The organism is Kribbella sp. NPDC051770 (assembly GCF_040681455.1).
Classification (GTDB): domain Bacteria; phylum Actinomycetota; class Actinomycetes; order Propionibacteriales; family Kribbellaceae; genus Kribbella.
Window position 1 is genome coordinate 283,057 of sequence record NZ_JBFAYT010000005.1, and the last position, 230,686, is coordinate 513,742.

At 70.4% G+C, this 230,686-nt stretch carries 203 protein-coding genes, 1 pseudogene and 2 riboswitches (2 of these 206 running past the window's edge); of the genes and pseudogenes, 98 read left to right on the plus strand and 106 right to left on the minus strand.

Translation table 11 applies throughout. From position 1 onward, the window contains the following. From AB0M01_RS19115 to AB0M01_RS19130, 4 genes are all read left to right on the plus strand, one after another. On the plus strand, positions 1-1,455 hold the 3' portion of the coding sequence (locus AB0M01_RS19115; protein WP_363671117.1) for a DEDD exonuclease domain-containing protein. It extends 357 nt beyond the left edge of the window; the window shows 1,455 of its 1,812 coding nt (coding positions 358-1,812); its start codon lies off the left edge, out of view; the stop codon is at positions 1,453-1,455. 766 nt (positions 1,456-2,221) lie between these two features. After that, complete coding sequence (locus tag AB0M01_RS19120; protein ID WP_363671119.1) at positions 2,222-2,509, plus strand: Lrp/AsnC ligand binding domain-containing protein; 288 nt, start codon at positions 2,222-2,224, stop codon at positions 2,507-2,509. 49 nt (positions 2,510-2,558) lie between these two features. Next, positions 2,559-4,565, plus strand: coding sequence for a DUF2510 domain-containing protein (locus tag AB0M01_RS19125; protein ID WP_363671121.1), 2,007 nt, complete (start codon positions 2,559-2,561; stop codon positions 4,563-4,565). Positions 4,566-6,834: 2,269 nt separating this feature from the next. Further along, the gene (locus AB0M01_RS19130; RefSeq protein WP_363671123.1) at positions 6,835-7,572 is read left to right on the plus strand and encodes a hypothetical protein; all 738 of its coding nucleotides are present in this window, start codon (positions 6,835-6,837) and stop codon (positions 7,570-7,572) included. A gap of 37 nt (positions 7,573-7,609) precedes the next feature. Here AB0M01_RS19130 and trpD read toward each other — a convergent pair whose 3' ends face one another. Genes trpD through AB0M01_RS19145 form a run of 3 tightly spaced genes read right to left on the minus strand, consistent with a single transcriptional unit; the run spans position 7,610 to position 10,045 of the window. Continuing rightward, positions 7,610-8,656, minus strand: coding sequence for an anthranilate phosphoribosyltransferase (gene trpD, locus AB0M01_RS19135; RefSeq protein ID WP_363671125.1), 1,047 nt, complete (start codon positions 8,654-8,656; stop codon positions 7,610-7,612). Positions 8,657-8,663: 7 nt separating this feature from the next. Further along, a complete protein-coding gene (locus tag AB0M01_RS19140; protein ID WP_184793991.1) occupies positions 8,664-9,080 on the minus strand; it encodes a response regulator transcription factor in 417 nt (138 codons plus the stop codon). Positions 9,081-9,127: 47 nt separating this feature from the next. Further along, positions 9,128-10,045: a cytochrome c oxidase assembly protein gene (locus AB0M01_RS19145; RefSeq protein ID WP_363671127.1), complete on the minus strand. Its 918-nt coding sequence runs from the start codon at positions 10,043-10,045 to the stop codon at positions 9,128-9,130. An 82-nt stretch (positions 10,046-10,127) separates the two neighbouring features. On the opposite strand from AB0M01_RS19145, the gene AB0M01_RS19150 reads away from it, so the two are divergent. The 4 genes from AB0M01_RS19150 to AB0M01_RS19165 are packed head-to-tail and all read left to right on the plus strand — an operon-like array spanning position 10,128 to position 14,411. Further along, complete coding sequence (locus AB0M01_RS19150; protein ID WP_363671129.1) at positions 10,128-10,790, plus strand: heme-copper oxidase subunit III; 663 nt, start codon at positions 10,128-10,130, stop codon at positions 10,788-10,790. Beyond that, on the plus strand, positions 10,787-11,653 hold the full coding sequence (locus tag AB0M01_RS19155; protein ID WP_363671131.1) for a c-type cytochrome: 867 nt from the start codon (positions 10,787-10,789) through the stop codon (positions 11,651-11,653). Before AB0M01_RS19150 ends, AB0M01_RS19155 begins: the two co-directional genes overlap by 4 nt. After that, positions 11,650-12,708 carry a Rieske 2Fe-2S domain-containing protein gene (locus AB0M01_RS19160; protein ID WP_363671133.1) on the plus strand — a complete coding sequence of 353 codons (1,059 nt, stop codon included), beginning with the start codon at positions 11,650-11,652 and terminating at the stop codon, positions 12,706-12,708. Before AB0M01_RS19155 ends, AB0M01_RS19160 begins: the two co-directional genes overlap by 4 nt. A gap of 5 nt (positions 12,709-12,713) precedes the next feature. Beyond that, a complete protein-coding gene (locus tag AB0M01_RS19165; RefSeq protein WP_363671135.1) occupies positions 12,714-14,411 on the plus strand; it encodes a ubiquinol-cytochrome c reductase cytochrome b subunit in 1,698 nt (565 codons plus the stop codon). A 137-nt stretch (positions 14,412-14,548) separates the two neighbouring features. Here AB0M01_RS19165 and AB0M01_RS19170 read toward each other — a convergent pair whose 3' ends face one another. After that, complete coding sequence (locus AB0M01_RS19170; protein WP_363671137.1) at positions 14,549-15,508, minus strand: NADP-dependent oxidoreductase; 960 nt, start codon at positions 15,506-15,508, stop codon at positions 14,549-14,551. Between the two features lie 49 nt (positions 15,509-15,557). Here AB0M01_RS19170 and AB0M01_RS19175 point away from each other — a divergent pair, with 49 nt between their 5' ends. Next, a complete protein-coding gene (locus tag AB0M01_RS19175; RefSeq protein ID WP_363671139.1) occupies positions 15,558-16,181 on the plus strand; it encodes a helix-turn-helix domain-containing protein in 624 nt (207 codons plus the stop codon). Positions 16,182-16,268: 87 nt separating this feature from the next. On the opposite strand, the gene AB0M01_RS19180 is transcribed toward AB0M01_RS19175, so the two are convergent. The 4 genes from AB0M01_RS19180 to coxB all read right to left on the minus strand — a co-directional run bounded on the left by AB0M01_RS19180 (position 16,269) and on the right by coxB (position 20,747). Continuing rightward, entirely contained in the window at positions 16,269-17,516 is a 1,248-nt protein-coding gene (locus tag AB0M01_RS19180; RefSeq protein WP_363671141.1) for an Ig-like domain-containing protein, read from the minus strand. Between the two features lie 164 nt (positions 17,517-17,680). Continuing rightward, on the minus strand, positions 17,681-18,076 hold the full coding sequence (locus tag AB0M01_RS19185; protein ID WP_363671144.1) for a cytochrome c oxidase subunit 4: 396 nt from the start codon (positions 18,074-18,076) through the stop codon (positions 17,681-17,683). Beyond that, positions 18,073-19,821, minus strand: a complete 1,749-nt coding sequence (gene ctaD / locus AB0M01_RS19190) for a cytochrome c oxidase subunit I (protein WP_363671592.1) — start codon at positions 19,819-19,821, stop codon at positions 18,073-18,075. Before ctaD ends, AB0M01_RS19185 begins: the two co-directional genes overlap by 4 nt. A gap of 26 nt (positions 19,822-19,847) precedes the next feature. After that, the gene (coxB, locus tag AB0M01_RS19195; RefSeq protein ID WP_363671146.1) at positions 19,848-20,747 is read right to left on the minus strand and encodes a cytochrome c oxidase subunit II; all 900 of its coding nucleotides are present in this window, start codon (positions 20,745-20,747) and stop codon (positions 19,848-19,850) included. A 94-nt stretch (positions 20,748-20,841) separates the two neighbouring features. Here coxB and AB0M01_RS19200 point away from each other — a divergent pair, with 94 nt between their 5' ends. From AB0M01_RS19200 to pulA, 5 genes are all read left to right on the plus strand, one after another. Then, positions 20,842-21,969, plus strand: a complete 1,128-nt coding sequence (locus AB0M01_RS19200) for an aminotransferase class V-fold PLP-dependent enzyme (RefSeq protein WP_363671148.1) — start codon at positions 20,842-20,844, stop codon at positions 21,967-21,969. Then, the gene (locus tag AB0M01_RS19205) at positions 21,966-22,175 is read left to right on the plus strand and encodes a sulfurtransferase TusA family protein (protein ID WP_363671150.1); all 210 of its coding nucleotides are present in this window, start codon (positions 21,966-21,968) and stop codon (positions 22,173-22,175) included. The genes AB0M01_RS19200 and AB0M01_RS19205 overlap by 4 nt, the downstream gene beginning before the upstream one ends. 31 nt (positions 22,176-22,206) lie before the next feature. Further along, a complete protein-coding gene (locus AB0M01_RS19210) occupies positions 22,207-22,764 on the plus strand; it encodes a GNAT family protein (RefSeq protein ID WP_363671152.1) in 558 nt (185 codons plus the stop codon). Then, positions 22,761-23,471: a Sir2 family NAD-dependent protein deacetylase gene (locus tag AB0M01_RS19215; protein ID WP_363671154.1), complete on the plus strand. Its 711-nt coding sequence runs from the start codon at positions 22,761-22,763 to the stop codon at positions 23,469-23,471. Before AB0M01_RS19210 ends, AB0M01_RS19215 begins: the two co-directional genes overlap by 4 nt. 99 nt (positions 23,472-23,570) lie before the next feature. Further along, positions 23,571-29,276, plus strand: a complete 5,706-nt coding sequence (gene pulA / locus AB0M01_RS19220) for a pullulanase-type alpha-1,6-glucosidase (RefSeq protein ID WP_363671156.1) — start codon at positions 23,571-23,573, stop codon at positions 29,274-29,276. Here the strand turns inward: pulA and AB0M01_RS19225 are convergent. After that, a complete protein-coding gene (locus AB0M01_RS19225; protein ID WP_363671158.1) occupies positions 29,273-30,181 on the minus strand; it encodes a diacylglycerol kinase family protein in 909 nt (302 codons plus the stop codon). The genes pulA and AB0M01_RS19225 overlap by 4 nt on opposite strands. Positions 30,182-30,249: 68 nt before the next feature. Beyond that, positions 30,250-30,792: a dihydrofolate reductase family protein gene (locus AB0M01_RS19230; RefSeq protein WP_363671160.1), complete on the minus strand. Its 543-nt coding sequence runs from the start codon at positions 30,790-30,792 to the stop codon at positions 30,250-30,252. 155 nt (positions 30,793-30,947) lie between these two features. Here AB0M01_RS19230 and AB0M01_RS19235 point away from each other — a divergent pair, with 155 nt between their 5' ends. Further along, the gene (locus AB0M01_RS19235) at positions 30,948-32,333 is read left to right on the plus strand and encodes a serine hydrolase (RefSeq protein ID WP_363671162.1); all 1,386 of its coding nucleotides are present in this window, start codon (positions 30,948-30,950) and stop codon (positions 32,331-32,333) included. Then, positions 32,333-33,586 carry a M20/M25/M40 family metallo-hydrolase gene (locus AB0M01_RS19240; protein WP_363671164.1) on the plus strand — a complete coding sequence of 418 codons (1,254 nt, stop codon included), beginning with the start codon at positions 32,333-32,335 and terminating at the stop codon, positions 33,584-33,586. Before AB0M01_RS19235 ends, AB0M01_RS19240 begins: the two co-directional genes overlap by 1 nt. A gap of 152 nt (positions 33,587-33,738) precedes the next feature. Here the strand turns inward: AB0M01_RS19240 and AB0M01_RS19245 are convergent, their stop codons facing one another. The 4 genes from AB0M01_RS19245 to AB0M01_RS19260 all read right to left on the minus strand — a co-directional run bounded on the left by AB0M01_RS19245 (position 33,739) and on the right by AB0M01_RS19260 (position 37,865). Next, positions 33,739-34,221, minus strand: a complete 483-nt coding sequence (locus tag AB0M01_RS19245; protein ID WP_363671166.1) for a VOC family protein — start codon at positions 34,219-34,221, stop codon at positions 33,739-33,741. 108 nt (positions 34,222-34,329) lie between these two features. Then, the gene (locus AB0M01_RS19250; RefSeq protein WP_363671168.1) at positions 34,330-35,298 is read right to left on the minus strand and encodes a methyltransferase domain-containing protein; all 969 of its coding nucleotides are present in this window, start codon (positions 35,296-35,298) and stop codon (positions 34,330-34,332) included. A gap of 430 nt (positions 35,299-35,728) precedes the next feature. Next, positions 35,729-37,102 carry an MFS transporter gene (locus tag AB0M01_RS19255; RefSeq protein WP_363671170.1) on the minus strand — a complete coding sequence of 458 codons (1,374 nt, stop codon included), beginning with the start codon at positions 37,100-37,102 and terminating at the stop codon, positions 35,729-35,731. Positions 37,103-37,157: 55 nt separating this feature from the next. Further along, a complete protein-coding gene (locus AB0M01_RS19260) occupies positions 37,158-37,865 on the minus strand; it encodes a TetR/AcrR family transcriptional regulator (RefSeq protein ID WP_363671172.1) in 708 nt (235 codons plus the stop codon). A gap of 81 nt (positions 37,866-37,946) precedes the next feature. Between AB0M01_RS19260 and AB0M01_RS19265 the strand changes: the two genes are divergently transcribed. Further along, a complete protein-coding gene (locus tag AB0M01_RS19265; protein ID WP_363671174.1) occupies positions 37,947-39,377 on the plus strand; it encodes a DHA2 family efflux MFS transporter permease subunit in 1,431 nt (476 codons plus the stop codon). Here the strand turns inward: AB0M01_RS19265 and AB0M01_RS19270 are convergent. The 7 genes from AB0M01_RS19270 to AB0M01_RS19300 all read right to left on the minus strand — a co-directional run bounded on the left by AB0M01_RS19270 (position 39,336) and on the right by AB0M01_RS19300 (position 45,489). After that, on the minus strand, positions 39,336-39,605 hold the full coding sequence (locus AB0M01_RS19270) for a CGNR zinc finger domain-containing protein (RefSeq protein ID WP_363671176.1): 270 nt from the start codon (positions 39,603-39,605) through the stop codon (positions 39,336-39,338). The two genes, AB0M01_RS19265 and AB0M01_RS19270, sit on opposite strands and share 42 nt — an antisense overlap. A 490-nt stretch (positions 39,606-40,095) precedes the next feature. Continuing rightward, positions 40,096-41,073 carry a glycine betaine ABC transporter substrate-binding protein gene (locus tag AB0M01_RS19275; protein ID WP_363671178.1) on the minus strand — a complete coding sequence of 326 codons (978 nt, stop codon included), beginning with the start codon at positions 41,071-41,073 and terminating at the stop codon, positions 40,096-40,098. Then, entirely contained in the window at positions 41,070-41,945 is an 876-nt protein-coding gene (locus AB0M01_RS19280; protein ID WP_363671180.1) for an ABC transporter permease, read from the minus strand. Before AB0M01_RS19280 ends, AB0M01_RS19275 begins: the two co-directional genes overlap by 4 nt. Next, a complete protein-coding gene (locus AB0M01_RS19285) occupies positions 41,945-43,123 on the minus strand; it encodes an ABC transporter ATP-binding protein (RefSeq protein ID WP_363671182.1) in 1,179 nt (392 codons plus the stop codon). Before AB0M01_RS19285 ends, AB0M01_RS19280 begins: the two co-directional genes overlap by 1 nt. Next, complete coding sequence (locus AB0M01_RS19290) at positions 43,116-43,757, minus strand: ABC transporter permease (RefSeq protein ID WP_363671184.1); 642 nt, start codon at positions 43,755-43,757, stop codon at positions 43,116-43,118. The genes AB0M01_RS19285 and AB0M01_RS19290 overlap by 8 nt, the downstream gene beginning before the upstream one ends. A gap of 128 nt (positions 43,758-43,885) precedes the next feature. Beyond that, positions 43,886-44,248 (minus strand): iron-sulfur cluster insertion protein ErpA, encoded by a 363-nt coding sequence (gene erpA / locus AB0M01_RS19295; protein ID WP_077016924.1) that lies wholly within the window; start codon positions 44,246-44,248, stop codon positions 43,886-43,888. Between the two features lie 146 nt (positions 44,249-44,394). After that, positions 44,395-45,489 carry a glycerate kinase gene (locus AB0M01_RS19300; RefSeq protein ID WP_363671187.1) on the minus strand — a complete coding sequence of 365 codons (1,095 nt, stop codon included), beginning with the start codon at positions 45,487-45,489 and terminating at the stop codon, positions 44,395-44,397. A gap of 195 nt (positions 45,490-45,684) precedes the next feature. On the opposite strand from AB0M01_RS19300, the gene nfi reads away from it, so the two are divergent. Further along, the gene (nfi, locus tag AB0M01_RS19305) at positions 45,685-46,350 is read left to right on the plus strand and encodes a deoxyribonuclease V (protein ID WP_363671189.1); all 666 of its coding nucleotides are present in this window, start codon (positions 45,685-45,687) and stop codon (positions 46,348-46,350) included. Positions 46,351-46,359: 9 nt separating this feature from the next. After that, a complete protein-coding gene (locus tag AB0M01_RS19310) occupies positions 46,360-46,818 on the plus strand; it encodes an NUDIX domain-containing protein (RefSeq protein ID WP_363671191.1) in 459 nt (152 codons plus the stop codon). On the opposite strand, the gene AB0M01_RS19315 is transcribed toward AB0M01_RS19310, so the two are convergent. Then, positions 46,799-48,022, minus strand: a complete 1,224-nt coding sequence (locus AB0M01_RS19315) for an NAD(P)/FAD-dependent oxidoreductase (RefSeq protein WP_363671193.1) — start codon at positions 48,020-48,022, stop codon at positions 46,799-46,801. The two genes, AB0M01_RS19310 and AB0M01_RS19315, sit on opposite strands and share 20 nt — an antisense overlap. 103 nt (positions 48,023-48,125) lie before the next feature. On the opposite strand from AB0M01_RS19315, the gene nadA reads away from it, so the two are divergent. Together nadA and AB0M01_RS19325 are read left to right on the plus strand one after the other, a co-directional pair. Continuing rightward, on the plus strand, positions 48,126-49,307 hold the full coding sequence (nadA, locus tag AB0M01_RS19320; RefSeq protein WP_363671195.1) for a quinolinate synthase NadA: 1,182 nt from the start codon (positions 48,126-48,128) through the stop codon (positions 49,305-49,307). Positions 49,308-49,341: 34 nt separating this feature from the next. Continuing rightward, positions 49,342-49,992: a hypothetical protein gene (locus tag AB0M01_RS19325; protein ID WP_363671197.1), complete on the plus strand. Its 651-nt coding sequence runs from the start codon at positions 49,342-49,344 to the stop codon at positions 49,990-49,992. 237 nt (positions 49,993-50,229) lie between these two features. Here the strand turns inward: AB0M01_RS19325 and AB0M01_RS19330 are convergent, their stop codons facing one another. From AB0M01_RS19330 to AB0M01_RS19350, 5 genes are all read right to left on the minus strand, one after another. Then, complete coding sequence (locus tag AB0M01_RS19330) at positions 50,230-51,423, minus strand: glycosyltransferase (RefSeq protein ID WP_363671199.1); 1,194 nt, start codon at positions 51,421-51,423, stop codon at positions 50,230-50,232. Next, on the minus strand, positions 51,420-51,836 hold the full coding sequence (locus AB0M01_RS19335; protein ID WP_363671201.1) for an adenylyltransferase/cytidyltransferase family protein: 417 nt from the start codon (positions 51,834-51,836) through the stop codon (positions 51,420-51,422). Before AB0M01_RS19335 ends, AB0M01_RS19330 begins: the two co-directional genes overlap by 4 nt. Continuing rightward, the gene (locus tag AB0M01_RS19340) at positions 51,836-52,573 is read right to left on the minus strand and encodes a CDP-alcohol phosphatidyltransferase family protein (protein ID WP_363671203.1); all 738 of its coding nucleotides are present in this window, start codon (positions 52,571-52,573) and stop codon (positions 51,836-51,838) included. Before AB0M01_RS19340 ends, AB0M01_RS19335 begins: the two co-directional genes overlap by 1 nt. Further along, a complete protein-coding gene (locus AB0M01_RS19345) occupies positions 52,570-52,983 on the minus strand; it encodes an adenylyltransferase/cytidyltransferase family protein (RefSeq protein WP_363671205.1) in 414 nt (137 codons plus the stop codon). Before AB0M01_RS19345 ends, AB0M01_RS19340 begins: the two co-directional genes overlap by 4 nt. A 201-nt stretch (positions 52,984-53,184) precedes the next feature. Then, on the minus strand, positions 53,185-54,366 hold the full coding sequence (locus AB0M01_RS19350; protein WP_363671207.1) for a glycosyltransferase family 4 protein: 1,182 nt from the start codon (positions 54,364-54,366) through the stop codon (positions 53,185-53,187). A gap of 130 nt (positions 54,367-54,496) precedes the next feature. Here AB0M01_RS19350 and AB0M01_RS19355 point away from each other — a divergent pair, with 130 nt between their 5' ends. Then, the gene (locus tag AB0M01_RS19355) at positions 54,497-56,191 is read left to right on the plus strand and encodes a right-handed parallel beta-helix repeat-containing protein (protein WP_363671209.1); all 1,695 of its coding nucleotides are present in this window, start codon (positions 54,497-54,499) and stop codon (positions 56,189-56,191) included. A gap of 186 nt (positions 56,192-56,377) precedes the next feature. Then, positions 56,378-58,060, plus strand: coding sequence for a right-handed parallel beta-helix repeat-containing protein (locus AB0M01_RS19360; protein WP_363671211.1), 1,683 nt, complete (start codon positions 56,378-56,380; stop codon positions 58,058-58,060). On the opposite strand, the gene AB0M01_RS19365 is transcribed toward AB0M01_RS19360, so the two are convergent. The 3 genes from AB0M01_RS19365 to AB0M01_RS19375 form a co-directional block, all read right to left on the minus strand. Next, positions 58,050-59,462 carry a mannitol dehydrogenase family protein gene (locus tag AB0M01_RS19365; RefSeq protein WP_363671213.1) on the minus strand — a complete coding sequence of 471 codons (1,413 nt, stop codon included), beginning with the start codon at positions 59,460-59,462 and terminating at the stop codon, positions 58,050-58,052. The genes AB0M01_RS19360 and AB0M01_RS19365 overlap by 11 nt on opposite strands. After that, positions 59,459-60,388, minus strand: coding sequence for a sugar kinase (locus AB0M01_RS19370; RefSeq protein WP_363671215.1), 930 nt, complete (start codon positions 60,386-60,388; stop codon positions 59,459-59,461). Before AB0M01_RS19370 ends, AB0M01_RS19365 begins: the two co-directional genes overlap by 4 nt. A gap of 381 nt (positions 60,389-60,769) precedes the next feature. Beyond that, a complete protein-coding gene (locus AB0M01_RS19375; RefSeq protein WP_363671217.1) occupies positions 60,770-61,753 on the minus strand; it encodes a LacI family DNA-binding transcriptional regulator in 984 nt (327 codons plus the stop codon). 317 nt (positions 61,754-62,070) lie between these two features. On the opposite strand from AB0M01_RS19375, the gene uxaC reads away from it, so the two are divergent. Both uxaC and AB0M01_RS19385 read left to right on the plus strand, forming a co-directional pair. Further along, a complete protein-coding gene (uxaC, locus tag AB0M01_RS19380) occupies positions 62,071-63,489 on the plus strand; it encodes a glucuronate isomerase (protein ID WP_363671219.1) in 1,419 nt (472 codons plus the stop codon). 1,461 nt (positions 63,490-64,950) lie between these two features. Next, positions 64,951-66,438, plus strand: coding sequence for a right-handed parallel beta-helix repeat-containing protein (locus tag AB0M01_RS19385; protein WP_363671221.1), 1,488 nt, complete (start codon positions 64,951-64,953; stop codon positions 66,436-66,438). Here AB0M01_RS19385 and AB0M01_RS19390 read toward each other — a convergent pair. Then, a complete protein-coding gene (locus AB0M01_RS19390) occupies positions 66,435-67,226 on the minus strand; it encodes a TipAS antibiotic-recognition domain-containing protein (RefSeq protein WP_363671223.1) in 792 nt (263 codons plus the stop codon). The two genes, AB0M01_RS19385 and AB0M01_RS19390, sit on opposite strands and share 4 nt — an antisense overlap. A 56-nt stretch (positions 67,227-67,282) precedes the next feature. On the opposite strand from AB0M01_RS19390, the gene AB0M01_RS19395 reads away from it, so the two are divergent. After that, the gene (locus tag AB0M01_RS19395; RefSeq protein ID WP_363671225.1) at positions 67,283-68,890 is read left to right on the plus strand and encodes an amidohydrolase family protein; all 1,608 of its coding nucleotides are present in this window, start codon (positions 67,283-67,285) and stop codon (positions 68,888-68,890) included. On the opposite strand, the gene AB0M01_RS19400 is transcribed toward AB0M01_RS19395, so the two are convergent. Both AB0M01_RS19400 and AB0M01_RS19405 read right to left on the minus strand, forming a co-directional pair. Next, positions 68,891-70,213, minus strand: a complete 1,323-nt coding sequence (locus AB0M01_RS19400; RefSeq protein WP_363671227.1) for a hypothetical protein — start codon at positions 70,211-70,213, stop codon at positions 68,891-68,893. A 25-nt stretch (positions 70,214-70,238) separates the two neighbouring features. Beyond that, positions 70,239-71,867 carry a Wzz/FepE/Etk N-terminal domain-containing protein gene (locus AB0M01_RS19405; RefSeq protein WP_363671229.1) on the minus strand — a complete coding sequence of 543 codons (1,629 nt, stop codon included), beginning with the start codon at positions 71,865-71,867 and terminating at the stop codon, positions 70,239-70,241. A 158-nt stretch (positions 71,868-72,025) separates the two neighbouring features. Between AB0M01_RS19405 and AB0M01_RS19410 the strand changes: the two genes are divergently transcribed. Beyond that, complete coding sequence (locus tag AB0M01_RS19410) at positions 72,026-74,224, plus strand: LamG-like jellyroll fold domain-containing protein (protein ID WP_363671232.1); 2,199 nt, start codon at positions 72,026-72,028, stop codon at positions 74,222-74,224. Between the two features lie 129 nt (positions 74,225-74,353). Further along, positions 74,354-75,883: a fibronectin type III domain-containing protein gene (locus tag AB0M01_RS19415; protein WP_363671234.1), complete on the plus strand. Its 1,530-nt coding sequence runs from the start codon at positions 74,354-74,356 to the stop codon at positions 75,881-75,883. An 84-nt stretch (positions 75,884-75,967) separates the two neighbouring features. On the opposite strand, the gene AB0M01_RS19420 is transcribed toward AB0M01_RS19415, so the two are convergent. The 5 genes from AB0M01_RS19420 to AB0M01_RS19440 form a co-directional block, all read right to left on the minus strand. Then, a complete protein-coding gene (locus tag AB0M01_RS19420) occupies positions 75,968-77,230 on the minus strand; it encodes a hypothetical protein (RefSeq protein WP_363671236.1) in 1,263 nt (420 codons plus the stop codon). Continuing rightward, the gene (locus tag AB0M01_RS19425; protein WP_363671238.1) at positions 77,227-78,030 is read right to left on the minus strand and encodes a WecB/TagA/CpsF family glycosyltransferase; all 804 of its coding nucleotides are present in this window, start codon (positions 78,028-78,030) and stop codon (positions 77,227-77,229) included. The genes AB0M01_RS19420 and AB0M01_RS19425 overlap by 4 nt, the downstream gene beginning before the upstream one ends. Positions 78,031-78,175: 145 nt before the next feature. Then, on the minus strand, positions 78,176-79,165 hold the full coding sequence (gene gmd, locus AB0M01_RS19430) for a GDP-mannose 4,6-dehydratase (protein ID WP_363671240.1): 990 nt from the start codon (positions 79,163-79,165) through the stop codon (positions 78,176-78,178). Further along, positions 79,162-80,106, minus strand: coding sequence for a GDP-L-fucose synthase (locus AB0M01_RS19435; RefSeq protein WP_363671242.1), 945 nt, complete (start codon positions 80,104-80,106; stop codon positions 79,162-79,164). The genes gmd and AB0M01_RS19435 overlap by 4 nt, the downstream gene beginning before the upstream one ends. Continuing rightward, a complete protein-coding gene (locus tag AB0M01_RS19440) occupies positions 80,106-81,737 on the minus strand; it encodes an exopolysaccharide biosynthesis polyprenyl glycosylphosphotransferase (protein ID WP_363671245.1) in 1,632 nt (543 codons plus the stop codon). Before AB0M01_RS19440 ends, AB0M01_RS19435 begins: the two co-directional genes overlap by 1 nt. 307 nt (positions 81,738-82,044) lie before the next feature. Between AB0M01_RS19440 and cysC the strand changes: the two genes are divergently transcribed. The 3 genes from cysC to AB0M01_RS19455 are packed head-to-tail and all read left to right on the plus strand — an operon-like array spanning position 82,045 to position 85,404. Then, entirely contained in the window at positions 82,045-83,367 is a 1,323-nt protein-coding gene (gene cysC / locus AB0M01_RS19445) for an adenylyl-sulfate kinase (protein WP_363671247.1), read from the plus strand. Position 83,368: 1 nt separating this feature from the next. After that, a complete protein-coding gene (locus AB0M01_RS19450; protein ID WP_363671249.1) occupies positions 83,369-84,331 on the plus strand; it encodes a sulfite exporter TauE/SafE family protein in 963 nt (320 codons plus the stop codon). Next, positions 84,328-85,404 carry a CDP-glycerol glycerophosphotransferase family protein gene (locus tag AB0M01_RS19455; RefSeq protein WP_363671251.1) on the plus strand — a complete coding sequence of 359 codons (1,077 nt, stop codon included), beginning with the start codon at positions 84,328-84,330 and terminating at the stop codon, positions 85,402-85,404. Before AB0M01_RS19450 ends, AB0M01_RS19455 begins: the two co-directional genes overlap by 4 nt. Positions 85,405-85,422: 18 nt before the next feature. On the opposite strand, the gene AB0M01_RS19460 is transcribed toward AB0M01_RS19455, so the two are convergent. From AB0M01_RS19460 to AB0M01_RS19475, 4 genes are read right to left on the minus strand one after another with little or no spacing between them, the layout of a single operon-like run. Next, on the minus strand, positions 85,423-86,232 hold the full coding sequence (locus AB0M01_RS19460; protein ID WP_363671253.1) for a hypothetical protein: 810 nt from the start codon (positions 86,230-86,232) through the stop codon (positions 85,423-85,425). Positions 86,233-86,270: 38 nt separating this feature from the next. Next, positions 86,271-89,084 (minus strand): PKD domain-containing protein, encoded by a 2,814-nt coding sequence (locus tag AB0M01_RS19465; protein ID WP_363671255.1) that lies wholly within the window; start codon positions 89,082-89,084, stop codon positions 86,271-86,273. 28 nt (positions 89,085-89,112) lie between these two features. Next, positions 89,113-91,944 (minus strand): PKD domain-containing protein, encoded by a 2,832-nt coding sequence (locus tag AB0M01_RS19470; RefSeq protein ID WP_363671257.1) that lies wholly within the window; start codon positions 91,942-91,944, stop codon positions 89,113-89,115. Positions 91,945-91,987: 43 nt separating this feature from the next. Beyond that, positions 91,988-95,347, minus strand: a complete 3,360-nt coding sequence (locus AB0M01_RS19475; RefSeq protein WP_363671259.1) for a PKD domain-containing protein — start codon at positions 95,345-95,347, stop codon at positions 91,988-91,990. Between the two features lie 386 nt (positions 95,348-95,733). Between AB0M01_RS19475 and AB0M01_RS19480 the strand changes: the two genes are divergently transcribed. Genes AB0M01_RS19480 through AB0M01_RS19515 form a run of 8 tightly spaced genes read left to right on the plus strand, consistent with a single transcriptional unit; the run spans position 95,734 to position 106,115 of the window. Next, on the plus strand, positions 95,734-97,098 hold the full coding sequence (locus AB0M01_RS19480) for a hypothetical protein (protein WP_363671261.1): 1,365 nt from the start codon (positions 95,734-95,736) through the stop codon (positions 97,096-97,098). After that, positions 97,095-98,321 carry a hypothetical protein gene (locus tag AB0M01_RS19485; protein ID WP_363671263.1) on the plus strand — a complete coding sequence of 409 codons (1,227 nt, stop codon included), beginning with the start codon at positions 97,095-97,097 and terminating at the stop codon, positions 98,319-98,321. The genes AB0M01_RS19480 and AB0M01_RS19485 overlap by 4 nt, the downstream gene beginning before the upstream one ends. After that, the gene (locus AB0M01_RS19490) at positions 98,318-99,223 is read left to right on the plus strand and encodes a sulfotransferase (RefSeq protein WP_363671265.1); all 906 of its coding nucleotides are present in this window, start codon (positions 98,318-98,320) and stop codon (positions 99,221-99,223) included. The genes AB0M01_RS19485 and AB0M01_RS19490 overlap by 4 nt, the downstream gene beginning before the upstream one ends. Beyond that, complete coding sequence (locus tag AB0M01_RS19495; RefSeq protein ID WP_363671267.1) at positions 99,220-100,518, plus strand: hypothetical protein; 1,299 nt, start codon at positions 99,220-99,222, stop codon at positions 100,516-100,518. The genes AB0M01_RS19490 and AB0M01_RS19495 overlap by 4 nt, the downstream gene beginning before the upstream one ends. Beyond that, a complete protein-coding gene (locus AB0M01_RS19500) occupies positions 100,515-101,453 on the plus strand; it encodes a glycosyltransferase family A protein (RefSeq protein WP_363671269.1) in 939 nt (312 codons plus the stop codon). The genes AB0M01_RS19495 and AB0M01_RS19500 overlap by 4 nt, the downstream gene beginning before the upstream one ends. 29 nt (positions 101,454-101,482) lie before the next feature. After that, complete coding sequence (locus AB0M01_RS19505; protein ID WP_363671271.1) at positions 101,483-103,222, plus strand: hypothetical protein; 1,740 nt, start codon at positions 101,483-101,485, stop codon at positions 103,220-103,222. Next, positions 103,222-104,814, plus strand: coding sequence for an oligosaccharide flippase family protein (locus tag AB0M01_RS19510; protein ID WP_363671273.1), 1,593 nt, complete (start codon positions 103,222-103,224; stop codon positions 104,812-104,814). The genes AB0M01_RS19505 and AB0M01_RS19510 overlap by 1 nt, the downstream gene beginning before the upstream one ends. After that, on the plus strand, positions 104,811-106,115 hold the full coding sequence (locus AB0M01_RS19515) for a hypothetical protein (protein ID WP_363671275.1): 1,305 nt from the start codon (positions 104,811-104,813) through the stop codon (positions 106,113-106,115). Before AB0M01_RS19510 ends, AB0M01_RS19515 begins: the two co-directional genes overlap by 4 nt. Positions 106,116-106,145: 30 nt before the next feature. Here the strand turns inward: AB0M01_RS19515 and AB0M01_RS19520 are convergent, their stop codons facing one another. Next, complete coding sequence (locus AB0M01_RS19520) at positions 106,146-107,252, minus strand: hypothetical protein (protein WP_363671277.1); 1,107 nt, start codon at positions 107,250-107,252, stop codon at positions 106,146-106,148. 140 nt (positions 107,253-107,392) lie between these two features. Between AB0M01_RS19520 and AB0M01_RS19525 the strand changes: the two genes are divergently transcribed. After that, complete coding sequence (locus AB0M01_RS19525) at positions 107,393-108,118, plus strand: class I SAM-dependent methyltransferase (RefSeq protein ID WP_363671279.1); 726 nt, start codon at positions 107,393-107,395, stop codon at positions 108,116-108,118. Between the two features lie 61 nt (positions 108,119-108,179). On the opposite strand, the gene AB0M01_RS19530 is transcribed toward AB0M01_RS19525, so the two are convergent. The 9 genes from AB0M01_RS19530 to AB0M01_RS19570 form a co-directional block, all read right to left on the minus strand. After that, entirely contained in the window at positions 108,180-109,862 is a 1,683-nt protein-coding gene (locus AB0M01_RS19530) for a hypothetical protein (protein WP_363671281.1), read from the minus strand. A 114-nt stretch (positions 109,863-109,976) separates the two neighbouring features. Then, positions 109,977-110,136: riboswitch (cyclic di-AMP (ydaO/yuaA leader) on the minus strand. 222 nt (positions 110,137-110,358) lie between these two features. Further along, positions 110,359-110,976 carry a glycosyltransferase gene (locus tag AB0M01_RS19535; RefSeq protein WP_363671283.1) on the minus strand — a complete coding sequence of 206 codons (618 nt, stop codon included), beginning with the start codon at positions 110,974-110,976 and terminating at the stop codon, positions 110,359-110,361. Continuing rightward, positions 110,973-111,470 carry a PssD/Cps14F family polysaccharide biosynthesis glycosyltransferase gene (gene pssD, locus AB0M01_RS19540; RefSeq protein WP_363671285.1) on the minus strand — a complete coding sequence of 166 codons (498 nt, stop codon included), beginning with the start codon at positions 111,468-111,470 and terminating at the stop codon, positions 110,973-110,975. The genes AB0M01_RS19535 and pssD overlap by 4 nt, the downstream gene beginning before the upstream one ends. After that, positions 111,467-112,711 carry a sulfate adenylyltransferase subunit CysN gene (cysN, locus tag AB0M01_RS19545; RefSeq protein ID WP_363671594.1) on the minus strand — a complete coding sequence of 415 codons (1,245 nt, stop codon included), beginning with the start codon at positions 112,709-112,711 and terminating at the stop codon, positions 111,467-111,469. Before cysN ends, pssD begins: the two co-directional genes overlap by 4 nt. 7 nt (positions 112,712-112,718) lie before the next feature. After that, on the minus strand, positions 112,719-113,624 hold the full coding sequence (gene cysD, locus AB0M01_RS19550) for a sulfate adenylyltransferase subunit CysD (protein ID WP_363671287.1): 906 nt from the start codon (positions 113,622-113,624) through the stop codon (positions 112,719-112,721). Continuing rightward, positions 113,621-114,373 carry a 3'(2'),5'-bisphosphate nucleotidase CysQ gene (locus tag AB0M01_RS19555; RefSeq protein WP_363671290.1) on the minus strand — a complete coding sequence of 251 codons (753 nt, stop codon included), beginning with the start codon at positions 114,371-114,373 and terminating at the stop codon, positions 113,621-113,623. The genes cysD and AB0M01_RS19555 overlap by 4 nt, the downstream gene beginning before the upstream one ends. A 77-nt stretch (positions 114,374-114,450) precedes the next feature. Further along, on the minus strand, positions 114,451-115,956 hold the full coding sequence (locus tag AB0M01_RS19560; protein ID WP_363671292.1) for a sugar transferase: 1,506 nt from the start codon (positions 115,954-115,956) through the stop codon (positions 114,451-114,453). 275 nt (positions 115,957-116,231) lie between these two features. After that, positions 116,232-116,507 (minus strand): hypothetical protein, encoded by a 276-nt coding sequence (locus tag AB0M01_RS19565; protein WP_363671294.1) that lies wholly within the window; start codon positions 116,505-116,507, stop codon positions 116,232-116,234. Further along, positions 116,504-117,313 carry a PspA/IM30 family protein gene (locus AB0M01_RS19570; RefSeq protein WP_363671296.1) on the minus strand — a complete coding sequence of 270 codons (810 nt, stop codon included), beginning with the start codon at positions 117,311-117,313 and terminating at the stop codon, positions 116,504-116,506. Before AB0M01_RS19570 ends, AB0M01_RS19565 begins: the two co-directional genes overlap by 4 nt. Before the next feature lie 167 nt (positions 117,314-117,480). On the opposite strand from AB0M01_RS19570, the gene AB0M01_RS19575 reads away from it, so the two are divergent. The 8 genes from AB0M01_RS19575 to AB0M01_RS19610 all read left to right on the plus strand — a co-directional run bounded on the left by AB0M01_RS19575 (position 117,481) and on the right by AB0M01_RS19610 (position 125,282). After that, a complete protein-coding gene (locus AB0M01_RS19575; RefSeq protein WP_363671298.1) occupies positions 117,481-118,071 on the plus strand; it encodes a DUF3043 domain-containing protein in 591 nt (196 codons plus the stop codon). A 4-nt stretch (positions 118,072-118,075) separates the two neighbouring features. Then, positions 118,076-119,443 carry a hypothetical protein gene (locus AB0M01_RS19580; protein ID WP_363671300.1) on the plus strand — a complete coding sequence of 456 codons (1,368 nt, stop codon included), beginning with the start codon at positions 118,076-118,078 and terminating at the stop codon, positions 119,441-119,443. A gap of 46 nt (positions 119,444-119,489) precedes the next feature. Then, positions 119,490-120,503, plus strand: coding sequence for an aldo/keto reductase family protein (locus AB0M01_RS19585; RefSeq protein WP_363671302.1), 1,014 nt, complete (start codon positions 119,490-119,492; stop codon positions 120,501-120,503). Then, entirely contained in the window at positions 120,500-120,709 is a 210-nt protein-coding gene (locus AB0M01_RS19590; protein ID WP_363671304.1) for a hypothetical protein, read from the plus strand. Before AB0M01_RS19585 ends, AB0M01_RS19590 begins: the two co-directional genes overlap by 4 nt. 104 nt (positions 120,710-120,813) lie before the next feature. Further along, positions 120,814-120,892: riboswitch (cobalamin riboswitch) on the plus strand. 116 nt (positions 120,893-121,008) lie between these two features. Beyond that, positions 121,009-121,749, plus strand: a complete 741-nt coding sequence (locus AB0M01_RS19595; RefSeq protein WP_363671306.1) for an SCO2322 family protein — start codon at positions 121,009-121,011, stop codon at positions 121,747-121,749. Between the two features lie 4 nt (positions 121,750-121,753). Further along, entirely contained in the window at positions 121,754-122,851 is a 1,098-nt protein-coding gene (locus tag AB0M01_RS19600) for an energy-coupling factor transporter transmembrane component T (protein WP_363671308.1), read from the plus strand. Further along, the gene (locus AB0M01_RS19605; RefSeq protein WP_363671310.1) at positions 122,848-124,488 is read left to right on the plus strand and encodes an ATP-binding cassette domain-containing protein; all 1,641 of its coding nucleotides are present in this window, start codon (positions 122,848-122,850) and stop codon (positions 124,486-124,488) included. Before AB0M01_RS19600 ends, AB0M01_RS19605 begins: the two co-directional genes overlap by 4 nt. Then, positions 124,485-125,282: an ECF transporter S component gene (locus AB0M01_RS19610; RefSeq protein WP_363671312.1), complete on the plus strand. Its 798-nt coding sequence runs from the start codon at positions 124,485-124,487 to the stop codon at positions 125,280-125,282. The genes AB0M01_RS19605 and AB0M01_RS19610 overlap by 4 nt, the downstream gene beginning before the upstream one ends. Positions 125,283-125,286: 4 nt before the next feature. Here the strand turns inward: AB0M01_RS19610 and AB0M01_RS19615 are convergent, their stop codons facing one another. Then, complete coding sequence (locus AB0M01_RS19615) at positions 125,287-125,820, minus strand: hypothetical protein (RefSeq protein WP_363671314.1); 534 nt, start codon at positions 125,818-125,820, stop codon at positions 125,287-125,289. A gap of 109 nt (positions 125,821-125,929) precedes the next feature. Between AB0M01_RS19615 and AB0M01_RS19620 the strand changes: the two genes are divergently transcribed. The 7 genes from AB0M01_RS19620 (at position 125,930) to AB0M01_RS19650 (ending at position 132,881) form a co-directional block, all read left to right on the plus strand. Next, complete coding sequence (locus tag AB0M01_RS19620; RefSeq protein ID WP_363671316.1) at positions 125,930-126,478, plus strand: helix-turn-helix domain-containing protein; 549 nt, start codon at positions 125,930-125,932, stop codon at positions 126,476-126,478. After that, complete coding sequence (locus tag AB0M01_RS19625; protein ID WP_363671318.1) at positions 126,471-127,172, plus strand: bifunctional adenosylcobinamide kinase/adenosylcobinamide-phosphate guanylyltransferase; 702 nt, start codon at positions 126,471-126,473, stop codon at positions 127,170-127,172. Before AB0M01_RS19620 ends, AB0M01_RS19625 begins: the two co-directional genes overlap by 8 nt. Positions 127,173-127,188: 16 nt before the next feature. Then, positions 127,189-128,067 (plus strand): adenosylcobinamide-GDP ribazoletransferase, encoded by an 879-nt coding sequence (locus AB0M01_RS19630; protein WP_363671320.1) that lies wholly within the window; start codon positions 127,189-127,191, stop codon positions 128,065-128,067. 199 nt (positions 128,068-128,266) lie between these two features. Beyond that, positions 128,267-129,442, plus strand: a complete 1,176-nt coding sequence (locus AB0M01_RS19635; protein ID WP_363671322.1) for an ROK family transcriptional regulator — start codon at positions 128,267-128,269, stop codon at positions 129,440-129,442. Between the two features lie 164 nt (positions 129,443-129,606). Then, the gene (locus tag AB0M01_RS19640; RefSeq protein WP_363671324.1) at positions 129,607-130,683 is read left to right on the plus strand and encodes a sugar ABC transporter substrate-binding protein; all 1,077 of its coding nucleotides are present in this window, start codon (positions 129,607-129,609) and stop codon (positions 130,681-130,683) included. A 93-nt stretch (positions 130,684-130,776) separates the two neighbouring features. Then, on the plus strand, positions 130,777-131,586 hold the full coding sequence (locus AB0M01_RS19645; RefSeq protein ID WP_363671326.1) for an ATP-binding cassette domain-containing protein: 810 nt from the start codon (positions 130,777-130,779) through the stop codon (positions 131,584-131,586). Next, the gene (locus tag AB0M01_RS19650) at positions 131,583-132,881 is read left to right on the plus strand and encodes a sugar ABC transporter permease (RefSeq protein ID WP_363671328.1); all 1,299 of its coding nucleotides are present in this window, start codon (positions 131,583-131,585) and stop codon (positions 132,879-132,881) included. Before AB0M01_RS19645 ends, AB0M01_RS19650 begins: the two co-directional genes overlap by 4 nt. A 116-nt stretch (positions 132,882-132,997) precedes the next feature. Here AB0M01_RS19650 and AB0M01_RS19655 read toward each other — a convergent pair whose 3' ends face one another. From AB0M01_RS19655 to AB0M01_RS19670, 4 genes are read right to left on the minus strand one after another with little or no spacing between them, the layout of a single operon-like run. Then, positions 132,998-133,801 (minus strand): IclR family transcriptional regulator C-terminal domain-containing protein, encoded by an 804-nt coding sequence (locus tag AB0M01_RS19655; protein ID WP_363671330.1) that lies wholly within the window; start codon positions 133,799-133,801, stop codon positions 132,998-133,000. A gap of 59 nt (positions 133,802-133,860) precedes the next feature. Next, complete coding sequence (locus tag AB0M01_RS19660) at positions 133,861-134,562, minus strand: iron-sulfur cluster assembly protein (RefSeq protein ID WP_363671332.1); 702 nt, start codon at positions 134,560-134,562, stop codon at positions 133,861-133,863. Next, on the minus strand, positions 134,559-135,587 hold the full coding sequence (locus AB0M01_RS19665; RefSeq protein ID WP_363671334.1) for an amidohydrolase family protein: 1,029 nt from the start codon (positions 135,585-135,587) through the stop codon (positions 134,559-134,561). Before AB0M01_RS19665 ends, AB0M01_RS19660 begins: the two co-directional genes overlap by 4 nt. 9 nt (positions 135,588-135,596) lie before the next feature. Beyond that, complete coding sequence (locus AB0M01_RS19670; protein WP_363671336.1) at positions 135,597-136,625, minus strand: NAD(P)-dependent alcohol dehydrogenase; 1,029 nt, start codon at positions 136,623-136,625, stop codon at positions 135,597-135,599. A 149-nt stretch (positions 136,626-136,774) separates the two neighbouring features. On the opposite strand from AB0M01_RS19670, the gene dnaN reads away from it, so the two are divergent. Continuing rightward, on the plus strand, positions 136,775-137,866 hold the full coding sequence (dnaN, locus tag AB0M01_RS19675) for a DNA polymerase III subunit beta (RefSeq protein ID WP_363671338.1): 1,092 nt from the start codon (positions 136,775-136,777) through the stop codon (positions 137,864-137,866). Positions 137,867-137,935: 69 nt separating this feature from the next. Here dnaN and AB0M01_RS19680 read toward each other — a convergent pair whose 3' ends face one another. The 7 genes from AB0M01_RS19680 to gcvT form a co-directional block, all read right to left on the minus strand. Continuing rightward, entirely contained in the window at positions 137,936-138,997 is a 1,062-nt protein-coding gene (locus AB0M01_RS19680; protein WP_363671340.1) for a dipeptide ABC transporter ATP-binding protein, read from the minus strand. Positions 138,998-139,005: 8 nt separating this feature from the next. Beyond that, complete coding sequence (locus tag AB0M01_RS19685) at positions 139,006-140,112, minus strand: ABC transporter ATP-binding protein (protein WP_363671342.1); 1,107 nt, start codon at positions 140,110-140,112, stop codon at positions 139,006-139,008. 38 nt (positions 140,113-140,150) lie between these two features. After that, on the minus strand, positions 140,151-141,143 hold the full coding sequence (locus AB0M01_RS19690) for an ABC transporter permease (RefSeq protein WP_363671344.1): 993 nt from the start codon (positions 141,141-141,143) through the stop codon (positions 140,151-140,153). 89 nt (positions 141,144-141,232) lie between these two features. After that, a complete protein-coding gene (locus AB0M01_RS19695; protein ID WP_363671346.1) occupies positions 141,233-142,990 on the minus strand; it encodes an ABC transporter substrate-binding protein in 1,758 nt (585 codons plus the stop codon). A 40-nt stretch (positions 142,991-143,030) separates the two neighbouring features. Next, positions 143,031-144,038: an ABC transporter permease gene (locus AB0M01_RS19700; RefSeq protein ID WP_363671348.1), complete on the minus strand. Its 1,008-nt coding sequence runs from the start codon at positions 144,036-144,038 to the stop codon at positions 143,031-143,033. 366 nt (positions 144,039-144,404) lie between these two features. Beyond that, positions 144,405-147,257: a BTAD domain-containing putative transcriptional regulator gene (locus AB0M01_RS19705; protein WP_363671350.1), complete on the minus strand. Its 2,853-nt coding sequence runs from the start codon at positions 147,255-147,257 to the stop codon at positions 144,405-144,407. Positions 147,258-147,517: 260 nt separating this feature from the next. After that, positions 147,518-148,612 carry a glycine cleavage system aminomethyltransferase GcvT gene (gene gcvT, locus AB0M01_RS19710; protein WP_363671352.1) on the minus strand — a complete coding sequence of 365 codons (1,095 nt, stop codon included), beginning with the start codon at positions 148,610-148,612 and terminating at the stop codon, positions 147,518-147,520. Between the two features lie 166 nt (positions 148,613-148,778). Here gcvT and AB0M01_RS19715 point away from each other — a divergent pair, with 166 nt between their 5' ends. After that, positions 148,779-150,272 carry a leucyl aminopeptidase gene (locus AB0M01_RS19715; protein WP_363671354.1) on the plus strand — a complete coding sequence of 498 codons (1,494 nt, stop codon included), beginning with the start codon at positions 148,779-148,781 and terminating at the stop codon, positions 150,270-150,272. 21 nt (positions 150,273-150,293) lie between these two features. Here AB0M01_RS19715 and AB0M01_RS19720 read toward each other — a convergent pair whose 3' ends face one another. Both AB0M01_RS19720 and AB0M01_RS19725 read right to left on the minus strand, forming a co-directional pair. Next, complete coding sequence (locus AB0M01_RS19720) at positions 150,294-150,620, minus strand: cupin domain-containing protein (protein ID WP_363671356.1); 327 nt, start codon at positions 150,618-150,620, stop codon at positions 150,294-150,296. A gap of 1 nt (position 150,621) precedes the next feature. Continuing rightward, the gene (locus tag AB0M01_RS19725) at positions 150,622-151,305 is read right to left on the minus strand and encodes a DUF2848 family protein (RefSeq protein ID WP_363671358.1); all 684 of its coding nucleotides are present in this window, start codon (positions 151,303-151,305) and stop codon (positions 150,622-150,624) included. Between the two features lie 77 nt (positions 151,306-151,382). Here AB0M01_RS19725 and AB0M01_RS19730 point away from each other — a divergent pair, with 77 nt between their 5' ends. Continuing rightward, positions 151,383-152,720, plus strand: a complete 1,338-nt coding sequence (locus AB0M01_RS19730) for an MFS transporter (protein ID WP_363671360.1) — start codon at positions 151,383-151,385, stop codon at positions 152,718-152,720. On the opposite strand, the gene AB0M01_RS19735 is transcribed toward AB0M01_RS19730, so the two are convergent. Continuing rightward, on the minus strand, positions 152,707-153,345 hold the full coding sequence (locus tag AB0M01_RS19735) for a GntR family transcriptional regulator (protein ID WP_363671362.1): 639 nt from the start codon (positions 153,343-153,345) through the stop codon (positions 152,707-152,709). The two genes, AB0M01_RS19730 and AB0M01_RS19735, sit on opposite strands and share 14 nt — an antisense overlap. A 28-nt stretch (positions 153,346-153,373) precedes the next feature. Between AB0M01_RS19735 and AB0M01_RS19740 the strand changes: the two genes are divergently transcribed. Next, positions 153,374-154,180: a carbon-nitrogen hydrolase family protein gene (locus AB0M01_RS19740; protein WP_363671364.1), complete on the plus strand. Its 807-nt coding sequence runs from the start codon at positions 153,374-153,376 to the stop codon at positions 154,178-154,180. Here AB0M01_RS19740 and AB0M01_RS19745 read toward each other — a convergent pair whose 3' ends face one another. Beyond that, positions 154,181-154,498 (minus strand): hypothetical protein, encoded by a 318-nt coding sequence (locus AB0M01_RS19745; protein ID WP_363671366.1) that lies wholly within the window; start codon positions 154,496-154,498, stop codon positions 154,181-154,183. A gap of 364 nt (positions 154,499-154,862) precedes the next feature. Between AB0M01_RS19745 and lpdA the strand changes: the two genes are divergently transcribed. The 3 genes from lpdA to AB0M01_RS19760 all read left to right on the plus strand — a co-directional run bounded on the left by lpdA (position 154,863) and on the right by AB0M01_RS19760 (position 159,268). Continuing rightward, positions 154,863-156,245, plus strand: coding sequence for a dihydrolipoyl dehydrogenase (gene lpdA / locus AB0M01_RS19750; RefSeq protein WP_363671368.1), 1,383 nt, complete (start codon positions 154,863-154,865; stop codon positions 156,243-156,245). A 108-nt stretch (positions 156,246-156,353) separates the two neighbouring features. After that, entirely contained in the window at positions 156,354-158,279 is a 1,926-nt protein-coding gene (gene sucB / locus AB0M01_RS19755; RefSeq protein WP_363671370.1) for a 2-oxoglutarate dehydrogenase, E2 component, dihydrolipoamide succinyltransferase, read from the plus strand. A 98-nt stretch (positions 158,280-158,377) separates the two neighbouring features. Then, complete coding sequence (locus AB0M01_RS19760; RefSeq protein WP_363671372.1) at positions 158,378-159,268, plus strand: TIGR01777 family oxidoreductase; 891 nt, start codon at positions 158,378-158,380, stop codon at positions 159,266-159,268. 1,411 nt (positions 159,269-160,679) lie between these two features. On the opposite strand, the gene AB0M01_RS19765 is transcribed toward AB0M01_RS19760, so the two are convergent. Next, a complete protein-coding gene (locus AB0M01_RS19765; RefSeq protein ID WP_363671374.1) occupies positions 160,680-160,904 on the minus strand; it encodes a hypothetical protein in 225 nt (74 codons plus the stop codon). Positions 160,905-160,988: 84 nt separating this feature from the next. Then, a complete protein-coding gene (locus AB0M01_RS19770; RefSeq protein ID WP_363671376.1) occupies positions 160,989-162,368 on the minus strand; it encodes a protein kinase in 1,380 nt (459 codons plus the stop codon). A gap of 144 nt (positions 162,369-162,512) precedes the next feature. Between AB0M01_RS19770 and lipB the strand changes: the two genes are divergently transcribed. The 3 genes from lipB to AB0M01_RS19785 all read left to right on the plus strand — a co-directional run bounded on the left by lipB (position 162,513) and on the right by AB0M01_RS19785 (position 164,990). Continuing rightward, a complete protein-coding gene (gene lipB / locus AB0M01_RS19775; protein WP_363671378.1) occupies positions 162,513-163,235 on the plus strand; it encodes a lipoyl(octanoyl) transferase LipB in 723 nt (240 codons plus the stop codon). 101 nt (positions 163,236-163,336) lie between these two features. Further along, positions 163,337-164,605 (plus strand): hypothetical protein, encoded by a 1,269-nt coding sequence (locus AB0M01_RS19780; RefSeq protein WP_363671380.1) that lies wholly within the window; start codon positions 163,337-163,339, stop codon positions 164,603-164,605. Positions 164,606-164,630: 25 nt separating this feature from the next. After that, entirely contained in the window at positions 164,631-164,990 is a 360-nt protein-coding gene (locus AB0M01_RS19785) for a VOC family protein (protein WP_363671382.1), read from the plus strand. A 6-nt stretch (positions 164,991-164,996) separates the two neighbouring features. Here the strand turns inward: AB0M01_RS19785 and AB0M01_RS19790 are convergent, their stop codons facing one another. The 7 genes from AB0M01_RS19790 to AB0M01_RS19820 form a co-directional block, all read right to left on the minus strand. Then, complete coding sequence (locus AB0M01_RS19790) at positions 164,997-165,962, minus strand: LysR family transcriptional regulator (RefSeq protein WP_363671384.1); 966 nt, start codon at positions 165,960-165,962, stop codon at positions 164,997-164,999. A gap of 149 nt (positions 165,963-166,111) precedes the next feature. Further along, a complete protein-coding gene (locus AB0M01_RS19795; RefSeq protein ID WP_363671386.1) occupies positions 166,112-167,290 on the minus strand; it encodes an ABC transporter permease in 1,179 nt (392 codons plus the stop codon). Further along, a complete protein-coding gene (locus tag AB0M01_RS19800; RefSeq protein WP_363671389.1) occupies positions 167,287-168,168 on the minus strand; it encodes an ATP-binding cassette domain-containing protein in 882 nt (293 codons plus the stop codon). The genes AB0M01_RS19795 and AB0M01_RS19800 overlap by 4 nt, the downstream gene beginning before the upstream one ends. Before the next feature lie 137 nt (positions 168,169-168,305). Further along, the gene (locus AB0M01_RS19805; RefSeq protein WP_363671391.1) at positions 168,306-168,650 is read right to left on the minus strand and encodes a hypothetical protein; all 345 of its coding nucleotides are present in this window, start codon (positions 168,648-168,650) and stop codon (positions 168,306-168,308) included. After that, entirely contained in the window at positions 168,647-169,531 is an 885-nt protein-coding gene (locus AB0M01_RS19810; protein ID WP_363671393.1) for an RNA polymerase sigma-70 factor, read from the minus strand. The genes AB0M01_RS19805 and AB0M01_RS19810 overlap by 4 nt, the downstream gene beginning before the upstream one ends. 10 nt (positions 169,532-169,541) lie before the next feature. Beyond that, positions 169,542-169,787, minus strand: coding sequence for a hypothetical protein (locus AB0M01_RS19815; protein ID WP_363671395.1), 246 nt, complete (start codon positions 169,785-169,787; stop codon positions 169,542-169,544). Beyond that, entirely contained in the window at positions 169,784-170,536 is a 753-nt protein-coding gene (locus AB0M01_RS19820; RefSeq protein WP_363671397.1) for an SDR family oxidoreductase, read from the minus strand. The genes AB0M01_RS19815 and AB0M01_RS19820 overlap by 4 nt, the downstream gene beginning before the upstream one ends. Before the next feature lie 171 nt (positions 170,537-170,707). Between AB0M01_RS19820 and AB0M01_RS19825 the strand changes: the two genes are divergently transcribed. After that, positions 170,708-171,883 carry a low temperature requirement protein A gene (locus AB0M01_RS19825; RefSeq protein WP_363671399.1) on the plus strand — a complete coding sequence of 392 codons (1,176 nt, stop codon included), beginning with the start codon at positions 170,708-170,710 and terminating at the stop codon, positions 171,881-171,883. On the opposite strand, the gene AB0M01_RS19830 is transcribed toward AB0M01_RS19825, so the two are convergent. Continuing rightward, positions 171,838-172,497, minus strand: coding sequence for a response regulator transcription factor (locus AB0M01_RS19830; RefSeq protein WP_363671596.1), 660 nt, complete (start codon positions 172,495-172,497; stop codon positions 171,838-171,840). The genes AB0M01_RS19825 and AB0M01_RS19830 overlap by 46 nt on opposite strands. Before the next feature lie 11 nt (positions 172,498-172,508). Then, positions 172,509-173,960, minus strand: a complete 1,452-nt coding sequence (locus AB0M01_RS19835; protein ID WP_363671401.1) for a sensor histidine kinase — start codon at positions 173,958-173,960, stop codon at positions 172,509-172,511. Between the two features lie 56 nt (positions 173,961-174,016). Here AB0M01_RS19835 and lipA point away from each other — a divergent pair, with 56 nt between their 5' ends. From lipA to AB0M01_RS19855, 4 genes are all read left to right on the plus strand, one after another. Then, a complete protein-coding gene (gene lipA / locus AB0M01_RS19840; RefSeq protein ID WP_363671403.1) occupies positions 174,017-174,955 on the plus strand; it encodes a lipoyl synthase in 939 nt (312 codons plus the stop codon). 16 nt (positions 174,956-174,971) lie between these two features. Continuing rightward, positions 174,972-175,667 carry a DUF4191 domain-containing protein gene (locus tag AB0M01_RS19845; RefSeq protein ID WP_363671405.1) on the plus strand — a complete coding sequence of 232 codons (696 nt, stop codon included), beginning with the start codon at positions 174,972-174,974 and terminating at the stop codon, positions 175,665-175,667. A gap of 131 nt (positions 175,668-175,798) precedes the next feature. Next, entirely contained in the window at positions 175,799-176,170 is a 372-nt protein-coding gene (locus AB0M01_RS19850; protein ID WP_363671407.1) for a VOC family protein, read from the plus strand. A 131-nt stretch (positions 176,171-176,301) separates the two neighbouring features. Beyond that, complete coding sequence (locus tag AB0M01_RS19855) at positions 176,302-177,582, plus strand: cyclopropane-fatty-acyl-phospholipid synthase family protein (protein WP_363671409.1); 1,281 nt, start codon at positions 176,302-176,304, stop codon at positions 177,580-177,582. Here the strand turns inward: AB0M01_RS19855 and AB0M01_RS19860 are convergent. The 3 genes from AB0M01_RS19860 to AB0M01_RS19870 are packed head-to-tail and all read right to left on the minus strand — an operon-like array spanning position 177,579 to position 179,153. Beyond that, positions 177,579-178,064, minus strand: a complete 486-nt coding sequence (locus AB0M01_RS19860) for a hypothetical protein (RefSeq protein ID WP_363671411.1) — start codon at positions 178,062-178,064, stop codon at positions 177,579-177,581. The two genes, AB0M01_RS19855 and AB0M01_RS19860, sit on opposite strands and share 4 nt — an antisense overlap. A 53-nt stretch (positions 178,065-178,117) precedes the next feature. After that, positions 178,118-178,636, minus strand: coding sequence for a hypothetical protein (locus tag AB0M01_RS19865; RefSeq protein WP_363671413.1), 519 nt, complete (start codon positions 178,634-178,636; stop codon positions 178,118-178,120). Between the two features lie 52 nt (positions 178,637-178,688). After that, positions 178,689-179,153, minus strand: a complete 465-nt coding sequence (locus tag AB0M01_RS19870) for an RDD family protein (RefSeq protein ID WP_363671415.1) — start codon at positions 179,151-179,153, stop codon at positions 178,689-178,691. A 169-nt stretch (positions 179,154-179,322) separates the two neighbouring features. On the opposite strand from AB0M01_RS19870, the gene glnA reads away from it, so the two are divergent. The 3 genes from glnA (at position 179,323) to AB0M01_RS19885 (ending at position 182,262) form a co-directional block, all read left to right on the plus strand. Beyond that, entirely contained in the window at positions 179,323-180,747 is a 1,425-nt protein-coding gene (gene glnA, locus AB0M01_RS19875) for a type I glutamate--ammonia ligase (protein ID WP_363671417.1), read from the plus strand. A gap of 99 nt (positions 180,748-180,846) precedes the next feature. Next, complete coding sequence (locus AB0M01_RS19880; RefSeq protein WP_363671419.1) at positions 180,847-181,461, plus strand: TetR/AcrR family transcriptional regulator; 615 nt, start codon at positions 180,847-180,849, stop codon at positions 181,459-181,461. Between the two features lie 27 nt (positions 181,462-181,488). Further along, complete coding sequence (locus AB0M01_RS19885; RefSeq protein ID WP_363671421.1) at positions 181,489-182,262, plus strand: SDR family oxidoreductase; 774 nt, start codon at positions 181,489-181,491, stop codon at positions 182,260-182,262. A gap of 35 nt (positions 182,263-182,297) precedes the next feature. Here AB0M01_RS19885 and AB0M01_RS19890 read toward each other — a convergent pair whose 3' ends face one another. Beyond that, complete coding sequence (locus tag AB0M01_RS19890) at positions 182,298-184,157, minus strand: glycoside hydrolase family 76 protein (protein WP_363671423.1); 1,860 nt, start codon at positions 184,155-184,157, stop codon at positions 182,298-182,300. A 437-nt stretch (positions 184,158-184,594) separates the two neighbouring features. Between AB0M01_RS19890 and AB0M01_RS19895 the strand changes: the two genes are divergently transcribed. The 4 genes from AB0M01_RS19895 (at position 184,595) to AB0M01_RS19910 (ending at position 189,574) form a co-directional block, all read left to right on the plus strand. Beyond that, on the plus strand, positions 184,595-185,113 hold the full coding sequence (locus AB0M01_RS19895) for a phytanoyl-CoA dioxygenase family protein (RefSeq protein ID WP_363671425.1): 519 nt from the start codon (positions 184,595-184,597) through the stop codon (positions 185,111-185,113). Between the two features lie 34 nt (positions 185,114-185,147). Next, on the plus strand, positions 185,148-186,233 hold the full coding sequence (locus tag AB0M01_RS19900) for an LLM class flavin-dependent oxidoreductase (RefSeq protein ID WP_363671427.1): 1,086 nt from the start codon (positions 185,148-185,150) through the stop codon (positions 186,231-186,233). A 115-nt stretch (positions 186,234-186,348) separates the two neighbouring features. Next, the gene (locus AB0M01_RS19905; RefSeq protein ID WP_363671429.1) at positions 186,349-187,248 is read left to right on the plus strand and encodes an N-acetylmuramoyl-L-alanine amidase; all 900 of its coding nucleotides are present in this window, start codon (positions 186,349-186,351) and stop codon (positions 187,246-187,248) included. A 97-nt stretch (positions 187,249-187,345) separates the two neighbouring features. Beyond that, positions 187,346-189,574 (plus strand): RICIN domain-containing protein, encoded by a 2,229-nt coding sequence (locus tag AB0M01_RS19910; RefSeq protein WP_363671431.1) that lies wholly within the window; start codon positions 187,346-187,348, stop codon positions 189,572-189,574. Between the two features lie 24 nt (positions 189,575-189,598). Here AB0M01_RS19910 and AB0M01_RS19915 read toward each other — a convergent pair whose 3' ends face one another. Beyond that, positions 189,599-191,029: an agmatine deiminase family protein gene (locus AB0M01_RS19915; protein WP_363671433.1), complete on the minus strand. Its 1,431-nt coding sequence runs from the start codon at positions 191,027-191,029 to the stop codon at positions 189,599-189,601. Between the two features lie 131 nt (positions 191,030-191,160). Here AB0M01_RS19915 and AB0M01_RS19920 point away from each other — a divergent pair, with 131 nt between their 5' ends. The 4 genes from AB0M01_RS19920 (at position 191,161) to AB0M01_RS19935 (ending at position 196,014) form a co-directional block, all read left to right on the plus strand. After that, the gene (locus tag AB0M01_RS19920) at positions 191,161-192,702 is read left to right on the plus strand and encodes an alkaline phosphatase D family protein (RefSeq protein WP_363671435.1); all 1,542 of its coding nucleotides are present in this window, start codon (positions 191,161-191,163) and stop codon (positions 192,700-192,702) included. 12 nt (positions 192,703-192,714) lie between these two features. Further along, positions 192,715-193,959: a hypothetical protein gene (locus AB0M01_RS19925; protein WP_363671437.1), complete on the plus strand. Its 1,245-nt coding sequence runs from the start codon at positions 192,715-192,717 to the stop codon at positions 193,957-193,959. A gap of 141 nt (positions 193,960-194,100) precedes the next feature. Further along, the gene (locus tag AB0M01_RS19930) at positions 194,101-195,309 is read left to right on the plus strand and encodes a DUF222 domain-containing protein (RefSeq protein WP_363671439.1); all 1,209 of its coding nucleotides are present in this window, start codon (positions 194,101-194,103) and stop codon (positions 195,307-195,309) included. Positions 195,310-195,681: 372 nt separating this feature from the next. Then, on the plus strand, positions 195,682-196,014 hold the full coding sequence (locus tag AB0M01_RS19935) for a pyrophosphatase (RefSeq protein ID WP_363671441.1): 333 nt from the start codon (positions 195,682-195,684) through the stop codon (positions 196,012-196,014). Here the strand turns inward: AB0M01_RS19935 and AB0M01_RS19940 are convergent. From AB0M01_RS19940 to AB0M01_RS19955, 4 genes are read right to left on the minus strand one after another with little or no spacing between them, the layout of a single operon-like run. Further along, positions 195,971-196,330, minus strand: a complete 360-nt coding sequence (locus tag AB0M01_RS19940; protein ID WP_363671443.1) for a hypothetical protein — start codon at positions 196,328-196,330, stop codon at positions 195,971-195,973. The two genes, AB0M01_RS19935 and AB0M01_RS19940, sit on opposite strands and share 44 nt — an antisense overlap. 49 nt (positions 196,331-196,379) lie before the next feature. Next, positions 196,380-197,939 carry a DUF6297 family protein gene (locus tag AB0M01_RS19945; protein WP_363671445.1) on the minus strand — a complete coding sequence of 520 codons (1,560 nt, stop codon included), beginning with the start codon at positions 197,937-197,939 and terminating at the stop codon, positions 196,380-196,382. Continuing rightward, on the minus strand, positions 197,936-198,577 hold the full coding sequence (locus AB0M01_RS19950; RefSeq protein WP_363671447.1) for an ABC transporter ATP-binding protein: 642 nt from the start codon (positions 198,575-198,577) through the stop codon (positions 197,936-197,938). The genes AB0M01_RS19945 and AB0M01_RS19950 overlap by 4 nt, the downstream gene beginning before the upstream one ends. Beyond that, positions 198,574-199,215 carry a class I SAM-dependent methyltransferase gene (locus AB0M01_RS19955; RefSeq protein WP_363671449.1) on the minus strand — a complete coding sequence of 214 codons (642 nt, stop codon included), beginning with the start codon at positions 199,213-199,215 and terminating at the stop codon, positions 198,574-198,576. Before AB0M01_RS19955 ends, AB0M01_RS19950 begins: the two co-directional genes overlap by 4 nt. Before the next feature lie 94 nt (positions 199,216-199,309). Here AB0M01_RS19955 and AB0M01_RS19960 point away from each other — a divergent pair, with 94 nt between their 5' ends. The 5 genes from AB0M01_RS19960 to AB0M01_RS19980 all read left to right on the plus strand — a co-directional run bounded on the left by AB0M01_RS19960 (position 199,310) and on the right by AB0M01_RS19980 (position 205,231). After that, on the plus strand, positions 199,310-200,290 hold the full coding sequence (locus tag AB0M01_RS19960; RefSeq protein WP_363671451.1) for a carbohydrate kinase family protein: 981 nt from the start codon (positions 199,310-199,312) through the stop codon (positions 200,288-200,290). Between the two features lie 98 nt (positions 200,291-200,388). Beyond that, complete coding sequence (locus AB0M01_RS19965; protein WP_363671453.1) at positions 200,389-201,405, plus strand: crosslink repair DNA glycosylase YcaQ family protein; 1,017 nt, start codon at positions 200,389-200,391, stop codon at positions 201,403-201,405. Positions 201,406-201,462: 57 nt separating this feature from the next. Next, positions 201,463-202,326: an aldo/keto reductase gene (locus tag AB0M01_RS19970; RefSeq protein ID WP_363671455.1), complete on the plus strand. Its 864-nt coding sequence runs from the start codon at positions 201,463-201,465 to the stop codon at positions 202,324-202,326. Between the two features lie 30 nt (positions 202,327-202,356). After that, entirely contained in the window at positions 202,357-202,932 is a 576-nt protein-coding gene (locus tag AB0M01_RS19975; protein ID WP_363671457.1) for a TetR/AcrR family transcriptional regulator, read from the plus strand. A gap of 85 nt (positions 202,933-203,017) precedes the next feature. Beyond that, the gene (locus tag AB0M01_RS19980; RefSeq protein WP_363671459.1) at positions 203,018-205,231 is read left to right on the plus strand and encodes a PQQ-binding-like beta-propeller repeat protein; all 2,214 of its coding nucleotides are present in this window, start codon (positions 203,018-203,020) and stop codon (positions 205,229-205,231) included. Here AB0M01_RS19980 and AB0M01_RS19985 read toward each other — a convergent pair. Further along, on the minus strand, positions 205,228-207,756 hold the full coding sequence (locus AB0M01_RS19985) for a polynucleotide kinase-phosphatase (RefSeq protein ID WP_363671461.1): 2,529 nt from the start codon (positions 207,754-207,756) through the stop codon (positions 205,228-205,230). The genes AB0M01_RS19980 and AB0M01_RS19985 overlap by 4 nt on opposite strands. Next, entirely contained in the window at positions 207,756-209,171 is a 1,416-nt protein-coding gene (locus AB0M01_RS19990) for a 3' terminal RNA ribose 2'-O-methyltransferase Hen1 (protein ID WP_363671463.1), read from the minus strand. Before AB0M01_RS19990 ends, AB0M01_RS19985 begins: the two co-directional genes overlap by 1 nt. Positions 209,172-209,446: 275 nt before the next feature. Between AB0M01_RS19990 and AB0M01_RS19995 the strand changes: the two genes are divergently transcribed. After that, complete coding sequence (locus AB0M01_RS19995) at positions 209,447-209,770, plus strand: hypothetical protein (RefSeq protein WP_363671465.1); 324 nt, start codon at positions 209,447-209,449, stop codon at positions 209,768-209,770. A 91-nt stretch (positions 209,771-209,861) separates the two neighbouring features. On the opposite strand, the gene folE is transcribed toward AB0M01_RS19995, so the two are convergent. Then, positions 209,862-210,494 (minus strand): GTP cyclohydrolase I FolE, encoded by a 633-nt coding sequence (gene folE / locus AB0M01_RS20000; RefSeq protein ID WP_363671467.1) that lies wholly within the window; start codon positions 210,492-210,494, stop codon positions 209,862-209,864. Positions 210,495-210,566: 72 nt separating this feature from the next. On the opposite strand from folE, the gene AB0M01_RS20005 reads away from it, so the two are divergent. From AB0M01_RS20005 to AB0M01_RS20015, 3 genes are all read left to right on the plus strand, one after another. Beyond that, positions 210,567-211,217: a helix-turn-helix domain-containing protein gene (locus AB0M01_RS20005; protein ID WP_363671469.1), complete on the plus strand. Its 651-nt coding sequence runs from the start codon at positions 210,567-210,569 to the stop codon at positions 211,215-211,217. 106 nt (positions 211,218-211,323) lie between these two features. Next, on the plus strand, positions 211,324-211,812 hold the full coding sequence (gene ybaK / locus AB0M01_RS20010) for a Cys-tRNA(Pro) deacylase (RefSeq protein WP_363671471.1): 489 nt from the start codon (positions 211,324-211,326) through the stop codon (positions 211,810-211,812). A gap of 13 nt (positions 211,813-211,825) precedes the next feature. Beyond that, positions 211,826-212,077, plus strand: coding sequence for a hypothetical protein (locus tag AB0M01_RS20015; RefSeq protein ID WP_363671473.1), 252 nt, complete (start codon positions 211,826-211,828; stop codon positions 212,075-212,077). A gap of 105 nt (positions 212,078-212,182) precedes the next feature. Here the strand turns inward: AB0M01_RS20015 and AB0M01_RS20020 are convergent, their stop codons facing one another. From AB0M01_RS20020 to AB0M01_RS20030, 3 genes are read right to left on the minus strand one after another with little or no spacing between them, the layout of a single operon-like run. Then, the gene (locus tag AB0M01_RS20020; RefSeq protein ID WP_363671475.1) at positions 212,183-213,001 is read right to left on the minus strand and encodes an ATP-binding cassette domain-containing protein; all 819 of its coding nucleotides are present in this window, start codon (positions 212,999-213,001) and stop codon (positions 212,183-212,185) included. Further along, positions 212,998-213,981 (minus strand): ABC transporter permease, encoded by a 984-nt coding sequence (locus tag AB0M01_RS20025; RefSeq protein WP_363671477.1) that lies wholly within the window; start codon positions 213,979-213,981, stop codon positions 212,998-213,000. The genes AB0M01_RS20020 and AB0M01_RS20025 overlap by 4 nt, the downstream gene beginning before the upstream one ends. Before the next feature lies 1 nt (position 213,982). Beyond that, a complete protein-coding gene (locus AB0M01_RS20030) occupies positions 213,983-214,990 on the minus strand; it encodes a substrate-binding domain-containing protein (RefSeq protein ID WP_363671479.1) in 1,008 nt (335 codons plus the stop codon). A 121-nt stretch (positions 214,991-215,111) separates the two neighbouring features. Here AB0M01_RS20030 and AB0M01_RS20035 point away from each other — a divergent pair, with 121 nt between their 5' ends. Further along, the gene (locus AB0M01_RS20035) at positions 215,112-216,122 is read left to right on the plus strand and encodes a LacI family DNA-binding transcriptional regulator (RefSeq protein WP_363671481.1); all 1,011 of its coding nucleotides are present in this window, start codon (positions 215,112-215,114) and stop codon (positions 216,120-216,122) included. Here AB0M01_RS20035 and AB0M01_RS20040 read toward each other — a convergent pair. From AB0M01_RS20040 to AB0M01_RS20050, 3 genes are all read right to left on the minus strand, one after another. Beyond that, positions 216,119-218,194 (minus strand): phosphocholine-specific phospholipase C, encoded by a 2,076-nt coding sequence (locus AB0M01_RS20040; protein ID WP_363671483.1) that lies wholly within the window; start codon positions 218,192-218,194, stop codon positions 216,119-216,121. The two genes, AB0M01_RS20035 and AB0M01_RS20040, sit on opposite strands and share 4 nt — an antisense overlap. Before the next feature lie 74 nt (positions 218,195-218,268). Continuing rightward, positions 218,269-218,754, minus strand: coding sequence for a cupin domain-containing protein (locus AB0M01_RS20045; protein WP_363671485.1), 486 nt, complete (start codon positions 218,752-218,754; stop codon positions 218,269-218,271). 276 nt (positions 218,755-219,030) lie between these two features. Next, positions 219,031-219,726: a hypothetical protein gene (locus tag AB0M01_RS20050; protein ID WP_363671487.1), complete on the minus strand. Its 696-nt coding sequence runs from the start codon at positions 219,724-219,726 to the stop codon at positions 219,031-219,033. On the opposite strand from AB0M01_RS20050, the pseudogene AB0M01_RS20055 reads away from it, so the two are divergent. Next, positions 219,631-219,840: pseudogene (locus tag AB0M01_RS20055) on the plus strand (helix-turn-helix transcriptional regulator); the annotation flags it as partial. The gene AB0M01_RS20050 and the pseudogene AB0M01_RS20055 overlap by 96 nt on opposite strands. A 27-nt stretch (positions 219,841-219,867) precedes the next feature. Here AB0M01_RS20055 and AB0M01_RS20060 read toward each other — a convergent pair. Together AB0M01_RS20060 and AB0M01_RS20065 are read right to left on the minus strand one after the other, a co-directional pair. After that, positions 219,868-220,587: a hypothetical protein gene (locus AB0M01_RS20060; protein WP_363671489.1), complete on the minus strand. Its 720-nt coding sequence runs from the start codon at positions 220,585-220,587 to the stop codon at positions 219,868-219,870. 129 nt (positions 220,588-220,716) lie between these two features. Then, positions 220,717-221,826 (minus strand): 3-deoxy-7-phosphoheptulonate synthase, encoded by a 1,110-nt coding sequence (locus AB0M01_RS20065; RefSeq protein WP_363671491.1) that lies wholly within the window; start codon positions 221,824-221,826, stop codon positions 220,717-220,719. 310 nt (positions 221,827-222,136) lie between these two features. Between AB0M01_RS20065 and AB0M01_RS20070 the strand changes: the two genes are divergently transcribed. The 5 genes from AB0M01_RS20070 to crcB all read left to right on the plus strand — a co-directional run bounded on the left by AB0M01_RS20070 (position 222,137) and on the right by crcB (position 224,692). Then, positions 222,137-222,658, plus strand: a complete 522-nt coding sequence (locus tag AB0M01_RS20070; RefSeq protein ID WP_363671493.1) for a GNAT family N-acetyltransferase — start codon at positions 222,137-222,139, stop codon at positions 222,656-222,658. Between the two features lie 151 nt (positions 222,659-222,809). Continuing rightward, on the plus strand, positions 222,810-223,379 hold the full coding sequence (locus AB0M01_RS20075) for a hypothetical protein (protein ID WP_363671598.1): 570 nt from the start codon (positions 222,810-222,812) through the stop codon (positions 223,377-223,379). A 49-nt stretch (positions 223,380-223,428) separates the two neighbouring features. Then, on the plus strand, positions 223,429-223,968 hold the full coding sequence (locus AB0M01_RS20080) for a histidine phosphatase family protein (RefSeq protein ID WP_363671495.1): 540 nt from the start codon (positions 223,429-223,431) through the stop codon (positions 223,966-223,968). Further along, positions 223,965-224,342 carry a CrcB family protein gene (locus tag AB0M01_RS20085; protein WP_363671497.1) on the plus strand — a complete coding sequence of 126 codons (378 nt, stop codon included), beginning with the start codon at positions 223,965-223,967 and terminating at the stop codon, positions 224,340-224,342. The genes AB0M01_RS20080 and AB0M01_RS20085 overlap by 4 nt, the downstream gene beginning before the upstream one ends. Beyond that, positions 224,339-224,692, plus strand: a complete 354-nt coding sequence (gene crcB / locus AB0M01_RS20090; RefSeq protein WP_363671499.1) for a fluoride efflux transporter CrcB — start codon at positions 224,339-224,341, stop codon at positions 224,690-224,692. Before AB0M01_RS20085 ends, crcB begins: the two co-directional genes overlap by 4 nt. Here the strand turns inward: crcB and AB0M01_RS20095 are convergent. After that, the gene (locus AB0M01_RS20095) at positions 224,689-225,648 is read right to left on the minus strand and encodes a MerR family transcriptional regulator (RefSeq protein WP_363671501.1); all 960 of its coding nucleotides are present in this window, start codon (positions 225,646-225,648) and stop codon (positions 224,689-224,691) included. The genes crcB and AB0M01_RS20095 overlap by 4 nt on opposite strands. Before the next feature lie 198 nt (positions 225,649-225,846). Between AB0M01_RS20095 and AB0M01_RS20100 the strand changes: the two genes are divergently transcribed. Continuing rightward, positions 225,847-226,107: a WhiB family transcriptional regulator gene (locus AB0M01_RS20100; RefSeq protein WP_344168677.1), complete on the plus strand. Its 261-nt coding sequence runs from the start codon at positions 225,847-225,849 to the stop codon at positions 226,105-226,107. A gap of 664 nt (positions 226,108-226,771) precedes the next feature. Here the strand turns inward: AB0M01_RS20100 and AB0M01_RS20105 are convergent. The 6 genes from AB0M01_RS20105 to AB0M01_RS20130 form a co-directional block, all read right to left on the minus strand. Continuing rightward, a complete protein-coding gene (locus AB0M01_RS20105; protein ID WP_363671503.1) occupies positions 226,772-227,188 on the minus strand; it encodes a PLD nuclease N-terminal domain-containing protein in 417 nt (138 codons plus the stop codon). Positions 227,189-227,236: 48 nt separating this feature from the next. Then, entirely contained in the window at positions 227,237-228,127 is an 891-nt protein-coding gene (locus tag AB0M01_RS20110; protein ID WP_363671504.1) for a sulfite exporter TauE/SafE family protein, read from the minus strand. A 55-nt stretch (positions 228,128-228,182) separates the two neighbouring features. Further along, positions 228,183-228,269 carry a putative leader peptide gene (locus AB0M01_RS20115; RefSeq protein ID WP_363671599.1) on the minus strand — a complete coding sequence of 29 codons (87 nt, stop codon included), beginning with the start codon at positions 228,267-228,269 and terminating at the stop codon, positions 228,183-228,185. Between the two features lie 80 nt (positions 228,270-228,349). Further along, complete coding sequence (locus tag AB0M01_RS20120) at positions 228,350-229,231, minus strand: ABC transporter permease (RefSeq protein ID WP_363671506.1); 882 nt, start codon at positions 229,229-229,231, stop codon at positions 228,350-228,352. Beyond that, on the minus strand, positions 229,221-230,006 hold the full coding sequence (locus AB0M01_RS20125) for an ABC transporter ATP-binding protein (protein WP_363671508.1): 786 nt from the start codon (positions 230,004-230,006) through the stop codon (positions 229,221-229,223). Before AB0M01_RS20125 ends, AB0M01_RS20120 begins: the two co-directional genes overlap by 11 nt. 23 nt (positions 230,007-230,029) lie before the next feature. Then, positions 230,030-230,686, minus strand: partial view of an ABC transporter substrate-binding protein gene (locus AB0M01_RS20130; protein WP_363671510.1) — the 3' portion only. The gene runs 408 nt beyond the window's last position; the window shows 657 of its 1,065 coding nt (coding positions 409-1,065); the start codon falls outside the window, past its right edge; its stop codon occupies positions 230,030-230,032.

Here is a 230,686-nt window from a genome sequence, read left to right on the forward strand (position 1 = left end):
CTGGTCGCGCACAACGCGCCGTTCGACGTCGGCTTCCTCAAGCACGACAGCCAGGTGCACGGGTACGACTGGCCTGACTTCCCGGTCGTCGACACGGCGCTGCTGGCCCGGCGGGTGCTCACGCCCGACGAGGTGCCCAACTGCAAACTCGGCACGCTGGCCAAGCTGTTCCGGTCCACCACGTCGCCGAACCACCGCGCGCTGTCGGACGCGCGCGCGACGGTCGACGTGCTGCACGGGCTGTTCGAGCGGGTCGGGTCGCTCGGCGTCCAGACGCTGGAGGACCTGCAGACGTTCTCGGCGCGGGTGGCGCCCGCCGTACGGAAGAAGCGGCACCTGGCGGAGTCGTTGCCTCATGCCCCTGGGGTGTACCTGTTCACCGACGACCGCGGCGAGGTCCTGTACGTCGGGAAGTCGAAGGATCTGCGGACCCGGGTGCGCTCGTACTTCACCGCGTCCGAGACCCGGACCAGGATCGGCGAGATGATCGGGATCGCGTCCGGGGTGCGCGGGATCGAGTGCGGGACGTCGCTGGAGGCGGAGGTCCGCGAGCTGCGGCTGATCGCGGAGCACAAACCGCGCTACAACCGGCGCTCGAAGTTCCCCGAGCGGCAGCACTGGCTGAAGGTCACCGTCGAGCCGTTCCCGCGGCTGTCGCTGGTCAAGAAGCTCCGCGACGACGACGCCGGGTACCTCGGCCCGTTCAGCTCCCGCAAGACCGCCGAACGCGCGATGGCGGCGCTGCACGAGGCGTTCCCGATCCGCCAGTGCACGCCGAGGATGTCGCGCGCGCCGCGGATGTCGCCGTGCGTGCTCGCCGAGATGGGCCGCTGCGTGGCGCCGTGCGACGGCCGCATCGACATGGACGCGTACGGCGAGTTCGTCGACGGCCTGCGCGCGGCGCTGGTCTCCGACCCGTCGCCGGTGATCGAGGCGCTGACCCGGCGGATCGACGTCCTGTCCGCCGACGAACGCTTCGAGGACGCCGCCGTCCACCGCGACCGCCTCGGCGCGTTCGTCCGCAGCAGCGCCAAGATGCAGCGGATGGGCGCCGTCACCAGCTGCCCCGAGATCTGCGCCGCCCGGCGTACCGACGACGGCGGCTGGGAGCTCCACGTCATCCGCCACGGCCGCCTGGCCGCCGCCGGCATCGCCGCCCGCGGCACCGACCCCCGCAAGTACCTCGAAATGCTCCGAGCCTCCGCCGAAACAGTCCTCCCCGGCATCGGCCCGGTAGCCACCGCTTCCCCCGAAGAGATCGAACTGGTCCTCCGCTGGCTCGACCAACCCGGCATCCGCCTCGTCGAGCTGACCGGCACCTGGACCTGCCCCATCTCCGGCGCCGCCCGCCACCTCCGCCGCCTCGATCCCCCACGCTCCGAGGACCACCACCATCCCTCGGAACGCCGCCGCCGGCAGTTGCGCCCCCTGGGCCCGGCGCGCACGGGTAGCTGACGCACCCCACCCACGGTGCTCACCCCAGGCAGCTGATCCACCCCGATGAGCCACGCCACGCGCTCTCCCCCAGGCAGCTGACCCACCCCGGTGAGCCGATCCACCCGGTCGCCCCAGCACACCTCCCCCCGAGCGCTCCCCTGAGCCTCCCGGCCGACGCGATGTCAACCACAGGCAACGTCGTCGGCCGCATCAACGCCGACATCCAGCAACGCAGCAACTCGCGCGCACCGCGGACGCTCGCCACCAGGTGCCATCCGCCCCGGGCGCACTCCTCCGCGGGTGTCCACCACCCACCTGCACGAGTTCCACGAGGACTGCTGAGCAACTACCCGGCCGGTGCGACCTCAGCCACAGGCAACCTCGTCGGCCGCATTGCCGCCGACCTGTAGCGGCAGACCGACTCGGGCTGGCCAGCCGGCGGGCCGGGCACGGCGACGACGGGGCGGCAGGCGCACACCCCCGCGGGCCGGAACGGCGAGAGCAACGTGTGCCCGCCAGCCTGGCACCTAGCCAACTCCACCGGCCCGCCCTCCCCCGGCCGGTGCTGCCTCAGCCACAGACCACCTCGTCGGCCGCATCACCGCCGGCCTGTACCGGCAGGCCGACTCGAGCCAGCCCACCGACGGCCCGGGCGCGACGGCGACGGCGGGCTGGCAGGCGCACCCCAAGCGCACCCCCGGCGTACGGCAACCCACCCCCCAAACAACCCGACAACTATGCTTCACCGCGGCAGGAACTTGCGGGGGACGACGGAGAGGACGACATGGTCACGGCGATCGTGTTCATCAAGGCGGACGTGGCGCGGATTCCTGAGGTGGCCGAGCAGGTGGCGGCGATCGACGGGGTCAGTGAGGTGTACTCGGTGACCGGTGGTCTGGACCTGATCGCGATGGTCCGGGTCGCTCACCACGACGATCTCGCCAGCGTCATCCCCGACCACGTGAACCGGGTGCCCGGCGTCCAGAGCACCGAGACGCACATCGCGTTCCGGACGTACTCGACGCACGACCTCGAGGCCGCCTTCAGCCTCGGCCAGGAGGACGGTCTCTGAGGCTGGTCGCGTGGCCTGTCTGACACCCCGCTGAAGTTACGGTGAACCCATGAGCAACCCTCCCGCCGGCTGGTATCCGGACCCCACCGGACAACCGGACACCATCCGCTGGTGGAACGGGACGCAGTGGACCAACAAGACCGAGCGGGAGACGCCGGAAGAGGCCGCGCCTGAGGTCACGGCGGAGCCGGAAGCGGCGGCCGAGCCGGAGACTGTGGTTCAGCCTGCGGTCGTGGATGAGCCTGCGGTTGTCGCTCAGCCTGAGGTGGTGGATCACCCGAAGGCCGTCACGCCGCCTGAGGTTGAGCAGCCGGCTCAGAACGCGTGGACCGATGGGTCAGCGGCGCAGGGCGGCGTACCGGATGAGTCGGTTGACACCTCGTCGTTGAGCGCCGCCGAGAAGGCGCGCGCGACGTGGACGCAGAAGTTCGTGGGCTCGACCAACGCCGGGCACTGGACGCAGCAGGAAGCTCCCGCGGCGAGCGACCAGACCACCGGACCAGACCCCGCGACCGTCACCGGCGACCCCGAACCGGCGCAGAACCAGTGGACGTTGTCCTTGGCAACAGAATCTGCGAGTACGACGCCGTCGGGTGACGAGAAGCCTCAGCTGTGGAAGGTCCCTGACGAGACTCCGGGCGAGGACTACCCGGACCACTGGCGATCGGCCGAGGAGCAGCAGGCGCAGACGCCGCAGTGGGGTCCGACCGGTGGGGAGTGGGCTGAGCAGCAGACCACCCCGCAGTGGGGGCAGAGCGCTGTGGGCTCGCAGTCGAGCGCGACGGAATCCCAGGCCGGCCAGCAGGGCGCTGCAGGCTCCCAGGTCGGCCAGGAGACGTCCGCTGATCAGCAGGGTGCTGGAAGCTGGCAGTCGGGCAGTACGGGTAGCTGGGGAACCGGCGACCAACAGAACGCTGGTGCTGGCGACAGCAACGGCCAGAGCGCCAGCGGAGCCCAGCAAGGCGCTGCTGGGTGGCAGACCGGTGGCCAGCAGCAGAGCGCCGGCGGCTGGGACAGCAGCGGTCAGCAAGGCGCTGCCAGCACCGACACCGGTCAGCAGCAGAGCGCTGGTCCTTGGGACAGCAGCGGACAGCAGGGGGCTGCCGGCTGGGAGACCGGTGGGCAGCAGGGCGCTGCTGGGTGGCAGAACAGCGGGCAGGGCGATCCGTGGCAGTCCGCCGTACAGACTTCTCAGACCGGGACTGACCAGAGTGGCTGGGGTCCCCAGCAAGGCGGACAGGCCCAGTGGCAAGCAGGCCCGAGCGGGCCGACCGGTGGCGGCACCCGGCAGAAGACCGGCGGCGACAAGCCCGGCCCACCCAAGGCGATGCTGATCATCGCTGGTGCAGTAGGGCTCGTGCTGATCGTCGTAGCCGGCGTCTTCTTCGTTGCCAACCACGACGACAAGAAGGCCGAGCCCGAGCCGACCAGCAGCGTGCCGACGACTACACCGACCGACACCCCCACCACCGCGCCGACTAGCCAGCCGACCACTCCTCCGGGCCCCCAGAGCACTGTCCGCCCCGGCCAGTCCAAGAACCCGAAGCTGCACGAGGGCGGGCGGATCGCCTCCGACGCGATCTCGTTCCCGCGCCAGCGCCCGCCGTGGTCGGACCGCAAGCGGCTCGTCCCGCAGCTGGTCAACTCCAGCGGGCAGTACGTGCTGCTGCAGGAGAAGTTCGACGGCAAGAACAGCTGGTACGCCGACGCGTTCGTCGGCGCGCTCGGTACGTCGGTGCTGTTCAGCGGCGACGTGAAAGCCACCGCCGCCGACCTGTCGGCGCAACTGCGGAGCACCATGTACGGCGACATCCCCGTGAAGTTCGCCGACCTGCGCAACGGCGCCGCGAAGCGCACCGGGAAGAACGGCTGGTACTTCCAGCAGTCCGTCACCGCGACGAACCCGAAGATCACCATGCGCACACTGACCCTGACGGTCGCGGTGTTCGATCTGGGCGACGGCACCGCCGTCGCCTACATCAGCGACATCCCGACCACCCGGCCGGATCTGAGGACGGCCGAAGCCGCGCTCTACAAGGGAATCAACGTTGGCTGAAAACGAAAACCCGCCCCGCCACAGCGCCCCGCCCCCGCCCCCGCCGCCACGGTCTGAGCTGTCGGAGGAGGCGCGGAGTGAGGAGCGCGCTCGGCCGGAGGAGACTCGGTCTCCCGGTCAGGCGCCTGGGAGCGCCGCTCGGCCGCCCGGTGATGCTGGCGGGCCGACCGATGACCTCGCTGGGCCGTCGGCGAACGTCGGTGGGTCGCCTGCGCACGTCCCGGGGTCGCCTACGCACGCCGGTGGGCCGGCCGCGGATGCCGGTGCCCCGTCTGCGGACGTCGGTAGGCCGCCCCTCCAGCGTCCGGCGCCAGGTGACCACCGAGATGCACTAGGTGGCGCGGAACCGCCGAGAGCTGCGGGCTCCGGGGCTTCGGACGCACTGGGCGCAACAGGCCGACCGGCTGTAGAGAACGCCCCGAGGCCCACGGATGCCCTGGGAGAGGCAGCTCGCCCGGTCGCAGGTAACCCGCTGGGATCTTCGGACGCGCTGGGGTCTTCGGACGCGCTGGGGTCTTCGGAAGCGCTGGGTGGGGATCCGCTGTTCGGGCAGTCGCGGGCGCCGGCTCCTCCGCCACCGCCTCCGTCGCGTCCGCGGACTTCGCAGGGTCCGGCGGGACAGCAGAGTCCGGTACGACAGACGCCGCCGCAGGCGCCCGTTGGCGGGCAGCCCGCGGGGCCGGGTGGTCCGGGCCAGCAGGCGGCTAGTCCAGTGCAGCACGCAGGTGGCCAGGCGCAGCACGCAAGTGGCCAGGCGCAGCACGCAAGTGGCCAGGCGCAGCAGGCAGGTGGCCAGGCGCAGCAGTCGGTGTGGCCGGGGGCACCGGTGCAGCAAGCGGGTGGTCCGGTGCGGCAGTCGGGCGGCCCCACAGGACCCGGCGGGCCGGGGCAGCAGGCGGCTGGAGTCGGAGGGCCAGACGGGCCGGAGCAGCAGCCGGGGCCGCAGACGCGGGCCGGCGGACCGGTGCAGGCAGGCGGACCGCAGCCCGCAAGCGGGTCGGCACAGCACGGAGGCGAATCGACACACACACGTGAGCGGCTGCACACCGGTGCACCGCAGCACGTTGGCCCGCCGGCGCATGCTGCTGGCCCGCGTGGTTCGGGGCAGCAGCCGGGTGCTCCGGTTCGGCCGGGTACCGCGGAGGCGCCGGGTGGGCCGAGCGCCGCCGCAGCGCCGGGTGGTGCCGCAACGCCAGGTGGTGCTGTGGCTCCGGGTGGTGCTGTGGCGCCGGGTGGGCCGGTGCAGGCGGGTGGGTACTCGCAGGCAGGTGGAGCAGCGGTGTCGGGCGGGCCGACGTACGTCGGTGGGCGGGGGCAGCCAGTTGGTCCCGGGCAGCCTGGACAGACCCCGTTAGGTGGGCAGGCTCGAGCAGCTGGATCTGCACAGCCGGGTGGGCCGGGGCAGACTCGTGGGATTGGTGGGCAGCAGCCTGGTGGGCCGGCAGTTGGGCAGCCGCCGGGTGGGCCTGGCCGGTCGCCGCAGGGGCAGCCGGGGCAGTACGGGCCGCCGCAGGGTGCGCCGCAGGGACCTGGGCAGTACAGGCCGCCGCAGCAAGGGCCGGGAGCGTGCGGGCCTGGGGCGCAGAGCGGTGCTGGGCCTGCGGCACAGGCTGGTGGGCTGCGGCATGAGCAGGCTGGTGGGTCGCAGGGCGGACCTGGGCTGAGTGAGCCTGGGCCTGCTGCGCCGTACGGGCAGGCTCAGCAGCAGGGGCAGTGGGCGCCACGAGGGGCTGGGCAGGGCGGGCAGCAGGAGCCCGGAGCTCATGGGCCGGGGTCGCAGCAGGCGAACGCTCAGGGGCAGGCGCAGCCCTGGGCTGCGCCTCAGGGGCAAGCACCGCAACCGGTGAGCGGCCAGGGGCAGCCGCGACCCTGGGATGGCGCTCGGGCGCAGGGGTCACAACAGGTGAGTGGCCAGGGGCAAGCTCAGCCGTGGGGTGGCACTCAGGCGCAGGGGCCGCAGCAGGCTGAGGCTCACGGGCAACAGCAGGCGGGGGCCCGCACGCAACAGCAGGTGGGCGCCCACGCGCAACAGCAGGCCGGTGCCCACACGCACCAACAGGCCGGCGCCCAAGGGCAACCCCCGCAGCGGTTGGGGTCTTTGGAGCAGGCCTTGGGGACTCAGGGACAGGTGCCGCTAGGCGCCAGCTCCAGGGCGGACAAGCACGGCTCGCAAGCCCGTCGAGCCGCTCGCAGGGGTGGCGGCTGGCAGGAGCAGGAGATCGGAGGGCCGCCGCCTGATGACGACGGGGATGACGAGTCGTACGGTGTGGTGACCAAACCCTCCGGCGGCAGCGTTCAGCGGGCTCGGCTCATCGGCGCGGTGGCGCTGGTGCTGGTGGCGGTGTTGATCACCGGGTTCAGCGTTTCCTGGTTGTGGACCAACGCCTCGGCGGTTTCGCCGGTGGATGTGCCGGCGGGGACCGCGGGCGGGGTGAAGACGATCAGTCCTTCGCTCCGGCCCTCACCGACGCCTACCCCCGAAGGGCGCGTGATCGGCGGGCTGTTCTACAACGGCCTCGACGACACCATGCCGGTGATGTCCGCGGCCTGGGAGGCGCAGGGCGACCGGACGGGCCTCGCGGCCGGCGCGGGGAGCACGATCGCCGTGCACAAGGAGTACGACGGCGACGACGACTGGGTGAACTACGTCTCCTTCGGCCAGCTGCCCAAGTCCGTCGCGTTCACGAACACTCCCGCGGGCCTCAAGGACGCGACGATCAAGGCGGCCAGTACGGCGCTGGTGCAGCTGTACGACCCGAACGTGAAGCTGATCGGCAAGGCCACGCACCGGCCGTTGACCGTGGACGGGCACGTGGGGCACGAGCTGACGATCAAGGTCGACGTACGGAAGCCGAAGCTGCCGGAGACCTACTCGACGGTGATGGTCGCGGTGGTCGACCGCGGGGACGGTACGGCGGTCGTGTCGGTGGCCGATATCGCCGGGTCCACGCCGCAGTGGTTGCCGGTCTGGCGGACGAAGGTCTCGCAGATCCAGTTCAAGCAGTAGGAAAGGGCCCGCTCCCCGAAGGGAGCGGGCCCCACCATCAGCCCTTGACCTCGAGGCAGATCGTCGTCCAGCGGTCCAGCACGTCCTTCGCGGCCCCGGAGTCGATCGCCTCCGCCGCGCGGTCCATCCCGGCGCGAATCCGCGACGCGACCGTCCCCGGCTGAGCGTCGTACGCCGCCAGAGCAGCGCCCGCATTCAGCAGTACGACGTCCCGCACCGGCCCGCTCTCCCCGTCGAGCAGCGCCCGGACCACCTTCGCGTTGTACGCCGCGTCACCACCGCGCAGCGCCCCCGCGGGAACCGGCTCGATCCCCAGCTCACGCGGATCGAGCGTCACCGGCCCCTCGACCGACCCGCCGCCGACCGACCACACCTGCGACGTCGTCATCGTGGTCAGCTCGTCGAGCCCGTCGTCGCCGTGGAAGACCAGCGCGTCGATCCCCCGCCGCGCCAGGACGCCGGCCATCAGCCCGGCGATCCGGCTGTCGCCGACGCCGACCGCCTGGGCGGACGGGTTGCCGGGGTTGGCCAGCGGGCCGAGGAAGTTGAACGTGGTCGGTACGCCGAGCTCGCGGCGCGGGACGGCCGCGTGCCGCAGCGCCGGGTGGAACGCGGGCGCGAAGCAGAACGTGATCCCGGCCCGCTCCCCCACGGCCGCGACCTGGGCCGCGGTCAGGTCGAGCGGGATCCCGAGCTCTTCCAGTACGTCGGCAGCGCCGCACGCCGACGAGGCGGCCCGGTTGCCGTGCTTGAGGATCTTCGCCCCGGCGCCGGCCGCGACGATCGCCGACATCGTGGAGATGTTCACCGTGTGCGCTTGGTCACCTCCGGTGCCGACGACGTCCAGCGTGCGGCCGGACACCTCCAGCCGGGTGGCGAAGTCGCGCATGGTGGTGACCAGGCCCTCGACCTCGGTGACCGTCTCGCCCTTGGACCGCAGGGCGATCACGAACCCGGCCAGCTGCGCCGGCGAGGCCGCGCCGGACAGGATCTGCTCCATCGCCCAGCCGGTGGCGGCGCTGTCCAGGTCCTCGTGCCGCAGCAGCGGGTTGAGCACCTGGGGCCAGGTGAAAGCGGCGGTCATCGCCGGGTCAGGTCGTCGCGGGCAGCGACTCGACCCGCTGCCGGAGCAGCCCGGCGGTCACCTCGGCGAGCCGGACCGGGTCGATCGGGTGCGAGACCGCGGCCTCGGCGCGCGACCAGGTGGCCAGCCAGGCGTCCTGCGGACGGCCGGTGATCACCAGCACCGGCGGGCAGCGGAAGATCTCGTCCTTGAGCTGCCGGGCGATCCCCATCCCGCCGGCCGGGACGGCCTCGCCGTCCAGGATGGCCAGGTCGATGCCGCCCTTGTCCATGGTCTTGATCACGGCCGGCTCGGTCGCGCACTCGAAGTACTCGAGCTCGGGCAGATCGGCGGCGGGCCGCTTGCCCAGGGCCAGCCGGACCGACTCCCGCGTCGTACGGTCGTCGCTGTAGACCAGCACCTTCAGCGGACGCTCTGAACTCATCGCTTCATCCCAAGCTGTGTGTGGACGTCGAGGTAACACCGCGCATGTTACCGGGGTGCCTGCCCGGCTCTGCGCGCCTGCTCCTCCAACCGGTCCAGCCGCCGGTCCTCGCGGCGCGCCTCCCGCTGGGACTGGCGCACCCACTGCACGAACAGGACGCCGAAGAAGACGATCCCGACGATGTCGCCGGAGCCCCAGAGCAGACCGCCGGCGATGTACTGGTCACGCAGCGGCGAGGGCGGCCAGGAACGGCCGAACGCGGTGTACCAATCCTCGGCGATCAGCGTGTTGGCGGACATGATCGTGATCCCGAGGAAGGCGTGGAACGGCAGCGTCAGGAAGGTCAGGATCAGCCGGAACGGGTAGATCACCCGGCCGGGCACCGGGTCCAGGCCGAGCAGCGGCCAGAAGAACAGCGAGCCGACGGCGATGAAGTGCAGGTGCAGCAGGTCGTGCAGGAGTGTGGAGCGCAGCGTCGCGTCGTACCAGCCGCTGAAGTAGAGCGCCCAGGGGCTGAGCACGAACAGCGTGAACCCGATCAGCGGGAAGCAGATCACCTTCGCGAACCGCGAGTGCAGCACGGAGAGCAACCATCCGCGCGGTTTCTGCGGAAGGGTGCGCAGAGCAAGCGTCACCGGCGCACCGAGCGCCATCGCGAGCGGCGTCAGCATCGACAGCACCATGTGCTGGGCCATGTGCACGCTGATCAGCACCGTGTCGTACGCCCCGAGCACCGACTGGGTGGCGATCACCGCGCTGCCCAGGCCGACGCCGACGAACGCGAACGTGCGGCCGCGCGACCACTTGTCGCCCCGCGCACGCAGCCGGTGTACGCCGTACAGGTAGAGGGCGCCGACGGCCACGATCACCGCCAGCAGCACCGGTTCGAAGGTCCAGGCGGTCAGCAGCCGCAGCGGTGTGATCGGCTCGATCTGATCGCCTGGTCCGGCGTGAAGGGGAAGCACGCCTCCACAGTAGAAACCAGAAAGCGCCGACATGCATGGGGGTGGGCGTGCTGTCAGGAACCCGGACCGACATAATGACCGCGTGGCCACTGCAACCGCACTCCCAGCGTCCCGTGAACACGGACATCACGACCGTCCCAGCATGGTCAGTGTCGGCACGATCGTCTGGCTCGCGAGCGAACTGATGTTCTTCGCCGCCCTCTTCGCGGCGTACTTCACGATCCGGTCGGTGACGACCGCCGCCGCGGCACCGGGGACGGAGACTCTGTGGGACGCCTCCACAGCGCTCCTGAACATCCCGTTCGCGGCGATCAACACCACGATCCTGGTGCTGTCGTCGTTCACCTGCCAGTTCGGCGTCTTCGCCGCCGAGCACGGCCGAGTCGGCCGCACCGGTTCGGCGCTGAACGTCCGCTCCTGGGGCATGCGTGAGTGGTTCATCCTCACCTACCTGATGGGCGCGGTCTTCATCGCCGGCCAGGTGACGGAGTACGCCACGCTGATCCACGAGGGTGTGACGATCGCCTCGTCGCCGTACGGATCGGTCTTCTACCTGACCACCGGGTTCCACGGTCTGCACGTGACCGGCGGTCTCATCGCTTTCGTGTACGTGCTCGCACGCACGTACATGGCCCGTAAGTTCACCCACGAACAGGCCGTCTCGGCGATCGTCGTGTCGTACTACTGGCACTTCGTCGACGTGGTCTGGATCGCCCTGTTCGCGACCATCTACCTGCTCAAATGAGTGAGAAGAGACTTTCCTTGTCACCGGCGCGCTTTCTGTCTGCGCGACGACGGCACCGGTCAGCCGGCCTCGTCGTGCTCCTGTTCGGCCTGTTGGCAGTGGGTTCGGCGTACGCCGCCTTCGCCCCTGACAACGCGGTCGCCGACAACTCGGCCCAGTCCCAGCAGATCGAGGAGGGCAAGAAGCTCTTCGCGGTCGGCTGCGCCAGCTGCCACGGCCTGAACGCCGAGGGCGGCGGCAACGGCGAGGGCAAGTTCGCCGGTCCGTCGCTGATCGGCGTCGGCGCGGCCGCGGTCGACTTCCAGGTCGGCACCGGCCGGATGCCGGCCATGCAGCCCGGCGCCCAGATCCCGCGCAAGACCCCGGCGTACACGCCGGAGGAGATCGAGGCCCTGGCCGCGTACGTCGCGTCGCTGGCGCCCGGCCCGGCGGTGCCGGCGTCGGACTCCTACGACATCAGCAAGGCCACCGACGAGCAGGTCACCCGCGGCGGCGAGCTGTTCCGGACCAACTGCACCGCCTGCCACAACTTCGCCGGCAAGGGTGGCGCGCTGCCGAACGGCCGCTACGCCCCGTCGCTGATGGGCGTGGACCCCAAGCACATCTACGAGGCGATGCTCACCGGTCCGCAGCAGATGCCGGTCTTCTCCGACCAGGTGCTGCAGCCGCAGGACAAGCGCGACATCATCGCGTACCTGAACGCCCTGCAGGAGCAGAAGGACCCCGGTGGCTTCGGGCTCGGCCGTCTCGGCCCCGTCTCCGAGGGTCTGTGGGGCTGGCTGGTCGGTATCGGCCTGCTGGTCTGCGTAGCGGTCTGGATCGGCGCCAAGGGCGTCAAGGCCAAGGGAGCGAAGGCCGAATGAGCGACGACAAGGACAACCTCCCCGTGAAGAGCGGGGACGACCACGGCCACGGCGCCGTGGAGGTCTCGGAGCCGATTCCCGACCCGGGCATCGAGCCGCACGAGCACCGGATCACCGACATCGACCCGAAGGCCGCCGACCGCGTCGAGCGGCAGGTCGCGACGATGTTCTCGCTGGCCGGCCTGCTCGCGCTCGGCGCCTGCGTCGCGTACTTCGCGATCCCGCGCGACGCAACGCTGGTCTTCGGACCGCTGTCCGGCAACGCGAACAACATGACGATCGGCCTGTGCCTGGGCCTGGCGCTGTTCCTGATCGGGGCCGGCGCCATCCAGTGGGCCAAGAAGCTGATGGTCGACACCGAGATCGTCGAGTACCGGCACCCCGGCCACGGGACGCCGGAGCAGAAGGCCGACATCATCGAGGGCTTCCAGACCGGTGTCGCGGAGTCCGGGTTCACCCGCCGCAAGCTGATCCGGCGCTCGCTGATCGGCGCGATGGCGCTGCTCGGCCTGCCGGCCATCGTGCTGCTGCGAGACCTCGGCCCGGCGCCGGGCCGCAAGCTGTACGACACCATCTGGGCCAAGGGCATCCGGGTCGTCAACGACGTCACGCTGCGCCCGATCAAGCCGTCCGACCTGATCGTCGGCCAGCTGGTCAACGCGGCCCCCGCGAACCTCGCTCCGATCCAGGAGGAGAGCGGCGTCGAGTACCAGAACGCCAAGGCCAAGGCCGCCGTGATCGTGGTGCGGATCGCACCGAACGAGATCCGGACCCCGGCCGGCCGCGAGAACTGGGGCGTCGACGGCATCCTGTGCTACTCCAAGATCTGCACCCACGTCGGGTGCCCGATCTCGCTGTACGAGCAGACCACCCACCACGTGCTCTGCCCGTGCCACCAGTCGACGTTCGACCTGGCCGACGGAGCGAAGGTCATCTTCGGCCCCGCGGCCCGTCCGCTGCCTCAGCTACCCTTGGCCGTGGACGCTGAGGGCTACCTGGTCGCGCAGAGCGGCTTCACCGAACCGGTCGGCCCGAGCTTCTGGGAACGAGGGTGACAACAGTGGCCACGAAAGAACTTCCCCCGCCGGTAGCCTGGCTCGACGACCGGACCGGGCTGTCCAAGCTCGGCAAGAAGAACCTGCGCAAGGTCTTCCCCGACCACTGGTCGTTCATGCTCGGTGAGATCGCCCTCTACAGCTTCATCATCCTGCTGCTGACCGGCGTCTTCCTCACCCTGTGGTTCAAGCCGTCGATGGCCGAGGTCGAGTACCAGGGCTCGTACAGCCTGCTCAAGGGCCTGCACATGTCCGAGGCCTACGCCTCGACCCTCGACATCTCGTTCGACATCCGCGGCGGTCTGCTGATGCGGCAGATCCACCACTGGGCGGCCGTGCTGTTCGTCGCCTCGATGATGGTCCACCTGCTGCGCACCTTCTTCACCGGCGCGTTCCGCAAGCCACGCGAGCTGAACTGGGTGATCGGCTTCGGGATGCTGTTCCTCGGCATCATCGAGGGCTTCATCGGCTACGGCCTCCCCGACGACCTGCTCTCCGGAACGGGTCTGCGGATCACCCAGGGCATGATCCAGGCCTCCCCGGTGATCGGGACCTGGCTGAGCTTCTTCATCTTCGGCGGCGAGTTCCCGGGCGACGACTTCGTGTCCCGGTTCTTCACCGTGCACGTGCTGCTGATCCCCGGCCTGATCCTGGCGCTGGTCACCGCGCACCTGATCCTGGTCGTGTACCACAAGCACACCCAGTACCCCGGTCCCGGCCGGACCGAGAAGAACGTCGTCGGCTACCCGCTGATGCCGGTCTACATGGCCAAGGCCGGCGGCTTCTTCTTCGTCGTCTTCGGCATCACCGCCCTGATGGGCGCACTGCTGCAGATCAACCCGGTCTGGCTGTACGGCCCGTACAACCCGGCCGAGGTGACCGCAGGCTCGCAGCCCGACTGGTACATGGGCTGGCTGGAAGGCTCGGTCCGCATCATGCCCGGCTTCGAGTCCCACTTCTGGGGCGTGACGCTGAGCTGGAACCTGCTGATCCCGGCGCTGATCATCCCGCCCGCGTTCGTCACCCTGGTGGCCCTCTACCCGTTCATCGAGCAGTGGATCACCGGCGACAAGCGGGAGCACCACCTGCTCGACCGGCCGCGCAACGTCCCGACCCGGACCGGGATCGGCGCCGCGTTCATCACCTTCTACGGCCTGCTGTGGATCGGTGGCGGTAACGACCTGATCGCGACCCACTTCGGTGTCTCGCTCAACTCGGTCACCTGGTTCTTGCGGTTCGCGGTGTTCCTCGGCCCGGTGTTCGCCTTCTGGGTGACCCGGCGGATCGCGATCTCGCTCCAGCGCGCCGACAACGACCGGCTGCTGCACGGCCTGGAGACCGGCGTCATCATGCGGTCGCCCGACGGCGAGTACACCGAGCGGCACGCCCCGATCTCGAACTACGAGGCGTACGCCCTGACCGCCCGCGAGCGGCAGCTGCCCCTCGAGGTCGGCCCGGAGACGGACGAGAACGGCGTCGCGGCCCCGCACCGCGGCCTGACCAAGATCCGGGCGGCGCTGTCGCGCTTCTACTTCGCCGACGCGGTGCAGAAGCCGACCGCGGCGGAGATCGAGGAAGCACACGCCCACGGCCACGGCCACGACGACCACGAGGAGCTCGGCCACAGCACCGAGGTCCCCGGCGTCACCGGCACGGTCGAGACCGACGACGAGACGGCCCGAGAGCAGATCTCGAAGCACTGACGTTCGGTACGACGAAGGCCCCGGCTCCTTGTGAGCCGGGGCCTTTCGCTTTGCGCCGACGGTTGTCGGATCGCCGGTGGTTGCCGGTTGCCGGTTGCCGGTTGCCGGTTGCCGGTTGCCCCGAGACGATCTCCTGGTCAGTGCCGGAAGACGATCCTCCCGGGCGCGTGCTTGCGCTCACTCAACTCGTGCGCCGCCGGCGCCTCCTCGAGCGCGAAGGTCGCCGCCACGGGGATCCGCAGCTTGCCCTGGCCGGCGAGGCGTACCGCCTCCGCGAGCCCGTGCACCGCGAGCTGGTCAGCCGCGCCGACCGCCTCCCCCGTCTCATCAGCGGGCGCGCTGTGCGACATGTGTACGCCGTACTGCGCAGCGGAGAAGTCAGCGATCGTCACCACCCGCCCCGGATCCCCCGCGATCGCCACCAACTGAGGCAACGAGCCACCAGCACAGTCGAACACCGCGTCGACGTCCTCAGCACCCAACTTCCGAACGCGCTCCTCCAGCCCCGGCCCGTACGTCGTCGGCTCAGCTCCCAGCCCCCGCAGAAACCCATGGTTCCCCTCGCTCGCCGTACCGATCACCCGAGCCCCACGAGCCACCGCCAGCTGCACGGCGACGCTCCCCACTCCCCCAGCGGCCCCCTGGACCAGCACCGTATGCCCTGAGCGGACCTGTAGCCGGTCCAGGACGCGCGTAGCCGTCTCCACGCTCCCAGCGGCCCCTCCAGCCTCCTCCCAGCCCCACACAGCCGGTTTAGGCGCCCAAGCAGCCAGTACGACGAAGTCCGCGTTCGCCGCCCGCCCCTCCATCGTCGCCATCCCGAACACCTCGTCCCCGATCCGCACCCCGGCCGCCAGGTCGACGGCCCCCGGGCCGATCTCGTCCACCACCCCGGCGGCATCGAAGCCCGTCCGCCACGGGAAGCTCGCCGGGAGGATCTCCCGATACCGCCCGGCCCGGATCGCCGTCTCCCCCACCGACAGCCCCGACGCCCGCGTCGCGATCCGGATCTGCCCCGGACCCGCGTGCGGCTCCTCGACCTCGGCCACCCGCAGCACCCCGGGCGGCCCGTACTCGCTGAACTCGATCACTCTCATGCCCGCGAACGTAACGGAACACCCCGTCCGTTTAGCTAAAGTGAGAAGCGTGACGACACAAGTGGGAGCACCGCTGCGCTCCGACGCCCGCGACAACCGCAAGCGCATCCTCGCCGTGGCCCGCCTGGCCTTCGCCGCGGAGGGTCTCGACGTCCCCATCCGCGAGATCGCCCGCCGCGCGGAGGTCGGTGTGGCGACCCTCTACCGCCACTTCCCCACCAAGGAGGCCCTGCACGCCGCGGCGTTCGCCGAGCAGATGACGCTCTGCTCCACGATCGTCCAGGACGCCCTCGACGCCCCCGACCCGTGGCACGGCTTCAGCCAGATGGTCGAACGCATGATGGAGCAGCACGCCCTCGACCGAGGCTTCGCCCGCGCCTTCACCTCCAGCCTCCCACCCGCCGCCGGCCTGGCCGCCGAACGCGACCGCACCCTGCGCGCCCTCCTGGACCTGATCACCCGCACCAAGTCCGCCGGCGCCCTCCGCGACGACTTCGTTGTCGAGGACCTGTCCCTCGCCCTGATGGCCAACGAAGGCATCCGCGCCGCCACCCCCGCCCTCCGACTAGCCGCCTCCCGCCGCTTCGCGGCTTTCATCCTCCAGTCCTTCCAGGCCAACCCCGTACGTCGAGACCTCCCGCCCGCAGTCCACCTGCCGCTCACCCGCGCCTGACCCTGCCCGTTCCCGCGCGTGCTCTGCCAGAGCCCGAACGCAAGAAACCGCCTCACCCGAAGGTGAGGCGGTCCCAGGAAACGCAGATCAGGCGAGCGCCGAGCCCGCCTTGTACTTGGTCCAGCTGTCGTTCCAGTCGGTCCAGCCGTTGCCGGGGGTCATCGGGCGGTTGGTGCCGGTGACGACGACGGGGTCGCCGCGCAGGGTCTGGGCGAAGTACCAGGCGCCGTCCTTGAGGCTCATGCCGACGCAGCCGTGGCTGACGTTCTCGCTGCCCTGGCTGCCGGCCGACCACGGCGCGCCGTGGATGAACTCGCCGGAGCTGGTCACCCGCTGGGCGTACTGGACGTCGTGGATGTCGTAGTACTCCGGGTCGCCGGGCTGGATGCCGACGGTGCGGGCGTCCATCCGCTTGGTGCGGTACTTCTCCATGATCACCTTCACGCCGCTGCGGGTGGTGAACCCGTCCTTGCCGGCGGTGATCGGGATCGTACGGGCCAGCTTGCCGTTGATGGTGACGGCCATCGTGTGCTTCTTGACGTCGACCTTGGTGACGACCGACTTGCCGATCGTGAAGTCGATCTGGCGGCTCGCCGAGCCCCAGACGCCGCCGCCGGCGTTGACGCCCTGGGTGGCGATGTTCACGGTCACCTTCGTGCCGGCGGGCCAGTAGTTCTTCGGCCGGTAGTTGACCTGCTTGCTGTTCATCCAGTGCCAGCTGCCCTCGACCGGGACCGAGGTCTTCACCGAGAGCCGCTTCTCGACCGCGGCGCGGTCCTTGACGGTGTTGTTCCAGAAGATCTGGATCGGCATCGCGACGCCGACGGTCTCGCCGTCGAGCGGCGCCACCGAGGCCTTCAGCCGGGTGCTCGCGGCCAGCGTCTTGAACGTGGAGCTGATCTGCACGGTCTTGCCGTCGCCGCCCTGCGCGGACCCAGCCACCGTGTACGTCGAACCCGGCTTCAGCTGCGGCAGCGACGTCCACTCCGACTTGGCGTCGTTGAACGAGCCGCTGACCTTGCCGCCGTCCTTGTCGCTGACGGTGACGCTCTGCAGCGTGCCGGAGCTGGTGACGACCTTGACCGGCTGGTCCGGGCGCACCGCCGCGGCGTTCTTGGCCGGCGTGACGGTCACGTTCGCCGCGGCCGGGTCGGTCGTCGGGGTCTGACTGTTGTCGTCACCGGGCGTGTTCGACGCGCCCGCCGACGGGCTGCCGCTCTGCTGGGACGCGGGTGGACCTCCGGCGTCGGTGTCACTACACGCTGCGGCGACGACCAGCATCGCGCAGATCCCCGCCACGGCCAGGCCGCGCTTGCGCACCGAACTACCCAACACCCTGTGCTCCCCTGAGATTCGTTCCACCGCCCGAACAAGCCTAGCTCGCCCCGGCGACAGTCCAGACGCACCAGATCGCCACCGGTACGACGGGCCCGTCGAGGCCCGCAGTACTGATGACGATCGGAACGGTCTTTTAGTTGACTTTTCCGTCGGTGCGCCCGTCAGTGAGCGTGGTCACCGCGGTAGTACTCGAAGATGAAACCGGACAGCGCGACGATGCCCAGCCCGACGCCGATGATGAACAGCCACCAGCCGAAGACGAGTCCGAGCACGACCACCGACAGCGTCGCGGCGCACCACAGCGGCCACCACGAGTACGGCGGGAAGAAGCCGAGCTCACCGGCCCCCTCGACGATCTCGGCTTCCTTGCGGTCCTCCGGACGGGGGTCCATCCGGCGGGCGGTGATGCTCAGGTAGAACGTCACCAGCAGTGCCAGGAAGAACGTCATCACCAGCGCGGTGGTCCCGGTCGGGTCCTCCGACATCAGCCAGTAGATCGGGGCGACGATCAGGACGAACAGCGTGACGATGCCGAAGACCCAGGCCTCGACCTTCATGCCTTACCCTCTCCGTCCGTGCTGGTACCGGCGTTCATGTTGCGCTCGAGGTTCTCGACCCGGCCCTGGTCCTCGCCGGCGTCGAGCAGGTTGTCCCGGGGTGCGCCGCTGTCGGCGTACTCGGCCAGGGCGATCTCCGGGTGGTGGAGGTCGAAGGCCGGGGACTCCGAGCGGATCCGGGGCAGGCTGACGAAGTTGTGCCGCGGCGGCGGCGAGCTGGTCGCCCACTCCAGCGACCGGCCCCAGCCCCACGGGTCGTCGACGCCGACCAGCGGCGCCTTGCGGGACTTGTAGACGTTGTAGAAGAACGGCAGCATCGACAGGCCGAGCACGAAGGCACCGATGCTGGAGACCTCGTTCAGCGTGGTGAAGCCCTCGTTCGCGCCGTACGACGCGTAGCGCCGCGGCATGCCCTCGACACCCAGCCAGTGCTGCACCAGGAACGTCGTGTGGAAGCCGATGAACAGCAGCCAGAAGTGCAGCTTGCCGAGCTTCTCGTCGAGCATCCGGCCGGTCATCTTGGGCCACCAGAAGTAGAAGCCCGCGAACATCGCGAACACCACGGTGCCGAACACCACGTAGTGGAAGTGCGCCACCACGAAGTAGGAGTCGGACAGCTGGTAGTCCAGGGCCGGGGAGGCCAGGATGACGCCGGTCAGACCACCGAACAGGAAGGTGGTGAGGAAGCCGATCGACCACAGCATCGGGGTGTCGAACGACAGCGAGCCGCCCCACATCGTCCCGATCCAGTTGAAGAACTTCACCCCGGTGGGCACCGCGATCAGGAACGTCATGAAGGAGAAGAACGGCAGGTTCACCGCTCCGGTGACGTACATGTGGTGCGCCCAGACCGCCACCGACAGGACGGCGATCCACAGCGTCGCGCCGACCAGGCCGATGTAGCCGAAGACCGGCTTGCGGCTGAACACCGGCAGGATCTCGGTGATGATGCCGAAGAACGGCAGCGCGATGATGTAGACCTCGGGATGCCCGAAGAACCAGAACAGGTGCTGCCACAGCAGTGGACCACCGTTGGCCGCGTCGAAGACGTGAGCCCCCAAGGCTCGATCCGCCTCCAGCATCAGCAGCGCGCCGGCCAGGATCGGGAACGCGATCAGCACCAGGATCGAGGTCACCAGGATGTTCCAGGTGAAGATCGGCATCCGGAACATCGTCATACCGGGCGCGCGCATGGTGATGATCGTGGTGACGAAGTTGACCGCACCGAGGATCGTGCCCAGACCGGCCAGGTACAGACCCATGATCCACAGGTCACCGCCGACGCCCGGCGAACGGACCGCGTTCGACAGCGGGGCGTAGGCGAACCAGCCGAAGTCGGCCGCGCCGCCCGGGGTGAAGAACCCGGAGATCGTGATCGTGCCGCCGAACAGGAACAGCCAGTAGCTGAACATGTTGAGCCGCGGGAACGCGACGTCGGGGGCACCGATCTGGACCGGCATGATCACGTTCGCGAAGCCGACGAACAGCGGCGTCGCGAACAGCAGCAGCATGATCGTGCCGTGCATCGTGAAGAGCTGGTTGTAGACCTCCTCGTTCACGATCTGCAGACCCGGCTTGGCCAGCTCGGCGCGGATCAGCAGCGCCATCACGCCGCCGATCAGGAAGAAGATGAACGAGGTGATCAGGTACAGGTGACCGATCAGCTTGTGGTCGGTGGTGGTGAGCCACTTGACCGCGATCTGGCCTTTGCTGCGCCGCCTCGGCAGCGCAGTCGCGGCGCCCACGGCGCCGCTACGCTCGGCGAAGTCGGTCACTTCTCGCCCTCCTGCTCCCCGTGGCCGGGAATGGTGGTTGCGTCCTGGCCACCGACGGCGGCACCGGTCTGGCCCTTGGCCGCCAGCTCGCGCAGGTGGGCCTGGTACTCGTCGGCGGTGACCACGCGGACGGTGAAGATCATCCGGCTGTGGTAGAGGCCGCAGAGCTCGGCGCACTTGCCCGCGAAGGTGCCGGTCTTGGTCGGCGTCAGCTCGAACTTCCCGGTCCGGCCGGGGATGACGTCGAGCTTGAAGTAGAAGGCCGGCACCCAGAAGGAGTGGATGACGTCCGGCGAGGTCAGCTCGAACTCGACCGACTCGTTCACCGGCAGCACCAGCTCGGCGGGCTGGTCGAGCGTTCCGGTCTCCCAGACGCCCTGCTGCCCGTCGACGGTGTCCTTGTAGTTGAAGGTCCACTGCCACTGCTGGCCGACCACGTTGATCTGGTGCGTCGAGGCACCGGAGTTCCGGGTGATCTCGTTGCCGTGCTCGACGGTGTAGAAGAACAGCACACCGATGATCGCGAACGGCGCGAGCGTGTAGAGCACCTCGAGCGGCAGGTTGTAGCGCGTCTGCCGCGGGGCGTCCTCGCTGCGCCGGCGGTACCGCACCACGGCGAACAGGATCAGGCCCCAGACCGCCACACCGATGACCAGCGCGGCGATCCACGTCCCGACCCACAGGCTACGGACAGCCTCGGTCCGGTCCGAAGCACCCTCCGGCAGTCCAATTCGTTTCCACTGCGCGTTGGTCTCCGACGAGCAGCCGGTCAGCAGCAATGTGCCGACCACTACCGCTGCCGGGACCAGCAGGCGTCGCTTCGCCGGACGTGCGGCGGCGCGGGTCTGCTGACCCGCCGCTCGCGCGACCACTCCGGACGTGCCGTTCGAACCCACGGGGCGCCTTTCCCTTCCCAGGTGAGACTGACGACAGAACACTACTGGACAGCCTCCCGACTTCTGCGCACAGGTAGGGCTTAGCGTTTCCTCCGTGAGCAACCGTGCATACCTGGACGCCGCAAGTGCCGAGGAACTGCACCCTGCCGCACGTGAGGTGTTGCTCCAGGCACTCGATTCCGGGTGGGCCGATCCGGCCCGTCTGCACCACGAGGGACGGACCGCGCGGCTGCTGCTCGACAACGCTCGCGCGGTGCTCGCCGACGGGGTCGGCGTCCGCCCGGACGAGCTGTTTCTGACCACATCCGGGACCGCTGCGATCCATGCCGGTCTGCCCGCGGTCGCGGCCGCCCGGCGACGGATCGGCACCACGGTGGTGCACTCCGCGGTCGAGCACTCGGCCGTGCTGCACGCCGCAGCAACAGCCGGTACGCCGTACGAGGTGCCCGTCGACCAGCTCGGCCGCGTCGACGCCGACGACTTCGCCACCCAGCTCCAGCAGCCCGGCATAGCGCTGGCCGCGTTGCAGACGGCCAATCACGAGGTCGGCACCCGCCAGCCCGTGGAAGCACTCGGCGAGGTCGCACGAGCTGCCGGCGTCCCCCTGTTCGTGGACGCGGCAGCAACAGTCGGTCACGAGCAGATCCCCGCCGGGTGGTCGGTGCTGAGCGCAAGTGCTCACAAGTGGGGCGGCCCGGCCGGTGTCGGACTGCTCGCCGTACGGAAGGGCACGCGGCTCGCACCGGCCTGGCCGGTCGACGAGCGCGAGGACGGTCTCTCCCCTGGCCACCCGAACGTCCCAGCAACACTGGCTGCGGCCGCTGCTCTCCAGGCCCGGCTGCAGGAAGCCGATGCCTTGGACAAGCAGCACCGCGCCTGGATCGCCGAGCTGCGGACCCGCATCGCCGCCGACCTCACCGACGTCGAGGTGGTGGGCGACCCCGACGACCGCCTCCCCCATGTCCTGACCTTCTCGTGCCTGTATGTCGACGGCGAGGCCCTGGTCACCGCACTGGACGCCGAAGGCTTCTCCGTCTCCAGCGGCTCAGCCTGTACGGCGAGCACGCTGCGCCCGTCGCATGTCCTCGCAGCCATGGGCGTACTCACCCACGGCAACGTCCGCGTCTCGCTGGGCCGCACCACCACGTACGACGACGTCGACCGCTTCGCCCAGGTCCTCCCCGGCCTGGTCCAGCGGATCCGCGCGGAGGTGGGCATGTGACGACCCTCGACTGCCGCGGCATGCTCTGCCCGCTCCCGGTGATCAAGCTCGCCCAGGCCTTCCCGGCGCTGACTGTCGGCGACAGCATCGCCGTACTGGCCGACGACCCGGCCGCCGCGACGGACATCCCCGCCTGGTGCAGGATGCGCGGCCAGGAGCTGGTCGCCGCCGAGGACGGCCGGTACGTCGTACGCAAACTCAGCTGACACGACGCCGCGCGGTCGGCAGACTCTCGGGATGACCGACTTTGCGTACAAACCGACGCTGACCGGCGAGCTGGTCGTGCTGCGGGTGCTGGACGAGCAGGACTTCCCGGCGATGAAGGCCGCGATGGACGACCCGGAGGTGGCCCGGCTGACCGGGAGCCACGGTGCGATCAGCGACGAGAAGGCGCTGGAGTGGATGCGCACCCGCAAGGACCAGCCGGACCGGCTCGACCTGGCGATCGTCGACAAGGCGACCGGGCAGACCGTCGGCGAGGCGGTGCTGAACGAGTACGACGAGGACAACCAGGCCTGCAACTTCCGGATCCTGATCGGGCCGAGCGGCCGCAACCGCGGCCTCGGCACCGAGGCGACCAAGCTGATCGTCGGCTACGGGATCGAGAAGCTGGGCCTGCACCGGATCAGCCTCGGCGTCTACGCGTTCAACCCGCGCGCGCAGCGGGCCTACGAGAAGGCCGGGTTCGTGGTCGAGGGGCGGTTGCGTGACGACCTGCTGTGGGAGGGCGAGTGGGTCGACTCGATCGTGATGTCGGTGCTGGCTACCGAGTGGCCGGTAGGTTCGGCCGTGTGACCGAACGTTTCGCCGTACTGACCGGGGCCGGGATCTCGACCGCGTCGGGGATCCCGGACTTCCGCGGGCCGCAGGGCCTGTGGACGAAGGACCCGGCCGCGCAGGCCATGTTCGACATCGACGAGTACGTCGCGTCGCCGCGGGTCCGGGCGGCGGCCTGGAAGCACCGGCTCGCCGCGCCCGCCTGGACGGCCGAGCCGAACGCCGGGCACCGCGCGCTGGCCGAGCTCGAGCGCCAGGGCCGGCTGACCGCGCTGATCACGCAGAACATCGACGGGCTGCACCAGAAGGCGGGCTCGGTGAACGTGCTGGAGCTGCACGGGACGGTCTGGTTCGTCGACTGCCTGCAGTGCGCGCGGCGGATCCCGATGGCCGAGCTGCTCCCGCGGCTCGACGCCGGTGAGGAGGACCCGGCGTGCGAGGTGTGCGGCGGGATCCTCAAGTCGGCGACGGTTTCTTTTGGCCAGTCGCTGGATCAGCAGGTCCTTGAGGCAGCGGTCGCGGCGACGGAGGCGTGCGACACGTTCCTGGCGGTCGGTACGTCGTTGCAGGTGTACCCGGCGGCTGGTCTGTGCGATGTCGCGCTGAAGGCCGGCAAGCGTTTGATCATCATGAACGCCCAGCCGACGCCGTACGACGATGAGGCCGACCAACTCCTGCACACTCCGATCGAGACCACCCTGCCCGATCTGCTCGCCGTGACCTGAGCGCGACCTCCGACCCCTTCCCCCGCCCGGGGTCCCGGGCTAGCGTCCCGGGCAGATTGTCCTGTCCTGGGAGGGGAACCCGTGATGCTCAGGTTCGTCATGCGCCGTGCCCGTTGGCTGGCCGGAGCGACCGCGGTCGCCGTGGTCGCGGTCAGTCTCGGTACGCCGTCCGCAGCACCTGCCGGCCCCTCCGCGGAGCGGGTGATCACGCTCGCCGGGTCGCTGCAGAGCGAGCTGGGTTGCGCCGGGGACTGGGACCCCGGCTGCGCGCAGACCTCGCTGGGCGCCGCAGCGCCGTACGGCAAGGTCTTCGACGTGCCCGCGGGCAGCTACGAGTACAAGGTGACCGTCAACGGCGGCTGGGACGAGAACTACGGCGCCGGCGGCGTCCTGAACGGGCCGAACATCCCGCTCACGCTCGCGGGCCCGGCCAAGGTGCGGTTCAGCTACGACGACACGACGCACGTCGTCAGCGTCACGCCGGTCGACCTGGCCGGTACGACGCCGACCGCGGCCGACAAGGCGCTCGCCTCCCCGAGCCTGCGCCAGGACCTGACCAAGGAACGCTTCTACTTCCTGATGGCCGACCGGTTCGCCAACGGCGACAAGTCCAACGACGCGGGCGGCCTGACCGGCGACCGGCTGACCACCGGGCTCGACCCGACCGACAAGGGCTTCTACCACGGCGGCGACCTGGCCGGCGTGATGCAGAAGCTCGACTACATCAAGTCGCTCGGGACGACGAGCATCTGGCTGACGCCGTCGTTCAAGAACCGGCCGGTGCAGGGCTCGGGCGCGGACGTCAGCGCCGGGTACCACGGCTACTGGATCACCGACTTCACCCAGATCGACCCGCACCTGGGCACCAACGCGGACATGCAGAAGCTGATCAAGCTCGCCCACGGCAAGGGCATGAAGGTCTTCTTCGACATCATCACCAACCACACCGCGGACGTGATCGCCTACCAGTCCGGCCAGTACGGCTACATCCCGAAGTCGACGTCGCCGTACAAGGACGCCGCGGGCAACGTCTTCGACGACAAGCAGTACGCCGGCGGCGACACCTTCCCGCCGCTGGACCGCAACACCAGCTTCCCGAACGTGCCGGTCTTCAGGACACCGGCCGACGAGACCGTGAAGCAGCCGGCCTGGCTGAACGACCCGACGCTCTACCACAACCGCGGCGACTCGACCTTCGCCGGCGAGAGCGCGGAGTACGGCGACTTCGTCGGCCTGGACGATCTGTTCACCGAGCAGCCGAAGGTCCGGGACGGGATGATCGACGTCTACAAGACCTGGGCCGAGCTCGGCATCGACGGGTTCCGGATCGACACCGTGAAGCACGTGAACCTGGAGTTCTGGCAGAAGTTCTCGCCGGAGATCCTGAAGGCCGCGAAGGCCAAGGGGTCGAAGGACTTCTTCATGTTCGGCGAGGTCTTCGACGCCGATCCCAAGTTCATGTCGACGTACACGACCTCCGGCGCGCTGCAGGCGACGCTCGACTTCGGCTTCCAGCAGAGCGCGGTCGCGTTCGCCAAGGGCGACCCGTCGACGAAGCTGCGCGACTTCTACGCCAACGACGACTACTACACCGACGCGGACTCGAACGCGTACCAGCTGCCGACGTTCCTCGGGAACCACGACATGGGCCGGGTCGGCACGTTCCTCAAGCAGTCCGGGGCAGCGGGTCAGGAACTCCTGCAGCGTGACAAGCTCGCGCACTCGCTGATGTTCCTCACCCGCGGCCAGCCGGTGATCTACTACGGCGACGAGCAGGGCTTCACCGGGCCGGGCGGCGACAAGGACGCGCGGCAGGACATGTTCGCGACCCAGACCAGCGACTACGCCGACGACGAGGTGGTCGACGGGACCGGGACGTCGACGATCGGCAGCAAGGACTCGTTCAACATCCAGGCACCGATGTACAAGCACATCGCGGCGCTGCAGAAGCTGCGGGCGAAGTACCCGGCGCTGAGCGACGGGACGCAGATCCACCGGTACTCGTCGAACGCCGGCGGGCTCTACGCGTTCAGCCGGCTCGGCGCGGACAAGGTCGAGTACCTGGTCGTGTCGAACAACGCGACGACCGCGAAGACGGCGACGGTGCCGACGTACGGCTCTCGCGTGTTCCGGCCGGTGTACGGCGGCACCAAGTCGTTCGTCACCGACCGGGAAGGGCGGGCCACGCTGACCCAGCCGCCGCTGTCCGTCACGGTCTACCAGGCCGTGTCCAAGGTGCCGCACCGCTCGAAGGCCCCTTCGGTCTACATGAGCTCGCCGGAGCCCGGCGCAACGGTCGGCGGGCGCGCCGAGATCGCCGCCGCGGTGCCGGAGAACACACCGGTCACCGTCACCTTCGGCGTCCGCCCGGTCGGTACGACGGCCTGGCAGCGCCTCGGCGCCGACGACAACGCGCCGTACCGGGTCTTCCACGACGTCTCGAAGCTCGCCAAGGGCACCCTGCTGGAGTACCGCGCCGTCCTCAAGGATGCCTCAGGCAACTACTCCGTCTCCGGCTCGTACGGCGTGGCCGGCGACCCGCCGCCGCCCGGTGGCGGCGGGGGTGGCGGTGGCGGCCCGGTCACCCAGCCCGCGAACGTGAGCGTGCCCGGCGACCACAACAGCGAGATGGGCTGCGCCGCGGACTGGTCGCCGGACTGCGACCAGGCGCAGCTGACGCTGGACCCGGACGACAAGGTCTGGAAGGGCACCTACACGCTGCCCGCGGGTGAGCACGCGTACAAGGCCGCGATCAACAAGACCTGGGACGAGAACTACGGGGCCGGGGGCAACCTCAACGGCGCGAACATCTCCTACACCGCGCCGGCCACCCCGACCACGTTCTACTACGAGCACGGCCGGCACTTCGTCACCTCGGACGCGCAGGGCCCGATCGTCACCGTGCCCGGGTCGTTCCAGTCCGAGCTGGGCTGCCCGGCCGACTGGTCGCCCGACTGCATGCGGCCCTGGTTGACCGACCAGGACGGCGACGGCACCTTCACCTGGTCGACGAGCGAGTTGGGAGCGGGCAGCTATGAGGCGAAGGTCGCGCACGGCCTGTCGTGGGACGAGAGCTACGGCGCCGGCGGCAGCCCGGCCGGCGCGAACATCCCGATCACCGTTCCCGGAGACGGGCTCGTCGTCACGTTCTCGTACGTGCTCGCGACCCACCTGCTCACGGTGACGACGTCGAAGCCGGGCGCGCAGCCCGACCTGAAACAGGCCAAGGCGCACTGGGTCGCGAAGGACCTGCTCGCCGTGCCGCCGGTCGCGCACCCGGAGCGGTCGCGCTGGCGGCTGCACTGGTCGCCGACCGGTGGGCTCGCGGTCGACGCGGACGACATCGGCGGTTCGTCGTCGGGGCTGCGTGTCGATCCTCGCGGCCTGCCGTCGGAGATCCTGACTCGCTTCCCCGCGCTGAAGGGGTACACCGCGCTCCGGCTCGACCACGCCGACGCGCGCAAGATCCTCAAGGGCCAGCTCGGGCTCGCCCAGTACGACGACGCCGGGCGGCTGCTCGACGCGACCGGGGTGCAGCTCCCCGGCGTACTGGACGACGTGTACGGCGCCGCGGTCGGGCGCTCGTACGGCGTGACGTGGCACGGCGGCGTCCCGCGGTTCACGCTGTGGGCGCCGACCGCGCAGAAGGTGTCGCTGCTGATCGGCGGGCAGCGGGTGGCGATGCGGGAGTCGTCGGACGGGTCGTGGACCGCGGACGGGCGGCGGCAGTGGGCCGGCGCGCAGTACCGGTACGAGGTGACCGTCTACGCGCCGAGCACCGGCAAGGTCGAGACGAACGTGGTCACCGACCCGTACTCGGTCGCGCTGACCACCGACTCGGCGTACTCGGTCGCGGTGGATCTCGACGACCCGGCCGGGAAGCCCGCGCTCTGGTCGCGGACGCCGGTGCCGCCGCTGGCGCGGTCGGTCGACTCGACGATCTACGAGCTGCACGTGCGCGACTTCTCGATCAACGACAGCACCGTCCCGGCGGCGCACCGCGGGACCTACCTCGCGTTCGCCGACGAGGGCGCCGGGACCAAGCACCTGCGCAAGCTCGCGCAGGCCGGGCTGAACACCGTGCACCTGCTGCCGACGTTCGACATCGCGTCGATCCCCGAGGGCGCGCAGGAGCAGCCTGCGTGCGATCTCAAGGCGCTGCCTGCGGACTCCGAGCAGCAGCAGGCGTGCGTCACCGCGGTCGCCGCGAAGGACGGCTTCAACTGGGGCTACGACCCGTACCACTGGCTCGCGCCGGAGGGCTCGTACGCCGTACAGAAGGACGGGCTGAGCCGGGTCGCCGAGTTCCGCACGATGGTCGGCGGGCTGCACAAGTCGGGGCTGCGGGTGGTGCTCGACCAGGTGTACAACCACACGCCGGCGGCTGGTCAGGCGCCGACATCGGTGCTCGACAAGGTTGTCCCCGGCTACTACCAGCGGCTGAACGCCTCGGGTGCGGTCGAGACGTCGACGTGCTGCAGCAACATCGCGACCGAGCATGCGATGGCCGAGAAGATCATGGTCGACAGTACGGTGTCGTGGGCGCGGAACTACCGCGTCGACGGCTTCCGCTTCGACCTGATGGGGCATCACAGCAAGGCGAACATGCTGAAGGTGCGCGCGGCGCTGGACAAGCTGACCGTCGCGCGGGACGGCGTGGACGGCAAGAAGGTGACCCTGTACGGCGAGGGCTGGAACTTCGGCGAGGTCGCCGACAACGCGCTGTTCGAGCAGGCGACGCAGGGGAACCTCGGCGGGACCGGGATCGCGACGTTCTCGGACCGGCTGCGGGACGCCGTACGGGGTGGCGGGCCGTTCGACGAGGACCCGCGGGTGCAGGGCTTCGGGTCAGGTGCGGCTTCGGATCCGAACGGGGCGCCGGTCAACGGGTCGGCTGCTGACCAAGCTCGTAGGCTCGCCCATGACACGGACTTGGTTCAGCTCGGCCTGGCCGGGAACCTGCGGGCGTTCACCTTCAAGTCGGCCGACGGCGGGGCCGTCGTACGGGGTGACGGGGTCGACTACAACGGCTCACCGGCCGGCTACGCCGACCAGCCCAACGAGGTGATCACGTACGTCGATGCCCACGACAACGAGACGCTGTGGGACTCGCTGACCTTCAAGCTGCCGGCGTCGATGCCGATGGCCGATCGGGTCCGGATGAACACCTTGTCGCTGGCAACCACTGCGTTGTCCCAGACCCCGTCGTTCTGGCACGCCGGTGCTGATCTGCTCCGCAGCAAGTCGCTGGACCGCAACTCCTACGACTCCGGCGACTGGTTCAACCAGCTCGACTGGACGGGCGCCGACAACGGCTTCGGCCACGGCCTCCCGCCGAAGCCGGACAACGAGGCGAAGTGGTCGTTCATGAAGCCGCTGCTCGCTGATGCTTCTCTGAAGCCGACGGCCGCTGACGTGGCTACCGCGTCGTCCTCGGCCGCCGACCTGTTGAAGCTCCGCTTCTCGAGCCCGCTGTTCCGGCTGGGATCCGCGGGGTTGATCAACCAGAAGCTCACCTTCCCGCTCAGCGGCACTCCTGCCGCTGTCCCGGGAGTCGTGACGATGCGCATCGACGACACGGTCGGGCCTGATGTCGACCCGGCGCTGAAGGGCGTGGTGGTGGTCTTCAACTCGACCGCTTCCACGGTGAGCCAGCAGCTCCCGGGGCTGGCCGGCGCCAATCTGTCGTTGTCGCCTGTCCAGGCCGCCGGGTCCGACCCGGTGGTCAAGCAGACGACTTGGACGGCTGGGACCGGCACGGTGTCGGTGCCGGCCCGAACGGTCGCCGTACTGGTCCAGCGTTAGGGCACTCTGACGACGAGCGCCGAGGGGTCGACCTCGGCGCTCAGGATGCGGCCGGTCTCGATCGTGTCGCCGTCGAGCTCCCGGCGTACGGGGCTGGCGGCCTTCACCTGGATGCGCTGCCCCGTGAAGCGCTGGATGTGGCGGCCCTCGTTCAGGGACTTGACGACCAAGCTGAGAGCCAGCCGCGGCCAGTGGCTGATCCGGCGCGGCGCGAGCACCACCAGGTCGATCTGGCCGTCGTCGGGCTCGGCGTCGGGCAGCAGCGGGATGTTGGCCTGCAGCGTGCCGACGTTGCCGATCACCACCGTGCGGGCCCGGCGCTTGATCGGCGCCGCGTCGTCCACGGAGATCTCGACCTCGACGAACGGATGGTTGAGGTTGCGCACCGTCGACACGACGTACGCCGCCCAGCCGACCCGCTTCTTGAGGTCATCAGGAGCGTCGGCGATGATCGCCGCGTCCAGCCCAAGCCCAGCCATCACCACGAACCGGTCGTCGCCGAGCTGATCGCCCTTGACCAGCACGCTGTCGATCCGCTGCTCGGACCCGTCCAGCACCTGGCCGAGCGCGACGTCGAGGTCGAGCGAGATCCCCAGGTTGCGGGCGAGCAGGTTCCCGGTTCCCGCGGGAAGGACAGCGACCGGGATGTCGGTCCGCGCCAGCTCGGCGCAGACCACCCGGACCGTCCCGTCCCCGCCGGCCACGACCACGAGGTCGGCGGTCTCGTCGATCGCCCGGTGCGCCATCGCGTACCCGGCGTCGTCCTCGGTCGTCTCCAGCCACAGCGTGTCGTCGAACCCGCGTTCGGTCAGCGCGGCGTCGACCTTCGCGCGGAACGCGTCGACGTCACCGACCTTGATCGGGTTCAGGATCACCGCGGCCCGCGGCTGGGCTTGTGTCGTCACCGGCAGAGCCTGTCTGTTCAGGGGAATGGAGGTGCAGCATTCCACGGAGTGCCCAGGAAACCCAGGGACTACTCGGCCGGTCGGTAAACCGTGTGCAGTACACCGGTCCCGAACGGCGTCACCGAGATCAGCTCCAGCGGCACCGTCTCCCCGTCGTCGAACAGTCGCGCGCCGTGACAGACCGCGATCGGGTGCACCAGCAGGTGCAGCTCGTCGAGCACCTTCGCGCGCAGCAGCGACCGGACCAGCGTCGACGAACCGACCACGCTGATGTCCTTGCCCGGGCCCTCCTTCAGCTTGCGCAGCGTCTCGATCGGGTCGTCGCCCTCGACGAGGGTCGAGTTCTGCCAGGCGTCGACGGTGTCCAGCGTGCGGGAGACGACGAGCTTCGGCGCACCGTTCATGTGCTCGGCCATCTCCATCTCCGCGGTCGGCCAGAACGCCGCGAACTCCTGGTAGGTCTTGCGGCCGACCAGCATCGTGTCGGAGCGGGCGGTGAGCGCGTCGACCCGCGCGCCCATGGCGTCGTCGAAGTACGGGAAGTGCCACTGGTCGGGCGCCTCGGTGACGCCGTCGAGGGAGATGAACAGGCCGGCCACGATCTTGCGCATTTCGGTGCTCCTTGGGGTGTCGGACGGTTGCTTCTGCCCGTACGTCGACCGGCCGCCGGCGGAATCGACACCCCGACCTGAAGATTTCCTGACCCCTGTCTCACGGCACGCCAAATCCGGTGAATTTGTCGGGGCCGCGAGCTAGCGTTCTTCGGGTGACCCTTCCTCGCAGCACGCCCGCAGACCAAGGACTCTCCAGCGCAGGCCTCGACGCCTTCGTCGCGGCGCTGGACGCGTCCGAGCAGGAGATCCAGACCGTGATGGTGCTGCGGCGCGGTCACGTCGTGCTGGAGCGCGAGTGGTCGCCGTACCGGCTGACCGACCGGCACCTGCTGTTCTCGGTCTCGAAGAGCTTCACGTCGACCGCGGTCGGGCTCGCGGTCGAGGCCGGGCTGCTGTCGGTCGAGGACAAGGTGGTCTCGTTCTTCTCCGGCGACGACCTGCCGGAGACGATCAGCGACAACCTGGCCGCGATGGAGGTCCGGCACCTGCTGACGATGTCGACCGGTCATGCCGTGGACACGGTCGACCGGCTGGGGCGGACCGGGCGGATGGTGCAGGGATTCCTCCGGCTTCCGGTCGAGCACGCGCCGGGCGCGCCGTTCGTCTACAACAGCGGTGCGACGTACATGCTGTCGGCGATCGTGCAGAAGGTGACCGGCGAGAAGCTGATCGACTACCTGCGCCCCCGGCTGTTCGAGCCGCTCGGGATCACCGAGGCGATCTGGGAGACGTCCGACGAGGGCGTCAACATGGGCGGCTGGGGATTGAGCCTCAGTACGCCGTCGCTCGCTGCCTTCGGGCAGCTGCTGGTGCAGCGCGGTGTGTGGAACGGTGAGCAGCTCGTCCCTGCCGAGTGGATCGAGGCTGCGACCTCGGCCCAGGTCGACAACAGCAGCGAGAGCAACCCGGACTGGCAGCAGGGGTACGGCTACCAGTTCTGGCGCGGGCGGCACAACTCGTACCGGGCGGACGGCGCGTTCGGGCAGTACGTGCTGGTGCTGCCGGACCACGACGCCGCAGTGGTGATGACCAGCGCGTCGCCGGACATGCAGGAGACGATGAACGTGATCTGGGAGCACCTGCTGCCGGTGCTCGAAGGCAAGGGCGCGGAGGGAGACACCAGCTCTCAGCCGCTCGAGCTCCTCCCGCCCGCCGGTCCCACTCCCCCAGCAGGCAACGGCCGCACCTACCGCTTCGCGCCCAACGACGCAGGTATCTCCGCCGTCCGCCTCGACGCCGACGGCTCCGGCAGCTTCACCTTCGTCGCGTCCCGCCCCTGGGAGTCCGGCGAGCAGGAGATCACCATCGCCCCCGGCGCCTGGTCCGAGCAGACCTACACGCTGCCCGACCCGGCCCAGCGCATCGTCACCTCGGCGTACGGCGACGGCGACAGCTTCGTCGGCACCATCCGCGTGCTGGAGACGCCGTTCGTCATCACGCTGCGCTGCCACCCGGCCGACGACGGGCTGACCGTGGATGTCGCCTTCAACGTCGGCTTCGGCATCACCGACCAGACCATCACCTCCGAGCCGGTGTGATGGATGGTCTGACCGCCGCGGAGCGGGAGATCCTGGACCGCCTCGACGAGCAGTGGGTGGTCGAGCTCACCCAGTCGTTGCTCCGAGCAACAGGCCAGAACCCACCCGGCGGCGAGGCCGCGACCGTAGCGGTCCTCAGCGCGGCCGCAGCCGCCCTCGGCCTGGAGGTCGCCGAGACCCAAGTCGAACCGGGGCGGAGCAACCTCACCATCACGCTGCCCGGCGGAGACGGCCCCGGCCTGCTCCTCCTCGGCCACACCGACGTCGTCCCGGTCGGCGAGGGCTGGACAAAGGACCCGCACGGCGGGGAGCTCGTCGACGGCCGCCTCTACGGCCGCGGCGCATCGGACATGAAGGGCGGCCTCGCGGCGTCCCTGGCCGCGCTGGCGATCCTGCGCGATGTCGGCCTGTCAGGCCCGGTCGAGCTGGCCGCCCTGGTCGACGAGGAGGAAACCGGCAAGGGGATCCGCGCGTACGTGGAGTCGCGCCGGGCCGGCGCTGAACAACTCTCGGGCGCGGACCTCGCCGGGCAGCCAGCCGACGCGGACCTCCCCCGTCAACCTCTCTTCCTCGGCTGCATCACAACCGAGCCAACTGATCTGCAAACGATCATCGGCGCCCGCGGAGACTCCTACCTACGCGTCGAGGTCCACGGCCGCGCCGTCCACGCAGGCAACGCCGCCGACGGCGCGAACGCGATCTACGGCGCCGCCGCGGTGATCGCCGAGATCGAACGCATCCACGCAGAACTGGCCGAAACCCCGCACCCCCTGCTCGGCCCAGCGACCTGGAGCGTAGGCCAGATCAACGGCGGCACCGGCGGCTCGATCGTCCCCGCCGAGTGCTCCCTCGTCGCCGACCGCCGCCTACTCCCCGGCGAGTCCCCAGCCGAAGTCCTCAACGACCTCCGCCACCGAGTAGCCGCCCTCCACCTGGAAGACCGCGGCCTCACAGTCGACCTCACAATGCCCATGGAAATGCCCGCCTTCGAGACCCCCGCGTCCGCCGACTTGGTCCACATCACCAACACCGCCCTCACCGCAGCCGGCGGCCCCAACCTCCCCCTAGCCGGCTGGACCGCAGCCTGCGACGGCGGCTACATCGCCCGCGACCTCGCCGTACCGGTGATCGTCCTAGGCCCAGGCTCAGTCAAAACCGAAGCCCACCGCGCCGACGAGTCAGTAGCAGTACAAGAACTGATCATCGCCGCCCGCACCTACGCCCTCACCGCCCTACGCCTCCTCACCCACTGACCCACCGCCACGCACCAACCGGCCGCCGCCGTCGGTGACGTAGACGGCGTCCGGGTCGAGCACGCGGCAGCTCGCGTCGGGCCCGGCGGCGGCGCTGACGCCGGGCCCGACGCAGCCGCGGTCTCTGACGACCGCGGCCTGCACTCGCCGGCTCAGGCGCCCGGGAAGAAGTCTGCGCCCTGGACGTACTCCATCGCGGCGATGAACTTCGGGTCGTTCATGCGCTCCACGACCTCGGCCTCGGTGAGTTCGACGACTCGGGTCTGGAGCCAGTACAGGTTGCCGAACGGGTCGCGCACTCGGCCGACGCGGTCGCCCCAGAACAGTTCGGTGGGTTCGGTGATCGAGGTGCCGCCGGCGGCGAGGGCCTGGCGGTGGGTGGCGTCGGCGTCGTCGACGTACAAACGCAGGAACGCGGGCGTTAGCGGCCAGTCGGGTTTGGAGTCGAACATCATCACCATCGCGTTGCCGATCCGCATCTCGGCGTGGCCGACGACGCCCTGGTCGTCGACGACGCGGCCGCAGTCCTCGGCGTCGAAGGCGGCGGTCAGCCAGTCCATCAGGGCGTTGGTGTCCGCGGAGATCATCCACGGGGTGACGCTGGTGTAGCCGCGCGGGATCGGGGTGACGGTCATCTCGGTGCCTTCCTGGTCGCGGTGCCGACACGGAGAACGCTACGGACAGAAGCGGCCAAGTTCTGTCCTCTTCCTGGGCCGCCGTAGACCTGAGCCGCGAGCTGGCCGCTACGACCGCCGGTTCTGCCGTTTCCGGGTGCCGGAGAGGACGAAGACGGTCGGCGTCGCGCCGGAGTACTTGAGCAGACGCTCGCGGACGATCTTCAGTTCGGGAGTCCGGGCGACGGAGTCCTTCAGCAGCCGCTTGTCCTCGGTGAGCAGGACGGCGCGGCCGTCGGGGCGCAGGACGCGGGCGATCTCCTTGAGGACCGCCGGGTAAAGCTTGGCGTTGTCGCCGTGGGTGCCGACGAGCTTGCCGAAGGGGAGGTTCGAGACGACCCGGTCGAGGCTGCCGGTCGCGACGGTCAGCTTCTCGGCCGGTCCGACGGCGAGCTCAGCTCGTACGCCGGCACGCTGCAGGTTCGTGCGGGCCAGCTCGATCGCCTGCTCGTCGCGGTCGGAGCCGATCAGACGGCCGCGCGCGAACGGGTGGGCGGCGAGCAGGATCGTGCCGGTGCCGCAGAACGGGTCGAGGAGGTGGTGCTCGGTGCCGACCTTCGCGAGCCGGATCATCACCTCGGCGACCACCGGCTTGGTCGACCACGGGAGGCGCTCGAGCTGCGGGTAGTTGCGCGACCAGTGCAGCGGACCGATCTCGGCGAGCCAGCTGGTCGACGTGCCGGGGATGAAGTTCACCGACCAGTCCGACTTGTTCTCGGACCAGCCGAGTTTGTCGACCAGTACGGCGCGCAGCGCGTCGGCGTCCGGCGTACGGGGTGCGATCCGGAAGCGGATCGGCTCCTCGAGCGCGGACAGTACGCCGGACTCCGCCGACCGCAGTACGGCGGCCTCGTCCGCGAGCGGGACGGCGGCGGTGAGGTAGAGCCGCATGTCGTGGAGCGCTCGCAGCGGCCCGTCGATCCGGCAGGTCACCGCGCCGTCGGTGCGGGCGACGATGCCCGGCCCTTCGAGCAGATCCTCCGCCCCGCCGACGGTAGTGAGAACGATCTGGTCCTGGACGGGCCGGTCCAACAACAAGGTGAGCTCCTGAGAAGAGTGCAGTCCTCGACCGTACCAGCTCACCCAGCCGCGGCCCGCCGGCCGTACAAGACCCGCGTCCGCCGCCCAGGCGGCGCATTCGCCGCTCGGCACTCGCGATCCGACAGCACAGGCGCCGGGTGGCCATTCGGTACCGAGCGACAGGGCGTGTCCACGAACCCCCGACGCTCCCCCGCCTGGGGATGCGCCGAACTGGCGCGGAAGAGCAGACACATCCTGTCGTTCGGTTCGCAAGTAGCACGCGCACTTCCTGCCGACAGGACGCGGCCCTTCATGTCCCGTCCGGGCGCCTGCCATTCACGTCGCGCCCGCGGGAGCCTTGCGCCGAAGTCCCACCCGCGAGCGGGCAGGCGCTGGGCGCTCAGCCCTTGGCGGCCTGCAGCTCGACGGGCGATGGGGCGCCGGGCGGTCAGCTCTTGGCAGGCTCCAGCTCCACCGGCGGCGGCGCGCCTTCCGTACCTGGCGTCTCCGTGCCGTTCAGCGGGCAGCGCGTCGTCTCCGGGACCTTCGCGATGGCGATCGCGCCGACCACGCAGGCCGCCATCATGTAGTACGCCGGAGTCAGGTTGTCGCCCGTGCGCTCGGTGAGCCAGTCGTTGACCGCGGGCGCGGTGCCGCCGAAGAGCGAGGTCGACACGTTGTACGCGATCGCGAATCCGGCGTACCGGACCTGGGTCGGGAACATCGCCGGGAAGGTCGCGGAGATCGTCGCCAGCTGCGGGACGTACAGCAGACCGAGGATCGCGAAGCCCAGGACCGCACCGGTCATGTTCGTCCCCATCAGCAGGAACGCCGGGACCGCGGCGACGAACAGGCCGGCCAGCGACACCCACCACAGCGGTTTACGCCCGACGTGGTCGGAGACCCGGCCGGCGAACGGCAGGAAGCACATCATCGCCAGCTGCCCGACGATCGGCACGATCAGCGACTCGTCGGCCGAGAGGTGGATCTCCTTCTCCAGGTACGTCGGCATGTAGGTCAGCAGCGTGTAGTTGACGACGTTCAGCGCGACAACCATCCCACCCAGCTGCAGGATCGGCTTCCAGAACCCGGCGAGCAGGTCCTTGAACTGCGTCGAGGTGTTCTCCTCCTTCTCCCCCGACTCCTCCAGCTCCTTGAACACCGGCGTGTCCTGCAGCCGCGACCGCAGGTACAGCCCGACGATCCCGAGCGGCGCCGCGACGAAGAACGGCAAGCGCCAGCCCCACGACCCCATCGCGTCGTCCCCGAGTACCAGCGAGAACCCGAGCATCAGCAGCGCCCCGAGCGAGAACCCGGCCAGCGTCCCGAACTCCAGGAAGCTCCCGAGGAACCCGCGCTTGCGGCTCGGCGCGTACTCCGCCATGAAGGTCGCGGCGCCGCCGTACTCACCGCCGGTCGAGAACCCCTGGATCATCCGCAGCAGCACGAGCAGGATCGGTGCCCAGAGCCCGATCGAGTCGTACGACGGAACGAGCCCGACGCACAGCGTCGCGCCGGACATCAGCAGGATCGTGATCGCCAGCACGTGTTTGCGGCCGAGCCGGTCGCCGAGCGGGCCCCAGACCAGGCCACCGAGCGGGCGGACCAGGAACGAGACCGCGAACGTCATCAGCGCGAGCAGCGTCGCGCTCTCAGTGTCGCCGGGGAAGATCGCGGCCGAGATGTACGTCACGCCGTACGCGTAGATGCCGTAGTCGAACCACTCGGTGGCGTTGCCGATCGCGGACGCCGCGATCGCGCGCTTCAGCACTCCGGGCGGCGGATCGGTCTCGACGGTCGGCTGGGACTGGTCGGCGCCCACGAAAGGTCCTCTCGGTTGTCAGTGGCAACAACCTTGGTTCCCATTCGCCGCAAATCTAATCAGCCGGCACCATCGAGGCCAGCCCGGCCACGATGACCTGGGCCCCGAACTCGAAGCGTTCGTCGCCACCGGCCCCGGTCGTCATCGCGCCCGCGAGCGCGATCGTGATCGGGAACCGCGCGGGATCGAGCGAGCCGAAGTACGACCGCAGCTGCTCCACGAAACCTTCCAGATCCTCCGGCGTATACTCCGCCGCGCCCTGCACGCTCTCCTCGAACGCGGTCGCGACGATGAACAGCGGGATCAGGTCGACCGCCCACGCGGCCGCCTGATCGGGGACCCGGCCCGCCTTGAGGATCGCGAGAAAGCGCTCGGTCGTGAGCATCGCACTCTCCCCCAGCGGCACCTGCCCGATCGCGGCGCGCGCCAGGCCGGGGTACGAGCGCATCACGCGGAGCACCTCGCTCATCGCCGCCTTGAGCTGCTCCTGCCAACGCTCCGGGTCGGCCTCGGGCAGCCGCATGTCGGCCGCGGCCCGATCGAGCATGAGCTGGTCGAGCTCCTTCTTGTTGGCGACGTGCGCGTAGAGGGAGGCGGGCCCGGTGCCGAGCACCTGGGCGACCTTCCGCATCGACACCGCCTCGTAGCCCTCTTCGACCAGTACGCCGAGCGCGGCGTCGACGATCCGCTCCCGGGTCAACGGCTCGCGGGACGCCCGGGCGGGCTTGGCGGGCGTGATCGGCTGCCACGGCGACTGACTCATGCGAACACTGTACTTGACACAAACGGTGTTCGTAAGTAGAACAGTGTTCGTTAACGAACACCGTTCGAACCGGGAGCAACGATGACTACCTCAACCTCAACGCCACCAGCAGTCGGTACGCCGTACCGATGGCGGTGGATCGTGCTCGGGACCGTGCTGGTCGCCGAGATCATGGACCTGGTCGACGCGACGATCGTGAACATCGCGGCGCCGTCGATCCAGCGCGAGCTCGGCGGGTCCAACGCCGCCGTGCAGTGGATGCTCGCCGGGTACACGCTCGCGTTCGCGATCGGGCTGGTGAGCTTCGGGCGGCTCGGCGACCTGGTCGGGCGGCGGAAGCTGTTCGTGATCGGCGCGGTCGGGTTCACCGTCGCGTCGGCGGTGTGCGGGCTGGCGACCTCGCCCGGGCTGCTGATCGGGAGCCGGGTCGCGCAGGGGCTGCTCGGCGCGGTGATGATCCCGCAGGGGTTCGCGGTGCTGAAGGCGGTGTTCCCGCCGGACGAGATCGGCAAGGCGTTCGGGCTGTTCGGGCCGGTGATGGGGCTGTCAGCAGTCGCCGGGCCGGTGCTGGCCGGCGTACTGATCGACGCGAACTGGTTCGACGCGGGGTGGCGGATGATCTTCTGGATCAACGTGCCGATCGGACTGGCCGCGGTGGTCGGCGCGCTGCGCTGGATGCCGGAGGTCAAGACGCCGGGCGCCCGCGGGCTCGACCCAGCCGGCGTCTTCCTCGTCAGCCTCGGCGCCGGTCTGCTGATCTACCCGCTCGTCCAGGGCCGCGAGCACGGCTGGCCGCTGTGGACGATCGCGATGATGGTCGCCTCGATCCCCGTCTTCGCGCTGTTCGGGTGGCGCGAGCGCCGGTCAGGTAACCCGGTGATCGACCCGTCGCTCTTCCGCAGCCGCGGGTACGTCGCCGGGCTGGCGGTGATCAGCACGTTCTTCCTCGGGATGTCGGGCTTCACGCTCGTACTGAACCTGTTCACCCAGCTCGGCCTGCACTACAGCCCCCTGAAGGCCGGCCTCGCGATGGTCCCGTTCTCCCTCGGCATCGCCATCGGCGCGCCGCTCTCCGCGGGCCTGCTCGCCCCGAAACTCGGCCGCGGCGCGCTGCAGCTCGGCGTCGGCGTGATGACGCTCGCGATGCTCTGGGTCTGGCTCACCCTCACCCACAACGGCGACGCGACAACGATCTGGGACCTGGTCCCCCCGCTGCTGCTCGTCGGCATCGGCTCCGGCATGGTCTTCGCGCCGCTGTTCGACATCATCCTGGCTGCGATCGACGACACCGCGGCCGGCTCGGCCTCGGGCGTCCTCACCGCCATGCAACAGTTCGGCGGCGCCATCGGCGTCGCGGTCATCGGCACGATCTTCTTCCAGCTGCTCCCGACCGACGGCTTCCTCGCCGCCACGAAAACCAGCACGCTGGTCGCGACGGGGTTGTTCGTGGTCGCGCTCGCCATCACCTGGCTACTCCCCCGCCGAGCCCGCGCGGAGGTCTCCGCGCACTGAGCCGGTACGCCGCCTGCTGGCGTTGAAGCGGGCCTTCTTCTGGCGATTCCCGCAGGTGTTCATGTCGCACCACCTGCGGGCATGGCTCTGACCGCTGTCGAAGAAGGCCGCCCGGCAGGTCGGCGACGCACAGAGCGAGTTTCCCGCCGCGCTCGCCTGCGATGAGCCGATCACGTCGGCGGCGATGCCGACTACGTCAGCGGCGAGCACCCCGAGCGCGTCGTCCACGCCGAACACCCGCCGGCGTCGCTCGCCGTCGGGCGTCCAGCTCCGCCGCAGCCCGCCGGTCCGCGCCGCGATCGTCGCGGGCGCCGGCCGCCGGGCACCGCGCGGGGCGTCCGGCGATGGTGGGTCTGATCAATAGCACGGCGACCGCCGGAAGAGCGTCCCGCGTCGCGGTCGCGACGAGTTGAAGCCTCCGGCGGCTCCGAGCGAGCTCGCGCTGGGCAGCAGTGCACGCGTCCACCGCAAAACCGCTCAGTGCCAGCCAATCGATCAGTCGCTGCGGCGGGGATGCGCTCCACAGCCTCGCCGTGCCGCTCCGACAGCGTCCCCGTGAACCTCGTCGCCTGCGCGTTCTTGGGTCGGGTGCCGTAGTCGCTGGTCCCGAGCGCCGCGGCGACGTCCCGGCGGCCCGCCACGGTCGACCCGGCTGACATCTAGATGTACCCGCAGAAGAGCGGCACAGCTTGATTGCCAGCGGCCGCGCTTGCGGGGGTCAGTCCTGGGTGATGAAGCCCTCCTTCTTCAGCCAGTCCAAGGCGACGTCGGCTGGCTCCCGCCCGTCGACGTCGACCTGGGCGTTGAGGTCGATCAGCACCTCGTCGGTGAGTTTGGCGGAGACGGGGGCCAACAGGTCGCGGAGTTGGGGGTACTGGTCGAGGGTTTTCTTCTCGATCACCGGGGCGACGTTGTAGGCCGGGAAGTACTTCTTGTCGTCCTCGAGGACCACCAGGTCGAGGGACTTGATGCGGCCGTCGGTGGTGTAGATCTCGCCGAAGAGGCAGTCGCCGTTGCTGGTGGCGGCGTAGACGGCGCCGGTGTCTAGGGTGCGGACGTTGTTGCGGGAGACGCCGGAGCCGAGGGGGACGCCGTAGTGCTTGAGCATGGGTTCGAAACCGTCGTTGCGGTTGGCGAACTCGGACTCGACGCAGAACGTGCGCTCCTTCAGCGGGATCTGGCTGAGTTGGGAGAGCTTGGTGAGGCCGAGCTTCTCCGAGTTGGCGCGGGTGACGCCGAAGCCGTAGCTGTTGTTCATCGGGGCCGGGTCGAGCCAGACCAGGCCGTACTTGTTGAGGTCCTCGGCGGCGACCGCGTCGTACTGTTTCTGCTTGTCGGGGATGCCGGAGTCGTGGCCGAGGTACGAGATCCAGGCGGTGCCGGTGTACTCCCAGGCCATCTGGATCTGGCCCTGCAGCATCGCCTGGCGCGACGTGTCGCTGCCGGGCATGTTGGTCAGGTCTTTGACCTTGGCGCCGGCCGACTGCATCAGGATCGCGGCGATCTTGCCGAGGATCAGCTGTTCCTGGAAGTTCTTCGAGCCGATCCCGATCTCCAGGCCGTCCAGGTTCTCGACCGGGGCGAGCGGGCCGGCCAGGGACGCGGTCGGGACGTAGCCGCCGCTGGTGCCGAGGCCGCAGCTGCTCACCGAGACTGCCATGACGGTTGCCATCAGCAACCCGAGAACACGTTTCATCGCAGCCCCCTCGGCCGGGTCAGCTCTTCCAGGATCCGGCCCGCCCAGTCGATCAGCAGCGCCAGTACGCCGACCAGCAGCGCGCCGCTGATCAGCACCGGGAACCGCAGCAACCGGATTCCGGTCGTGATCAGGCTGCCCAGCCCGCCCGCGTCGATGAACGTCGCGAGCGTCGCCGTGCCGACGACCAGCACCAGCGCGGTCCGGATCCCGGCCATGATCACCGGTACGGCGAGCGGCAGCTCGATCCGGCCGAGCACCGCGCGGGTCGACATGCCCATGCCGCGGCCGGCCTCGACCAGGTTCCGGTCGACGCCCTGCAGGCCGACGATCGTGTTCCGGAGCACCGGGAGTACGGCGTACAGGCACAGCGCCAGGATCGCGGTCCAGAAGCCGAAGCCGAGCCAGATCGCGAGCAGCACGATCAGGCCGATCACCGGCGCCGCCTGACCGGCGTTGGCGACCGCGACGACGACCGGGGCGGCGCGGCGCATCCGCGGGCGGGTGAGCGCGATGCCCAGCGGGACGGCGATCAGCAGGACGATGACCGTGGCAACGATCGTGAGCTTCAAGTGCTCCAGAGTCAGCGTGCCGACGACGCCCCAGTCGAGCTGGCGCTGCTCGATCGAGTCCAGGGAGGCCTGCGACCGCCAGATCACCCAAGCAGCCAGTACGACGGCAACGAAGACGGGTTGACCGAGCAACAGTCCCCAGCTCGGTCGGCGCCGGCGCTCGGACGCCAGCCCGGCAACCGCAGCCTTGGCATCGGCGAGGTTGCCCTTGGCATCCGCACCCTTGCCTTCGGCATCTGCGACGTTGCCCTCGGCATCCGGTCCCTTGCCCGGCGAGGAGCCGCGATCGAGCATGCTCATCAGACCGCCTCCGGTGCGTCCTGGATCCGGTCCAGCACCGCCTGGAAGTCGACCACCCCGAGGTACTCATCCCGCCGGCCGGTGACCACCGCGCTCCCGTGACTCGACACCAGCATCGTGTCCAGCGCGTCGTTCAGCGTCGCCCGCCGGTCGATCGTGACCAGGTCCGTCCCCTCGGCCGGCGCCGGCACCCGGTCCAGGTCCGCCAGGTCGCGCGTCCACATCCAGTCGATCGGCCGCCGCTTCGCGTCCAGCACGACCACCGAGTCGTCCCCCGCCGCCTGCGCGGACCGCAGCACGTCAGCAGCCGTGTCACCGACCGACGCGACCGTCGGCTGCCCGAGGTCGATCTCGCTGACCCGGCTCAGCGTCAGCTGCTTCAAAGCAGCCCCCGCGCCGACGAAGTCCGCGACGAACCGGTCGGCCGGGTTCGACAGGATCGCCTCCGGTACGTCGTACTGCGCGATCTTGGCGCCCTCGGTGAGGATCAGGATCCGGTCGCCGAGCTTGACCGCCTCGTCGAAGTCGTGGGTGACGCAGACGATCGTCTTGCGCAGCTCCTCCTGGATGCTGAGCAGCTCGTCCTGCAGCCGCTGCCGCGTGATCGGGTCGACCGCGCCGAACGGCTCGTCCATCAGGATCACCGGCGGGTCCGCGGCCAGGCCGCGCGCGACGCCGACGCGTTGCTGCTGGCCGCCGGACAGCTCCCGCGGGTACCGGGAGCGGTAGCGCTCGGGGTCGAGACCGACCAGCTCGAGCAACTCGTCGACGCGCTCGGAGGTGCGCGAACGGTCCCAGCCGAGCAGCCCCGGCACCAGCGCGATGTTCTGCGCGACCGTCATGTGCGGGAACAGGCTGCCGCCCTGGATCACGTACCCGATGTGCCGGCGCAGGTCGTCGTCGTCACGCCCGCTGATGTCCTCGCCGCCGATCCGGATGCTGCCCGAGGTCGGTTCGATCAGCCGGTTGATCATCTTCAGCGACGTGGTCTTGCCGCAGCCGGACGGGCCGACGAACATCACGATCTCGCCCGCGGGGATGTGCAGCGACAGGCCCTCGACCGCCGGCTTCTGCTGCCCGGGGTACCGCTTGACGACGTCGACCAGGTCGAGGTCGACCCCGCTGACCTCGTGCTCGTCCGTCGTACTGGTCTCGGTCGTCGTACGCAGGTCAGACACGGATCCCCCTGGAGGTGGTCAGCCGGCCGACACCGAGCAGCAGCGCGTCCAGCACGAGAGCCAGCAGCACCACCCCCAGCGTTCCGACCAGTGCGGAGTTGAGTGCGTTGGCGCCACCGATCTGGGTGAGCCCGGTGAAGATGAAGCTGCCCAGACCAGGTCCGAGCACGTACGCCGCGATCGCCGCGATGCCCATCGACATCTGCGCCGAGACCCGGACGCCGGCCAGGATCACCGGCCAGGCCAGCGGCAGCTCGATCCGCAGCAGCGTGCGGACCCGGCCCATGCCCATGCCGCGGGCGGACTCGACCAGCGTCGCGTCGACCCCGGCCAGGCCGACGACGGCGTTGCGCAGGATCGGGAGGGTCGCGTAGAAGGTGACCGCGACCACCGAGGTCGCGGTGCCGATCCCGGCCAGCGGGATCAGCAGGCCGAGCAGCGCGAACGACGGGATGGTCAGGCCGACCGCGCTGACGCCCTCGGCGGCGGCCGCGATCCGCGGGTTGCGGTGCACGAGCACGGCCAGCGCGACCGCGATCACGGTCGCGAGCAGCACGCACTGCACGACCAGACTCAGGTGCTGGTAGCCCTGGTACAGCAGTTGCGACTGCCGTTCAGTGATGAAATCCCACACGATCGCCCTTCCTGCCGCTAGGTAACCTCCAGAGGTTCCCCTCGACAGAAAGCTCAAACGTTTGACCCGTGGTCAGGGCAGAACGAAGCCCCCGGCACCACGGGGGTGCCGGGGGCTTCGGGTGAGGCTCAGTTGAACGAGTCGCCGCAGGCGCAGGACCCGGTCGCGTTCGGGTTGTCGATCGTGAAGCCCTGCTTCTCGATCGTGTCCACGAAGTCGATCGAGGCACCCTTGAGGTACGGCGCGCTCATCCGGTCCGTGACGACGCTCACACCGTCGAAGTCGGCGACCACGTCGCCGTCGAGCTGACGCTCGTCGAAGAACAGCTGGTACCGAAGACCCGAGCACCCGCCCGGCTGCACGGCGACGCGCAGCGCGAGGTCGTCGCGACCTTCCTGGTCCAGCAGCGCCTTCACCTTGGCGGCGGCCCCGTCCGTCAACAGGATCCCCGTCGCGGCGGCGGTGGCCTGCTCGGTCTGCGCTTCAGTCATTCCTGACTCCAGTCATCTCTTGAGCGCCCGGCCGCCGATGGGCAGGCAGCCGCACGCGGAAAATCCGCTGTCAACACGGGTCAACACCCACTGACCCGCCTTCATTCCCATGGTCGCACACCAATTTGGAGGATCAACAACGTGCCTCAGCGGGCCCAGGTCCGGGCCACCCGCTCGGCGACCGCGGCCAGCGAGCCGTAGGCGTCGGCGAAGGCCTGCTCCTCCCCCACGGCGTCCACCAGCGAGTACGCCGACTCGACCCCCATCGTCCGCATCTCGCGGGCCCCGATCAGCACCTTCCCGGCCAGTACGACGCACGGCCGCATCGCGTCGTTGGCCACCTTGGCGACGCCCGCGATCACCTTCCCGTCCCGGGACTGGAAGTCGAACGCGCCCTCACCGGACAGCACCAGGTCGACCCGGCCGGCCTTGTCCTTGAGCCCGGTCAGCTCGGCGACCAGGTCGATCCCGGAGACCCGCTCGGCGCCGAGCAGGAGCAGCGCGTACCCGAGCCCGCCCGCGGCGCCGGCACCCTTCTGATCGGCCGTCTTCCGGTCGGCCAGCTCCGCGAAGCGGGTCAGCCAGCCGTCGACGACCGGCTTGCGCTCGTCGGTGACGCCCTTCTGCTTGCCGAAGATGTTGGTGGCGCCGCGCAGCCCGAGCATCGGGTTCTCGACGTCGCTCGCGGCGACGAACTCGACACCGGCCATCCGCGCCCGAGCCGGTTCCAGGTCGACCTCGGTCAGCTCCGCCAGGCCGGTCGCGCCCGCGTCGAGGCTGCCGCCGGCCGCGGTCGCGCCGAGCGCCGCCAGCAGGCCGGCACCCGCGTCGTTCGTCCCGGACCCGCCGAGCCCGAGGATGATCCGCTTCGCGCCCGCGTCCACCGCTGCGGCGATCAGCTGGCCGACGCCGTACGTCGTACCGTCCTCCGGGCGCCGGTCCTCCGGCTCCACGAGGTGCAGCCCGCAGGCCTGCGCGGTCTCGACGTACGCCGTCTCGCCCGCGACCAGCACGGTCGCGGGGACCTCGCCGCCGAGCGGGCCGCGCACCGTCACCGCCAGGAGCTTGCCGTCGACAACCGCCGAGAGCACGTCGATGAACCCGGGTCCGCCGTCGGCCATCGGCGCGACCAGCACCTCGGCCTCCGGGTCGCGGCGCCGCCACCCCTCCTCGATCGCGGCCGCAGCCTCGACCGCCGTCAACGTCCCAGCGAACTTGTCCGGAGCAATCAGCACGCGCATGCGGCCATCATCCCAAACCCGCGCCTCGTCGCGCCGCACCTTGGCCACCCACCGGACGGGGCTCCCGGTCGCGCGGACACCCACCACTCACCAACCAGCCCGCCGGCGCTCGGCCCACGCTCAGCCGAGCGCTGGAACGGCCTCCGCAGCAGGGTTAGACAGTGGTGGGTGTCCGGCGCGGGTAGCGTGCGGGCGGTGGATCTCACCGTGGCCGAGGCCGTCGCCCTCCAGGAGGAACTCCGGCGAAGCGTCGACGTCACCGACCACGACCCGACGCCACCGCGGTACGTGGCCGGGCTGGACGTCGCGTACGACGGGGACGAGTACGCCGCGGCGGTGGTGGTGCTGGAGGTCCAGCGGCAGGAGGGGAGCAAGGGGCTGCACGAGGTCGACCGGGCTGTGGCGCTCGGCCGCACCAGCTTCCCGTACGTGCCCGGTCTGTTCGGCTTCCGCGAGGTGCCCGGCCTGGTGGCTGCGCTGGAGCGGCTGCAGGTGACACCCGACCTGCTCGTGTGCGACGGCCAGGGCCTCGCGCACCCCCGCCGCTTCGGCATGGCCTGCCACCTCGGCGTGGTCACCGGCCTGCCCAGCATCGGCGTGGCCAAGACCTCGTTCGTCGGCGACTGGCAGGAGCCAGCCGCCGCCCGAGGAAGTGTCAGTCAGCTGCTGTTGGATGGCGACGTGGTGGGACAAGTTGTACGAACCCAGCACGGCGTCAAACCGGTCTTCGTCTCGGTAGGACACCGGGTCTCGCTGGAGACGGCGGTGGCGCGCGTACTCGAGCTCTCGCCGCGCTACCGACTACCGGAGACGACACGCGCAGCCGACCGGGCCTGCCGGGACGCGCTGGCTGACAGATAGAGGAGCTGGATGAACGACGTACGACCCCCGCTGCGGCCAGGAGCCTCGGCCGCGGTGCTGGACGGGAACAGGTTGCTGCTGACCCGCCGCAGCGACAACGGCGAGTGGTGCATGCCCGGTGGCGGGATCGACCCAGGTGAGCGGCCTGCTGAGGCGGCTGAGCGGGAGGTGCTGGAGGAGACCGGGCTGACCGTGCGGGTGACCGGGCTGCTCGGCGTCTATTCGGACCCGGATCTCGTCGTGGTCTACCCGGACGGCAACAGCGTGCAGATCCTCGGTGTGCTGTTTCGCGCGGAGGTGGTCGAGGGGACGGCGGGTCTGTCCGACGAGGTGACCGAGGTCGGGTGGTTCACCGCCGAGGAGGCCGCGGAGCTGACCGTGATCGCCAACCACCGGCCGCTGTTGCCGACGGCGTACGGCGTGGCGGGGATCTACTTCAACGAGCCCGTCAGACCAGCTGCTGGGTGACCGCGTTTGCGGCGCGGCGGCCGGAGACCAGGGCGCCTTGGATGGACGGGGTGTCGCGGTGGTCGCCGGCGACGAAGCGGCCTTCGCCGAGATCGACCTCGCGGCGGTGGGTCAGCGGGGGCGGGTGGTGCGGCAGCGCCTCGGCGATGTCGTGGCGGACGATCAGCTCCCAGGCGCCGGCTGAGGTGCCGTACAGGCGGGTGAGCTGGATGCGGACGTCCGCTTCGACGGCGTCGCTGGGGTGCAGGGTTGTGGCCTGGATCAGGTGCTTGCCGGGCGGCGCGTACGTCGGGGCGACGTTGGACATGACGGCGGTGTTGAGCACTGGGCCGTCGCGGCGCCCGTCGACCACCAGCAGCTTGTCGGAGCGCGGCGGCTCGTCCGTGCTGAACCAGTACGTCGTCAGCCCCTTCATCCGCGCAGCCTGGACCTGCAGCAGCTCGGCGGCCGTCGCCGGGTCAGTCGCCAGTACGACGGCGCGCGCGTGCAGCTCGCCGTCGAGCGTGTGCACGACCACCTCGTCGCCGCCCTGCACGGAGGTCACCGGCCGCTCCAGCTGCACCGGCTCGCGGAGCTGGCTCGCCAGCTGCTCAGGCAGCGCCTGCATGCCGCCAGCGGGCAGGCTCGGCGTACCCAGCAGGAAGCTGCGCAGCAGCAGCCGGACGAACGCCGCCGACGTGGACCCCTCGTCCTCAGCCAGTACGCCGGCCAGGAACGGCTCCAGGATCTCCCGGCGCAGCCTGCCCTCGACCCCGGCCGCATCGAGCGACTCCCGCAGCGACAGGTCATCGGAGTCGGCCAGCACCCGGTGCACCGGGCCCAGCGCAGGCGCCGCCCAGGCGGCGAGGCGGGACAGCTCCCTGGGCTGCACATATCCGCTGACGAGCGACTTGGCGAGCAGGGACGGGCTCCGCCGCGGGTCGGCGACCAGCGTCGTACCGGCTGCTCCGGCGACGGCGACGCCCGCGGTGAAGGGCTGCAGATCAAGCGCCTCCAGGTCGACGTACCGGCGGACAGCCGGGTACGCCGGGTTGAGCAGCTGGAAGCCGCGGTCGCACAGGTACCCGTCGATGCGATCAGTGCGGACACGCCCGCCGACGGCGTCGGCGGCCTCCAGGACAGTCACCGCGTAGCCGCGGCTCTGCAGCGTGAGGGCACAGTTCAGCCCGGCCAGTCCTGCTCCGACGACGATCACGTCTGTCATCTGTCGATGCTTGCACACCCGGCGATCCGGGCTGGTGATTTCGCATGATGAGCAGTGAGGTGTACCACGCGGCCCGGCCGCACCGGCGTGCGACGATGTTGACGTGACGACGATCGCAGACGGCCCGAAAGCGCTTCCGCTGCTGTTCCTGGGCCGCGACACCGACCCGCACTCCGAGCGTGGCGTCGAGTGCCCCGGCGCGCTGCCGCCGGCCTCCGACCCCGACCTGGTCGAGCGCGCGCTGAAGGCCAAGGCCGCGCTCGGCGACCAGGTGTTCGTGCTCGGGCACCACTACCAGCGCGACGAGGTGATCCAGTTCGCGGACGTCACCGGGGACAGCTTCAAGCTCGCCCGGGACGCGGCGAACCGGCCGGACGCGCCGTACATCGTGTTCTGCGGTGTGCACTTCATGGCCGAGTCCGCCGACATCCTCACCAACGAGAACCAGACGGTGATCCTGCCCGACCTCGCGGCCGGTTGCTCGATGGCCGACATGGCCCGGATCCAGCAGGTCGAGGCCGCCTGGGACGCACTCGCCGACGCCGGCGTCGCGGACGTCACCGTGCCGGTCACCTACATGAACTCCAGCGCCGACATCAAGGCGTTCTGCGGCCGCAACGGCGGAGCGGTCTGTACGTCGAGCAACGCCGACGTCGCGCTCGACTGGGCCTTCCAGCAGGGCGAGAAGGTGCTCTTCCTCCCCGACCAGCACCTCGGCCGCAACACCGCGGTGCTGAAGATGGGGATCTCGCTGGACGAGTGCGTCGTGTACGACCCGCACAAGCCGGGCGGCGGGCTGACCCGCGAACAGCTGGCGGCCGCGAAGATGATCCTGTGGCGCGGGCACTGCTCGGTGCACGGGCGGTTCACGGCCGAGTCCGTCGACGACGTCCGCGCGCGGGTGCCCGGCGTGAAGGTGCTGGTGCACCCGGAGTGCCGGCACGAGGTCGTCACCAAGGCCGACCTGGTCGGGTCGACGGAGTACATCATCAAGGTCCTGGACGAGGCCGAACCCGGTACGTCGTGGGCCGTCGGCACCGAGCTGAACCTGGTGTCACGGCTGGCCAAGCAGCACGCGGACAAGAACATCGTGTTCCTGGACAAGACCGTCTGCTACTGCGCGACGATGAACCGGATCGACCTGCCGCACTTCGTCTGGACCCTGGAGAACCTGGTCGCCGGGCACGTGGTGAACCCGATCAAGGTCGACGCCGACACCGAGAAGTACGCGAAGGTCGCGCTCGACCGGATGCTGGCGCTGCCGGGCAAGACCGCGCGGGACTGAAGTTCGGCCGCTGGGCGTCGGTAGAGTTCGGGGCGTGAGCGACTCTGCTTATCACCTGGTGTCGTACGGCGTGGACCGCGCCGGGGCTGTTGAGGCCGTCGAGCGGTTGCTGCGGTTGAACGCGACGCCGGAGCGGGTGCTGGTCGAGCTCGAGTGCGAGACGACCAGCCACGCGCTCGACTGGTGGTTGTCGGCGGCAACCGTCGGGTGGACGACGATGGAGTTCCTGCTGCCGGCGGCGCTTGCTGTCGAGGTCGAGTGGTTGTTGGTCGCCGATGGGCGGCCGCGGAGCGGGGTGGTCGGGCCGGAGGGTGTGCATCTCTGGGTCGAGCCGACTGATACGGCGGCGTTGGACAAGCTGGCGGACGAGGCGCCGGTGCCGGTGCGGGTGTACGTCGGGGATCTGCCGGCGGCGGAGTTCAGCTGGGATCTGATTCCGCCGGAGCCGGCGCGGACGTTGGTGCACTGGGATGACTGTCGCTGGCCCGCGGGGGCAGCCGACTCGGGCGAGAGCAAGCACGCGGGGGTCGCTGTTGCGTTCAACGCCTCGACGCTGTGGGAACTCGATCCTGGGTCGACCGGGTACCGCGTGTACGTCGAGACGCGGTCGGGTGATGTGGACCTGGCACGCCGACTGGCAGCTGCCGTGGACCTGAGCGTGGTCGGGGAGCCGGAGTACCTCTAGTCTGCGATGCGGCCGACACAGTTGCCTGTGGCTGAGGCCCCACCGGCCGGGAAGTTCAACGGGTGGGCCCAGGGGTTGGGGACTCTGGCGGGTCGGCGGGTCGGCGGGTCGGCGGGTCGGCGATCGGCGGATCGGCGGATCGGCGGATCAGCGGATCAGCGGATCAGCGGATCAGCGGATCAGCGGCCGGCTGGCCGCTGCCGCGGACCTCGGCGTGCGGGCGGAGCCGGAGTACCTCTAACTCGGCACCCGGGCGTTCGCGTACCAAGTACTCAGCAGCGCCGGGAGTCGGTCTGGGCCCCAGCGGTCGACCGGGGTGATTCGGCCTATCAGCGACGCCAGGCCCTTGGCGAGCTCGCCGACGACGTCGCCGTGCCAGTCGACCGTCACACCTTCAGCCGGCCCGACGATGACCGACGGGCCGCCGCGGTCGACGCAGACCACCGGGCAGCCGCTGGCCAGTGCCTCGGTGACTGCCCAGCCCGCGGCTTCACGCAGCGCGGGGGCGAGCAGGGCGTCGGCGCGGAGCAGGGCGGCGAGGACGTCCTCGCGGGGTAGTTGGCCGGTGAACTCGACGCGGTCGCGGACGCCGAGGTCCTCGGCGAGGCGCTCGGCGCGGCGCCAGTCGGGGCCGTCGCCGATCACGCGGAGCTCCCAGTTCGCGGCTTCCGGGCGGGCCAGGGCGCTGATCGCGATCAGCAGGCCCTTCCACGGGATCAGGCGGCCGACGAACAGCGCGGTCTTCACGCCGGGGCCGCCGAACGGCTCGTACGGGCCGGCAGCGCTAGCGAAGCGGCGGATCGCGACGTTCGGCTGGACGGCGATCTCGCGCGCGTACGGGGCGAAGACCTCGGCGACATCCTTGTTCTGGGCAACCACCAGGTCGGCCTTCTGCGCGAGCCGGCGGCCGACCAGCCGGCGGGCGACGCCGGTGTACGCACGGCGTACCAGCTCCCCCACGAGACCGCTCGACCCCAGCCAGTGCGCCATCGACAGCGGAACGGCGGTCGAGCCGCCGACCGGGCCCCAGATCACCTTCGCCGACGAGCGCCGGACGACGCCCGCGGGCATCCAGTCGACGGCGAAGGTCAGGTGGTGGATCACGTCGAAGGTCAGCTCGCGGTGCAGCCGCTCCGCGACCCGGCCGGCCTTGCGCTGCCACAGCGGGTAGTACCAGTAGACGTCGGCGTGCCGGCGGCGCAGCTTGAGCAGGAACTTCGACAGCTCCAGCGGTACGACGGTCAGCCCCGGCACAGGCCGGACCGCGAGCTCTTCGGTGATCTCGTGCGCGAACTTGCCGCGGGTCAGCAGCCAGACGTCGTGGTCGCGCGCGGCCGCCTTCGCCCAGGCCCAGCCGGCGCCCGGCTCGGAGCCGCCTTTCGGCCGGCAGGCGTACGCGCTGACCAGGATCTTCCGGCGGCTCCCGTTCACAGTGTCCCCTCCAGCAACCGCCGCAGGTCCGTGCTCGACGTGGACGCCGTGTAGGGGAAGTAGTGCACGCCGGCCCCGACCTCGCCGAGCAGCTTCTCCAGCCGGGTTCCCTTCTCGGTGCCCTTCCAGTCGTCGCCCTTGAACAGCACGTCGTACCGGAGCTGCTTCCACATCTCGAACTTGTCGCTCGACCAGTCGCTGACCACCTCGTCGACGATGCCGATCGCCCGCACGACCTCCATCCGCTCGTCGTGCGGTACGACGGGCGGCCGGCCCTTGATCCGGGCGACGACGTCGTCCTCGACGACGCCGGCGATCAGGTAGTCGCAGTGCTCGCTGGCCCGCCGCAGGATGTTCAGGTGCCCGATGTGGAACATGTCGTAGACACCCGGCGCGTACCCGACGACACCCATCAGCCCCGGACCCCCGTCGCCGACGGCGCCAGCGCCGCCATCTCCTGGTACCACTTGGCGATCGCGGCGAGCAGGAACAGCAGGTTGGCCAGCAGCATCAACCCGTACAGGGCGGTGAAGAGCGTGGGCCAGCCGAAGGTCAGGAAGACCAGGCAGAGGATGCCGTAGTCGGTCGGCGCGATCACCAGCGACTTCAGCACCGAGTCGCCGCGAGCGTTGGCGGTCGAGGCGCCGTGCCGGCGGCGCAGCTGGTCGATCAGGATCAGCCCGAAGAACATCACCGCGGACACGCACAGGTAGGCCAGCGGGACCAGCAGTACCAGTTCGTTGCTGAAGGCATCGAATCGGTAGAGCGAGACCAGTACGGCGGAGTGCAGCAGCGCGATCTTCACGCAGTCGATCATGTGGTCCAGCCACTCGCCGAGCGGCGATCCCCCACCGCGCAGCCGGGCCAGCTGACCGTCGGCCGAGTCGAGCGCGTAGCCCAGCACCAGCAGGGCGGTGACCAGCAGCGCGAGCGGCAGGCTCGGCGTAACAGTCGCGATCAGCACGATGCCGACCAGCGAGCAGAAGCCGCTGGTCAGGCTGACCTGGTTCGGCGTCCGGCCGAGCACGAAAGCGCCCGCCGCGAGGTACCGCCCGAGCTTGCGGTTCACGAACCGGGAGTAGACCGGAGTCCCGGCCGACGGCTTCTGGGCCTGGGCCAGCCGCGCGACGGCGTCGCCGTACCGGCTCATGCGACGGAGCTGCGTGACTGCCGCTGGTCGATCGCGGCGCGCAGGATCTGGCTGCTGGACTCACGACGGCTCGGCAGCTCGCTGATCAGCTCGGCAGAAACCCCGTCGAGCTCGTCGGCGGCCAGCACTCCGTCGGTGCCGTCGGCAGCGAAGACGGTCCCCGGTACGCCGGCCAGCCAGCCGGCGTCGGTCACCACGACGACCTCGTCGACGCAGCGCAGCTGCTCCAGGATCTGCGCCCGCTCGACCAGCGGGACGAACGGCCGGGCCTCCCAGGCCTCCAGCGCCCACTCGTCGGTCAGCACGCCGACCACGAGCCGGTCGCAGCCCTGCCGGGCCTGCTCGAGCACGTCGAGATGCCCGACGTGGAACAGGTCGAAGACCCCGGTCAGATACCCGACGCGTTGCATGCGCTCCCCCACTGGGTCCCCGCGGACCCGTCCCCTGCGGTCTGAACTTCTGGCGAACGCCCCGGCAACCGGTCCCCACCAGCGGTCGACGAGACCCCCCTCGCCTCCGCGCACTTTACACCGCGTGATCGCGGGTGACCTAGGAAATCCGGCGCGTGCCGATCGCTGCCCGGGCAGGGATTCCGCAGGCCGGGGCCCCGGTCATCGGCCGGCCGCGTGCCGCGCGATCGCATCGGCGTAGATCCTCTCCGTGGCTGCCAGGTCGCGCTCCGGACTGAAGCGCTCCACATAGACCCGGCGGGCTCGCTCGCCGCAGGTTATCGAAGTGTGCGGATCAGTGACCAACCGCAGGGCCTTCCGCAGCGCGTCCGGACTCCCGGGGTCGGCCAGCGCACCGGTCTCACCGTCCTCGACCAGCTCCGCGAGCGCCCCGCTCCGCGAGGCCACCACCGGTACGCCGTGCGCGAAGGCCTCCACGACGACCAGCCCGAACGTCTCGTACGAGCGGGCCGGTACGACGACCGCGCGCGCCGTCCGGACGATCTCCATGCTCTCGGCCCACGGCAGCTCGCCCAGCACCCGCACGGACGGGTCGGCGGCGGCCCGGGCCTCGGCCGCGGCGCGCAGCGGGCCGTCGCCGACCACGACGAGCTGACCGAGCGACGCGTCCCAGGCCTCGAGGAGGTCGGCGAACCCCTTCTCCTCGGTGAGCCGGCCGAGGAACACCACGGCCTCGCCCGCGCCCTCGCGGACCTGCCCGGAGAACGGGACCGCGTGCGGTTTCACCACGATCTGCTCGGCGGCGAAGCCGGCGGCGACGTACCGGGTCTTGAGGAACTCCGAGGGCGCGATCAGCGTGGTCACGTACTTCTGCCAGGTGTGCAGCTTCTGGTGCACGGTGATCCCGGCGACCAGCGGGAGGCTCTGCACCGTGGACTCGCGGTAGCAGCCGTGGACCGCGCCGCGCCACGGGATCTTGCCGACGCACGACTCGCACGGGCGGCCGTCGCGCTGCAGCACGCCGTTCGCGCACATCAGCCGGAAGTTGTGCAGTGTCGCGACCACCGGGAGGCCGAGCTGGTGCGCGGCCCGGAGCACCGACGGGCTCCAGAGCGGGAACGTGTTGTGCACATGCACGATGTCCGGACGGGATTCCCGCAATCGGAATGTTAAATCGCGCGCGGACGAGAATGACCATACGGAGCGGAGCGGTAACAGCGCGCGATCTTTTCCGGGCATTTGCGCGATGGTGTCGCTGTGCTGCGCGTAGACGTCGACGTCATGTCCTGACCGCCGTAAAAAATCAGTCGTTTGATCGACGACGGTGTTCTCGCCACTGGGTTGACCCGAACGATAACGGTTGTGCAACATGGCGACCCGCATGGCACCACCTTAGAGGTTTCCGGTGGTGACAACTGGTTCGTGAGGCCGCATCTGGGGACGTATCACCGCGCGCCCTAACCCGGAGGATGCTTTGAGAAGGACGCCGTCCAAGCGACTGCTGGCTGTTGCAGTGATCGCCACCGCCCTGGCAGCAGCAACCATCGCCTACCCCGTGGTCTCTCACCAGAAGAACGCCGCCACCGCCGGGAAGTTACGCGCTGGCGAGCAGGAGGCCGGTAACGGCGCCGGGATCCTCCCGTCGGCGCGGCCGACGACCAAGGCGACGAAGCCCGCGGCGACGCAGCCGCCGGGGACGGTGACCAGCAAGCCGGCGACCGTCGTACCGCCGAAGAAGCCGACGACGCCTTCGGACCCGACCGGGAAGCCGGGCACGCCGGAGCCGACGGTGACCAGCAAGCCGGTCGTCGTCCCGGGCAAGGACAGCGCGGGACCGGCGTACGCCGGGTCCTGCAGCGGCGTCGCGATCAAGCCGGGCCAGAACGCGCAGGCGGTCGTCAACTCCAAGCCGGCCGGTACGACGTTCTGCTTCACCGCGGGGCTGCACCGGATCGGCCAGACGATCCGGCCCAAGGCGAACCAGACCATCGCCAGCGACGAGCGCGCGGTGCTCACCGGCTCCGTGCCGCTGACCAGCTGGGCCCGCTCGGGTGCCGCCTGGGTGACCCGCGGCGCGCTGCCGGCGGCGTACGGCAAGGCCGGGCAGTGCGAGGACAACTCCGCGAACATCTGCAGCCTGCGTGAGCAGCTCTACCTCGACGGCGCGCACCTGACCCGCGTCGCCTCGCTCGGCGCGGTGAAGGCCGGCACGTTCTACGCCGACTACGCCGCCAACGCGGTCTACGTCGGCAGCAACCCGGCCGGCAAGGCCGTCGAGATGGCCAAGACCTCGACCGCGATCGAGTCCAACCAGACCGGCGTCACCGTGCGCGGGCTGACCATCGAGCACTTCGCCAGCGCGGCCCAGGCGGGCGCGCTGGTCTCCGGTCCCGGCTGGACCGTGAAGGCCAACGAGGTGCGCTGGAACAAGTCCGTCGGGCTGATGCTGGTCAAGGCCAACGGCGCCCGGATCGAGCGCAACCTGGTGCACCACAACGGCCAGCTCGGCGTCGGTCAGTACAACTCGCTGCAGGCCAACGTCACCTCGAACGTGATCAGCCAGAACAACACCGACGGCTTCTGGATCGCCGACTGGGAGTCCGGCGGGATGAAGTCGACCCGCTCGTCCGGCACGGTCAGCGGCAACCTGATCCAGGCCAACAAGGGTGTCGGGCTGTGGGCCGACGTCGCCGACGACGGCCGGGTGATCAGCGGGAACAAGATCGCCTCCAACGCCGCCGACGGGATCCGGTTCGAGATCAGCCGCAACGGCACGATCGAGAACAACACCATCACCGGCAACGGCTTCGGCACCGGGCGCGGCTCCGGTACCTCGCTGTGGGACGGCGGCGGGATCAACGTGAACACCTCGTCGAACGTGACGGTCCGCAACAACGTGGTCAGCGGCAACGTGAACGGGATCGCGATCCAGTCCCGGACCCGCGGCGACGGCCCGTGGGGCAAGTACCTGCTGCGCAACGTCAAGGTCACCGGGAACACCGTGCAGATGACCGGCGGCACGCAGGCCACCGGCATGGTGCAGAACTCCGGCGCCGAGGTACCGGCCGGGCAGCTGGTGTTCAGCGGGAACCGGTACCAGCTGGACCGCCTGGCGGCGCAGCGGTTCGCCCGGTTCGGCACCAAGCTGACCGCCGAGGGCTGGCCGGCGGCCGGGCACGACACCGCGGGGACCTTCGCCACCAGCTGACCGGTTACCCAGCGCAAGGATTTTCACACCTTGCAATCATTTGCTGCGGACAACGGGATGTGCGCCCGGGGCAACAGCTCATTTGCGGTGAGCAACAAACTTTTCGTGGTGGAACGGCTACGAGAAGTAGTAGTCTTCAGGCGAAGGCGGCACCACGGGGGGTGCTGAGCCCCGAAAGGTTTTCGCGTGAAGAAGACTTTGAGCATCATCAGTGTCAGCGCGGTCGTTCTGACCGCGAGCGTCTCCGGACCGGCGTCCGGGGTGGTCCTGGACGAAGGGCCGGCCGGGCCCGGCAGCCGGCGGCCCACGACCGAGCGGCCGGAAGTCCAGCGGCCGCAGATCCAGCAGCCGGAGATCCACCGGCCCGAGATCAGGCGCCCGGAGATCACGCTTCCGTCCATCACCCTGCCGACGATCACCGTGCACGACCGGCGGCCGTACCAGCCGCCAAGTCAGAGCGGCGAGTTCCTGACCGGGCCGTCCCAGGCGCCCGCCTGCGACGGCGTACTGGTGAAGCCCGGCGACAACGCAGCCGACATCGTCGACAAGGCGCCGGCCGGCAGCACCGTCTGCTTCGCGGCCGGGCTGCACCGGATCGACCGGATGCTCCGCCCGAAGGCGAAGCAGACCCTCGGCAGCGACGCGGGCGCCGTCCTGACCGGCTCCGTCCCGCTGACCGGCTGGACCGCCAACGGCGGCGACTGGACGGTCAAGGGCGTGCTGCCGGCGGCGTACGCCCGGATCGGGCAGTGCGAGGACAACGTCGCCAACATCTGCCACCTGCGCGAGCAGCTCTTCCTCAACGGCAAGCACCTGAAGCGGGTCGCCACCCGCGACAAGGTCGTCCCGGGCACCTTCTACGGCGACTACGCCGGGAACGCGGTCTGGATCGGCGACAACCCGGCCGGGAAGTCGGTCGAGATGTCCCGGACCGCGACCGCGATCGGCGGCGGCCAGGCCAATGTGACCGTGCGCGGCCTGACCGTCGAGCACTTCGCCTCCGCCCCGCAGGCCGGCGCGGTCGTGCTCGGCCCGGGCTGGAACGTGTTCGCCAACGACATCCGCTGGAACCACGCAGTCGGCGCGATGCTGGTCAACGCCGACGGCGCCCGGCTGGAGAAGAACCTGATCCGCTCCAACGGGCAGCTCGGCGTCGGGCAGTACAGCACCACCAACGGCACCATCGCGGCCAACGAGATCCGCCAGAACAACACCGACGGCTTCTGGATCGCCGACTGGGAGTCCGGCGGGATCAAGACCACCTGGTCCAAGGGCGGCGCGGTCAGCGGCAACCTGATCAAGGCCAACAAGGGCGTCGGGCTGTGGAGCGACGCGTACGACGACGGCCGCACCTTCGCCAGCAACGAGATCGTCGACAACGCCGCCGACGGGATCCGGTACGAGATCGGCCGCAACGGCGTCATCGAGAAGAACACCATCACCGGCAACGGGCTCGGCACCGGCCGCGGCTCCGGCCGGTCCCTGTGGGACGGCGGCGGGATCAACGTGAACACCTCGTCGAACGTCCAGGTCCGCGACAACGTGGTGGCCGGCAACGTGAACGGGATCTCGATCCAGTCCCGGACCCGCGGCAACGGGCCCTGGGGCAAGAACGTGCTCCGCGACATCGTCGTCACCGGCAACCAGGTCACGATGAAGGGCGGGACGACGGCGACCGGCATGGTGCAGAACGCCGGCGCCGCCGTACCGGCCGGCGAGGTGACGCTGAAGGGCAACAAGTACCTGCTGGACAGCCTGTCGGCCGACCGGTTCCAGAAGTTCGGTCAGTGGTTCACGGCCAAGGAGTGGCAGCAGGCCGGTATTGATGCCGGGAGCAACTTCTTGCTCGGGAAACGGGTCATTCGCTGAGCTGGGTGACGTGCGTCGTCAGCAGGCGGCGCAGGGCCGGGTCGTCCTGAAGCTCCTTCGGGAAGACCGAGTCGACTCCGAGCAGGGCATCGACCAGTGCTGCCGGAGAGGAAGCGTTCGCGGTGGCGGCCTTCAGGCGATCGGCCTGGGGGTCGTCCACCGTTTCGGAGCGGGCGACGTACACCATCCAGGCTGCCACCGCGCGAGCCGCCGAGTCCGGTTCGGCGCCGGCGCGGAGGCGGTCCTGGATGGTGCCGAGCAGGCGGACCGGGAGCTTGACCGAGCCGTCCATCGCGACCTGCGTGGTCTTGTGCTTCAGCGCGGGATTGGCGAAGCGCTCGAGCACCGACTCGCCGTACGCCGGGAGGTCGAGCCCGTCCGGCGGGGTGAGCGTGGGGATGACGTCGGTGCTGATCAGCGCGCGGGCCGCGGCGGCGAGCTCCTCGTCGCGGACCGCCTCGGCGATCGTGTCGTAACCGCGCAGCGCGCCGAGGTAGGCGAGCATCGAGTGGGTCGCGTTGAGCATCCGCAGCTTCGCCTGCTCCCAAGGGGCGACGTCGGCGGTCAGGACGGCGCCGGCGGTCTCCCACGCCGGGCGGGCGCCGGCGAAGTGGTCCTCGATGACCCACTGGAGGAAGGGCTCGGCGACGACGACGGCCTCGTCCTGTACGCCGAGCAGGCGCGCGGCCTCGGCGCGGTCGGCGTCGGTGGTCGCGGGGACGATCCGGTCGACCATGCTCGCGGGGAACCGGGCGGCGTCGAACTGGTCGCCCTTCAGGCCGGCGGCGTCGGCGTACTCGTGGACGAGGCGCTGGAGAAAGGGGCCGTTGGCAACGAGGTTGTCGCAGGAGAGGATCGTGAGCGGGTCGCCTCCGCGTCTCGCCAGACCTGCCGCCAGCTGGCCGACGACCGTGCGCGGCGGACGGCCGGTGAGGTCGGCCTGGATCTCGGGGTCGGTGAGGTCGAGGGCGCCGGTGGAGGTGGCGCGGTAGCCCTTCTCGGTGACGGTGAGGGTGACGACCGCGGTCTTGTCGTCAGCGATGCGGGTGACGACGGCGTCTGGGTCTTCGGGGGCGGTGAGGACCTCGCGGATGCTGGCGATGACCTCGATCGAGGTTTCGCCGGTGCCGCGGGTGAGGACGGAGTACAGGCCGTCCTGGGGGGCCAGCTGGTCGCGAACGGTTGTGGAGCGCTGGCTGATGCCGGAGATGCCCCAGCGGGTCTCGCCGGAGAGCTGGGCGGCGCGCTCGGTGAAGACGGCTTGATGGGCGCGGTGGAAGGCGCCGAGGCCGAGGTGGACGATCCCGACGGTGAGCTCGGCGGGGTCGACCGCGGGCTTGGTGGGGAGGTTCGTGAGGCTGAGACGAGCCGCGGGGGTCGAGGGGTTCGTGGGGTGCGTCATGCGGAGACCTCCGTGGTGGCGGCGTGGGCTCGGGTTTGGGTGAGGCTGGGGACGTGGCCGGTGCCGCCGAGGCCGCTGACCGAGAGGGACGCGGCGGCGACGCCGAGGCGGACGGCAGTGAGGAGGTCGTCGCCGAGCGCGAGGCGGGCGGTGACCGTCCCGGCGAAGGAGTCGCCGGCGCCGGTCTGGTCGACGACGGTCGGGGCGGGGACGACGGGGATCTCGGTCAGGCGGCCGGCGTCGTCGAGCAGGATGCCGTCCTCGCCGCGGGTCAGCGCCACGGCTTCGATGCCGAGGCTGCGGAGCGTCGTACAGGCTGTTGCCGGGTCGTCGGTGTCGGCGACGAGTTGAGCTTCGGTGGGCCAGCCGGGGGTGATCAGACGTGTGTACGGCGCGACGGCGCGCAGGTGATCGGCCGCGCCGGCGGCGGAGACGAGGCGGGGGCGCCAGTTCGGGTCGTAGACGAAGCACTTGCTGTGCTGGGCGGCGACGCGGACAGCTTTCGCGGAGAGCGGCGAGATCGCGCAGGCGATCCCGCTCGCGAGGACTGCGCCGACCTCCGCGACTAGATCGAGCGGGACGTCGCCGGGGCCGAGGCCGGAGCCGGCGCTGCCCCGGCGTACGTAGGTGAACTCGCGGGCGCCTGAGGGGTCGGCGTGCTGGAGGTAGATGCCGTGCTGGCCTTCGACGCGGCGTACGAGGGAGGTGTCGATGCCGAGGGCAACCACCCTGTCGAGCAGGCGGTCTCCCAGCTCGTCGTTCGGTACGCGAGCTAGGAGAGCCGTTCGAGCGCCCGCCGCCGCGGAAGCCGCTGCTGCGTTCAGGGCGTCGCCGGAGAAGTTCAGCGTCAGCTGCGTGCCTGCATCGAGTGGGTCGGTCGAGCTGAGCTCGACCAGGATCTCCCCGAGGACCAACACATCAGGCATCACCATCAGAAGTACCTCCAGGGCGGGGAGCACGGGCTGAGGTCGGCGGACATGCGGCCGAGAAGCAAGCGGGGGCTGAGGCCGCACCGGCCGGAAGGCGGTGGGGGTGGGTGCCTGCTTTCACCTTCAGCCGGGTGGTTGGGCGGGTGCCGCCGTCCACGCTCGGCCGGGTGGGCCGGTGGGGTGGGGGCCACGCCCCACCTGTGCACCGAGTCACTCCTGCGCAGGCGCGCACTGCGCCTCCTCCCGCGCGGGCCGAGGTCGGTACGCATGCGGCCGAGAAGCAAGCGGGGGCTGACGCCGCACCGGCCGGAAGGCGGTGGGGGTGGGTGCCTTCTTCTACCCCCAGCCAGGAGGCTCGGTGGGTGCCCTTGTTCGCGCTCATCTCAGTGGTTCGGTGGTGGAGGCTCGGACCAGGAGGTCGCCGGGGAGGATCGTGGGGGCCGGGGTGGTTGCCGGGTTCTCCAGGAGGGTGAGGAGGAGGTCCACTGCCAGGCGGCCAGCCTGTTGTTTGGGGAGGCGGATGGTGGTGAGCGCGGGGTGGGACATCGCGGACATGGCGATGTCGTCGATGCCCACCACGCTGATCGCCTTCGGGACAGGGATCGAGCGGGCGTGCAGGCGGGCTAGCAGACCGATGGCGACCAGGTCGTTGTAGGCGATGACCGCTGTGGCGCCAGTGGCGACGACCTGGTCGGCGGCGGCCATGCCGCCGTCGTAGTGCGGGGGGAAGTGGCCTACGTCGATCAGGTCGACGCCGTGGGCGGCGCTGGCTTGGGTGAGGCCCTGGCCCCGCTGGTCGCTGGACCACGAGGCGGCGGGGCCGCCTACCCAGGCGATGCGTTGGTGGCCCAGAGCCGCCAGGTGGGCTACTGCTTGGCGCATGCCGTCCTCGTGGTCGAAGACGACGGCGGGGAGGTCGTCGACGAGGCGGTTGACCAGTACGACGGTGGTGTCGGCCGCGATCGCTTTCAGGTACGCCGCGTCCGCGCGGGGAGAGCAGAGGATGAGACCGTCGACTTGCTGGGCGAGCGCCCGGACTAGGTCCATCTCGGCGGCGACGTCTTCATCGGTGTCGGCGACGAAGACCGCGACGTCGGCGGCGCGGGCGCGGGCCTGGACGCCCTTCACCACGCTGGGGAAGAACGGGTTCGCGAGGTCGGGGAGGACCAGACCGATGTTGCCGGTACGGCCGGTGATCAGGCCGCGCGCCGCCCGGTTCGGTTCGTAGCCGAGGGTGTCCGCGGCCGTGCGTACGCGGGCACGGGTCGCCGGGTTGACCAGGTCGGGCAGTGACAGCGCACGGGAGACGGTCGAGGTCGACACCCCAGCCAGCCGCGCGACGTCGCGAAGGGTCGCCGCCACCGTCCACCTCCCGAAATCGCATCGCGTCCTGCGTGGGGTCGCCCACGCCATCCTGCGAGGTCGCCCATTGCCGTCCTGCGCGGGTCACGCCCACGCCATCCTGCGCAGGTCGCCACGCCGTCCTGCGAGGTCGCCCCTTGCCGTCGAGGTCGCCCATTGCCGTCCCGCGCGGGTCGCCCACGCCACCCGGCAGTCCGGCCCGCAACCATCAGGCCCCGCCGAGTCTGCAAGCGATTGCAACACCCTGTCAACAGCACCGGCTCTTGTGCTTACCTGAGGCTACTGCAATCCTTTGCAGCACTCTTGCAGTTCCACCGATGGAGGACGACATGCCGAAGGCCCTGCAGCCCCATCCGGACCGCGCGTTGCCGGCCGGTGAGGCCCGCGAGCTCGCCCGCCGGATCCACGCCTCCACCAAGGACCTGCCGCTGCTCTGCCTGCACGGGCACGTCGACGCGACCCTGTTCGCCGCCGACGAGCCGTTCGGCGACCCGGCCGAGCTGCTCGTCGTACCGGACCACTACGTGACCCGGATGCTGATCTCCCAGGGCGTCTCCCCCGACCGCCTCGGCCTCCCCCGCCGCGACGGGACGGTGACGGCCGAGCCGCGCGAGATCTGGCGCGAGTTCTGCGCGCACTGGCACCTCTTCGCCGGTACGCCGAGCCGCTACTGGCTGGAGCACGAGTTCGCCGAGGTGCTCGGCCTGACCGTGCAGCCGTCGGCCGAGACCGCCGACCAGCTGTACGACGAGATCGCCGCGAAGCTCGCGCAGCCCGAGTTCCGCCCGCGGGCTTTGCTCGACACGTTCAACATCGAGCTGCTCTCGACCACCGACGCGGCGACCGACGACCTCGCGCCACACGCGAAGATCGCCGCCGATCTGCCCGGACGGATCGTCCCGACACTGCGCCCGGACGCCGTTGTGCACGTCGACCGGCCGGGCTGGGCCGAGCTGATCACACTGCTCGGCGAGCGCGCGGGGACCGACACCACGTCGTACGCCGGGTATCTCGAGGCGCTGCGGCAGCGGCGGCAGACGTTCATCGCGGCCGGCGCCCGCGCGACCGACCACGGGCACTTCAGCGCGGCCGCCACTCCCCTGACCGACGCCGAGGCCGAGCGGATCTACGCCGACGCGTTACACGGCCGGACGACGCCGCAGGACGCCGCGGCGTTCGCGGGCAACATGCTGTTCCAGATGGCCGCGATGTCCGCCGAGGACGGGCTGGTCATGCAGCTGCACCCCGGCGTCCTGCGCGACCACCACCCCGGCATCCACGCGACGTACGGGCCGGACCAGGGACACGACATCCCGGTGGCGACCGAGTTCACCCGATCGCTGCGGCCGGTGCTGGAGCGGTTCGGGCACGTCGGGGGCTTCCGGATGGTGCTGTTCACCGTCGACGAGACGGCGTACTCGCGAGAGCTGGCACCGCTGGCCGGCGTGTACCCGAGCGTGCGACTGGGCGCGCCGTGGTGGTTCCTGGACAGCCCCGACGGGATGCGGCGGTTCCGCGAGCTGGTGACGGAGACTGCGGGCTTCTACAACACATCAGGCTTCGTGGACGACACCCGCGCGTTCCTGTCGATCCCTGCTCGGCACGACCTGGCCCGGCGGATCGACGCGGGATATCTGGCCAGCCTGGTCGTGCAGCACCGACTGGACGAGGAAGAGGCGTTCCAGGTGGCGCAGGACCTGGCCTACAACTTGGCGCGGACGACGTACTTGAGCTGAACGCCCGGCCGACTCGAGCCGGCGCGGCCGCTCGCCCTGGGCTTGCTCGGTGGGTGAGGCATGTCGATCGGTAGGCAGTCCGGAGGGCGTACCGAGCGACAGGAGGTCCTCGCGGTCTCCGCCCGTCGCCGCACCTGAGCGAACCGGCCGCGGCGGCTCCCGCGCTGATACCTCCTGTCCCTCGGTACGCGGCCCCGCCCTGCCGCTCGGCCAAAGACCCGCACCTCCCACCGAATCTTCGGCGCAACCCCGTCGGGCCGCTCGGCTCAAGCCCACAACTTGAGCACCGCCCAGCCAGCAGACGCGCGCGCACGGGGTGAGAGACCCGACCTTGAGCACCGCCCAGCCAGCAGAACCGGCCACGGGTGACTGGCGGGTGCTCAAAGTCGAGTGCGGAGAGGCGACCGGGCGGGTGCGAGAACCCCGACCTTGAGCACCGCCCAGCCAACAGAAACAGCCGCGCGTGACTGGCGGGTGCTCAAAGTCGGGTGCGGGGGCGAGGAGCGAGGCGGGCGTTGGGTTGACGGCGCGGCGCGGGGATTGGGTCGGCGGTGCGTGGCGGGTGTTGGGTTCGCGGTACGGGGGTTGGCGGTGCGGCGCGGGGACTTGGTCGGCGGTGCGACGCGGGGGTTGGGTTGACGGCGCGGTGGGGCGGGGATGCGACTGGGCGGCGGCGACGCGTTCTAGGTGGCGCAGGACCTGGCGCGGACGACGTACTTGAGCTGACGGCCCGGGGATCGCTCGGCGGCTGAACCACCTCGGTCGTGGTTGGGCTGGAGGTGTACCGAGCGACAGGAAGTCTCTGCGATCTTCGCACCTGATCGCGCTGAGCGAGCCTGCCGCAACCGGTCCCCTGCCGACACCTCCTGTCGCTCGGATCGAGCGACCGACTTTGAGCACCGCCCAGTCGGCGGAATCGGCCGCGGGTGACTGGTGGGTGCTCAAAGTCGGGTGCGGAGAGGCGACTGGGGCGGGGCCGGGGGGCGGGTTGGCGACGCAGGATTGGGTTGGGTTGGGTCGGCGGGGTGGGGCGGGGTGCGCAGGGTCGCGTGCGGCAGGGTGGCGCGGAACCGCGAGGGGTGCGGCGGGGCGGGGTGCGCAGGGTGGCGTGCGGCAGGGTGGCGCGGGACCGCGCGGGGTGCTGCGGGGCGGACTCGGCGGCGTCGGGCGGGACCGTGGGGCGGGCGCGCGGCGGGGTGGCGTGGGCGCGGCGACGAGGTGGCGTGGGACCGGGAAGGCGGGGTGGGACCTTGAGGCAGGTGCACGGCCGGGTGGCGTGGGCGCGGCGACGAGGTGGCGTGGGACCGCGAAGGCGGCGGGGCGGGGCTGTGAGGGCGGCACGGCGGGGGTGGGACCGTGGGGGCGGGGCTGTGAGGGCGGGGCACGGCGGGTGGGACCGTGAGAGCGGTGCGTGGCTGGCACTACAGTTGGGCGACTTGCTGCTGGGGTGTTGGGGGATGGATGAGACGCGCTGTCGGGATCGCTCTGGGGCTGGTGTTGCTGGTCGGGTGTAGCGACAGCGAGCCGGAGGCTGTTGCCCCGGCAGGGCTGCCTGCTGCGGCGGCTGTTGAGCTGGGAGCAACCGGACCTCGTACGGCGGGCGCGTGCGACGGTGTGGAGATCGCGCCGGGGCAGGACCCGCAGCAGGTGATCGACGCCAACCCGGCTGGTACGACGTACTGCTTCAGCAAGGGGCTGCATCGGATTGCGCGGGCTATCAGGCCTACTGCCGGTTCGACGCTGGCCAGTGACGAGGGGGCGGTGCTGAGTGGCGCGGTTACGTTGAACACGTGGCAGCGGGACGGGCGGGAGTGGGTGGTGCGTGGAGCGCTGCCGGCGGCGTACAAGCTGAAGGGGAAGTGCGAGGACGAGCGGACCAACCCGTGTCAGCGGGGTGAGCAGGTGTTCGTCGACGGAGTGCAGCTGACGCGGGTGATGAGCAGGGCCGCGTTGAAGCCGGGGAGCTTCTACGGGGACTACACGGCCAACGCTGTGTACGTCGCCGAGGATCCGGGCGGGCACGATGTCGAGATGTCGCGGACCGAGACGGCGATCGAGAAGTCGGCGCCGAAGGTGACCGTGCGGGGGCTGACCGTCGAGCACTTCGCGAGCCGGCCGCAGGGCGGGGCCGTGCAGGTCGGCACGGACTGGACGGTCGAGGCGAACGAGGTTCGCCGTAACCACGCCGTCGGGATCATGGTGATCGAAGGCGACCGGGCCGTCGTACGGCGGAACACGGTCGCTGACAACGGGCAGCTCGGGATCGGGCAGTTCCGGTCGGCCGAGGGGCGGATCGTGGAGAACCTGATCACCCGGAACAACACCGACGGGTTCTGGATCGCCGACTGGGAGTCGGGTGGGATCAAGGCCACCCGCTCGTCGGGCGAGGTGAGTGGGAACGACATCGTCGCCAACCGCGGGATCGGGATGTGGAGCGACATCGCGGAGTACGACCGGCGGATCACCGCGAACCGGATCCGGGACAACGCGGCCGACGGGATCCGGTACGAGATCAGCTTCAACGGCGTGATCGAGGGCAACGTCGTCGAGAAGAACGGCTTCGGGACCGGGCGCGGGTCGGGGCCGAGCCTGTGGGACGGCGGCGGGATCAACGTGAACACGTCGTCGGACGTGCAGGTGCTGGGGAACCTGGTGCGGGCGAACCGGAACGGGATCTCGATCCAGTCGCGGACGCGCGGTGAGGGACCGCGAGGTACCTACGTGCTGCGCGACGTACTCGTCGAGGGCAACCAGGTCGTGATGGACGGCAAGACCGCCAGCACCGGCGTGGTCGAGAACAAGGACTCCCCCGCGCCGGACTCCGTTGTCTTTCGCCGCAACACCTACCGCATCGGCGGTGGCGCTGAACGCTTCGCATACAAGGGCGCCCCGATGACCTGGCAGGAGTGGCAGGCCGCCGGCTTCGACAAGGACAGCCGCAGCAGCTAGGGCGCAGCAGGCGGGGAACTACCAGGGATGCCCTGGAGGCGCCGGGTCACATAGCTCTCGACGGCGGCTCGCAACCACCGCGGCAGGTCCGGGTCGACCGCCGCGACCATCGCGCGCTGGTCGGCGTTCTCCTCGATCAGCCGACCGAGCTCACGGTACGCCGTGGCGTCGGCGGGCCAGAACGCGCGGATCGCGCGGTAGTGCTCGTCGGCGAGGTCAAGGGCGCGGTCGGTGTCCGGCGCCACCTCGTCGTGCATCAGCGCCGCCATCCGCCGCAGCAGATCGGTGTGCTCGGCGGCCGCCTGGTCGTGGTCGTCCTTGGTCCACTCGGCCGTCACCGCGGCAGCGGTCTCGAAGTGGGCGTCGACCTCGCGGCCGTAGCGTCCGCGCAGATCCTCCTGCAGCCGGTGCCGTCCCTGGGCCAGGTCGGCGAGGAACTCGTCGCTCTGGTCGAGCTCGTCGGCCGAGAGCCGGGTCACCGTACGGTCGATCACGCCGAGGATCTCGTCCAGCTCGGCCCGGTCGGCGGCGACCCGGTCGCGATGGGCCCGCAGTTCGGCCGCCGTACGGGCCTCGTCGGCCAGGGTCGCGCTGATCGCCGGCAGCGGCATCCGGAGGCGGCGTAGCAGCAGGATCCGTTGCAGGCGGACGAGTTCGGGGCGGCCGTACCAGCGGTAGCCGTTCGCCGCGATCCGCGCCGGGGTGAGCAGGCCGATGTCGTCGTAGTGCCGCAGCGTCCGCGCGGACAGCCCCGACATCGCGGCGACCTGGCTGACGGAGTACTCCACAGCGGTCACTGTAATGACTGGACCTTCTCGCTACGGCAACCCCTAGCGTCGAACGCATGACGAACCTGACCTTCGCCGGCGTCCGGCTCTTCGACGGGCACAAGCTTGCCGACGGCACCCATCTGCGGGTGGCCGGCGGCCGGATCGCGGCCGTCGGTGGCGCGGAGATCGTGCAGCCGGACGACGTCCTGGTGGATGGCGCGGGTGGCACGTTGCTGCCCGGTCTGATCGATGCTCATGTGCACCTGCTGCCTGGCAGCGCCCAGCTGTCCGCGACATTCGGTGTGACGACGATTATCGATCAGTTCAGTAAGCCGGAGGTCTTCCGGCCCGAGCTGGCCGCCGGTGCGGGAGGCGGGGGCGGCCGCCCGGTTGCCGCAACAGTCCGTACGGCGGGCATCGGCGCCACCGCCCCCGGCGGCCACCCGACCATCGCCTACTCCCCCTTCCCCACCGTCACCGGCCCCGCCGACGCACCCGCCTTCGTCGCAGCCCGCATCGACGAGGGCTCGACCCACCTGAAGCTCATCCACGACGACAGCGCCGTCCACAACCTCCCGTCCCTCGACACCGCGACCATCGAGGCCCTGGTCCACGAAGCCCACCGCCACGGCCTCCTCGTCGTCGCCCACGTCTCCACAGCTCGCGGCGCAGTCCTCGTCGCGCAGTGCGGGGTCGACGTTCTCGCCCACCTCCCGTTCGACCGGATGACCGACCAGGAAGTCGCCGCGGTCGCCCGGACCGGCGTCGCGGTGATCTCCACCTTGGGCATCATCGACGGCTTCCCACGCGACGGCGTGATGCCGCTGCTGACCCAGCCAGAACTGGCGGCCCGCCTGTCGTTCCGCTGGCAGCGCGTTCTCAACAACCAGGCCAACCGCTGGATGCCGCCCGAACCACCGGACGGCGCGGCCGCGCGCTACAACGCGATGGCGCTGCACGAGTCCGGCGTACGGCTGCTCGCCGGTACCGACGCTCCCAACCCCGGCCTAGTCCACGGCGCCAGCCTGCACCGCGAGCTCCAGCACCTCGTCGCCGCGGGGCTTCGGCCGACCGAAGCTCTCGCGGCGGCGACCACGACCCCCGCGGAGGTCTTCGGACTGGACGACCGCGGCCGGCTCGCGGTCGGAGCCCGAGCGGACCTGGTCCTGGTCGACGGCGACCCGACCGTCACGATCGAAGCCAGCCAGGCCCTCCGCGGCACCTGGATCAACGGCAGCCCGGTCGACCCCGCGGCGTACGCGGGCAGCGAGACCGAGAGCGCCGGTCTCCGCTGGCTGCGCGGCACAACCGACAAGATCATCGCCGCGATCCGCGACCAGTGGCCGGGCTTCCCGTCGCCCGAGGAGGTCACCCGCGACGACGGCGAGCTGCTCGGGTACGCCGTACCGCTGGCCGGCGGCTGGCAGGCGACGACGGTGTTCGGCGCAGCACTCGGGCCGATCACCACGTACGACGACGCCACCGAGTTCCTGCGCACCGAAGGGCTCGCCAGCCTGGCCGAGCTCTGGTGGGTCCGCACGATCGATCACCCCGACTGGCGCGAGGCGCGGCTGACCGAGGTCCAGCCCGACCGCCTCCGGCTGCACTGGGCCGACCCGATGCTCGAGCAGCCGCCGACCGGCACCTGGTACGACGTACTGGACCTGGAGGTGAAGCGCTGATCAGCGTTTGGACGGCTGGTTGGGCAACAGCAGCGGGAGCGGGTCGTCGGGTCTTCGCTGGAGGGCGGTTCTCGATCTCTGGCGGAGACGGTCGGAGTCGCAGACCGCGGCGGCCACCAGGAGGTGGAGCGTCATGGAGCTGAGGTCGGACAGGCCGCTCTCGTTCAGCGACGCGACGGAGACGTAGCCGAGGAGTAGGGCTCCGCAGGCCTTCACGTACGGCGTCGGCGCGCGGAGGACCGAGACCCAGGCGACGATCATGGCGATGCCGACGATCACCACCGCGAGCAGGCCGGTCTCCCAGTAGAGGCCGAGCCAGCTGTTGTCGATGGCCATCACGTCGATGTCGCCTTCGCCGCGGCGGAGCAGGACGCGTTTGTTGCCGAGGCCGTGGCCGATGATCGCGGTCTGCAGGGAGACCTGCTCGTCGAGAACGTACTGCCAGCTGGTGGTGCGGCCGCTGAGGGAGCTGATCTGCTGCGTGCCCTGGCCGCGCAGGAGCCAAGTGTGCAACGTGGGGATCAGCAGGAACGCGATGCCTATCAGGCCCGGGACGGCGAGGGCGGCGATGCGGCCGAACCAGGTCTTGCGGGTCAGCAGCAAGGCCAGGAAGAGGCCGAAGGCGATTGCTGCCGCGGCTGTGCGCGTCCGGCTCAGCGCGACCAGGACCATGCCGAGGCCGATCATCGCGCCGGCCGGGATGACGGCGATCTTGCGGGCCAGCAGGGCGATGATCGCCAGGCCCAGCAACAAGGCGCCGACCTCACCGACCCGCGGCGGGAGCATCGGGATGATGACGCCCTGGAGGCGGAAGCCGGTGCCGAACGAGCTCAGGGGACGCCAGGCTTGGGCAGGAGCGTAGGCGACGCTGAGGACGATCGTCCCGGCGAGCAGCAGATGCGCCCACAGATGCGCGCGGATCAGCCGCTCGGGCGTCTGGATCAGCGGGCGCCACAGCATCAAGAACAGCACCAGCCCGATCAGCAGCCGCGCCAGCCGGAGCAGCGGGCCGAGCGGGTCGGCGAGCAGGAAGACCGTCGCCGTCGCGAACAGCACGTACACGACGTACAGCTGGGTAGTCGGGGCGACCCGCGTCCGGAAGCCCGGCTTGGTCGCCGCGAGCACGATCAGGAAGATCGCGCCGAGCAGCACGCCCTTCATCAGACTGTTGGTCGACCCGGTGGTCCCCTGCGGCGCGGCCGCGCGGGACGACCACGGCTGCACGCCCAGCACCAGCAGGCACCACAGGATCAGCCACAGCACCGCCGGCTTCTGGCTGGGCTGCGGCGTGGTCCCCGGTACGACGGGCGCGGTCAGCACCATGCGAAGCCAGTCATCGAGAGGACGCTCAGCGGATCGGCAGTGCGGACGTACTGCGATCGGCGGGCTTGTAGTTCAGCGGGATCCCGAGCGTCTCGTCGTGCGGCGACGCCCCGACCAGTACGACGCCCAGCACCGGCGCCCCCGCGAACGCGAGCGCCGACGTCAGCCGGCTCACGTCGGTGTCCTTGTCGTGCCCGACCTGTACGACGAGCACCGACGCGTCCACCGACGCCGCGAGCGGGGTGATCCCGTGCCGCCCGACCGACGCCGGCCCGTGGATGACGACCGAGTACCCCGGCGGGAGATCGGCGACGATGCCCGGCACCAGCGACGGCCCGACGGCCAGCGCGGTCTCGTCCTTGCTCAGCCCCGGCGGCAGCACGTACAGGTCCGCGACCGTGCCCGGCCGGAACAGCTTGCGCGCCCGGACCGCCCGGGTGGGAGCGGGCTCGCTGACCAGGTCGGTCAGGCCCTCGTGGTCGGTGACGTGCGACAGCACCGGCGCGCCGGTCAGGTCGGCCATCACCAGCAGCGTCTCGCGCCCGTCCCGCGCGCCGGCCTCGGCCATCGCCAGCGCGATACCGGCCGAGTTCGGGGTCGGGGACGCCGAGACGACGAGCAGAGCCGCGGCGCCGCTCGTCCCGGCACCGTGCGGGTTGATCTCGCGCCGCGCCAGCGCGCCGCTGGCCTCGGCGCCGAGCGCCGTCAGCTCGGACGGCGGCAGCTGCGGAGCCGCGCGGGACCAGAAGCGGCGCCGGCCGACCGACGCCGTGATGACCGGCGCGCTGGCCGCGTTCGCCGCCTGGTCGCGGGTCAGGACGAACGGACTCAGGTGCGTGCTGAGCAGCGCCAGGCCGAAGCCGAGCACGAGGCCGAGGATCGCGCCGACGGTGATGTCGCGCAGCACCTTCGGCGACGAGGTCGCGGTGTCCTTGGTCGCCGGGGTGACCAGCTCGCTGCCGGAGCCGACGCCGGACAGCGCCTTGCGCATCGCGGACGCCTCGTCGGCGGCCTGCCGGGCCTCGGTGGCCAGCCCGACGCGCTGGTCGCGCAGCGCGGCCGCGGTCTGCGAGTCGTTCCGGGACAGCGCCTCGTTGATCTGGCTGACCAGGCTGCGGGACTGCGCGGTGGCCGTCCGGGACCGGTCGGAGGCCTGTCCGGCCAGCGTGGTCAGCAGGGCCTTCGCCTCGGTGCTGCGCTGGGCCAGGTAGATCCGGGCGATCGCGTTGGCCCGGCGTACGGCCTCGTCGGCGGTCGGGCCGTCGGTGGTGATCAGGTACGCGTTGTCGGTGACCGCCTTGACCCGGGTCACGGTGGCCAGCGACTGGACCGCTTCCTCGTCGGTCGGCAGGTCCAGCGACTTGGCGACCTCACGCAGCAGCGCCGGGCTGGAGATCACCCGGGCCTGTGTCTCGGCCGGCAGGTCCATGCCGAGCGGGCCGGTCTTGTCGGCGCCGCTGGGCAGCTTGCCGACCAGGGCCGGCGGGACGGCCGGGCCGACCACGATCTGGCTGGAGGCCGTCCAGCGCTCGGTCTGGGACAGCGAGAAGAAGGACGCACCGACGATGCCGAGCACGATGCACCCGACGATCAGCCACTTGTGCCGTAGCAGTGCCTGGGCGGTGTCGCGCCAGACCACTGTTCCCGGTTCCATCGGTGCCCCACTTTCTCGTTACGCGGTGCACACGATACCGGGAGTTCACCCCCGATCGCCCCGGATGCCCTACTCTCGTCCCCGGGGGTCCGCAGGACCAGCAGCACACATCGCGCCGTCGCCGTACGGCGAACATGTCCGAGGGGGGACATCGCAGCATGAAGAAGAGACGCCTTTTCGCGCGCCTGGGAGTGGCCGGCGTACTGCTGGGGGCAGTACTGGCACCGACTCCGGCGCAGAGCATCAGCGCCTCGCTGTCGGCCGAGCACAGCCCGGTCTGGCAGACCAACGCCAGCGTCCAGGGCCTGGCCGTCGCGGCCGGCAAGGCCTACGCCGGCGGCCGGTTCACCAGCGTCCGCCCACCGGGCTCGCCGCTGGGCGCGAACGAGGTCGGCCAGGCGTACCTGGCCGCGTTCGACGCCACCACCGGTGACCTGGTGACCGCCTTCAACCCGGTCCTGAACGGCCAGGTGTACGCCGTCGCGGCGTCGGCCGACGGCTCCCGGATCTACGTCGGCGGCGACTTCACCCAGGTCAACGGCGTCACCCGGAACCGGATCGCCGCCTTCGACACCGCCACCGGCGCGCTGGTGACGAACTGGAAGCCCTCGGTCTCGTACCGGGTCAAGACCATCTCGGTCTCCGGCAACACCGTGTACTTCGGCGGCTCGTTCGGCCTGGTCAACAACGTCGAGCGGCTCCGGCTCGCGGCGGTCAGCGCCGACCTCGGCACCCTGTTGCCGTGGGCACCGGCGGTCAACGGCGACGTGTACGCCGTGGACGTCGCCGACGACGCCTCCAAGGTGTACGCCGGCGGCCAGTTCAGCACCGTCAACGGCACCACCCAGAACACGGTCTCCAGCCTCGACCCGGCGACCGGCGCCGTGCTGCCGTTCCCGGCGGCCTCCGCGGTCCCGCCGCCGAACGGCCAGTGCACCACCCGGGTGAAGGCGATCGACGCCAGCGGCGACAAGGTCTACTTCGGCAACGGCGGTGACGGCGGCGGCTGCTTCGACGGCACCTGGGCCGCGGAGGTCGCGACCGGCGCGCTGATCTGGAAGAACCAGTGCCTGGGCGCCACCGAGGCGGTCAAGGTCGTCAACGGCTGGCTCTACAAGGGCTCGCACGCGCACGACTGCGCCAACCAGGGCGCGGGCGGCTTCCCGCAGGGCTTCGGCTACCGGTTCCTGCTCACCGAGTCGCTCAGCGACGGCAAGCTCGGCCCGTGGTTCCCGAACACCAACGCCGGTCCGCCCACCGAGGTCGGTCCGCTGGCGTTCGCGACCGGCGGCTCCGACCTGTGGGCCGGCGGCGACTTCACCACCAGCAACGGCGTCGCCCAGCAGGGCCTGACCCGGTTCACCAACGCGGGCCCGGGCTCGGCACCGGCGAAGCCGGCCAAGCTCACGCCGTACAGCGTCAAGCCGGGGCAGGTGGAGATCCACTTCCCGACCGTGGTCGACAACGACGACAGCACGCTCACCTACCGGCTGCTGAAGGGCTTCGGCAACGTCACCATCGCGACTTGGACCGCCACCTCGACGCCGTGGGACAAGCCGTGGCTGCACTACACCGACACCGCGGTCACGCCGGGCGAGGTGACCAACTACCGGGTCGAGGTGACCGACGGTACGACGACGCTGCGCGGCAACTACTCGGACCCGATCACGGTCGCGAGCACCGCCTCCACGGCGTACGACCAACTGCTGGCCGCCGACGGCCCGCAGGCGTACTGGCGGCTCGGTGAGCCCTCCGGTACGACGACGTCGGTCGACTCCTCCGGCCAGAGCAACAACGGCACCTTCACCGGGATCACGCTCGGCACCGCCGGGGCGATCAGCGGCAACACCGCGGCGACCACGAACTCCAGCGGCCGGATGGTCGGCGAGAAGGCGTTCAGCATGCCGCACCAGTTCAGCGTCGAGGCGTGGGTCAAGCAAAGCTTCACCCGCGGCGGCCGGATCGTCGGCTTCGGCAACTCCAAGACCGGCAACAGCGCCGACGGCGGAGACCGGATGCTCTACATGCGCAGCAACGGCGCGATCACCTTCGGCGTCAACGACGGCAGCCGGCGGACGCTGACCAGCAGCTCGAACAAGAACAACAGCCAGTGGCACCACGTCGTCGGCACGTACGACAACGGCGACATGCGCCTGTACGTCGACGGCGTGTTGGCGGGCAGCCAGAGCGTCGGACCGGCCGCGCTGTACTACGGTTGGTGGCGGGTCGGGTACGACAACACGGGCAACTGGTCCGGCGGTGGCGCGACCCAGACCGGCATGGCGATCGACGAGGCGGCGGTGTACCCGTACGCGCTCGGCGCCGCGCAGGTTCAGGCGCACTTCGACGCACGCTGAGCGGACGGTCAGCCTGCTATAGCACAACGTGATAACGCTGCTGGGGAGCCGCCTTCCGGGTGACTTCCCAGCAGCGCTAGATTTCGCGTGCTGATAGCAGACAGGCCCGCCCGCTTTCTGAGGACATCGATGAAGAAGTTAGTACTGGTAGTAGTCACCGTGGTGGCCGTGCTGGCCGCGGCGCTGATCCCGGCCGGCCCGCCGGTGGTGGCCGCCGCACCCGGGTTCGGCACGGCCGTCTCCGCGTTGCGGCAGAGCACCTGGCAGACCAACGCGCCGGTGAACGCGATCGCGATCGCCGGGGACAACGTGTTCGTGGGGGGACTGTTCACCAGAGTCCGGCCGCCGGGGAAACCGGCCGGGCAGGGCGAGGCGGTGCGCACGTACCTGGCCGCCTTCAGCCGCACCAGCGGTAACGCCGGCGGTTTCGCGCCGAAGCTGAACGGCCCGGTGTACAGCATCGCGGCCTCGCTGGACAAGAAGTGGATCGTGGTCGGTGGGGACTTCACCACGGTCAACGGGCTGCCGCGGAACCGGATCGCGATGTTCAACGCCGCGACCGGTGCGCTGAGCAGCTTCGCGCCGTCGGTCGCGTCGCGGGTCAAGGCGGTCGCGATCTACGGCAACAGCGTCTTCTTCGGCGGCTCCTTCGGCCGGGTGTCCGGCGTCGAGCGCAACCGGCTGGCCGCGGTCACGCTGAACGGCGGCAAGCTGCTGCCCTGGAACCCCGACGCCGACGGTGACGTGTACGCGGTCGACGTCGCCGACAACGGCACCAAGGTGTTCGCCGGCGGCCCGTTCCGGACCGTGCACAACCAGCACCACAACACGCTGGTCTCGCTGAACAACAGCACCGGCGTACCGATCGCGATGAACGCCGAGGCCTACATCCCGGAGCCGACCAGCAAGTGCGTCACCCGGGTCAAGGACATCGACACCTACGGCTCGAAGGTGTTCGTCTCCAACGGCGGTGACGGCACCGGCTGCTACGACGGGATCCTGGCCGCGGACGTCGCCACCGGGCGGCTGCTGTGGCAGAGCAAGTGCCTGGGCGCGACCGAGTCGGTCAAGGCGATCGGGAACTGGCTCTACAAGGGCTCGCACGCGCACAACTGCAGCCCCGACGACCCGTCGTACTTCAAGGACGGCTCGGGCACGCACTACCTGCTCGCGCACTCCGGGGTGACCGGCAAGCTCGGCCCCTGGTTCCCCAACACCGACGCCGACCCGAACAGCTCGACCAAGGTCGGCCCGCTGGCGATGGACGCCACCGGCACCGACCTGTGGGTCGGCGGCGACTTCCTCAAGGTGAACGGCGTCGGCCAGCAGGGCGTCACCCGCTTCACCAACGCCATCGGCGGCGCCAAGGCCCCGGCCCCGCCCGCCCCCGCGGCGAACAGCCCGGTCGCCGGGAAGGTCGGCCTGTCCTTCAAGACGGTCGTCGACCCCGACAACATCACGCTGACCTACAAGCTCTACCAGGGCACCCGCCTGGTCGGCACCTGGAACCGCAACACCTACAACTGGCAGGCCGCCCAGCTCGTCACCTACACCGACACCGGCGCCAAGTCCGGCCAGTCGGTCAACTACCGCGTCGAGGTCCTCGACGGCCACAACGTCGTCAAGTCCGCGACATCGGCGACGATCGTGGTCAAGTAGCACCCAGCACGAGCACCGCAGGCCCGGCCCGAACCTGACAGGTTCCGGCCGGGCCTGCTTGCTGTCCGGCGTACGTCGCCAGAGTCAGGTTCGGGCGGCGGCTTTGTGGGCGACCAGCGCCCGGTGGGCTTCGTGCCACCAGAGGAGCAGCGTGCAGAGGGCGGCGGTGGCGAGGCCCCAGGCGGCGCCTTGGGCGTCGCCCAGGAGGGCGCCGGTGACGCCGGCGGTGATCAGGATGACCGAGGAGATCAGGCGGACGCGGAGGCCGCGGCCGGCGGCGGCGAGGGCTCGCATGATGGCGAAGGCGCCGGCGTTGGAGGCGCCCAAGGCCTGCAACAGGATCACCGGGACCATCACGGCGCTGGCCTCGGACCAGACGCCTGGGCCCAGGAGCGCGGTGCCGACGGATTCGGGGAGCAGGAGGAAGATCGCGCCCCAGGCCAGCGCGCCGGCGCCGACTCCGAAGGAGATGACGAGGCCGACCCGCCACAGGCGGCGGTGCGAGTGCTTGAGGGCCCGTGCAGCCTCCGGTACGGCGACCGCGCGGATGCCCTGGTTGAGTACGTTCACCGGGCCGAGCAGCACCTGGGCGCCGCGGATGCCGGAGACCGCAGCGATGCTCGCGGCGGCGGTGATGCCGAGCATGTAGACCTGGATCGTGCCGCTGACCGCGAGCATCTCGCCGACGTACTTCGGGGTCAGGTCGCGGTTCGCGCGCAGCCAGTGCTTGACCAGCCGGAAGCGCGGCAGCAGGCCCGTCTGGAAGCGGCCGAAGACCGCGGCGATGACCGCGCCGAGTCCCCAGCAGAGCGTCAGCGAGAACGCCGACGCGGCGCCGGTCAGGTAGAGGCCGCCGAACAGCACGCCCATCGCGACCAGCCAGACGAGATCGTTGAGGAAAGCCCGCCGCCCGTCGCCGACGACGAAGAACGCCCAGCGCCACGCGTCCTGCAGCAGCAGCCCGGGCATCGTCACCGCGAACGCGATCAGCACCCCGTGCGACGGTACGCCCGGAACCGCCGCGATGATCAGCCCGACCAGCATCGCGGCCAGCCCGGCGAGCAGCGCGGTCGCCGTACCGGACCGGACGGCCTTCTCCCACTCCGGTGTCCGGTCCCCCGAGTGCCGAACCGCGAGCGGTTCGGTCGCGACCGCGCGGGAGACGTTCAGCGCGATTGTGTAGCCGCCGAACGCGAGCGCGTAGACGCCGAAGTCGGCGACGCTGCTGCTCCGCGCGACGAGGACACCGACGGCGAGGTTGCTGAGGCTGGACAGTCCCTGGTCGGCGAGTCCCCACCCGGCGCGGCCCGCGGGCCCGGCCAGCTTGCTGAGCTTGGGAAGTTTCAAGAAACCGGCTTCGGCGCCTGCCGCAGCACGCCGACGACGAACCGCGGAATCCCGAGCACGTACCGCTTCCACAGCCGCCGCGGCTCCTTGTAGAGCCGGTAGCTCCACTCCAGCCCGGAGCGCTGCATCCACAGCGGCGCGCGGTCCAGCCGCCCGGTGTGGAAGTCGAACGCGGCCCCGACACCGATCAGGATCGGCGCGGTCAGCCGGTCGCGGTGCTCGGCCATCCAGCGCTCCTGCTTCGGCGCACCGAGCCCGACCCAGACGATGTCGGCGCCGCTCGCGTTGAGCTCGTCGACGATCGCCGCGTCTTCCTCGGGCGACAGGGCCCGGTACGGCGGGGAGTAGGCGCCGGCGACCCGCAGCCGCGGGTGCCGTCCGGTGAACGTGTCGCGCAGCTTCTCCGGTACGCCGTCCGCGCCGCCGTAGAAGTACTGCGACCAGCCGCGCTCGGCCGCCTCGGCCATCACCCGCTCGAGCAGGTCCGGCCCGCAGACCCGCGCCATCCGGTCGAACCCGGCGCGCTTGCCCGACCAGACCAGCGGCATCCCGTCGGGCAGCGTCAGCCCGGACGAGTTGTACACCTCGGTGAGCTCGGCGTCGGCGCGCGCGTGCAGCAGCGCGTTCATGTCCGCGACGCAGACCAGCTGCCGCTCCCCCGCCGAGATCCACTTGCCGAAGGTCTCGACGGTGTCGTCCAGGTCGGTCACGCTGACGTGGATGCCCAGCACGTCGACGCGCTGGTCCCAGCCGGTCCCGTCACCGGTGCTGGTCGGCGCTCCGGTCTTTTCGACGGTCATACGTCGCCCTCCAGGAGTCTGGCAAGGTTTTGGGGCCGCCCGGTCTGGACTGAGGAGGGAGGGAGCGCAGCGACCGACCGACGAGGGAAGACCGGGCGAAAAAGCCCCAAAACCCGCGGCGACGAAGTCGACGCCAAAAGTACTGTCACGCGGTGGGCTCCTCTGTCAGGGCGGCCAGATCGGCGTCGACCATGATCCGAACCAGCTCCGGTACGTGCACCTGCGCCTTCCAGCTCAGCTCGGTCTGGGCCTTGGAGGCGTCACCGATCAGCGAGTCGACCTCGGTCGGGCGCTCGTAGCGCTGGTCGTAGTCGACGTACTGCTCCCAGTCCAGGCCCGCGTGCTGGAAGGACAGCTGGACGAAGTCACGCACCGAGTACGACGTCCCGGTGGCGACCACGTAGTCGCTGGGCTCGTGGTGCTGCAGCATCCGCCACATGCCCTCGACGTACTCGGGTGCGTAGCCCCAGTCGCGGCAGGCCTCCAGGTTGCCCAGGTAGAGGCGTTTCTCCAGCCCGAGCTTGATCCGCGCCACCGCGCGGGTGATCTTGCGGGTCACGAAGGTCTCGCCGCGGCGCGGGCTCTCGTGGTTGAACAGGATCCCGTTGACGGCGAACATGTCGTACGCCTCGCGGTAGTTCCGGGTCATCCAGTAGCCGTAGAGCTTGGCCGCGCCGTACGGCGACCGCGGGTAGAACGGGGTCTGCTCGTTCTGCGGCGGCGGCGTCGCGCCGAACATCTCCGACGACGAGGCCTGGTAGAAGCGGCAGTCCAGCCCGATCATCCGGATCGCCTCGAGCAGCCGGGTGGTGCCCATCCCGGTGGTGTCACCGGTGTACTCCGGCTCGTCGAAGCTGACCCGGACGTGGCTCTGCGCGGCCAGGTGGTAGACCTCGTCGGGCTGGATCGACGCCAGCAGCGTGACGAGGCGGGATCCGTCGGTGAGGTCGGCGTAGTGCAGGAACAGCCGCTTGTCGTCCTCGTGCGGATCGGCGTACAGGTGGTTGATCCGGTGCGTGTTGAAGGTGCTGGCCCGGCGGATCAGCCCGTGCACCTGGTATCCCTTGGCCAGCAGCAGCTCGGCGAGGTACGAGCCGTCCTGGCCGGTGATCCCGGTGATCAGGGCCTTCTTCATCGGTCAGCTCCCAGGTGGTCGAGGTACCAGGCGTAGGTCTGGGCGAGGCCCGGCTCGAGCTCGACGGCCGGCGACCAGCCGAGGTCGCGCAGCCGGCTCACGTCGAGCAGCTTGCGCGGGGTGCCGTCGGGTTTGGTCGGATCGTTGCCGATGGCACCGGTGTAGCCGACGACGCGGGCGACCATCTCGGCCAGCTCCTGGATGGTGAGGTCCTCACCGACGCCGACGTTGATCGGCGCCGGGTCGTCGTAGTGGTTCAGCAGGAACAGACAGGCGTCGGCCAGGTCGTCGACGTGCAGGAACTCGCGCCGCGGCGTACCGGTCCCCCACAGCACCACCTTGTCGGCGCCGGTCGTCTTCGCCTCGTGGAAGCGACGGATCAGCGCGGGCAGTACGTGCGAACTGGTCGGGTCGAAGTTGTCGTTCGGCCCGTACAGGTTGGTGGGCATCGCGGAGATCCACTTCAGCCCGTACTGCCGGCGCACCGCCTGCACTTGCATGATCCCGGCGATCTTGGCGATCGCGTAGGCGTCGTTGGTCGGCTCGAGCTCGCCGGTGAGCAGGCTGGACTCGCGGATCGGCTGCTCGGCGTACTTGGGGTAGATGCAGGACGAGCCGAGGAACAGCAGCTTCGGCACCCGGACGGCCAGGGCCGCGTCCATCAGGTTGACCTGGATCCGCAGGTTGTCGCTGAGGAACTCGGTCGGGTGGTCGCGGTTGGCCAGGATGCCGCCGACCCGGGCGGCCGCGTCGATCACGACGGCCGGCCGGTGCTCGGCCAGGAACGCCGTGGTGGCGGCCTGGTCGCGCAGGTCCAGCTCGGCCGAGGTGGCACCGATCAGCTGGCTGAAACCGGCCTGCTCCAACCGGCGCCAGATCGCCGATCCGACCAGACCGCGGTGCCCCGCGACGTAGACCGGCGACCGGGGGTCGATCGTCATCAATAAGCTCCTGAGCCGTAGAACACCGCGCGCAGCGTCTTCCAGAGGATGAGCAGGTCGAGCGTCATCGACCAGTTGTCGACGTAGCGCAGGTCCAGCCGGACCGACTCGTCCCAGGACAGGTCGCTGCGCCCGCTCACCTGCCACAACCCTGTCATGCCGGGTTTGACGAGCATCCGCCGGGAGTCGTCCGCGGCGTACAGCGCGACCTCCTCGGCCAGCGGCGGCCGCGGCCCGACCAGCGACATCTCACCCCGCAGCACGTTGAACAGCTGCGGCATCTCGTCCAGCGAGAAGCGGCGCAGGTACCGGCCGAGCGGGGTGACGCGCGGGTCGCTGCGCATCTTGAAGTGCACGCCGTTGCCGTCGCTGAGCGCGTACAGGTCGCCGAGCCGCTGCTCGGCGTCGGCGTACATGCTGCGGAACTTGAGCATCGTGAACTCGGCGCCGGCCCGGCCGACCCGGCGCTGCCGGAACAGGACCGGGCCGGGGCTGGTCAGCTTCACCGCGAGGAACAGGCCGAGCAGCAGCGGGCCGAGGGCGACGATGATGGCCAGCGCGACGACGCGGTCGAAGACCGCCTTCAGCACGTGCGGGCCGCCGCTGACCGACGGGCGCTCGAGGTGCAGGAGCGAGAGGCCGGCGACCGGGCGGATGGAGATGCGCGGGCCGGCGACCTCGATGATGCCCGGGGACACGATCAGCTCGACGCCGCGCTGCTCCAGTGCCCAGGACAGGCGGCGGAGCGACTGGCCGGCCAGCTCGGGGTCGGTGGCGACCGCGACGACGTCCACTGCATGACGGTCGACGGCGGCGAGGATGTCGGCCTCGTCGAGCTCGTCGGGGCGCAGCGGACCGGCTTTGCGGTTGGCGCCGCGCGGGCGGCAGGTGGCGACGACGCGGAAGCCGTCGGTGGGACGGCTCTCCAGGTGTTCGCAGAGGGTCGCTGCCGGGTCCGTGCGGCCGACGACCAGGACGCGGTGCATGCAGCGGCCGCGGACGCGGTGCCGGTGCAGGTCCTTGCGGAGCGCGTAGCGCAGGACGAGGGCGGCGATGACGGTGACCGGGATGGCCAGTACGACGAAGCCGCGGGCGATCTCGCTCTTGGTCGCGTACGAGAGGATCGCGATCGCCGCGGTCAGGCCGACGCCGGCGCGCAGGAGCGAGCGGAGCTCGTCGGGACCGGCGCCGAAGTAGCGGGCGTCGTACCCCTTGGAGAGGGCGACGCCGGCGACCCAGGCGAGTGGGAGGAGGCTGCTGATCACCAGGTAGGCGCCGCCGACCTCGTAGCCGAACCTGGTCAGCAGGGCGACGGAGATGCCGATCACCGCGGCCAGGAGGTCGCCGCCGAGGGCGGCCCAGCGGTAGACGCCGATCCAGCGCGGTTCGGTGAGGCGGGAGGGCTGCGGGACGATCGCCGGGACCTCGTGCGGGACGACCCACATCGGGCCGGGGGCCTCGTCGACGGCGAGCGGGCTCAGCGAGGCCTGCACGGCCGCGGCGCGAACCGGGGTGTGCACCGGGGAAGCACTCGGCGGATGCGCCGGGGACTGGGCGGTGGCCTGCTGGCTCGGCTGGTCGGCGGGGGTGCGGGCCTCGTCGGGCGTCGCTTCGCGCGGCGCTGCGGGCACGCCGTTACCTCCGCTCACACCGGCCTCTCGATCTCAACTGCCGCCACCCCAGGAACTCCAGGCTGCCGGGGCAGTCTGCAAGGTCTCTCCAACAGTGTCAACTGTTCCGGACCCGTGTCGGTTACGCGGCGTGTCGGGACGATTGCGAGACCGCGCGGTCCGTTGCGCGATGCTGGCGCGCACGCACGGAATAGGCGAGACTGGGGCCCGGTGACCATGTGTCACCAGGGGGAATTCTAGGGAAACACGAGGGGAAGACGGCCCGGACGAACCGTCACGGGGCCGGTTTCACAGCTGGGGGGCTGTTGTGCTGGAAGACGTCAGAGCTGTAGCGCTGCCCACGCACCGGGAACCACCGGTGGTCTGTCCGGGTGAGCGGGTCGTCGCCGACCTGTGGCTGGCGAGCCACGGGATCCGGCCGCCGTACGCCGTACTCGGGGACGATGTCGCCGGCGAGCCGCCGGCCGCTGGTCGCGTCCGCGTGCCCGCGGGCGACGACGAGATCGCGCACGCCCTGGAGGCCGGCGCACTGACGGTCGCCGACGCGGAGTCGACGCCGGTGGCGAGGCTGACCGAGTTGTCGGCCGGCGACGGGTGGATCGAGGGCTGGGTCGGACAGTCCACGGGAGACCTCTCCGTACAAGGCCAGGTCGGTTCCCGAGGTGTGCAAGTACCGGCGCGGTCTGCTGCAGGCCGCGTGGTGATCGTCGCGCAGCGGCCGTTGACCAGCGCGGACCTGCGAGAAGCTGACGGCGAGGACGTGGTGCTGGTGCTCCCGGTCGCGGGCACCACGCCGGACGGCGTACCAGCGGCGACGCTGCGGGAGTGTCTGGAGCTGGCTGCGCCGGAGAGCTTTGCCAGGGTCGCCGTACCGGTGTCCTGGCGTGGAAACGAGTCGGATGCGGCGCTGGCTGCTGCTGTTGCGGTGGGGCTCGACGCCACCCGACTGCTGCATCTCGCTGATGACAAGGTGTGGAGCGAAGCACTGCGTCGCGTTCAGGATGCGACCGACACACCGGCTGTGGTCGAGGACCCGGTGCTGAACAGCGTGGTCCCGATCCTGAGTCGCTGGCGGCCGCCGCGGCGGGAGCGGGGGCTGGTGGTCTTCTTCACCGGGCTGTCAGGGTCGGGCAAGTCGACGCTGGCCAAGGCGCTCTCCGAGCAGCTGACCAGTCAGGCCGGCCGATCCGTGACGTTGCTCGACGGCGACGTCGTACGGCGGATGCTGTCGTCGGGGCTGGGCTTCGACCGGGCCGGGCGGGATCTGAACGTGCGGCGGATCGGGTTCGTGGCGGCGGAGGTCGCGCGGCACGGTGGGGTCGCGGTGTGTGCGCCGATCGCGCCGGGGGCGGACAGCCGGGCGGCGGTGCGGGCGATGGTCGAGGCGGTCGGGGATCTGGTGCTCGTGCATGTGGCGACGCCGCTGGCGGAGTGCGAGCGGCGCGATACCAAGGGTTTGTACCGCAAGGCACGTGCGGGGTTGGTCACTCAGTTCACCGGCATCAGCGATCCGTACGACGAACCGTTCGATGCCGAGATCAGGCTGGATACTTCAGAAGTTTCTCCTGAGGTTTCTTTGCGGGAGATCACCGACTACCTGGCCGCCGGCGGCTGGATCGCCGGCGGCTGAGATGGACTTCGCGCTCGCGGCTGCCGCTTTCGGCGTCGGGGTGGTGGTCGGGCTGACGGGGATGGGCGGCGGCGCGCTGATGACGCCGGTGCTCGTGCTGTTCTTCGGCGTCCCTCCGCTGACCGCCGTCTCCAGCGACCTCGTGGCCAGTGCCGTCATGAAGCCGGTCGGTGCCGCCGTTCACCTGCGGCGTGGCACCGTCCACCTCAAGCTCGTCGGCTGGCTGTGCGTCGGCTCGATCCCGGCCGCGTTCGCCGGGGTGCTGATCGCGCGCTCGCTCGGCGACGGTGAAGACGTGCAGCAGATCATCCAGCGCGCCCTCGGTGTCGCGCTGCTGATCGCCGCGGCCGGTCTGACGATCAGGGCCTACATCCGCCTGGCCGAGCGCGCCCGCAAGCGCGACGGTCTGCTGCCGCCGCTCCCCCAGGGCCGCCCGCGGGTCAGCACCCGTCCGCTGCCGACCGTGCTGGTCGGTGTCATCGGCGGACTGGTCGTAGGGATGACGTCGGTGGGCTCCGGCTCGCTGGTGATCATCGCGCTGATGGCGCTGTACCCAGGCCTCAAGGCGAGCGAACTGGTCGGCACCGACCTGCTCCAGGCCGTCCCGCTGGTCGCGTCGGCCGCGCTCGGGCACCTGCTGTTCGGCGACTTCCAGCTCGACCTCACGGTCGCGATGCTGGTCGGCTGCGTCCCTGGCGTCTGGGTCGGCGCCCGCATCTCTTCCCGAGCGCCGGGCGGGCTGGTACGACGAGCGCTCGCGTTCGTGCTGCTGGCCTCGGCGCTGAAGCTGCTCGGCGTACCGAACGTGGAGACCGGTGTCGTGCTGGTCGCCGTGCTGCTCGTGGCCCCGCCGGTGTGGATGCTGATCCGCCGGCGCCACGGATTCCCCATGACCGTACGACGGCAGCTGCCGGAAGAGCTCGCGGACCGGGTTCGCGAACAAGCAGGAGGGAACCAGCGATGAGACGAGAGACCGTCGTGTTCGAGAGCTGGCGTGGCAAGTACTCCGACAGCCCGCGGGCGATCTCGGAGCGGCTCGGCCGGCTGCGGCCGGACCTGCGCCGGATCTGGGTGGTCGCGGACTCCGAGGTGGAGCTGCCCGACGACGTCGAGCGGGTGGTCCGCAACACCCCGGCGTACTTCCTGAAGATCGCCTCGGCGAACTACTTCCTGTCCAACGACATGATGCCGCGCTACCCGCTGAAGACCCGGCGGACGACGTACGTGCAGCTGTGGCACGGGACGCCGCTGAAGCGGATCGGCTTCGACGTCGACGCCAAGTACGACAACGCCGACGTCTACTCGCGGCGGCTGGAGAAGGACGTCCGGCGCTGGGACCACCTGGTCTCGCCGAACCACTTCTCCACCGGCAAGCTGCGGCAGGCGTTCCGCTACCCCGGCTCGGTGCTCGAGATCGGCTACCCGCGCAACGACGTCCTGTCCGGCCCGTACGCCGACGACCTGCGCGCCAAGGTCCGCGCGGAGCTGGGACTGGCCCCGTCGGCGCGGGCCGTGCTCTACACGCCGACCTGGCGCGACGACGCGCTGACCGGCGGGGCCGCGCCGAACCCGCTGGCCGAGCAGGCCGAGCAGGTGCTCGGCGGGCTGCCCGACGACACGGTGCTGCTGTTCCGCTTCCACCACCTCGTCGCCGCGTCCTCGCCGGTCCCCCGGCACCCGCGGGTGATCGACGTCAGCGACCACCCGGACATCCAGGCGCTGTACCTGGCCGCGGACGTGATGATCACCGACTACTCGTCGACGATGTTCGACTTCGCGGTGACCGGGCGGCCGATGGTGTTCTACACCTACGACCTGGCGGCGTACCGCGACCAGCTGCGCGGTTTCTACTTCGACCTGGAGGAGGAGGCGCCCGGCCCGCTGGTCACCACCGCGGAGGAGCTGACCGCGGCGCTGGCCGACGAGGACGGACTGGTCCGGCAGTACCAGCCGGCGTACGACGCGTTCCGCCGGCGGTACTGCCACCTGGACGACGGCAACGCCACCGACCGGCTGATCGCGGAGATCTTCAGCTGAAGCCGAGAACCGACAGCGTCAGTTGCGCAGGTAGCTGACGTTGTCGATCCGGCCGTTGAACTGGTCGGTCGAGGAGCGGACGATCTCGCCGTCCTCGCCGATCTTGGCCCCGATCGCCAGCGGCTCGGAGCCGATCAGGTCCAGCGACCCGATCGGCCCGGTCTTGGCCACCGCGGCCGGCTCGGTGCCGGCCGCGAGATCGGTGACGGTCAGCGTGACGGTGGTGTCGAGCCGGTGGCAGGACAGCCGGTACCACTTGGCCGGGTCGAGCGTCAGCTTGGACTTCACCACCACGGCGCCGTCGGTGCCCCGCACCACGCAGGACGCGCGGTGCTTGTCGACCTGGATCTTGAACTGGGCCGAGTCGGCGAACAGGCCGCGCTGCAGCACGTTGTCGCCGTTGTCGATCTCGCTGCCGCTGGAGTGACCGTCGAGCCGGACGTCGGCGCCGAAGGTGAACTCCGACGAGCCCGGTGACAGCCACTCCTCCGGCTCCACCCGCAGCGCCGCGAACGAGCCCTTCGACGTCCCGGCGTACGGCGGGAAGCGCAGCGCCACACCGTCCTCGCGGCCCTTCTCGAACTCCGCGACCGGTTTGTTCACCGCGAGCAGGTCGACCATCGCCGCGGCGGCGCCGTCGCTGCGGATCTCCTTCCCGGCCGCCGGGCCGGGCTGCTGGTCGTCGAAGGTGAGCAGGAGCTGCGGCCGCGGCGGTGTGTCGGTGGCCGCGGCCGGGTCGACACCGCCGGAGTCGCCGGCCGCCGTACCGCAGCCGGCCAGCAGCAGCGCGGCAGCCACCGCGGGCCAGAGTTTCGTTGTCCTTGGCATCTGTCCACCTCCTGTCGGCAGCGTAGCCGGGCCCGGCGTCACCGCGGCCGCAGCAACAGTGTCCACATGTTCGCCGTGGAGTTCGAGCTGTTCGCGACCGCGGCGAGTCCGCCCTGGGCGCCGGTCGCGACCGCGGCGCCCCGGTCGGTGAGCAGCGTCGAGATGTGCCCGCTCGGCGAACCGAACGACGTACTGCGGACCTGCTCCCCCGCCGGTGCCGTCCACGCGCTGGTCGCCGACGACTTGTCGGTCCAGTACGAGACCCGCCAGGCGCCCGGCACGGTGTTGTCGACCACCGGCGTGGTGTGCGTCGACCGGGTCACCGACTCGGTGGCCGAGTCGAAGGCGGCGACCGGTCCGGACAGACTCGTCCCCGAGTACGCCGCGACCGTCAGCCCGGCCTTGCTGTACGAGCCGACGTTGACCGACACGGTCTGTCCCGCGTCGTTGGCCCCGGCAACCTTCTGCCAGACCCGCGTCACGTAGCCGGCGCCGTTCACGGTCCGCAGCAGCGTCCAGCCGGTGACACCGGTCGGCCCGGTCAGCGCGGCGGTCGAGTTCTGGGTGAAGAACAGCAGCAGCCCGTCCCCCGCGCTGGTCGTCGGCGGCACGGTCACCGAGTGCGTGAGCGCGTTCTGGTTCGACGCGTTCGCCCCGACGAACTCGACCGGGTTGGCCACGTCGGAGACGGTCAGCGGCCGGCTGTCGGTCCCAGTCGCGTCCTCGTCGTCGGTCACGGTCAGCGTCACCGTGTAGGAGCCCGGCGCCGCGTAGGTGTGCTCCGGAGTCGGCCCGCTGGCCGTCGTACCGTCGCCGAAGTCCCACTCGTACGCCGTGATGGTGCCGTCGGAGTCGCTCGAGGTGAGCCCGGAGAAGTCGCAGTCGAGCAGGTCGCAGGAGCCGGTCCAGGCGGCCGACGGCCGCAGGTTCGGCACCGGACCGGTCCCGACGAGCAGGAAGGTGCCCTGCGAGCGCCAGTCCTGGCCGTCGATCCCCGGTCCGCTGGTCACCACGGCGGTGCCCGCGACCGGGACGTTGTTGGCGAAGTTCACCCGGTGCAGGTTGCCGTCGGCGCTGGTCGCCCAGTACAGCTGGTTGCCGGACAGGAACATCCCGGACACCTGGTTCCAGCTGACGCCGGAGATGTTGCCTGCGGCCACGAACCTGGTGACGCCGAGGATCTGGCTCTCCGGGGTGAAGTAGCGGTAGTAGAGCGACGACTGGCCGGCCAGCGTGTAGAAGAGCCGGCCGTTGCTGAAGAACATGCCGGTCATGTTGCGCAGGTCGTTGGCGAACGCGGTCATGCCGCGCAGGTTCACGTTGCTCGACGGGCCGAAGGTGGTGCCGTTGAAGGTCCGCCGGGTCAGCGTGCCGTCAGTGGTTCCGGCGTACAGGTTGCCGTCGATCATCACGGCGCCGCGGGCGTTGGTGAAGTTGGCGGTGCCGGTGTTGACGGTCGTCGCCGCGCCGGCGGTCGTTCCGTCGTACGAGCGGACGGTGGTGGTGCTGCCGAGCCGGTAGACCGGACCGGGGAGCTGGCCGGTGAAGCCCGGCGGCGGAGTGAGCGACGAGTTCGGGAACATCGCCAGGCGGCCGTGGAACTCGTAGTTCTGGCCGGTCCGGTCGGTGTCGCTGCCCATCAGCAGGCCGCCGGGGACCGCGGTCAGGTCGAAGACGCCGACCCCGCGGGTCCGGGTCGGGTTCCAGGTGTACGGCAGGCCGTTGAGCGGGTCGAGCGCGGCCAGCCCTTCCCGCGAGATCGCACCCGGTACGGCGTTGTTGCTGCCGTTGGTGTTGTTCACCCAGCGCTGGTGACCGCCGATGTAGACCGCGACGCCGGTCACGGCGACGCTCCACAGGGTGTCGCCGCCGGTGTAGTTGATCCAGGTCGGCTGCAGGTTGGTGCCGACCGCGTTGGTCTCCCAGCGCGAGGCCGAGTCGCACAGGCGGTCGGGCGGCGTGCCGCCGGTGGTGACGACGACGAAGTACGCACCGTCCGGCGCGAAGTCGACGTCGTGCACGTAGGTCCAGAACTGGTCGGAGCAGTTCGGCTCGAAGCGCGGGGTGTACCAGTTCCGGACCGCGGCCGACGGCCCGGTCAGGTCGAGCATCACGATCTGCACCCGACGCTGCCCGCCGACCAGCGAGAAGTTGCCGATGGCCACCAGCTTGCTGCCGTCGGGGGTGATGTCGAGCTTGTTGACCTGGAGCTCGGCACCGCGGACCGGGTTGGCGAAGGTGAGGGCCAGGAACGGGTCGACCGCGCCGGTATCCGCGTTCACCGCGGCCAGCACGGTCCGGCCCTGACCACCGACCGAGGCGAACAGTCCGCCGAGGAACAACCGGCCGCCGGCGAGCTTGACGTCGTACACGGTTCGGTTGACGGTCGGCCGGAACGTCGTGACCAGGCTGCCGTCGGTGAGGTTGACCCGCGCGAGCCGCGGCTGACTGACGCCCTTCACCGTGGTGAAGCTGCCGCCGATGTAGATCGACTGACCGTCCTCGGCCGCCGCCAGGGTCTCGACGGCACCGTTGACCGTCGGCAGGAAGGTGTTGTCGAGCGCGCCGGTGGTGGCGTTGTAGGCGAAGATCGACCGCCGGCTGATCTGCGTCGAGCTGGTCGCGGACCGGATCGTGGTGAACGTCCCCCCGACGATCACCCGGTTCCCGACCTGGATCAGCGCGTGCACCTCGCCGTTCAGCGCGTGCGGTGTCCAGTCGACCGGGTCGGCACTGACGATCGTGGACTGCGGCAGCTGCACCGCGTCCGCCGCCCGCTCGGTCCCGATGGTCAGGACCGAGGCGAGCAGCGCGAGCAGGACAGCAACAAGCGGTGTACGGCGTAATGCCATTCCATTCCCCCCAAGAACAACGGTGTGACTACGGCGCCGGGGCCACCACGACGCTGAACATCAGCGCTCGGGCGGACGAGGAGTCCGCCGTCGCGGTCAGGCCGCCGAGCGTGCCCGGCCCGAACGGTCCGCTGTCACCCGTCAGTGCGGTGACCCGGCCCGAACCACTGCCGGTACTGGCGTTCCGGACGGTCAGACCGGCCGGCGGGGTGAGCGTCGTCGTGGCCGACGACTTCTCGCCCCAGTAGCTGACCAGGCGGGCGCCGGCGACCGACGACGCCACGGTCGGCGTCGTGTGGGTCGTCCGGTTGACCGTCTCGCTGCCCGCGGCCGAGGCCGCGACCGGCGTCGTACCGGAGACGCCGGAGTAGACGACCAGCGTCGCGTTGCCCTTGGTGAGCGACGACGTGGTCACCCCGACCACCGACCCCGCGTCGGTCCCGGTCGCGGTCTTGCGCCAGACCCGGCCCTGCTGGTTGGTCGAGCTCGCGGTCTGGACCTGGGTCCAGCCCGCCGGGCCGTTCACCGTCGGCGCCGGGTCGTTGTCGCTGAAGAACAGCAGCATCAGCGCGCCGGCCGGTGTCGCCGCCGGGACGGTCACGTTGAACGCGTTGCTGTTCAGGTTGACGCCCGCGCCACCGACGAACGTCACCGGGCTCGCGCCGCCGGTCGTGACGGACACGTTCTGCGTCCGTTGCCCGGTGCCGCCGTCGTCGTCGGTCACCGTCAGCGTGACGGTGTAGGTGCCGGCGGCGGCGTACGTGTGCGTCGGGCTCGGCCCGGTCGCCGTACCGCCGTCGCCGAACGACCACTGGTAGGACTGGATGGTGCCGTCCGGGTCGGTCGAGCCCGCCGACGAGTACGTGCAGTCCAGGTTGCTGCAGTTGATCCCGACCTGGGCCACCGGCAGCTGGTTCGGCGGCGCGGGGATGCCTTGGAACAGGAACAGCCCGCGGGACCGCCACTCACCGGTGGACACCGTCGTCGACGACCCGGTCGGTACGCCGGTCGCCTGCGACCAGCCCGCCCGGCGGAGGTCACCGTCGGCCGAGCTGGCCCAGTAGAAGCCGGTCGGCGTCACGAACATGCCCTGCACCTGGGAGAAGTTGACCCCCGCGGTGTTGCCGGTCGCGGTGTAGCGGGTCGCGCCGACCACGCCGCTCTCCGGCGTGAAGTACCGGTAGAACAGGCTCGACTGGCCGGACAGCGTGTAGTAGATCCGGCCGGTGTCGAAGAACATCCCGGTGATCTGGGCGACCTCGCTGTGCCAGGTCGTCATGTTCACCAGCAGGTCGCCGGTGTTGATCGCGGTCGCGCCGCCGAAGCTGTTGCCGTCGTAGGTCCGCCGGTTGAACGAGCCGTCCGACCAGCCGGCGTACAGGACGCCGTTCAGCATGAAGGCGCCGCGGTTCGTGGTCCCCCAGCTGATCCCGCCGTTGGGCACCGAGGCCGGTGCACCGAAGGTGGTCCCGTCGTACGACGTCCTGGTGACCGTGTCGGCCACCGGGTTGCGCGGGCCGGCCAGGTACAGGTTGTTCGGCAGGACCGGCGTGTTGTTGGCCGGTACGACGGTGCCGCCGGCCAGCGGGAAGTACGCGATCCGCGGGTGGTACTCGAAGTTCTGGCCGAGGTGCTCGGTGTCCGAGCCGACCCACAGGCCGGTCGAGGTCGCGAGCAGGTCGAAGACGCCGACCCCGCGTTCGCGGGTCGGGTTCCAGGAGAACGGCAGACCGTTCACCGGGTCGAGCGCGGCGATGCCGGGCCGCGAGACCGCGCCCTGGCCCGCCCGGTCGCCCGCGAACGGGTTGTTCTGCCAGCGCTGGTGACCGCCGACGTACACGGCGGTGCCGGTGGCAGCCACGGCGTACGTGGTGTCACCGCCGGTGTTGTTCAGCCAGTAGTAGCTCAGCGCACTCCCCCGCGCGCTGGTGTTCCAGCGGGCCGTGGAGTCGCAGGCCGTGCCGGCGCCGCCGTACGCGCCCGTGGTCGAGACCACGAAGTACGAGCCGTCCGGCGAGAAGTCCAGGTCGCGCATGTAGGTCTGGAACGAGCGCGAGCAGGCGGTGTTGTAGAAGTTCGTCTGCCAGTTCTCGACCGTGGCGCTCGCACCGGCCAGGTTCAGCATGAAGATCTGGTGGTGCTGGCTGCCCTGGATGGTGTCGAAGTTGCCGATGGCAACCAGCTGGCTGCCGTCCGGCGTGGTGTCGATCTTGATCACCGTGGTGTTGCCGCCGTTGTGCACGCCGGCGATCGACAGGCTCATGTACGGGTCCCACGCGCCGGTGGTCGCGTTCACCGTGCCCAGCGCGGGCTGCAGGTGCCCCGCGATGTGCGTGAAGGTGCCGGCCAGCCAGAGCCGGTTCCCGACCAGCCGCATGTCCTTGACCCGCCCGGACAGCGTGGGCGGGACGAAGGTGGTGATCCGGGCGCCGGTGGTGGCGTTGATCCGGGCGGTGCTCACCGACGACGCGCCGCTGACGGTGTTGAACGAGCCGCCGAGGTAGACCGTCGTCCCGTCGCCGGACGGCAGGATCGTGGTGACCTCACCGTCCGGGTTCGGGGCGAACGTCGTACTGATCGCGCCGGTGGTCGCGTCGAAGGCGGCCAGGTTCCGCCGGGCCAGCACCGGCCCGCCGGACGCGGCCTGGATCTGGTTGAACAGACCGCCGATCAGGATCGTGTTGCCGACCTGGACGATGGACTTGACCGACCCGTCGAGCACGTTCGGTGTGAAGTTAGCGGGGTCGGCGCTGACCACCCGGTCCTGCGGGACCTGGACGGCCTGCGCCCCCTGTACTCCGGTCAGGCACGCGGCGACCCCCATCGCCAGTGCCAGCAGTGCTGAACAGCTCTTCCGCACGATTCTCCTCCCCAGAAGACCTTGCTCTTGCCGTGGTCCGCGATCAGCTCGGGGCCAGGACGACGCTGAACATCAGCGCCCGGGCACTGGCCGAGTCGGCCGTCGCGGTCAGCCCCGGAACCGCACCCGGAACCACCGGGTCGGTGCGGTCGACCGCCAGCGCGGTGATCCGGCCGGAGCCGGCGCCCGTGCTGTTCGCTCGCGCGGTGGTGCCGGCCGGGGCGGTCAGGGTCGTCGTCGCCGACGACTTCTCCGCCCAGTAGCTGACCAGCTTGCCGCCGACCGTCGCCGACGTCAGAGCCGGCGCGGTGTGCGCGGCCTGGGCGACGGTCTCGCTGCCGGTGGCCGACACCGCGATCGGGTTGGCCGCCGTACCGCGGTAGGCGAGCAGGGTCGCGTCGGCCTTGGTCAGCCCGGACGTCGTCACGGCCACGGTGCTGCCCGCGTCGGCCGCGGTCGCCGTACGCCGCCACAGCCGGCCCACCTGGTTGGTGGAGGCGACCGAGTCGACCAGCGTCCAGCCGGCCGGACCGGTGACCGTCGGTCCCGGGTCGTTGTCGGCGAAGAACAGCAGCAGCGCGTCACCGGCGGTGACCGCGGCCGGTACCGTGACGGCGAAGCTCGCGGCGTTGCCGTTCACCCGGCTGGACCCGACGAAGTCGATGGACCGGGCCGGGTCGACGACCGACACCGTCCGGGTGGTCGATGCCGTCGCGCCGTCGTTGTCGGTGACGGTCAGGCTGATCGTGTACGTGCCGGCCGCCGCGTAGGTGTGCGAGGCGGTCGCTCCGGACCCGGTCGCGCTGTCCCCGAAGTTCCAGGCGTAGTCGGTGATCGTGCCGTCCGGGTCGTTCGAGGCGCCCGCGTTCGTCCCGCACGCGAGGTCGGTGCAGTCCGTCGTGAAGCTCGCCGTCGGCCCCTGGTTGATCCGGGTCACCGTGACCGGGTGCGAGGTCGCCTTGGTGCCGCCCTCGTTGTCGGTCACCGTCAGCGTCACCGTGTAGGTGCCGCTGGCGGCGTAGGTGTGCGACGGCGTGGCGCCGCTGCCCGTGGTGGAGTCGCCGAAGTTCCACGCGTAGTTCGTGATCGGACCGTCCACGTCACTCGACGCGGAGCCGTCGAAGGCGCAGGTCAGGCTGTCGCAGCTCTCCCCGAACGTTGCGGTGGGCAACGTGTTCACGTGGGTCACGACGACGTTCTGGGTCTTGGTCGCGGTGCCGCCCCGGTTGTCGGTGACGGTCAGGCCGACCGAGTAGGTGCCGGCCGCGGCGTACCGGTACGACGGGTTGGCGTCGGTGCTCGTCCCGCCGTCGCCGAAGGTCCACGCGTACGACGCGATGGTGCCGTCGGGGTCGGCCGAGCCGGCCGAGGAGTACGCGCAGTTCAGGTCCGTGCAGCTGACGGCCGCCTGGGCGGTGGGCAGCTGGTTCGGGCCCTGGCCGGTCGGGTCCTGGTAGAGGAACAGTGTCCGGGCGCGCCAGTCGATGCCGCCGGTGCTGAGCGTCTGCGCCGTACCGGCGGTCGGTACGCCGGTCGCCGAGTTGAAGGTGATCTTGCGCAGGGTGCCGTCGGTGGACTGCGCCCAGTACAGGGTGTTCCCGGCCAGCACCATGCCGTTGACCTGGGAGAAGTTCAGCCCGGTCACGTTGCCGGTCGCGGTGAAGATGTTCGCGCCGATCACGCCGGACTCCGGCGTGAAGTACCGGTAGTACAGGTTGTTCTGGCCCGAGCGGGTGAAGTAGATCCGGCCGGAGTCGTAGAACATGCCGGTGATGTTCTGCACCTCGCCGTGCCAGGTGGACATGTTGGTGATCTGGTCACCGGTGTTCACCGGGGTCGGGGTGCCGAACGTGGTGCCGTCGAAACTTCGCTTGTCGAAGACGCCGTTGGACCAGCCGGCGTACAGCTGGCCGTTCAGCATGAAGGCGCCGCGGTTGTTGCCCCAGGTCAGGCCGCCGTTCGGGACCGTGGCCAGCGCGCTCGCGGTGGTGCCGTTGAACGAGGAACGGCCGACGGTGTTGTCCCAGGTGACGAAGATGATGTTCCCGGTCCGCCGGCCCGCGATGTACAGGTTGTTCGGCAGCGTCGGGGTGTTGTTCGGCGCGATCGTGGTGCCGCCCGCGAGCGGGAAGAACGCGATCTTGGCGTGGTACTCGAAGTTGCCGATCCGGTCGGTGTCCGAGCCGACCCACAGGCCGGTCGGGGTGGCGAGCAGGTCGAACACACCGACCCCGCGCTCACGGGTCGGGTTCCACGACAGCGGCAGGCCGTTGATCGGGTCGAGCGCGGCGATGCCGGGCCGCGAGACCGCGCCCTGGCCGGCCGAGTCGGCGCTGAACGGGTTGTTCTGCCAGCGCGCGTGGCCGCCGGTGTAGACCACCGAGCCGGTGATCGCGACGGCGTACGTGGTGTCGCCACCGGTGTTGTTGATCCACGCGGCCTTCAGGTCCGAGCCGCGGGCGGCGGTGTTCCAGCGCGCGGTCGAGTCGCAGGCGGTCAGCGAACCGCCGTACGCGCCGGTGGTGGAGATGACGAAGTACGAGCCGTCCGGCGAGATGTCCAGGTCACGCATGTAGGTGGTGAACGAGCTCGAGCAGGCGGTGTTGTAGAAGTTCGTCTGCCAGTTCTCGACGGTCGCGCTCGGACCGGTCAGGTTCAGCATGAACACCTGGTGCTTCTTGACCCCGGAGATGGTGTCGAAGTTGCCGATGGCCACCAGGTTGCTGCCGTCCGGCGTGATGTCGATCTTCATCACCGTCGTCACGCCGCCGCGGTGCAGACCGGCGATCTGCAGGTTCATGTACGGGTCGTAGTCGCCGGTGACCGGGTTGGCGGTGGCCAGCGCGGCCTGGGCGTGGCCCTCGTAGTTGGCGAACAGACCGGCGATCCACAGCCGCCCGTTGGACAGCCGCAGGTCGCGGACCCGGCCGTCGATGCGCGGGAAGTGGAAGCCCGACACGCGGGCGCCGGTGGTGGCGTTGATCTTGGCCACGCTCGGCGAGCCGCCGCCGCTGATGTTGTTGAAGTAGCCGGCCACGAACGCGTTCACACCGTCACCGGCGGGGATGATCGTGGTCACCTCGCCGTCCGGGTTCGGCGCGAAGGTCGCGTCGATCTCCCCGGTGGTCGCGTTGAAGGCCGCCAGGTTCGTCCGCGGGTACGTCGTGGTGCCGTCGCGGGACTGGACCTGGGTGAACTCACCGCCGATCAGGATCCGGTTGCCGAACTGCTGGATGGTCTTGACCGACCCGTCCAGCACGTTCGGCGTCCAGTTCGCCGGGTCGTCGGTGACCACACCGCTCTGCGGCACCTGGACCGCGGTGGCCGACGGGCCGGTGAACACCACGAACCCGGCCAGCGCCGTCACCAGCGCCACGAGCACACAGAAATAGGACTTGCGCACGTCTACTCCCCCCGCCCCGCAGCGCGCCGAACGGCGGTGCCGGGCACAACCCTTGCCTGGCACACCCCCCAGCGCTCCAGGTCCCCTTGGACGCACAGTAAACACCTTCGGACCTGCTACCGCAGTACTTCGGCCACAAAACAGTTGCCGGAGCGTCGATCTGGTGTGATAAGTGAACCCGAGGCCACGCCGGCGTCACGGTGGGTGACCAAAACGGCCGCTCGGCTTCCCCGCGCCGCCCCCGGTTCGTCACGGACAGGTGCCGAAAACGTCACCGGTCATTGGCGATCCGTTCTCCTGCCCCTATCCTCCTTGTGGGGAGAGCACCAGCTTGGCCGGGGGGCCGGGGTCGCAGGTGCTCGGGAGCACGGGTGGGGGAAATCGGTTTGTCGTCACACAACGTCGCCGCGGCGGGGGCCGGCACGGCGCCCGGACAGCGCCGTCGCTGGTGGGCCGGGTGGCCGCTGTCCGTGCTGTTCCTGGGCTTCCCGCTGTGGTGGGTGCTCGGCCTGACCGAGTTCATCTTCTTCATCGCCGCGGTCCCGATGGCCTGGTCGCTGATCAGCCGCCGGACGGTGATCGCGCCGCGCGGCTTCGGCTGGTGGATCGGCTTCCTGGCCGTGGTCCTGGTCAGCGCGACGATGCTGACCAGCGACGCGCCGTACAGCACCACCGGCCCGCTCGGCGGCACGGTCCTCACCTACGTGTACCGCCTGTGCTGGTACCTGGTGGTCACGATCGTCCTGCTGTACGTCGGCAACACCAGCAAGGCGCAGCTGCCGACCGAGCGCGTGGTCCGGCTGCTCGGCTACATGTTCGTGGTGACCGCGTTCGGCGGTCTGCTCGGGGTGCTCGCGCCGACGCTGCAGTTCAGCTCGTTCCTCGAGCTGGTGCTGCCGCACTCGGTCGGGGCGAACAAGTTCCTGCGCGCGCTGATCCACCCGGCCACCGCCGACATCCAGAACGTGCTCGGCTTCGCCCAGCCGCGGCCGCGGGCGCCGTACGCCTACGCGAACTCGTGGGGCGCGAACCTGTCCTTCTACCTGCCGTTCTTCCTGTACGGGTGGTTCGGGCGCGACTCCGGCTGGCGGCGGCTGGCCGGCTGGCCGGTGCTCGTGGTGGCCGCCGTACCGGTCGTGTACTCGCTGAACCGTGGCCTGTGGGCGGTGCTCGTGGTCGGCGCGCTGTACGCCGTCGTCCAGGTGATCCGGCTGCGCGGTTTCAACGCGATGGCGTGGCTGGCACCGGTCGCCGTGGTGGCCGTGGTGGCCGCGCTGCTGTCACCGCTGCCGAACATGATCAGCGAGCGGCTCGCCCACCAGCACAGCAACGACCGCCGCAGCGAGCTCGCGTTCAAGACCGTCGAGTCGACCGTGAAGGGCTCGCCGCTGATCGGCTTCGGCAACACCCGCGACGTCGAGGGCAGCTTCGGCTCGATCGCCGGCGGCGCGACGCTCGGTTGCCCGGCCTGTGCGGTCCCGCCGTTCGGGACGCAGGGGCACCTGTGGCTGGTCGTGTTCACCCAGGGGCTGCTCGGGACGGCGTTGTTCCTGGCCTTCTTCCTGGTCCGGTTCGCGCGCCACATCCGCAGCCGGGAGCCGATCGCGATGATCGGCTGCGCGGTGTTGCTGTTCTTCCTGATCGAGATCCTGGTCTACGACACGCTCGGCTCGCCGCTGTTCACGCTGATGATCGCGCTCGGCCTGATGTGGCGTGACGAGCGCGAGGCGAAGGCGGTGACGACCGAATGACGCTGATCGCCGACGTCACCACCGACCGGCTGGTCGGTGCGGTGGAGCGGCTCTGGCCCGGCCGGACGGTCGAGGTCGTCCGCGGCCGTCGCCGTACGGCGGGGACGCAGGACCTCATCTTCGTCCCGTCACGCTCCGCGCCACGGCTGCTGGTCCCGGCCGGGCGCCCGGCCGCCGCGGCCAGCGGGCTGCGTCGCTTCAGCCGCGCGCTGTCGAGCAAGGAGCGCGCGGTCCGGCTGATCGGTTCGGTCGCGCTCCGGGCCCGCGCCGAGGGCCTGCTGGCCGACCGGATCCGGATCACGCTGCCGCCCGTCGCCGGAGAGTCCGTCGAGCAGTACCTGTCCGGCGTGCTCGGCACGGAGGTCGTGGTCGGTCTCGGCGTCGGCTCGCTGCGCGCCAACCAGAAGCCGATCCTGCAGGTCTTCGACTGGCGCGGCCGCTGCATCGCGTACGTGAAGGTCGGTGACTCCGCGCTCACCGCCGGTCTGGTCCGGCAAGAGGGCGCCAACCTGGCTCTGCTCGCCGAGCACGACTGGCAGCTGCTGGAGATCCCCCGGCTGCTGCACCGCGGCAGCTGGAAGGGTCTGGAGCTGCTGGTCATCTCCGCACTCGACACCACCGTCCGGCCCGGCGCCGGCGCGTTGCTGCAGCCGCCGCTGGAGCCACTGGACGAGCTCTACGACCAGTACGACGAAGGCTCGGCAGAGCTCGCCAGTACGGCGTACTGGCAGGACCTGCGCGCCACCGCGGACCAGATCGAGGACGAGGGCCACCGGGCGTCGTACGACGCGTCGCTGGAGCGCATCGAGCGCAGCCGCGGTGACGACCTGGTCCGGCTGACCGCCTGGCACGGGGACTTCGCGCCGTGGAACCTCAACCACAAGGGCGGCCGGCTGCAGCTGTGGGACTGGGAGCGCTTCGCCACCGGCGTACCGGCTGGGCTGGACCGGGTGCACTACGTGGTCCACACCAGCACGCGCGCCGAGGGCTTCTCCGACGCGGTGCTGGACACCGCGCTGACCAGTCCGTTCACGCACCACCCGAACTGCCCGCCGGCTGAGCAGGAGCTGCTGGCGGGGCTGTACCTCGCGTCACTCACCGCCCGCTACCTGATCGGCAGCCAGGGCGACCAGGGGGACGTCATCCGTCCGACGACCCGGACCGTGCTGCAAGCACTGGACCGGCACAGCCGGCGGATCGCCGCCGCGAAGGGAGTCCGATGACCACCGGTCTGACCGGCAGGAGCACCGCCGTCCTGCGATCCACCCGCGACGTCGTCCCGGACAGCGCCCAGCAGGCGATCCGCACCGCCACCCGTGCGGTCGGCCGCGCCACCTCCGGCGTCCGGATGCTGCCGGACCTGATCGTCGCCGGCGCCCAGCGCTGCGGTACGACGACGCTGTACCGGCTGCTGGTCGACCACCCGGCGATCGTGCGGCCCCTGTTCCACAAGGGCATCGGGTACTTCGACATCGGCTACGACCACCCGTGGTCGTGGTACCGCGGGCACTTCCCGGTCGCGCCGGTGGCCGCCGCCCGGACCAGGGCGTACGGGCGGCCGATGACCTTCGACAGCAGCGGGTACTACATGTTCCACCCGCTGGCCGCCGAGCGGATCGCGCGGCACCTGCCGGACGTCAAGGTGGTCACGCTGGTCCGTGACCCGGTCGAGCGCGCGTTCTCGGCGTACAAGCACGAGAAGGCCCGCGGCTTCGAGACCGAGGACTTCGAGACCGCGCTGGCGCTGGAGGACGAGCGGCTGGCCGGCGAGGTCGAGCGGATCCAGGCCGACCCGTCGTACCAGAGCTTCCACCACCGTCACCACGCCTACGTCGGCCGCGGCCGGTACGCCGAGCAGATCGTCCGGCTGCAGCAGGCGCTCTCGCCGGAGCAGGTCTTCGTGATCGACGCGAACCGGTTCTTCGCCGAGCCGGTCGAGCAGTTCGCCCGGCTGCAGGAGTGGCTCGGGCTGCCGGTGCACGACCCGGCGAAGGTCGAGCAGGCCAACGCGCGGCCGAGCAAGCCGATGGCCGACTCGCTGCGCTCGACGCTGCTCGAGCGCTTCGACGACTCCGACGCCGAGCTGTCGGTGATCCTCGGCCAGACACCGAGCTGGCGGCTGTGAAGCCCGGCCGCCCGGCGCGCGACGACGCCATCGAGCTGTCCGCCTACCTGCGCGCGATGCGCAGGGGCGCGGTGGCCGTTGCCGTCTGCGCGCTGCTCGGTGCGGCCGCCGGTGTCGCCTGGACCGTCCGCACCCCGCGGGTCTACTCGTCCACCTCGGCCGTGCTGGTCGCGGACGCGCCGCTCTACCTGGCCCGCAAGGGCGAGGAGGGCGCGAAGTGGTTCACCATCGACACCGAGGCGGCCCGGCTGGTCTCGGAGCCGATCCTGGACGCGGCCCGGCGGGCGACCGGTGAGAAGAACATCAACACCAAGGTGCACATCTCGGCGGTGCCGACCACCAAGGTGCTCAAGGTGACGTACGTGTCCACCGACCGGCGGGCCGCCGAGAAGGGCGCCGTGGCGATGACCACGGAGTACCTGAAGCTGCGCCGCGCCGAGTTCGAGGACCGCCGCGACCACCGGGTCGAGCTGATCGGCCAGCAGATCGCGACACTGAACGCCCGGCTGGACGGCACGCTGATCACCGGCAGCCCGACCGCGGCCAAGCTCGCGGAGCAGCGCGCCACCCGGCAGGCGATCGCGGCCCAGATCGCCGCCCGGCAGACCGAGTCGCGGCAGGTCCGCGTCACCAGCGCCTACCCCGGCCAGGTGGTTCGGGTCGGCGGTACGACGAGCGCCCGGCGGGTCAACCCGCTGGTGCCGCCGGTGGCCGGCATGGTCTTCGGCGGACTCGGCGGCCTGCTGATCGCCGCGTTCCGCTCGTCCCGGCTGGGCAGCGCCAAGGACGTCACCCACCTGGTGCCGGACAGCGCCGTGGTCAAGCTCAAGCTGCACAAGACCGGCGGACCAGGGGCCCGGAGCTGGGACCCGATCACCTCCGGCGTACTGGGTCTGGGGACGGGCACGGTCATGGTCGCTCCACCGGACCGGCCGCCCGGCGACCTCGAACGCGCGGCAGCCGACCAGCTGTCCGCCGCGCTGCGGCATCACGGACGGCGGGCCTGGGTCGTTGACCACAGCGTGCTGCCTGTCGACACCGTGCCGGTCCCGCGCAGCCGGGCCCGCGCCAGCACCGTGCTGGTCACCAGCGACGGGGTGACCAGCGAGCCGGGCTCCGTCCTGGCCGGGATGACCGGCAACGTCGTACTGATCGTCACCCCGCGCACCAGGCGCCAGGCACTGGCCGAGGCCGTGCACCGGATCGCCGAGGTCGGGGCCACCGTCCAGGGAATCGTTCTGCTGTCCGGGTCGAACCGGTTCGTACCAGCCGTGCTGAGAAGGAGCACCTCATGAGTACATCGCCCACTGCTCCTTCGGTGAGCGTCGTCGTCGCCACGCGGAACCGGCCCGAGCTGCTCCGCAAGGCGCTCGCGTCGATCGCCGCCCAGGACTACGCCGGTCCGGTCGAGCTGGTCGTCGTCTACGACCAGAGCGAGCCCGAGACCACGCTGGCGGCGGACCTGCCGCTGACCGGGCAGGCCGGCGAACGCCGGGTGAACGTCGTCACCAACACCCGCTCCCCCGGTCTGGCCGGCGCCCGCAACAGCGGCGTCACCGCGTCCAGCGGCGAGTACCTGGCGTTCTGCGACGACGACGACAGCTGGCGTCCCGACAAGCTCGGCACCCAGGTGGCGATGCTGACCACCACCGGCGCCGGGCTGTCGGTCTGCGGGATCGAGATCACCATCGGCGACCAGACCCACGTCCGGGTCCCGACGCCGGCCGACGTCACGGTCACCGAGCTGGCCCGGCGCCGGGTGATGGAGGCGCACCCGTCGACCGTCGTGGTCAGCCGGGCCGCCTTCGACCGGATCGGCTGGGTCGACGAGGACCTGCCCGGCGGGTACGCCGAGGACTACGACTGGATGCTGCGGGCGCTGGCCGCCGAGAAGGTGGCCGTGGTCAGCAAGCCGCTGGTCGAGGTGCTCTGGCACCCGGGGTCGTTCTTCACCACCCGCTGGGCGGTGATCATCGACGCGCTCGACTACATGGTCGACAAGCACGCGGTGATCCGGGAGAGCCCGCGCGGGCTGGCCCGGATCTACGGCCAGAAGGCCGTCGCGTACGGCGCGCTGAAGCGCCGTACGGAGTCCAGCCGGTGGGCCCTGCGGGCCTTGCGGCTGGCACCTGGTGAGAAGCGCGGGTACCTCGCGCTGGCGATCGCTTCTGGGGTCGTCCCGGCGAACAGAGTTCTGCAATGGGCGAATGCGAGAGGGCGGGGAATATGAGCGGCACGACGAGGGAGACGACAGGACCGGTGCAGGGCAGCAGATTCACCTGGTCGGGGCTCGCGCGCCGGCTGCCGGTGATCCTGGTGCTGGCGGCCGTCGGGACCACGCTGGGGTTCCTCGGCGCCCGGCAGCAGCCGGCGACGTACACCGCGACGGCGACCGTGCTGGTCGAGCCGGCCAACGGCAACCCGTACGCGCCCGGCGCCCGCGGCCAGAACCTGGCCAACCTCGGTACCGAGGCGCAGCTGGTCAGCTCCGACGCGGTCGCCCAGCTGGCCAAGACGACGCTGCGCAGCAAGGCGTCCGTCGCGGCCCTGGTCGAGCAGCTCGCGGTCACCAACCCGCCGAACTCGCAGGTGCTCGAGGTGGCCTACACCGACATCACCCCGGCCGCGGCCCGCGACGGCGCGAACGCGTTCGCCTCGGCGTACCTGGTCGCTCGTGAGCGGCGGGCCGCCGAGTCGGTGCAGGCCCAGATCAACAACCTGACCAAGGCCCGGACCGCCAACCAGTCCGCCCTGCAGCGCAACCTGCAGGCGCTCAACAAGACCACCGCCGGTACGCCGGCGCGCGTGCTGGCCGACCAGCGCGTCGCCACGACCACTGCCGAGGCGACCAAGCTGGAGAACCAGATCAGCGACCTGCGGCTGTTCCAGGGCGACCCGGGACAGGTGCTGTCCCCGGCGAACCTGCCGACGGGTGCCGCTGGGCTGCCTGGGTGGATCATGCCGGTGGCCGGTGCTGGGGTCGGGCTGCTGCTCGGGCTCGTCCTGGCTGTCATGCGGGCGCTGAACGACCGGACGCTGCGGACTGTCGAGGACGTGAAGGCGCTGGGGTACCCGGTGCTGAGCACTGTGCAGCCTGCTGCTGACGAGCACGCTGACGCGTTGCTGGTGGACGCTTCGGCTGGGCTGCCGGACGGGGCTCGGCTGCTGCGGAGTGTGCTGGGGGTGGCGAGTCCGGACGGCGGGGCTGTGCTGCTCGTGCCGGCTGGGGCTGCTGAGTCGCACACGACGACTCCGCTGGCGCTGGCGGCTGCGCTGGCGCGGGCCGACCAGACTGTTGCTGTTGTGGATGCTGGTGGTGAGCTGACTCGCGCTACCGGGCTCGGCGACACTGCTGGTGTTGCTGACGTCCTGAACGAGGTCGCCGCGCCGGGTGAGGTCGTGACCGAGTACCAGCCGAACCTGCGGTTCGTACCGGTCGGGCCGACGTTCTCCGCGTCGGTGGACAAGCTGGCGTCGCCGCAGATGCGGGAGTTCCTGGACGGGCTGACGCCGGAGTCGCGCTGGGTGCTGGTCGCCGGGCCGATCGCCTCGGCGCCGGAGACGCTGACGCTGGCCGACCTGTGCACGGACGTGATCGTGCTGGTCAGCCTGCGGCAGACCACGTCGGTCGACCTGCAGCACGCGGCTGAGGCTGTCACGCGCGGTGGGGCGCGGTTGGTGGGTGTGGTCGTCGACCAGTCGCCGCGCAAGTCCCGCAAGAACAAGCAAGAAGAGGCACCCGTGGCGGCCACCGAGGTCGCACCGGCAGCGGCCGCCTCCGCTCCGGAGGCGGCGGCTCCCTCGCCGAAGCTCGTCGCGGTGGACGAGCGGACCGAGGAGATGACCATGCTGGAGGACCGGCCGGAGCCGGAGACCGAGAAAGCTGGTGCCGAGGGCAACGAAAAGGGCCAGCGCAAGGAGTCCTCGCCGTGGTTCCCGGAGAGCGGGGCCGACGACGACGAGGAGACCGGGTACGCGGCGTCGCGGAGATCGGTGTAGTGGCCGCTCCGGCCGGTGCGCATCCCGCCAGCCTGAACAAGATCGCCCGCGGCGGCTCCGCCAACCTGGTGGGAGCCGCCGGCGGCGCGGTGCTGACGCTGCTGCTCACCTGGGTGGTGACCCGCGGAACGGAAGCCGGCGTGGCCGGCAGCCTGTTCGCGCTCACCGCGGTGTTCCTGATCGTCGCGGCGATCGCCGAGCTCGGCTCGGACGTGTCGCTGTCGAAGTTCCTGCCGCACTTCCTGGTCGAGGACCGGCTCGCCGACGCCCGGACGACGGTGCGGATGGCCGCGCTGGTCTCGTTCGCCGGCGGCAGTCTGGTCGCCGTCGTGCTGCTCGTCCTCCGCGCGCAGGTCGCCGACGCCGTCCTCGGTGACGGCAGCGGTACGCCGGGCTCGCAGGCGGTCGCCGTACTGGCGGTCTGTGTACCGCTCGCGGCGGTGACCAACACGGTCCTGTCCGCGACCCGCGGGCTGACCACGATCCGCCCGACGGTGCTGGTCGACAAGATCGGCCGCGCGCTGCTCCAGGTCGGTTTCGTGGTCGTCGCGGTCGCGGCCGGCGCGGGACTCGGCGGTCTCACGCTCGCCTGGGCGTTGCCGTACGTCGTGGCGACGATCGTCGCGATCGCCTGGTACCTGGTCATCGAGCGCCGCCTGACCGCGCGGACCGGCCCCGGCCTGCCGCCGTCGGCCCGCCGCGACCTCTGGCGCGAGTACGCGGTCTACACCTGGCCGCGGGTGATCTCCCGGATCAGCCAGAGCATCCTGCAGCGCGCCGACATCGTGCTCGTCGCCGCGCTCCGCTCCCCCGCCGAGGCCGCCGTCTACACGGTCGCCACCCGGCTGTTCGTGATCGGCCAGCTCGGCACGCAGGCGATCCAGCAGGTCGCCGCGCCGCACACCAGCGCGCTGCTCTCCTCCGGCGACGACCGGGCCACCAAACGCGTCTTCCAGACCGTCACCGCGTGGACGATGTCGCTCACCTGGCCGTTCTTCCTCGCCTGCCTGGCGCTGGCGCCGTTCCTGCTGCACGTCTTCGGCGGTACGGCGTACCGGGCCGGGGACGACGTGGTGATCGTGCTCGCGCTGGCCGCGCTGCTCGCGGCCGCGGGCGGGCCGGTCGACCTGATTCTGCTGATGGCCGGGCGGAGCGGGCTCAGCCTGGTCAACGCACTGGTTGCCCTCGGCGTCAACCTGGCGCTGAACCTGCTGCTGATCCCGCGGATCGGCATGGTCGGCGCGGCGATCGCGTGGGCGGCCGCGATCGTGGTCCGGAACGTGCTCGGGATGATCCAGGTCTCGGCCAACCTGCACTGGCTGCCGTTCAGCCGCCTCTCGGTGACGGTCGGCGGCTTGGCGATCGCCTTCTTCGCCGTCCCGCCGACGATCTTGAAGTTGGTCACGGACCCCTCCGACGGGGTGCTGATGGCCGTGCTGGCGGTGGGGGCCGCCGGCTACCTGGCCGCGCTGTGGAAGCTGCGCGACCACCTTGCCCTGACGGCGTTCACCGCGATGCTGCGCCGTCGCAACCCTCAGCCGGCCGGTCAGCACCCGGCCGCGGAAGAAACGAAGCCGGTGCCGATGTCATGACCCTCCGCCCTCGCCGCCTCACCCTCTCCATCGCCCTTCTTCTGAGTGTCGCCGCCGGACTCAGCGCGTGTGCCAAGGCTGTGCCGCTCGCCGAGCCCTCGGCGGCGGGGCCCAGCAACACCGGCGGGCTGGTGCTGTCCAGCGGCTTCTCCGACGCGGGACAGCTCGGGCGCTCGGCGCCCACCGGCATCCGCACCAGCTTCGGTCCGGTGGTGGACCGCAACGGCGCGAACCTGGTCGGCGTCATCGGCCTGGCCGCCGGTGAGCAGCACTCGCTGGCGCTCATGCAGGACGGCCGCGTGCTGGCCTGGGGAGCCAACGAGGACGCCCAGCTCGGCAACGGCACCCGCGCCGCCTCGCTCGTCCCCGTCCCGGTCCGCGCCCCCGACGGCGCCCCGGGCACGCTCACCGGCGTCGTCGACATCGCCGCCGACTCCAACACCTCCGTTGCCCTGCGCAAGGACGGCACCGTCGTCGTCTGGGGCCGCGCGAACTCCGGCCAGCGCGGCAACGCCGACACCACCGCGAACCCGACCACCCCGAGCGTCGTCCTGAACCCGACCGCCACCGGCCCGCTGACCGGCGTCCGGGCGATCTCGGCCGACGGCGGCAGCGAGCTCGCGCTCACCGACCGCGGCACGGTGCTCGGCTGGGGCAACAACGAGTACGGCCAGCTCGGCTCGTCGGCGCCGGTGGTCGCCAAGCTCCCGGTCCCGGTCACCGGGCGTGGGAAGGCGCCGCTGACCGGCGTACGGGCGATCGCGATCGGCGGCCAGCACTCGGTCGCGCTGCTCGGCGACGGGCGTGTCGTGACCTGGGGCCGCAACGACGTCCACCAGCTCGGCGACGGCACCGGGACGAACCGGAACATCCCCGCGGAGGTCCTGGTCGCCCCCGGCAAGCCGCTGACCGGAGCGACCGAGATCTCGTCGGCCGAGAAGCACACGCTGGCGCTGCTCAAGGACGGCTCGGTGGTCGGCTGGGGGCACAACAACGGCGGTCAGCTCGGCAACGGCACGGTCAAGGTCCAGCCGTTCGCGACGCCGGTGCACGGCAGCCGCAGCGAGCCGAAACTCCTTGCTGTGCAGCACATCATGGCCGGTGAGAGCTACAGCGTCGCCGTCCTGCAGAACGGCGAGATCCTCACCTGGGGCGCGAACGGGCGCGGCCAGCTCGCCACCGGTGACCGGCTCGACCGCAGCAAGCCGGGGCCCGTCACGGTCGAGAACGGCGTACCGGAGCCGAGCTGGGTGACCGCCGTCGGTGTCGGCCGCCGGCACGTGCTGATCGCGCTGCGCTGACAGCGCGGAGCAGGCCTGCGGGACCGCCGGCTACGGGATCGGCGGCGGTTTGCGCTGCGGTGACTTGAGCGCCGTACGAAGGGCGTTGACGGACTGGCTGCCGGGTTTGAGCTCGGTGGCCCCGATGTCCTTGAAGTCGGTCTCGTTCCAGTAGACCAGCGCCTTCACCTGCGGGAACGCCGTCAGCTGCCCGGGCATCGTGCTGAACACCGCGCTGCGCTTCACCTCACCGAGGTTGTCGCTGACCCCCCACTCCGCCAGCATGATCGGCTTGCCCGGATGCTTGCTCGTGGCCCACGTGTAGAAGCCCGGCCAGGTCGGGTAGGCCTTCTGGGTGCGGTTCACGGCCTGGCTGATCCCGCCGGAGAACTCCGGGTCCGGGCCGAACAGGTACGGGTCCTCGGCGATCCAGTCGACCACGTCGTCGCCGGGGTACAGCTGCTCGAACCACGGCTGCACCCCCCAGTACGGCGAACCGCGGTACGTCATCACCAGGATCGCGTTGGTCGCGCCCTTCGCCTTCAACCGCAGGGCCACGCGGCGGTACATCGCCGCGTAGTCCTTGGCCGTGAACCCCGATCCCGCGGCCGGCCTGACCTCCTCCTCCGGCTCGTGGTGGATGGTCAGGAAGAACTTCTCCGGGAACGTCGTCGTCAGGTACTCCGCCTGCGCGTCGATCGCCTTGTCCACCTCGGGATCCCCGGCCGCGACCTCCGCCCAGGTGCGACCCATCTCGGGCTTCCAGTTGAGCAGCAGCAGCCGCTTCCTGCCCGGCTCCCGGGCCCGCTTGATCATGTCCGCGGTCGGGAACAGCTTCGGGCTGGAGTTGTAGTAGTGCGCGATGTCCACCGGCCGGCCCAGGACGTTCTCGAACGCCGGCAGCGCCTCGTCCCAGGACTCGTCGCCCAGCGGGTTGGCCGCCGCACCGAACCAGACGCCGCAGGAGGGCACCAGCAGCGCCGACACAGTGCATCTTGGCGTGGCCTGCGGGGACGGCGCAGGCGCCGTCCGCTGGCCAGACGGCTGGTCCTCTCCGCGGACCAGTGCGCAGCTCACCAGCGCGACGGCCGCGACCAGGGCACAGCCCCCGGCGCCGACCAGCCAACGCGTCCAGCCCTTGCGGGGTTGCGAACTCATCACCCGATGCTACTGCCGGTGACAACCGTTGCCGGGTTGATTTCCCCAGATCGTTGTCAGCGGCCGACCGGGTCGTTATGGTGAATCACCAGCCTGTGGGGGGCTTTGGGTACTGCTGTGTATGGGTGGGGGAAATCCGCATGACACGTGCGCTGGGCCTGGGTGCCCATCGGAGCAACAAAGGTGACCGCGGGGTCGAGAAGCGACTCACCGCGCTCGCCGGACTGACCGAGCTGACCGGCCAACGCCTGCTGGACGTCGGCTGCGGCGACGGGACGTACACCCGCCGCCTGGCCGCCGGGTTCGACGAGGTCACCGCGGTCGACGTCGAGCCCGAGCGGCTGGCCGTCTTCCGGTCCGAGGTCGAGGGCACCGAACTGGCGGCCAAGCTGACGATCCGGCAGATGCCGGGCGAGAAGCTGGACCTGCCGGACGAGGCGTTCGACGTGGTGACCACGATCGAGGTGCTCGAGCACGTCGCCGACCTGGACCTGACGCTGGGCGAGATCCACCGCGTGCTGGCGCCCGGCGGCCGGTTCCTGATCACGTCGCCGAACCGGTGGTTCCCGTTCGAGACCCACGGGTTCTTCGTGGCCGGCAAGCGGCGGCCGCCGCAGTACGGGCCGTTCCTGCCCTGGATCGTGCCGCTGCACAAGCGGCTCGCCGACGCCCGCTCGTTCACCGTCCGCGGCCTGTCGAAGCAGATCGAGGCCAAGGGCTTCCGGCTGACCGGCGTGGACTACATCATGCCGCCGTTCGACCGGTCCGGCCTGGGCGGCAAGATCCGCCCGGTCACCGACGCGATCGAGCGGTCCCGGCTGGAGTTCTTCGGGATGGCGCTGATCCTGGTGCTCGAGAAGGTCTGACGGCAACGGCGAAGGCCCCCGCCCACGGTGTGTGGACGGGGGCCTTCGTACGGCGTACTGCCTACTTGACCTGGCGGGCCAGCAGCCCGCTGTTCAGCACCTCACGCGCCGCGGCCTTGGTGGTCGCGGACGAGTCGAGCCGGGTCGTGCCGACGGTGTGGAAGGTGGCCTCGTTCCAGTAGACCAGCGCCTTCACCTGCGGCATCTTCTTCAGGCCGTCCTGCACCGTGCGCAGCACGTCGGCCTTGTTCATCCCGAGCATGGTCTGCTCGTCGATGCCCCACTCGCCGAGCATGATCGGCTTGCCCGGGTGCTTGGTCGTCGCCCAGGTGTAGAAGCCCGGCCAGCTCGGGTTGGTGTAGGTGTCCTTGCGGTTGACACCGGTGGTGAACGGGCCCCACCAGTTCGCGTCGTCACCGAAGATGTACGGGTCCTCCGCGATCCAGTCGACCACGTCGTCACCGGGGTAGAGGTCGTTGAACCAGGGCTGCGAGCCCCAGTGCGGTGTCCCCATGTAGTTCATCACGTAGACGGCGTTGGTGACGCCGTTGGCCTTCAGCCGCTGGACGACGTGGCGGTACATCGCCGCGTAGTCCTTGGCCGTGTAGCCCGAGCCGGCGGCCGGCTTGACCTCTTCCTCCGGCTCGTGGTGGATGCCGAGGAAGAACTTCTCCGGGAAGGTCGTCTTCAGGTACTGCGCCTCGGCGTCGATGGCCTTGTCGACCTCCGGGTCGCCGGCAGCGACCTGGGCCCAGGTGCGGCCCATCTCGGGCTTCCAGTTCAGCAGCAGGATCCGCTTCTTACCGGGTTCGCGGGCCCGCTTGATCATCTCAGCCGTCGGGAACAGCTTCGGGCTCGAGTTGTAGTAGTGCGCGATGTCCAGCGTCCGGCCGATCGTCGACTCGAACGCGGTCAGCGCCTCGTCCCAGCTCTCCGAGCCCAGCGGGTTGGCCGCCGCGCCGAAGAACGCACCGCAGGACGGCACCAGCTTGTCCGAGATCGAGCAGCCCGGGTTGCCGGTGGACGGCGGCGCGGTCGGCTGGGTCGGCGTCGTCGTCGGCTTGGTCGGCGTCTGCGTCGGAGTCGTGGTCGGCCTCGTCGGAGTCGTCGTCGGCTTGGTCGGCGCCGTGGTCGGCTTGGTCGGCCCGGTGGTGGGCGGAGCCGTCGGCTTGGTCGGCGGCACCGACGGCTGCGGACCGCTGCCGTCGCCCTTGACGTAGCTGATCTCCAGCTTCGTCTGGGTGGCGCCGGACTCGCGGGAACCGAAGACCGAACCGCCGCGACCGGCCAGCTGGGTGAGCGCCAGGTTCAGCGCGCCGTCCTTCTGGACTCCGGCCGAGACGTCGATCCGCAGCTCCTTCGACTTGCCGTCGTCGGCCGCGGAGGCGATCGCCGTACCGGCGCGCAGACCGGTGGAGGCGGAGACCGCCTCGGTCCACCGCGCCGGGCCGGTGGAGACCTGGATCTTGCTCGGGTTGCTCGCGGTCAGCCTGGTCAGGACCAGGGTGGCCTTGCGGGCGTACCCCTCGGCAGCGGCCGGTACGGCGTACCGGACGAAGCTGGTGGACTCGTTCTGCTTGACGACGAGCCGGGTGGACCAGCCGTGCCGCTGGGTGGGGGACTTCGTGGACACGTAGGCGTCCGCAGTCGCCGTGAGCGACACCGGGGCGGGTGCGGGCTCGTCGGCGTTCAGAGCTGCGAAGCCGATCCCCGCGGTGGTCAGCACCAGGGCGCTCGCTGCCACGATCGGGATCAGGGTCCGCCGGCCTGCTTTGGCGGCCGGTTCGTTCAGTACGTCGGAGGGAACGGCAGACCGATGTCGGCCATGCCTACGGGAATGGTTGTCCCGCATGGGGGGCTGTCCTTCCTGCACGCCTGTGAGGTTAGCTGTCGGGCTCGGGTCGGAAGTGTTACCCGGCCGCTGCTGCGGCTTCGCCCCAAGGAGCACCGGGGGCTGGTGCTCCGCGGAACCTGTGGTTCCCCCACTTCCGCCCTCTGTCGCTGGGTGGTAGGTAGATCGCCGGCCCGGAGGGCGGAACTCGGCGTTGCGCGCCGGCGACGGTGGTCGAGCCTCGCACGTCCCCAGGCCGGGCCAGGCGCGGGTGAGCTTACGCAGGTCCCGGCGAGGACCTCAAGATGTCCGAGAGCGCTCTTAACATGACCGAGCGTAGCCAGTTCACGGAACGTAAGATCACGGACAGATAACAACCGAAATCGTCACCGACCGTGTTCGAAACCTGTTATCCGGACGCTCCACCCGGCATTCGGTTTCGCTCTCGCGGGCGGAACATGACATTCTTTACATGCTTTGAAACGCTTGTTTTCAAGGCGTGTTCCCGGCCCAGGGCGTCGATGATCTGACCCGTGGTGGTCACGGCCGCGCTCAGCTGCAGGCTGTCACGATGGTTTTCCTCGGCCGACACGGTGTGCGCCTCCGGGTCCGCCAGGACGCCCGTGAGGGCGGTCAGGAAGGCGTTGCGGTCCTCGCACAGCGTGACCAGGCCGAGGGCGCCCATCCGGCGCGAGAACTGCTGCTGGTGCTGGTCGACGTGCTCGTTCAGCAGCGGGTCCCGCGGGACCACGATCGGCTTGCGGCCCTGCTTGCGGACCTCGAACATGGTCGCCGGGCCGCCGTGCGAGACGACGGCCGTGGCCTGGCGCATCAGCGCCTGCAGTTCGTCGTACGCGACGATGCCGAGGCCCTTGGCCCGGCGCGGGGCCGGGGTGGAGCCGTGCTGGACGAGCGCTGTGCGGCCCTCGTGGCCGGGGAGCTCCAGGAAGTCGTCCACCCAGCCGACCAGACGGCCGAAGTGGTGGTGGTCGGTGCCGAGGATGACCAGGACGTCGTACGTGTTCACAGCAGCCTCCCGACGACGGCGGACCCGGAGTACAGCGCCTGCTGCTCGTCCCACTGGACGAGCATCCGGCTGGTGAACGGCCGGCAGAGCCGCGCGGTGAGCGTCGGGTGGTCGATCCGGTCGAACACCTCGATGTAGACGGTCGGGATCCGGGCCAGCTTGCCGAGCACGAAGAACGGCAGCGCCACGCCGGCGCCGGTGGTGACGATCACGTCCGGCCGCTCCCGGCGCAGGACGGCGACCGCCAGGCCGAAGTTGCGGAGCAGGTTCTTCACGTTCCGCGTGGTCGGGTGGTAGGCGTACACCGCCCGCTGGCCGGCCAGCAGCGACTTGCCGTCCTCGGTCGGGAACGTCACCCAGCACACGTCCCGCTGGGACCACCACGGCCGCAACGTCATCAGCTGCGCCAGGTGGCCGCCGCTGGAACACACCATCAGGACCCGGATCGACGGCACCGCCGCGTCGGCGGCCGGCCGGGGCTCGACGCTCGTCATCTCGCCTCGTTGACCATGCCGGCGCCCACGGTCCGGTTGGTCGCCTCGTCGATCAGGACGAACCCACCGGTCGAGCGGTTGCGCTTGTACTCGTCGCACAGCAGCGGCTGGGTGGTCCGCAGGCGGACCCGGCCGATGTCGTTCAACCCGAGGTGGTCGGCACCCAGATCGCGGTGCAGCGAGTTCACGTCGAGGCGGTACTGCAGGTCCTTCACCATCGCCCGGGCGGTCCGGGTGGTGTGCTTGATCGCGAACTTCTGGCCCGGCCGCAGCGGCGCGTCGTCCATCCAGCAGACCATCGCGTCGACGTCCTGGGTGACCGTTGGGGCGTTGTTGACCCGGCAGATCATGTCGCCGCGGGAGATGTCGATCTCGTCGGTCAGCCGCAGCGTCACCGACATCGGCGCGAACGCCTCCTCGACCTCGCCGTCGGCGGTCTCGATCGAGCGGATCGTCGAGGTGAACCCCGACGGCAGCACCATCACCTCGTCCCCGGCCCGCAGCACTCCCCCGGCCACCTGGCCGGCGTACCCGCGGTAGTCGCGGTGGCTGTCGGAGTGCGGGCGGATCACGTACTGGACCGGGAACCGGACGTCGATCAGGTTCCGGTCGCTGGCCACGTGCACGTTCTCCAGGTGGTGCAGCAGGCTCGGTCCGTCGTACCAGGGCATCGCGGCCGAGCGGGTGACGATGTTGTCGCCGAGCAGCGCGGACACCGGGACGACGGTGAGGTCCCCGATGTCGAGCTTGGTCGCGAACTCGGTGAACTCGGCCCGGATCTGCTCGAAGACGCTCTCGGAGTAGTCGACCAGGTCCATCTTGTTCACGCACAGCATCAGGTGCGGGACGTGCAGCAGGGTGGACAGGAACGCGTGCCGGCGGCTCTGCTCGAGCAGGCCCTTGCGGGCGTCGACCAGGATCAGCGCCAGGTCGGCCGTCGACGCGCCGGTCACCATGTTGCGGGTGTACTGGATGTGACCGGGGGTGTCGGCGACGATGAACTTGCGCCGTGGCGTCGCGAAGTACCGGTACGCGACGTCGATCGTGATGCCCTGCTCGCGCTCGGCCCGCAGGCCGTCGGTGAGCAGCGCCAGGTTCACGTAGTCGTCACCGCGGTCGCGGCTGGCCCGCTCGACCGACTCGATCTGGTCGGTGAAGACCGACTTCGTGTCGTACAGCAGCCGGCCGATCAGGGTGCTCTTGCCGTCGTCGACCGATCCCGCGGTCGCCAGTCTGAGGATGTCCACGTCAGAAGTACCCTTCCCGCTTGCGATCTTCCATCGCGGCCTCACTGAACTTGTCGTCGCCCCGGGTGGCGCCACGCTCGGTGATCCGGGTCCCGGCCACCTCGTCGATCACCTTCTCGACGGTGTCGGCCGCCGACCGTACGGCGGCCGTCAGCGAGGCGTCGCCGACGGTGCGGTAGCGGACAGTCTCGGTGAACACCGGCTCGGTTGCCTTGGGCAAGCAGTACTGGTTGACCGCGAACAGCATCCCGTTGCGCTCGAACACCTCGCGCTCGTGCGCGTAGTAGATCGAGGGCAGCTCCAGCCGCTCCTGGGCGATGTACTGCCAGATGTCGAGCTCGGTCCAGTTCGACAGCGGGAAGACCCGGATGCTCTCGCCCAGGTGGATCCGGCTGTTGTAGAGGTTCCACAGCTCCGGGCGCTGGTTCTTCGGGTCCCACTGGCCGAACTCGTCGCGGAACGAGAACATCCGCTCCTTGGCCCGGGCCTTGTCCTCGTCGCGGCGGGCGCCGCCGAAGACCGCGGTGAACTGGTGCTTCTCCAGCGCCTCCAGCAGCACCGGGGTCTGGATCCGGTTCCGGGTGCCGTCCGGCGGGGCCTGTACGAAGCCGCGGTCCAGCGCGTCCGGAACGCTTGCCACCAGCAACTGCAGGTTCAGCTCGGCGACCCGGCGGTCGCGAAACTCCAGCACCTCGGTGAAGTTGTGGCCGGTGTCGACGTGCATCACCGGGAACGGGATCCGGGCCGGGTAGAACGCCTTCTGGGCCAGCCGGAGCATCACGATCGAGTCCTTGCCGCCGGAGAACAGCAGCACCGGGCGCTCGAACTCCGCCGCGACCTCGCGGAAGATGTGGATGGCCTCCGACTCCAGCGTCTCCAGCTGCGTCAGCTGGTACCGGGGACTCATCGGGGCTCCAGGATGTGTACGGCGATCGCGGCCAGCAGCTCGTCGGCGACCTCGGACCGGCAGACCACCAGGTCCGGCAGCTTCGGGTCGGGCTGGTTGTAGCGCAGCGCCGAGCCGTCGATCCGGCTGCAGAACAGCCCGGCTGCCTTCGCGACCGCGACCGGAGCGGCCGAGTCCCACTCGTACTGGCCACCCGCGTGCACGTAGGCGTCGGCTTCGCCGCGCAGTACGGCGGTCGCCTTCACGCCGGCCGACCCCATCGGGACCAGCTCGGCGTCCAGGTCGACGGCGAGCTTCTCGACCAGCGCCGGCGGGCGGCTGCGGCTGACCGCGATCCGCAGCGGACCGGCCTCGCGGGCGGTCAGCGGCTGCGGGTCTTCGGTGCCGTGGACAACGTTCATGGCGGGCAGCGCGACCGCTCCGGCGGTCAGCTCGCCGCGCTCCCACAGGGCGACGTGCACCGCCCAGTCGACGCGTGGCGGTTCGCCGTACTCGCGGGTGCCGTCGAGCGGGTCGATGATCCAGACCCGCTCGGCGCTCAGCCGCGCCGCGGAGTCGGCCGACTCCTCACTCAGTACGGCGTCGCCCGGCCGGTGCTCCCGCAGCGCGCCGATCAGCAGCTCGTTCGCCGATCGGTCGCCCTCGGCGCCCAGGACGCGGCCCGAACCCCCAGTCGCGCGCAGGTCGAGCAGCAGTCTGCCCGCCCGCGTCGCGAGTTCCACGGCCAACCGGCCGTCTTCAGTCGCCATCCGTTCCCCTCCATCGAGATGTCCCCCCGCGCGACTGACGTCGCTGCCGCACGGCCGCCCCCCAGCGGCCGTCCGGCTCAGTACGCGCCGGAGCCCTTCAGCACCGCCCGTGCGGTCTTCCACAAGATCAGCAGGTCCAGCGTCATCGACCAGTTGTCGACGTAGCGCAGGTCGAGCAGCACCGACTCGTCCCAGGACAGGTCGCTGCGGCCACTCACCTGCCACAGCCCGGTCAGCCCCGGCTTCACCAGCATTCGGCGCGTGTCGTCGGCGGCGTACTTGGCCACCTCGACCTCCAGCGGCGGTCGCGGGCCGACCAGCGACATCTCTCCGCGCAGTACGTTCAGCAGCTGCGGCAGCTCGTCCAGCGAGTAGCGCCGCAGCACCTTGCCGACCTTGGTCACCCGGGGGTCGGAGCGGAGCTTGAAGAGCACCCCGTTGCCGTCGCTGGCCGGTGCCAGCTCGACCAGCCGGGCCTCCGCGTCGACCACCATGGTGCGGAACTTCAGCATCGTGAACGGGACGTTGCCGCGGCCGACGCGGTGCTGCTTGAACAGCACCGGGCCGCGGCTGGTCAGCCGGACGGTGAGCGCGATCCCGAGCAGCAGCGGCAGCGCCAGGATCACCAGGACCAGCGCCATCAGCCGGTCGAAGATGCTCTTCAGCAGGTGCGGTCCGGCGCTCGACGACGGGCGCTCCAGGTGCAGCAGCGAGAGACCGGCGACCGGGCGGACCGAGATCCGCGGGCCGGCCACCTCGATGATGCCGGGCGACACGATCAGCTCGACCCCGCGCTGCTCCAGCGCCCAGGACAGCCGGCGCAGCGACTGACCGGACAGCTCCGGGTCGGCCGCGATCGCGACCACGTCGACGGCGTGCCGGTCGACGGCCGCCATGATGTCGGCCTCGTCCATGCTCTCCGGCGCCAGCCCGGGCCGGGCGTCGCCGCGCGGCCGGCAGACCGCGACCACGCGGTACCCGTCCGCGGGACGCTCGGTCAGGCGCTCGCTCAGCGTGGCGGCCTCGGCGTCCCGGCCGACGACCAGGACCCGGCGCATGCAGCGCCCGCGGTAGCGGTGGCGGCTCAGGTCACGACGCAGCAGGTACCGGAGAAGTAAGGCGAGGACCATCGTCGCCGGGATCGCCAGGACGACGAAACCGCGCGCGATCTCACTCTTGGTCGCGTACGACACCACCGCGACGACGGCGGTCAGCCCGAGGCCGGACCGCAGGATCGAGCGGAACTCGTCCGCGCCGGAGCCGAACGAGCGCGACTCGTAGCCGCGCGACAGCGCGACCGCGGCCACCCAGGCCAGCGGCAGCAGGCTGCCGAACACCAGGTAGCCACCGCCGATCTGGTACCCGAAGCGGGTCAGCAGCGCGACCGACGCGCCGATCACCGCGGCCAGCAGGTCGCCACCGATGGCCGCCCAGTGGTACACCGCGACCCACGGCGGGCGGGTCGCCCAGGTCGAGCGTGGAACGATCGCCGGCACCGTGTCCGGTACCACCCAGACCGGCTTGCGCCGGTCCGGCGCCTCCGCGATCAGCGGCGCCAGGCCATCCTTGGACTTCTCCCCCACGACGGCACTATCCGTCACCCTCTGTCACCCCCCGGTGAACACCGCCCCCGGTTCCCCCCGGTGCGGTTTGCCGCATGTTCGCCGCCTGGTCGGCGGCGGTTCAGCTGAGAGTACTACGCGTGACCGCTCTCGAACAGCACATCCGGCGAGTGATCGTTCCAAGATGAACCGCAGGCAACGCAAAAGGGCCGACCCGGGCAGGTCGGCCCTCTTCACGCATGGTCACACTCGGTGGCGGTCCGCCAGGAGGGGAACCCGGACCGGCACCGCAGGAGTCAGCCGGCGATCAGGCCGTCGCCGCTGATCAGCTCGCGCATCTCGGCCAGCGTGCTGTCGTCCGGCGGCAGGATCGCGTCGGAGTCGTGCAGCTCGTCGTCCGGCACCCGCTCGCCGCCGCGGACGAACTCCAGCAGCGCCGTGAACGCGGACTGGAACGCGGCCTCGTCACCGGCCGAGACGGCCTTCTCCAGGTCGGCGTCGACCGCGTTCAGCTGCTCGAGCTTGTCGTCGGCGAGCCGGTACTGGCCCTCACCCATGATGCGAACGATCATCGAACGTCTCCGTCCTGCGGTCGAACCGGCTCGGCCTGCTGGACCGGCTGCTGGGCCGGCTGCGCCCCGCCGGGGGCGTCCTGGGACAGCTGCTTGGGCGCCTCGGACCCGCCGATCTGCGCCTTCATCGCGGCCAGCTCGCTCTCGACGTCGGAGTTCGACGACATCCGCTCCAGCTCGAGGGTGATGCTGTCCTTGCTGGTCCCGGTGGCGTCGTCGAGCGCGCCGGAGGCCAGCAGCTCGTCGATCGCGCCCGCGCGGGCCTGCATCTGCTGGGTCTTGTCCTCGGCCCGCTGGACCGCCAGACCGACGTCGCTCATCTCCTCGGAGATGCCGGAGAAGGCCTCGTTGATCCGGGTCTGCGCCTCGGCCGCGGTGTAGGTGGCCTTGATGGTCTCCTTGCGGGTCCGGAACGACTCGACCTTGGCCTGCAGCCGCTGCGAGGCCAGCGTGAGCTTCTCCTCCTCACCCTGCAGCTGGGCGTGCTGGGCGGTCAGGTCGTCGATCTGGCCCTGCAGGCCGGACTTGCGGGTCAGGGCCTCGCGGGCGAGGTCCTCCCGGCCCATCGAGAGCGCCTTCTGGGCCTGCTCCTGCAGCTTGGACGACTGGGCCTGCAGCTGCGAAGCCTGCAGCTCCACCCGCTTCCGGCTGGTGGCCACGTCGGCCACACCACGGCGTACCTTCTGCAGCAGCTCGAGCTGCTTCTGGTACGAGTAGTCAAGGGTTTCGCGAGGATCCTCGGCCTTGTCCAAGGCGGTGTTCGCCTTGGCCTTGAAGATCGTCGACATCCGCTTGAAGATGCTCATCGATATCCGTACCCCTTCTGTGCCGGAGAGTGGACCCGGCGTGCGTGTCATCCACCCTATGTCCCCATGGGTCACGACACCATCAGGACCGGCCCCGATAAACTGGCCCGATCCTCCGGGGACCACCCCGAGATCCCTTGACGCAGCCCGAATGAGGTCCAGGTCCCGTGTTTCGCCGTAGCAAGTCCGAGACAACCCCCGAGCCCGCCGCCGCGGAGCCCCAGGGCAAGGTCGGGGGCAAGGGCCGCCCGACCCCGACCCGGCGCGAGGCCGAGGCCTCCCGCAAGGCCGCGCTGAAGAAGCCGCGCAACCGCAAGGAGGCGGCGGCGTACCGGCGCGAGAAGATGCGCACCGAGCGGGCCAAGATGCAGGACGCGATGAAGACCGGCGACGACCGGTACCTGCCGGCCGCCGACAAGGGCCCGGTCCGCCGGTTCGCCCGCGACTACGTCGACGCCCGCTGGTCGGTGATGGAGTTCGCGCTGCCGGTGCTGCTGGTGATCTCGCTGCTCGGCGTCGTCTTCTCCGGCGTGTTCACCTGGCTGCCCGGGCTGGTGAACCTGCTGTTCCTGGTGATGATCGCCTGCATCGGCGCCGACTGGTTCTTCCTGTCGAGCGGGCTGAAGCGCGCGATCGCGAAGAAGTTCCCGAACGAGGGGACCCGCGGGATCGGGTTCTACGCCGTCCGCCGGACGATGCAGATGCGGCGCTGGCGGCTGCCCAAGCCGATGGTGGCCCGCGGCGAGAAGCCGGCCTGAGCCGTTGCCGCCCCGCCCCCGGCTGACCGGCTCGCCCGTCCTGGGTGAGCTGTACGACGCCGCGCTGCACAACCTGCTCGACGTGAACGTCACCGCCACCGGATACGTGCGCGCCGGCGGCGGGTACGAGGACCCGTGGACGCGGGACGCGGCGATCAACTGCTGGAACGCCGCCAGTCTGCTCGCGCCGGACGTGGCCCGGGCGACGCTGCTGAAGGTCTGCGAGCCCGGCGGGGGCGCCGACGCTGGACAGCCGCCCGGTGCGGGCTGGGTGGTCGCCCAGGACAACCAGTGGTGGGACCAGATCATCTGGGTGATCGGCGCGTGGCAGCACGTGGTCGTCACCGGCGACCGGGAGTTCGCCGCGGCGGCGTACGAGATCGGGCGGGCATCGCTGGCGATCCTCGACCGGGAGCGCTTCGACCCGGCGACCGGGCTGTACCGCGGGCCGGCGCTGATGCAGGACGGGATCAGCGGGCTGCCGTCGTACGAGGAAGTGGAGTCGTCGGACGAGCAAGGCGGGTCGTTCGTGCTCGACTACCCCGGTACGGCGGAGCTGCGGTGCCTGTCGACCAACGCGGTCTACGTCCGGGCGCTGCGCTGCCTGGCGCTGCTGGGCGACGAGCCCCTGTTCGACCGCCGGGCCGACGTACTGACCGACGCGATCAACCTGCACCTCTGGGACCCGGCCAGAGGTCTGTACGGCTATTTCCTGGGCCCGGACGGCCTCGACCCGCACCAGGAGACCGCCGGGCTCGCGCTGGCCGTCGACTTCGGCATCGCCGGGCCGTCGCGCACCCGTCAGATCCTCGAGAGCGCCCACCGCGAGCCGTACGGCATGGTCAACGTCTGGCCCCACTTCGACCGGTACGACGCCGACCGCCCCGGCCGCCACAACGCGATCTGCTGGCCGATGGTGATGGGCCTGTGGGGCGCTGCCGCCGCCTCCGCCGGCGACGTCCAGGCCTTCGGCCAGACCCTCGACGACCTGACCCGCCTCTTCCACGGCTCCGGTGACGAGCTGTTCGAGCTCTACAACGCGGTGACCGGCGCCGTCGACGGCGGCTGGCAGGTGGGCCGCCAGTGGGAGTCCCTCCCCCACCAGACCTGGTCCGCCACGGCGTACCTCCGGCTGATCCACGAGTCCCTCTTCGGCCTCCACTTCACCCCCGACGGCATCACCGTCCGCCCGACAGTCCCGGAAGGCTCAGGCGACCTCCACCTGACCGCCCTCCCCTACCGCTCCGCCACCCTCGACCTCACCCTCACCGGCTCGGGCACCACAGCCGCCGTACACCTCGACGGCCAACCGGTCACCGTCGTACCGGCCGGCCTCACCGGTCACCACACGCTGGTGATCGACGTCCACTGACCGGCTCGGCGAGCGGCTGTCCGCCGGTGGAAGTAGGGTCGGACCCATGGACTTTCGGTATCTCGGAAACAGTGGACTGAAGGTCAGCGAGATCTCGTACGGGAACTGGCTGACGCACGGGTCGCAGGTGGAGAACGAGCAGGCGAAGGCTTGTGTGAAGGCGGCGCTGGAGGCCGGGATCACCACCTTCGACACCGCGGACACGTACGCGAACACCGCGGCGGAGAGTGTGCTCGGGGAGGCTCTGGAGGGGCAGCGGCGCGAATCGCTGGAGATCCTCACCAAGGTGTACTGGCCGACCGGGCCGATGGGGCCGAACGACACCGGGCTGTCGCGCAAGCACATCCAGGAGTCGATCAACGCGTCGCTGAAGCGGCTGAAGACCGACTACGTGGACGTGTACCAGGCGCACCGGTTCGACACCGAGACGCCGCTGGAGGAGACGATGGAGGCCTTCGCCGACGTCGTCCGGCAGGGCAAGGCGCTCTACATCGGTACGTCGGAGTGGACCGCCGACCAGCTCCGTGAGGGCCACCGGCTGGCCCGCGAGCTGCGGATCCCGCTGGTCTCCAACCAGCCGCAGTACAACATGCTCTGGCGGGTCATCGAGGCCGAGGTCGTCCCGGCGTCGGAGGAGCTCGGGATCGGGCAGGTCGTGTTCTCCCCGATCGCGCAGGGAGTGCTGACCGGGAAGTACAAGCCGGGTCAGCAGCCGCCGGAGGGCTCGCGCGCGACCGACACCAAGGGCGGCGCGAACATGATCAGCCGCTGGCTCAAGGACGACGTGCTGGAGCGGGTCCAGGAGCTGCAGCCGATCGCCGACGAGGCCGGTCTGAGCCTGTCGCAGCTGGGCGTGGCCTGGGTGCTGCAGAACCCGAACGTCTCCTCGGCGATCATCGGCGCTTCCCGCCCCGAGCAGGTCGGCGAGAACGTCAAGGCGGCCGGGGTGAAGCTCGAGGACGGGCTGCTGAAGCGGATCGACGAAGCGCTCGGCAACGTCGTCGAGCGCGACCCGGGCAAGACCGCGCAGAACGCGCCGCAGACCCGGCCGGGCTCGTGAGCTGGACGTGGCGGTACGAGACCGCCGCCGGTGAGCCGGCCGACCCGGGCGACCTGGGCACCGGGGACTTCTCGGCCCAGGGCGACGCGGAGAGCTGGCTGGGCGAGATCTGGCGCGAGCTGGCCGACCAGGGCGTCGCGCAGGTCTACCTGCTCGAGGACGGGCGTGAGGTCTACGGCCCGATGAGCCTGGCCGCGCAGGAGTAGGTAAGCAAGAACACAGCGCCGCTCTTCTCCCCAGCAGACTCGGGAGAAGGGCGGCGCTGCGTGTGAGCAGGATAAGCTGCGGCCGAACCACTGCTGTGCCGCAGGGAAGCCGGTCCGACGCCGGCGCTGACCCGCAACCGTAGGCCGCACCCGGACTCGCCGGGCGGCGGTGAGCCGGAACACTGCGTCCAGGCAGCAGGCTCACCGACCCGCCGAGGACCGCGGGAGGAGCCGGCCCCGTGTTCGCCGCGGTGGCGCCTCTCCTCTCGCTGGGCTCTCGGCCCGACCGAGGACACGAGATGACTGCACACCGGACCCTGCGACTGGTCCTCAGCCTGCTGGCGGGTCTCCTGCTGGCGGGGACCGTCACCACGACCGCTGCCCAAGCTGCTCCGACCGAGAACGGCTACCGGTTCTGGGGCTACTACCAGTGGACCAACGGCCAGTGGGCGTTCGCGCAGAAGGGCGCTGACCAGATCGTCCCGGCCGACGGTTCGGTCGAGGGCTGGCGGTACGCCGTCGGCGGCGCCAAGCCGCGCGTCCCCCGGGCCGCCGGCGACTTCGCCACCATCTGCGGCGCGACCCCGGCCGAGACCGGCAAGAAGCGCGTCGCCCTCGTCGTCGACCCCGGTACGCCGGCCGACTCCGAGTCGGGTGTCGCTCCGCCGCCGCCCACCGGGACCTGCATCGTCACCGACGCCAAGGCGAACGGCGCGAAGGTGCTGGCCGCGACCGGCCCGGTCCGGATCGAGAAGGGCCTGACCTGCGGCATCGCCGGCTACCCGGCGACCGGCTGCGGCACCGCGGTGAAGGACATCAAGGTCCCGGCCACCGACGCGCCGGTCACGCTGGAGATCGGCCCGGCGATCGGCTCGGCCGCCACCCCGACCCCGGCGCCGAACCCGACCAACGCGGCGCAGCCGCCGACGGCCGAGGACGACGGCGGCGCTCCGGTGACCGGCATCGTGGTCGCGGCGGTCGTCGTACTGCTGCTGGCCGGTGGCGGATTCGTGCTGGCTCGCCGGCGTACGCAGAGCTGATCAGGTGCGCGCGGTCCACCACCTGACTCTCCCCCGGGCTCTGCACCCGGGGGCGTGGTGGTTGTGGGCCCTCGGCCTGGCCGTCGCCGCCAGCAGGACGCGCAACCCGGTGCTGCTCGTCCTGATCCTGGCGGTGGCCGGCTTCGTCGTGGCCGCGCGCCGCAGCGACGCCCCCTGGGCCAACAGCTACCTGGCGTTCCTGAAGCTCGGTCTGGTGGTGATCGGCGTCCGCGTCGTCCTGCAGGCGCTGCTCTCCACCCGCTCCCAGGGCAACACACTGCTCTTCACCCTCCCGCAGATCCCGCTGCCCGACTGGGCCAACGGCGTGAAGCTCGGCGGCGAGGTGACGGCCGAGGCCCTGGTCACTGCCCTGTACGACGGCGGCCAGCTCGCCGTCATGCTGTGCTGCATCGGCGCCGCCAACGCGCTCGCCAGTCCCCGCCGCCTGCTGAAGTCGTTGCCGGGGGCCCTCTACGAGATGGGCGTCGCCTGCGTGGTCGCGCTGACCTTCGCGCCGCAGCTGGTCACCGATGCCCGCCGGATCCGTGGCGCTCGCCGCCTCCGCGGCCGCACCCGCGGCTCCTTCCGTACGACGGCCATGCCGGTCCTGGAAGGCGCCCTGGACCGCTCGGTCGAGCTGGCCGCGGCCATGGACTCCCGAGGCTACGGCCGTACGGCGCACGTCCCGCGCCGCCAGCGCCGGATCACCGGCGCCTCCGTCCTGCTCGGGCTCCTGGGCATCATGCTCGGCGTCTACTCCCTGCTCACCGATGCGATGGCCGCACCCGTTGCTGCAGGCGCGCTGGCGTTCGGCGTACTGCTGGCAATCGGTGCGATGGCTGTCGGGCGACAGCGCGTCACGCGCACCCGCTACCGACCGGACCCGTGGGCGCTGCCGGAGTGGCTCGTCATCGGTTCCGGTGCGCTGGCTGCTGCGGCGCTGATCGTCGCCGCGGCTCGTGGCGTCGAGGGCCTGGTGCTGCCGGGCCCGCTCGTCGTACCGCCGGTGCCGCTGCTGCCGGTGATCGGCATCCTGATCGGCCTGGCCCCGGCGGTCGCCGCTCCTCCCCTGACCCGACGACGTGAGCTGGTGCCCGCATGATCGAGTTCGACCGGGTCACCGTCACGTACGACGGCGCCGACGCGCCGGCGCTGCGGGACGTGAGCTTCACCGTGCCCGAGGGCGAGCTGGCGCTGGTGATCGGCCGGACCGGCTCCGGCAAGTCCACGCTGCTGCGGGCGATCAACGGGCTGGTCCCGCACTTCACCGGCGGCACGCTGTCCGGCCGGGTGCTGGTGGACGGCCGCGACACCAAGGACTACCGGCCGCGCGACCTGGCCGACGTGGTCGGCATCGTCGGGCAGGACCCGATGGCCGGGTTCGTCACCGACACGGTCGAGGACGAGCTGGCGTACAGCATGGAGTCGCTGGGCGTCGCTGCGGACGTGATGCGCCGCCGGGTCGAGGAGACGCTCGACCTGCTGGGGCTGGCCGACGTACGGGACCGGCCGCTGACCGCGCTGTCCGGTGGGCAGCGGCAGCGGACGGCTATCGGCGCTGCGCTGACCTCACACCCTGCGGTGCTCGTGCTGGACGAGCCGACGTCGGCGCTGGACCCGCAGGCCGCTGAGGAGGTGCTGGCCGCGCTGCAGCGGCTGGTGCACGACCTGGGCGTGACGGTGGTGATGGCAGAGCACCGGCTCGAGCGGGTGATCCAGTACGCCGACCGGGTCGTGGAGATCTCAGGCGCGGTGTCCACCGGCCTGCCGGACCTGGGGAGATCCGGTGCTGTGTCCACCGGGCTTCCGGCCGACGTCATGGTCAGCGCACCGGTCGCTCCGCCCGTGGTGGAGCTGGGGCGGCTCGCTGGGTGGTCGCCACTGCCGCTGTCGGTGCGGGACGCGCGCCGGGCGGCCGGCGTACTGCGGGAGCGGCTGGGCGACCACCGGCCGGCTCCGCGCGTCGCCGCGATCGGCGAAGAGCTTGCCCGGTGCAACGATCTCGTCGTGAGCTACGGGAGCGTGCCGGCGCTGCGTGGGGTGTCGCTGGAGCTGCGGGCCGGTGAGGTGGTCGCGCTGATGGGCCGCAACGGCGCCGGGAAGTCCACACTGCTCAACGCACTGGTGGGGCTCGTGCAGCCGCGCTCCGGGAGTGTGGTGGCGGCAGGGATCGACCCACGGCGTACGAAGCCGAAGCAGCTGGTCAAGGCCGTCGGACTGGTGCCGCAGGAGCCTGCTGACCTGCTGTACGCGCCGACAGTGGCTGAGGAGTGCGCTGGTGCCGACAGCGACTTCCGGGTCGCGGCTGGCAAGTGCCGGGCGCTGCTGGAGCGGCTGGCGCCTGACATCGACGACCAGCTGCACCCGCGCGACCTGTCGGAGGGACAGCGGCTGTGCTTGGCGCTGGCCGTCGTACTGTGTGGGGCTCCTCCCCTGCTGTTGCTGGACGAGCCGACGCGTGGTCTGGACTACGGCGCGAAGCGGCGGCTGGTGGAGATCCTGCGGGAGCTCGCTGCCGACGGGCACGCGGTGGTGCTGTCCACGCACGACGTGGAGATGGTGGCGGAGGTCGCGACCCGGGTGCTGGTGCTGGCTGACGGTGAGCTGGTCAGCGACGGCGAGACCGCGACGGTGATCGCCGGTTCGCCGGCGTTCGCGCCGCAGGTCGCCAAGATCCTGGCGCCGCTGCCGTTCCTGACCGTTGGTGAAGTCGCCAACGCCCTGGAGAGGGCATCTTGAACCGACTCGTTCGGCTGAAGCCTCGCAGTACGGCGACGCTGCTGCTCGCGTCGCTGGTCGGCGTCCTGGCGTTCGGCTGGCCGTTGATCTGGCAGACCGACCAGGCCGGCGCCTCCGCGCTCGGCCACACCACTGACGCGCCCTGGCTGTTCGTCCTGCTGCTGCCGTTGCTGGTGGCCGTCGTACTGGCTGAGCTGGCCGAGTCGGGCATCGACGCGAAGGTGATCTCCCTGCTCGGCATGCTCGCCGCTGTCGGCGCCGCCCTGCGTGCGCTCGGGCCCGGGACGGCAGGTCTCGAGCCGGGCTTCTTCCTCCTGATTCTGGCCGGCCGAGCGTTCGGCGCCGGCTTCGGCTTCGTACTGGGCGCTGTGTCGCTGCTGGCCGGTGCACTGATCAGCGGCGGCGTCGGGCCGTGGATGCCGTTCCAGATGCTCGCGTGCGCCTGGGTGGGGTGCCTGGCCGGCCTGCTGCCGCGCGCCGGCGGCCGGCTCGAGCTGCTGCTGCTCGCGGCGTACTCGCTGGTCGCCGGCATCCTGTACGGCGTGGTGATGAACCTCTGGTTCTGGCCGTACGCGACCTTCGGCAGCGACTTCTCGTTCATCCCCGGCGACGGCCTGGCCGAGAACCTGCACCGCTACTTCCTGTTCGTGGTCGCCACGTCGCTGGGCTGGGACATCCCGCGAGGCATACTCTGCGCGGTCCTGGTGCTCGCGCTCGGCCGCCCGGTCCTGAAGGCCTTCCGCCGGACCGCCCGGAAGGCCGCCTTCGACGTACCGGTCAGCTTCGAGCGCTGACCGCTCAGCCCCGCAGCCGGAGCGCGGAGACCAGGAAGAAGATGCCGCCGAGGATCGCGTAGCCGCCGACGTTGGCCAGCGACGGGTCGTCGGCGGAGGCCATCAACGCGAACGACGACCCGGCCAGCACCGAGATGCCACCGCTCAGGATCATCGGCCACTGGCCGCCGAGCGCGCGCCGCCGGACCGCCACGACGAGCTGGACCAGCCCGGCGACGATCGCCCAGGCACCCCACACGCGCAGCACCGCCGGAATCCCGGACGCCGCCGCGATCGCCAGGCCGACGGTCGCCAGGGCGCTGATCACGATGTTCGCGAGCAGGACCTGGTTCTTCGAGGAGCGCAGGTCGACCACCGCCGCGGCGACGTCGAAGAGCGGGTAGAGCACGAGCAGCGTCACGCTCAGCGGGCCGAGCTTCGAGGCGCTGACCAGCAGCAGGAGCGCCCAGACGAGGGCGAAGCCGAAGCGGACGAGGTAGAGCCGGCGCAGGGTCGCCGGGACGGCGGGGGCCGCCGAGGGAGAGGTCGCGGTGGTCACGGGGGACTTCCGATCTGTCGAGGTAGACTAACTAGTAACTCTACTCACGATCATGCCCCCGTCAGCCCGCTTCGCGCAACCCAGGAGGAGGCCACGTACGATGCCGACCATGACCGAGCCGGTGCGGGAACGACTGCTCGCGGCCGCCGACGAGCTCTTCTACGCGCACGGGATGCGCGCGGTCAGCGCGGACAAGATCATCGACCGGGTCGGCACCACGAAGGTGACCTTCTACCGGCACTTCCGGACCAAGGACGACCTCGTCGTCGCCTACCTGGAACGGCGCGCGGCCGCCGAGCGCGAAGGCGTCGAGGCGGTGATCGCGGCCTCGGGCGGTGACGCCGAGGCGGGGTTGCGGATGATGTCCGAGGGGCTGCGGACGATGGCCTGCACGGCGGGGTTTCGCGGCTGCCCGTTCATCAACGCCGCCGCGGAGTACGCCGACGCCGAGAGCCCGGTACGGCGAGTGGTCGACTCGCACCGAGCCTGGTGGACGAAGGCGTTCGGGCGGATGGTCGCGCCGCTCGGACTGCCGGACCACAGGGCCGCGGACCTGATGGTGCTGCGCGACGGGGCAATGGTCGCGGGATATCTCGGCGACGCGGACGCTGCGGCGGAGTCGTTCCTGCGGGCGGGGCAGGCGTTGCTTCGTGGCTGAGCTGGTCAGCTCCGGGGACAGCGCGACGGTGGACGGCGTACTGCGACTGTCAGCCGACGGGTTCACGCCGGTCGACGGGTACGACGTCGCCCGAGTGCGGACGGGGAGCGGGCTTCGGTACGACGTACTGACGCCTGCTGGGGAACGGGTTTCGTGGACTGCGCCGGGAGGTGTGGCGCGGACGTTGGTGCTGGGTGGGGCGCGGTCGGGGAAGTCGACCGAGGCCGAGCGGTTGCTCGCCGATGCTCCGGACACGGTTTACGTGGCGACCGGCGGGGACGGGTCGGCGGATCCCGAGTGGGCCGATCGGATCGCGAAGCACCGGGCGCGGCGGCCGGCGTCGTGGGGGTTGGTGGAGACGATCGAGCTGGTGCCGCTGCTCGAGGTGGACGGGCCGCCGTTGCTGATCGACTGCTTGACGTTGTGGCTGGCGCGGACGATGGACGCTTGTGAGATCTGGGAGCATCCGGAGAATCTGCCGGCGGTCGAGCAGCGGATCGACGAGCTGGCGGCGGCGTGGTCGGCGGGGTCGCGGAAGATTGTTGCTGTGAGCAATGAGGTGGGGTCGGGGCTGGTGCCGGCCGATGCGGGGACCAGGTTGTTCCGGGACTTGATGGGGCGCTTGAACGCGACGATCTCCAGGGAGTCCGATCTGGTGCTGTGGTGTGTCGCCGGCCGGACGATCGCATTGTGAGTGGGAGGGCGTCGGGATGCTTGACGGGTTGCGGCTCGCGTTCGGGACACTGACCATCCTCCCCACTCCGACGCCTCGGCGGGTGGATCGGGCGGTGGCCGGTGGGGCGATGCTGCTCGCGCCGGTGGCCGGCGTGGTGATCGGCGGACTGACGGCGGCAGTTGTCGCGGCCGCTCAGGCTCTGCAGCCGGAGGCCGACCTGCTGGCCGCCGTACTGGGTGTGGTCGCGTTGTGCGTGCTCTCCGGCGCGCTGCACCTCGACGGGCTCGCCGACACCGCCGACGCGTTCGGGAGCCGGCGCGACCGCGAGACCAAGCTGCGGATCATGAAGCAGAGCGACATCGGCCCGTTCGGGGTGGTCGCGATCGCCGCCGTCCTGCTGATCGACGTCACCGCGCTCACCACCTGCCTCCAGGCCGGCTTCGGCTGGCAGGCGATCCTCGTCGCCACCGTCGCGAGCCGGCTCACCCTCCCCTGGTCCTGCCGCACCGGCGTCCCGTCCGCCCGCCCCGACGGCCTCGGCGCCATGGTCGCCACCACCGTCCGCCCGTACGCCGCCACGCTCGTCACCGTCGCAGCCTCGGCACTGCTCGTGGCCCTCGCTTGGCTCACCGTCCCGGCCGCGGACGAGCCCTCCGCAGGCATCCTCCGCGGCGCTCATCAAGCTGCACCCGGTCCCGACGTCTTCACGTTCGGCATCGCCGAGGACCCCGCGGTTGCCACCTGGCCGATCATCGCCGGCATCGCGCTCGCGCTGCTGCTCTGCGTCATGCTCGCCTTGGCCGCCACCCGTCGAGCCGTAACCGCTCTCGGCGGCATCACCGGCGACACCCTCGGCGCGACCGTCGAGCTCGCCGTACCGCTGGCCCTGCTCGTTCTCGCGTTCACTGTCTGAGGCATTCCGGGCACACCCGGTAGTACCCGTTGGAACGTTCAGAGGGTTCACCCCCGCCGGGACTGGTGGTGCATTAGTGTCACGGCGGACGTCCTGACGGGCAGGACTACGCGTAACGGCGAGGACACATGGCGATCACGGTCGGGCCGAGGATCAGCATTCCGGCGACGGAATCCCTCCGATCCGTTATCTTTATGTAATGAACGCAACCCGCCCGGCACCTGGCTCACAGGCTTCGCTCCGCGAAGCCAACCGTGAGCGTGTTCTGGGGGTTGTCCGGCAGCACGGTCCGCTCACCCAGGTCGAGATCGCCGCCGCCTCCGGACTGTCCGCCGCCACGGTGTCCAACATGGTCAAGGAGCTCGACCAGGCCGGCCTGGTCGGGGTCTCCCCCAGCATCCGCAACGGCCGTCGCGCCGTCCTGGTGTCGCTCGCCTCCGGTGGCGGCCTGCTCGCCGGGGTCGCGTTCGGCGAGCGTGACGTCCGGGTCGCGATCGCCTCGGAGAGCCGCGAGATCCTCGCCGAGCAGCTGATGCCACTGCAAGCCGACCACGTCGCCGACGACGGGATGGAACGCGCCGCGCGGCTGCTGGCCGACCTGGCCGAGACCGTCGGCCAGGGCGTCGAGGACATCGGCGCGATCGGGTTCGGGCTGCCGACGCCGGTCGACTCGGTCAGTGGCGAGGCCGGGTCGGACGCCGTACTGCCGGGCTGGCGCGGGGTGAACGTCGCGGCCGCGATGGCCGGGTACCTGCGGGCGCCCGTCGTACTGGACAACACGGCGAACCTCGCCGCGCTGGGTGAACTGCGGGCCGGGGCGCTGCGCGACGTGCAGCACGGGTGCTACATCAAGTTCTCGTACGGCGTGGGCGCGGGGATCGTGCTCGGTGGCGAGGTGTTCCGCGGCTCGGCCGGGACGGCGGGCGAGATCGGGCACCTGACGATCGACGAGAACGGCCCGATCTGCCGCTGCGGCAACCGCGGCTGCCTGGACACCTTCGTCGGGTCCCGCGCGCTGCTCAGCTCGATCGCCGCCTCGCACGGCCCGCTGCGGCTGCGGGACGTGATCACCCGCGCGCTCGGCGGCGACCTCGGCTGCCGGCGGGTGATCGAGGACGCCGGACGCCGGGTCGGCGTCGCCGTCGCGGGCCTGGTCAACCTGTTCAACCCCGAGGTGATCGTCGTCGGGGGCAAGATGGCCGAGGCCGGCGACCTGATCATGGCGCCGCTGCGCGAGGCCCTGGACCGCTGCGCGATCCCGAGCGCGGCGGCGACGGTGGAGCTGCGCCCCGCCGAACTGGGCGACGCAGCCGACGTACTCGGAGCCATCGAACTGGCTTCGGTGCTCAGTCACGCCCGCGTAGCCCGCGCGTAACGCACCGCACGCGCTCGATCTCGTCGCGGTGAACGCTCTCACGTCGTACGGCATCGCTGTGACAACGATATTTCTATTTCTTGAATTCAAGGCTTGACGACAACCCGTCAGAGGGCTTGACTCTGCTCAGGCCTACTCGGGCCCTCACGTCAAGGAGTCACCAGATGTCCGTTTCACCAACTCGTCTCGTCGGCCTCGGTATCGCCGTGTCGGCCCTGGCTGTGTCGCTGGTCGCCTGTGGATCGGACGACGGCGGCTCCGACTCGGCCGGCGGCTCGGGCGGCAAGAAGGTCGCCCTGCTCCTCCCGGAGTCGAAGACCACCCGGTACGAGGCCCTCGACCGGCCGCTGTTCACCGAGGCCCTGAAGGCCGCCTGCGCCGACTGCGAGCTGATCTACAGCAACGCCGACCAGGACGCCGCCAAGCAGCAGACCCAGGCCGAGGCCGCCCTCACCCAGGGCGCCAACGTGCTGGTCCTGGACCCGGTCGACGGCAAGGCCGCCGCCGCGGTCGTCGCCTCGGCCAAGGGCCAGAACGTGCCGGTGATCGCGTACGACCGGTTCATCGAGGGCGCCAACTTCTACGTCTCGTTCGACAACGAGACGGTCGGCAAGCTGCAGGCCCAGACCCTGGTCGACACCCTGAAGGCGGCCGGCAAGACCACCGGCAACCTGGCCATGATCAACGGCGCCCCGACCGACCCGAACGCGGCCGACTTCAAGAAGGGCGCGCACAGCGTGCTCGACAGCTCCGGCTACAAGGTCGCCGCCGAGTTCGACACCCCGGACTGGAGCCCGGACAAGGCGCAGGCCTGGATGGAAGGCCAGCTGAGCGCGATCAAGAACGGCCTGGTCGGCGTGTACGCCGCCAACGACGGCACCGCGGGCGGTGCGATCGCGGCCCTCAAGGGCGGCGGTGTGAACCCGCTCCCGCCGGTCACCGGCCAGGACTCCGAGCTGGCCGCGATCCAGCGGATCGTCGCCGGCGACCAGGCGATGACCATCTACAAGGCGGTCAAGCCGCAGGCCGAGGCCGCCGCGAAGGCCGCCGTCGCGCTGGCCGGTGGCGGCAAGGCCGAGTCGACCGGTGACTTCAAGGGCGTCCCGTCGACGATCCTCGACCCGATCGCCGTCACCAAGGCCAACATCAACGACACTGTGGTCAAGGACGGCATCTACAAGGTGACCGACATCTGCACCGCGTCGTTCGCGACCGCCTGCACGGCCGCCGGCCTCAAGTAAGGCAGCCACACCCTGGTGGCACCCCCGGCGCTGAGGAGGCCGGGGGTGCCACCGGGGTCACGGCCGGGAACGAACCTCTCAGGAGCTGAATCGATGACTGTCACACCCACCCCCTCACGCACCGGCACCGTGCTGGCGCTGCGGGGTGTCTCCAAGCGCTTCGGCGCGGTCCAGGCCTTGAAGAACATCGAGCTGGACGTCCGGGCCGGCGAGGTGCTGGCCCTGGTCGGCGACAACGGCGCCGGCAAGTCGACGCTGGTCAAGACCATCGCCGGCGTCTACACCGCCGACGACGGCACGATGGTCTTCGACGGCCAGGAGGTCCGGGTCGGCAGCCCCGCCGAGGCGCAGCAGCTCGGGATCGCCACCGTCTTCCAGGACCTGGCCCTGTGCGACAACCTCGACGTGGTCGCGAACCTGTACCTCGGCCGCGAGCTCCGCAAGGGCACCGTGCTCGACGAGGTCGAGATGGAGCGCTCCTCCTGGGAGCTGCTGCGCCAGCTGTCGGCGAAGATCCCGAGCGTCCGGATCCCGGTGGCCAGCCTGTCCGGCGGCCAGCGGCAGACCGTCGCGATCGCCCGCAGCCTGCTCGGCGACCCGAAGGTCGTGATGCTCGACGAGCCGACCGCGGCGCTCGGCGTCGCGCAGACCGCCGAGGTGCTGAACCTGGTCGAGCGGCTGCGCGAGCGCGGTCTCGCGGTGATCCTGATCAGCCACAACATGGCCGACGTGATGGCCGTCGCCGACCGGGTCGCCGTGCTGCGGCTGGGCCGCAACAACGGCATCTTCACGGTCAGCGAGACCAAGACACAGGACATCATCGCCGCCATCACCGGCGCGACGGACAACGCGGTCTCCGAGCGCGCGGCGCGCCGGACGCACGAGGAAGGCGCCGCATCATGAGCACCCCGGTCGACGGTTCGAAGGCACCCGTGCAGGACACCGTGCCCGCCGTACCCACCAACGGCTCCGCGCTGCCGGCAGACCTGCAGGACGAGCGGCTGATCGCCAGCCACGGGATCAGCGGGGCGGTGTCGGCGTTCACCGCGCGGCTGCGCACCGGTGACCTCGGCTCGGTCCCGGTCGTGGTCGGGCTGATCATCATCTGGGCGGTCTTCCAGATCGCCAACAGCAACTTCCTGTCCAGCCGCAACCTGGTCAACCTGACCCTGCAGACCACGTCGGTCGGCGTGATCGCGATCGGGATCGTGCTGGTCCTGCTGCTCGGTGAGATCGACCTGTCGGTCGGTTCGGTGAGCGGTCTGGCGGCCGCCGTACTGGGTGTCACGTTCGTCAACAAGGGCTGGCCGCTGGTCCTCTCGCTGGTCGTCGGCGTGCTGCTCGGCCTGGTGATCGGGTTGTTCTACGGCACGCTCTACAACAGGTTCGGTGTCCCGAGCTTCGTGATCACGCTGGCCGGTCTGCTCGGCTTCCTCGGCCTGCAGCTGCTGGTGCTCGGCAAGGAGGGCTCGCTCAACCTGCCGTTCGACTCCGCGCTGGTCGGGTTCGCCACCCGGAGCTTCCTGTCGCCGGTGCTGGCCTACGTGCTGGTCGCGGTCGTCGTCGCCGTGTACGCGCTGACCCGGCTGCGCGCCCGAGGCGCCCGCGCCGCCGCCGGTCTGTCCGCGGCCCCGACGTCGATGATCGCGATCAAGGCTGCCGCCCTGGCCCTGGTCCTGCTCATCCCGGTCCTGGTGCTGAACGGCGACCGCGGGGTCTCGTCGATGTTCGTGCTGTTCCTGGCCCTGGTGATGGCCACCGACTTCGCGATCCGCAAGACCCGCTGGGGCCGCTCGGTGATGGCGGTCGGCGGCAACGTCGAGGCGGCCCGCCGGGCCGGTATCAACGTCCGGTTCATCTACCTGTCGGTCTTCGCCGCCTGCTCCACCTTCGCCGCCGTCGGCGGGCTGCTCGCGGCAGCCCGGCTGGTCGCGGTGAACCAGAGCAGCGGTGGCGCCGACACCAACCTGAACGCGATCGCCGCCGCCGTCATCGGCGGCACCAGCCTGTTCGGCGGCCGCGGTTCGGCGTACTCGGCACTGCTCGGCGCGCTGGTGATCATGTCGATCTCCAACGGCCTGGCGCTGCTCAGCCTGGACTCCAGCGTCCGCTACATGGTCACCGCCGGCGTCCTCCTGGTCGCCGTCACGATCGACTCGCTCAGCCGCCGCAGCCGCCAGGCGCACGGCCGAGCCTAGAAGCCCGGTGGGCTGCTGTCTGAATCCCCTGCATCGGCAGCAGCCCGCCGTTCCAATCCATCCCCTCCCCTGCAGGACAGGCCGCCGTCTCCGCCCGGACGGCGGCCTGTTCGTTCCTACAGCGCGTTGACCGCCCGGGTCGCCACCAGCGCGCCACGCCGTACGGCGCGTTCCAGCGCCCAGCGGCGAGCCGCGAAGTCCGCCGAGGGCAGCGAGATCGCCACCGACGCCAGTACGACGCCCGCCGACGAACGGACCGGCGCGGCCAGGCAGGACAGGCCGTCCTGGAACTCGCCGATCTCCAGCGCCACGCCGGAGCGGCGGACCTTGTCCAGGTGGGTCTCCAGCGTCGGGCGGTCGGTCATCGTGCTCGCCGTGCACTGCCGCAGGCCGACCCGGTCCAGGTAGGCGCCGCGAGCCTGCTCGCTCATCGCCGCGAGCATCACCTTGCCGAACGCCGTCGCGTGCGTCGCCTGGTGGAAGCCGATGTCCAGCACCTGCACCCGCGGCCGCCGTTCGGAGTCGACGACGTGCGCGATCACGACGTCGACCTCGCGGTACACCGCGTAGTACGCCGCCGCGTCGGCCTCCAGGTGCAGCCGCCGTACGGCGGACGCGATCAGCGGCGGGACCTCGAGCTGCCGCTGCAGCCCCTGCTCGAGCAGGCGGACCCGGTAGCCGAGGCCGAAGCGGTGGTCCTGCGCGAGGTGTACCAGGTAGCCGGACTCGGTGAGCGTCGCCAGCAGGTGGTACGCCGAGGGCAGCGCGAGCTCGAGGTGCGCGGCGATCTCCTTGGCGGTGACGCCGTCACGGCTGGCGGCGACGAACTCCATCGCCTTCAGCGCCCGCGACACCGACTGCACCGTCCCGGCGGCCGGCGTACCGGTGGCCGCGGGTGGGTCGAAAGGGTGCGCGGGCATGCTCACCCTGACAGCCTGCCCTGAAACCAGCGCGGGCGCACCGCCGTTCCGCGCGGCCTTCACCCGACCGCCTGGTCGACACCCGGCGGCCGCGGCAGCCCGTACCGCACGCTGAGCAGCCCGCGGCAGAGCCCGGAGTTCCCCTCGATGCTGATCCGGGTGGTTTTCGCCATCCGCAGCTGGAGCGGCAGGTCGACCGCGGTGATCGGTGTGCCGTCGTCCTGGACGAGCAGAGCGGACTCGCGACCACTGGACAGGCCCAAGTCGTCCCGTCTCCGCAGCAGTCGCTCCAGCTCTACAGAGGACTCCAGTGCCTCCTCTGCCTCCCCCAGCGTCGTGTCCGCGAGGGTGAGCATCGTCCAGCCCGCTTTGAGAAGCCGGGTGGCGACCTGTTCCTGGCAAGCCCGGTGCGCCTTGCGCCGGAAGGTCTGGCGCAGCTCCTCCAGCTCCCCGTCGGCGAGCCCGGGGAACGAGCCTTCGAAGCCCCGGGAAGCGGCGACGCCGGAGTTGATCTCGTCGGAGGCGAAGTGGTCCTCCAAGCGGATCACCACCTTCGTCACACCAGGGACCGCGGCGACGGCGTCGTACGCGTCGGCGACCATCAGGTAGGCGAAGTTCGGTGCGCAGAAGTACGTCGGCAGCCGCAACTCCACCTCGACCTCGCCGTCGTGCTCCTCGATCCTCGCGACGAACCCCAGCTCGGTGATCGGTGCGTCGAGCTCGGGGTCGCGCACCGTCGCGAGGGCTTCGGTGATCCTCATGCGACACGCACCGGCTCGGAGCCGACCGCACCGTCGGCCGACTCGGGCAGCCGCAGCTCGGCGGGTACGTCGAGGTCGTACAGCTTGGCCGCGTTCAGCCCGAGGATCTTCTTCTTCGCCGCGACCGTCAGCTCCGGGTACTCGGTCAGCTCGGGCGGGTAGGAGAAGTCCACGAAGCGCTCGATCAGCCAGGCCGGGGTCCAGATCGCGTAGTCGCTGGCGAAGGTGATCCGGTCCTCGCCGATCCAGTACAGCAGCTCGCCGATGATCTGGGCGAAGTACTTGGGCCGGCTGTGGATGAACGGCATCGCGACCGCCAGACCGCCGTACACGTTCGGCTCCTGGGTCGCGATCCAGCAGAAGTCCTCCAACCGCGGCAGCCCGACGTGCTCGACGATGAAGTTCAGCCCGGGGAACGCCGACGCGACATCGTCCACGTCCGCGACGTCGAACGCGTCCCGGTTCAGCGGGTAGATGGTCGGGCCCTTGTGGATGTGGACGTTCTTGATGCCCAGCTCCTCGCACTTCTCCAGGTACCGGTACGACCACGGGTCGGTCAGCTTCCAGCCCTTCGAGTCGCCCTTCCACTCCGCGGTGTAGAGCTTCACCCCGCGCAGGTTCCAGCGCTCCGACAGCTCGGCCAGCTTGTCCAGGCCCGCCTCGCCGTCGCGCGGGTCCCAGGCACCGTTGACGATGAACTTGTCGGGATGCCGCTCGGCCAGTACGCCGTCCTGCTCGGTCGTGTTGAACCCGTTGACGTAGAAGTCGGTCAGGTACGTCGGCTGGAAGATCGCCCGGTCGACGTACCCGTCGGTGAACAGGTCCTTGATGATCCTGTCCTCGGACTGCTTGTGGAACTCCTCCAGCGTCCAGACCTTGTCGGCCGGCGACAGGTTGCGGTGGTAGTCGTAGAAGCAGTTGATGAAGCCCTCGCCGTACCGGTTGGCCTGGTTGGCCGGAGTCGCGTCCCACGCGTGCACGTGGCTGTCGACGACGAAGTAGTCGTTGCCGTCCTTGCTGTACATGGGATCTCCTCAGCTCGTCAGGATCGCGCGGCCGCCGGGGACCCGGCCGCCGTCCAGGTCGTCCAGCGCGGTCAGCGCGTCGTCCAGGGAGTACTGCTGGGTGGCCAGCCGGACCCGGCCCTGCGCGGCCAGCTCCATCAGGTCGGCCAGGTCGTTGTACGAGCCGACCAGGTTGCCGACCACGTTGATCTCGCGGGAGATCACGTCGATGGTCGGGACGTCGACCTTGCCGCCGTACCCGATCACGAAGTACGAGCCGGAGTTCCGGGTCATCGCGACGCCGTCGGCCTCGGTGCCGTTCTCGCCGACGAAGTCGAGCACCACCTGGGCGCCCGCCCCGCCGGTCTGCTCCAGCACCTCCTCGACCTGACCGCCGTCGCTGAGCACGGTGGAGTAGGCGCCGAGCGCGAGCGCCTTGTCGAGCACCTCCTGGGAGCGGTCGACGACGATCACCTTCGACGGCGTCATCGCGACCAGGCACTGCAGACCGATGTGCCCGAGGCCGCCTGCACCGATCATCACCACCCGGTCGGCCGGGTGCAGCAGCGGGACCGCTTTGCGGACCGCGTGGTACGCCGTGAGCCCGGCGTCGGCGAGCGCCGCGACGTCGGCCGGCGCCAGGCCGTCGTCGAGCTTGACGATCGAGCGCACCGACGTACGGAGGTACTCGGCCATGCCGCCGTCGGTGTTGATGCCCGGGAAGAGCGAGTCGCCGCAGTGCACGTCGTCACCGGCGCGGCAGGCCCGGCACAGTCCACACGTCACCAGCGGGTGGAGGATCACCTTGTCGCCCGGCCGGACCGCCGACACCGCGGCACCGACCTCCTGCACGGTCCCGGCGTTCTCGTGGCCGATCACGTACGGCAGCGCGACCCCGCTCTTGGCGGCCCACTGCCCTTCGATGATGTGCAGATCGGTCCGGCAGACGCCCGCGGCGTCCACCTTCACGATCACGTCGAGCGGCCCCTGCAGGCCCGGGTCGGGGATGTCGTCGAGGGTGGGTGGTTTGCCGTACTCGTGCACGCGCACTGCCTTCACCGTGGCCACAACCTTTCGGGGTCTGCGATGGTCGTCCGATGGTCGCGGTGCCTCCCGGCGCACCGGAAGAGGCGTTATCGCCTTCCGATAACGCCCCTTCGACCTAGCTGAAGGTTTCCTCCGCCGGGTGGGTTCCTAGGCTCCCGCGGATGAAGCTCGTAGCAGATCAGCAGCAGCTGGCCGCCGCCGTCGGGTGGGTCGCCAAGGGACTCCCCCAGCGCACCAGTACGCCGGTGCTGCTGGGCCTGCTGCTCACCGCCGGCGCCACTCGTACGACGGTCGCGGCGACCGACCACGCGATGGCGGCTGAAGTCGGGCTCGACTGCCAGGTCGATGCCGAAGGCACCTGTCTGGTCCCGGGGCGGATGCTCGCGGAGATCGCGAAGCTGCTGCCGCCGGGGCCGGTCACACTGAGCACGGTCGACAACAGATGCGTGATCCGGAGCCGCGACGCTGTCTACTCACTCCCGTTGCTTCCGGTGGCCGACTACCCGGAAAACCCTTCAACCGAAGGAGAAACCGGCACAGCTGTGGACGCGGTTGAGTTCGCGGTCGCCGTTCAGCAGGTCGGGGTCTCTGCCGCTCGTGACGACGTGGTGCCTGCTTTGTCCGGCATCAATCTCAGCTTCTCCGGCGGCGCCGTCGAGCTCGCTGCCACCGATCGGTACCGGTTGGGGATCGCTCAGGTTCCGGTCAGCGAGCCGGTGGAGTTCGAGGCGCTGGTGCCGGCCAGAACCCTGGCCGAGCTGAGCCGGGGGTTCGCGGCGGACGGCGGCCAGGTGCAGCTGTCGCTGTCCGAGGAAACCCTCCTGCTCCGCAACCACGACCGCTCGGCCTGGGTCCGCACGCTGAGCGGCCCGTACCTCCCCTACCGCCGGATCGTCCCGGACGACACCCCGATCACCACCACCGTCGACCGGATCGCGCTGCGCGACGTGGTGAAGCGGCTGAGCGTCGTCGCCGACGGGATGACCCCGATCTGGCTCGAGTACGGCGAACGCTCGGTCCGCGTGCACGCGGGCTCGGGCGACGACGCGGCCGGCGCCGAGACCGTCCCGATCACCCACGAAGGCGACCCGCTGACGGTCGCGTTCACCGCGCAACTGCTGCTCGACGCGATCAACTCGTTCGGGAGCGAGCAACTGACGATGTCCTACACAGGAGGGCGCAAACCGGCGGTGCTGACCGGAGAACAGAACTACTTGCACGTGATCACGCCTCGGCTACTTCCGCAGACCTGAAAAGCGGAAGCCGCTGGAACACAGCTCGGCCCCGCCTGCAGGCAGCAGGCGGGGCCGAGGTGAGCGTGCTCAGGCCGTGGCGGCGGTCAGGTCGACCTTCGGCTCGGCGAAGTGGCAGGCCACGGTCTGGCCGCCGGACGAGCGCGGCTTGATCTCCAGCAGCGGCTCCTGGGTGGCGCAGATGTCCTCCGCCTTCCAGCACCGGGTGCGGAACCGGCAGCCGCTCGGCGGGTCGATCGGCGACGGGACGTCCCCGACCAGCCGGATCCGCTCCTTCGGCGGGACGCCACGGATCGTGCCCAGGTCGGGCGCGGCCGACAGCAGCGCCTGCGTGTACGGGTGCTGCGGCGCGGTGTAGATCTGCTCCCGCGGGCCCTGCTCGACGATCTTGCCCAGGTACATCACGGCGACGGTGTCGCAGAAGTGCCGGACCACGCCGAGGTCGTGCGCGATGAAGACGAACGCGATGCCCAGGTCGCGGCGCAGGTCCTCCATCAGGTTCATCACCTGGGCCTGGATCGACACGTCCAGCGCCGAGACCGGCTCGTCGGCGATGATCACCTCGGGCTCGACCGCGAGCGCCCGGGCGATCCCGATCCGCTGCCGCTGACCGCCGGAGAACTCGTTCGGGTACCGGTTGTGGTGCTCGGGGTTCAGGCCGACCCGCTCCAGCAGCTCCTGGACGCGCGCCAGCTCCTTGCCCTTCTTCACCAGATTGTGCACCCGCAACGGCGTACTGATGATGTTGCTGACCGTCTGCCGCGGGTTCAGCGAGCTGTACGGGTCCTGGAAGACGATCTGCAGCTCCCGGCGGAACGGGCGCAGCTCGCGCTCCTTCATCCGGGCGATGTCGGTGCCCTTGAACAGGATCTGGCCGGCCGTCGGGGTGAGCAGCCGGGTGATCATCCGGCCGGTGGTCGACTTGCCGCAGCCGGACTCGCCGACCAGGCCGAGGCTGCCGCCCGGGGCCAGGTCGAAGCTGACGCCGTCGACGGCCTGGACCACCTTGCGGGTCCGGCCCAGCCCGGCGGCCTCCTTGATCGGGAAGTGCATCTTGAGGTCGCGGACCTGCAGCAGCGGCGTACCCTGCTGGCTCCGGGCGGCCGGGGTGTTTTGCACGGGGTTGCTCATCTCTCTCCTCAGCCCAGTCTCGGAGCGACCTCGGCCTCGTAGATCGAGGCCTTGTCGTGCAGGTGGCAGCGGGACGTGTGCGCGCCGGCGCCGTCGACCGGCAGCAGCTCGGGCAGCTCGGTGGTGCAGCGCTCGCCCTTGACCCGCTCCTGGTAGGGGCAGCGGGGGTTGAACGAGCACCCGCTCGGCAGGTTCAGCAGGCTCGGCGGCAGGCCCTTGATCGGGCGCAGCTTCTCGCTGGCCGCCGACACCGTCGGGATCGACTCCAGCAGGCCCCAGGTGTAGGGCATCCGCGGGTTGGCCAGCACGTCCTCGGCGGTGCCGTACTCGACGCAGCGGCCGGCGTACATCACCAGCACGTCGTCGGCCATCTCGGCCACCACGCCGAGGTCGTGCGTGATCAGCACGATCGCCGAGCCGAACTCCTTCTGCAGGTTGTTCAGCAGGTCCAGGATCTGCGCCTGGACGGTGACGTCGAGCGCGGTGGTCGGCTCGTCGGCGATCACCAGCTTCGGGTCGTTGACCAGGCCCATCGCGATCATCGCGCGCTGCCGCATGCCGCCGGAGAACTCGTGCGGGTACTGCTTGAACCGGCGCTGCGGGTTCGGGATGCCGACCAGGTCGAGCATCTCCAGGGCGCGCTTCTTGGCCACGTCCTTGGAGACCTTGTGGTGCACCAGGTACGCCTCGGCGATCTGGTTGCCGACCGTGTAGAGCGGGTGCAGCGACGACTGCGGGTCCTGGAAGACCATCGAGACGGCGTCGCCGCGGACCTTCATCAGCTCGTTCTCGGGCAGGCCGACGATCTCGTCGCCACCGAGCTTGATCGAGCCGGTGATCCGGGTCCGCCTGGGGTCGTGCAGGCCCATCACGGCCATGCTGGAGACCGACTTGCCGGAGCCGGACTCGCCGACGATGGCCAGCGTCTTGCCCAGCGGTACGGCGTACGACAGGCCGTTGACGGCGCTGACCAGGCCGTCGGCGGTCGGGAACTTGACGGTGAGGTCGGTGACCTCGAGGTACGGCGTCTCGCCGCTGGGGCTGAGCGAGGCCTGCCGGCGCTCGCGGGTCGCGATCGACGGACCGCGCGGGGTGTCGGCTGCGGAGTCGCTCATGGTGGAACTGTCCTTCCCGGGCTCGTTGACTGGGGTGCTCACGACAGCCTCACCCGCGGGTCGACGATGCTGTAGGCGATGTCGACCAGGAAGTTCATCGAGACCAGGATCACCGAGGCGATCAGCACGGTGCCCATGATCACCGGCAGGTCGTAGCTCTGCAGGCTCTCCAGCACCAGGTTGCCCAGGCCGGGCAGGTCGAAGATCCGCTCGGTGAAGATGGCACCGGCCAGCGAGCCGGCGATGTCCAGGCCGAAGATCGTGATCACCGGGATCAGGCCGGAGCGCAGGGCGTGCTTGTAGGTCACCTTGCGGTCCGACAGGCCCTTGGCCCGGGCGGTACGGATGTAGTCCTCGCTGAGCGTCTCGACCATCGAGCCGCGCGAGTAGCGCGCGTACTGCGTGCAGTTGTAGACCCCGATCACCAGCCACGGGGTCAGCAACCCGAGGAACCACTTGCCCGGGTTGTCCGACAGTGGCGTGTAGCCACCGCGGGGCAGGATCGGGTAGAGGATCGTGAGGTAGAGCGACACCATCAGGGCGACGATGTAGAACGGCACCGAGCTGAGCACCAGCGTGCTGGTCATCAGCACCCGGTCACCGGTGCTGCCGCGTCTCTTCGCGGCCATCGAGCCGACGAAGACACCGATCGTCAGCACCAGGACGGCGTACCCGGCGACCAGCGACACCGTGACCGGCAGCCGGTCCTTCAGCATCTGGGTCACCGGCCGGTCGTTCTTGAACGAGAAGCCCAGGCAGGGCGCCTTGCAGTCCTGCTGGACACCGGCGGTCTCGAAGGTCCGCCCGGCGAAGATCCCCGCCGTGTACTCGGCGAACTGCTGCACCTTGGGTTTGTCGAGGTGCAGGTTCTCCTTGATCTCGTTGTAGCGCTCCTGGGTGCAGTTGCGCTCACCGCAGATCGCCGCGGCCGGGTCGGTCGGGGCGACGAAGAACAGCGTGAAGGTCGCGATGAGCGTGACCAGTACCACGCTGAGCGCGCTCACCAGCCGGCGCGCCACGAAGTAGAGCACGGGGGTTTCTCCTCACCGATCGGGGTGGTGACCGAACCGAGGTCCGGTCACCACCCCACCATCAGATGATCAGACTGCTAGGGAACCGATCAGGGCTGCTTCAGGTAGATCGAGGTGAACTCGGGCATGCCCTGGGTGACGTCGTTGATGACGTGACCGAGGTTCTTGCCGATCGGGAACGCGCTCGCGCTGTAGTACAGCGGAACGGCCGGCAGGTAGTCCTGCAGGATCTTCTTGTCGATCTTCGTCCACTCCGTCAGCTGCTCGTCCGGGGTCAGCGCCGCGACCCGGTCGATCTCGGCGTCCAGGGTCTTGTCCTGGATCATGCCGATGCTGTTGCTGAGCTTGACCGCGTCGGACTTGAACAGGACCGGGAACCAGGAGGTACCGGCCGGCCAGTCGGAGCACCAGCCCGCGGGGCCCTGGCCGATGTTGACCGGAGCGCTCGGGTCGTTGGTCAGGGTGCGGATCTTGGCCTTCGGGACACCGACCGACTTGACCTTGAAGCCGGCCGCGGTGAACGCCTGGGTCCACAGCTGGTTCTGGTTCTGCCGGATCTTGTCGTCGTTGGAGTAGTACCAGGCCAGCTCGAAGTTCTCCTTGCCGAGCTCCTTGAGCTTGGCCTTGATCTCCGACGCGACGGCCGGGTCCTCGGCGCCCTTACCGGTTCCGGTCAGGCCCGGCAGCTCGAACTTCTCGTAGCCCGGGACGGCCGGCGGCAGGATCGTCGAGGCCGGGATGGCGGTGTCCGGGGTCAGACCGCGGACCTTGCGCCAGGACTCGAACGGGAAGGCCTGCGCGATCAGCTTGCGCACCTCGAGCGGGATCTTGCGGGTGTCCAGGCCGAGCACCGAGGTGCACGGCGACTGGCCGCGGATGATCTGGCTCTGGTCCTTGACCTCGGGCACCAGGGTGGCGTCCAGGTTGCTGTAGCTCAGCGCGTTCGCGTCGGCCCCGTTGCTGGCCAGCACCTGGCGCTGCACCTTCAGCAGGTCCTGCGAGAACTTGAAGTCCCACTTGTCGACGTACTGGTGGCGGACCGGGTCGGAGTTGGCGTCCCAGTTCGGGTTCTTGGTCAGCTTCAGCTGGGTCCCGGCGGTGTAGCTCTCCACCATGTACGGACCGGTCGCCATCGGCTTCTGGTCGTAGGACTGCTTGGTGTCCTTGGCCTTCGGGATCGGCGTGAACATCGGGAACGCCGCGTAGAACGGAAGGTCGTCGAACTTCTTGCGCAGGTGGATGATCAGCGTGGACGCGTCCGGGGTCTCGACGCCGGAGTAGTTGTCCCCGCTGGCGTACGGGCCCTCGTACTTGTCGCCGTCCTTGAAGAACTCGGTCTGGTACGTCGGTCCGGCGTCGTACAGGTCGTGCGCGAAGGAACGCTTGATCGCGTACGCGTAGTCCTTGATGTCGATCGGCGAGCCGTCCATGTACTTCAGGCCCTGCTTGATCTTGAACGTCCAGGTCAGGCCGTCGGCCGACTTGGTGCCAAGGTCCTCGGCGAGGTCCGGAACGAGGATCGGCTTACCGGTCTTGTCGTCCAGCTTGTACTGGGTCAGCGCCCGGTACATCAGCTTGCCGATCTGGTTGCCGTCGACGTAGTAGATGTTGGTCGGGTCGAAGGTGTCCGGCGTGACGTCGGACAGCACCGTGACGGTGCCACCCTTCTTCGCGCCCTCGACCTCCGGGGCCGGGCCCTTCAGGGTCGGGTCGGTCGCCTTCTCCTGCGCCTTGCCCGCGTCGCCCGTGTTTCCGTTGCCGCTGCCGTTGTTCGACGACGGGCTCCCACAGGCCACGGCGGCCAGCATGACCGTCGCCGCGACAGCGGTGATCCGCTTCCACTGCATTGTTGTCTTTCTCCTTTTCTGCCGCTGGGGCAACGCCGGGCTACCGGCGAGTCTTCGGGTCGAAGGCGTCCCGGACCGCGTCACCCAGCAGGGCGAGGGCCAGTACCAGCGCGGTGATGCCGATCACCGGCAGCCACAGGTAGAGAGGGTCGGCCTTGAACCAGTTGGTGGCGGTGGCGATCGTCTGACCCCAGGACGGGATCGGCTCGATCAGCCCGACGCCGAGGAACGAGAGCCCCGCTTCGGCCGTCACGTACGCCGGCAGCGCCAGCGACGCCGAGATCACGATCGGCGCGACCAGGTTCGGCAGCAGCTCCTTGAACAGCACCTGCCGGGTCGGGACCCCGATCGCCTTGGCCGCGAGCACGAACTCCCGCTCGCGCAGGGAGAGCACCTCACCGCGGATGATCCGCGCCAGGCCCGCCCAGCCGAAGAACGACAGGACGAAGATCAGCACGAAGAACCGGGTCGAGGCCTGCTCGTCCGGAGTCAGGTTGAACGAACCGCCGCGCATGTTCTCCACGATCGGCACCAGCGCGATCGCGAACAGCAGGTAGGGCAGGCTCAGCACGAAGTCGATGACCCAGGAGATGACCCGGTCGACCCAGCCGCCGAGGAACCCGGCCAGCAGGCCCATCACCACGCCGACCGCGGTGCCGAACAACGTCGCGACGAACGCGACGATCAGCGACGGGCGGGCGCCGTAGACCCAGCGCGCGAAGTTGTCGCGGCCGGTCTTCGGCTCGACGCCGAACCAGTGGTCGGGGGTGATCCCGATCGTCGGGAAGCCGTACTCGTCGACCAGGCTCGGGTTGAAGGTGCTGATGTCGGAACCCTCGAGCTTGGCCAGCAGCGGCGCGAAGACCGCGACCAGCACGAAGAACACCACCACGCACACACAGATCACCGCGACCCGGTCCTTGCGGAGCCGGTCCATCGCGATCCGGGCCGGCGATTTCCCGTGCGCCACACTCGCGTCGCGTACGGGCTCCGCCGACGACGGGTGGTCCTCGACACCTACGGTCGAGTCGGGTGAACCGATGCTCATTCGCACTCCGTCAGCTCTGTCAGCCAGATTCCGGGGACGGGACCGGCCACGGTCTGTAGATCGCGCCGCTCCCCGGTCAGGGAACTAGGTGCAGCAAGGTGCAGCCGAAATCCCTTGACAACGACCGGCGCCACACCGCGCGCTAGCCTGCCCGACACATCTCGGCCAAACCAGCGGCTTCCGGCAGCAGTGTACAAATCGTTACCGGAACGAGTACCGGGGCGGTACATTTGGAACGAATGTTCACGCTGAGCGACCGATGATCGACAATTTGCGGCGGCACAGCACCGACAATGGCCATTTTGTGCCAGATTGTCACGGACAGTGCAGGAATCCGATCCCTCGGTCGAACCTCACCCACAGTGATCAAGTGCCTGATTGAGCAAGTCCCAGCTGGCGGCGGAGCTCCTGACTTCCGGGGAGGTATCCGGACCCGGTCATCGCCGCGATCCCCTCGGCCAGCAGCCGGCAGCCTTCGGCGCGGTCGCCACCACGCACCGCCAGCCATGCTCGGGCGCTCCGGAGCTGCACATCGCCCCACTGGTCCGGTCGCTCGGCGAACACCTCGGCGGCATGATCGAACAGGTGCCGGGCGCTGGTCAGGTCGCCTCGCAGCATGCTCACCCGGCCTTCGCCGATGTCCACGTGGGCCCGGCCCAGCTCGTCCCCGAGCCTGTCGACGATCTCCGCCGCCTCGGCGACGACCTGCTCGAGCTCGCTCAGGTGCTCGGCCCCCTGGTCCGGTCCGCTGGCCAGCACCTCGGCGAACAGCACCAGCCGGATGGCGTGCAGCCTGGTTCCCGGCGCGGAGACACCGCGCAGCCGCCGTCTGGCCTCGATCGCCTCGGGCAACCGGTCGAGGCCGGCGAGGCCCGCGCTGAGGTGGTCCAGCGCTCGTCCCTCGGCGCCGGCAGGGTCCTGGCAAGCCTCGGTCAGGGCCAGGATCTGCTCGGCCGCGGCGATTGCGCCCTCGTAGTCGGCCACCTCCTCGGCGAGGTAGGCGAGCTGTGCGAGCGCCGCCGCCTGTTGATCCGGGTCGCCGGTGCGTTCAGCGGCGTTCAGCACCCGCTGCCCGATCTCGCGGAGGAACTCGGTCGGAGCGTTGGCCTGTGCCAGTGCGGCGAACCGTCGCCGCAGTACCTCCACCTCGAGATCCGGCCCGGCGTCGGCCCCCGTGACCGCCGCATCCGCGACGGCGAGCACGTGCTGCCGCAGCTCGCGGTGATCCCGGAGCATCAGGTGGTCCGCGAGGCGCAGGGCCAGTGCCGCGGCCAGCCACGGCCGTTCGGACGCAAGCTCGACCGCCGCGGCGATCACCGGAGCCTCCAGCTCGAGCCAGTCAGCGCCTGCCGCTGCGGCGAGGTCCGTCTCGACGAGTGGGCGTCCCCGTCCTGCATCGAGTTCGAGGCGCTTGGTGAGGATCTGCCCGATTGCCTCCCCCGCGATCGCCAGCAGCCGCAGCACCGCCTGCAGATACCGGACCTCGACCGTCTCGCGGTCGGTGACCGTGCTCAGCTCCTCGACCGCCCGCGCACGCACCAGCGCGTGCAGCCCGTACGTCGGTGGGCTGATCCGCCGCGGCTGGACCAGCCCCAGCGCGACCAGCTCGTTCAGGATCCCCCGCGCCGGTTGCTCGTCCAGGTCGAGCAGCGGCGCCGCGACCCAGGCCGAGAACTCGTCGGCGCCGATCAGCGCCAGGTAGCCGAAAAGGCGGCGGGCGGTCTCCCCCGCGGTTCGCAGCGTCAGGTCGAGGCTGGCTCGTACGGCGCGGTCACCGGCGACCAGGTAGTCGAGGCGGCTCGTCTCGTCGGCCAGGGAGCGGACCACGTCGGCGACGTCCTCACGGATCAGGCTCAGCCGCGACCCGACGATCCGCAGCGCGAGTGGGAGCCCGACGCAGTAGTCGACGATCTCCTGCAGCTCCTCCGCCGGGCGGCCGGAGAGTGCGGCCAGCAGCTCCGCGCTGGTTGCGTCGTCGAGTGCGGTGATCTCCTGGTGGACAGCGTCCTCCAGCCCGAGCAGCGGCCGTCGCGACGTGACGACTACGGCACACCTGCTGTCAGCGGGCAGCAACGGCCGCAACTGACCGGCGTCCGCTGCGTCGTCGAGCACCAGCAGCACCGCCTTGCCGGCCACAGTGGAACGGAGCAGCGCTGCCCTCTCCTCCAGCGACTCCGGCACGGACTCGATGCCCAGCGAACGCAGCAGCCGTCCAAGCAGGAGGTGGGGCGGCACCGGCTCACCGTTGATGTCCTGGAGCCGGGCGAACAGCTGCCCGTCGGGGAACTCAGCCGCCAGTGTGTGGCCGAGCCGCACGGCTGTGGCGGACTTGCCTGTCCCGGCAGCGCCGTACAGGCAGACGACAGCGGGCGGGCCGCTGCGCTGTTGCAGTACGCCGGTCAGCTCAGCCAGTACGTCGTCCCGCCCCATCAGTACGCCGATGTCGGCGGGTAGCTCGCGAGGACCTGACTCGGCCTCCCGGAAGTCCAGGGACTCGTCCTGCCGCAGGATCGCGACCTGGAGGTCGCGCAACTTCTGCCCGGGCTCGACACCCAACTCGTCGGACAGGTGCCGAACCAGGTCGGCGTACGCCGCCAGCGCCTCTGTCTGGCGACCAGACCGGTACAGCGCCAACATTCGGGTCGCAGCGAGTGACTCCCGGGTCGGCTGTTCGGCTGTGAGCTCGGCCAGCTCGGGCAGGACCTCACGGTGGCGTCCCAGAGCCAACTCGGTGGTCAGCCGCAGCTCCTGCGCCGCCCAGCGGGATTCGTCGAGGCCTGCGCACAGGCGTCGGCGTACGTCTTCGGAGGCGACGTCGGCCAGCGCCGGGCCTCGCCAGAGCGCCAATGCGTCGGTCAGGAGCTTGTGGCGCTGCTCCAGATCCCCCAGCGGCTTGGCCTGCTCGACGAGCGCAGCGAACAGCTCTACGTCGGTGCGACCGCTCGGAGCGTCGACGGCGTAGCCGTGCGGGCTGCTGACCAGCTTGCTGTCCCCGGTCGCCAGCACTGCGCGGAGGCGCGAAACGTATACCTGCAGCGCGCGCTTGGGACTACCCGGCAACTCCTCCGGCCAGAGCAGCTCGATGAGGCGGTCGGCAGGCACCGCCTTGCCCGACTCCAGCAACAGGACGGCAAGCAGCAGGCGTTCCTGCCTGCGCTTCAGCTCGACCTGCTGCCCTTCCATCCAGATCTGGACCGGCCCAAGCAGTCGGAACTCCACGGACGCAGCGTAGTGCGGTGGTAAGAGCCGGGTAACAACCCGCCCGCATGCTGTCCGCTCAGCCTCCCCGGAAGCGAGTGACGCGTGCACAGACCATGGACTGCCATTGCAGCCGGGCTCGCCCTGCTGACCGGCATGCTGCTGACGGGCGCCCCCGGCAACAGCTGGTGCGGGACGGCAGCGGCGCCGCAGGCCCACTGTCGTGGGAGTGCGGCGCCGCGACTTCCGATCGGCCCCCGGGTGGTGAGCCGGCGGAGGAGTCAGTCCTGGCGGACGTTGACCGTCACGAACGGGGGCTTGACGACCTCGAAGGCCTCCTGGCGGCCGCGGATGTCGACGGTGACCTGGTCGCCTTCCTTGACCGAGGCGTCGAGGAGGGCCAGGGCGATGCCCTTCTTCAGGGTCGGGGAGAAGGTGCCGGAGGTGACCTCGCCGAGGGTTCCGCCGGGGCCGGCGACGGTCATGTGCGGGCGCGGGATGCCGCGGCCGACGGCGCGCAGGCCGCGCAGGACGCGCTTCGGGCCGGCCTCCTTCTCGGCGCGCAGGGCGGCGTCGCCCCAGAAGTGCTCCTTCTTCCAGCCGACCGCCCAGCCCGAGCGGGCCTGGACCGGAGTGATCTCGGGCGAGATGTCCTGGCCGTGCAGCGGGTACCCCATCTCGGTGCGCAGGGTGTCGCGCGCGCCCAGGCCGGCCGGGACGATGCCGTACTGCTCCCCCGCGGCCAGCAGCGCGTCGAAGACCGCGACGGCGGCGGCGTTCGGGACGACCAACTCGTAGCCGCGCTCACCGGTGTAGCCGGTGCGGCAGACGACGACCGGCGTACCGGCGTACTCGGCGACGGCGAAGGCCATGTAGTCGTGGCCGGTCGGCAGGCCGATCGCGGCGACCACGTCGTCGGAGTGCGTGCCCTGGACGGCGAGGATCGCGTAGTCGTCGTGGGTGTTGGTCACCACGACACCGTCCGGCGCCTGCTCGGCCAGCCAGCGCACGACCTCGGCGGTGTTCGCCGCGTTCGGGATCAGGAAGACGTCGTCGTCGGCGTGCAGGTAGGCGATCAGGTCGTCGACCACGCCGCCGTCCTCGGCGCAGCACAGCGTGTACTGCGCCTGGCCCGGCCCGATCTTGCCCAGGTCGTTGGTCAGGCAGGAGTTCACGTACGCCGCCGCACCCGGGCCCTTGACCGTCGCCTTGCCCAGGTGGCTGACGTCGAAGACGCCGACCGAGGTCCGGACCGCGGTGTGCTCGGCCACCACCCCGCCGTACTCCAGGGGCATCTCCCAGCCGCCGAACTCGGCGAACTTGGCTCCCAGGGCGACGTGCCGCTCGTGCAGCGGGGACTTCTTCAAGCTGGTCATGCAGCGGAACCTACCGGACCGGCGGCGGCCCGCGGAGCCCGATCGGGCAGCGGTGGTGGTGTGGCACGCATCTCCACCGCCGCCGCCACGTAGCATGCTGAAGCAGCTTTCACGTACCGTCACGACCGGCGCACCTGCCATCCGGTCAAGGAGGACTGAGGATTTCGTGAGCACCATCACCCTGAGCAAGTCAGATGCGGCCGGCGTCCGGACCGACGCCGTCGTCATCGGTGTCGTCAAGCTCGACGGCGGCGTGGCGCTGCCGGCCGGCACCGAGTCGCTGAACGCCGCGTACGACGGCCGGCTGGTGGAGGTGCTGTCCGGGCTCGGAGCCACCGGCAAGGCCGGTGAGGTCACCAAGGTCCCCGGCCCGAAGCCGGGCAAGTCGGCGACGCTGATCGCGGTCGGCCTCGGGACCGCGCCGGACGGCGCGCTGAAGACCGAGGACCTGCGCACCGCCGCCGGGGTCGGCGTCCGGGCGGCCAAGACCACGCAGTCGGTCGCGCTGGCGCTGCCGACCCCCGACGCCGACTGCGTCCGCGCGGTGGCCGAGGGCGCGCTGATCGGCCGCTACTCGTTCACGGCGTACAAGTCCGAGGCCTCGACCGACGCCCCGGGCAACCTGACGCTGATCACCGACCTGGCCCGCAACAAGGACGCCAAGGCCGCGCTCGAGCGCGCCCAGATCGTCGCCGACGCGGTCCACCAGGTCCGCGACTGGGTGAACACGCCGCCGTCGGACCTGCACCCGGCCGAGTTCGCCGCGCACGCGCAGAAGCTGGCCAAGGAGTACGGCGTCAAGGTCGAGGTGCTCGACGAGAAGGCGCTGGCCAAGGGCGGCTACGGCGGCATCCTCGGCGTCGGCCAGGGCTCGACCAACCCGCCGCGGCTGGTCCGGCTCAGCTACACCCCGAAGAAGCCGGTCACGCACCTGGCCTTCGTCGGCAAGGGCATCACCTTCGACTCCGGAGGCCTGTCGCTGAAGACGGCGTCCGGCATGGTCAGCATGAAGGCCGACATGGCCGGCGCGGCCGCCGTCGTCGGGGCCACCCTCGCGATCGCCCGGCTCGGGCTGCCGGTCCAGGTCACCACGTACGCCGCGATGGCCGAGAACATGCCGTCGGGCTCGGCGGCCCGGCCGTCCGACGTACTGACCATGTACGGCGGCAAGACGGTCGAGGTGCTGAACACCGACGCCGAGGGCCGGCTGGTGCTCGGCGACGCGCTGGTCCGGGCGTCCGAGGACGCACCCGACCTGATCGTCGACGTGGCCACCCTGACCGGCGCCTGTGTCGTTGCCCTGGGCACCAAGGTGGCCGGTGCGTTCGCCAACACCGACACCGCCCGCGAGCGGGTCGTCGACGCCGCGGTCGCGGCCGGCGAGGCGATGTGGCCGCTGCCGATCCCGGCCGAGATGCTGGACAAGCTGCGCTCGCACTCGAAGGTCGCCGACCTGGCCAACATCACCGGCGAGCCGTGGGGCGGCGCGCTGGCCGCGGCCGCCTTCCTCGGCGACTTCGTTGCCGAGGGCATCGACTGGGTGCACCTGGACGTGGCCGGCCCGGCGTTCAACGACGGCGGCCCCTCGGGCTACACCCCCACCGGCGGTACCGGGTACTCGGTCCGCACGCTGGTGGAGCTGGCCGCGGCGGCCAGCTGACGTTCGTTGCCTCGAGGTCCGCTACCCGGCTGGGTAGCGGACCTCGAGCATGGTGCAGCCCTCTTCGGTGCTGTACGGGCCGTGCGGCATGCCGGGGTGCCTGGCGGCGTACTGGCCGGCGGTGAAGGTCTGCTGCAGGGTGAGGTCAGTCAGCGAGCCCTCCAGCAGGTAGACCTCCTCGAAGTACTCGTGCCGGATCACGCTGTCGGTGGTGGTGCCCGGCGCCCAGCGGGCGATGCGGGTGAGGTTGTCCTCGGGGCCCTCACTCAGCACTCGCTGGGTGATTCCGGGGGCATCCGGCGTCCAGGCGACCTGATCCGCGGCGAAGAACTCGTGCTGGGCCTTCATCTCACTCCCAGGCCGCGGCGAGCTGCTCCACGGCGTACTCGATCCGGCTGGTCAGCCCGCGCGGGTCGGTCAGCTCCACCCGCCACGCGTCGGCGAACTGGTCGACCCCGGCGATCATCGGGATCGTCCCGCTGAGCAGGACAGTCCCCGGCCGCAGCAGGTCACCCAGCTCCTTCACCCAGTACGACGGCGGCAGCAGCTGCGCCAGCGTCCCGTCCTGGATCAGCTGCTCGTCGTCGCCGTGCCGCACCCACGCCTTGAGCGTGAACCCGTCCAGCTCGGCCTCTACCTCCTGCAACGGCCAGGCGACGTCCCCCAGCGCGTCCGGCGCGGTCTGCTTGCTCCACGCGACCCCGTGCACCTCCAGCGCCCGGTCGGTGTGGTCGCACGCCACGGTGAGCAGCAGGTCGTCCGGCCCGTCACCGACGATCAGCGCCCACTCCGCCTCCCCAGAGGTCCGCCCGTGCGCGACCTGGACCACCTCCGGTCGGCTGACCAGCGACGCCGACAGCGGGTAGAGCGTCGGGATCCGCCGTGGTGCGGGTACCCCCAGCTCGGCCAGCTCGTCGACGTGGTGCTGGACCTGCGCGGTGTCGCGGCCGGCGTACCCGGCGTTGAGTGCGTAGCGCACCTGGATCGCCCGTTCCCGACCGTCCGGGAGCGTGAATCGCAGGACCTGGGACATTGGAGACCTCCGTCAGCACTTGCGTGAACACGTTGTATACGACGAGTATGGAGCATCGACCGAAGGAGGTCCACCCGATGCCTTTGCCCACCAGCCCGGGACCAGCAGCCCAGGGCGACCGCCGCAGCCTCTACAAGGCGTTCGCCGCGAGCCTGTCCGGCACGTCGCTGGAGTGGTACGACTTCGCCGTCTACAGCTCCGCCGCCGCCCTGGTCTTCGGCGACCTGTTCTTCCCGGGCAGCGACCCGCTGACCGGGACCCTGCAGGCCTTCGCGACGTACGCCGTGGGGTACGTCGCGCGGCCGCTCGGCGGGATCTTCTTCGGCCGGCTCGGCGACGTGATCGGCCGCAAGCGGGTGCTGGTCGCGACGCTGCTGCTGATCGGGGTGGCCACCTTCTTCATCGGCCTGCTCCCGACGCACGCCCAGGCCGGTGCGATCGCGCCGACGCTGCTGGTGTTCCTGCGCTTCGTGCAGGGCGTCGGGGTCGGCGGCGAGTGGGGCGGCGCGGTGCTGCTCAGCAGCGAGTTCAGCCAGGCCGGCCAGCGCGGGTTCTGGGCGTCGGCCGCGCAGGTGGGTCCGCCGCTGGGCACGCTGATGGCGAACGGCGTACTGGCTGTGCTGGCGGGTGCGCTGTCGGAGGACGCGTTCCTGAGCTGGGGCTGGCGGGTGGCGTTCCTGCTGTCCGCCGTACTGGTCGGGTTCGGTCTGCTGATCCGGACCAGGCTGGAGGAGACCCCGGTGTTCAAGGAGCTGGAGGCCCGCGGCGACCGGCCGACCGCACCGGTCACCGAGGTGCTCCGGACGCAGCGGCGCGGGCTGGCGGCGGCCATCCTGGCCCGGGTCGGGCCGGACGTGCTCTACGCGATGTTCGCCGTGTTCGTGCTGACTTACGCGACGCAGGAGCTCGACATGAGCCGCGGCCAGGCGGTCACCGCCGTACTGGTCGGATCGGCGTTCCAGGTCGGGCTGATCCCGCTGTCGGGCTGGCTGTCCGACCGGTACGGCCGGCGGCTCGTCTACGCGGTCGGTGCGGTCGGCGGAGCAGTGTGGAGCGTGGTGTTCTTCGCCATCGCGTCGTCACTGGCCACCGTGCTGCCCGGGGTGGTGATCGGGCTGGTGTTCCACTCGCTGATGTACGGGCCGCAGGCGGCGTTCGTGTCGGAGCAGTTCACCGCCCGGCTCCGCTACACGGGCAGCTCGCTGGCCTACACGCTGGCCGGGGTGATCGGTGGGGCGCTGGCGCCGCTGGCGTTCACGTACTTCCTGGCCAAGGCCGGTACCGGGTACGTGATCGCGGCGTACATCGTGGTCGCCTGTGTGGTCACGCTGGTCGGGCTGCGGCTCGGCCGCGCCGTACAGGACGATGCGGCGGCCAGCCCGCAGGACGCCGCGGCAACGACTAGCCCTGCATGAGGATGGCGCCGGTGGTGTCGAGGTGACGGAGGATCGCCGCCTCGGCAGCCGCCTTGTCGCCACCGGCCAGGCCGTCCACGATGGCCTGGTGCTCGGACAGCACGTCCTGGCGCCGGGTGGCGCTGCGGCCGAGCGCCACGACGCCCAGCAGCACGTGCCGCGCGCGCAGGCTGTCGTACAGGCGGCCGAGCACCGAGTTACCGGCCGATTCGATCAGCAGCGCGTGGAACTGGCTGTCCAGCTCGATGAAGTCCTTGGCGTCGCCGGACTCCACGATCGCCCGCTGCTGGTCCAGTACGGCCGACATCGACGCGACCGGCGTCGTACCGGCGGCCAGGCAGGTGGTGGCGGCCCAGCACTCCATCACACCGCGGGCCTGCATCATCTCGGCGATCTCGCGGCCGGGCACCGGCGCGACGAACGCGCCGCGGTGCGGGACCAGCTGGACCAGGTCCTCGGCGGCCAGCATCAGCAGCGCCTCCCGGACCGGCGTCCGGGAGATCCCGACCTCGGTCGCGACGGCCTGCTCGTTGATGAACGTACCGGAGACCGCGGGGTCGCTGAGCACGGTCCCTCGCAGGTACTGGTAGGCGCGGTCGCGGCCGGAGTCCCCACTCAATTGCATACTCAATGTATACAGCCTTGGAGGGTTCATGACATCCCTGACCGCGCAGAATGCTGCTGGCGAGTCACTGCCGACCACTGTTGCTGCCGCCCAGATCCTGATCGGCGCTGACCCTGTCGCCAATCTAGCCGCTGCGATCAACGCCGTCCGGCGGGCCGCGGACGCCGGGGCGCAACTGGTCGCCCTGCCGGAGGCGACGCTGGCCGCGTTCGGGAGTGATCTGCGGGCGGTCGCCGAGCCGCTGGACGGGCCGTTCGCGACCGGGCTGCGCAAGGTCGCCGAGGAGTCCGGTGTGGTGGTGGTCGCGGGCCTGTTCGAGCCGGCGGCCGACGGGCGGGTGCACAACACGCTGCTCGCGACCGGGCCGGGCGTCGAGGCGTCGTACCGCAAGATCCACCTGTACGACGCGTTCGGGTCGCGCGAGTCCGATCTGGTTGCTCCGGGCAAGGAGCTGGTGACGTTCGCGCTGGGCGGGCTGACCGTGGGGCTGGCGACCTGCTACGACCTGCGGTTCGCCGACCAGTTCAGCGCGCTCGGGCGGCTGGGCGCGGAGCTGGTCGTCGTACCGGCTTCTTGGGGCGCCGGGCCGGGCAAGGAGGAGCAGTGGGATCTGCTGACGCGTGCTCGCGCGTCGGACGCGCAGGCCTGGGTGCTGGCCTGCGACAAGGCCTGGACCGCGCCGGCCGGGTCCGACCCGCTGGGGATCGGCCGGAGCGTGCTCGCTGATCCATTGGGGCGAGTCAGCGCGCGGCTGGGCTCGGAGCCGGGGTTGCTGCTGGGCACTGTCGACACCGAGCTGACTACTGGTGTGCGGCGGCGCGTGCCGATCCTGTAGCTAGGCGAGGCCGTTCTTCTTCTGGCGGGCGTTGTACTCGCGCATGCGCGGCGGGTACCCCACCACGGCGGCGTCGTACGACGGGATGCCCAGCTTGTTGGCGAAGTTGTGCGCCCACTCGACCGACGGCACCCGCCGCCGCGTCCACTCACCGTCGACGGCGACCAGGAGCATCGTGTACTCCGTGACCGCGGTGCGCGGCTCGACGAAGCCCTCGACCCCCTGCCGGGTCTGGACGAACTCCCGCAGGTGCGCCTGGTCGGGGTTGTCCGACTTACGCATCGTGCCCGGCCTCTGCCGGCGACCGAACCACTTCATGGACAAAGTGTCCCCTATCACCACAAATAAGTCGCGGATCCATCACGTGCCGCCCCGGCCACCCCTCCGCACCGCCCAGGGCCGGGCCGGCACGCGGCCCCCACATCGGTCGGTACGACGCCGCCCTCGCGGGAAAAGTTCGGCCCGGCCGCCGGCGTCGCGCCGCTGCTGCGCAGCCCGCCTCCGGGTTTCCGGACACCACCCCCGCGGTGGCTGCCCTGACCGGACGCGTTCCGCGGCCGCTGCTCCGCCGCGGCGAGCCCAAAGGCGACCCAGCGGCCCCGCGATGACAAGATGACGCCGGGCCACCCCCGCGACCCGGGGCACCCACCGCCCGCTGACCAGTTGACCCACGGAGGAACCTGTGACGACCACGGCAGACACGACGTACGACCTGCTGATCCTCGGCGGAGGCAGCGGTGGCTACGCCGCCGCGCTGCGCGCCGCCGTCCTCGGCAAGTCCGTCGCCCTCGTCGAGAAGGACAAGCTCGGCGGCACCTGTCTGCACCGTGGCTGCATCCCCACCAAGGCCCTCCTGCACGCCGCCGAGGTCGCCGACTCCGCCCGCGAGGGTGAGCAGTTCGGCGTCCGGACGACGCTCGAGGGCGTCGACATGGGCGGCGTCAACAAGTACAAGGACGGCGTCGTCGACCGCCTCTTCAAGGGCCTGCAGGGACAGATCAAGTCCCGTGGCATCACCGTGATCGAGGGCGAGGGCAGGCTGACCTCCCCGACGACGGTCGAGGTCGGCGGTACGACGTACACCGGCAAGAACGTGATCATCGCGTCCGGCTCGTACTCGCGCTCGCTGCCCGGCCTGGAGATCGACGGCCGCCGGGTGATCGCCAGCGAGCACGCGCTGACCCTGGACCGGGTGCCGGGGTCGGCGGTCGTGCTCGGCGGTGGCGTGATCGGTGTCGAGTTCGCCAGCGCCTGGACGTCGTTCGGGACCAAGGTGACGATCGTCGAGGCACTGCCGCGGCTCGTCCCGGCCGAGGACGCCGACTGCAGCAAGACCCTGGAGCGGGCGTTCCGCAAGCGCAAGATCGGCTTCAAGACCGGCACGTCGTTCGAGTCCGTCGAGGTCACCGACGACGGGGTCAAGGTGACCGTCGCGGGCGGCGAGGTGATCGAGGCCGAGCTGCTGCTGGTCGCGGTCGGCCGCGGCCCGAACACCGCCGGCCTCGGCTACGAGGAGGTCGGCGTCGCGCTCGACCGCGGCTTCGTCACCGTCGACCAGAACCTGCAGACCAGCGTCCCGGGCGTGTACGCCGTCGGCGACATCGTGCCCGGGCTGCAGCTCGCGCACCGCGGCTTCCAGCAGGGCATCTTCGTCGCCGAGCACCTGGCCGGGCTGAACCCGGCCCCGATCGACGAGGCCGGCATCCCGCGCGTCACCTACTCCGAGCCGGAGGTCGCCTCGGTCGGCCTGACCGAGGAGCAGGCGCGGGCGGCGTACGGCGAGGTGGAGATCCTGAACTACAACCTGGGCGGGAACGGCAAGAGCCAGATCCTGAAGACCCAGGGGTTCGTGAAGCTGGTCCGGGCCAAGGACGGCGCGGTGGTCGGCCTGCACATGGTCGGCTCCCGGGTCGGCGAACTGATCGGCGAGGCCCAGCTGATCTACAACTGGGAGGCGTACCCGGCCGACGTCGCGCCGCTCGTGCACGCCCACCCGACCCAGAACGAGGCCCTCGGCGAAGCGCACCTGGCGCTGGCCGGAAAGCCTTTGCACTTCCACGAGTAAGTTGGTGGTGCGCCGCTACGGGCGTGTCCGCCGTGACCCGGCGGCGCCCCGTTCCGGCGGCACCGTAGGCTGACTTCGAGACCGATCGACGAAGGAGCAACGACCGTCATGCCGACCTCTGTATCCCTGCCGGCCCTCGGGGAGAGCGTCACCGAAGGAACCGTCACCCGCTGGCTCAAGCAGGTCGGTGACACGGTTGCCGTCGACGAGCCCCTGCTGGAGGTCTCGACCGACAAGGTCGACACCGAGATCCCGTCGCCCGTCGCCGGCACCCTCCTGGAGATCAAGGCCGCCGAGGACGAGACCGTGGAGGTCGGCGCCGAGCTGGCCGTGATCGGCGACGCCGGCGAGTCCACGGGCGGCGACGCCGCCCCGGCGCAGGAGGCCCCGGCCGCGGAGGCTCCCGCCGAGGAGGCTCCTGCTGAGGAGGCTCCGGCTGAGCCCGAGCCGGCTCCCGCTGAGGAAGCTCCTGCAGCTCCGGTACAGGAAGCGCCTGCCGAGCAGGCTCCTGCTGCGGAAGCACCTGCTCAGCAGTCTTCTTCTGGTTCTTCTGGTGGCACCTCGGTGACCCTCCCCGCCCTGGGTGAGAGCGTGACCGAGGGCACCGTCACCCGCTGGCTGAAGCAGGTCGGCGACGACGTAGCCGTCGACGAGCCGCTGCTCGAGGTCTCCACCGACAAGGTCGACACCGAGATCCCGTCGCCGGTCGCCGGCAAGCTGCTGGAGATCAAGGTCGCCGAGGACGAAACCGTCGAGGTCGGCGCCGAGCTCGCCGTCGTCGGTTCCGGCGACGCGGCCCCCGCCCAGGAGGCCCCGAAGCAGGAGCCCCCGGCCGAGGCCAAGCAGGAAGCCCCCGCGCAGGAGGCTCCGGCCGCCGAGGCTCCGGCCGCGGCGCCGGCCCCGCAGGCCGCCCCCGCCGCCCAGGCCCCGGCCGCAGCCCCCGCGCCGCAGCAGGCCCCGCCCGCCCAGGCCCCCGCCGCGCAGGCGCCCGCCGTACAGGCTCCGGCTGCTCAGGCCCCGGCAGCAGCCCCCGCCCCGCAGGCGGCTCCGGCTCCGCAGGCCGCCCCGGCCCCGCAGCAGGCAGCCGCCCCGGCCGCCAGCTCGAACGGCTCCTCCTCCGAGGGTCCGAACTACGTCACCCCGCTGGTCCGCAAGCTCGCCGCCGAGAACAACGTCGACCTGGGCTCGGTCCAGGGCACCGGCGTCGGCGGCCGGATCCGCAAGCAGGACGTCATCGCCGCCGCCGAGGCAGCCAAGGCCGCCCCGGCCCCCGCCGCCGCTCCGGCAGCAGCGGCCCCGGCCGCGAAGGCCGCGATCAGCCCGCTGCGCGGTACCACCGAGAAGATGTCCCGGATCCGCAAGGCGATCGCCAGCCACATGGTGAACTCGCTGAAGGTCTCCGCCCAGCTGACCACGGTCGTCGAGGTCGACGTGACCGAGATCGCCAAGCTGCGGAACGCGAAGAAGGACGAGTTCTTCGCCCGCGAGGGCGTCAAGCTGTCCTTCCTGCCGTTCTTCGCGCTCGCCGCGGTGGACGCGCTGAAGCAGTACCCGAAGCTGAACGCCTCGATCAACGAGGAGGCCGGCGAGGTCACGTACCACGCCGCCGAGCACCTCGGAATCGCCGTCGACGCCGAGAAGGGCCTGATGGTCCCGGTCGTGCACAACGCCGGCGACCTGAACATCGCGGGCCTGGCCAAGAAGATCGCCGACCTCGCCGACCGCACCCGCAACAACAAGGTGCTGCCCGACGAGATGGCCGGCGGCACGTTCACGATCACGAACACCGGCAGCCGCGGCGCCCTGTTCGACACCCCGATCCTGAACCAGCCCCAGGTCGGCATGCTCGGCACCGGCGCGGTCGTCAAGCGCCCGGTCGTCATCACCCACTCCGAGCTCGGCGAAACCATCGCGATCCGCCAGATGGTCTACCTCGCGCTCACCTACGACCACCGCCTGGTCGACGGCGCCGACGCCGCCCGCTACCTGACGGCCGTCAAGGCGCGCCTGGAAGAGGCCCAGTTCGACGTCTGATCCGTACGCCGACGCACCACCAGCCGACCCGCTCGGGCACCAGCCCGCAGCGGGTCGCTGCTTTTCCCCGCCGATCACCTCGTCCTCCGGAGGTCCCGTTGAAGTACGTCCTCGCCGGCGCATCCGGCTTCCTCGGCACGGCCCTCACCCGCGACCTCGTTGCCGCCGGCCACCAAGTCACCCGCCTGGTCCGCCGTACCCCGTCCTCCCCCGACGAACTCCAGTGGAACCCCGCCACCGGCCAACTCGACCTCAAGCCCCTCGACGACGCCGACGTTATCGTCAACCTCGCCGGCGCCAACATCGGCCGCCCCTGGACCCCGACGTACCGCGCGACCATCCGCGAAAGCCGAGTCAGCACCACCGCCACCCTCGCCCAAGCCGCCGCCCAACTCGACCGGAGGCCCACCCTCCTCACCCAGTCCGGCATCGGCGGCTACGGCAAAGACTGCGGCGACAACCTCCTCACCGAATCCACCCCACTGGGCGACGGCTTCCTCGCCGACGTGGTCCGAGTCTGGGAAGGCGCCACCACCCCCGCCCAAGAAGCAGGCTGCCGAGTAGCCACCCTCCGAACCGGCGTAGTCCTGGCCCGCCAAGCCCCCGCCTTCCAACTCCTCGCCCTCCCCTTCCGCCTAGGCCTAGGCGGACGCCTGGGCTCCGGAACCCAGTACTTCCCCGTCGTCTCCCTCCAAGACTGGCTCCGCGCCGTCCGCCACACAGCCGAACACGACGAGGTCGAAGGCCCGGTCAACATCACCCTCCCCACCCCCATCACCAACAAGACCTTCACCCAAGCCCTAGCCACCCACCTCCACCGCCCCGCCCTCCTCCCCGTCCCCGCCATCGCCATGACCACCGCCCTAGGCGAATTCGCCTGGGAACTCCTAGGCAGCAAACGAGCCCTCCCCACAACCCTCCAAACCACCGGCTTCACGTTCGCGCATCCCACACCACAACAGGCCATCGCAGCAGCCTTGGCCAGCTAGCCCACAAGACCCGCGAACTCCCCCAGCCGAACCAGCTCTCGCCCCCACAGCAGCACCGACACAGCCCGCCGTACAGCCGAACCCGTCGCAACGCCAACACCGGTAGCCGTACGACAGACGCATCGCAGCGCCCGCAATCACCACGTGCCTCCCGCCTTCTTGCTCCTGCCTCCCGCCTCCCAAACCCGCACCAACGCCCTCCCAGACGAACCCGCCGCGGCGCCGCCCCCACTCGACAGACCCGCGCGACCACGCCGCGGCGCAATCGATGTACCAGCCGCCACACACTCGCTGCTCCCGGCAGACGCCAACTCCCACGTGCGATTCCCAAGCCCCCCACCACGCACCATGAAAGACCGGCAACCCCAGCCGCCACCTCACCGACGAGCCAGCGCCGACGAGACTGGCTGGCCCACCCGGAGCAAGAGCTGAGCAATGCCCAGAGGCAACGGCGGGAGCGGAGGTGAGCGCGCTCCGATCGGAGGGCCGCACGCGTCGGCGCCCATCGGGCAGACCCTCGCGGTCGATCAGCTGAGCACGACATCGCGCGGCTCCGGGCGGTGGGCCACACACGCCAGCGCGCGGCGCGTAGCACCTTGATGTGACGGCGGTGAAGGAACTGAGCGGGCGTCGCGCGGCGGTGGACTGCGCCGACAGCATCTGCAGCGGTGCAACATCGGGCCGTCGGCGATGCAGCCAGCGGTGCGGTCGCCCACGCCTGCCAGCGGGCAGCGGCGGCGGCCTGTACGACGTACTCGCTGGCGGCGGTGAGGGAGCTGAGCAAGCGTCGCACAGCAGTCGAAGGCGCCGACAGGAACTGCAGCGACGCAACACCAGGCCGTCGGCGCTGCAGCCGATGGTGCGGGTCGCCCACGCACGCCAGCGGGCAGCGGCAGTGGCAGTGGCAGCGGCCTGTACGACGTACTCGCTGGCGGCGATGGAGGAGCTGAGCGGGCGTCGCGCGGCGGCGGGCGGTGGGCGGTGGGCGGTGGGCGGTGGGCGGTGGGCGGTGGGCGGTGGGCGGTGGGCGGTGGGCGGTACAACGTATTCGATGGTGGCGGTGATACACGTGCGGTGCAGATCCGTCGGCCGGCGTACTAGCGGGTGATCGGCTGGGAGAGCGACGCGGGGATGCACGCACCACACCCGCGCGAGGTAGGCGCAGGGGCAGGAGCCGACGAGCCGGGGGGGACGCCGAGCAAGTGTTGGGGTGCTGATGCTGTGCGGGGCGGTCAGGGTTGGGCTGCTTGGGAAGTGGCCTTGGTGTGCGGCTGCGTAGTCCTGCAGCAGCTCGGCGACTGACAGGTCGGCATGGTCTCGCGACCCACGGGGTGCGGGGCTGCTCGGGCGAGGTGTGTGCGGTCGACGGCGCCGAGCGGGTCGTGGTGCCAGCGTTGGTGAGTGGCTTGGGTCAGTCGGGTGGTTGTGGGGTGTCGGGTGGGGGCTTGGTTTGTTGGTGGGCTTTTGCTTTGCCTTGGCGGTGGCCGGACAGCCAGATACTTAGGGCAACTATTGCGCCGAGGAGGAAGAGGAGTAGGCCGGGGATGACCTCGCGGTCTTTTGAGTAGAGGGCTACCCAGGCGATGCCTCCGGCGGCGAGGGTCAGGAAGCCTAGTTCGTCGTGCCAGCCGTCCATGGGGGCATTGTGCCGGGGGTGGGGTGCAGGGGTGACGAAGGGTTTGCTGGTGGGTGGGGGGCAGTTGGGCATGGGGGTGTCCTGTCAGGCGGGGGTGATGGTGGTGATGCGCCAGGTTTTTCCTGTGGGGGTGAGGGTTATTCGGCGGGTGGTGGGTGGGCCGGGTGGGAGGTGGGTTGGGCCGGAAGGGGTCAGGGCTGTGGCGGAGATGAGGCGGTCGGTTACTCGGAGGGTGACGGTGGGGCCGGGGGTGGGTTCTTGGGTGAGGTGCTGGATTTGGAAGCGGAGGTTGGCTATTCGGATGTTCTGGGATTTGTAGGTGGCAATGGCTGCTCGGTCGGTGGTCCAGGGGTGGGTGCCTGGTTGGTAGATGTTGTCGAGTTCGGCTGGGTTGAGGGTCAGGAAGGCGTGGGCTCGGAGGGCGTCGAGGGACTGGAGGGTTTGATGCCAGGAGGTTGAGGAGTTTTGAGGAGAGGGGCTTGGGGTTGGCTTGAGGGGTGGCGTGGGTTTTGGGGTTGAGAGTGGGGTTTGGGGGGCGGCTGCGGCGGGGTTGGCGGTGGGGGTGTTGAGGACGCCGAGGGTGGTGATGGCCACGGCAGTGACGATCAGGGCTGCCAGGGCTGTGGCGGCGAGGATGCCGTAGGTGGTGCGGCGGGAGCGGGGGGCTCGGTGGGTGGTGAGGATTTTGTTGAGGCGGGTGGTGTTGTCTCGGCGGGCTCGGTGGGGGGTGTTTCGGCGGGGTTTGCGGCGGGTGGGTTGGACGGGTGGGCGGAGTGGGGTTTGGGTGGGCAGCGCTGGGGTGGGGGTGGGTGGTCGGGGTGAAGGTGGGTCTGTGGTTGGGAAGGCGAGGTTGAGGGGAGCGGGTGGGGCGAGGGTGAGGATGTTGCGGGAGATGGCTTGGGGGGTTGCTTGGGTGAAGAGGGTGGGTGGGACGGGAGTGCTGCCGGCTGCCAGGTGGGTGAGGGTGGAGAGGGCTTGTACGTCGTCTGCTGGGGTGGTGGGGGTTTGGGAGCGGAGGGCTGTGTCGGTGATGACCGGGCGGCCGTCGGCGTCGAAGAGGACGTTGTTGGGGGTCAGGCGGCCGTGGTGGAGGTTGTGTTGGTGGAGGACTGATATCGCGTCGGCGAGGGGGCTGATGAGGGTGACCAGCTCGCCTTTGGAGAGGTCTCCTCTTCTGGAGAGGAGGGCTGAGAGGTTGCCTGCGGGGACGTGTTGGGTGAAGAGGAGCCAGTCTTGGTCGGACTGGCGGGCTTCGATGAGGCGGGCCAGGTGGGGGTGATCGATGGTGAGGAGGGTGGTCAGGTCTCGTTCGAAGGTGGTGGGGTCGGTGATGGTCGGGGTGGGGATGCGTTTCAGGGCGGCGTGGCGGCCGGAAGCCAGGTCCCGGACCAGCCAGACGGTGCCGGCCGATCCGGACCCGAGCTTGCGGCGCAGGCTGTAGCCGGCGATGTCGTCGAGTGCCATGCCAAGAGGGTGCACGAATCGGCCGGAACGGCTGGAGAGTTATCCACAAGCAGGCCTGGGTCGAGGAGCGCACGTGGGCCGGGGAGCCGGGGGCTGTGGACGGTGGGCGCCGGGCGACGTACGGCGAGGCATACACTCGATGACGTGAGGGCTATCAAGTACGTGGAGGCCGGGTTCGGCGGGGACGCCGTCGACTACGAGCGGGCTTGGGAGGAGCAGCGGCGGTTGCACGCTGCTGTTGCCGAGGGCATCGGTGAGGACACGGTGATCCTGCTCGAGCACCCGCCGGTGTACACGGCCGGCAAGCGGACCGAGCCTCACGAGCGGCCGGTGGACGGGACGCCGGTGGTGGACGTCGATCGTGGCGGCAAGATCACGTGGCACGGGCCGGGCCAGCTGGTGGGGTACCCGATCGTGAAGCTGGCCTCGCACGTGTACGTGGTGGACTACGTCAGGCGGCTGGAAGAGGCGCTGATCGCGGTCTGTGCGGAGCTTGGCGTGCGGACCGGGCGGGTCAAGGGGCGTAGCGGGGTGTGGGTTCCGGCCGACGAGCGCGGTCGGGAGCGGAAGATCGCGGCGATCGGGATCCGGGTCTCGCAGGGCGTGACCATGCACGGGTTCGCGTTGAACTGCGACAACGACCTGGCTTGGTTCGACCGGATCGTGCCGTGCGGGATCTCGGACGCCGATGTGACGACGTTGTCCAAGGAGCTCCGGCGCGACGTGCCGGTGACCGAGGTGCTCGGGCTGGTACGGCGGGAGCTGGATCGGATGCTGGCCTGGGACGAGTACGAGCGGACGCCTGACCTGGAGCACGTCGATCCGGCGCCGTCGGGGATTACTTACGGGTTGGCTGTTACTCCGTAGAGTTTCCTGTGGGTGTGGGATTTCGGGCACCGTGACGGTCCGTAGGTGGGGTGCCGAAGTGTCGTCGCTGTGTGTGGGGGAAACGTCGCTACGGTGGGGACGTGTCCAAATTCCTTGGTTTCCTGCTCGGGATCGTTGCGGCGCTGGCGGGGCCGGCCGCGTTCGGAGTGCTGACCGCTGACGGCGGGCTCGAGCTGAACGCGAAGGAGATGGCGCTTGCCTACGGCATCGGAGCGCTGATCTTCTGGGCCGTCGTCTCGTACTTCTCCGGAGCAGCCGCGCTGGGGGCCGCGCTGACCTTCGGCGCGATGATCTACACGGTGCACTGGATCCCGAACCGGACGACGAACTTCCTGAACGACGTCCCGGGTGTGACGACCGGGATGATCGACGGGATCAAGACGTACACGCTGAACGGTCTGGTCCCGGTTCTCGCGGTGATCTCGCTCGTGTACGCCGTACAGCAGATGGTGCAGGCGGTACGGCGGCGCCGGCGCGAGCGGGCCGAGGCCGAGCGGCGCCAGCGTGAGCAGGAAGCGGCGCAGGCGCAGCAGGAGGCTGAGGTCGCTGCTGTTTACGCGGCGCCGGTGGCGGCGGCTGAGTACGCGCCGGCGGAGAACCGGTTCCAGAGCTTCGGGAACACGAGCTACGACGACCTGTTCGACGACGAGCCGGAGCCGGTGCAGCCGCGGAGCCAGGCGGACGAGCACACGATGCAGTTCGCTGAGGCGGACCGGCCGGTGGAGCGGGAGAACACCGCGGTCGTCGGTGCGGTGAGCAACCAGTCGGACGAGACCGTGCAGGCGGAGCCGGAGCAGCAGGCCCAGCAGCCGCAGCAGCCGGCCGAGCAGCCGGAACAGCAGGCCGAGCAGCAGCAGCAGCAGCAGCAGGCGGACGCGGACGCGGACGAGACGCAGATTGTTGCTGCGGAGCCCAAGCAGACGGAGCCGATCGCGCCGGAGTCTGACGAGACGCAGGTTGTCGCTGCTGACTCGGAGCAGACGCGGGTGGTGCCTGGGGATCCGGAGGCGACGCAGCCGGTGCCGGTTGCCGAGGTGCCGAAGAAGGACGAGGACGGCGAGCCGCCGGCGGCGGGGGCGACCGCGATGGGTGCAGCGCCGGTAGCTGCGCCGGTAGTTGGAGCGCCGCAGCAGGAACAGCCGGAGCCGCCGAAGGCGGACGAGCCCAAGGCCGAGGCTCCGAAGCCGGAAGCTCCCAAGGCTCAAACCCCGAAGGCTCCCGAAGCTCCCACTCAGCAGTCGTTCGTGCGCCCCAAGGAAGAGGTCGGGCAGCAGTACCGGGAGCGGATGGACGACCCGGAGGACACCGGCGAGTTCTTCGTCGGGCAGTTCCGGCCCGCGGGTGCTTGATCCCGCGACCCCCTAGGCTCGCGGGATGAGTTTGCAGTGGGAACAGGTGATCGTGCACTCGGCCGCCCCGAAGACTCTCGGGCAGTGGTGGGCTGAGGCGCTCGGCTGGGTCGTGGTGTTCGACAGCGACGACGAGTTCGAGATCCGGCCGACAGCGGATCAAATGCCTGGGTTGGATTTTGTGAGGCTCGCGGAAGCGAAGCAGTCGAAGAGCCGGCTGCATCTCGACTTCCGGCCGGATGATCAGGAGGCCGAGGTCGCGCGGCTGGTGGCGCACGGGGCCAGGCGCGTGGACATCGGGCAGGGTGACCAGACGTCCTGGGTCGTGCTCGCCGATCCCGAGGGGAACGAGTTCTGCATCCTCGGGCAGAACAGCACTCAGTAAAAGAAGTTAAGCAACGTGCATCCGCTGATGCTGCCCCCAGCGGGCATGCTCGGCGAACGCCTCGTCGTACGCGTGAATCGCCATCTCGCACACATCAGGCGCCATCTGCGCCCGCGGCGACTCCGTGCTCCACGCCAGCATCAGCCGGCGATGAATCGGATCCCCGGCCAACGGCCGCGTCGTGACATCGCTCGACAGCATCCGGTACGACGTGGGCGAGATCAGCGCGACCCCCTGCCCACTCGTCACGAACCCCATCAGCACCGACGTGTCCACCGAGTGATGCTCGATCCGCGGCGTGAACCCCGCCTCCTCGCACGAAGCGCGGAACAGCACGTGGAAGCCACTGTCGTCCGGCGGCTCCCCGATCCACTCCTCCCCCGCGAGATCCGCGAGGTCGATCTCGCCACGATGCCGGGTCGCGACAGCCTTCGGGTGATCAGCCGCCATCACGACGTACGCCGACTCCGACTCGACGATCGTGCAAGCATCCACCCCCGCCGGCAGCCGCAGCTCGAACCCCGGGAATTCGCGCAGCAGCGCGAAGTCCAGCCGGCCGCTCTCCAGCTGCTGCAGCAGCACGCTGGTCGACCACTCGACCTCGATGCTGACCTGCTCGATCTCGCCGTGGTCGCGCAGCCGGGACGCGATCCCGGACATCGGCGCGGTCGGGAAACCACCGAGCCGGACGGCGCTGGTCTCGACCGCCGTCATCGCCGACACCGTCGCCGAGAGGTGGTCGACGTCGACGAGGATCGCGCGAGCGCGGTCGACGGCGTACCGGCCGAGAGGGGTCGGCGTGACCCCGGTACGGGAGCGCTCGAACAGCTCACCGCCGAAGGCCGACTCGATCCGTTTGAGCTGCGCGGTGAGGCTCGGCTGGCTCACCTTCATCCAGCGGGCGGCCCGTCCGACGGACCCCGCTTCTGCCACCAGGACCACCACCCGCAGGTGGCGCAGCTCGACGTTCATGCATTGGGACCGTAGTCGAGGTTACGCCGCAGTACACAGTTGACGCGTGTTGCGGTTACGTCACAGCCAGCCAAATATCTGTAACGTTTGGCTGGCTGTGACGATAAGTAACGGCTGCAATCAATGGAGACCTGTCCGGGCAAGCACAGTCAGGACGCCTTGAGCGCCAGTGCCTCTCGGTAGCCGAGTTTGCGCCCGGTCTGCAGCAGCGTCCGCTCGTACAGCCGTGCCCCGAGCCGCACGATCAAAACGGTCGCGACCAGCAGCAGCGCGATCGCCACCAGCGGCTGCCAGACCGGTACGTCCTCGGTCAGCATCCGGCCCGGCATCGCCATCGACGACGCGATCGGTACGAACGACGCCCAGGTCTTGGCCGTCCCCCCGGCGAAGACCGAGAAGAAGAACGGGATCATCAGGATCATCTGCCCCGGCAGCGTCGTCGACCCGAGGTCCTCCTGCCGCGTCGCCAGCGACCCGGCGACCGCCCAGAGCCCGGCCAGCGCCAGGAACCCGAGTACGAAGAACACCACGAACCAGCCCGCGACCGGTGCGATCACGTCGAGGATGTCGGCCTGCCCGGTGACCAGCAGCCCGATCAGCGAGGCTCCGGCGATCACCACGATCTGCGTCAGCGCCATCACCGTGTTGCCGACCACCTTGCCCCACAGCAGCGCCCGGATCGGGATCGCGGCGGCCAGGATCTCGACCACCCGGCTCTCCTTCTCCTGGACGACGCTCTGCGCGATCATCATCCCGAAGCCGAGCGCGGTCATGTAGAAGGCCAGCGCCAGCCCGATGTTCACGAACTGCGCCGCCAACTCGGGCAGCGGGCCCGGGTTCAGCAGCTGCTCCTGCACCGCCGTACCGGCCTGCAGCTGCTCGGGCGTCAGCCCGGCCTTGGCCGCGTTGTCGAACATCCCGAGGCTGACCACCGCCTCGCGCAGCGCGTTCCCGATCCCGGAGTCGACCTCGTCGTCACCGAGTACGACGTACCCGTTGTCGGCCGGGACCAGCGCGACCGCCGCGTCGCCGGAGGTGACCGCCTGCTCGGCCGCGCCGCGGTCGGCGACCCGGAGCGACTCCAGGCCGTCGTCGCCGTTGAACTGGTCGGCGGTCTGGACGATCCGCGCGCCGGCGTCGTTCAGCACCGCGACCTTGTCCGGCGACCCGTTGCCGGCCAGCAGCGCCGGGATGATCACGGCCGCCATCACCACGACGAGCATGAACAGCGTCGAGCCGATGAAGGTCTTGTCGCGCAGCTTGGTACTGATCTCCCGGAGCGCCACCAGCTGCCACGGGTGCCGCAACGTGTTCTTCTCCGCACTCATCGGGTCGCCTCCCGGAAAACGTCGCTCAGCGCCACGCGCTCGGGCCCGAACTCGAGCACCTGCCCGCGACTCACCGCCTGCTGCAGCACCACTTGCTCCTGACCGTCCTCGACCAGGTCGAACAGCGCGGACGAGCCGTCCACGTCGCGCACCTTGATCCCCCGCACGTCGCGCAGCCAGCCCGCGTCGACGTCGGTTACCAGCCGGTACGTCGTACTGGCGCCCGCCGCCAGCGACGCCACCGAGCCGGCCGCGACGACCTTGCCGCGGGACAGCACGACCAGGTCGTCGCACAGCCGCTCGACGAGTTCGAGCTGGTGGCTGGAGAACAGCACCGGCACCTCCGGCGTGACCTCCTCGCGGAGCAGGTCGACCATCGCGTCGACGGCCAGCGGGTCGAGGCCGCTGAACGGCTCGTCGAGCACCAGCGCGATCGGCTCGTGGACCAGCGCGGCGGCGATCTGGACGCGCTGCTGGTTGCCCAGCGAGAGCGTCTCCAGCGTGTCACCGGCCCGCTCGGTGAGACCGAGCCGGTCGAGGATCTTGTCGGTCCGCTCCCCCGCCCGCACCGGGTCGAGGCCGTGCAGCCGACCGAAGAAGATCAGCTGGTCGCGGATCTTCATCTTCGGGTACAGCCCGCGCTCCTCCGGCATGTAGCCGAAGTCGCTGCGGATCGCGTGGGTCAGCGGTACGCCGTCCCACAGCGCCTGCCCCGCCGAGGGTGCGAGCACCCCGAGCATGATCCGCATCGTCGTGGTCTTGCCGGCTCCGTTGGCCCCGACGAAACCGGTCATCCGCCCCGGGACGACGTCGAACGTGACGTCGTCCAGCGCGAGGTGATCACCGAACCGCCGGGTCAGCCCAGCAACGCTCAGCATCCCGTTCACCGTTCCTCTGCTGCTTCGGCCCCCAGACCGGGCCCGAAGAGCAGCCCGACCACTCCCACCGCGGGAGTGGTCCCAACGCTAGTCAGCCGGCGGCGTCCGCACGTCGGTCCGCAGTGTGACCGGCGGGGTCATCCGCGGGACGGATCCCGGTGCCAGGCGGTCAGCTTGGCGGGGTTGAGGATCAGCCACAGGTTGGTCACGGTGTCGTCGGCGACGTCCAGGCAGAGCACGGCCGAGGCCTGCCCAGCACGCCGTACGACGATCGCCGGGCGGCCGTTGGCGCGCTCGACGGACAGGTCGGCAGCGGGGTGCGCGCAGTGCACGGTGATCACCCGGGCGATCTCCCGGACACCGTGCACCGGCTGCAGCGGTACGGCGACCTGCCCGCCGCCGTCGGAGACCAGCACGGCGTCCGCCGCGATCAGGTGCTCCACCTGTCCCGACCTGAGCGCCGCGACGAGGCGGTCGATCATCCACCGACTCCCGCGAGTTTGGCCGGGTTCATCTGCCAGTAGATCTCGTCGATGCCCTCCGAGGAGGCGACCACGGTGACCGCGGCGAAGACCGCGCCGTCGAGGCTGAGCACCGCCGACGACCGGCCGTTGACCGTGGCGTACTCCACGTCGACACCGGCCCAGAAGCGGGTGTGGAACGAGCGGTAGTACTTGGCGACGCGCTCCACGCCGTGCACCGGGAACTTGGACGCCCGGACGACCCCACCACCGTCGGAGTACGTGGAGACGTCCGACGCGAACAGGCTCTCCAGCTCGACCAGGTCTCCCGACCGGGCCGCGTTGACGAACGCACTGAGCAGCCTGCGCTGCTCCGCGCCGTCCACCGGCGTACGGCGCTCGCCGGTGACCCGCTTGCGCGCCCGGCTCACCAGCTGCCGCACAGCGGGCTCGTTGAGCTGCAGGATCTCCGCGATCTGCGAGTACGGGTAGTCGAACGCCTCCCGCAGCACGTACGCCGCCCGCTCGTTCGGCGACAGCCGCTCCAGCAGGATCAGTACGGCGAACTCCAGCGCCTCCCCGCGCTCAGCACCGAGCAGCGGGTCGGCGCTGGTGTCCACCGGCTCGGGCAGCCACGGCCCGACGTACGTCTCGCGACGGACCCGGGCCGACGTCGCGGCGTTGATCGCCAGCCGGGTCGTCGCCGTCGCCAGGTACGCCGCCGGGTTGGCGACGACGCTGCGGTCGCAGGTCTGCCAGCGCAGCCAGACGTCCTGGACCAGGTCCTCGGCCTCGGTCGCGCTGGACAGCATCCGGTACGCGATGCCGAACAGCCGCGGCCGCAGCTCGTTGAAGACGCGGGCCGCCTCGTCCAGGTCGTCGTTCACCGCAGTGTCGTCCACAGGCTGATCTTCACTCCTCGACAGGTTCCGGGCGGCGTACGTCGCCCTCCAGCGCTTCCACGGCGCCGAGCAGGCTGCGCAGCGCCACCTCGTCCCGCTCGACCTCGGTCGGATCGACCAGCCACTCGCTGACCGGCAGGCCGGGGTCGGGTTCGTTCGCGGTCATCATCCCGAGGTCGGCCTCGACCTCGTGGTGCAGCGCGCCGAACATACTCTCCGCGTCGTGCAGGAACGCGCCCTCGTCCGGCGTACTCACCGCTCGGCCTGACCCTTCACCCAGTCGACGTAGCGGATGTGGCCCAGGTGCGCGTCGCCCTCGGGGACCAGGCTGCCGTCGAGCAGCTCGGAGCCGAAGTACGTCGCGTGCACGTCGGCGACCACCTCGCGCGGGTCGCCGGCCAGCGCCAGCGCGTCGCGGATGAAGTCGTCCATCTGGGTCCGCTCGGGCCCGGCGATCTCGGTCCGGCCGTTCAAGGGCGTCCCCACGGCGGTCTTCGCGACCGCGTCGGCGACGTCGTCACCGGCCATCGGCTGGTACTTCACCGGCGCGATCCGGACCTCGTTGCCGGTGGTCGCCGCGTCGGCGATACCGAGCGTGAACTCGAAGAACTGGGTCGCGTGCACCAGCGAGTACGGCACGCCGGAGCCCTCGATCAGGCCCTCCTGGGCGATCTTGGCCGCGAAGTACCCGTTGTCCGGCAGCCGCTCGGTGCCGACGATCGACAGCGCGACGTGGTGGCCGACGCCGGCCTTCTTCTCCGCGGCGAGCACGTTGGTGGTCGAGGTGGTGAAGAACTCCATCACCGCGGCCGCCTCGAACGACGGCGAGTTCGACACGTCGACGACGACGTCCGCGCCGGTCAGCACCTCGTCCAGGCCCTCGCCGGTGAGGGTGTTCACCCCGGTGTTCGGCGCGGCCGCCACGGCGTCGTGCCCGTGCGCGGTGAAGCGGCGGATCAGCTTGGACCCGATCAGCCCGGTGCCGCCGATGACGACGATCTTCATGTCCGTCTCCTGTCGGTCGCGGGGGCCTGGCGCCGCCCGGTCACCAGCAAGGACAGGGCAGCGCCCGCGGCTGTGACCGGTCCGGGAAAGTTTTTTCGGGCGACCCCGGTCACAGACCGTCCGGCTGCGCTGTCTGTGCGAGTGAGACCCGACCAGTCCAGGAGCCGAACCATGCCCGCAGCCGTGATCCGGGGCCGGATGCGCCCGCGCCGCCCCGACGAGCAGCACCGCGTCGCCAGTCCGCTGGAGCTCCTGTTCGACCTGACGTTCGTGGTCGCCGTGGCGGCTGCCGCGGCCGAGCTCGCGCACGGGCTGGCCGACGGCCACCACGAGATCGCCGGATTCCTGCAGGTGTTCTTCACGATCTGGTGGGCCTGGATGAACTTCACCTGGTTCGCCTCCGCCTACGACACCGACGACGTGCCGTACCGGCTGCTCACCATGCTGCAGATGGGCGGCGTCCTGGTGCTGGCGGCCGGCGTACCGGCGGCGGCGACCGACGCCGACTTCCGGCTCGTCACGCTCGGGTACCTGATGATGCGTGGCGGCCAGATCGTCCAGTGGGTCCGGGCGGCGGTCGAGAACCCGGAGGAACGTCGTACGGCGGTCCGCAACGCGGTGGGGATCAGCGTGCTCCAGGTCGGCTGGCTGATCCGGCTGGCCACCGGCGAGACCACGACGCTCACCTTCGTCTGCCTGGCCGTGCTGGAGCTCACCGTGCCCTGGTGGGCCCAGCGCCGGCGGGACACCGGTTGGCACCCGCACCACATCGCCGAGCGGTACAGTCTGTTCACGATCATCCTGCTCGGCGAGAGCGTGCTGGCCGTCAGCAACGCCGTCCGCGCCACTGAGCTCAGCGGCTCGCTGGTGGTCGTTGCCGCGGGCGGTCTGGTCTTGCTGTTCGGGCTGTGGTGGCTCTACTTCCTGCACCCCGCCGGGCACGGCCTGGAGCGCCACCGGAGCCAGTCGTACCTCTGGGGCTACGGACACTTCGGCCTGTTCGCAGCACTCGCAGCACTCGGCGCCGGACTGGAGGTGGCCGTCGAGCAGACCAGCCACCACCTGCCAATCTCCGACAGGACAGTCGGGTACGCCGTCGCCGTACCGGCTGCGCTGTTCGTCGCGCTGCTCTGGGGCGTGACCCGGACGATCCTGTCGCGGCCGACGCTCCGGCTGAGCACGAGCGTGGCGGGCGTCGTACTGATCGGGCTGGCGCCGCTGCTCGCGCCGTACGGCGGTGTGCCGGTCGTCGTCGTACTGGTTGCGGCTGTCGTCGTACTGGTGGTGGCGGTGACGCAGGTTCAGGAGGCGGCGTCGTCGCCGGGCACTACCAGCCCGCACTCGTAGGCGAACACCACCGCCTGCACCCGGTCCCGCAGGCCGAGCTTGAGCAGGACGCGGGAGACGTGAGTCTTCACCGTGGCCTCGCCGACGAACAACTGCCCGGCGATCTCGGTGTTGGTCAGGCCACGGGCGATGAGCCCGAGCACCTCACGCTCCCGGTCGGTCAGGTCGGCGACGAGGTCGGGCCGGTAGACACGCTCGCCGCCGCCGGAGAATCGCTTGATCACCCGCCGGGTCACCTCAGGGGCGAGCAGCGCGTGGCCGGAGTGGACGACCTGGATCGCCTCGACCAGGTCCTCCGGGGCAGTGTTCTTCAGCAGGAACCCGCTCGCCCCGGCGCCGAGCGACTCGAACAAGTAGTCGTCGCGGTCGAACGTGGTCAGGATGACGACCTTGCCAGCGTCGGCCGTGACGATCCGCTGGGTCGCGGCGATCCCGTCCAGGCCGGGCATCTGGACATCCATCAGGACGACGTCCGGCCGCAGCTCGAGCGCGAGCTCGACCGCCTTCTCGCCGTCGGCGGCCTCGCCGACCACCTCGATCTCGGGCTCGACGGACAGGATCATCCGGAACCCGGCGCGGACCAGGTCCTGGTCGTCGACCAGCAGCACCCGCATGGGCGTCTCACTCACTGCGCTGCTCCCTCACGGTCCGGCACGGAACGGTCAGTCTCCCCCGCGACCGGGTCGGGGGACGGGGAATCGGGGTCGCCCGGACCCGTCGCCGACCCGGCCTCGGAGCTCCCGGACCCGACCGGCGCGGCGGCCAGCGGGATCCGCGCCCGGACCCGGAACCCACCCACCGGGCGGGGGCCGATCTCGGACTCACCGCCCAGCAGCGCGACCCGCTCCCGGATCCCGACGTGCCCGAGCCGCGAACCGACCGGCGCGTGCTTGGGCCGCCCGTCGTCGATCACCTCGACCTCGATCGCGTCAGCGAGGTACCGCAGCGTGACGTGCGCCGACCGGGCGGTTGAGTGCCGCCGGACGTTGGTCAGGGCCTCCTGGGCGATCCGGTAGACCGAGACCGAGATCGTCTCCGGCACCTGCACCGGCTGCCCGATCTGGTGGAACCCGACCTCCAGCCCCTCCCCGCTCGCCTCGACGACCAGCGCCGGCAGCCGGTCCGCACCCGCCTGCGGCGCCTTCCCGACCGGTGCGCCGAGCTCGTCCTCGTCCAGGTCCGGGTCGGCGGCGCGCAGCATCCCGAGCAGCTGGCGCATCTCGTTCACCGCGGTCCGGCTGGAGTTCTCGATCACGCTCAGCGCGTTCTTGGCCGCCTCCGGGTCCTTCTCCATCACCCGGCGCGCGCCCCCGGCCTGGATCCCGATGCTGCTGATGTGGTGCGCGACCACGTCGTGCAGCTCGCGGGAGATCCGCAGCCGCTCGTCGATCACCGCGCGCCGCGCGTTGGCCTGCTGCTGCGCGGCCAGCTCGGCCGCCTGCTGCTCCAGCTCGTGCCGCTGCCGGGCCACGCCCCACGACGTCCGGCCCCAGAAGTAGGCGCCGAAGAAGTACAGGACGTTGATCGCCAGCGTGATGATCACGCCGGACACGTACGGCCCGAGCAGCGTGTGGTTCGGCCCGCCCTTGAACTCGTCGGTCTGCAGCGCCCGGACGAACCCGAGCGTCAGCCAGCCGAACATCACGGCGAACACGACCGCGACCGACACTTTCATCAGCCGCCGGTCGCGCGCCCAAGCGACCGCCGCGTAGATCGCCATGAACGCCGTCGCCTGGGTGACGATGTTGCTGGTGAACGCGAACGTCGCCCGCTCACCGGTGACCACGAACAGCACCGACACGGCCAGCAGGACCGGGATCGGCCACCGGCGCCGGAAGCACAGCGCCAGCGCCCCGGCCGCGCTCAGCACGTACGGCTCGACGCCGGCGAACCCGAGGTCGGCGTGGACCGGGGTCGCGCCCCGGGCCAGCTCGGTGCCGATCACGCCCGCGAGCGCCAGCAGGAGCCCCAGCAGTACGTCGTACCGCTGCTCCTTCGCGGTCGGTCCGGGCCGGACCCAGCCCTGGACCGTCGTACCGGTCTTGGGCGGCGTACCGGGCTCCTGAGGACTTGACATAGATCACCAGCCTACGGGTGGAAGGCTCCCGAACGGCCCGGCGTACTCTGGACGGCGTGACGATCGCCCCAGAAGGACGGAAACTGCTCAGGCTCGAGGTGCGCAACGCGGAGACCCCGATCGAGCGCAAACCCGAGTGGATCAAGACGCGCGCCAAGATGGGCCCGGAGTACCAGAAGCTGCAGAAGCTCGTGAAGGACGAGGAGCTGCACACGGTCTGCCAGGAAGCCGGCTGCCCGAACATCTTCGAGTGCTGGGAGGACCGCGAGGCCACCTTCCTGATCGGTGGCGACCAGTGCACCCGGCGCTGCGACTTCTGCCAGATCGACACCGGCAAGCCCGAGGCCCTGGACCGCGACGAGCCGCGCCGGGTCGCCGAGTCGGTGACCAAGATGGGTCTGCGCTACGCCACCGTGACCGGGGTCGCCCGTGACGACCTCGACGACGGCGGAGCCTGGCTGTACGCCGAGACCATCCGCCAGATCCACGCGCTCAACCCGGGCACCGGCGTCGAGATGCTCGCGCCCGACTTCAACGCGGTCCCCGAGCAGCTGGCCGAGGTGTTCTCGTCCCGGCCGGAGGTGTTCGCGCACAACGTCGAGACGGTGCCGCGGATCTTCCGCCGGATCCGCCCCGGCTTCCGCTACGAGCGCTCGCTGGACGTCATCACCCAGGCCCGCGACTACGGCCTGGTCACCAAGTCGAACCTGATCCTCGGCATGGGCGAGACCCGCGAGGAGGTCAGCCAGGCGCTGGCCGACCTGCACGGCGCCGGCTGCGAGATCATCACCATCACCCAGTACCTGCGCCCGTCGGTGCGGCACCACCCGGTCGAGCGCTGGGTCCGCCCGGAGGAGTTCGTCGAGCTGCAGGCCGAGGCCGAGCAGATCGGTTTCGCCGGAGTGATGTCCGGTCCGCTGGTACGGTCGTCCTACCGGGCCGGGCGGCTGTACCGTCAGGCCGTCGAATCCCGGATGAACGCCCCGCAGGCATAACAGGACAAAGGTAGAGATGGCCAAGAACGACGCGCCCGCCGAGAAGACCAGCCGGCTCAAGCAGATCCGGTCGGCGTACCAGCTGACCAAGAAGTCCGACCCCTGGATCGGGCTGCTGCTCGCCGGGATCTTCCTCGGCGTGGTCGCCGTGTTCGTAGCGCTCGGCTTCCTGGTCGGCCCGCTGCTGATCTGGATCCCGCTCGGCGTCGCGCTCGGCTTCCTGGCCGCGACCATCGTGTTCGGGCGCCGGGTCGAGAAGGCGGCGTACAGCCAGATCGAGGGCCAGGCCGGAGCGGCCGCCTCCGCGCTGCAGACGCTGCGCCGTGGCTGGAACGTGACGCCCGCCGTCGCGGTCACCAAGAACGCCGACATCGTGCACCGCGTGGTCGGCCGCCCGGGCATCGTCCTGGTCGGCGAGGGCCAGGCCAGCCGGGTGAAGAACCTGCTGACCGCCGAGCAGAAGAAGCACAGCCGGGTCGCCGGTGGCGCCCCAGTGATCACGGTCGTGGCCGGCAACGGCGAGGGCGAGATCGACATCCGCAAGCTCACCAAGCACGTGATGAAGCTCCCGCAGGCGCTGCAGCCGTCGGAGATCACCGACCTGCTGCAGCGGCTGAAGGCGCTGGACGCGGTCCGCCCGCAGGTGCCGATGCCGAAGGGGCCGGTCCCGACCAGCCTCAAGGGCGCCCGCCAGGCGATGAAGGGCCGCTGAGCCTGCTCCGGTGACTGATCGGTCACCAGGTCACAAGTACCGGCCACATGATCGGTGGTCGGTACTTGTTGATTCTGGGCCTTCTCGTTCGTCAGGTGGGTAGTTCATCCTGACCGAACGAGGAGGCCTGTATGACTGTCGACGACATCTTCCCGATCGTCACCACCGACGACCTGCCGCGGCTGCTGCCGTTCTACACCGAGGTCCTCGGCGGTGAGCTGGTCTACCAGTTCCCGCCGGAAGGCGCACCGGCGTACGTGAGTGTGCAGTTCGGCAAGGCGTCACTCGGGCTCGGGCACGACCCGGACTTCCGCCGTACGCCGGGCCGCCCGCCGATCGCGCTCTGGCTCTACACCGACGACCTCGACGCCACCGTCGCCGCGATCCGCACCGCCGGCGGCACGATCACCCAGGAGCCGGCCGACCAGCCCTGGGGCGAACGCGAGGCCCGCGCCGAGGACCCGGACGGCAACCACCTGTACCTGGGACAACGCGCCGGGTGAGCCCGCGAGGGTAACCGATCGGCCCCGGCCGCGTTTGTCTAGCGTGAGAGCAGTCCTGAGCCCGGCGCCGCACCCGGACGGCGCCGGTGGCCGTTAGAGTGCGACCCAGGACGGACAAGGGGCGAGGGGAAATGACCGATGTGATGCCGGCGGTGCACGAGCCGGAGGCCACGACCTGGCCGGGGCTCGCGGCGCCGCGCTCGAACCCGGTACGCCGGGCCGGCGCGCTGGCGGCGATCCGGATCATCGCCAAGGACCTGCCGGCCTCGATCGCGATCGACAACCGCCGGTACGGTCTCGGCGGGCCGTCGATGCGGGTGCACCGCAGCGGCCCGTTCCTGGACCGGCTCGGGCAGGACGCCGGGTCCGGGTTCGGCGAGGCCTACCTGGCCGGCGACTGGGACCCGGAGCCGGGGACGGACCTGGCCGACCTGCTCGTCCCGTTCGCCGAGCGGTTCAACAACGAGGCGAACCGGCACCTGCTGCCCAAGTGGGCGCAGTCGCTGCGCTGGCTGGTGACCAAGTCCCAGCCCGGCGAGCAGGAGAACGACCGGGCCGGCGCCCGGCAGAACATCAGCCGGCACTACGACCTGAGCAACGCGATGTTCTCGGAGTTCCTGGACCCGACGCTGACCTACTCGGCGGCGTACTTCGGCACCGCCGACCCGCTCGCGGACCTCGGCACCGCGTCGTACGACGAGCTGACGCCGGCGCAGCTGCACAAGCTCGACGCGATCCTCGACGCGGCCGGGGTGCGCTCGGGGTCGCGGGTGCTCGACATCGGCTGCGGCTGGGCGAGCCTGGCGATCCGGGCCGCGCAGCGCGGTGCCTGGGTCACCGCGATCACCATCGCGTCCCAGCAGGCGCTGCTCGCGCAGCGCCGGATCGCCGACGCCGGGGTGAGCGACCGCGTGCAGGTCGCGCTGCGCGACTACCGCGACCAGATCGGCGAGTTCGACGCCGTCCTGAGCGTGGAGATGATCGAGGCGGTCGGCGAGAAGTACTGGCCGGTCTACTTCGACGCCATCGAGCGCCGGCTCGCGCCCGACGGCGTCGCCGTCGTCCAGGCGATCGTGATGCCGCACGAGCGGATGCTCGCCACCCGGAACACGTTCACCTGGGTGCAGAAGTACATCTTCCCCGGCGGCCTGATCCCGTCGGTCAAGGTGATCAAGGACGTCACCGCCGAGCACACCGGCCTGCACGCCCAGGTCCTGCGCTCACTCGGCCCCGACTACGCGCGCACCCTGCGGATCTGGCGCAACCGCTTCGTCGAGCACTGGCCGCAGATCTCCGCGCTCGGCTTCGACGACACCTTCGGCCGGATGTGGGAGTTCTACCTCGCGTACTCCGAGGCGGGCTTCCGGTCGGGCTACCTGGACGATGTGCAACTGCTGCTGACGCGGCGTTAGACCACGTGGATGTCGATGATGGCTCCGCCGTTGCCGACGTACGGCGCGCGCAGGGTGAGCCCCGGTGGGTCCTGTTCGCGCGGGACCGGGCCGGTGATCACGCTGAGCCCGCCGCCGCCGAACGTGGCCGGTGACGCACCCAGCGTGCCGTTGCCGCCGCCGTAGTCGCCGGTCAGCACGAAGTGCGGGAACTTCGCGTCGACCTTGGTGATCACGAGCTTGCCGCCGGCGAACTTGATGGTCGTCCGGCCCTTGCCGACCTGGACGTTGCAGTCCCCGTCCCGGCAGGCGGCGAGGTTGGTGCCGTCCTTGGCCTTGGGGATCGGTTTCGGCTTCGGAGTGGGCGTGGGTGTCGGGCTCGGCGTCGGCGTGGGAGTCGCGCTCGGCGGCGGGGTGCTCGCGGGCGGCGTACCGGCGTCGTCGTTCGAACCGCACCCGGCCACCAGCAGCACCGCGCCCAGCGCGACAGAGATCACCTTCATGCCACCAGCCTGTTGCACGGCAGGTCCGCGCCGGGCCGCCTGGCCTCTTCCGGTCACCGGTTGCCCGGGAGCAGATGCAGGTCGATGACCGCGCCGTTCGCGGCGACGTACGGCGCACGCATCGTCAGCCCCGGCGGGTCCTCGCTGCGCGGGTAGGTGTCGCCGCCGAGCACCATCATGTCGCCGAAGCTCTGCGGGAACCCGGGGACGAGCTCGCCGCTGCCGCCGCGGATGTCGCCGTCGAGGTCGAACGTGGCCACACCGTTCGCGACGTCGATCGCGAGCACGATGCCCTGGAACTTGAACGTGGTCCGGCCGGGGCCGATCTGCACCTGGCAGTCGCCGTCGCGGCAGGCGGCGAGGTTCTTCCCGTCCTTGGCCTTGGGCAGCGGCTTGGGCTTCGGCTTCGGCTTCGGGGCCGGCGTGGGTGTCGGCGTCGGCGTCGGTGTCGCGGTGGGCGTCGGCGTGCTGCTGATCGTCGGCGCGTCCGCGGCCGGTGTACCGGCGTCGTCGTTCGAACCGCACCCAGCCACCAGCAGCACCGCGCCCAGCGCGACAAAGATCACCTTCATGCGGCCAGTCTGCCGCTACTCCGGGTGACCGGCCGCCGTTGGCAGCTTGCGGTCAGCGGCGTACGACGATCGTGCTGGCCGCGCGGTCGTGCAGCCCGCGGCGGTCCCGGTCGTACACGACCGCGGGCAGCACGAGGCAGATCAGGAACGACCGGATCGCCCCCGCCAGCAGCCCCGGTTGACCGGTGTACCCAGGCCCGCCGGCTCCGACGCGGATCACCCGCAGACCGCAGATCCGGTGCCCCAACGTGAACCCCGCAAGGCCGGACAGCACCGCGGACATCGCGAAGAACGTCACCAGCTGGGCGGTGTTGTAATCGTTGCCACCGGCCCATATCGGCTTCCCGGTGATCGCCGACGCGATCAGCCCGGCGATCAGCCAGTCGATCAGCAGTGCGAGCAGCCGGCGCCCCCAGCCGGTGACCGATCCCGGCCCGTCCTCGGGCAGCCCGAGCCGGTTGCCCGGATAACGGAACTCTTCGGCGGGTCCTGTCCCGGGGTGCGCGGATGATGCCATAGTGGCTAGCCTACGAGGGGCTGGGCAGCTCTCACCGCCCTCCCCCGAATCTCCAGTGGGTCAGCGCGGACACGCTGGGCTTAACATCCGCGAAACATTGGGGTCACGGCTGAGTAATCGGCAGGCCCTACGTTCGACGTGAATCTCTGAGCCACCCCGAGGAGTACGTATGTTTTCCAGCGCTGAGGAGCTGCTCGCCTACGTCAAGGACGAGGGCGTCGCATTCATCGACGTCCGGTTCTGCGACCTGCCGGGCATCATGCAGCACTTCACCGTCCCGGTGTCGTCGTTCGGTCCCGAGGTCTTCGAGGACGGCCTGCAGTTCGACGGTTCGTCGATCCGCGGCTTCCAGCAGATCCACGAGTCGGACATGTCGCTGCTGCCCGACCCGACGACCGCCTTCATCGACCCGTTCCGCGCGGACAAGACGCTGGTCATCAACTTCTTCGTCCACGACCCGCTGACCGGCGAAGCGTACTCGCGCGACCCGCGCAACATCGCCCGCAAGGCGCAGGAGTACCTGAAGTCGACCGGGATCGCGGACACCGCGTTCTTCGCGCCGGAGGCGGAGTTCTACGTCTTCGACGACGTCCGCTTCGAGACCAAGGCCAACGAGGGTTACTACCACATCGACTCCGTGGCCGGCGCCTGGAACACCGGCCGGGTCGAGGAGGGCGGTAACCGCGGGTACAAGGTCCGCTACAAGGGTGGCTACTTCCCGGCCCCGCCGGTCGACCACTTCGCCGACCTGCGCAACGACATCACCAAGCACCTGGAGAACAGCGGCCTGCTCGTCGAGCGCGCCCACCACGAGGTCGGCACCGCCGGCCAGGCGGAGATCAACTACCGCTTCGACACGCTGCTGACCGCGGCCGACGACGTGATGAAGTTCAAGTACATCGTCAAGAACACCGCCTGGGACGCCGGCAAGACCGCGACCTTCATGCCGAAGCCGATCTTCGGCGACAACGGCTCGGGCATGCACTGCCACCAGTCGCTGTGGAGCGACGGCGTCCCGCTGTTCTACGACGAGTCCGGGTACGGCGGCCTGTCCGACACCGCGCGCTGGTACATCGGCGGCCTGCTCAAGCACGCCCCGTCGCTGCTGGCCTTCACCAACCCGACGGTGAACTCCTACCACCGCCTGGTCCCCGGCTTCGAGGCCCCGGTCAACCTGGTCTACTCCCAGCGCAACCGCTCAGCCTGCATCCGGATCCCGATCACCGGCTCGAACCCGAAGGCCAAGCGGATCGAGTTCCGCTGCCCCGACCCGTCGGCCAACCCGTACCTGGCCTTCGCCGCCCAACTGCTGGCCGGCATCGACGGCATCCGCAACAAGATCGAGCCGGCCGACCCGATCGACAAGGACCTCTACGAGCTCCCGCCGGAGGAGCACGCCTCGGTCAACCAGGTCCCCACCTCGCTGCCGGCCGTGATCGACGCCCTCGAGGCCGACCACGACTTCCTGCTCGAGGGCGACGTCTTCACCGCGGACCTGATCGAGACCTGGATCGACTTCAAGCGCGAGAACGAGATCGCCCCGATCCAGCTCCGCCCGCACCCGCACGAGTTCGAGCTGTACTACGACGTCTGAGTTCGCGCACTGAGCTGCAGCCCCGCCCGGGTCTCCCGGGCGGGGCTTCTTCTTGCCATCCGTGAACAGCGTGACCAGACACGTTGTATGGTTGTTGACATGCCTTCTGTCACGCGTCAGCGCCGGGGTGGGAACGCTCCGGCGGTCGTTGAACTGCCGGCCGCTCTGGAGCGGTTGCTGCGGCGCGGTGAGAGCTTCACCGAGCTGAGCGTGCGGCAGATCATCGAGGAGGCCGGCGTCTCGCGCGCCACGTTCTACGCGCACTTCAAGGACAAGGGGCAGCTGATCATCCAGCTGGCCGACGCGGTCCGCGAGTCGTCGTTGCGGCTGGCGCGCGAGTGGGACCCGGGCGCCGGGGAGGACGGTGCGGCGCGGTACGCGGCGTTCTTCGCCGAGGTGATCCGGCTGCACCGGGCCAACTTCGCGGTGCTGTCCGCGGTCCGCGAGCTCGCCGGGTACGACCCCGCCGTCCGCGACTTCTACACCGCCGACCTCGAAGGCTTCGACGACGTCGTACGCCGGACGCTGCTCGACGAGCAAGCCGCCGGTACGACGCCGGCCGCGCTCGACGCGACCGCCGCGAGCCGGGTCATCGTCTGGGGTGGCGGCGCCGCGATCGCCCGCCACATCGAGGTCGACGACGGCAGCGGCGACGAGGTGTTCGCGCGCGAGCTCGGCAGCATCTGGTGGTACGGCGCCTACCGCCGTCCCTGACTCAGCACAACCGATAAGGAAACCCCTGTGAACGAAGGACTTTCGCCCTTTCCGCTGGCCGGCCGGACGGCCGTCGTCACCGGCGGTGGCCGCGGCGTCGGCGCGACCACCGCGGCGCTGCTCGCGCGCGCCGGCGCCCGCGTCGCGCTGGTCGGTCGCAGCGAGGAGTCGCTGCGCGCCACCGCCTCCGAGCTCCCCGAAGGCACCGAGGTGATCGTTGCCGACCTCACCGATCCAGGCGCCCCGGCGGCTGTCTTCGGCGCCGCCGTCGAGCAGCTCGGGCGGATCGACGTACTGGTCAACAACGCCGCGGCGGAGAACTTCACCGCCGCCGACCAGCTCACCGCCGAGGAGGCCGACGAGCTCTGGGCGCTGAACGCCCGCTCCCCGATGCTGCTGGCCGGGCTGGCCGCGGCGCACATGGCGGCCAACGGCGGCGGCAGCATCGTGAACCTCGGCTCGGTGATCGGCAGCGAGCGCAGCATCGCCAACCAGGTCCTCTACTCGGTCACCAAGGGCGGCATCGACGGCCTCACTCGCGCGCTGGCCGCTGAGTGGGGACCGCGCGGCGTCCGCGTGAACTCGGTCCGCCCCGCCGTGACCCGCAGCGACATGTCGGCGGCGATCTTCGACAACCCCGAGCTGGAGAAGGTCCTCACCGCGCAGTACGCGCTCGGCCGGATGGGCGAGCAGCAGGACATCGCCGAGGCGGTGCTGTTCTTCGCGAGCCCGGCGAGCTCGTTCGTCACCGGCCAGGTGCTCAGCGTCGACGGCGGCTGGATCAGCACGCTGGTGCACTGAAACAGGCCCACGCTCGCGCGTGGGCCTGCCCAGTACTACCCGGTGTACGTCGCGCTCAGGTGGTACAGCCGGCCGCCCCAGCCCTCGTCGGGGAACGCGTCGGAGATCCGGACGTACGCCGCCTTGTCCGCGCCGAGGTGCGGGGTCAGGTCGAACGTCCGGGCCGCCTTGTTCTGGCCGTCGTGGGCGTGCTCGGTCTCCCGGGCCAGCTCCGTCCACTGCCGGCCGTCACCGCTCACCTCGACGACGTACTCGTTGTCGATCGTCAGCGTCGCGGACGCCGCCGTGGTGCTCGCCGGGAACGGGAAGCGGTAGGTGAAGGACGCGTTGCCGTCGGCGAAGCGGTTCTGGACGCCGTTGCTCTGTGAACCGCCCGCGTCGAACAGCCAGGGCAGCTCGGCGGCGGTACCGGTGTCGAAGTCGACGCTGCGCGCCACCTGGATGTCGGCTCGAGTGCTGAACGTCAGCTGCGGACCGGCCGTCGCGGTGACGGTCACCGGGTAGCGGCCGTCCGCCGTACCGGCGGGGATCGCGACGTCGAGCTGGACCTCGGCCTGGGCCGGTACGGCGTTGCCCTTCGCTCGCAAGGTCACCGTCGCCCGCCGCGGCGTGACGGTCCAGCCTGCCGGAGCCGAGGCCCTGACGTCGGCGATGACGCGTTGCCCGGCGGGCGCCGTGACCTGGAGCCGGGCGGTCAGCGCGACGGTCGTCCCGCTGGCGCCGGAGGCCATCACCACCGGCTGCGCCGGATTCATGCTCGCCGACAGCGATCGCACCGGCGGCCGTGCCGGTACGTCGGCGATCAGCGCGCTCAACGCGCTCGCCTGGGTCCGCCAGTCGAAGACGTTCGCCTCGCCGCCGGACCAGCGCAGCCCGAGCCGGCCGGCCGCATCGCGGTGTTCCCAGACAGTCGCGGCCTGCCGCCTCTGGAAATCGAGGTAGCGGCGGTCGTGCGTGGTGTCGGTCAGGTCCATCCAGTAGCGCAGGAAGATGCCCTTGAACTGCTTCTGGTTGTCGTCGCAGCTCTTGCCCGGCACCTCGCAGGACTCGGCCAGTACGCCGTTCGGAGCCAGGCCGCCGGCACCGATCGCCGAGTCCGCGAGCCGTCGTACGGTCGTGAGCAAGCGGGGATCGCGGGTCGCCCGCCACAGCTCGAGACCGGCGCCGATCGCCAGACCCTGGTTGTAGGTCCACACCGTGTCGCCGTTGGACTTGCAGGTGCCGGTGTTGAGCCCGTCATTCACCAGACCATCGGCGTTGATCAGCCCGCTGCCGGTGAACCAGTTCCACCCCTGCTGCGCACGCCCGAGCCAGTGCCGGTCACCGGGGATCCGGTTGTGCAGCTCGGCGGTCAGCCGGATCCAGAGCCCGTTGGTGACAGCGTTCTTGTACGTGCGCTCGGCGTCCCACCAGACTCCGCCGCCGCAGGTGCCGTCCCAGTAGTCCTCGACGTACTCCGCGATCGTGACGGCCATGTCGAGGTACTTGCGATTCTTGGTCAGGTCGTAAGTCTGGATCCAGGTCAGCGCCCACCACTCGGAGTCGTCGATCGCCCGACTGGTGAAGTTCCCGAGCAGCGGGTCACCGGACAGGTAGCCGGCCGGGAACACGCCCTTGTCCTTCTCGAACGTGTTGTCCAGCTGCGGGAGATAGCGACGGTCGCCGGTGCGCTGCATGTAGTCGCCGACGGTCTGGAGCGCAACCGCCGAGTTCCACCAGCTGGAGGGGAACCAGGCTTTCACCGGTTCGTACGAACTCATCAGCACGTCGGCGGCAACACGAGACCGAGCAGTGGCCGACGCGCCTCCACCCGGATCAGCTCCGGCGGGCAACACCGACGCTGCCCCGACAGCCAGCACCACCGCACCGGCAGTCAGCAAACGACTCAGGATCATGAGCGAATCTCCTCGAGGCTCTGGGCGGCTCGGCCGACCGAGGTTGGAAACGTTTCAGTATCCTGATCACCCGGGACAACGATGTCAATGCCGAACGGTGAGACAGCCACGGCTGACCGAGCGGCACGGCGGGATATTCGGTTGCCGGGGCCAGGCCGGCGGCGGAGAGTGCTCGGCATGTTGTCGTCCGGTGAGATCGCTGCGTTTCAGGCCGACGGGTTCGTGGCAGTGCGGGGTGCCGTGCCGCGGGAGGTCGCGGAGGCCTGTGTGGACACCGTCTGGGCCGAGCTCGCGCAGCAAGGCGTACTGCGTGACGACCGGTCGACCTGGTCGGCGCCGGTGGTACGGATCATCAGCCCGAACGACGGGCCGTTTGCCGCGGCTGGGACCGCGCCTGGGCTCTGGGCGGCGTACGACCAGTTGATCGGGCCGGGTGCATGGTTGAAGCACGAAGGCATGGGCGGGACGATCCCGGTGCGGTTTCCGTCGACGAGGATCCGCGGGACGCCGGGTGGCACATCGAGACCAGTTACTGGTCCGGCAGCGAGTGGCGGTCGAACATCCGGAGCCGGGAGCGGGGGTTGCTGGCGTTGTTCCTGCTGACCGATGTCGGGATGGATGATGCGCCGACGCGGATCCGGGTCGGTTCGCACGTCGATGCGGCGCGGGTGCTGGCGCCGGCTGGGGACGACGGGATGGACATGGCTGCTTCGGGGCCGCTGGTCGGGGAGGCCAGTGCGCATCGGGAGGTCGTTCACGCGACCGGCTCGGCGGGGGACGTGTTCCTGTGCCATCCGTTCCTCGTTCACGCCGCATCCTGGCCGCACCGCGGTACGACGGCGCGGATGATCACGCAGCCGGGGATCGCACTGCTGGAGCCGTTCGCGCTCGAGGACCGCGGTACGGCGTACCCGGTGGAGGCGGCGATCCTCGACGTCGTTCGTGAGACGATCTAAGTCCAGTAAGTTTGCTGGAATAAACTTGTTTGGTATGAGCCTCGAACTTCTCTGGTACATCCCGAACCAGGTCCAGCCCGGGCACCGCGGCGACGACGCGACTGCCGGGCACAACAGCCTGGACCGCCTGACCGACCTCGCGCGGTTGACCGAGCAGCACGGCTGGGGTGGCGCGCTCCTCGGAACCGGGTGGGGCCGGCCGGACACCCTCACCGTCGCGACGGCGCTGGCTGCCCGTACGACGACGTTCCAGCCGCTGGCCGCGATCCGCCCTGGCTACTGGCAGCCCGCGCACTTCGCGTCCGCCGCCAGCACGCTCGACCAGCTGAGCGACGGCCGCCTGCTGATCAACATCGTCTCCGGCCAGGACAACCTCCCGGCGTACGGCGACAGCGAGGGCGACCAGGCCCAGCGCTACGCGCGCACCAAGGAGTTCCTGCAGCTCGTACGCCGCCTGTGGACCGAGGAGAACGTCACGTTCACCGGCGAGCACTTCCACGTCACCGACTCGACCGTCGCCACCCGGCCGGTTGCCAGACCTGGTCGCCCACATCCCCGCCTCTACTTCGGCGGCGCCTCCCCCGCCGCCGAACAAGTCGCCGCCACCGACGCCGACGTCCAGCTCTTCTGGGGCGAACCCCGCGACGGCATCGCCGAACGCATCGACCGGCTCGACAAGCTTCAGCAGGAGCTCGGCCGCGAACACCAGCCCCTCGAGTACGGCCTGCGGATCACCACGCTCATCCGCGACACCACCGAACAAGCCTGGACCGACGCCGAAGCGAAGGTCGAGAGAATGGCCGAAGACAACAATTTCCGAGACGAACGCCGCTTCAAAGCCGTCGGCCAGCAACGCCTCCTCGACCTCGCAGCCCGCGGCGACGTCCTCGACGACAACCTCTACACAGCCCCCGGCAAGCACGGCGGCGGCGGCGCCGGCACCACCTGGCTCGTCGGCTCCCCCGACGACGTCGCCAAGTCCCTCCGCAAGTACCAGGACCTCGGCATCACCCACTTCATCCTCTCGGATACCCCCTACCGCGAAGAGATCATCCGCGTCGGCGACCAACTCCTCCCGCTCCTCACTGGCCAACCTCTCGACGCCGCACCCGCGGAGTGAGTAGGTTCCTCGGGCGGTGAGGTTTACCTGGGAGTCAGGCGGGGACTACTCCCGGTACGAGCTTCGCCACTGTCGGTGAAGACGTGAGGCGATGAGGTGTGTTTTGGCCCGACCGATGACGGCTGACCAGACCGTGGCGGCGTTGCGGAAGTGGGGGGTCAAGTTCCGGGAGTACCCGGGGTGGCGGACGCGGGGGCGGCCGGGGGCGTTCGGGGACGTGCGCGGGGTGATCGTGCACCACACCGGCAGCAACTCGCAGAGTGACGACTACCTGAACTTCCTGTTCGTGCGGGGGCGGGCCGAGGAAGGGATTCCGGGGCCGTTGTGCAACGTGTCGACCGACATGGACGGGGATCTGCACGTCGGCGCGGTCGGGCGGGCGAACCACGCCGGGCGCGGGTCGCAGACCACGCTCAGCCGGGTGACCTCGCAGAACTACGCCGGCTACACGGCAGAGCTGCGGCCCGGCGCCGACAACGTCGACGGCAACGCGCACTACTACGGCAACGAGGTCCGGTACGACGGCGCCCGCGCGATGACCGCGGCGGCGTACCGGACGGCGCTGCTGCACGCCGCCGCGGTGTGCGACTTCCACGGCTGGAACGCGCTCGCGGTGATCGGTCACCGTGAGCACACCCGGCGCAAGACCGACCCGGGCCGCAACCCGATGAACAAGTTCCGTACCGACCTGGCCGCCGTACTGCGGGCCGGACCCGATGGAGACGACATGGCAAACGCCGACGAGGTACTCGCCGAGCTGCGCAAGTTCCAGGCCGCGGAGGCCCAGCGGTACGCCGACCTGGCCAACCGCGTGCAGGCCCTGACCGACCAGGAGGAGGGCCGGTACGCCGACCTGCAGCGCCGCGTCCAGGGCCTGGTCAACCAGGAGGCCGGCCGCTACGAGGACTACGTCCGCCGGTTCAACGCGATCCTCGCCGCGCTCCCGAACGGCGCGAACCAGCAGACCGATCCGGAACCGGTTCCGGAATCCGACAACCCTTCGGCTACCTCTTGAATTAAGTAAGCAACTTGGATTTCCTTAGGTCACCCGTGCCCGAATGCGCATTCCCGCAGCCGCGCACGGCCCGCCCCGACCTTGAGGAGATCCCCCCATGCCTGGAGTCGCCCCACTCCGCCCGCCGCCGCGCGGCCGCAAGTTCGCGGCCGTCTCGGCGGCGCTGGTCGCCGCTGTCGTCGCGACCGGGCTGACCGTCGTCAGCTCGCCGGCCGCCACCGCGGCCATCTCGCCGACCGCCTGGAACACCGTGACCGCCAAGAACAGCGGCAAGTGCGTCGACGCCCGTGGCGCGCAGACCGCCAACGGCACCGCCGTGCAGCAGTACACCTGCAACAGCAGCACCGCCCAGCAGTGGCAGTTCCAGCCGACCTCCGACGGCTACGTGCGGATCAACGCGCGCAACGCCGCGAGCCAGGTGCTCGACGTCAGCAACGTGTCGGCCGCCGACGGCGCGCTGATCCACTTGTGGGCCTACGGCAACGGTGCCAACCAGCAGTTCCGCCCGGTCGAGGAGGCCGACGGCGCCTACCACCTCGTCAACCGCAACAGCGGCAAGTGCCTCGACGTCCCGTCGGCCTCCAACGCGGACAGCGTCCAGCTGCAGCAGTACGCCTGCAACGGCAGCGCCGCCCAATCGTTCAGGATCACCCCTGTGGACGGCACGCCCCCGACCAACCCGCCCGGTACGCCGGACCTCGGCCCGAACGTGTCGGTCTTCGACCCGTCGATGCCGCAGAGCCAGATCCAGTCGCGCCTGGACCAGGTCTTCAACCAGCAGGAGGAGAACCAGTACGGCGAGCAGCGCTACGCCCTCCTCTTCAAGCCGGGCACCTACAACGTCAGCGCCAACGTCGGCTTCTTCACCCAGGTCGCCGGCCTCGGCCTGACGCCGGACAGCGTGAACATCAACGGCGCCGTGCACGTCGAGGCGGACTGGTTCCCGCCGCAGAACGCGACCCACAACTTCTGGCGCGGCGCCGAGGGCCTGGCCGTGAACCCGCCGGGCGGGCTCGACCGCTGGGCGGTCAGCCAGGCGTCGGCGTACCGGCGGATGCACCTGAAGGGCAACCTCGCGCTGGACGACGGCGGCTGGTCGAGCGGCGGTTTCATGGCCGACACGGTCGTCGACGGCCAGGTTCGGTCGGGCAGCCAGCAGCAGTGGCTGTCGCGCAACACCAACTGGGGCAGCTGGACCGGCCAGAACTGGAACATGGTCTTCGTCGGCGCCCAGAACGCTCCGGCCGGGAACTTCCCGAACCCGCCGTACACCAAGGTCGCGCAGACGCCGGTGATCCGTGAGAAGCCGTACCTGTACGTCGACAACGCCGGCGCCTACCAGGTGTTCGTCCCGGCGCTGAAGCAGAACTCGGCCGGCCCGGGCTGGACCAACGGCAACCCCGCCGGTCAGTCGCTGCCGATCAGCCAGTTCTACATCGCCAAGCCGGGTGTCTCGGGCGCGACGCTGAACGCGGAACTTGCCGCGGGCAAGAACATCCTGTTCACCCCGGGCATCTTCCGGATCAGCGAGCCGCTGCGGATCACCCGCCCGGACACGGTCGTCCTGGGCCTCGGCCTGGCCACCGTGATGCCGACCAACGGAAACTCGGCGATCACCGTCGCCGACGTGGACGGCGTCAAGATCGCCGGCCTGCTGATCGACGCCGCGCCGACGAACTCGCCGCTGCTGATGGAGGTCGGCCCGACCGGCGCCTCGGCGAACCACAGCGCGAACCCGACGTCGCTGCACGACGTGTACTTCCGGATCGGCGGTTCCGCGGTCGGCAAGGCGACCGAGACGCTGCGGATCAACAGCGACAACGTGATCCTCGACCACGCCTGGCTGTGGCGCGGTGACCACTCGTTCGGCGTCGGCTGGAACACCAACACCGCCGACACCGGGCTGGTCGTCAACGGCGACAACGTCACGGCGTACGGGTTGTTCGTCGAGCACTACCAGAAGTACCAGACGATCTGGAACGGCAACGGCGGCCGGACGTACTTCTACCAGAACGAGATGCCGTACGACCCGCCGAACCAGGGTGCCTGGATGAACGGCTCGACCCGCGGGTACGCCGCGTACAAGGTGGCCGACTCGGTCACCACGCACGAGGCCTGGGGGCTGGGCAGCTACTGCGTGTTCACCAGCGACGCGAGCATCGTCGCCGACCGGGCTTTCGAGGTCCCGAACAAGGCGGGCGTGAAGTTCCACAACATGGTCACCGTCTCGCTCGGCGGCCGCGGAACGATCTCGCACGTCATCAACAACACCGGCGGCCCGTCGAACTCGAACACGAACGTCGCGCAGTGGGTGAACTACCCGTAAGCCGTTGATCCAGCAGCAGCCCGTTCAGGCGGGCTGCTGCTGGGTCGCGCAGTGGATCGTCCCGCCGGCGTTGGCGAGACCGTCCGTGGTGATCTGTACGACGAGCCGCTCGGGGTAGAGCTCCGAGATCAGGTCGTACGCCGCCTGGTCGGCGTCGAGGTCGCCGAACTGGCCGAGCACGACACAGCCGTTGGCCTCGTAGTACCCGACGTACCCGGTCGCGACGGTCTCGGCGAACGCGTCGGCGCCGCGCTCGGTGATCGGGAGGGCGCGGTTGCGCGCCTGGTACGCCGCGAAGACCTGATCGGGGTCGGGTGGCTGCACCTCATGCATGCTCAGTTGATCGGCACCACCGAGCAACGTTCGGCGTTCGGCATCCGGCAGATTGTTGAGCGCCTCCACCCCCGCCCGGAGCGCCCGCCGGTCCGGCCCGTCCTCCGGATCGTCCGACCCGGCGAACAACAACTTGCCTGGAGCAACGAATCGGGCGAGGAAGTCCACGTGCCAGTCGGTCAGCTCGATCGCCGGCCGGCCCGGCATCCACAGCATCCGCTCGACGCCGAACACCCGCCGCAGCTCGACCTCGACCTGCGCCTTCGTGCGGCCCGGGTTGCGGTTCGGGTTCAGGATGCAGCTCTCGGTCGCGACGGCCAGCCCGGACCCGTTGACCTCGAGCCCGCCGCCCTCCATCGTGAGCCAGGTCCGCACCACCTGGACGTCGGCCTGGACGGCGATCCCCGCCGCCACCCCGCGGTCCCGCGTGATCGGCTGGTCCCGGATCCCGTTCCGCGTCTTCTCCGGATCTTTCCGCCAGCCCGGCAGCCCGGTGCGGGGCGGCCACTGGCCCCATCCGTTGAAGTTCAGGTCGACCGCGTGCAACCGCCCGCCGGTATCGCGGACGAAGACCGGCGCCGTGTCGCGCGCCCACAGATCGTTCAGCGGCATCCGAACGAGCTCGACCTCGCCGACCGGCGGCAGCTTCTCCCCGCCGGCGTAGATCCGCCCGGCGCGATCCAGCTCGCCGACCTGGTCCTTGATCGAGCGCCCGGCCTTGCAGTCGGCGAGAAACCTTCGGGCCTCGGCCTCGTCGGCCGCCGAGTTCACCAGCAGCACCACCGGCTCGAACCGCGCGATCGTCGCGGCCAGCCGGACGAGGTCCTGCCGCGCGACGATCCGGCTGTTGCGCAGATCCCGCCCGTACGCCGAAACCGAGTCCTCACCCCAGACTCCCGGCGTCGCGCCGTACGCCATCCAGGTCACCTCGTGCGCGGCCCCCTCGGCCGGCATCCGGAACGCGCTCGACCCCGGCCGCCCCGACGAGGGCCCGCCCGGCGAGGACTCCCCCGAAGTTGGCGTCCGCGTCCCGTCCGGCTCCGGCGCCTGGCGGCATCCGCTCACGACCATCCCCAGCCCCGCCATCCCCGTGGCCCCCAGCAGTTTCCGCCGGCCCAGCATCGTTCACTCCCCGTTCGATCGTCGGGCCGATGATCGCACGGCCAAGTGTTCACGCCGAGTAGTAGAAAAGTTACAAAAATGCCGCCACCATGGTGAACGAACTCCCGCCCCGTTCACGAAGGTGAGACCTCATGAGCCCGATCAGTCGTCGAACACTCATGCTCGGCGGACTCGCGGCGGCCGGTGCCGCGGCCGTCCCCGCCTACTCCTCCAGCGTCGTCACAGCCACCGCCGCCGTCCCGTACCCGTTCCAGCTCGGCGTCGCGTCCGGTGAGCCCGACGCGAGCAGCGTCGTCCTCTGGACCCGTCTCGCGCCCTCGCCGCTCAACGCCGACGGCCAGGGCGGCATGGCGAACGCCAACGTCGCCGTCGACTGGCAGGTGTCGACCGACGACCGCTTCAGCACCCTCGTCGCCTCCGGCTCCGTCACCGCGACGTACGCCGCCGCGCACTCCGTGCACGTCGTCGCCGGCGGGCTCAACCCGGACGCCGACTACTTCTACCGCTTCCGCGCCCAGGGCCACCTCTCCCCCGTCGGCCGCACCCGCACCGCGCCCGCGCCGGGCACCAACGGCCGCGACCTGGTGATGGCGTTCACCTCCTGCTCGCACTACGAGGAGGGCTACTTCACCGTCTACCGCCGGATGGCCGAGGACAACCCGGGCGTCATCCTGCACCTCGGCGACTACATCTACGAGTACGGCGCGACCGCCGGCCGCCCGCGGCTGCACGCCGGTGCCTCGGAGATCGTGTCGCTCGCGGACTACCGCCGCCGGTACGCGCAGTACAAGTCCGACCCGGACCTGCAGGCCGCGCACGCGGCCGCGCCGTGGATCGTCGTCCCGGACGACCACGAGATCGAGAACAACCGGGCCGGCAACATCCGCGCCGACAGCACGCCGTCGCTGACCGCGGCGCAGTGGACCGCGCGGCAGACCGCGGCGTACAAGGCGTACTACGAGAACATGCCGCTGCGGCCCGCGCAGGCGCCGAGCGGCGCGAGCATCCCGCTGTACCGCAAGCTGCCGTGGGGCAAGCTGGCCAGCTTCCACATGCTCGACACCCGGCAGTACCGCAACGACCAGGCCTGCGGCGACGGCTGGAAGGTCTGCTCGGACGCCGACCTGGCCAGCCGCAGCCTGCCCGGCAACGCGCAGGAGACCTGGCTGCTGAACAGCCTGAACCAGCACACCGGGACCTGGGACATCCTCGGCCAGCAGGTGTTCTTCGCACGCCGCTTCAACTCGACCGGCGCGAGCATGGACGCCTGGGACGGCTACCGCGCTTCCCGGGCCCGGATCCAGCAGGGCTGGGTCGACCGCGGCGTCCGCAACCCCGTCGTCCTCACCGGTGACGTGCACCGCGCCTGGGCCAGCAACTTGGTTGCCGACTACAACAACCCGGCCTCGGCGGTGATCGGCCAGGAGCTGGTCACCAGCTCGGTCACCTCCAGCGGCGACGGCGACGGCGCGACCGCGATCCCGGACGTCGGCACCAACCCGTGGCTGAAGTTCTACAACAACCGCCGCGGCTACGTCCGGACGACGTTCAGCCCGACCCAGATGCGGGCCGACTTCCGTGCGGTCGCGAAGGTCTCCGAGCACGGCGCGGCCGCGACCACCGTGAAGTCGTTCGTCGTCGAAGAGGGCCGTCCCGGCCTGCAGACGGTCTGAGGGGAAGCGACCATGAAGAAGAAGCTTCTGGGGATCGCCGTCACGTCCGTCCTGCTCACCGTCGGGATGACCGGAACGGCTCACGCCGCTGTCGCCGCGCCGACCTGGGTGACCGCGAACAGCAACTCGACCGGCGACCAGGACGTCGCCGCGATCGCCACCAACCGGACCGGGTACGTCGCCGTGGTCTGGGAGGACGACCGCGACACCACCGCGCCCGAGGACAACGCGCACAGCGAGATCTACCTGCGCCTGTTCCGCAACGGCACAGCCGTGTATGAGAAGAAGCTGTCGGCCGCGGGCAGCAGTGGCGTCACCAACTGGCGGCACCTGACGCCGGACGTCGGGCTCGATGACAAGGGCAACGCCGTCGTGGTCTGGGCCGACGACCCGGACGGCAACGGCTACTACAACATCCCGTACCGGGTCGTGAACACCGCCGGGACGGTCACCGCGTCGGGCAGCGCGAACAGCAACTCCGACGGCCAGCAGATCAAGCCGCGCGTCGCCGTCGACCCGGACGGCGCACCGTCGACCGCCGCGGTCGCGTTCACCGTCGCGTGGGAGGACATCCAGACCGGTACGCCGGCCACCATCAAGGCCGCCGGGTTCACCGGTCCGACCACCCGTGCCTGGGAGGTGACCGCCTCGGCGACGACCGGTCAGCACCACAACCCCGACGTCGCGGTCTCGGCCTCGGGTGACGCGCTCGTGGTCTGGGACGACGACGCCGACGCCAACGCGTCGTACGACGTCGGCCTGGTCCGGCTCGCGCGCACCAACGGCGCGGTCAACCTGTCCCGCCGTACGGCGAACGCCACGCTCACCGGCGAGCAGACCCGCGCGTCGGTCGCGGCGAACTTCAACGGCGACTTCGCGGTCGCCTGGCAGTCCGGTACGACGACCGCGACGCGCTCCTTCACCCCGACCGGCACCGCCCGGCACGCCGATCTCCAGGTCGCGACCGCCGCGACGCTACCGTCGATCGGCATCGACGACCAGGCGAGCACGGTCGTCGGCTGGACCACCCAGGCCGCCGATCTCGACGTCTGGGTTCGCGGCTTCGGCCCCGACGGCTCGAGCACCGGGCGCCTGGACGCCCAGCGCCTCAGCCAGCTCACCGACGGCCGCCAGGAGCAGCTCGCCGTGGCGGTCTCACCCTGGTCCGAGGTCGCGGTCGCCTACACCGACGACAACGACGGCAACACCTTCGACCAGATCATCCTCGGCCACTCGTTCGCCAACAACAGCTGGTGATCGACAGTGTCCTGGGCCGGGATGCCGGCCCAGGACACTGCTGCGGGCGGCCGAGTCGGGCGAACCTGAAGATTCGCTGAATCCTTTGCCAGTAAGGCGATCTGAGCAAAAACCGTCGTCGGCTTGCTGCAGACTTGGTGCATGACAGAGTGCGACGAGCGGCCGATCTGGTCGATGAGCGGCAGCGAGATGCTGTCCGCTCTCGACACGGTTCAGGCTGACCTCGCACGCCTGCAGACCCGCCGGCTCGAGCTGCTCGCAGCCCTCGACGCCAACGGCCACGCGGCGGAGCTCGGCGCCCACGACACGGTCGAGCTCATCGCGCTGCGGCACCGCCTGGACGCCACCGAGGTCCGCCGCGACCTGCGCCTCGCGACCGCCCTCCCGAAGTACGCGGACGTCCAAGCAGGCTTGGCCTCCACGGACCTGCACCCGTCGCAGGCCGAGGCGATCGTCACAGCTCTCGAGCGGATTCCTGCCACCGCGCAGGTTCCCATCGAGAGCCTGCGCGTCGCCGAGGTCGAGATGGTCCGCTCCGCACGGTTCCTCAGCCCCGCCGACCTCCGCAGACTCGGCAAGCACGTCCGCGACCGACTGGACACCGACGGCATCGAACCGGCCGAAGCCCGCGCCCTGGCCGCCGAAACCCTCTGGCTGAAGCGCGGCGAACTCGGCGTCGAGTTCAGCGGCTACCTGGCCGGCGACCACGCCGAACTGTTCCAAACCCTGATCTTCGCCGGCGCCCGCCCCCACCGCACCGGCGACGGCGAACGCGACCCCCGCAGCCGAGGCAAACGCCAGGCCGACGCCCTCACCCAAATCCTCACCGCCGCCGCAGCCACCGGCTCAGCAGCTCCCGCCCACGGCGCCGTCAAGCCCCACCTAACCGTCACCATCGACCTCAAAGACCTCAAGTCCGCCACCGCCACCGCCACCGGCACCGGTCCCGGCACCCTCGACTCCGGCGCCACCCTGTCGGCCGCTGCGGTCCGCCGCATCGCCTGCGACGCCGGCGTTATCCCGATGGTCCTCGGCAGCGCGTCCGAACCCCTCGACGTCGGCACCGCACACCGCTTCGTCACCCCCGCCATCCGTCAGGCCCTCAACACCCGAGACAACGGCTGCATCATCTGCACCGCCCCCGCGGCGATGTGCGAAGCCCACCACATCGTCCACTGGGCCGACGGAGGCCCCACCGCCCTCACCAACCTCGCCCTGCTGTGCAAAACCCACCACATCGCCGTCCACCAAGGCCACTGGACCCTCACCTACCGCAACGGCCGCCCCCACCACACCCGCCCCGGATGGTCCACCAAGCCCGCCAAGGACCCACCCCCAGCCGCCGCCTGACCACCCACCTAACCCGAGCCAATCCCCGGGCGGGCACGCCATCGTGCCCGCCCAGGCTCGACCTCGTACAGCAACTCGCGACCGCGCCCTCGACTCTCGTTGTCTGTCGGGCCGTAGCTGTCGGTGGCGCAGGTCCGCGGGGAGCGTGGTCCCAGACGGCGTAGTTCTGGTACGCGCAAGTAGCCGCCGAGTGGTGACGCGCCGGCTGGGGTGTGGGCGTCGGGCTGGCGCTGAATCCCCAACGCCCGCACGCTGCTCAAGGGGGCTCGACGTGGCGACCGGCCTGCGGTTTCGTTGTCCGTGTCGCTGCCGGCTGGACTCCGCGGACATCACCACCCCGAGCTGTCCCTGCCGTCTGCTTGGCTGGGCCCCGTGGATATCACCGAACTGAGTGAGCGGGCCGAGCGCATCTCGGCCCGCTATGCCGAGTACCTCGGCATCGAGCGTGACGGCGACTGGTTCCTGCTCAAGTTGCAGGAGGAGGTCGGCGAGCTCACCCAGGCCTACCTGCAGAAGACCTGCCGGGCCCGCGCCAAGGGCGCGACCGCCGAGGAGATTCGGGAGACCTTCGAGCTCGAGTTCGCCGACGTGCTGTGTCAGCTGCTGCTGCTCGCGCGGCACCACGAGGTCGACGTACCGGCGGCCGTCGAACGCAAGTGGCTCATCCGCGAGGCGCAGCTGAACGCCCCGGGTTCGCGTTCTTGACCAGCATCACGAGCACCGGGATCGGAGCCAGCGCGATCAGGACGGCGATCGGGATGCCGAGCCAAGCCGGCATCGACCAGCCGCCCGGGGCGTAGTAGTTCACCGCGACCGTGACGAACAGGTAGCCGAACGGCCAGACCAGCGTGCCGAGCCACTTCTCCTTACTGGTCCAGCGATCCGACTTCCAGAGCAGGATCACGCCCGCGACCCAACCTGCGAAGAGCAGGAACCCGCCGAACGGGATCAGCAGCAACGCAGCGACGTCGCGGCTCCGGTACCGCGGGACGAAGTTTCTGCTCGCATCCTGCACGGCCATCGTGACTCCCCGTGGATAGTGGTCTAGCGCAGTGTAGCCACGGGGAGTGTTAGGTCGTCTTCGGTGGGACCGAGAACATGATCGCGAGCACGATGCCCGGGATCACGAACGACCAGAGTGGCGGCCAGCCGAAGAGCACGGGGAGCAGGCAGAGCAGGAGGAGGTCGAAGCCGCGGATCGGTTGCGAGAACAGGCCCGGCGGGATCGCGCCCATCGGGGAGGCGACCAGTGGACCGGCGTACGACGGTGGGCGGGCTGAGGCCTGGCGGACGACGCCGGTGAGGATGCCGGCGGCGACTGCGAAGCCGGTCGCCGCGTCGCCGAGGGCAGGGCCGGCTGCGAGCACCCAGAGGAGCACGAAACCGCCCGGTACGACGGACATCGCGACCCGCAGCTCGCGCAGATCCATCCCGAGCGCGCGCACCAGACCGGTCGACCGGCAGACCGAGCGGAGCCCGTCCATCAACGGGCGCACCGCGACGAAACCCGCGAAACCGGCGGCGATCGGGACGAGCACGTCGTAGCCGGTGCCAGCGACGGCGTACGGGACGACGAGCAGGCCCGCGCCGACGATCAGGCGGCGCGGCCAGCGCAGCACGCGGCGGAACTCGCGGTGGATGATCGCCTGCACGCGCTCACCGCGACCGCGCCGGGACTTCAGGCGTCCGACGGTGCGCCAGTGGCGCCCGGCAACGACGTCGGCGAGCAGGCTGACGTCCATGGTGATCGCGGCGCCGGCCATCCCGGCGAGCAGCTCACCGCCGGCTACGACGCTCTGCTTGGGCAACCGCCGCAAGGATCGAGCCGTTGTCACCACCGCTGCCAGCACGACCACCAAACAGATCGCACCGATGGTGAGCACACGCTGCTGCTGCAGAGACAGCCCACTCGTCTCGCCGCCGCCCCCGTACGCGATCCCAACCAGCGGTTCGGACTCCCAATACAACGCGTTCTGCTTGGCGTCCACCGCGAGCACGATCGCCGGAATCACCGCGAGCACCAGAAACGCGTCGGCCACCCGCAGCGTCCACTTCGTCGCGGTCGCCGACTGTTGAGCCCACACCGTCGCGCAGGCGACACACACCAGCAGCGCCGTCGACACCAGCGTCGCTTCCACGACGAACCACAGCGACGCCCCGAACACCGCGAACCCGACGATCGCGAACAACGCACCCAGCACCGCGGCGACGACGAGCACCAACCGGTACGCCGGACGCAGCACCTGCCCGCGATCGACCGGTGTCGCCAGCAACCAGAATCCCGTCGCCTGCGACCCGGAGACAGGTCCCACGCTGAGCAGGACCCGCAGCGTCCCGGCCACCAGAAGAGGAAGGAGGATGAGAGGGACGTAGCCGAGGACGGACTGGCAGGTGTAGGAGTCGCACGACGCCGAGCTCTCGTTCAGGTGCCGTACGACGTTCCCGCCCGTCGCGCCCAGCATCGCCAGTGCGAAGACCACCAGGTAGATGTCCTCGAACTGCTGCCAGATCGTCCGGTCGGCCTTGCCGCGCCGCACCTTGCGCATCCAGCGGCGCAGCTCCGCCGACCGCGGGATGGCGCCGAAGTCGGCCGGGTCGAACACCACCGGGCCGTCGGAGGTGGCGCTCATGGCAGCGGGGTGAGCTCGACGCGGTCGTCGGCGACGGCCTCCACCAGACCCGGGTCGTGACTCGCGAACACCACCGACGTTCCCGCCTTCTTCTCCTCGATCAGCCGTTCCGCCAGCCACCCCACGCCGGCCGTGTCCAGCCGCTGCTCCGGCTCGTCGAGCACGAGCAGCTTCCGCGGCCGGACCAGCGTCGTCGCCAGCGCGAGGCGCCGGCGCTGACCCGACGACAGCGAGCCGGGCAGCTGATCGGCCGCCGCGAGCAGCCCGACGTCGTCGAGCAGCGTGTCGACCAGGTCCTCGGGCTCCGGGTTGCCGTGCGCGCGGGCGAGCAGGTCGAGGTGCTCGGCCGCGGTCAGGTCCGGGAAGAAGTCCAGGTCGTCGAGCAGCGCGGCGACGTCGCGCCGGACCGCCTCCGCCCGCTCGTCGATCGGTACGCCGTCCAGCAGAATCTTGCCCGCCGCCGGTTCGTGCGCGCCGACTATGCAGCGCAGCACGGTGGTCTTGCCGGCGCCGTTCGGGCCGACCAGCGCGACCGCGCGGCCGGGAGCGAGGCTGAAGGTCAGGTCCTCGATCACCGGCCGGTCGGCGTACAGGTGCCGCAGGCCTGTCACGGCGAGCCGGGGTGCCGCTTTCGTCATCGCTTGCGGACCAGCGTCAGCCCGTCGCCGATGCCGAGCATGACCACGTCGACGCGGTCGTCGTTCGCGACGTGCGCGTTGAACTCCTTGCGATCGACCGGGTCCTCGTCGTGCAGCCCGACCACGCGGCCGCCGGCCAGCGTGTTGTCGAACAGCAGCAGCCCGTTGGTCCGCACCCGCGGCACCAGGTGCTCGAAGTACTCGATGTAGGCGGGCTTGTCGGCGTCGACGAAGGCCAGGTCGAACTCGCCGTCGAGCTGGGCGGCGGACTCGTGCGCGTCGCCGATCCGCAGCTCGATCTTGTCCGCGACGCCGGCGCGCTCCCAGTACGGGCGGCCGATCGAGGTCCACTCGTCGCTGACGTCGAGGCAGATCAGCCGGCCGTCCTCGGGCAGGCCGCGGGCGATCGCGAGCGCCGAGAAGCCGGTGAAGGTGCCGATCTCGACCGCGCGCTTCGCCGAGATCAGCCGGGTCAGCGTGGTCAGCAGAGCGGCCTGGTCGGCCGTCGTCAGCATCACCGCGGCCGAGCCGAGCTTCTGCGTCTCCGCGACCAGCTCGGTGGCGATCTCGTCAAGCGGCATCCCGTGCGCCACCATGTAGTCGTGCAGCTGGTCGGTCACCTGGACCTGGTTGCCCATCCGTTTCCGCCGTTTCGTCGTCGTGTTCGGTCGCCTGTAGTCTCTACGGGTTGTCCGACCGCTCGACACCGACCCCTTCTAGGAGTGCCCCAGCATGCAGATCGCCGTCGCCGGATCGATCGCGACCGACATCCTGATGACGTTCCCCGGACGCTTCAAGGACCAGTTCGTCGGTGAGCAGATGCACAAGGTGTCGTTGTCGTTCCTGGTCGACGAGCTGGTCGTGCACCGCGGCGGTGTCGGCGCCAACATCTGCTACGGGATGGCCCAGCTCGGCCGCCCGTCGCTGCTGGTCGGCTCGGTCGGGGCCGACTTCACCGAGTACGGCGCGGCGCTGACCGCGGCCGGTGTCGACGTCTCGCACGTCCGGATCTGCGAGAACGTGCACACCGCCCGCTTCACCTGTACGACGGACCTGGACGCGAACCAGATCGCCTCCTTCTACACCGGCGCGATGGCCGAGGCCCGCGAGATCGACCTGGCCGACATCCACGCCAAGACCGGCGGCATCGACCTGGTCCTGGTCGGTGCCGACGACCCGGACGGCATGCTGAAGCACACCCGGCTGGCCCGCGAGAACGGCATCGCCGTCGCGGCCGACCCGTCGCAGCAGCTGGCCCGGATGGACGGCGAGCAGATCCGCGAGCTGATCGACGGCGCGACGTACCTGTTCAGCAACGAGTACGAGTCCGGCCTGATGGCGCAGAAGACCGGCTGGAGCCAGGACGAGATCCTCAGCCGGGTCGGCGTCCGGGTCACCACCCACGGCGGCGACGGCGTCGTGATCGAGAACGCCGACGGCGTGCTCGCGAAGATCCCCGCGGTCCCGGCCCCCGGCCTGGTCGACCCGACCGGCGGCGGCGACGCCTTCCGCGCCGGCTACCTGACCGGCCGCGCGGCCGGCCTGGACCACGAGCTCGCCGCGCAGATCGGCTGCACGCTGGCGACCACGGTCCTGGAGACGGTCGGCACCCAGGAGTACACGCTCGACCGCGCCGCGTTCCTGAAGCGGCTCGCGTCGGCGTACGGCGAAGAGGCCGCCGAGGCGGCTGCCAAGGCGCTCGGCCTCAACTGAGCATCACCCACGAGCAGGCGGTCGCGTACCGCCTGCTCGTCAACCACCTGACCACGCGGCTGCCGGCCGGCTCGTACGAGCAGGCGGCGTACGCCGGGTTGCAGGACACGGCGCCGCGCGACGCGCTGCTGGGATTGCATGCTCGGGTCGCTGACTGCGAGCCGACGGCGTGGGAAGACCCGGCGCTGATGCAGACGTACGGCCCGAGGGGTGCGGTGTACGTGCTGCCGGCGAAGGACTTCGGGGTGTTCACGATCGGCCGTCTGCCGGACGAATCGCAGCAGCTGGAGGACGCCGCGGAGGCGATCTGTCAGCTGCTCGCGGGGCGCGAGGTGCGTGCGCCGGAGCTGATCGAGCTTCGTCGAGCCCACTGGCGCCAGGCGCAGGAGCAGCCGCGGCGGCCTGGTCGCGAGCTGGAGGATCTTCGGCCCGCGTGTGCGACCGGGCGGATCGCGCTGCGGTGGACGACCAGCGCGCTCTGGGTGCGCGAGGTTCCGCGGCCGCAGGTCGATCCGGTCGAGGCTCGGCGCGAGTTGCTGCGGCGGCACCTGCACCGGTTTGCGCCGACCACCCCGCAGGCGTTCGCGTGGTGGGCCGGGCTCTCGGCGCCCACCGCTCGGCAGACCTGGAAGCTGCTGGCCGACGAACTGGTCGAGGTCGACCTGGAGGGCACCCGCGCGTGGGTCCATCAAGCGGACGAACCCGCCTTCTCCGGGCGCGACGGGGCCGGAGGGCCCCTCGCCGTCGGCGGCGACGGCAGCGGCAGCGGCGGCAGCGGCGGCAGCGGCGGCAGCGGCGGCAGCGAGACCGGCGTACCGAAGCCCCTCGGCGTACGGATGCTGGTCGAGCCCGATCTGCGGCTGCTCGGACGGGACAAGACCGGCCTCTTCGTCGGCCCCGGCAAACGTCCGCTCACCCCCGCCTCCGACACCTTCCACCCCAACGGTGTCCTGCTCGACGGCCGGATCGTCGGCGCCTGGGGCCGCAGGGGCGCCCGCGTGAACGTGAAACTGTCCGAACGACTCACCAGAACCCAGCGCGACGACCTCGCCGCCGAGGCCGAGAGCTTCCCCATCCCCGGCGCCGGCAAGATTTCCCTGCAGATCGCGGAATGAACGCGGCACCCGCCCGGTTAACTGAACTGTACGTTCAGTTCACTCCAGGGAGTTGTGATGTCTGAAGCAGTAGCGGCCGCGTCGGGTGAGTTCACCATCGGCGGCGATCTGACGGTACGGCGACTCGGGTACGGCACGATGCAGTTGCCGGGCCCCGGCGTCTGGGGCGAATCGAAGGACCCCGCCGAGGCCGTCCGGGTGCTCAGGCGTGCGGTCGAGCTCGGCGTGAACTTCATCGACACGGCCGATGCCTACGGGCCGTTCACCGCGGACCTGCTGCTCAAGGAGGCCCTGCACCCGTACGCCGACGACCTGGTGATCGCCACCAAGGCCGGCTTCGCGCGGACCGGGCCGGGGCAGTGGACGCCGATCGGTCTCCCGGCGTTCCTGCGCCAGCAGGTCGAGCTGAGCCTGCGGCACCTCGGCCTGGAGCGGATCGACCTGCTCCAGCTGCACCGGATCGACCCCACGGTCCCGGTCGCCGACCAGGTCGGTGAGCTGGCTGCGCTGCAGCAGGAGGGCAAGATCCGGCACATCGGCCTGTCCCAGGTCAGCGTCGAGCAGATCGAGGAGGCGAGCAAGACGGCCCGGATCGTCTCGGTGCAGAACCTCTACAACCTCGCCCAGCGCGACGACGAGCCCGTCCTCGAGTACGCCGAGCAGAACGGTCTCGGCTTCATCCCGTGGTTCCCGCTCGCCACCGGCGGTCTGGCCCGCCCGGGCGGTCCGCTCGACCAGATCGCCAAGGACCACGACGCGTCGCCGTCCCAGCTCGCGCTGGCCTGGCTGCTGAAGCGCTCCCCCAACATCCTCCCGATCCCCGGCACCTCCTCGGTCGCCCACGTCGAGGACAACATCTCCGCGGCGAAGCTCCAGCTGACCGACGCGGAGTTCGACCGTCTCACCGAGGCCGTCGGCTGATGAGCACGGTCGCGACCGGCACGGACCGCCATGCCTGACAAGGCGACGCACCCGCGCAGCCTCAGGGCGCAGGACTCGGTGCTCTGCGCCACCAAGGAGCTGCTCGCCGAGGGCGGTCCGGCCGCCGCGACCGTGGACGCGATCTCGGCGCGGTCCGGGGTGAGCAAGGCGACCATCTACAAGCACTGGCCGTCCCGGACCGCGATCGCGGCCGAGGCGTTCGGCCGCGAGATGGCCGCCGCGATCCCCTTGCCGGACACAGGTTCGGCGAGGGGTGACCTGGCCGAGCAGGTCCGCCGCGTGAGCCGCTTCTACGCCGGCCCGCACGGCCGCGTGTTCGCCCAGTTGCTGGCGGCATCGGTGACCGACCCGCAGGCGGCGCCGTACATCCGGGAGTACTTCCTGGACGCGCGGCGCGCCGCGGTCAGCGAGCTGTGGCAGCGCGCGGTCGACCGCGGCGAGGTGAAGCCGGGCATCAGCGCGGCGACCGCGATCGACGTCCTGTTCGGCCCGCTGATCTTCCGGCTGCTCACCGGGCACGCGCCGCTGACCGCCGAGGAGGCCGACCAGCTCTCCGCGGCGGCGCTGGACGGACTTCTGCGGTAGTTTCCCTGAATCGTCAGGGACTGCTGGGCCAACACTCGGCCCAGCCCGTTGACATCGATTTCCCGCGGGCGCAGGGTCGAGATTCGTGCGTACAAACCTGACTCCCGATCCCAGCCGCCGCCGGTTCCTCGGTCTGGCCGGTCTGGGCCTGGCCGGTGGAGCCCTGCTCCCGGCCGCCACCGCCGCCGCGACCCCGCTCAGCACCGGTTCGCCGTACGGCGTCGACCGCAGCACCTGGCCGGCGTACGGCACCGAGAACACCACCTCGCTGAGGTTCGCGGTGATCACCGACACCCACGCCGACGTCGTGCTGCCGGACCGGTCCAAGGACCTGAACCGGATGCTGACCGTTGCCCAGGGCATGCACCCGGACTTCGTCCTGCACTGCGGCGACATCACCGACTACGGCGTCGACGACGAGTTCGCGATGTACCGCTCGTCGATCCCGGCCGGGCTGTGGGACCGGATCCAGCACGTCCCCGGCAACCACGAGTCGCGCTGGAGCCCGGACGCGTTCGAGACCTACCGCCGGTACTTCGGCCCCGAGTGGTCGTCGTTCGAGCTGCACGGGCTGCGCGTGGTCGGGATGGCGCCGATGCAGATGCTGGAGGAGCCCGGGCTGTTCGGGGCCGACGGCCTCGACCACGTCTCCCGGGCGCTGCGCGGCCGGGAGCTGCCGACCGCGATGTTCCTGCACTACCCGCTGGGCGCCGACAACTACTACGTGAACGACACCGAGGACTTCCTGGACCGGATCGCCGGGCACCGGGTCCGGGCGATCTTCGCCGGCCACATCCACCGCCAGCAGGTCGCCGCGTTCAACGGCCTCACCCAGGTCGCGATGCGCAACACGTTCGCGATCCCGAGCTTCTACTGGGTCGAGCGCTCGCCGGACGGCAGCCGCCTCGACGTCACCGAGGTCGCCGTACCGGCCACCGGTACGCCGACGTCGACCGCGGTCACCACGATCCCGCTCGGCCGGACCGGGCCGGGCGAGGCGCTGGAGCCGCACCACGCCGACCTCCGCACGACCCGCGAGGCGATCACGGTGTCGGCGGCGTTCAAGACCGCGCCCGCGCAGGTGATCGCGCAGGTGTATCCGCAGAACGTGTTCAGCGGGAGCAACGCCGGGACCTGGGTACCGCTCGTGAAAGGCAAGGGCAACACCTGGCAGGGCGAGCTGAACGCGACCGCGCTGCCGCTCGGCGAGCACCGGGTGCAACTCCGGGCCATCGGCAACGACGGCGCGGCGTACGACCGCACGCTCAGCACGAAGCTCACCGCCAAGAAGGCACCGAGCGTCGCCTGGACCAAAGAACTGAACGGTGCGATTCAGGGCGCTCTTCTCCCCATCCCGGATGGCTTCGTCGCCGCGACCGCCGCCGGTGAAGTGCAAGCCTTCTCCACCAAGGGCACGCGCCGCTGGCACCACACCATCGGCGCAGTCCACCGCGCCCCCGCCCTGATGGACCGCACCGTCCTCGTCCCCTCCGCCGACCACCGCCTCTACGCCTTCGACGCCGCGAAGGGTTCGACCAGCTGGTCCACCAACCTGCACGCTCCGGTCCTCTCCAGCCCGCTCGTCACCAAGGTCGACGGTCAGCACCGCATCCTCGTCACCGCCGGTGGCCGCCTGTACTGCCTCGACGCACGCGGCCGCGTGCTCTGGTCGGCCAACCTCAACGGCCTGTTCGCCGGCCAGGTCGCCTGCGACGGCACCCGCGTCTTCGCGGGCGGCGGTGACGGCAAGGCGCACGCCTTCGACGCCCGAACCGGCGCCGAGCTCTGGGCGGTGTCGATCACCAACAAGACCACGCCGTACCAGCAGATGATCTACGGCGCGTGGAGCGGCGAGGTCGAGCTGCTGCCGGATGGCTCGCCGCTGATCGCCACGGTGTCCAGCGCGATGTCGCTCGACCCGACGACCGGCGCCACCAAGTGGACGCGCAACGGCAGCTACATCTACACGCCGTCGCACCTCACGGCGTACGGGCTGCTGCTGATCGACGAGCAAGGCAATGTCGTGATGGCCGACCCGGCGAACGGCGCCACCCGGTGGACGATCCGGCCGCTGCTCCGCGCCTTCGAGTCCGGGCCGGCGATCTCGCGCGACGGCAGAACCGCGTGGCTGGTCGGCACCACCGGCCTGCTCACCCGCATCGACCTCGCGAACGGCACGGCCGAGCCGATCCTCCAGGTCAGCACGGCGAACACGTTCTCCACGCCGGTCCTGGTCGCCGACCACACGCTGGTGATCGGCTTCCAGGACGGCGTACTGCGTGCGGTGACCGGCCTTTAGAGCCGCGGGTCGACGGGCTCGGACTCGAGCGCCAGTACGGCGAACACGCACTCGTGGACCCGCCACAGCGGTTCGCCCCGGGCGGCGCGTTCCAGCGACTCGAGGCCGAGCGCGTACTCGCGGAGCGCGAGCGAGCGCTTGTGGCCGAGGTTCCGGTTCCGGAGCCGCTCGAAGTTGGCCGGTGCGGTGTAGTCGGGGCCGTAGATGATCCGCAGGTACTCCTGCCCGCGGACCTTCAGCCCCGGCTGCGCCAGGCCCTTGCCGGTGCGGACCAGGTTCGCGGCCGGCTTGACCACCATCCCCTCGCCGCCCGCGCCTGTCAGCTCCTCCCACCACGCGATGCCGTCGGCCCACGAGTCGGCGTCGACGAACAGCCGCCGCGTTGCCGTGATCAACGACGGGCCCGCGGCAACCATCCGGTCCGCGATCCCGAGGTGCCAGGCGTGCGGCCGGTCGTGGTACGTCGCCCCCTCCGACGCCAGCACCTGGAACGGTGCCACCCGGACCCCGTCCAGCCCGTCGGTCGGCCAGCAGTACCGCCGGTACGCCGCACTGAACAGCTCCGCGTTCGCCGACCGGTCGCGGGTCCGCTGCAGCAGCTCGCTCACGTCGAGCCCGGCCGCCGCAGCGGTCTCCAGCGCAGCAGTTGCTACCGGCAACGAGGACCGAGCGGCCGCGCCGACGGCGGCGTACTGGTTGCGGAGCAGGTCGCCCGCCTTCGCGCTCCACGGCAGCAGCTCGGCGTCGAGCAGCAACCACGAGGTGTCCAGCTCGTCGAAGAGTCCGGCCTGCTCGACCACCGAACGCAGCCCGAGCAGCAGCTCGTCGCTCAGGTCCGGCTTGAAGAACGCCCGGCCGGTCCGCGTGTGCACCGCACCGCGCCCAGCCAGACCGAACCGCTTCTCGGCGACGTCGTCGTCGCGGGTCACCAGCACGACCGCGCGCGACCGCATGTGCTTCTCCTCGCACACGAGCTCGGTGACGCCCTGCTGCTGGTACGCCTCGAACGCCTGCCGCGGGTGCTCCAGCAGCCCAGGCTCCGGCGAGGTCGCGACCGGGCTCATCGTCGGCGGCAGGTAGAGCAGGAACCGCGGGTCGATCGCGAACCGGCTCATCACCTCCAGCGCCGCCCCCGCCTGCTCGGCGCGGACGCTGAGCCGCCCGTGCGTCGCGGTCTCGATCACCCGGCGCCCGGTCACGTCGGTGATGTCGAGTACGTCGGGCTCGCGCGCCGGCGCGCTCGGCACGTGCAGCGGCTTGGCCGGCGCGTAGTACTGCTCAGCGGCCGGTACGGCGACCAGCTCGCGCTCCGGGTACCGCAGCGCGGTCAGCGCGCCGCCGAACACGACACCGGTGTCGAGGCAGATCGTGTTGTTGATCCACTCCGGCTCCGGGGTCGGGGTGTGCCCGTAGACGACCATCGCGCGGCCGCGGTAGTCCTGGGCCCACGGGTAGCGGACCGGCAGCCCGAACTCGTCGGTCTCGCCGGTCGTCTCGCCGTACAGGCAGAACGCGCGCACCCGGCCGGAGGCGCGACCGTGCATCCGCTCGACCAGGCCGGCGTGCGCGACGACGAGGTTGCCGCGGTCGAGCACGTAGTGCGAGACCAGCCCGTCGATGAAGCGCTCGACCTGCGCGCGGAACTCGTCGGTCTCGTGCGCCAGCTGCTCCAGCGACTCGGCGAGGCCGTGCGAGGTCTTCACGTTCTTTCCGCGGAGAGCCTTCAGCAGCTTGTCCTCGTGGTTCCCGGCCACGCAATAGGCATTGCCCGAAGCAACCATCCCCATGACCAGCCGCAGCACGCCGGGGGTGTCGGGCCCCCGGTCGACCAGGTCCCCGACGAACAGAACTCTTCTGTCGTCAGAAGAACGTGCATCAACCGCACGACCATCAGAATCTCTGATGATTGTGTAGTTCAGCTCACCAAGCAGTTCCTCCAGTTCCGCCCGGCACCCGTGGATGTCTCCGATCACGTCGAACGGCCCCACCTGATCCCTCAGGTCGTTGAACAGCCGGGTCCGCTCGATCGTCACCTCCTCGACCGCCTCCACGGTCTCCAGCACGTGCACCGTCCGGAACCCCTCCCGCCGCAGGCTCCGCAGCCCGCGCCGCAGCTGCGCGCGCTGCCGCCCGACGACCCGCGCGCCGAAGTCCCGGTCCGGCCGCTGCGCGTTCCGCTCCAGGCACACCTTCTCCGGCAGATCCAGCACGATCGCCACCGGCAGCACGTCGTGCTCGCGCGCCAGCGCGACCAGCTCGCGCCGCGCCTCCGGCTGCACGTTCGTCGCGTCGATCACGGTCAGCCGCCCGGCCGCGAGCCGCTTGCCCGCGATGAAGTGCAGCACCGCGAACGCGTCCTTGGTCGCCGCCTGGTCGTTCTCGTCGTCGGAGACCAGCCCGCGGCAGAAGTCGCTGGAGATCACCTCGGTGCCGAGGAAGTGCTTGCGCGCGAAGGTCGACTTGCCCGACCCGCTCGCCCCCACCAGCACGACCAGGCTGAGCGCCGGTACGCCGATCGTCGCCATCAGACGTTCTCCTTCCGGAACAGCGCGAGCTGGGTCGGCGGTCCGACCTCGGGGTCGTCCGGCCCGACCGCCCGGAACGTCACGGCGTACCCGTACTGCGCACAGACCTGCGCGGCCCACGCGTGGAACTCGGCCCGCGTCCACTCGAACCGGTGGTCGGGGTGCCGGAACTTGCCGGCCGCGAGCGTCTCGTAGCGCACGTTGTGCTCGGAGTTCGGCGTCGTGACGATCACCGCGCCCGGCCGCGCCGCCCCGAACACGGCCTGGGCCAGCGCCGGGAGCCGCGGCGGGTCGACGTGCTCGACGACCTCCATCAGCACCGCCGCGTCCAGCCCGCTCAGCCGCGCGTCGGCGTACGTCACCGAGGACTGGAACAGCCGCAGCCGTTCCCGCTGCCGGTCCGACATCTCGTCCACGTGCAGCCGCCGCTCGGCGAGCGTCAGCGAGCGCGCCGACACGTCGGTCGCCACGATCTCGTCGTACCGGCCGTCCTTGAGCAGCAGCCCGACCAGCTGCCCCTCGCCGCAGCCCAGGTCAGCCACCCGCCGCGCACCCAGCTCCTGCAGTACGCCGACCACCGCCTCGCGGCGCTGGACCGCCAGCGACACGCGCACCTCGGACTTCTCCTCCTCGGGCTCCACGACGTCCTCGTCGAGCGACAGCCCGTCGGCCTCGGTCAGGCGCTCCAGCGCGAGATCGGTCAGCTTCCGCCGGTGCGCGAGGTAGCGCCGACTGATCAGCTCCTTGTCCGGGTGCGTGCCGAGCCAGCCGTCACCCGCCTTGACCAGCTTGTCGATCTCGTCCGGGCCGACCCAGTAGTGCTTGGCGTCGTCGAGCACCGGCAGCAGCACGTAGAGGTGGTTCAGCGCGTCCGCCAGCCGCAGTACGCCGGTCAGCCGCAGGTCGACGTACCGCGAGTCGCCCCACTCGGGGATCTCCGGGTCAAGCGGCACCGGCCGCGCGTCGACCGTCCAGCCCAGCGGCGCGAACAGGCGCTCGGCCAGCGCGGCGCCGCCGCGGCACGGCAGCGCCGGGACGTGCAGCGCCAGCTCGATCGGCCGCGCCGCGAGGTCGGGCCGCGCGTCGCAGCGGCCGTTCATCGCGGTCCGGAACAGCTTCCCGAGCGCGACGGCGAGCAGGCTGGAGGCGGCGTACGGGCGGTCGTTGACGTACTGGCCGAGGGTGAAGCCCTCGGTGGCGCGGCCGCGGCCGGAGCGGACCAGCGCGATCGGGTCGATCTCGAGCAGCACCGCCGCCGTACAGGCTTCCTCGGTGGCCACCGGGTACAACACATGGGCTGTCCCGCTGGTGATCTCGACGGACTGCGGTCGCGCCGGGTTCTTGTGCAGCAGGAAGCCGAGCTCGGCCGCCGGGGCGCCGAGACCGCTGGACGTGGTGGCGATGGTCAGGAACACTCCGACATTCGATCACGACAGGCGTCCGCTGAGCGCGACCTTTTGTCCGCCATAACCGACCGCTCGGCGAGACACGCGGACAGGCTCTGGCGCGTCCGGCCGGTTTGGTCCTAGCTTGTTGCAAGAAGATGAGTCGCTACGGACCGTCCTTCCCCGCTGACTGTTAGTACAGGTCCCCGGTTTGTGGCGAGCACCCACTTATGCCGACCCGGGGAAAGGACCATGGCACCAGCACCTGTACGCCGCCCGGCCACCGCGACCGCAGAGGTCCGCCGGTGAAGCCCCAGACCTTCGAACTCGTCCGTTTCACCGACGTCAGTGGCGTCTCCGGCACCGGGGTGGTGGCCGAGGGCTGCGTGTTCACCGACGGCTCGGTCGCCCTGCGCTGGCACGGCGCGAACCCGTCCACCGCCGTCTGGCCGGACCTCGACTCGATCCTCGCCGTGCACGGCCACTGCGGCGCCACGGTCGTGCGCTGGCTCGACGTCTCCGAGATGGAGACCGTCCCCGGCACCGACCTGCTCCCCGGCGAGGTCACCCACATCCTGGCCACCGGCCGCCTCACCCACCACCCGCCACCGGCGGTGGCAACGGCTTAACTCAGCACCCATACCAGCGGCGGCGACGGGCGCGCCTCTCCGGCAACTACTTCAAGTAGTTGCCACCGAGGCACTGGCCTGTCCGGACGGACTAGCCGGCGATCCCCGTCAGCGCGAAGAACTCCTGCCGCGACGCCGGGTTCTCCCGCAGCGTGCCGTGCACGGCCGACGTGACCGTCTTCGACCCCGTCGCGCGCACCCCACGCAGCGACATGCACTGGTGCTCGGCCTCGATCACCACCCCCACGCCCTTCGGCGCCAGGTGGTCCTGCAGCCAGTCGGCGACCTGCTTGGTCAGCCGCTCCTGCACCTGCAGGTCGCGCGCGAACAGCTCCACCACGCGGGCCAGCTTCGACAGCCCGAGGATCCGCTCCCCCGGCAGGTACCCGACGTGCGCCACGCCCTGGAACGGCAGCATGTGGTGCTCGCACAGCGACTGCACCGGGATGTCCCGGGCCAGCACCAGCTCGTCGTACCCCTCGTCGTTCGGGAACGTCGTCAGGTCGAACTCGCGCGGCGTCAGCATCTCGGCGTACGCGCTCGCCACCCGGCGCGGGGTGTCCTGCAGGTGCGCGCCGTGCGGGTCCCGCCCGAGCGCCTTCAGCAGGTCCGCGACCGCGCGCTCGGCGGCCGGCAGGTCGATCTCCGGGCGGCCGCCCACGACGTGCAGCTTCGTCGGCACCACCGTGGCCGGCTCGGCGAGCTCGGTCTGGATCGTCGTCATACGCCCCTCCTGATGGATCGAAGGCGATCAGTTTACTGTTTTGTCAACCAGAGTTGGAGATAGAATCATCCCGTGGACCGACAGGCCAACCTGCAAGCCGTCGCCGCCCTCGACGAACCGACCCGGCGGCGTCTCTACGAGTACGTCGCCGCGGCCGCCGCGCCGATCAGCCGCGACGACGCGGCCGGCGCCCTCGCGCTGCCGCGCAACACCGCTGCCTTCCACCTGGACCGGCTCGCCACCGAGGGCCTGCTGACGGTCGTCTACGAGCGCCGTACCGGCCGCACCGGACCGGGCGCCGGGCGGCCCGCGAAGCTCTACAAGCGCTCGGAGAACGAGATCCAGATCTCACTGCCCGAACGCCAGTACGCCGTCGCCGGGCACCTGCTGGCCGGCGCGATCACCGACGCCGAGGAATCCGGCAGTACGCCGCGCGAGGCGCTCGGCCGGCGCGCGCACGCCTTCGGCTCGGCCGCCCCCGGTGCCACGATCGCCGAGGCGCTGGCCGGACAGGGCTTCGAGCCGCACGTGGACGGTCCGGTGATCGCGCTGTCGAACTGCCCGTTCCGCGCGCTGGCGCGAGAGCACGGGTCGCTGGTCTGCACGATGACGCTTCACCTGGTCGAGGGCATCGCGGCGGCCCACCCGGAGGCCGCGGTGTCGGCCGAGCTCCATCCCGCGCCCGACCACTGCTGCGTCCGGCTGGTCCCGCGGTCAGCCTGAGGCCCCGCGCTGCTCCTACCCTGGCGCGGTCGGCTGCGGCCTTCGCCGCTTCCCTCGGCCGGTCAGCCTGAGGCTCGTTCTCCACTGTTTCCCTTAGGCTCGGAGGGTGGCGAAGACGAAACCCTCCGCAGGCACCCCCGCGACCGTCGCGCTGACCAAGGCCGGGTTGCCGTTCACCACGCACGCCTACGAGCACGACCCGGCCGCGAAGTCGTACGGCCTGGAGGCCGCCGAGGCGCTCGGGCTCGATCCCGAACAGGTCTTCAAGACGCTGCTCGTCGAGGTCGACGGCAAGCTCGCGGTCGGCGTCGTACCGGTCGACAAGCAGCTCGACCTGAAGGCCGTCGCCGCCGCCCTCGACGGCAAGAAGGCGGTGATGGCCGACCCGGCCGCCGCCGAGCGCACCACCGGGTACGTCGTCGGCGGCATCAGCCCGGTCGGCCAGAAGCGCGCGCTGCCGACGGTGGTCGACGCCTCCGCCACCACGCATCCCACGGTCTACGTCTCCGGCGGCCGCCGCGGCCTCGACATCGGCCTGTCGCCGGCCGACCTGATCACCGTCACCGCCGCCCGGACCGCGCCGATCGCCCGCTGACCAGGAGCCTCGCATGGACGAACCGAACATCGAGACCACCCCGTCCCTGCGCGGCTACCTCGAGCTGTACGCCGCCGGCTTCGTCGACCGCGAGGAGATGCTGTCCGCCGTCGCCTCCTGGCCCTTCGTCGACGAACAGACCGACCCCGAACCAGCAGACCAGGACAACACCCTCGCCGTCGTCTCCGCCGCCCGCATCCTCGGCCAACTCACCCGGGAAGACATCGAAGAAATCCAGCGCAGACTGGAGGGCCCAGCCACCTGAGCCCTCCAGCTGGGACAAACTCCCGCGCCGGGCTGAAGAGAGGGGGACGCCGGTGGTGTGGATCAGGCAAGGGCATACCCCTCGTTCTTCCCGGCCGGTGCGGCCTCAGCCACTGGCGGCCGGGTCGGCCGCATGCGTGCCCGCCTCAGGGGGCGCGTCCGGGTCTCCTGGGCGGAGGGCGCCAGTCATGAGCGAGACGACCTGACTCATCGTCGCCTGATCCGGCCGAACCACCGCGACCCGGCGCCCCAAGCGATGAACATGAATACGGTCGGCGAGCTCGAAGACCTGGGGCATGTCGTGGCTGATCAGCACCACCGGCAACCCCCGGTCCCGGATCCTCCGAATGAGATCGAGAACCAAACCAGACTCCTTCACCCCAAGCGCGGCCGTCGGTTCGTCCATGATCACCATCCGGCTCCCGAACATCGCCGCCCGAGCGACCGCGACAGCCTGCCGCTGACCACCCGACAGCGTCTCGACGATCTGCCCGATGTGCTGCACCGTCTCGATGCCGAGGGCATCGAGCTGTTCCTGGGCCTGGCGGCGCATCGTCGCCTTGTCGAGCAGCCTGAACAAACGGCCGACAGGCCCAGCCCGACGCAGTTCGCGCCCCAGGAACAGATTGGAAGCGATGTCCATCGCCGGCGCCAGCGCCAGCGTCTGGTGGACGGTCTCTATCCCCGCCGGCCGGGCGTCCAGCGGCGAGTGGAACCGCGTCTCCTCCCCGTCGAGCAGAATCGTCCCTTCATCAGGAACCAGCGCCCCGGACAGCGCCTTGATCAAGCTCGACTTCCCGGCGCCGTTGTCGCCGACGACCGCCAGCACCTCTCCGGCGTACAGGTCGAAGTCGGCGCCGTCGAGCGCCGTCACCCGCCCGTAGCGCTTGACCAGCCCACGAGCCTGCAGCGCCGGCGTGCTCATCGCGACCTCCGTCGAGCCAACTGATCGAAGGCAACAGCCGCAATCACCAGTACGCCGGTCGCCACATCCTGGTACAAGCTGTCGATCCCGGCCTGCGTCAACCCGCTCCGCAGCACGGCCACGATCAGCGCCCCGACCACCGTCCCCAGCACACTCCCCCGCCCACCGAACAGACTCGTCCCACCGATCACCACCGCCGTGATGCTGTCCAGGTTCCCGGTCTGGAAAGCATTCGGATCGGCGTTCGGAATCCGCCCGAGTGCCTGCCAAGCGGCGAACGCATAGATCACCCCAGCGATCAGATAGACGCTGAACCGCGTCCGCCCGACATGGATCCCGGTCAGCCGGGCCGCCTCAGGGTCGTTGCCCAGGGCATACACATGCTGTCCCCACGCCGTCTTGGTCAACGCGTACCAGACGACCAGGAACATCACCACGGCCAGCGTCATCCCGTGCGTCACCCGGATCTGCCCGAACAGGTACCCGCCGTCCCCGAGCACCCCGAGCACCGGGTCCGTCACTGGCCAGGAGTTCCCCTGCGAGTACAGCCGCCCGACCGCCAGTACGACGGTGAGCATGCCCAGCGTCACGATGAACGGTGGCAGGTTCAGCCACGTCACCAACCCACCCGACACCCCACCGAGCACCGCGCAGACCAAGAACCCGATGACCAGCGCGAGCACCGGGCTGCTCCCCTCAGTCACCAGCCGGGCGAACAGCATCGTGCCGAGCACCATGATCGCCGCGTTGGCGAGGTCGATCCCGCTGGTCAGCACGATCAGCGTCTGCCCGAGCGCGAGCGTCGCGACCACCAGCGACTGCTGGACGACGAGCGAGAGGTTGTCGACCGACAGGAACGTGCTGGTCGTCACCGAGAAGACGACGATCGCGACGACCAGCGCGCCGAGCGGACCGAGCGCGGGGTTGTGCAGGAACGCTTCAGCCGTGCGGTTGCGGCTGACGGTTGCCGGCGTACTCATCTCATCCCCAGCAATTCTGGGCGCCCCACGCGGTGTCCTTGCTGTCCAGGCCCGGCAGCGGCTTGTCGGTGATCAGCTGCGCGCCGGTGTCCTGGAACCCGCTCGGTTTCGTCCCGTCCTTGCTGAAGGCAACGACCGCGTCGACGCCCTGCTCGGCCATCTTCTTCGGGAACTGCATCACCGTCGCCAGGTACTTGCCGGCCTTCACGTCGGCGACGCCCTGGCACCCGCCGTCGATCGACCCGACGGCGACCTTCCCGGCCAGCCCCTTCGCGGTCAGTGCCGCGACGGCACCACGCGCGGCCGGCTCGTTCAGCGTGTAGACGGCGTTCACCGACGCGTCGCGCTGGAGCAGGTTCTCCATCGCGGCCTGCGCCTTGTTCTGGTCGCCGTTGGTCGGCGCGGCGCCGAGGATCTCCGGCGCGCCGTCCTTCAGGCCCATCCCCTGCAGGAACCCGCGGTGCCGCTGCTCGTCGACGGTGCCGCCCGGCGTACCGTCCATCAGCAGCAGCTTCGGCGCGGTCTGGCCCAGCGTCGCCTTGATGTACTTGCCCTGCAGCTCCCCGGCGGTGACGTTGTTCGTCGCGTACGTCGCGTCGACGGCCTCCTTCGGGTCGGTCTCGGTGTCGAGCGCGATCACCAGGACGCCCTTCTCCTTGGCCTGCTTCAGCGCGCCGAGGATGCCGGTCGAGTTGCTGGGCGTGATCAGGATGCCCTTGACGCCCTGCTGGACCAGGTTCTCGATCGCGGCGACCTGGCCCTCGTTGTCGCCGTCGAACTTGCCGGCCACCGCGATCACCTCGGCGTCCTTGGTCGCGGCGTGCGCCTTGGCCGACTCGCGCAGCTTCACGAAGTACGGGTTGGTGTCGGTCTTGGTGACCAGGCCGATCTTGACCGGGCCGGAGCTCTCGGCTCCGGAATCGCTGCCGGACTTGGTCGCCGTACAGGCGGTGGTGGCGAGCAGGGCGGTGGCGGCGAGTACGGCCAGCGGCGTGCTGGAGCGGGACATCGGCCCTCCAGGGGATCGGAACGGGCGGGTTTGAACCGCGAAGCTAGACCTGTCCGCGCACTGGTCGCAGGCTTTGCGCAAAGGCTTGCGCAAAGCACGCTGAGCGACGACGATTCGACCGATGGTCACGATGACCGAGGTCGCGCAGGCCGCCGGAGTGTCGGTCAGCACGGTCTCGCACGTCGTCAACGGGACCCGCCTGGTCGCACCGAAGACCCGCGAGCGGGTGGTCCGCGCGATGCGCGTGCTCGGCTACGAGCACCACCCGATCGCCCGCTCGCTGGCCGCCGGCTCGAACCGGACCATCGGCCTGGCGCTGACCGCCGCCTCCAACCCGTACTGGGTGGAGCTGATCCAGGGCATCGACGGCGAGGCCACCCGGGCCGGGCTGAACCTGATCATCGTCGACACCCGCGACGACGCCCGGCACGAGTCGGTAGCGATCGCGAACCTGCTCGCCCACCACGTCGAGGGCCTGGTGATCGCACCCGCGGACGGCTGGCGCGACCTGACCCTCCCGCTGCTCCGCGACCGACCGGTCCCGTACGTCGTGGTCGACCGGATCGACCCCGAGCTCCGCGTCGACCAGGTCGGCGTCGAGAACGAGGCGTCGACCGCGGCGATCGTCGACCACCTGATCTCGCGCGGCCACCGCCGGATCGGCCTGGTCGCGGGCATCCCCGGGCTGTCGACCAGCGCCGAACGCCTGCGCGGCTACCACCTCGCCCACCAGCGCGCGGGCCTGGCCGTCGACCCGGCGCTGATCGTCGACGGCGCGTCCACCAGCGACGGCGGCCGCAAGGGCACCTTCGCGCTGCTCGACCTCCCCGATCCCCCGACGGCGGTGTTTGCGGCGAACAACAACATGACGATCGGCACCTTGGCCGCGCTGAAGGCCGCCGGCATCAAGGTCCCGCGCGACCTCGCCGTCGCCGCGTTCGACGACTTCGCGTGGGCCGATCTCTTCAGCCCGGGGCTGACCACCGTCGCCCAGCCGTCCACCGCGATCGGCGCCCGCGCCGTCCAGCTGCTGCTGCGGCGCATGCACGACCCCGACGCACCGCCGCAGACCGTGCGACTCCCGGCGGAGATCATCCACCGGGAGTCGTGCGGCTGTCCGGCCAAGCCCTAGCCGGTGACGCTCGGCTTGCCGGTCTCGACGTGGCCGGTGAAGCGACGGCGGTACGTCGTGTCCTCGGCAGTGGTGAGCTCCACGTCGTACCAGCCCTTGTCGGTGGGCCAGGTGAGCGAGCGGGTCTGCTTGCCGCGGACGTCCTGGCTGATCGTGCGGCTGCCGTAGCCGAGCGACTTGAGCTTGACCGTCAGCGGTTTGGTGCCGTGGTTCTCCAGCTCGACCTGAACGTTGCCGTTGGCAAATGAGAGCCGGACGTCGAGACCGGCCGCGAGGCCGCCGGTGGTGCCGGCCAGCTCGGCCCAGAACCGGTTCGGGCCCTGGACGGCGATCTCGAACGGGCCGTCGACCTCGATCGGGAGCGCCTTGGTGGTGCGGACGTCGAGGTGCTGCGGCGCGTCCAGCTCACCGGCGTACGGGTAGATCGCGAAGTGCACCGGCGCGTCCCCGTCGTTGTTCAGCCGCAGCTTCAGGATGCCGCCGGCAACCATCCCGGAGACCGAGGGCTGGTACGGGAGCGCCCGCGCCGGACGCTGCCCCGGCTCCTGGAGCGACAGCGCCTGGTCGACGGGCGGCTTCGGCTTCCAGCGCGCGATCGGCGCCGGTACGGCGCCCGGCTTGTCGACCGACGGTTGCCGGTAGCCCCGATCGAAGTCGAACGCCGAGGTCAGGTCTCCGCACGCCGTACGCCGCCAGCTGCTGATGTTCGGCTCCCTGACCCCGGTCCAGGTCTCCAGGAAGCGCAGCACCGAGGTGTGGTCGAAGACCTGCGAGTTCACGTGCCCACCGACCGTCCACGGCGACACCACCGTCATCGGCACCCGCGGTCCGAGCCCGATCGGGCGGCCGGCGAACCAGTCGTCGTCGTCGCCGGACTCCGGCCGCGGCGCGACCGGCGGCGGCACGTGGTCGAAGTACCCGTCGTTCTCGTCGAAGTTGATCAGCAGCACGGTCCTCGACCAGACCTCCGGGTCCTCGGCGATCGCGTCGAGGACGTCGTAGACCAGGTTCGCGCTGCCGGCCGGCGTCGACGAACCCGGGTGCTCGGAGTCGACCGCCGACGGGACCAGCCAGCTCACCTTCGGCAGCGTCCCGGCCTTGATGTCGGCGCGCAGCCGCGGGACGAGCGACTCCGGCTCGGAGCGGAACATCGCCTGCCGGAAGAGCTTCTGCTCCTTCTTCGGCAGCAGCTTCACCGCGGCGTCGAGCTGCTGCAGCGCGGTCGCCCGCTCGGCCGGGGTCTTGGCGAAGAGCTTGTCGTAGAACTCCTCGGTGGTCCGGTAGCCGCCCGGCACGGAGGCCAGGATGCGGCGGCCGATCTCCTTGAAGGTCTGGAAGTACTCGACCGCGTTGTCGGTGAAGTTGTCCCACTCCTGGTAGATCTGCCAGGAGACGCCGGCCTTCTCCAGCCGTTCCGGGTACGCCGTCCAGTCGTAGCCCGGGTGCGCGTAGTCGTACGCCGCGTTGGTGACCGCGCGGTTCGCCGTACCGGGCTCGTAGCCGGTGGTGCCGGACCACAGGTAGTTGCGGTTCGGGTTGGTGGAGCCGTTCACCGAGCAGTGGTAGGCGTCGCAGATCGTGAAGGTCTCGGCGAGCTCGTACTGCAGCGGGATGTCGCGGCGCTCGTAGTGCGTCATCGTGGCGGCCGTCTTGGCCGCGACCCAGTCGTCGTTCCAGCCGTTGCCCCAGGCCTGGGTGGCGTCGCCGAAGCCGTGCGCGAGCGCCCCCAGGTACTGGATGTCGCTCGCGGCACGGCCCTCGGCGGCGGCCGCCTCCCGGACCGAGAACGGCAGCACCTCGCCGCCGCCCGCGACCGGCTGGTGGAACACCGACTTGCCGTTGCGCAGCCGCAGCGGCCGGCGGTCGCCGTACCCGCGAACACCGCGGAGCGTGCCGTAGTAGTGGTCGAAGGAGCGGTTCTCCTGCATCAGCACGATCACGTGCTCGACGGCGTTCAGGCCGCCCTTGCGCAACGGCTGCGCCATCGCGGTGTGCAGGGACGGCGGCAGCAGCGACAGGGCTGCTCCACCAGCGGCGGACCCCAGGACGAAACGGCGGGAGATCTCAGGCATGGCTGCATGGTCGGGACGTCCCCGTCCCGGAGAGTGAACGGTTCAGCACCGGGTGGTGAAGTTCACCCGTCGGCTCAGGGGGTCAGGTGACCGTAGCGGGCCCCCGCCTCGAGCACCTCGGGCGTCCACCGCTCCGGCCCCCACGGCGGCACCGGTACGCCGGGTTCGGGCTCGTCGCCAGTGGCCACCCACAGCCCTTCGGGGCCGGCCGCGGTGTACAGGAACAGCATCTTGGCCTCGTGGAGCCCGCCGTTGTGGAAGCGGTGCACGGTGTTGGCTGGGATGTGGACGACGTCACCGCGACCCGCCGTGAACGTGTCGTCACCGTTGAGGAACTCCAGCTCGCCGTCGAGCAGGTAGAACGTCTCGGCCGACCCCGGGTGGTAGTGCGGGACCGGACCACCACCGGGCGGTACCGAGGCTTCGACGATCCCCAGCAGTCCGTTGGTCTGCGGGCCGCTGAGCAGCACCTCGTACAAGTCGCCGGCGAACCACCGCTGGACGCCGGTGCCGGCCGGCACGTGCAGCCCGGCGGGATTGGTGTTGTAAGGCAGTGACATGGTTCCACGCATTTCTCGTCCGGAGGAGATGTGCCTCCGACGCTAGGGCCGCCCGAGTACGGCGGTCTTGGATCCCGTTGCCAGTCCGGCCGGTACGTGCGTGCCTGACAGGTTTTCGCCGTGGTGACGGGCTTGCGGCGTACGGCGGGTGATACTCGACCTGTGGGGGCTTCTGTGCGGCAGGTCGAGCTGGACCTGGCGGTCTCGCTTCGATCCGGCGACCCGGTCGACGTCCTGGAACGCGGCTGGGCCGCGCAGTCCGCGGGCGTCATCCCGCTACCGCCCGTCGAGCTGACCCGCGCGGCCGCCGACTACCGGGTCCGGATCAAGCACACCGAGGTCGCGGACGCGGTGATCGAGGACGTGTACAGCGAAACCATCACCGGCTTCACCGGCGGGCACTTCCGGCACCACGAGGAACTGATCGTCGTGCACCTGCCGGCGACCGGCGGCTGGACGTTCGGCGGCCGCGGCAATACCTTCAGCCTGGCCCCCGGCGACCTGTGCGTCCGCTCCAACGACCGCCCCTGGCGCTTCGGGATCGCCCCCGGCACCAGGTCCGACGTGCTCACGCTCCCTGCCGACGAGTTCCGCTCGCTCGGCGACCGCGCGTTCGTCGGCCCCCGCAACTCCCCCGAGGCGCGCCTGCTCACGTCGTACATGGCGCTGGTGACCGAGAGCGCCGACGACTTCAGCGACACCGGCCTCCGGCACGCCCGCCATGCCCTGGCCGAGCTGCTCAAGGGAGTCCTTGCCCAGCGCAACATTGTCGCCGACGAGCCCGCGTTCCTCCCCGCGCTCGCCGACGCCGCGCGGCGGCTGGCCGAGTCCCGCCTGCTGGATCCCGACCTGTCGTCCACCTTCCTGGCCCGGCTGCTGAACGTCTCCGTCCGCACCCTCTACCGGGCGTTCGCCGACGGCGACGAGTCCGTGATGGGCTACGTCCGCCGCCGGCGCCTCGAGCACGCCCACGACGAGCTGGTCGCCGGCGCCAGCACGGTCTCGGAACTGGCCGCCCGCTGGCACTTCACCGACGGCAGCCACTTCACCCGCGTCTTCAAGACCCGGTACGGCGTGGCGCCGTCGGAGTACCTCCGGCGGCGCCTGCCGAGATCAGCCGATCCGGACGGCGGTGACCTGACCCTCGACGGTGATCTGACCGCCGCCGAACGCGCTGCGGTCCTCGTTGTACCCGAAGCCGTAGACGTTCAGCGTCGTCGGGCCGTCGACCGTCACCGTGGCGGTGCTCGATCCGGTGAGCTCGACGAAACCGGCCTTCGAGACCGGGCTGCCCATGATGGTGCCGGCGTCCTTGTCGGCGCCGTACCGGACGACCAGGCTCGGGTAGGTGTCGGTGGTCGGTGTCTCGTACCCCGTCGACCCGGCGTCCTTGCGGTCGAACTTGGCCTGCGTGTTGACCAGGTAGGTGCCGGCGCCCGGCAGCTTCAGCTCGCCGACCGTGGTCTTGTTCGCCGCGAACGAGCCGCCGATCTTCTCGATCGCCTTCGGCGCGAGCGTCACGGCGGTGCCCTTGCCGTTGGCCAGCTGGTTCTTCAGGTTCGCGTCCAGCCCGATCTCGTGCACCGACCCGTTGTAGACCGTGGTGAACCACTCGACCATGCCCGGGCCGAGGTTGTCGCCGTACACGCTGCCCTTGCCGAGGTGCCAGTTGGTCACCGCGCCCTTGGCGTTCGGGATCGCTCCACCGGCGTCACGCGACGCCGCCGGCGGCTGCGGCTCCGCCGCGTCCGCGGACGACATCAGCAGCACGCCGCCACCCCCAGCCAGCCCCAGTGCCGCGATGCCTGCCACTGCCCTCTTGGTGATCCGCACGATGTTTCCCCTCCGAATGGTGCCGGCATCGTTGCCGACACACGCTCGATGCGGAGAACCCGGGAGAAGTTGCGCGGATCACCGTTCCGGCCCGCCGCGGCGCCTGCGACGAGCCGCGGCGAACGCCGGTCAGCCGGCCTGGCGCCTCGCCAGTACGGCGTCGCGCAGACCCTCGAGCACCTGCTCGGTGGTGTCCCAGCCCAGGCACGCGTCGGTGATCGACTGGCCGTAGGTCAGCTCCGCGCCCGGCTCCAGGTTCTGCCGGCCCTCGACCAGGAACGACTCCAGCATCACGCCGACGACCGCCTTGTTGCCCGCGGCCACCTGCGCGCCGATCTCGGCCGCGACCTGCGGCTGGCGGCGGTGGTCCTTGCGGGAGTTCCCGTGGCTGGCGTCGATCACGACGCGCTCCGGCAGGCCCGCCGTACGGAGCAGTTCCTGCGCGCCGGCGACCGACTCGGCGTCGTAGTTCGGGCCGGCGTCGGAGCCGCGCAACACCAGGTGGCAGTCCGGGTTGCCGCGGGTGTGCAGGATCGCGGGCGTGCCGTCGTGCGCGATACCGGTGAAGACGTGCGGCACGGCGGCCGCCTTGATCGCGTCGACGGCGGTCGCGATGCTGCCGTCGGGGCGGTTCTTCATCCCGATCGGCATCGACAGGCCCGACGACAGCTGCCGGTGCACCTGCGACTCGACCGTGCGGGCGCCGATCGCGCCCCAGCCGACGGTGTCGGCGATGTACTGCGGCGTGATCGGGTCGAGGAACTCGCAACCGACCGGCAGCCCCTGCGCGAGCACCTCGAGCAGCAGCTTGCGGGCGATCCGGAGCCCGGAGTTCACGTCGCCGGAGCCGTCCAGGCCCGGGTCGTTGATCAGGCCCTTCCAGCCGAGCGTGGAGCGCGGCTTCTCGAAGTACACCCGCATCACCACCAGCAGGCCGTCGGAGAGCCGCTCGGCGACCGGGCGCAGGCGCTCGGCGTACTCGAGCGCGGCGTCGGCGTCGTGCACCGAGCACGGGCCGACGACGACCAGCAGCCGGTCGTCGGTGCCGTTCAGGACGTCGGCGACGGCGTCCCGGCCCTCGACGACGCGCTTGGCCAGGTCGTCGGTCAGCGGCAGCTCGGCGTGCAGCGCCTGCGGCGTCACCAGCGGGACCGTCTTCTCGATCCGGCGATCGACGACCGGGGACGGACCTGCCTGCTGCCGGTCCTGCTGTTCGTGCTGCGGAGGGAGGGTGTTCATCACGGGGAGACCTTTCCGCCGGCGACCGAACCCGAAGCCAGTGCCGGCTGACATGAGAAAAGGCAAGGACGGATGTCCTTGCCTCGTGCCGGCTCTGGGGTGTTGCGTCGGGGCGTCAGCGATCGGCTGAGTCACCCGGCACCAGGGCCGGCCACTCAAAAAACCGCCAATAGCAACGCTTCACGTGACAGAGGGTAGCACCCCACGCCGGAGTGGCCGGAGCGCGCTCTCCGCCCGCCTGCTCGCCCGCCCCACCGCTACGGCTGGAACCCCGTGGCCTCGGCGCTCGTCCGCGTGGTTTTCTCCTCGCATGACCGTCCGACTCGCCCTCCCCGGCGACCTCCCCACGCTCCAGTCGATCGAGACCGCCGCGGGCGTCCTCTTCCGCGAGATCGGCATGACCGACATCGCCGACCACGCACCGCCACCGCTGCACATTCTGCGCGCCTACCAGCGCGCCGGGCGCGCCTGGACCGCCGTCGATCCCGTCGGCGAGCCGGTCGGCTTCGTCCTCGCGAAGCTCGTCGACGGTGCCGCGCACGTCGAGCAGATCAGCGTGCATCCGACGCACCAGCGCCAGGGCCACGGCCGCGCGTTGATGGACGCCGTCGATCAGTTCGCGCGCGATCAACAGCTCCCGGCTCTCACCCTGAGCACCTTCCGCGACGTCGCCTGGAACGCGCCGTACTACGCCCGTCTGGGCTTCCGCGAGCTCGGCGAGGACGAGCTGACACCGGGCCTGCTGGCGATCCGCGCCGAGGAGAGCGCGCTCGGGCTGAAACCCGCCGAGCGTGTGTTCATGCGGCGTGAGACGGATGCGGCCACGAGCTGAGATCAGGCTTCCCCGGCAGTAACCACGACGGGAGGTAAGTCGTTGAGGGTCGCAACAACATGTCGAGGCGTCTAAGGGGTCGAAGTACGGTGGCGAGTCCGCTCGGTGATCTGGTTCGGCAGGGTGGGTACCGGCGCGGAGCGGGCTGGTGATGCCGCGGACGTTCGAGCTGGTCCGGCACCGCGACCTCAGCGGCGTCAGCGGGACCGGTGTGGTCGCCGAAGGCTGCGTCTTCACCGACGGCTCGGTGGCGTTGCGGTGGCGAGGCAACAACCCGGCGACCGCGGTCTGGCCGGACCTCGACTCGGTCCTCGCCGTGCACGGTCACCACGGCGCGACGGAGGTCCACTGGCTGGAGGGCTGGACGGAGCCCGCCACGCCGGAGCTCAACACCAGGCCACCTCTCGGCGAACGCGGCGCGCGACCGGTCGAGGAACTCCACACCCCGGCCCCGCGGCTCAGCGAGCGCGGGACGCGGCCGCTGGAGGACTTCCACAACCCGGTCCCCAGGGTCGGCGCGGATGCTCTCGACGACTTCCGTGGGCCCGAGACCAGCTCACTCCCCCGCCTCGCCGGGTTGGACTACCCGACAGCAGACGAGGACGAGCGATCCGCGCTCGACGAGCTGTTCGGCGTCCAGCACGCCGTACGGCCGCCCAGCGCACCCGCCGAGCCCGGTGGGCACGCACGCGGCTGGTCGGGCGCGCGGCATCTGCGGTGAGGGCACGCCGTACGCGACGAGAAGCTGCCGAGTCAGGTAGAACAGGCTCGTGATCCAGATCTACCTGGTGCGCCACGGGGCACCGGACTACTCACCGATGGACGGCCACGGCTGGCCCGGTACGGCGGCCGACTCGGCGCCGCTCAGCGCCGAGGGCATCAAGCAGGCCGAGGCGCTCGCTGACCTGCTCAGCGGGATCGGGGCGACGTACCTCGTCAGTTCGCCGTACACGCGGGCCTTGCAGAGCGCGGCGATCATCGGGCACCGGCTGGCGCTCGGCGTGAAGGTCGACTACGACCTGCGCGACTGGCTGCCGAACAGCACCGGCACCTGGCGCGGCGTCGCCGACGTCCGCGCTGCCCAGGCCGAGCTCGACGAGTACGGCGGCGAGTGGCCCGACGGCATCCCGCGCCCGTGGGAGCCGCTGTCCGCCCTCCGCACCCGAGCCCTCGCGGCGCTCGCCCGCCACACCGCGAGCACCGACGGCCCGGTCCTCGCGATCACCCACAGCATGATGATCCGCGCGCTGACCGGCACCGCGGACGTCGCCCACGGAGCCCACGAGTACTACCGGTACGAGGCCGAGTGAACAAAGATCTACCGCTTGTCCAAGTACTCGCGGTCATCGCCGCCGGCGGTGTCGTCGGCTCGCTCGCCCGCTACGGGCTCGCCGAGGCCTGGCCGCACCAACCAGGCGGCTTCCCCTGGGCAACGTTCGTCACGAACGTCCTCGGCTGCTTCCTGATCGGCGTACTGCTCGCCCGGATCACCCCGCGAACGCATCCACTCCTGCGCCCCTTCCTCGGCACCGGCATCCTCGGCGGCTTCACCACCTTCTCGACCTTCGCCGTCGACACCGACCGTCTGCTCCCCGACCACGCGGTCGTTGCCCTGGTCTACTTCTTCGGCACCCTCGCCGCCGCACTCGTCGCGGTCTGGGCCGGCGACCGGGTGGCGCGATGAACCTCCTCCTCGTCGCCCTCGGCGCCGCCGTCGGCGCACCACTGCGCTTCCTCGTCGACCGCCACGTCGTCGCCCGCATCCTGCACGGCGCCAAGCCGTTCCCGTGGGGCACGCTGACCGTCAACGTGCTCGGCAGCTTCGTGCTCGGCCTGATGACCGGCGTCACCGGCCACACCGCGACGCTCCTGATCGGCGTCGGCTTCTGCGGCGCGTTCACGACGTACAGCACGTTCGCCGCCGAGACGCTCCAGCTCGCACGGGGCGGTCAGCGGACGGCCGCAGCCCTCAACGCGGCACTGAACCTCGGCCTCGGTCTCGCCGCGGCGATCCTCGGCGCGACGATCGTCTAGCCGGGCCGGACCGCGGTCACCAGCGCGTTCACCGCGTCCGCGAGCGAGTTCACCCAACCCGACGGCTTCCCGACCGCCTGCCAGCCCGGTCCACCCACCACCAGCGAGTACGACGGCCGCGTGCGCGCCAGCGTCCGCAGCGCCGTGAGATCGGCCGTCTCCGGCGTGCTCGCCCAGACGAACACCGCGGCCGGCCTGATCCGGCGTACGGCGTCGGACAGCGACGCGACCGGAGTCGCCGCCCCGAGCGTCCGCACCTTGACCCGCCGCTCGGCGAGCGCCGCCGCGACGGCCAGCAGCGGCAGCGCGTGGTCCTCTCGCTCGAGACAGGCCAGGACGACGGGACGCTCCTCCTCGTCGGGCCGGTTCCGCTCGACCGCGCGACGCGTGTGGTACCGCAGCCCGCCCGCGACCGCGTCGGACGCCAGGTGCTCGACCTCGACGCAGGCGCCGGTCCGCTCCCACTGGTCGCCGACCTCGACCAGCAGCGGCATCAGCCGACTCGTCCAGGCCTCGACCGCGCCCGACCGGTCGAGGCTGCGGGCAACTTCGTGGGTCAGCCGCTCGGAGTCCATCGCGTTCGCCAGCGAGAACAGGTCCGCCGGGGGTTTGGCCGGCTCGCGCCGGGCCCTCGGCGGCGGCTGGAATGTTGCCGTGGCAGCCTTCTGCGGGCCTGCGGCAACCGACGTGGCGGAAGTCACAGCCGGTGACGGGACCGGGTAGGTCCGGTCCCGGACCTCGGCGGCCGCCTCGGCCGTCGGGACCCCCTGGTCGACCAGCCGGAGCATCGCGCGCAGACGCGCGAGGTCCTCCGCGTCGTACCGGCGGTGACCGCCTGTACTGCGGGCGCTCGGGCTCAGCCCGTACCGCCGTTCCCAGCTGCGCAGCGTCGGCGCCGCGATCCCCAGACGGCGCGCCGCGGCCCCGACGGTGAGGGTCTCGGAGGCGGGTCGCACGGCGCTCATCATGCCTGTTTCAGGTCGCGATCCGGGGGAAATCGCCAAGGGCCGATAACGAATCGACCGAAGTTCGAGACGACAAGGGTTGAACTACGCATGAGTTGAGCATAGTTTTCACCGAGCGCCCGTCCGCGCTCACGGTGAGTCAAGGAGGTTGCCATGTCGAGAGGGATGCCTCGCCTACCCCGCCCGCTCATGGATCTGTGGGACTGGCAGTCGCAAGCCGCTTGCCGCGACGTCAACCCGGAGCTGTTCTTCTCCCCCGAATCGGAGCGTGGCGTCCGCAAACGCGCGCGCGAGATGGTGGCGAAGTCACTCTGCGGAACCTGCCCGGTCCAGCCCGAGTGCCGCCAGCACGCACTGTCCGTCGGAGAACCGTACGGCGTGTGGGGCGGCACCACGGAGTCCGAGCGGGACAACAACGTCGTCCTCGCCGAGCACAGGAAGTCCGCCTAAGGCCCCCGGGTGAGCACCACCCCGTGTCTTCCGGGCTGATTCGCGCCCGGACCCAACCCCGGCAGTCCGTTTCGCCGGAGGTTGCCCTTCAAACTCCAGCACCGGCCTCCCTTGGGCGCGCGCTCTGTGTTGTTGCGCGCCCAAGGGAGCGGCCGGCGGAAGCGAAACCCCAGCCTGCCAAGGGCTTTGAGCCCTCCACTCTGGTGCGTTCGCTCCCGCTCCAGCTGTCCCGGTTGCTGCCCACGTACTCGGTTCAGTACGCCGTACTGGTGTTCGACCGACAGGGTGCCCCGCTGAGCCCGGCGACCATGCGGCCGAACAGACCGCAAGGGCTGAGATCGCTGCGGCCGACAAAAGGCGAGGGAGTCACGGGCCTTGGCAGAGGTGGGCTGTGCTTGCCCGGCTGCTGCTGGCTGCGCCCAGCAGCTGCTGCGGGCTGCACCTGCCGGTTGCTTCGGCTGCACCTGCCGACTGCCGCGGTCTGCTCCTACCAGCTGCTGCGGGCTCCACCTACCGGTTGCGCGGGCTTCGCCTGCCGGTTGCTGCGGCCCGCACCTGCCGACGTAGAACCCGGCTCTGTATATCCCCGCCTTCCGGCCGGCGGGGCCTCAGCCAGAGCGCGCCCTCTCGGCCGCATCAAAGGCGGCCTCGAGGGGCACGTCTGCTAGTTCTTGCCGTCGTCGGATTCTGTGGGGGCTTGTTTGCCGGGGTCCTTCGACGGCTTCTTCTTCGGCGGGTCTTTGGGGGTTTTGTCCTCCGGCTCAGGGTCAGCCGGAGGTGGTGGCGCGGAGCCGCCCATGCGGGGGTCTCGGTAGCGTTCCAAGGTCGCAAGGAAGTCTGGGTCGTCGTCCGGCGCCACCGGGCGGGAAGCCGACGGCGCCCGCCGGGTAGGCGGCTCGGGGCGGCGGGCGTTCCTGGACAGGAGTAGCCAGACGATCGGGCCCGCGAACGGGACGAAGACGATCAGGACGAGCCACACCAGTTTGGGCAGGTAGGGGACGTCCTCGGTACGCGTCTGGATGCAGGAGAACAGCGCGTAGACGGTCAGGGCCAGGCTGATCAGGAACGGCAGATATCGCACGTCTCCACAGTACGGCGCGATTCCCAGCAAGCGAGAGCGGCGGCGCGGCTAGCTGGTTACGGTTTCCAGCTCCTTCTCCTCAGGAGCAGCAGCTCGCGCCCGTCGGAGGCCGTAGGTGACGACGCCCGCCCACAGCACCACCAATACGCCGTACGCCGTGAACCGCCCCGCCGTCCCGACCTCCAGCCCCTTCATGAGCGTCCGAGCGTTGGTCAGGATCAGCACCAGCCCGACCCCCACCCCCAGCCACCGCGTCGCCAGCCGCGACACGAGCCAGGCCGCGAACGGCGCCGCGATCACGCCGCCGACCAGCAGCGCCGCGACGATCCCGTACGGGATGTTCTCGCCGCCCAGCCCGAACAGGAAGCCCAGGCTCGCCGCGACCGAGACGATGAACTCCGCGGCGTTGACCGACCCGACCGTCTTGCGCGGCGCCAGCTTCCCGCTGCCGAGCAGCGCCGAGGTCGCGACCGGGCCCCAGCCTCCGCCGCCGGTCGCGTCGACGAAGCCGGCGATCAGGCCGAGCGGGCCGAGGAACTTGCCGCCGACGCGGCCTTCGATGACGACCCGGATCTTGCCCATCGCGAACCGGGCCAGGATGTAGACGCCGAGCAGGATCAGCAGCGCCGCGACCCACAGCGACGCCGACTCGGTGGACAGGCTCGACAGGAACGTCGCTCCGGCGAACGCCCCGGCACCACCGGGGACGCCGATCAGCGCGACGACGCGCCAGTCGACGTTCCCGAACCGCCAGTGCGACAGCCCGGAGGCGAGCGTCGTCCCGACTTCACTGAGGTGTACGGCGGCCGAGGCGACCGCGGGGGTGATGCCGGTGATCAGGAGGGCCGTGGTGGCGGTGACGCCGTAGGCCATTCCGAGGGTGCCGTCGACGAGTTGGGCGACGGATCCGAGCAGGGCGATGAGGATGAGACGACGCACGGAACTGCTCCTTCGGGCGGAGGAGAGGACGAGGGGGTGGAGAGTGCGCCGAAGGTCAACAGCAGGCGGAGTTCACGCGGAGCAGGTCGACGTGCCGGCGACGCGTGAGGGCGTCTCCGGGCGCGTTCGCGATCGTCTGCATGCGATCCAGGAAAGCAGACAAAGTCAGCCAAGATGCCTGGATTTCAGCATCCGGACAGCTGTTTCAGCAGCTGAATCGGTTCATCTCCTCCCCTGGGTCAGGCCGCGGGCCCGCAGCACCGAGTTCTCCAGCGGCCGGAAGACCGCGAGCTCGATCCCGACGCCGACCACGAAGATCAGCAGGATCCCGGCGAACACCATCGAGATGTCGGACAGCGACATCGCGTTGTGCAGGTACTGCCCGAGCCCTTCGCCGAGATCGGGCGAGGTCGCGATCAGCTCGGCGGCCATCAGCGACCGCCACGAGAACGCCCAGCCCTGCTTGAGCCCGCCGAGGAATCCGGGCAGCGCCGCGGGCAGCAGGATGTAGCGGATCCCGCCCCAGCGCCCGGCGCCGAGCGCCTTGCCGACCCGCGGCAGGATCGGTGGCACCTGGTCGAGCCCGGAGACGAGGCCGTTCGCGATCGACGGGACGGCGCCGAGCAGGACGACCCAGTAGATCGCCCGGTCGTTCAGCCCGAACCAGAGGATCGCCGCCGGCACCCAGGCCACCGAAGGCAGGCTCTGCAGGCCGGAGACCAGCGGGCCGACCCCACGCCGTACGACGGTGATGTTGGCGATCGCCAACCCGAGCGGTACGGCGATCAGCAGCGAGATCGCGAACCCGATCACCGCCCGGTGCACCGACGTCCAGAACAGCCCGAGGATGTCGCCGGAGGTGACCAGCTGCCAGATCTGCGCCCCGACGTCGGCCGGCGCGGGCAGCTTGAACTCGGGCCAGAACGCCGCGGCCCAGAGCACCTGCCAGATCAGCACGAACACGGCGATCGCGCCGATCGGCGGCAGCACCCGGACGACGATCCGCCGCGCGATCGTCTCCCGCGAGGTGTCGACGGGAGTGTCGAGGGCGTCCAGCCCCGCCTCGACCGATCCCGCCCGGACCTGCGTCAGCTCAGGCGGCATGGCTGCTGATCACCTTCCGCAGCGCGGCGTTGACCTCGTCGACCGCCCGCGCCTCGTCGGCAATCCCGTCCACGTCCCACTCCTGCACAACCCGCCCGGGCCGCGACGACAACAACACCACCCGCTGCCCCAACCGCACAGCCTCCCGTACGTCGTGCGTCACGAACAGGATCGCCGTCCCGGTGGCCCGCCAGATCCGCAGCAACTCCCCCTGCAACACATCCCGCGTGATCGCATCCAGCGCCGAGAACGGCTCGTCCATCAGCAACAACGAAGGCTTCCCGGCCCCGGCGCCGGTGTGATCAGTCGTAGAAGCCAAAGCCCGAGCAAGCGCAACCCGCTGTCGCATCCCACCCGACAGCTCGTGCGGCCGCTTGTCCCCGACCCCACCCAGCCGAACCAGCTCGAGCAGCTCAGCAGCAGTGGCCCGCCGCGCAGCCTTACCAACGCCGGCCATCCGCAACGGCAGCTCGACATTCCCCGCGGCCGTCAGCCAAGGCATCAACGCAGCCTCCTGGAACACCACCGCCGGCCGCGAAGAGTTCAGCTCGATCCGCCCACTGGTCGGCTGGTCCAGCCCAGCGACAAGGTTGAGCAACGTCGTCTTGCCGCACCCCGACGCACCCAGCAGACAAACGAACTCCCCCGGCGCCACCGAGAGATCGACCTGGTCGAGCGCGACCACAGCCTTTCCCCCGGACCCGAAGCTCTTGCCGACCCCGTGGAACTGCACAGGAGCCACCGCCACCCGCCTGGTCTCGATCGTTGCAGTCATCGTGCTTCCCCCCTCGGAAACGGTTACTTGGCGTCGAGCCCGGCGGCGTCGACGGCCGGCTGCCCAGCCTTCTCCAGCACCTCGTTGAGCGGCCCGAGGTCGGCGAACCCGGCGACACTCGGCGCTTCCTTCGCGATCGCGGCCGTGACCTGGTCCTTGGCGAGCTGCGGGAACTGCGCCGCGACCGGGTCAGCGGTGATCGTGATGTTGTCGAAGGCCCGGTCGATCACGGCCGGCTTCAGCGCCTTGCCGGTCAGCTCGAGCAGCTGGTCGTTGACGACCTTCTTCGCGGCGGCCTCGTCCTTCGTACTGAAGTCGATCGCCGCGACCAGTCCGGTGAGCAGCGCCTTCACGGTCTGCGGGTGCTCCTGCAGGAACTGGGTCCGGACGATCAGCACGGTGGTCGGGAACTTCCCGTCGGGCCACAGCGAGGCCTCGTCGAGCAGCACCTTCGCGCCGGCGTCGAGCACCAGCCGCGACGACCAGGGCTCAGGCAGCCAGGCCGCGTCGACGTCGCCCTTCTTGAACGCGTCCAGCGTCTGCGCGTTCTCCAGGTTGGTGACCTTGACCTTGCCGGTCAGGTTCTTCTCGGCCAGCCACTTCTTCAGCGACACGTCCTGGGTGTTGCCCAGCTGCGGCGTGACGACGGTCTTGCCGACCAGGTCCTCGGGCTTGGTGAT

Coding starts and splice junctions, on each gene's coding strand:
- AB0M01_RS19120 (WP_363671119.1), top strand. CDS start 2,222: ATGGTCACGGCGATCGTGTTCATCAAGGCGGACGTGGCGCGGATTCCT.
- AB0M01_RS19125 (WP_363671121.1), top strand. CDS start 2,559: ATGAGCAACCCTCCCGCCGGCTGGTATCCGGACCCCACCGGACAACCG.
- trpD (WP_363671125.1), bottom strand. CDS start 8,656: ATGACCGCCGCTTTCACCTGGCCCCAGGTGCTCAACCCGCTGCTGCGG.
- AB0M01_RS19140 (WP_184793991.1), bottom strand. CDS start 9,080: ATGAGTTCAGAGCGTCCGCTGAAGGTGCTGGTCTACAGCGACGACCGT.
- AB0M01_RS19155 (WP_363671131.1), top strand. CDS start 10,787: ATGAGTGAGAAGAGACTTTCCTTGTCACCGGCGCGCTTTCTGTCTGCG.
- AB0M01_RS19160 (WP_363671133.1), top strand. CDS start 11,650: ATGAGCGACGACAAGGACAACCTCCCCGTGAAGAGCGGGGACGACCAC.
- AB0M01_RS19170 (WP_363671137.1), bottom strand. CDS start 15,508: ATGAGAGTGATCGAGTTCAGCGAGTACGGGCCGCCCGGGGTGCTGCGG.
- AB0M01_RS19185 (WP_363671144.1), bottom strand. CDS start 18,076: ATGAAGGTCGAGGCCTGGGTCTTCGGCATCGTCACGCTGTTCGTCCTG.
- AB0M01_RS19210 (WP_363671152.1), top strand. CDS start 22,207: ATGACCGACTTTGCGTACAAACCGACGCTGACCGGCGAGCTGGTCGTG.
- pulA (WP_363671156.1), top strand. CDS start 23,571: ATGCGCCGTGCCCGTTGGCTGGCCGGAGCGACCGCGGTCGCCGTGGTC.
- AB0M01_RS19230 (WP_363671160.1), bottom strand. CDS start 30,792: ATGCGCAAGATCGTGGCCGGCCTGTTCATCTCCCTCGACGGCGTCACC.
- AB0M01_RS19240 (WP_363671164.1), top strand. CDS start 32,333: ATGGATGGTCTGACCGCCGCGGAGCGGGAGATCCTGGACCGCCTCGAC.
- AB0M01_RS19245 (WP_363671166.1), bottom strand. CDS start 34,221: ATGACCGTCACCCCGATCCCGCGCGGCTACACCAGCGTCACCCCGTGG.
- AB0M01_RS19260 (WP_363671172.1), bottom strand. CDS start 37,865: ATGAGTCAGTCGCCGTGGCAGCCGATCACGCCCGCCAAGCCCGCCCGG.
- AB0M01_RS19265 (WP_363671174.1), top strand. CDS start 37,947: ATGACTACCTCAACCTCAACGCCACCAGCAGTCGGTACGCCGTACCGA.
- AB0M01_RS19275 (WP_363671178.1), bottom strand. CDS start 41,073: ATGAAACGTGTTCTCGGGTTGCTGATGGCAACCGTCATGGCAGTCTCG.
- AB0M01_RS19280 (WP_363671180.1), bottom strand. CDS start 41,945: ATGAGCATGCTCGATCGCGGCTCCTCGCCGGGCAAGGGACCGGATGCC.
- erpA (WP_077016924.1), bottom strand. CDS start 44,248: ATGACTGAAGCGCAGACCGAGCAGGCCACCGCCGCCGCGACGGGGATC.
- AB0M01_RS19300 (WP_363671187.1), bottom strand. CDS start 45,489: ATGCGCGTGCTGATTGCTCCGGACAAGTTCGCTGGGACGTTGACGGCG.
- AB0M01_RS19310 (WP_363671191.1), top strand. CDS start 46,360: ATGAACGACGTACGACCCCCGCTGCGGCCAGGAGCCTCGGCCGCGGTG.
- AB0M01_RS19315 (WP_363671193.1), bottom strand. CDS start 48,022: ATGACAGACGTGATCGTCGTCGGAGCAGGACTGGCCGGGCTGAACTGT.
- AB0M01_RS19335 (WP_363671201.1), bottom strand. CDS start 51,836: ATGGGTGTCGTCGGGTACGCGCCGGGTGTCTACGACATGTTCCACATC.
- AB0M01_RS19340 (WP_363671203.1), bottom strand. CDS start 52,573: ATGAGCCGGTACGGCGACGCCGTCGCGCGGCTGGCCCAGGCCCAGAAG.
- AB0M01_RS19345 (WP_363671205.1), bottom strand. CDS start 52,983: ATGCAACGCGTCGGGTATCTGACCGGGGTCTTCGACCTGTTCCACGTC.
- AB0M01_RS19350 (WP_363671207.1), bottom strand. CDS start 54,366: ATGCGGGTCGCCATGTTGCACAACCGTTATCGTTCGGGTCAACCCAGT.
- AB0M01_RS19365 (WP_363671213.1), bottom strand. CDS start 59,462: ATGACGCACCCCACGAACCCCTCGACCCCCGCGGCTCGTCTCAGCCTC.
- AB0M01_RS19370 (WP_363671215.1), bottom strand. CDS start 60,388: ATGCCTGATGTGTTGGTCCTCGGGGAGATCCTGGTCGAGCTCAGCTCG.
- uxaC (WP_363671219.1), top strand. CDS start 62,071: ATGGAGGACGACATGCCGAAGGCCCTGCAGCCCCATCCGGACCGCGCG.
- AB0M01_RS19385 (WP_363671221.1), top strand. CDS start 64,951: ATGAGACGCGCTGTCGGGATCGCTCTGGGGCTGGTGTTGCTGGTCGGG.
- AB0M01_RS19395 (WP_363671225.1), top strand. CDS start 67,283: ATGACGAACCTGACCTTCGCCGGCGTCCGGCTCTTCGACGGGCACAAG.
- AB0M01_RS19400 (WP_363671227.1), bottom strand. CDS start 70,213: ATGGTGCTGACCGCGCCCGTCGTACCGGGGACCACGCCGCAGCCCAGC.
- AB0M01_RS19405 (WP_363671229.1), bottom strand. CDS start 71,867: ATGGAACCGGGAACAGTGGTCTGGCGCGACACCGCCCAGGCACTGCTA.
- AB0M01_RS19410 (WP_363671232.1), top strand. CDS start 72,026: ATGAAGAAGAGACGCCTTTTCGCGCGCCTGGGAGTGGCCGGCGTACTG.
- AB0M01_RS19415 (WP_363671234.1), top strand. CDS start 74,354: ATGAAGAAGTTAGTACTGGTAGTAGTCACCGTGGTGGCCGTGCTGGCC.
- AB0M01_RS19425 (WP_363671238.1), bottom strand. CDS start 78,030: ATGACCGTCGAAAAGACCGGAGCGCCGACCAGCACCGGTGACGGGACC.
- gmd (WP_363671240.1), bottom strand. CDS start 79,165: ATGAAGAAGGCCCTGATCACCGGGATCACCGGCCAGGACGGCTCGTAC.
- AB0M01_RS19435 (WP_363671242.1), bottom strand. CDS start 80,106: ATGACGATCGACCCCCGGTCGCCGGTCTACGTCGCGGGGCACCGCGGT.
- AB0M01_RS19450 (WP_363671249.1), top strand. CDS start 83,369: ATGGACTTCGCGCTCGCGGCTGCCGCTTTCGGCGTCGGGGTGGTGGTC.
- AB0M01_RS19455 (WP_363671251.1), top strand. CDS start 84,328: ATGAGACGAGAGACCGTCGTGTTCGAGAGCTGGCGTGGCAAGTACTCC.
- AB0M01_RS19460 (WP_363671253.1), bottom strand. CDS start 86,232: ATGCCAAGGACAACGAAACTCTGGCCCGCGGTGGCTGCCGCGCTGCTG.
- AB0M01_RS19465 (WP_363671255.1), bottom strand. CDS start 89,084: ATGGCATTACGCCGTACACCGCTTGTTGCTGTCCTGCTCGCGCTGCTC.
- AB0M01_RS19485 (WP_363671263.1), top strand. CDS start 97,095: ATGACGCTGATCGCCGACGTCACCACCGACCGGCTGGTCGGTGCGGTG.
- AB0M01_RS19490 (WP_363671265.1), top strand. CDS start 98,318: ATGACCACCGGTCTGACCGGCAGGAGCACCGCCGTCCTGCGATCCACC.
- AB0M01_RS19500 (WP_363671269.1), top strand. CDS start 100,515: ATGAGTACATCGCCCACTGCTCCTTCGGTGAGCGTCGTCGTCGCCACG.
- AB0M01_RS19515 (WP_363671275.1), top strand. CDS start 104,811: ATGACCCTCCGCCCTCGCCGCCTCACCCTCTCCATCGCCCTTCTTCTG.
- AB0M01_RS19520 (WP_363671277.1), bottom strand. CDS start 107,252: ATGAGTTCGCAACCCCGCAAGGGCTGGACGCGTTGGCTGGTCGGCGCC.
- AB0M01_RS19525 (WP_363671279.1), top strand. CDS start 107,393: ATGACACGTGCGCTGGGCCTGGGTGCCCATCGGAGCAACAAAGGTGAC.
- pssD (WP_363671285.1), bottom strand. CDS start 111,470: ATGACGAGCGTCGAGCCCCGGCCGGCCGCCGACGCGGCGGTGCCGTCG.
- cysD (WP_363671287.1), bottom strand. CDS start 113,624: ATGAGTCCCCGGTACCAGCTGACGCAGCTGGAGACGCTGGAGTCGGAG.
- AB0M01_RS19555 (WP_363671290.1), bottom strand. CDS start 114,373: ATGGCGACTGAAGACGGCCGGTTGGCCGTGGAACTCGCGACGCGGGCG.
- AB0M01_RS19565 (WP_363671294.1), bottom strand. CDS start 116,507: ATGATCGTTCGCATCATGGGTGAGGGCCAGTACCGGCTCGCCGACGAC.
- AB0M01_RS19570 (WP_363671296.1), bottom strand. CDS start 117,313: ATGAGCATCTTCAAGCGGATGTCGACGATCTTCAAGGCCAAGGCGAAC.
- AB0M01_RS19585 (WP_363671302.1), top strand. CDS start 119,490: ATGGACTTTCGGTATCTCGGAAACAGTGGACTGAAGGTCAGCGAGATC.
- AB0M01_RS19595 (WP_363671306.1), top strand. CDS start 121,009: ATGACTGCACACCGGACCCTGCGACTGGTCCTCAGCCTGCTGGCGGGT.
- AB0M01_RS19605 (WP_363671310.1), top strand. CDS start 122,848: ATGATCGAGTTCGACCGGGTCACCGTCACGTACGACGGCGCCGACGCG.
- AB0M01_RS19620 (WP_363671316.1), top strand. CDS start 125,930: ATGACCGAGCCGGTGCGGGAACGACTGCTCGCGGCCGCCGACGAGCTC.
- AB0M01_RS19630 (WP_363671320.1), top strand. CDS start 127,189: ATGCTTGACGGGTTGCGGCTCGCGTTCGGGACACTGACCATCCTCCCC.
- AB0M01_RS19635 (WP_363671322.1), top strand. CDS start 128,267: ATGAACGCAACCCGCCCGGCACCTGGCTCACAGGCTTCGCTCCGCGAA.
- AB0M01_RS19640 (WP_363671324.1), top strand. CDS start 129,607: ATGTCCGTTTCACCAACTCGTCTCGTCGGCCTCGGTATCGCCGTGTCG.
- AB0M01_RS19645 (WP_363671326.1), top strand. CDS start 130,777: ATGACTGTCACACCCACCCCCTCACGCACCGGCACCGTGCTGGCGCTG.
- AB0M01_RS19650 (WP_363671328.1), top strand. CDS start 131,583: ATGAGCACCCCGGTCGACGGTTCGAAGGCACCCGTGCAGGACACCGTG.
- AB0M01_RS19655 (WP_363671330.1), bottom strand. CDS start 133,801: ATGCCCGCGCACCCTTTCGACCCACCCGCGGCCACCGGTACGCCGGCC.
- AB0M01_RS19660 (WP_363671332.1), bottom strand. CDS start 134,562: ATGAGGATCACCGAAGCCCTCGCGACGGTGCGCGACCCCGAGCTCGAC.
- AB0M01_RS19665 (WP_363671334.1), bottom strand. CDS start 135,587: ATGTACAGCAAGGACGGCAACGACTACTTCGTCGTCGACAGCCACGTG.
- dnaN (WP_363671338.1), top strand. CDS start 136,775: ATGAAGCTCGTAGCAGATCAGCAGCAGCTGGCCGCCGCCGTCGGGTGG.
- AB0M01_RS19680 (WP_363671340.1), bottom strand. CDS start 138,997: ATGAGCAACCCCGTGCAAAACACCCCGGCCGCCCGGAGCCAGCAGGGT.
- AB0M01_RS19685 (WP_363671342.1), bottom strand. CDS start 140,112: ATGAGCGACTCCGCAGCCGACACCCCGCGCGGTCCGTCGATCGCGACC.
- AB0M01_RS19695 (WP_363671346.1), bottom strand. CDS start 142,990: ATGCAGTGGAAGCGGATCACCGCTGTCGCGGCGACGGTCATGCTGGCC.
- AB0M01_RS19700 (WP_363671348.1), bottom strand. CDS start 144,038: ATGAGCATCGGTTCACCCGACTCGACCGTAGGTGTCGAGGACCACCCG.
- gcvT (WP_363671352.1), bottom strand. CDS start 148,612: ATGACCAGCTTGAAGAAGTCCCCGCTGCACGAGCGGCACGTCGCCCTG.
- AB0M01_RS19720 (WP_363671356.1), bottom strand. CDS start 150,620: ATGAAGGCCCAGCACGAGTTCTTCGCCGCGGATCAGGTCGCCTGGACG.
- AB0M01_RS19725 (WP_363671358.1), bottom strand. CDS start 151,305: ATGTCCCAGGTCCTGCGATTCACGCTCCCGGACGGTCGGGAACGGGCG.
- AB0M01_RS19730 (WP_363671360.1), top strand. CDS start 151,383: ATGCCTTTGCCCACCAGCCCGGGACCAGCAGCCCAGGGCGACCGCCGC.
- AB0M01_RS19735 (WP_363671362.1), bottom strand. CDS start 153,345: ATGCAATTGAGTGGGGACTCCGGCCGCGACCGCGCCTACCAGTACCTG.
- AB0M01_RS19740 (WP_363671364.1), top strand. CDS start 153,374: ATGACATCCCTGACCGCGCAGAATGCTGCTGGCGAGTCACTGCCGACC.
- AB0M01_RS19745 (WP_363671366.1), bottom strand. CDS start 154,498: ATGAAGTGGTTCGGTCGCCGGCAGAGGCCGGGCACGATGCGTAAGTCG.
- sucB (WP_363671370.1), top strand. CDS start 156,354: ATGCCGACCTCTGTATCCCTGCCGGCCCTCGGGGAGAGCGTCACCGAA.
- AB0M01_RS19765 (WP_363671374.1), bottom strand. CDS start 160,904: ATGGACGGCTGGCACGACGAACTAGGCTTCCTGACCCTCGCCGCCGGA.
- AB0M01_RS19770 (WP_363671376.1), bottom strand. CDS start 162,368: ATGGCACTCGACGACATCGCCGGCTACAGCCTGCGCCGCAAGCTCGGG.
- AB0M01_RS19785 (WP_363671382.1), top strand. CDS start 164,631: ATGAGTTTGCAGTGGGAACAGGTGATCGTGCACTCGGCCGCCCCGAAG.
- AB0M01_RS19790 (WP_363671384.1), bottom strand. CDS start 165,962: ATGAACGTCGAGCTGCGCCACCTGCGGGTGGTGGTCCTGGTGGCAGAA.
- AB0M01_RS19795 (WP_363671386.1), bottom strand. CDS start 167,290: ATGAGTGCGGAGAAGAACACGTTGCGGCACCCGTGGCAGCTGGTGGCG.
- AB0M01_RS19800 (WP_363671389.1), bottom strand. CDS start 168,168: ATGCTGAGCGTTGCTGGGCTGACCCGGCGGTTCGGTGATCACCTCGCG.
- AB0M01_RS19805 (WP_363671391.1), bottom strand. CDS start 168,650: ATGATCGACCGCCTCGTCGCGGCGCTCAGGTCGGGACAGGTGGAGCAC.
- AB0M01_RS19820 (WP_363671397.1), bottom strand. CDS start 170,536: ATGAAGATCGTCGTCATCGGCGGCACCGGGCTGATCGGGTCCAAGCTG.
- AB0M01_RS19825 (WP_363671399.1), top strand. CDS start 170,708: ATGCCCGCAGCCGTGATCCGGGGCCGGATGCGCCCGCGCCGCCCCGAC.
- AB0M01_RS19830 (WP_363671596.1), bottom strand. CDS start 172,497: ATGCGGGTGCTGCTGGTCGACGACCAGGACCTGGTCCGCGCCGGGTTC.
- AB0M01_RS19835 (WP_363671401.1), bottom strand. CDS start 173,960: ATGTCAAGTCCTCAGGAGCCCGGTACGCCGCCCAAGACCGGTACGACG.
- AB0M01_RS19845 (WP_363671405.1), top strand. CDS start 174,972: ATGGCCAAGAACGACGCGCCCGCCGAGAAGACCAGCCGGCTCAAGCAG.
- AB0M01_RS19850 (WP_363671407.1), top strand. CDS start 175,799: ATGACTGTCGACGACATCTTCCCGATCGTCACCACCGACGACCTGCCG.
- AB0M01_RS19855 (WP_363671409.1), top strand. CDS start 176,302: ATGACCGATGTGATGCCGGCGGTGCACGAGCCGGAGGCCACGACCTGG.
- AB0M01_RS19860 (WP_363671411.1), bottom strand. CDS start 178,064: ATGAAGGTGATCTCTGTCGCGCTGGGCGCGGTGCTGCTGGTGGCCGGG.
- AB0M01_RS19865 (WP_363671413.1), bottom strand. CDS start 178,636: ATGAAGGTGATCTTTGTCGCGCTGGGCGCGGTGCTGCTGGTGGCTGGG.
- AB0M01_RS19870 (WP_363671415.1), bottom strand. CDS start 179,153: ATGGCATCATCCGCGCACCCCGGGACAGGACCCGCCGAAGAGTTCCGT.
- glnA (WP_363671417.1), top strand. CDS start 179,323: ATGTTTTCCAGCGCTGAGGAGCTGCTCGCCTACGTCAAGGACGAGGGC.
- AB0M01_RS19880 (WP_363671419.1), top strand. CDS start 180,847: ATGCCTTCTGTCACGCGTCAGCGCCGGGGTGGGAACGCTCCGGCGGTC.
- AB0M01_RS19890 (WP_363671423.1), bottom strand. CDS start 184,157: ATGATCCTGAGTCGTTTGCTGACTGCCGGTGCGGTGGTGCTGGCTGTC.
- AB0M01_RS19895 (WP_363671425.1), top strand. CDS start 184,595: ATGGTTGAAGCACGAAGGCATGGGCGGGACGATCCCGGTGCGGTTTCC.
- AB0M01_RS19900 (WP_363671427.1), top strand. CDS start 185,148: ATGAGCCTCGAACTTCTCTGGTACATCCCGAACCAGGTCCAGCCCGGG.
- AB0M01_RS19905 (WP_363671429.1), top strand. CDS start 186,349: ATGACGGCTGACCAGACCGTGGCGGCGTTGCGGAAGTGGGGGGTCAAG.
- AB0M01_RS19910 (WP_363671431.1), top strand. CDS start 187,346: ATGCCTGGAGTCGCCCCACTCCGCCCGCCGCCGCGCGGCCGCAAGTTC.
- AB0M01_RS19915 (WP_363671433.1), bottom strand. CDS start 191,029: ATGCTGGGCCGGCGGAAACTGCTGGGGGCCACGGGGATGGCGGGGCTG.
- AB0M01_RS19920 (WP_363671435.1), top strand. CDS start 191,161: ATGAGCCCGATCAGTCGTCGAACACTCATGCTCGGCGGACTCGCGGCG.
- AB0M01_RS19925 (WP_363671437.1), top strand. CDS start 192,715: ATGAAGAAGAAGCTTCTGGGGATCGCCGTCACGTCCGTCCTGCTCACC.
- AB0M01_RS19930 (WP_363671439.1), top strand. CDS start 194,101: ATGACAGAGTGCGACGAGCGGCCGATCTGGTCGATGAGCGGCAGCGAG.
- AB0M01_RS19940 (WP_363671443.1), bottom strand. CDS start 196,330: ATGGCCGTGCAGGATGCGAGCAGAAACTTCGTCCCGCGGTACCGGAGC.
- AB0M01_RS19945 (WP_363671445.1), bottom strand. CDS start 197,939: ATGAGCGCCACCTCCGACGGCCCGGTGGTGTTCGACCCGGCCGACTTC.
- AB0M01_RS19950 (WP_363671447.1), bottom strand. CDS start 198,577: ATGACGAAAGCGGCACCCCGGCTCGCCGTGACAGGCCTGCGGCACCTG.
- AB0M01_RS19955 (WP_363671449.1), bottom strand. CDS start 199,215: ATGGGCAACCAGGTCCAGGTGACCGACCAGCTGCACGACTACATGGTG.
- AB0M01_RS19960 (WP_363671451.1), top strand. CDS start 199,310: ATGCAGATCGCCGTCGCCGGATCGATCGCGACCGACATCCTGATGACG.
- AB0M01_RS19970 (WP_363671455.1), top strand. CDS start 201,463: ATGTCTGAAGCAGTAGCGGCCGCGTCGGGTGAGTTCACCATCGGCGGC.
- AB0M01_RS19975 (WP_363671457.1), top strand. CDS start 202,357: ATGCCTGACAAGGCGACGCACCCGCGCAGCCTCAGGGCGCAGGACTCG.
- AB0M01_RS19985 (WP_363671461.1), bottom strand. CDS start 207,756: ATGGCGACGATCGGCGTACCGGCGCTCAGCCTGGTCGTGCTGGTGGGG.
- folE (WP_363671467.1), bottom strand. CDS start 210,494: ATGACGACGATCCAGACCGAGCTCGCCGAGCCGGCCACGGTGGTGCCG.
- AB0M01_RS20015 (WP_363671473.1), top strand. CDS start 211,826: ATGGACGAACCGAACATCGAGACCACCCCGTCCCTGCGCGGCTACCTC.
- AB0M01_RS20020 (WP_363671475.1), bottom strand. CDS start 213,001: ATGAGCACGCCGGCGCTGCAGGCTCGTGGGCTGGTCAAGCGCTACGGG.
- AB0M01_RS20025 (WP_363671477.1), bottom strand. CDS start 213,981: ATGAGTACGCCGGCAACCGTCAGCCGCAACCGCACGGCTGAAGCGTTC.
- AB0M01_RS20030 (WP_363671479.1), bottom strand. CDS start 214,990: ATGTCCCGCTCCAGCACGCCGCTGGCCGTACTCGCCGCCACCGCCCTG.
- AB0M01_RS20035 (WP_363671481.1), top strand. CDS start 215,112: ATGGTCACGATGACCGAGGTCGCGCAGGCCGCCGGAGTGTCGGTCAGC.
- AB0M01_RS20040 (WP_363671483.1), bottom strand. CDS start 218,194: ATGCCTGAGATCTCCCGCCGTTTCGTCCTGGGGTCCGCCGCTGGTGGA.
- AB0M01_RS20045 (WP_363671485.1), bottom strand. CDS start 218,754: ATGTCACTGCCTTACAACACCAATCCCGCCGGGCTGCACGTGCCGGCC.
- AB0M01_RS20065 (WP_363671491.1), bottom strand. CDS start 221,826: ATGAACACCCTCCCTCCGCAGCACGAACAGCAGGACCGGCAGCAGGCA.
- AB0M01_RS20070 (WP_363671493.1), top strand. CDS start 222,137: ATGACCGTCCGACTCGCCCTCCCCGGCGACCTCCCCACGCTCCAGTCG.
- AB0M01_RS20075 (WP_363671598.1), top strand. CDS start 222,810: ATGCCGCGGACGTTCGAGCTGGTCCGGCACCGCGACCTCAGCGGCGTC.
- crcB (WP_363671499.1), top strand. CDS start 224,339: ATGAACCTCCTCCTCGTCGCCCTCGGCGCCGCCGTCGGCGCACCACTG.
- AB0M01_RS20100 (WP_344168677.1), top strand. CDS start 225,847: ATGGATCTGTGGGACTGGCAGTCGCAAGCCGCTTGCCGCGACGTCAAC.
- AB0M01_RS20115 (WP_363671599.1), bottom strand. CDS start 228,269: ATGCAGACGATCGCGAACGCGCCCGGAGACGCCCTCACGCGTCGCCGG.
- AB0M01_RS20120 (WP_363671506.1), bottom strand. CDS start 229,231: ATGCCGCCTGAGCTGACGCAGGTCCGGGCGGGATCGGTCGAGGCGGGG.
- AB0M01_RS20125 (WP_363671508.1), bottom strand. CDS start 230,006: ATGACTGCAACGATCGAGACCAGGCGGGTGGCGGTGGCTCCTGTGCAG.